General features: G+C 41.8%; 211 protein-coding genes, 1 tRNA gene, 1 other RNA gene, 16 pseudogenes and 2 riboswitches (2 of these 231 running past the window's edge). Of the genes and pseudogenes, 186 read left to right on the plus strand and 43 right to left on the minus strand.

Going from position 1 to position 230,686, the window contains the following annotated elements; all coding sequences use genetic code 11:
• The 3 genes from FNL97_RS01435 to srtD all read left to right on the plus strand — a co-directional run.
• A protein-coding gene (locus FNL97_RS01435; protein WP_062677831.1) for an aspartate kinase crosses the window boundary here: on the plus strand, positions 1-828 show its 3' portion. Its footprint begins 549 nt before the window's first position; 828 of the gene's 1,377 nt are visible here — the last part of the coding sequence; the start codon falls outside the window, past its left edge; its stop codon occupies positions 826-828.
• 132 nt (positions 829-960) lie between these two features.
• A complete protein-coding gene (locus tag FNL97_RS01440; RefSeq protein WP_015865179.1) occupies positions 961-1,926 on the plus strand; it encodes a processed acidic surface protein in 966 nt (321 codons plus the stop codon).
• Between the two features lie 5 nt (positions 1,927-1,931).
• On the plus strand, positions 1,932-2,534 hold the full coding sequence (gene srtD, locus FNL97_RS01445; RefSeq protein WP_015865178.1) for a class D sortase, LPxTATN-specific: 603 nt from the start codon (positions 1,932-1,934) through the stop codon (positions 2,532-2,534).
• Positions 2,535-2,544: 10 nt separating this feature from the next.
• On the opposite strand, the gene FNL97_RS01450 is transcribed toward srtD, so the two are convergent.
• Entirely contained in the window at positions 2,545-2,991 is a 447-nt protein-coding gene (locus FNL97_RS01450; RefSeq protein WP_015865177.1) for a YwpF-like family protein, read from the minus strand.
• Positions 2,992-3,325: 334 nt separating this feature from the next.
• On the opposite strand from FNL97_RS01450, the gene ssb reads away from it, so the two are divergent.
• Positions 3,326-3,670, plus strand: a complete 345-nt coding sequence (gene ssb / locus FNL97_RS01455; RefSeq protein WP_015865176.1) for a single-stranded DNA-binding protein — start codon at positions 3,326-3,328, stop codon at positions 3,668-3,670.
• Positions 3,671-3,843: 173 nt separating this feature from the next.
• On the opposite strand, the gene FNL97_RS01460 is transcribed toward ssb, so the two are convergent.
• Positions 3,844-4,257, minus strand: a complete 414-nt coding sequence (locus tag FNL97_RS01460) for a helix-turn-helix domain-containing protein (protein ID WP_015865174.1) — start codon at positions 4,255-4,257, stop codon at positions 3,844-3,846.
• Between the two features lie 211 nt (positions 4,258-4,468).
• Here FNL97_RS01460 and FNL97_RS01465 point away from each other — a divergent pair, with 211 nt between their 5' ends.
• The 8 genes from FNL97_RS01465 (at position 4,469) to FNL97_RS01500 (ending at position 14,045) form a co-directional block, all read left to right on the plus strand.
• Positions 4,469-4,969: a hypothetical protein gene (locus FNL97_RS01465; RefSeq protein WP_143414878.1), complete on the plus strand. Its 501-nt coding sequence runs from the start codon at positions 4,469-4,471 to the stop codon at positions 4,967-4,969.
• Between the two features lie 527 nt (positions 4,970-5,496).
• Complete coding sequence (locus tag FNL97_RS01470; RefSeq protein ID WP_205729482.1) at positions 5,497-6,864, plus strand: C40 family peptidase; 1,368 nt, start codon at positions 5,497-5,499, stop codon at positions 6,862-6,864.
• Positions 6,865-7,253: 389 nt separating this feature from the next.
• Positions 7,254-8,399 carry a non-hydrolyzing UDP-N-acetylglucosamine 2-epimerase gene (gene wecB / locus FNL97_RS01475; protein WP_143414879.1) on the plus strand — a complete coding sequence of 382 codons (1,146 nt, stop codon included), beginning with the start codon at positions 7,254-7,256 and terminating at the stop codon, positions 8,397-8,399.
• A 153-nt stretch (positions 8,400-8,552) separates the two neighbouring features.
• On the plus strand, positions 8,553-8,957 hold the full coding sequence (locus FNL97_RS01480) for a hypothetical protein (RefSeq protein WP_143414880.1): 405 nt from the start codon (positions 8,553-8,555) through the stop codon (positions 8,955-8,957).
• A gap of 248 nt (positions 8,958-9,205) precedes the next feature.
• Positions 9,206-10,489, plus strand: a complete 1,284-nt coding sequence (locus tag FNL97_RS01485; RefSeq protein ID WP_143414881.1) for a nucleotide sugar dehydrogenase — start codon at positions 9,206-9,208, stop codon at positions 10,487-10,489.
• A 31-nt stretch (positions 10,490-10,520) separates the two neighbouring features.
• Positions 10,521-11,228: a WecB/TagA/CpsF family glycosyltransferase gene (locus tag FNL97_RS01490; RefSeq protein ID WP_097353893.1), complete on the plus strand. Its 708-nt coding sequence runs from the start codon at positions 10,521-10,523 to the stop codon at positions 11,226-11,228.
• A 10-nt stretch (positions 11,229-11,238) separates the two neighbouring features.
• Positions 11,239-12,756, plus strand: coding sequence for a murein biosynthesis integral membrane protein MurJ (gene murJ / locus FNL97_RS01495; protein ID WP_143414882.1), 1,518 nt, complete (start codon positions 11,239-11,241; stop codon positions 12,754-12,756).
• 17 nt (positions 12,757-12,773) lie between these two features.
• Positions 12,774-14,045: an oligosaccharide repeat unit polymerase gene (locus tag FNL97_RS01500; RefSeq protein WP_143414883.1), complete on the plus strand. Its 1,272-nt coding sequence runs from the start codon at positions 12,774-12,776 to the stop codon at positions 14,043-14,045.
• 201 nt (positions 14,046-14,246) lie between these two features.
• Here FNL97_RS01500 and FNL97_RS01505 read toward each other — a convergent pair whose 3' ends face one another.
• The gene (locus FNL97_RS01505; RefSeq protein ID WP_062677824.1) at positions 14,247-15,155 is read right to left on the minus strand and encodes an accessory Sec system S-layer assembly protein; all 909 of its coding nucleotides are present in this window, start codon (positions 15,153-15,155) and stop codon (positions 14,247-14,249) included.
• Between the two features lie 43 nt (positions 15,156-15,198).
• Complete coding sequence (gene secA2, locus FNL97_RS01510) at positions 15,199-17,553, minus strand: accessory Sec system translocase SecA2 (protein ID WP_143414884.1); 2,355 nt, start codon at positions 17,551-17,553, stop codon at positions 15,199-15,201.
• A gap of 317 nt (positions 17,554-17,870) precedes the next feature.
• Between secA2 and FNL97_RS01515 the strand changes: the two genes are divergently transcribed.
• The 4 genes from FNL97_RS01515 (at position 17,871) to FNL97_RS01530 (ending at position 24,685) form a co-directional block, all read left to right on the plus strand.
• The gene (locus tag FNL97_RS01515) at positions 17,871-18,545 is read left to right on the plus strand and encodes a helix-turn-helix domain-containing protein (protein ID WP_143414885.1); all 675 of its coding nucleotides are present in this window, start codon (positions 17,871-17,873) and stop codon (positions 18,543-18,545) included.
• Positions 18,529-19,119, plus strand: coding sequence for a PIN domain-containing protein (locus FNL97_RS01520; protein WP_143414886.1), 591 nt, complete (start codon positions 18,529-18,531; stop codon positions 19,117-19,119). The genes FNL97_RS01515 and FNL97_RS01520 overlap by 17 nt, the downstream gene beginning before the upstream one ends.
• Before the next feature lie 328 nt (positions 19,120-19,447).
• Positions 19,448-22,936, plus strand: coding sequence for a S8 family serine peptidase (locus FNL97_RS01525; protein WP_143414887.1), 3,489 nt, complete (start codon positions 19,448-19,450; stop codon positions 22,934-22,936).
• A 138-nt stretch (positions 22,937-23,074) separates the two neighbouring features.
• Positions 23,075-24,685 carry an S-layer homology domain-containing protein gene (locus FNL97_RS01530; protein WP_143414888.1) on the plus strand — a complete coding sequence of 537 codons (1,611 nt, stop codon included), beginning with the start codon at positions 23,075-23,077 and terminating at the stop codon, positions 24,683-24,685.
• A gap of 46 nt (positions 24,686-24,731) precedes the next feature.
• Here the strand turns inward: FNL97_RS01530 and FNL97_RS01535 are convergent, their stop codons facing one another.
• Positions 24,732-25,721 (minus strand): C40 family peptidase, encoded by a 990-nt coding sequence (locus tag FNL97_RS01535; RefSeq protein WP_143414889.1) that lies wholly within the window; start codon positions 25,719-25,721, stop codon positions 24,732-24,734.
• 420 nt (positions 25,722-26,141) lie between these two features.
• On the opposite strand from FNL97_RS01535, the gene FNL97_RS01540 reads away from it, so the two are divergent.
• From FNL97_RS01540 to FNL97_RS01560, 4 genes are all read left to right on the plus strand, one after another.
• Positions 26,142-29,996, plus strand: a complete 3,855-nt coding sequence (locus tag FNL97_RS01540) for an Ig-like domain-containing protein (protein ID WP_143414890.1) — start codon at positions 26,142-26,144, stop codon at positions 29,994-29,996.
• Positions 29,997-30,571: 575 nt separating this feature from the next.
• Positions 30,572-30,757 carry a hypothetical protein gene (locus FNL97_RS01550; protein ID WP_143414891.1) on the plus strand — a complete coding sequence of 62 codons (186 nt, stop codon included), beginning with the start codon at positions 30,572-30,574 and terminating at the stop codon, positions 30,755-30,757.
• Positions 30,758-30,831: 74 nt separating this feature from the next.
• Complete coding sequence (locus FNL97_RS01555) at positions 30,832-31,110, plus strand: helix-turn-helix domain-containing protein (protein ID WP_143414892.1); 279 nt, start codon at positions 30,832-30,834, stop codon at positions 31,108-31,110.
• Positions 31,107-31,481: a hypothetical protein gene (locus FNL97_RS01560; RefSeq protein WP_143414893.1), complete on the plus strand. Its 375-nt coding sequence runs from the start codon at positions 31,107-31,109 to the stop codon at positions 31,479-31,481. Before FNL97_RS01555 ends, FNL97_RS01560 begins: the two co-directional genes overlap by 4 nt.
• A gap of 27 nt (positions 31,482-31,508) precedes the next feature.
• Here FNL97_RS01560 and FNL97_RS01565 read toward each other — a convergent pair whose 3' ends face one another.
• The 5 genes from FNL97_RS01565 to recJ form a co-directional block, all read right to left on the minus strand.
• Positions 31,509-31,850, minus strand: coding sequence for a helix-turn-helix domain-containing protein (locus FNL97_RS01565; protein ID WP_143414894.1), 342 nt, complete (start codon positions 31,848-31,850; stop codon positions 31,509-31,511).
• Positions 31,847-34,117 (minus strand): hypothetical protein, encoded by a 2,271-nt coding sequence (locus FNL97_RS01570; protein WP_143414895.1) that lies wholly within the window; start codon positions 34,115-34,117, stop codon positions 31,847-31,849. Before FNL97_RS01570 ends, FNL97_RS01565 begins: the two co-directional genes overlap by 4 nt.
• 555 nt (positions 34,118-34,672) lie before the next feature.
• Positions 34,673-35,563, minus strand: coding sequence for a tyrosine-type recombinase/integrase (locus FNL97_RS01575; protein WP_143414896.1), 891 nt, complete (start codon positions 35,561-35,563; stop codon positions 34,673-34,675).
• Positions 35,564-35,638: 75 nt separating this feature from the next.
• Positions 35,639-36,478 carry a helix-turn-helix domain-containing protein gene (locus FNL97_RS01580; RefSeq protein ID WP_172713561.1) on the minus strand — a complete coding sequence of 280 codons (840 nt, stop codon included), beginning with the start codon at positions 36,476-36,478 and terminating at the stop codon, positions 35,639-35,641.
• A gap of 63 nt (positions 36,479-36,541) precedes the next feature.
• Positions 36,542-38,227 carry a single-stranded-DNA-specific exonuclease RecJ gene (recJ, locus tag FNL97_RS01585; RefSeq protein WP_143414898.1) on the minus strand — a complete coding sequence of 562 codons (1,686 nt, stop codon included), beginning with the start codon at positions 38,225-38,227 and terminating at the stop codon, positions 36,542-36,544.
• Between the two features lie 885 nt (positions 38,228-39,112).
• On the opposite strand from recJ, the gene FNL97_RS01590 reads away from it, so the two are divergent.
• The 12 genes and pseudogenes from FNL97_RS01590 (at position 39,113) to FNL97_RS01635 (ending at position 50,925) form a co-directional block, all read left to right on the plus strand.
• A complete protein-coding gene (locus tag FNL97_RS01590) occupies positions 39,113-39,841 on the plus strand; it encodes a hypothetical protein (protein WP_143414899.1) in 729 nt (242 codons plus the stop codon).
• A 401-nt stretch (positions 39,842-40,242) separates the two neighbouring features.
• Positions 40,243-41,370: a hypothetical protein gene (locus FNL97_RS01595; RefSeq protein WP_143414900.1), complete on the plus strand. Its 1,128-nt coding sequence runs from the start codon at positions 40,243-40,245 to the stop codon at positions 41,368-41,370.
• A 53-nt stretch (positions 41,371-41,423) separates the two neighbouring features.
• A pseudogene (locus FNL97_RS18800) lies at positions 41,424-41,693 on the plus strand (Ig-like domain-containing domain); the annotation flags it as partial.
• Between the two features lie 51 nt (positions 41,694-41,744).
• Positions 41,745-44,438, plus strand: a complete 2,694-nt coding sequence (locus FNL97_RS01600) for an autotransporter outer membrane beta-barrel domain-containing protein (RefSeq protein WP_172713562.1) — start codon at positions 41,745-41,747, stop codon at positions 44,436-44,438.
• Between the two features lie 215 nt (positions 44,439-44,653).
• On the plus strand, positions 44,654-45,031 hold the full coding sequence (locus FNL97_RS01605; RefSeq protein ID WP_143414902.1) for a hypothetical protein: 378 nt from the start codon (positions 44,654-44,656) through the stop codon (positions 45,029-45,031).
• A 1,193-nt stretch (positions 45,032-46,224) separates the two neighbouring features.
• Positions 46,225-47,046, plus strand: a complete 822-nt coding sequence (locus tag FNL97_RS01610; protein ID WP_286173441.1) for a magnesium chelatase domain-containing protein — start codon at positions 46,225-46,227, stop codon at positions 47,044-47,046.
• A gap of 153 nt (positions 47,047-47,199) precedes the next feature.
• On the plus strand, positions 47,200-47,364 hold the full coding sequence (locus tag FNL97_RS18660) for a zinc ribbon-containing protein (protein WP_097353885.1): 165 nt from the start codon (positions 47,200-47,202) through the stop codon (positions 47,362-47,364).
• A gap of 127 nt (positions 47,365-47,491) precedes the next feature.
• On the plus strand, positions 47,492-48,355 hold the full coding sequence (locus FNL97_RS18215; protein WP_286173442.1) for an IS4 family transposase: 864 nt from the start codon (positions 47,492-47,494) through the stop codon (positions 48,353-48,355).
• Positions 48,303-48,788 (plus strand): transposase, encoded by a 486-nt coding sequence (locus tag FNL97_RS18220; protein WP_286173443.1) that lies wholly within the window; start codon positions 48,303-48,305, stop codon positions 48,786-48,788. The genes FNL97_RS18215 and FNL97_RS18220 overlap by 53 nt, the downstream gene beginning before the upstream one ends.
• A 403-nt stretch (positions 48,789-49,191) precedes the next feature.
• Positions 49,192-50,097: a tyrosine-type recombinase/integrase gene (locus tag FNL97_RS01625; RefSeq protein WP_143414903.1), complete on the plus strand. Its 906-nt coding sequence runs from the start codon at positions 49,192-49,194 to the stop codon at positions 50,095-50,097.
• Positions 50,098-50,170: 73 nt separating this feature from the next.
• Complete coding sequence (locus FNL97_RS01630) at positions 50,171-50,611, plus strand: type II toxin-antitoxin system RelE/ParE family toxin (RefSeq protein ID WP_143414904.1); 441 nt, start codon at positions 50,171-50,173, stop codon at positions 50,609-50,611.
• A gap of 20 nt (positions 50,612-50,631) precedes the next feature.
• A complete protein-coding gene (locus FNL97_RS01635; RefSeq protein ID WP_015865141.1) occupies positions 50,632-50,925 on the plus strand; it encodes a helix-turn-helix domain-containing protein in 294 nt (97 codons plus the stop codon).
• Positions 50,926-51,079: 154 nt separating this feature from the next.
• Here the strand turns inward: FNL97_RS01635 and FNL97_RS18665 are convergent, their stop codons facing one another.
• Positions 51,080-51,208: a sigma factor-like helix-turn-helix DNA-binding protein gene (locus FNL97_RS18665; RefSeq protein WP_143414905.1), complete on the minus strand. Its 129-nt coding sequence runs from the start codon at positions 51,206-51,208 to the stop codon at positions 51,080-51,082.
• A gap of 279 nt (positions 51,209-51,487) precedes the next feature.
• Between FNL97_RS18665 and FNL97_RS01645 the strand changes: the two genes are divergently transcribed.
• The 4 genes from FNL97_RS01645 (at position 51,488) to FNL97_RS01665 (ending at position 55,000) form a co-directional block, all read left to right on the plus strand.
• The gene (locus tag FNL97_RS01645; RefSeq protein ID WP_143414906.1) at positions 51,488-52,768 is read left to right on the plus strand and encodes an IS110 family RNA-guided transposase; all 1,281 of its coding nucleotides are present in this window, start codon (positions 51,488-51,490) and stop codon (positions 52,766-52,768) included.
• 395 nt (positions 52,769-53,163) lie between these two features.
• Positions 53,164-54,069, plus strand: coding sequence for a tyrosine-type recombinase/integrase (locus FNL97_RS01655; RefSeq protein WP_143414907.1), 906 nt, complete (start codon positions 53,164-53,166; stop codon positions 54,067-54,069).
• Between the two features lie 168 nt (positions 54,070-54,237).
• A complete protein-coding gene (locus tag FNL97_RS01660) occupies positions 54,238-54,627 on the plus strand; it encodes a hypothetical protein (protein ID WP_015865138.1) in 390 nt (129 codons plus the stop codon).
• 1 nt (position 54,628) lies between these two features.
• The gene (locus tag FNL97_RS01665; protein ID WP_013399920.1) at positions 54,629-55,000 is read left to right on the plus strand and encodes a type II toxin-antitoxin system RelE family toxin; all 372 of its coding nucleotides are present in this window, start codon (positions 54,629-54,631) and stop codon (positions 54,998-55,000) included.
• A gap of 218 nt (positions 55,001-55,218) precedes the next feature.
• Here the strand turns inward: FNL97_RS01665 and FNL97_RS01670 are convergent, their stop codons facing one another.
• From FNL97_RS01670 to tnpA (FNL97_RS18225), 3 genes are read right to left on the minus strand one after another with little or no spacing between them, the layout of a single operon-like run.
• Positions 55,219-56,763, minus strand: a complete 1,545-nt coding sequence (locus FNL97_RS01670) for an RNA-guided endonuclease TnpB family protein (RefSeq protein ID WP_286173444.1) — start codon at positions 56,761-56,763, stop codon at positions 55,219-55,221.
• Positions 56,764-56,778: 15 nt separating this feature from the next.
• Positions 56,779-56,994: an IS200/IS605 family transposase gene (tnpA, locus tag FNL97_RS18670; RefSeq protein WP_205729486.1), complete on the minus strand. Its 216-nt coding sequence runs from the start codon at positions 56,992-56,994 to the stop codon at positions 56,779-56,781.
• The gene (tnpA, locus tag FNL97_RS18225) at positions 56,969-57,148 is read right to left on the minus strand and encodes an IS200/IS605 family transposase (protein ID WP_233252989.1); all 180 of its coding nucleotides are present in this window, start codon (positions 57,146-57,148) and stop codon (positions 56,969-56,971) included. The genes tnpA (FNL97_RS18670) and tnpA (FNL97_RS18225) overlap by 26 nt, the downstream gene beginning before the upstream one ends.
• Positions 57,149-57,266: 118 nt before the next feature.
• Here tnpA (FNL97_RS18225) and FNL97_RS01680 point away from each other — a divergent pair, with 118 nt between their 5' ends.
• Positions 57,267-58,145: an IS982-like element ISGsp1 family transposase gene (locus tag FNL97_RS01680; protein ID WP_143414908.1), complete on the plus strand. Its 879-nt coding sequence runs from the start codon at positions 57,267-57,269 to the stop codon at positions 58,143-58,145.
• A gap of 3 nt (positions 58,146-58,148) precedes the next feature.
• Here FNL97_RS01680 and FNL97_RS18230 read toward each other — a convergent pair whose 3' ends face one another.
• The 3 genes from FNL97_RS18230 to FNL97_RS01690 all read right to left on the minus strand — a co-directional run bounded on the left by FNL97_RS18230 (position 58,149) and on the right by FNL97_RS01690 (position 59,916).
• The gene (locus FNL97_RS18230) at positions 58,149-58,361 is read right to left on the minus strand and encodes a hypothetical protein (protein ID WP_286173445.1); all 213 of its coding nucleotides are present in this window, start codon (positions 58,359-58,361) and stop codon (positions 58,149-58,151) included.
• Complete coding sequence (locus FNL97_RS01685) at positions 58,337-58,831, minus strand: hypothetical protein (RefSeq protein ID WP_286173446.1); 495 nt, start codon at positions 58,829-58,831, stop codon at positions 58,337-58,339. The genes FNL97_RS18230 and FNL97_RS01685 overlap by 25 nt, the downstream gene beginning before the upstream one ends.
• Positions 58,832-58,947: 116 nt before the next feature.
• Positions 58,948-59,916 (minus strand): hypothetical protein, encoded by a 969-nt coding sequence (locus tag FNL97_RS01690; protein ID WP_015865136.1) that lies wholly within the window; start codon positions 59,914-59,916, stop codon positions 58,948-58,950.
• Positions 59,917-60,767: 851 nt separating this feature from the next.
• Here FNL97_RS01690 and FNL97_RS01695 point away from each other — a divergent pair.
• From FNL97_RS01695 to FNL97_RS01740, 10 genes and pseudogenes are all read left to right on the plus strand, one after another.
• The gene (locus FNL97_RS01695; RefSeq protein ID WP_143414909.1) at positions 60,768-62,876 is read left to right on the plus strand and encodes an SH3 domain-containing protein; all 2,109 of its coding nucleotides are present in this window, start codon (positions 60,768-60,770) and stop codon (positions 62,874-62,876) included.
• 289 nt (positions 62,877-63,165) lie between these two features.
• Positions 63,166-64,346 (plus strand): annotated as a pseudogene (locus FNL97_RS01700) (IS701 family transposase).
• Positions 64,347-64,405: 59 nt separating this feature from the next.
• Positions 64,406-64,639, plus strand: a pseudogene (locus FNL97_RS01705) (type IV toxin-antitoxin system AbiEi family antitoxin domain-containing protein); the annotation flags it as partial.
• Positions 64,639-65,061: a nucleotidyl transferase AbiEii/AbiGii toxin family protein gene (locus FNL97_RS18805; RefSeq protein WP_502707777.1), complete on the plus strand. Its 423-nt coding sequence runs from the start codon at positions 64,639-64,641 to the stop codon at positions 65,059-65,061. The pseudogene FNL97_RS01705 and the gene FNL97_RS18805, both read left to right, overlap by 1 nt.
• A 180-nt stretch (positions 65,062-65,241) precedes the next feature.
• The gene (locus FNL97_RS01715; RefSeq protein ID WP_062679016.1) at positions 65,242-65,550 is read left to right on the plus strand and encodes an AbrB/MazE/SpoVT family DNA-binding domain-containing protein; all 309 of its coding nucleotides are present in this window, start codon (positions 65,242-65,244) and stop codon (positions 65,548-65,550) included.
• Complete coding sequence (locus tag FNL97_RS01720; protein ID WP_033020639.1) at positions 65,550-65,936, plus strand: type II toxin-antitoxin system PemK/MazF family toxin; 387 nt, start codon at positions 65,550-65,552, stop codon at positions 65,934-65,936. Before FNL97_RS01715 ends, FNL97_RS01720 begins: the two co-directional genes overlap by 1 nt.
• Before the next feature lie 314 nt (positions 65,937-66,250).
• Positions 66,251-66,859, plus strand: coding sequence for a type IV toxin-antitoxin system AbiEi family antitoxin domain-containing protein (locus FNL97_RS01725; RefSeq protein WP_062678595.1), 609 nt, complete (start codon positions 66,251-66,253; stop codon positions 66,857-66,859).
• Positions 66,860-67,014: 155 nt separating this feature from the next.
• Positions 67,015-67,437 (plus strand): annotated as a pseudogene (locus tag FNL97_RS18675) (IS3 family transposase); the annotation flags it as partial.
• A 145-nt stretch (positions 67,438-67,582) separates the two neighbouring features.
• Positions 67,583-67,762, plus strand: a pseudogene (locus tag FNL97_RS18680) (SH3 domain-containing protein); the annotation flags it as partial.
• A gap of 840 nt (positions 67,763-68,602) precedes the next feature.
• Positions 68,603-70,465, plus strand: a complete 1,863-nt coding sequence (locus FNL97_RS01740) for a leucine-rich repeat domain-containing protein (RefSeq protein WP_172713564.1) — start codon at positions 68,603-68,605, stop codon at positions 70,463-70,465.
• A gap of 292 nt (positions 70,466-70,757) precedes the next feature.
• Here the strand turns inward: FNL97_RS01740 and FNL97_RS01745 are convergent, their stop codons facing one another.
• Together FNL97_RS01745 and FNL97_RS01750 are read right to left on the minus strand one after the other, a co-directional pair.
• The gene (locus tag FNL97_RS01745) at positions 70,758-72,089 is read right to left on the minus strand and encodes an IS4 family transposase (RefSeq protein ID WP_014196823.1); all 1,332 of its coding nucleotides are present in this window, start codon (positions 72,087-72,089) and stop codon (positions 70,758-70,760) included.
• 77 nt (positions 72,090-72,166) lie between these two features.
• Complete coding sequence (locus FNL97_RS01750; protein WP_143414912.1) at positions 72,167-73,444, minus strand: hypothetical protein; 1,278 nt, start codon at positions 73,442-73,444, stop codon at positions 72,167-72,169.
• 595 nt (positions 73,445-74,039) lie between these two features.
• Here FNL97_RS01750 and FNL97_RS01755 point away from each other — a divergent pair.
• The 10 genes from FNL97_RS01755 to FNL97_RS01805 all read left to right on the plus strand — a co-directional run bounded on the left by FNL97_RS01755 (position 74,040) and on the right by FNL97_RS01805 (position 84,582).
• A complete protein-coding gene (locus FNL97_RS01755; protein ID WP_143414913.1) occupies positions 74,040-74,453 on the plus strand; it encodes a hypothetical protein in 414 nt (137 codons plus the stop codon).
• Positions 74,437-75,231 (plus strand): ImmA/IrrE family metallo-endopeptidase, encoded by a 795-nt coding sequence (locus FNL97_RS01760; RefSeq protein ID WP_143414914.1) that lies wholly within the window; start codon positions 74,437-74,439, stop codon positions 75,229-75,231. The genes FNL97_RS01755 and FNL97_RS01760 overlap by 17 nt, the downstream gene beginning before the upstream one ends.
• Entirely contained in the window at positions 75,228-76,124 is an 897-nt protein-coding gene (locus FNL97_RS01765) for a hypothetical protein (RefSeq protein ID WP_143414915.1), read from the plus strand. Before FNL97_RS01760 ends, FNL97_RS01765 begins: the two co-directional genes overlap by 4 nt.
• A gap of 903 nt (positions 76,125-77,027) precedes the next feature.
• Entirely contained in the window at positions 77,028-78,110 is a 1,083-nt protein-coding gene (locus tag FNL97_RS01775) for an RNA-guided endonuclease InsQ/TnpB family protein (protein ID WP_015863580.1), read from the plus strand.
• Positions 78,111-78,199: 89 nt separating this feature from the next.
• The gene (locus tag FNL97_RS01780; RefSeq protein ID WP_286173449.1) at positions 78,200-79,240 is read left to right on the plus strand and encodes a polysaccharide deacetylase family protein; all 1,041 of its coding nucleotides are present in this window, start codon (positions 78,200-78,202) and stop codon (positions 79,238-79,240) included.
• A gap of 853 nt (positions 79,241-80,093) precedes the next feature.
• Complete coding sequence (locus FNL97_RS01785; RefSeq protein ID WP_286173450.1) at positions 80,094-80,804, plus strand: trypsin-like peptidase domain-containing protein; 711 nt, start codon at positions 80,094-80,096, stop codon at positions 80,802-80,804.
• 60 nt (positions 80,805-80,864) lie between these two features.
• A complete protein-coding gene (locus FNL97_RS01790) occupies positions 80,865-81,938 on the plus strand; it encodes an IS630 family transposase (RefSeq protein WP_143414917.1) in 1,074 nt (357 codons plus the stop codon).
• A 71-nt stretch (positions 81,939-82,009) separates the two neighbouring features.
• Entirely contained in the window at positions 82,010-82,597 is a 588-nt protein-coding gene (locus tag FNL97_RS01795) for a hypothetical protein (RefSeq protein WP_286173452.1), read from the plus strand.
• A 589-nt stretch (positions 82,598-83,186) separates the two neighbouring features.
• Entirely contained in the window at positions 83,187-84,257 is a 1,071-nt protein-coding gene (locus FNL97_RS01800) for an S-layer homology domain-containing protein (protein WP_286173453.1), read from the plus strand.
• 91 nt (positions 84,258-84,348) lie between these two features.
• On the plus strand, positions 84,349-84,582 hold the full coding sequence (locus tag FNL97_RS01805) for an S-layer homology domain-containing protein (protein ID WP_143414918.1): 234 nt from the start codon (positions 84,349-84,351) through the stop codon (positions 84,580-84,582).
• Between the two features lie 139 nt (positions 84,583-84,721).
• On the opposite strand, the gene FNL97_RS01810 is transcribed toward FNL97_RS01805, so the two are convergent.
• The gene (locus FNL97_RS01810; protein ID WP_143414919.1) at positions 84,722-86,452 is read right to left on the minus strand and encodes a DUF6020 family protein; all 1,731 of its coding nucleotides are present in this window, start codon (positions 86,450-86,452) and stop codon (positions 84,722-84,724) included.
• Between the two features lie 231 nt (positions 86,453-86,683).
• A complete protein-coding gene (locus tag FNL97_RS01815; RefSeq protein ID WP_143414920.1) occupies positions 86,684-87,895 on the minus strand; it encodes a polysaccharide deacetylase family protein in 1,212 nt (403 codons plus the stop codon).
• Positions 87,896-88,080: 185 nt separating this feature from the next.
• On the opposite strand from FNL97_RS01815, the gene FNL97_RS01820 reads away from it, so the two are divergent.
• Positions 88,081-90,360, plus strand: a complete 2,280-nt coding sequence (locus FNL97_RS01820) for an S-layer homology domain-containing protein (protein WP_143414921.1) — start codon at positions 88,081-88,083, stop codon at positions 90,358-90,360.
• A 271-nt stretch (positions 90,361-90,631) separates the two neighbouring features.
• On the opposite strand, the gene FNL97_RS01825 is transcribed toward FNL97_RS01820, so the two are convergent.
• Positions 90,632-93,571 carry an SH3 domain-containing protein gene (locus FNL97_RS01825; protein ID WP_286173454.1) on the minus strand — a complete coding sequence of 980 codons (2,940 nt, stop codon included), beginning with the start codon at positions 93,569-93,571 and terminating at the stop codon, positions 90,632-90,634.
• Between the two features lie 205 nt (positions 93,572-93,776).
• Between FNL97_RS01825 and galU the strand changes: the two genes are divergently transcribed.
• The gene (galU, locus tag FNL97_RS01830) at positions 93,777-94,652 is read left to right on the plus strand and encodes a UTP--glucose-1-phosphate uridylyltransferase GalU (RefSeq protein WP_143416272.1); all 876 of its coding nucleotides are present in this window, start codon (positions 93,777-93,779) and stop codon (positions 94,650-94,652) included.
• A 105-nt stretch (positions 94,653-94,757) separates the two neighbouring features.
• Here galU and FNL97_RS01835 read toward each other — a convergent pair whose 3' ends face one another.
• The 5 genes from FNL97_RS01835 to FNL97_RS01855 form a co-directional block, all read right to left on the minus strand.
• Positions 94,758-95,093 (minus strand): EamA family transporter, encoded by a 336-nt coding sequence (locus tag FNL97_RS01835; protein ID WP_286173455.1) that lies wholly within the window; start codon positions 95,091-95,093, stop codon positions 94,758-94,760.
• Positions 95,080-95,427 (minus strand): EamA family transporter, encoded by a 348-nt coding sequence (locus FNL97_RS01840; protein ID WP_097353875.1) that lies wholly within the window; start codon positions 95,425-95,427, stop codon positions 95,080-95,082. Before FNL97_RS01840 ends, FNL97_RS01835 begins: the two co-directional genes overlap by 14 nt.
• A gap of 153 nt (positions 95,428-95,580) precedes the next feature.
• The gene (locus FNL97_RS01845; protein WP_143414923.1) at positions 95,581-96,537 is read right to left on the minus strand and encodes a DPM/DPG synthase family glycosyltransferase; all 957 of its coding nucleotides are present in this window, start codon (positions 96,535-96,537) and stop codon (positions 95,581-95,583) included.
• 70 nt (positions 96,538-96,607) lie between these two features.
• Positions 96,608-97,813 carry an efflux RND transporter periplasmic adaptor subunit gene (locus FNL97_RS01850; protein ID WP_143414924.1) on the minus strand — a complete coding sequence of 402 codons (1,206 nt, stop codon included), beginning with the start codon at positions 97,811-97,813 and terminating at the stop codon, positions 96,608-96,610.
• Between the two features lie 62 nt (positions 97,814-97,875).
• Positions 97,876-98,526: a YIP1 family protein gene (locus tag FNL97_RS01855; RefSeq protein WP_143414925.1), complete on the minus strand. Its 651-nt coding sequence runs from the start codon at positions 98,524-98,526 to the stop codon at positions 97,876-97,878.
• 261 nt (positions 98,527-98,787) lie between these two features.
• Here FNL97_RS01855 and FNL97_RS01860 point away from each other — a divergent pair, with 261 nt between their 5' ends.
• The 6 genes from FNL97_RS01860 to FNL97_RS01885 all read left to right on the plus strand — a co-directional run bounded on the left by FNL97_RS01860 (position 98,788) and on the right by FNL97_RS01885 (position 108,089).
• Positions 98,788-101,082, plus strand: a complete 2,295-nt coding sequence (locus FNL97_RS01860) for a S8 family serine peptidase (RefSeq protein WP_143414926.1) — start codon at positions 98,788-98,790, stop codon at positions 101,080-101,082.
• A 151-nt stretch (positions 101,083-101,233) separates the two neighbouring features.
• On the plus strand, positions 101,234-102,754 hold the full coding sequence (locus FNL97_RS01865; RefSeq protein ID WP_286173575.1) for an N-acetylmuramoyl-L-alanine amidase: 1,521 nt from the start codon (positions 101,234-101,236) through the stop codon (positions 102,752-102,754).
• Between the two features lie 166 nt (positions 102,755-102,920).
• Entirely contained in the window at positions 102,921-104,075 is a 1,155-nt protein-coding gene (locus tag FNL97_RS01870; RefSeq protein ID WP_062679034.1) for a polysaccharide pyruvyl transferase family protein, read from the plus strand.
• Complete coding sequence (locus FNL97_RS01875) at positions 104,065-105,162, plus strand: glycosyltransferase (protein ID WP_286173456.1); 1,098 nt, start codon at positions 104,065-104,067, stop codon at positions 105,160-105,162. The genes FNL97_RS01870 and FNL97_RS01875 overlap by 11 nt, the downstream gene beginning before the upstream one ends.
• Positions 105,163-105,244: 82 nt before the next feature.
• Positions 105,245-106,750, plus strand: coding sequence for a murein biosynthesis integral membrane protein MurJ (gene murJ, locus FNL97_RS01880; protein WP_143414928.1), 1,506 nt, complete (start codon positions 105,245-105,247; stop codon positions 106,748-106,750).
• Positions 106,751-107,021: 271 nt separating this feature from the next.
• Positions 107,022-108,089, plus strand: coding sequence for a glycosyltransferase family 4 protein (locus FNL97_RS01885; protein ID WP_062679036.1), 1,068 nt, complete (start codon positions 107,022-107,024; stop codon positions 108,087-108,089).
• Between the two features lie 54 nt (positions 108,090-108,143).
• Here the strand turns inward: FNL97_RS01885 and FNL97_RS01890 are convergent, their stop codons facing one another.
• Together FNL97_RS01890 and FNL97_RS01895 are read right to left on the minus strand one after the other, a co-directional pair.
• On the minus strand, positions 108,144-109,166 hold the full coding sequence (locus tag FNL97_RS01890) for an LCP family protein (protein ID WP_143414929.1): 1,023 nt from the start codon (positions 109,164-109,166) through the stop codon (positions 108,144-108,146).
• A gap of 40 nt (positions 109,167-109,206) precedes the next feature.
• Positions 109,207-109,842 (minus strand): YigZ family protein, encoded by a 636-nt coding sequence (locus FNL97_RS01895; RefSeq protein WP_143414930.1) that lies wholly within the window; start codon positions 109,840-109,842, stop codon positions 109,207-109,209.
• Between the two features lie 222 nt (positions 109,843-110,064).
• On the opposite strand from FNL97_RS01895, the gene FNL97_RS01900 reads away from it, so the two are divergent.
• From FNL97_RS01900 to FNL97_RS18255, 23 genes and pseudogenes are all read left to right on the plus strand, one after another.
• Complete coding sequence (locus FNL97_RS01900) at positions 110,065-111,210, plus strand: sensor histidine kinase (RefSeq protein ID WP_143414931.1); 1,146 nt, start codon at positions 110,065-110,067, stop codon at positions 111,208-111,210.
• Between the two features lie 34 nt (positions 111,211-111,244).
• Positions 111,245-111,922 carry a response regulator gene (locus FNL97_RS01905; RefSeq protein ID WP_143414932.1) on the plus strand — a complete coding sequence of 226 codons (678 nt, stop codon included), beginning with the start codon at positions 111,245-111,247 and terminating at the stop codon, positions 111,920-111,922.
• 109 nt (positions 111,923-112,031) lie between these two features.
• Complete coding sequence (locus FNL97_RS01910; RefSeq protein WP_143414933.1) at positions 112,032-112,877, plus strand: DegV family protein; 846 nt, start codon at positions 112,032-112,034, stop codon at positions 112,875-112,877.
• Between the two features lie 69 nt (positions 112,878-112,946).
• Positions 112,947-114,446 carry an ATP-dependent helicase ComFA gene (locus tag FNL97_RS01915; protein WP_143414934.1) on the plus strand — a complete coding sequence of 500 codons (1,500 nt, stop codon included), beginning with the start codon at positions 112,947-112,949 and terminating at the stop codon, positions 114,444-114,446.
• Positions 114,443-115,150 (plus strand): ComF family protein, encoded by a 708-nt coding sequence (locus FNL97_RS01920; RefSeq protein ID WP_143414935.1) that lies wholly within the window; start codon positions 114,443-114,445, stop codon positions 115,148-115,150. The genes FNL97_RS01915 and FNL97_RS01920 overlap by 4 nt, the downstream gene beginning before the upstream one ends.
• 60 nt (positions 115,151-115,210) lie before the next feature.
• Complete coding sequence (locus tag FNL97_RS01925) at positions 115,211-117,067, plus strand: hypothetical protein (RefSeq protein ID WP_143414936.1); 1,857 nt, start codon at positions 115,211-115,213, stop codon at positions 117,065-117,067.
• Entirely contained in the window at positions 117,064-117,312 is a 249-nt protein-coding gene (locus FNL97_RS01930; protein WP_143416275.1) for a flagellar biosynthesis protein FlhB, read from the plus strand. Before FNL97_RS01925 ends, FNL97_RS01930 begins: the two co-directional genes overlap by 4 nt.
• Before the next feature lie 11 nt (positions 117,313-117,323).
• Entirely contained in the window at positions 117,324-117,761 is a 438-nt protein-coding gene (locus FNL97_RS01935; RefSeq protein ID WP_143414937.1) for a YaaR family protein, read from the plus strand.
• Positions 117,762-117,817: 56 nt separating this feature from the next.
• A complete protein-coding gene (locus FNL97_RS01940; protein WP_143414938.1) occupies positions 117,818-118,228 on the plus strand; it encodes a TIGR03826 family flagellar region protein in 411 nt (136 codons plus the stop codon).
• 94 nt (positions 118,229-118,322) lie between these two features.
• The gene (flgM, locus tag FNL97_RS01945) at positions 118,323-118,586 is read left to right on the plus strand and encodes a flagellar biosynthesis anti-sigma factor FlgM (RefSeq protein WP_143414939.1); all 264 of its coding nucleotides are present in this window, start codon (positions 118,323-118,325) and stop codon (positions 118,584-118,586) included.
• A gap of 56 nt (positions 118,587-118,642) precedes the next feature.
• A complete protein-coding gene (locus FNL97_RS01950; protein ID WP_143414940.1) occupies positions 118,643-119,137 on the plus strand; it encodes a flagellar protein FlgN in 495 nt (164 codons plus the stop codon).
• Positions 119,138-119,163: 26 nt separating this feature from the next.
• Positions 119,164-120,729, plus strand: a complete 1,566-nt coding sequence (gene flgK, locus FNL97_RS01955) for a flagellar hook-associated protein FlgK (RefSeq protein ID WP_143414941.1) — start codon at positions 119,164-119,166, stop codon at positions 120,727-120,729.
• An 11-nt stretch (positions 120,730-120,740) separates the two neighbouring features.
• Positions 120,741-121,640: a flagellar hook-associated protein FlgL gene (gene flgL / locus FNL97_RS01960; protein WP_143414942.1), complete on the plus strand. Its 900-nt coding sequence runs from the start codon at positions 120,741-120,743 to the stop codon at positions 121,638-121,640.
• A gap of 48 nt (positions 121,641-121,688) precedes the next feature.
• Positions 121,689-122,279 carry a DUF6470 family protein gene (locus FNL97_RS01965; protein WP_143414943.1) on the plus strand — a complete coding sequence of 197 codons (591 nt, stop codon included), beginning with the start codon at positions 121,689-121,691 and terminating at the stop codon, positions 122,277-122,279.
• Positions 122,280-122,296: 17 nt separating this feature from the next.
• On the plus strand, positions 122,297-122,734 hold the full coding sequence (gene fliW, locus FNL97_RS01970; RefSeq protein ID WP_143414944.1) for a flagellar assembly protein FliW: 438 nt from the start codon (positions 122,297-122,299) through the stop codon (positions 122,732-122,734).
• A gap of 15 nt (positions 122,735-122,749) precedes the next feature.
• Positions 122,750-122,998, plus strand: a complete 249-nt coding sequence (gene csrA / locus FNL97_RS01975; protein WP_143414945.1) for a carbon storage regulator CsrA — start codon at positions 122,750-122,752, stop codon at positions 122,996-122,998.
• Positions 122,995-123,180 carry a hypothetical protein gene (locus FNL97_RS01980; RefSeq protein WP_143414946.1) on the plus strand — a complete coding sequence of 62 codons (186 nt, stop codon included), beginning with the start codon at positions 122,995-122,997 and terminating at the stop codon, positions 123,178-123,180. The genes csrA and FNL97_RS01980 overlap by 4 nt, the downstream gene beginning before the upstream one ends.
• A gap of 153 nt (positions 123,181-123,333) precedes the next feature.
• Positions 123,334-125,265: a flagellin N-terminal helical domain-containing protein gene (locus FNL97_RS18810; protein ID WP_143414947.1), complete on the plus strand. Its 1,932-nt coding sequence runs from the start codon at positions 123,334-123,336 to the stop codon at positions 125,263-125,265.
• A 349-nt stretch (positions 125,266-125,614) separates the two neighbouring features.
• A pseudogene (locus FNL97_RS01990) lies at positions 125,615-125,728 on the plus strand (flagellin); the annotation flags it as partial.
• A 495-nt stretch (positions 125,729-126,223) separates the two neighbouring features.
• On the plus strand, positions 126,224-126,541 hold the full coding sequence (locus FNL97_RS01995; protein ID WP_143414948.1) for a hypothetical protein: 318 nt from the start codon (positions 126,224-126,226) through the stop codon (positions 126,539-126,541).
• A gap of 283 nt (positions 126,542-126,824) precedes the next feature.
• Entirely contained in the window at positions 126,825-128,432 is a 1,608-nt protein-coding gene (locus FNL97_RS02000; RefSeq protein ID WP_143414949.1) for a DUF4046 domain-containing protein, read from the plus strand.
• Between the two features lie 127 nt (positions 128,433-128,559).
• Positions 128,560-128,727, plus strand: a complete 168-nt coding sequence (locus FNL97_RS18250) for a macro domain-containing protein (protein ID WP_235603718.1) — start codon at positions 128,560-128,562, stop codon at positions 128,725-128,727.
• 95 nt (positions 128,728-128,822) lie between these two features.
• Positions 128,823-128,960, plus strand: a complete 138-nt coding sequence (locus tag FNL97_RS18255; protein ID WP_286173457.1) for a hypothetical protein — start codon at positions 128,823-128,825, stop codon at positions 128,958-128,960.
• Between the two features lie 144 nt (positions 128,961-129,104).
• Here FNL97_RS18255 and FNL97_RS02015 read toward each other — a convergent pair whose 3' ends face one another.
• Both FNL97_RS02015 and FNL97_RS02020 read right to left on the minus strand, forming a co-directional pair.
• Positions 129,105-129,638, minus strand: coding sequence for a hypothetical protein (locus FNL97_RS02015; RefSeq protein ID WP_143414950.1), 534 nt, complete (start codon positions 129,636-129,638; stop codon positions 129,105-129,107).
• Entirely contained in the window at positions 129,635-130,174 is a 540-nt protein-coding gene (locus FNL97_RS02020) for a hypothetical protein (RefSeq protein WP_143414951.1), read from the minus strand. The genes FNL97_RS02015 and FNL97_RS02020 overlap by 4 nt, the downstream gene beginning before the upstream one ends.
• A 384-nt stretch (positions 130,175-130,558) precedes the next feature.
• Between FNL97_RS02020 and FNL97_RS02025 the strand changes: the two genes are divergently transcribed.
• The 7 genes from FNL97_RS02025 (at position 130,559) to FNL97_RS02055 (ending at position 134,657) form a co-directional block, all read left to right on the plus strand.
• Positions 130,559-130,819: a hypothetical protein gene (locus tag FNL97_RS02025; protein WP_143414952.1), complete on the plus strand. Its 261-nt coding sequence runs from the start codon at positions 130,559-130,561 to the stop codon at positions 130,817-130,819.
• Positions 130,816-131,202 (plus strand): pepsin/retropepsin-like aspartic protease family protein, encoded by a 387-nt coding sequence (locus FNL97_RS02030; RefSeq protein WP_143414953.1) that lies wholly within the window; start codon positions 130,816-130,818, stop codon positions 131,200-131,202. Before FNL97_RS02025 ends, FNL97_RS02030 begins: the two co-directional genes overlap by 4 nt.
• 301 nt (positions 131,203-131,503) lie before the next feature.
• Positions 131,504-131,863, plus strand: coding sequence for a flagellar protein FlaG (gene flaG / locus FNL97_RS02035; protein ID WP_143416276.1), 360 nt, complete (start codon positions 131,504-131,506; stop codon positions 131,861-131,863).
• A 15-nt stretch (positions 131,864-131,878) separates the two neighbouring features.
• Positions 131,879-133,483, plus strand: a complete 1,605-nt coding sequence (locus FNL97_RS02040) for a flagellar hook-associated protein 2 (RefSeq protein WP_143414954.1) — start codon at positions 131,879-131,881, stop codon at positions 133,481-133,483.
• Between the two features lie 20 nt (positions 133,484-133,503).
• Positions 133,504-133,905, plus strand: a complete 402-nt coding sequence (fliS, locus tag FNL97_RS02045) for a flagellar export chaperone FliS (RefSeq protein WP_015865070.1) — start codon at positions 133,504-133,506, stop codon at positions 133,903-133,905.
• Entirely contained in the window at positions 133,905-134,258 is a 354-nt protein-coding gene (fliT, locus tag FNL97_RS02050) for a flagellar protein FliT (RefSeq protein ID WP_015865069.1), read from the plus strand. The genes fliS and fliT overlap by 1 nt, the downstream gene beginning before the upstream one ends.
• A 12-nt stretch (positions 134,259-134,270) precedes the next feature.
• Entirely contained in the window at positions 134,271-134,657 is a 387-nt protein-coding gene (locus FNL97_RS02055; RefSeq protein ID WP_143414955.1) for a DUF8042 domain-containing protein, read from the plus strand.
• A gap of 35 nt (positions 134,658-134,692) precedes the next feature.
• On the opposite strand, the pseudogene FNL97_RS18815 reads toward FNL97_RS02055, so the two are convergent.
• Positions 134,693-134,815 (minus strand): annotated as a pseudogene (locus tag FNL97_RS18815) (HD-GYP domain-containing protein); the annotation flags it as partial.
• A gap of 263 nt (positions 134,816-135,078) precedes the next feature.
• On the opposite strand from FNL97_RS18815, the gene hpf reads away from it, so the two are divergent.
• The 11 genes and pseudogenes from hpf to FNL97_RS02120 all read left to right on the plus strand — a co-directional run bounded on the left by hpf (position 135,079) and on the right by FNL97_RS02120 (position 147,288).
• Positions 135,079-135,627: a ribosome hibernation-promoting factor, HPF/YfiA family gene (gene hpf / locus FNL97_RS02065; protein WP_062679067.1), complete on the plus strand. Its 549-nt coding sequence runs from the start codon at positions 135,079-135,081 to the stop codon at positions 135,625-135,627.
• Positions 135,628-135,690: 63 nt separating this feature from the next.
• Complete coding sequence (locus FNL97_RS02070) at positions 135,691-136,101, plus strand: hypothetical protein (RefSeq protein WP_062755657.1); 411 nt, start codon at positions 135,691-135,693, stop codon at positions 136,099-136,101.
• A gap of 123 nt (positions 136,102-136,224) precedes the next feature.
• Positions 136,225-138,738: a preprotein translocase subunit SecA gene (gene secA, locus FNL97_RS02075; protein ID WP_143414956.1), complete on the plus strand. Its 2,514-nt coding sequence runs from the start codon at positions 136,225-136,227 to the stop codon at positions 138,736-138,738.
• A 104-nt stretch (positions 138,739-138,842) separates the two neighbouring features.
• Positions 138,843-139,944, plus strand: a protein-coding gene (gene prfB, locus FNL97_RS02080) for a peptide chain release factor 2 (RefSeq protein ID WP_097354901.1) whose coding sequence is annotated in 2 segments (ribosomal slippage) — positions 138,843-138,914 and positions 138,916-139,944 — 1,101 coding nt in all. Because the reading frame shifts where the segments join, the coding sequence is not laid out codon by codon here.
• A 138-nt stretch (positions 139,945-140,082) separates the two neighbouring features.
• Positions 140,083-140,943, plus strand: a complete 861-nt coding sequence (locus FNL97_RS02085) for a YitT family protein (protein ID WP_062679069.1) — start codon at positions 140,083-140,085, stop codon at positions 140,941-140,943.
• 61 nt (positions 140,944-141,004) lie between these two features.
• Positions 141,005-141,337 carry a cytochrome c551 gene (gene cccB, locus FNL97_RS02090; RefSeq protein WP_062679070.1) on the plus strand — a complete coding sequence of 111 codons (333 nt, stop codon included), beginning with the start codon at positions 141,005-141,007 and terminating at the stop codon, positions 141,335-141,337.
• A 187-nt stretch (positions 141,338-141,524) separates the two neighbouring features.
• Positions 141,525-142,211, plus strand: coding sequence for a cell division ATP-binding protein FtsE (ftsE, locus tag FNL97_RS02095; protein WP_062679071.1), 687 nt, complete (start codon positions 141,525-141,527; stop codon positions 142,209-142,211).
• Positions 142,201-143,094, plus strand: a complete 894-nt coding sequence (gene ftsX / locus FNL97_RS02100) for a permease-like cell division protein FtsX (RefSeq protein WP_062679072.1) — start codon at positions 142,201-142,203, stop codon at positions 143,092-143,094. The genes ftsE and ftsX overlap by 11 nt, the downstream gene beginning before the upstream one ends.
• A gap of 41 nt (positions 143,095-143,135) precedes the next feature.
• Positions 143,136-144,482 carry a murein hydrolase activator EnvC family protein gene (locus tag FNL97_RS02105; RefSeq protein ID WP_143414957.1) on the plus strand — a complete coding sequence of 449 codons (1,347 nt, stop codon included), beginning with the start codon at positions 143,136-143,138 and terminating at the stop codon, positions 144,480-144,482.
• Positions 144,483-144,761: 279 nt separating this feature from the next.
• Positions 144,762-145,313 (plus strand): annotated as a pseudogene (locus FNL97_RS02115) (pirin family protein); the annotation flags it as partial.
• 532 nt (positions 145,314-145,845) lie between these two features.
• Positions 145,846-147,288 carry a S41 family peptidase gene (locus FNL97_RS02120; RefSeq protein WP_097353841.1) on the plus strand — a complete coding sequence of 481 codons (1,443 nt, stop codon included), beginning with the start codon at positions 145,846-145,848 and terminating at the stop codon, positions 147,286-147,288.
• A gap of 39 nt (positions 147,289-147,327) precedes the next feature.
• Here FNL97_RS02120 and FNL97_RS18685 read toward each other — a convergent pair.
• Both FNL97_RS18685 and FNL97_RS02130 read right to left on the minus strand, forming a co-directional pair.
• Positions 147,328-147,453: pseudogene (locus FNL97_RS18685) on the minus strand (glycosyltransferase); the annotation flags it as partial.
• A 40-nt stretch (positions 147,454-147,493) separates the two neighbouring features.
• The gene (locus FNL97_RS02130; RefSeq protein ID WP_015865056.1) at positions 147,494-148,000 is read right to left on the minus strand and encodes a MerR family transcriptional regulator; all 507 of its coding nucleotides are present in this window, start codon (positions 147,998-148,000) and stop codon (positions 147,494-147,496) included.
• Positions 148,001-148,233: 233 nt separating this feature from the next.
• Here FNL97_RS02130 and FNL97_RS02135 point away from each other — a divergent pair, with 233 nt between their 5' ends.
• The 14 genes and pseudogenes from FNL97_RS02135 (at position 148,234) to FNL97_RS02200 (ending at position 162,291) form a co-directional block, all read left to right on the plus strand.
• Positions 148,234-149,421: a PDZ domain-containing protein gene (locus FNL97_RS02135; RefSeq protein WP_062679076.1), complete on the plus strand. Its 1,188-nt coding sequence runs from the start codon at positions 148,234-148,236 to the stop codon at positions 149,419-149,421.
• Between the two features lie 16 nt (positions 149,422-149,437).
• Positions 149,438-149,659 carry a CsbA family protein gene (locus FNL97_RS02140; RefSeq protein WP_062679077.1) on the plus strand — a complete coding sequence of 74 codons (222 nt, stop codon included), beginning with the start codon at positions 149,438-149,440 and terminating at the stop codon, positions 149,657-149,659.
• 154 nt (positions 149,660-149,813) lie between these two features.
• Positions 149,814-151,793, plus strand: coding sequence for an excinuclease ABC subunit UvrB (gene uvrB / locus FNL97_RS02145; protein ID WP_143414958.1), 1,980 nt, complete (start codon positions 149,814-149,816; stop codon positions 151,791-151,793).
• 9 nt (positions 151,794-151,802) lie between these two features.
• Positions 151,803-154,667 (plus strand): excinuclease ABC subunit UvrA, encoded by a 2,865-nt coding sequence (gene uvrA / locus FNL97_RS02150; protein ID WP_143414959.1) that lies wholly within the window; start codon positions 151,803-151,805, stop codon positions 154,665-154,667.
• 89 nt (positions 154,668-154,756) lie between these two features.
• Complete coding sequence (locus tag FNL97_RS02155; RefSeq protein ID WP_015865051.1) at positions 154,757-155,083, plus strand: magnetosome magnetite crystal formation protein family; 327 nt, start codon at positions 154,757-154,759, stop codon at positions 155,081-155,083.
• Positions 155,084-155,104: 21 nt separating this feature from the next.
• Positions 155,105-156,184: a DUF4097 family beta strand repeat-containing protein gene (locus FNL97_RS02160; RefSeq protein ID WP_143414960.1), complete on the plus strand. Its 1,080-nt coding sequence runs from the start codon at positions 155,105-155,107 to the stop codon at positions 156,182-156,184.
• A 33-nt stretch (positions 156,185-156,217) separates the two neighbouring features.
• Positions 156,218-156,577, plus strand: a complete 360-nt coding sequence (locus tag FNL97_RS02165) for a phage holin family protein (RefSeq protein ID WP_062679080.1) — start codon at positions 156,218-156,220, stop codon at positions 156,575-156,577.
• Positions 156,578-156,677: 100 nt separating this feature from the next.
• Positions 156,678-157,613: an HPr(Ser) kinase/phosphatase gene (hprK, locus tag FNL97_RS02170; protein WP_143414961.1), complete on the plus strand. Its 936-nt coding sequence runs from the start codon at positions 156,678-156,680 to the stop codon at positions 157,611-157,613.
• A 20-nt stretch (positions 157,614-157,633) separates the two neighbouring features.
• Positions 157,634-158,443: a prolipoprotein diacylglyceryl transferase gene (gene lgt, locus FNL97_RS02175; RefSeq protein ID WP_143414962.1), complete on the plus strand. Its 810-nt coding sequence runs from the start codon at positions 157,634-157,636 to the stop codon at positions 158,441-158,443.
• A 17-nt stretch (positions 158,444-158,460) separates the two neighbouring features.
• Positions 158,461-159,399, plus strand: a complete 939-nt coding sequence (locus FNL97_RS02180) for a nucleoside recognition domain-containing protein (RefSeq protein ID WP_143414963.1) — start codon at positions 158,461-158,463, stop codon at positions 159,397-159,399.
• A complete protein-coding gene (gene ppaX, locus FNL97_RS02185) occupies positions 159,396-160,043 on the plus strand; it encodes a pyrophosphatase PpaX (protein WP_143414964.1) in 648 nt (215 codons plus the stop codon). Before FNL97_RS02180 ends, ppaX begins: the two co-directional genes overlap by 4 nt.
• Complete coding sequence (locus FNL97_RS02190) at positions 160,040-160,555, plus strand: acyltransferase (protein WP_143414965.1); 516 nt, start codon at positions 160,040-160,042, stop codon at positions 160,553-160,555. The genes ppaX and FNL97_RS02190 overlap by 4 nt, the downstream gene beginning before the upstream one ends.
• A 465-nt stretch (positions 160,556-161,020) precedes the next feature.
• Positions 161,021-161,707: pseudogene (locus FNL97_RS02195) on the plus strand (RHS repeat-associated core domain-containing protein); the annotation flags it as partial.
• Between the two features lie 14 nt (positions 161,708-161,721).
• Complete coding sequence (locus tag FNL97_RS02200) at positions 161,722-162,291, plus strand: hypothetical protein (RefSeq protein WP_094239809.1); 570 nt, start codon at positions 161,722-161,724, stop codon at positions 162,289-162,291.
• A 165-nt stretch (positions 162,292-162,456) separates the two neighbouring features.
• On the opposite strand, the gene FNL97_RS02205 is transcribed toward FNL97_RS02200, so the two are convergent.
• The gene (locus FNL97_RS02205) at positions 162,457-163,788 is read right to left on the minus strand and encodes an IS4 family transposase (RefSeq protein WP_143414967.1); all 1,332 of its coding nucleotides are present in this window, start codon (positions 163,786-163,788) and stop codon (positions 162,457-162,459) included.
• A gap of 227 nt (positions 163,789-164,015) precedes the next feature.
• On the opposite strand from FNL97_RS02205, the pseudogene FNL97_RS02215 reads away from it, so the two are divergent.
• From FNL97_RS02215 to FNL97_RS02270, 13 genes and pseudogenes are all read left to right on the plus strand, one after another.
• Positions 164,016-165,073 (plus strand): annotated as a pseudogene (locus tag FNL97_RS02215) (RHS repeat-associated core domain-containing protein); the annotation flags it as partial.
• 23 nt (positions 165,074-165,096) lie between these two features.
• A complete protein-coding gene (locus tag FNL97_RS02220; protein WP_143414970.1) occupies positions 165,097-165,894 on the plus strand; it encodes a hypothetical protein in 798 nt (265 codons plus the stop codon).
• Between the two features lie 194 nt (positions 165,895-166,088).
• Complete coding sequence (locus FNL97_RS02225; protein ID WP_286173459.1) at positions 166,089-167,465, plus strand: ISLre2-like element ISGsp4 family transposase; 1,377 nt, start codon at positions 166,089-166,091, stop codon at positions 167,463-167,465.
• A 477-nt stretch (positions 167,466-167,942) separates the two neighbouring features.
• A pseudogene (locus FNL97_RS18820) lies at positions 167,943-168,095 on the plus strand (RHS repeat-associated core domain-containing protein); the annotation flags it as partial.
• Positions 168,096-168,253: 158 nt separating this feature from the next.
• Entirely contained in the window at positions 168,254-168,544 is a 291-nt protein-coding gene (locus FNL97_RS18260) for a hypothetical protein (protein WP_286173460.1), read from the plus strand.
• A gap of 19 nt (positions 168,545-168,563) precedes the next feature.
• Positions 168,564-168,902: an Imm8 family immunity protein gene (locus tag FNL97_RS02235; protein ID WP_143414971.1), complete on the plus strand. Its 339-nt coding sequence runs from the start codon at positions 168,564-168,566 to the stop codon at positions 168,900-168,902.
• Between the two features lie 703 nt (positions 168,903-169,605).
• Positions 169,606-170,796, plus strand: a complete 1,191-nt coding sequence (locus FNL97_RS02240; RefSeq protein WP_143414972.1) for an ISL3 family transposase — start codon at positions 169,606-169,608, stop codon at positions 170,794-170,796.
• A gap of 176 nt (positions 170,797-170,972) precedes the next feature.
• Complete coding sequence (locus FNL97_RS02245; protein ID WP_143414973.1) at positions 170,973-171,863, plus strand: hypothetical protein; 891 nt, start codon at positions 170,973-170,975, stop codon at positions 171,861-171,863.
• A gap of 12 nt (positions 171,864-171,875) precedes the next feature.
• A pseudogene (locus tag FNL97_RS02250) lies at positions 171,876-172,625 on the plus strand (RHS repeat-associated core domain-containing protein); the annotation flags it as partial.
• A gap of 23 nt (positions 172,626-172,648) precedes the next feature.
• Positions 172,649-173,302, plus strand: a complete 654-nt coding sequence (locus tag FNL97_RS02255) for a hypothetical protein (RefSeq protein ID WP_014195316.1) — start codon at positions 172,649-172,651, stop codon at positions 173,300-173,302.
• Positions 173,303-173,707: 405 nt separating this feature from the next.
• Complete coding sequence (locus FNL97_RS02260; RefSeq protein ID WP_143414974.1) at positions 173,708-173,941, plus strand: hypothetical protein; 234 nt, start codon at positions 173,708-173,710, stop codon at positions 173,939-173,941.
• Between the two features lie 13 nt (positions 173,942-173,954).
• Positions 173,955-174,398 carry a DUF4304 domain-containing protein gene (locus FNL97_RS02265; protein WP_011230501.1) on the plus strand — a complete coding sequence of 148 codons (444 nt, stop codon included), beginning with the start codon at positions 173,955-173,957 and terminating at the stop codon, positions 174,396-174,398.
• Positions 174,399-174,833: 435 nt separating this feature from the next.
• Positions 174,834-175,157 carry a hypothetical protein gene (locus tag FNL97_RS02270; protein ID WP_006324135.1) on the plus strand — a complete coding sequence of 108 codons (324 nt, stop codon included), beginning with the start codon at positions 174,834-174,836 and terminating at the stop codon, positions 175,155-175,157.
• A gap of 197 nt (positions 175,158-175,354) precedes the next feature.
• Here FNL97_RS02270 and FNL97_RS02275 read toward each other — a convergent pair whose 3' ends face one another.
• Positions 175,355-176,491, minus strand: a complete 1,137-nt coding sequence (locus FNL97_RS02275; protein WP_143414975.1) for an IS110 family RNA-guided transposase — start codon at positions 176,489-176,491, stop codon at positions 175,355-175,357.
• A 445-nt stretch (positions 176,492-176,936) separates the two neighbouring features.
• On the opposite strand from FNL97_RS02275, the pseudogene FNL97_RS02280 reads away from it, so the two are divergent.
• Positions 176,937-177,243: pseudogene (locus FNL97_RS02280) on the plus strand (RHS repeat-associated core domain-containing protein); the annotation flags it as partial.
• A gap of 483 nt (positions 177,244-177,726) precedes the next feature.
• Positions 177,727-178,905 (plus strand): ATP phosphoribosyltransferase regulatory subunit, encoded by a 1,179-nt coding sequence (locus tag FNL97_RS02285; protein ID WP_143414976.1) that lies wholly within the window; start codon positions 177,727-177,729, stop codon positions 178,903-178,905.
• On the opposite strand, the gene FNL97_RS02290 is transcribed toward FNL97_RS02285, so the two are convergent.
• Positions 178,875-179,078, minus strand: a complete 204-nt coding sequence (locus FNL97_RS02290; protein WP_143414977.1) for a hypothetical protein — start codon at positions 179,076-179,078, stop codon at positions 178,875-178,877. The genes FNL97_RS02285 and FNL97_RS02290 overlap by 31 nt on opposite strands.
• Before the next feature lie 74 nt (positions 179,079-179,152).
• On the opposite strand from FNL97_RS02290, the gene hisG reads away from it, so the two are divergent.
• The 14 genes from hisG to FNL97_RS02360 all read left to right on the plus strand — a co-directional run bounded on the left by hisG (position 179,153) and on the right by FNL97_RS02360 (position 191,211).
• Entirely contained in the window at positions 179,153-179,773 is a 621-nt protein-coding gene (gene hisG, locus FNL97_RS02295; RefSeq protein ID WP_043906055.1) for an ATP phosphoribosyltransferase, read from the plus strand.
• A 14-nt stretch (positions 179,774-179,787) separates the two neighbouring features.
• Complete coding sequence (gene hisD / locus FNL97_RS02300) at positions 179,788-181,056, plus strand: histidinol dehydrogenase (RefSeq protein WP_143414978.1); 1,269 nt, start codon at positions 179,788-179,790, stop codon at positions 181,054-181,056.
• A gap of 13 nt (positions 181,057-181,069) precedes the next feature.
• Entirely contained in the window at positions 181,070-181,657 is a 588-nt protein-coding gene (hisB, locus tag FNL97_RS02305; RefSeq protein ID WP_143414979.1) for an imidazoleglycerol-phosphate dehydratase HisB, read from the plus strand.
• A 2-nt stretch (positions 181,658-181,659) separates the two neighbouring features.
• Positions 181,660-182,295 (plus strand): imidazole glycerol phosphate synthase subunit HisH, encoded by a 636-nt coding sequence (gene hisH / locus FNL97_RS02310; protein ID WP_143414980.1) that lies wholly within the window; start codon positions 181,660-181,662, stop codon positions 182,293-182,295.
• A complete protein-coding gene (gene hisA / locus FNL97_RS02315) occupies positions 182,295-183,032 on the plus strand; it encodes a 1-(5-phosphoribosyl)-5-[(5-phosphoribosylamino)methylideneamino]imidazole-4-carboxamide isomerase (RefSeq protein WP_062677263.1) in 738 nt (245 codons plus the stop codon). The genes hisH and hisA overlap by 1 nt, the downstream gene beginning before the upstream one ends.
• Positions 183,029-183,787: an imidazole glycerol phosphate synthase subunit HisF gene (gene hisF / locus FNL97_RS02320; RefSeq protein ID WP_062677264.1), complete on the plus strand. Its 759-nt coding sequence runs from the start codon at positions 183,029-183,031 to the stop codon at positions 183,785-183,787. The genes hisA and hisF overlap by 4 nt, the downstream gene beginning before the upstream one ends.
• The gene (hisIE, locus tag FNL97_RS02325) at positions 183,784-184,416 is read left to right on the plus strand and encodes a bifunctional phosphoribosyl-AMP cyclohydrolase/phosphoribosyl-ATP diphosphatase HisIE (RefSeq protein WP_062755695.1); all 633 of its coding nucleotides are present in this window, start codon (positions 183,784-183,786) and stop codon (positions 184,414-184,416) included. Before hisF ends, hisIE begins: the two co-directional genes overlap by 4 nt.
• Positions 184,417-184,525: 109 nt before the next feature.
• On the plus strand, positions 184,526-186,007 hold the full coding sequence (locus tag FNL97_RS02330; protein ID WP_062677266.1) for a tetratricopeptide repeat protein: 1,482 nt from the start codon (positions 184,526-184,528) through the stop codon (positions 186,005-186,007).
• A 77-nt stretch (positions 186,008-186,084) separates the two neighbouring features.
• Positions 186,085-187,032, plus strand: a complete 948-nt coding sequence (gene trxB / locus FNL97_RS02335) for a thioredoxin-disulfide reductase (RefSeq protein ID WP_143414981.1) — start codon at positions 186,085-186,087, stop codon at positions 187,030-187,032.
• A 569-nt stretch (positions 187,033-187,601) separates the two neighbouring features.
• The gene (locus FNL97_RS02340) at positions 187,602-188,060 is read left to right on the plus strand and encodes an 8-oxo-dGTP diphosphatase (protein WP_062677267.1); all 459 of its coding nucleotides are present in this window, start codon (positions 187,602-187,604) and stop codon (positions 188,058-188,060) included.
• Between the two features lie 18 nt (positions 188,061-188,078).
• Complete coding sequence (rapZ, locus tag FNL97_RS02345; protein WP_143414982.1) at positions 188,079-188,972, plus strand: RNase adapter RapZ; 894 nt, start codon at positions 188,079-188,081, stop codon at positions 188,970-188,972.
• Positions 188,969-189,940, plus strand: coding sequence for a gluconeogenesis morphogenetic factor MgfK (gene mgfK / locus FNL97_RS02350; protein ID WP_015865030.1), 972 nt, complete (start codon positions 188,969-188,971; stop codon positions 189,938-189,940). Before rapZ ends, mgfK begins: the two co-directional genes overlap by 4 nt.
• A gap of 33 nt (positions 189,941-189,973) precedes the next feature.
• Positions 189,974-190,936 carry a DNA-binding protein WhiA gene (gene whiA, locus FNL97_RS02355; protein WP_062677270.1) on the plus strand — a complete coding sequence of 321 codons (963 nt, stop codon included), beginning with the start codon at positions 189,974-189,976 and terminating at the stop codon, positions 190,934-190,936.
• Between the two features lie 17 nt (positions 190,937-190,953).
• Positions 190,954-191,211, plus strand: coding sequence for an HPr family phosphocarrier protein (locus FNL97_RS02360; protein ID WP_015865028.1), 258 nt, complete (start codon positions 190,954-190,956; stop codon positions 191,209-191,211).
• A gap of 48 nt (positions 191,212-191,259) precedes the next feature.
• Here FNL97_RS02360 and clpP read toward each other — a convergent pair whose 3' ends face one another.
• Entirely contained in the window at positions 191,260-191,850 is a 591-nt protein-coding gene (gene clpP, locus FNL97_RS02365; protein WP_015865027.1) for an ATP-dependent Clp endopeptidase proteolytic subunit ClpP, read from the minus strand.
• 236 nt (positions 191,851-192,086) lie between these two features.
• Between clpP and FNL97_RS02370 the strand changes: the two genes are divergently transcribed.
• The 16 genes and pseudogenes from FNL97_RS02370 to FNL97_RS02450 all read left to right on the plus strand — a co-directional run bounded on the left by FNL97_RS02370 (position 192,087) and on the right by FNL97_RS02450 (position 207,964).
• Positions 192,087-192,158, plus strand: a tRNA-Arg gene (locus FNL97_RS02370).
• Positions 192,159-192,387: 229 nt separating this feature from the next.
• Positions 192,388-193,701 (plus strand): RNA polymerase factor sigma-54, encoded by a 1,314-nt coding sequence (gene rpoN / locus FNL97_RS02375; protein ID WP_062677271.1) that lies wholly within the window; start codon positions 192,388-192,390, stop codon positions 193,699-193,701.
• 6 nt (positions 193,702-193,707) lie between these two features.
• Positions 193,708-193,953: a glutaredoxin family protein gene (locus FNL97_RS02380; RefSeq protein ID WP_143414983.1), complete on the plus strand. Its 246-nt coding sequence runs from the start codon at positions 193,708-193,710 to the stop codon at positions 193,951-193,953.
• A gap of 123 nt (positions 193,954-194,076) precedes the next feature.
• Entirely contained in the window at positions 194,077-195,096 is a 1,020-nt protein-coding gene (locus FNL97_RS02385) for a sugar-binding transcriptional regulator (protein ID WP_097353829.1), read from the plus strand.
• A gap of 45 nt (positions 195,097-195,141) precedes the next feature.
• Positions 195,142-196,149: a type I glyceraldehyde-3-phosphate dehydrogenase gene (gene gap / locus FNL97_RS02390; protein ID WP_062677274.1), complete on the plus strand. Its 1,008-nt coding sequence runs from the start codon at positions 195,142-195,144 to the stop codon at positions 196,147-196,149.
• 125 nt (positions 196,150-196,274) lie between these two features.
• Positions 196,275-197,459, plus strand: a complete 1,185-nt coding sequence (locus tag FNL97_RS02395; protein ID WP_015865022.1) for a phosphoglycerate kinase — start codon at positions 196,275-196,277, stop codon at positions 197,457-197,459.
• 37 nt (positions 197,460-197,496) lie between these two features.
• Positions 197,497-198,258: a triose-phosphate isomerase gene (gene tpiA, locus FNL97_RS02400; protein WP_015865021.1), complete on the plus strand. Its 762-nt coding sequence runs from the start codon at positions 197,497-197,499 to the stop codon at positions 198,256-198,258.
• Positions 198,251-199,786 carry a 2,3-bisphosphoglycerate-independent phosphoglycerate mutase gene (gene gpmI / locus FNL97_RS02405; RefSeq protein WP_143414984.1) on the plus strand — a complete coding sequence of 512 codons (1,536 nt, stop codon included), beginning with the start codon at positions 198,251-198,253 and terminating at the stop codon, positions 199,784-199,786. Before tpiA ends, gpmI begins: the two co-directional genes overlap by 8 nt.
• Before the next feature lie 19 nt (positions 199,787-199,805).
• Positions 199,806-201,098, plus strand: coding sequence for a phosphopyruvate hydratase (gene eno / locus FNL97_RS02410; RefSeq protein ID WP_143414985.1), 1,293 nt, complete (start codon positions 199,806-199,808; stop codon positions 201,096-201,098).
• A gap of 193 nt (positions 201,099-201,291) precedes the next feature.
• Positions 201,292-201,525 (plus strand): preprotein translocase subunit SecG, encoded by a 234-nt coding sequence (gene secG, locus FNL97_RS02415; protein WP_143414986.1) that lies wholly within the window; start codon positions 201,292-201,294, stop codon positions 201,523-201,525.
• An 81-nt stretch (positions 201,526-201,606) separates the two neighbouring features.
• Positions 201,607-202,347 (plus strand): alpha/beta hydrolase, encoded by a 741-nt coding sequence (locus FNL97_RS02420; RefSeq protein WP_143414987.1) that lies wholly within the window; start codon positions 201,607-201,609, stop codon positions 202,345-202,347.
• 21 nt (positions 202,348-202,368) lie between these two features.
• The gene (rnr, locus tag FNL97_RS02425) at positions 202,369-204,657 is read left to right on the plus strand and encodes a ribonuclease R (protein ID WP_143414988.1); all 2,289 of its coding nucleotides are present in this window, start codon (positions 202,369-202,371) and stop codon (positions 204,655-204,657) included.
• Positions 204,658-204,744: 87 nt separating this feature from the next.
• Entirely contained in the window at positions 204,745-205,212 is a 468-nt protein-coding gene (gene smpB, locus FNL97_RS02430) for an SsrA-binding protein SmpB (protein ID WP_062678964.1), read from the plus strand.
• 174 nt (positions 205,213-205,386) lie between these two features.
• Positions 205,387-205,741, plus strand: a transfer-messenger RNA (tmRNA) gene (gene ssrA, locus FNL97_RS02435).
• A gap of 581 nt (positions 205,742-206,322) precedes the next feature.
• Positions 206,323-207,108: pseudogene (locus FNL97_RS02445) on the plus strand (group II intron maturase-specific domain-containing protein); the annotation flags it as partial.
• 292 nt (positions 207,109-207,400) lie between these two features.
• Positions 207,401-207,964 (plus strand): 3D domain-containing protein, encoded by a 564-nt coding sequence (locus tag FNL97_RS02450; RefSeq protein WP_041269738.1) that lies wholly within the window; start codon positions 207,401-207,403, stop codon positions 207,962-207,964.
• A gap of 316 nt (positions 207,965-208,280) precedes the next feature.
• On the opposite strand, the gene katA is transcribed toward FNL97_RS02450, so the two are convergent.
• On the minus strand, positions 208,281-209,747 hold the full coding sequence (gene katA, locus FNL97_RS02455) for a catalase KatA (protein ID WP_062678358.1): 1,467 nt from the start codon (positions 209,745-209,747) through the stop codon (positions 208,281-208,283).
• A gap of 510 nt (positions 209,748-210,257) precedes the next feature.
• Complete coding sequence (locus tag FNL97_RS02460) at positions 210,258-210,824, minus strand: FAD-dependent oxidoreductase (protein WP_062755779.1); 567 nt, start codon at positions 210,822-210,824, stop codon at positions 210,258-210,260.
• Positions 210,825-211,278: 454 nt separating this feature from the next.
• On the opposite strand from FNL97_RS02460, the gene FNL97_RS02465 reads away from it, so the two are divergent.
• The 10 genes from FNL97_RS02465 (at position 211,279) to FNL97_RS02505 (ending at position 218,704) form a co-directional block, all read left to right on the plus strand.
• A complete protein-coding gene (locus FNL97_RS02465; protein ID WP_003248209.1) occupies positions 211,279-212,226 on the plus strand; it encodes an ABC transporter permease in 948 nt (315 codons plus the stop codon).
• Complete coding sequence (locus FNL97_RS02470) at positions 212,219-213,169, plus strand: iron chelate uptake ABC transporter family permease subunit (protein ID WP_062678356.1); 951 nt, start codon at positions 212,219-212,221, stop codon at positions 213,167-213,169. The genes FNL97_RS02465 and FNL97_RS02470 overlap by 8 nt, the downstream gene beginning before the upstream one ends.
• The gene (locus FNL97_RS02475) at positions 213,163-213,921 is read left to right on the plus strand and encodes an iron ABC transporter ATP-binding protein (protein ID WP_013400053.1); all 759 of its coding nucleotides are present in this window, start codon (positions 213,163-213,165) and stop codon (positions 213,919-213,921) included. The genes FNL97_RS02470 and FNL97_RS02475 overlap by 7 nt, the downstream gene beginning before the upstream one ends.
• Positions 213,922-214,043: 122 nt before the next feature.
• Positions 214,044-215,000 (plus strand): siderophore ABC transporter substrate-binding protein, encoded by a 957-nt coding sequence (locus FNL97_RS02480; RefSeq protein WP_062755781.1) that lies wholly within the window; start codon positions 214,044-214,046, stop codon positions 214,998-215,000.
• Between the two features lie 243 nt (positions 215,001-215,243).
• Positions 215,244-215,807 carry a biotin transporter BioY gene (locus tag FNL97_RS02485; RefSeq protein WP_143414990.1) on the plus strand — a complete coding sequence of 188 codons (564 nt, stop codon included), beginning with the start codon at positions 215,244-215,246 and terminating at the stop codon, positions 215,805-215,807.
• Complete coding sequence (bioD, locus tag FNL97_RS02490) at positions 215,807-216,526, plus strand: dethiobiotin synthase (protein ID WP_143414991.1); 720 nt, start codon at positions 215,807-215,809, stop codon at positions 216,524-216,526. Before FNL97_RS02485 ends, bioD begins: the two co-directional genes overlap by 1 nt.
• On the plus strand, positions 216,516-217,883 hold the full coding sequence (bioA, locus tag FNL97_RS02495) for an adenosylmethionine--8-amino-7-oxononanoate transaminase (protein ID WP_081189145.1): 1,368 nt from the start codon (positions 216,516-216,518) through the stop codon (positions 217,881-217,883). Before bioD ends, bioA begins: the two co-directional genes overlap by 11 nt.
• 134 nt (positions 217,884-218,017) lie before the next feature.
• Positions 218,018-218,251, plus strand: coding sequence for an inner spore coat protein YmaG (gene ymaG, locus FNL97_RS02500; protein WP_062678349.1), 234 nt, complete (start codon positions 218,018-218,020; stop codon positions 218,249-218,251).
• A 165-nt stretch (positions 218,252-218,416) separates the two neighbouring features.
• On the plus strand, positions 218,417-218,569 hold the full coding sequence (gene ymaG, locus FNL97_RS17855) for an inner spore coat protein YmaG (RefSeq protein WP_162839691.1): 153 nt from the start codon (positions 218,417-218,419) through the stop codon (positions 218,567-218,569).
• Positions 218,570-218,614: 45 nt separating this feature from the next.
• Positions 218,615-218,704 (plus strand): DUF2573 family protein, encoded by a 90-nt coding sequence (locus tag FNL97_RS02505; protein ID WP_121910069.1) that lies wholly within the window; start codon positions 218,615-218,617, stop codon positions 218,702-218,704.
• 78 nt (positions 218,705-218,782) lie between these two features.
• On the opposite strand, the gene FNL97_RS02510 is transcribed toward FNL97_RS02505, so the two are convergent.
• Both FNL97_RS02510 and FNL97_RS02515 read right to left on the minus strand, forming a co-directional pair.
• Positions 218,783-219,115 (minus strand): spore coat protein, encoded by a 333-nt coding sequence (locus FNL97_RS02510; RefSeq protein WP_015865008.1) that lies wholly within the window; start codon positions 219,113-219,115, stop codon positions 218,783-218,785.
• 18 nt (positions 219,116-219,133) lie between these two features.
• The gene (locus FNL97_RS02515) at positions 219,134-219,397 is read right to left on the minus strand and encodes a hypothetical protein (protein WP_015865007.1); all 264 of its coding nucleotides are present in this window, start codon (positions 219,395-219,397) and stop codon (positions 219,134-219,136) included.
• A 161-nt stretch (positions 219,398-219,558) separates the two neighbouring features.
• Between FNL97_RS02515 and FNL97_RS02520 the strand changes: the two genes are divergently transcribed.
• Positions 219,559-220,476 (plus strand): proline dehydrogenase family protein, encoded by a 918-nt coding sequence (locus FNL97_RS02520; protein ID WP_143414992.1) that lies wholly within the window; start codon positions 219,559-219,561, stop codon positions 220,474-220,476.
• 183 nt (positions 220,477-220,659) lie between these two features.
• Here FNL97_RS02520 and FNL97_RS02525 read toward each other — a convergent pair whose 3' ends face one another.
• Positions 220,660-220,809, minus strand: a complete 150-nt coding sequence (locus FNL97_RS02525) for a YuzL family protein (protein ID WP_015865005.1) — start codon at positions 220,807-220,809, stop codon at positions 220,660-220,662.
• 185 nt (positions 220,810-220,994) lie between these two features.
• Between FNL97_RS02525 and FNL97_RS02530 the strand changes: the two genes are divergently transcribed.
• The 10 genes and pseudogenes from FNL97_RS02530 to FNL97_RS02575 all read left to right on the plus strand — a co-directional run bounded on the left by FNL97_RS02530 (position 220,995) and on the right by FNL97_RS02575 (position 230,500).
• Positions 220,995-223,379 (plus strand): 3-hydroxyacyl-CoA dehydrogenase/enoyl-CoA hydratase family protein, encoded by a 2,385-nt coding sequence (locus FNL97_RS02530; RefSeq protein ID WP_143414993.1) that lies wholly within the window; start codon positions 220,995-220,997, stop codon positions 223,377-223,379.
• A 29-nt stretch (positions 223,380-223,408) separates the two neighbouring features.
• On the plus strand, positions 223,409-224,581 hold the full coding sequence (locus FNL97_RS02535; protein WP_143414994.1) for an acetyl-CoA C-acetyltransferase: 1,173 nt from the start codon (positions 223,409-223,411) through the stop codon (positions 224,579-224,581).
• 54 nt (positions 224,582-224,635) lie between these two features.
• The gene (locus tag FNL97_RS02540; protein WP_143414995.1) at positions 224,636-226,420 is read left to right on the plus strand and encodes an acyl-CoA dehydrogenase FadE; all 1,785 of its coding nucleotides are present in this window, start codon (positions 224,636-224,638) and stop codon (positions 226,418-226,420) included.
• 56 nt (positions 226,421-226,476) lie between these two features.
• Entirely contained in the window at positions 226,477-226,839 is a 363-nt protein-coding gene (locus FNL97_RS02545; protein WP_062678345.1) for an arsenate reductase family protein, read from the plus strand.
• A 73-nt stretch (positions 226,840-226,912) separates the two neighbouring features.
• Positions 226,913-227,296, plus strand: coding sequence for a glycine cleavage system protein GcvH (gene gcvH, locus FNL97_RS02550; protein WP_015865000.1), 384 nt, complete (start codon positions 226,913-226,915; stop codon positions 227,294-227,296).
• A gap of 158 nt (positions 227,297-227,454) precedes the next feature.
• Positions 227,455-227,655 (plus strand): annotated as a pseudogene (locus FNL97_RS02555) (hypothetical protein); the annotation flags it as partial.
• A gap of 26 nt (positions 227,656-227,681) precedes the next feature.
• The gene (locus FNL97_RS02560) at positions 227,682-228,032 is read left to right on the plus strand and encodes a toprim domain-containing protein (protein WP_062678344.1); all 351 of its coding nucleotides are present in this window, start codon (positions 227,682-227,684) and stop codon (positions 228,030-228,032) included.
• A gap of 8 nt (positions 228,033-228,040) precedes the next feature.
• Complete coding sequence (locus FNL97_RS02565) at positions 228,041-228,358, plus strand: thioredoxin family protein (protein ID WP_062678343.1); 318 nt, start codon at positions 228,041-228,043, stop codon at positions 228,356-228,358.
• Positions 228,359-228,575: 217 nt separating this feature from the next.
• Positions 228,576-228,923: an SCP2 sterol-binding domain-containing protein gene (locus FNL97_RS02570; protein ID WP_171698814.1), complete on the plus strand. Its 348-nt coding sequence runs from the start codon at positions 228,576-228,578 to the stop codon at positions 228,921-228,923.
• Positions 228,924-229,015: 92 nt separating this feature from the next.
• Positions 229,016-229,119, plus strand: a riboswitch (SAM riboswitch).
• A gap of 70 nt (positions 229,120-229,189) precedes the next feature.
• On the plus strand, positions 229,190-230,500 hold the full coding sequence (locus FNL97_RS02575) for an O-acetylhomoserine aminocarboxypropyltransferase/cysteine synthase family protein (RefSeq protein WP_062755798.1): 1,311 nt from the start codon (positions 229,190-229,192) through the stop codon (positions 230,498-230,500).
• 129 nt (positions 230,501-230,629) lie between these two features.
• Positions 230,630-230,686, plus strand: a riboswitch (SAM riboswitch) (it continues 52 nt past the right edge of the window).

Below are 230,686 nucleotides of genomic sequence, written 5' to 3' on the forward strand. Positions count from 1 at the left end.
TTTGGCTACTCATTGGAAGGGAATATCGTCACATTCCCACGCGGAGGTTCAGATATTACCGGATCGATTGTAGCAGCCGGGGTGAAAGCAGATGTGTATGAAAACTTTACGGATGTCGATTCGATTTATTGCGTCAATCCTTCCATTGTCGAAAACCCACGCCAGTTAAAAGAAATTACATACCGAGAAATGCGCGAACTTTCTTATTCCGGATTTTCCGTGTTTCATGACGAAGCGCTGGAACCAGTTTATAAAGCAGGCATTCCTGTTTGTGTGAAAAATACGAATAACCCTGCCGCTCCAGGCACTTGGATTGTCGCCAAACGCAACCATCACGACGAACCGATTGCCGGCATCGCTAGTGATACGGGATTTTGCAGCATTAACATCAGCAAATATTTAATGAACCGGGAAATCGGATTTGGCCGCAGACTGCTGCAAATTCTAGAGGATGAAGGAATTTCGTATGAGCATACTCCTTCTGGCATTGACAACATGTCCGTTATTTTACGGGAAAATCAATTAGAAGGAGGAAAAGAGCAGCGCATTTTAGACCGCATTCAAACGGAGCTGGAAGTCGATGAAGTTCATATCGAACATGGACTTGCGCTGATTATGGTGGTTGGCGAAGGCATGGAACGCACCGTCGGGATGGCGGCAAAAGCAACTGCGGCGCTTGCGAAGGCAAACATTAACCTTGAAATGATCAACCAAGGTTCATCGGAAGTAAGCATGATGTTCGGCGTAAAAGAAGAAGTCGTGGCCGATGCGGTTCGCGCGCTTTATGAAGCGTATTTTCAAGAGGCTTCCGTAGGAAACGAAGTATAAAATACATAAGAGGCGGAACGAAAAGTAATCCATTACTTTCGTATCCGCCTCTTTTTATATGTTTTTATACATAAGACATAGAAGTTCGGAAAATACTACCAATGTATATATTTTATGAGGGAGGAAACGGCATTGAAACGATTTTTCTTCGCCATCATCGCATGTTTCGTTTTCACCATCGCCCATGACGGACCGCATGCATTTGCGCAAATCCAAAAGCAAGAACTAGAGCAGTACATAAGCAGCATCGGCTGGACGATGGAAGATTTACTAAATTATTTAGATGATTACCAGATGACGGTCGCAGATTTTCAGACGATGGATGAGCTAAAGCAGTGGCTCGGTACACCGATTACAGAAGAAAATTTCCATCAGCTGCTTACACGCTATCAACTGACACAAGAAGAATTAGAAGCATTGCTTGGCCAGTTTGGAGAAACGGTTCAAGATTATACGTTTATTGATGACTTGGATGCGGCTGTTGGCTTTTATTTGCGACATAACGAACAAATGCAGCAAATTAATGATATGCTTGGGGCGATTGGGTTTACAGAAAAGGAAGCGAATCGTTTATTTGCGCATATTGCATCGCTTCATCACCAAAATTTGAAGCAACAGTTAGAAGCATTGAGCGCGCGCATACAACCGTTTCTTCAAGTGGAAGATGCAACACAGCTAACGAAGCAGCAACAGAAACAATTGTTTTCCATTTGGGAAGATGTGCTGGCTGCGCTGGAAATACAACCGAAATTTTACCTGGAGAAAAACGGGGACAAGCAGGAAGTATCTTATCGCCGGCTTTTGTCAATGGATACGCTCGGTGGTCGGGATTTACGGGTCGAGCTATACAATCAAAAAGGAGAATTGCTTTCCGATGTCCAGTTGTCGGAAGAAATGTTTACTTCGGGATATGTGTTCCGAGCAGGTGAAAAATTGATCGACGCCAGCGCATTAGCAAGTGAAATGAAAGAAAAAATGTATGGCGAAAAAATGCCAGATACCGCTTCTCCGTATCTTGCCAATATGTTGCTTGGTCTTCTGTTTGTTTTGCTTGGCGCTTATGTTTATTGGCGCGCAAGAAGCAAATTAGCGGAGTGAGACATATGAGCGGGCGGTGGAAAACATATCAAACGTACGGTGCGTTGGTTTGTATAATGATAGGATTGGTGTTGGCACTTTGGAATGGATATTCCTATTGGCTCGGGTACGATGCTGTAAAACCGTTGGAAGAGAAAGGAAAAACGCCTATTGCTCGGCAAATGACTATAAATACGGCCGCCAAACCGGAGATTGGCGAGCAAATCGGGATGTTATCGATTCCAAAGCTTGGCGTTTCTATACCAATTTATCATGGAACAGAAGAGCGGCAATTGCGAAAAGGAATTGGGCATTATCCAAAAAGCGCTTTGCCGGGAGAACGAGATAAGAATAATATGGTGCTATCCGGTCATCGTGATACTGTATTTCGGCAATTGGGCCAAATCGGTGTTGGCGACAAATTAATTGTGGAAACAACAATGAAGCAGTTTATTTATCGAGTAAAAAAAGTCCGCATCGTGGATGAAAACAACCGTACGGTTCTCGTCGAAAAGCCTCGTCCAACATTAACGGTGACGACATGCTATCCGTTCCATTTTATTGGCAAAGCGAAGCAGCGCTATGTTCTCATTGCGCAGCTTGTTTCCACCATAAAGAAAAAGGGCTAGATGCGTGATTCTAGCCCTTTATGGTTGATTCATTGTTTTTAAAGCCGCGGCGCTCGTTCAATTGCTGTTTAAATTCCTTCAACAATGCTTCTCCTTGCAGCCCTTTTTTTACAAGACCCGCAAGTACCACTTCCGCTAAATCTGTTTTGCTTCGGATTAACAATCCATCCATAAGCACGCTGATATGGTCGTTCATTCTTGTGATGGAACGAACAGTTGCGAGCATATTGGCGGGATCGTTGCTTCGGTTTGTAATCGTTACTTGAAGACGGAATTCGTCATTTCTTTTTTGCAGTTCTGAAAATATCGATTCGTATTCTTTATCTAAATATGTTTCGATTAGCCAGCGATTTTGTCCGTCTTCTTTATTAATAATCAGTCCATCAATAAACGGGATTTCTTGTTGGTGCAAATCATCGTAAACAACGGAGAGCCCCACAAGCTTGAAGGTCTTCATTCCATCACCTCGTCAACATTGTCCTTGTAGAAATTATAGCATATTCCAACGACCGAGGGAAAATGTATCACGTGCCCGTTATCTATTTAATATTTTATCCAATTGCAACCGTATCGATGTGGTGAGCTGTCATTTTATGGTTCGATAAGTCTATTTTTGATGAGAATATAGAAAAATTGAATTTTGCTGTCGATTTTACATCGTTCAGACCGTATGACCATCATAATTGCGGAAACAAACGGTATGTAAAATTAAAAAATGATGATTTTACGAAGAAATAGAAGTCCATTATGATGAATATGCATCGAAATGGAAGGGAGGGATGTGTCGAAACATGATTAATCAAGTCGTGCTCGTCGGCCGGTTGACAAAAGATCCGGAACTTCGATATACCGCCGATGGAGCAGCAGTCGCTAACATTACGTTAGCGGTAACAAGAAATTTTCGCAATGCGGAAGGGGGAATTGATACCGATTTCGTTCAATGTACACTTTGGCGGAAAGTGGCGGAGAATACAGCCAATTACTGCCGGAAAGGTTCGATTATTGGCGTCATGGGGCGGATTCAGACAAGAAACTATGAAAAGAAAGATGGGCAACGAGTATACGTGACAGAAGTAGTGGCTGAATCCGTGCGGTTTATGGGCGGCAAAACGAATGAATGGATCGAACATGCGTAAATTTCCTCTATGATTCCCCATTCTTTTCCTTCCAACCTTTTCCCCAAAAGAAAGAGAGCGTGTTTCCTCGTAACATCCCCAACTTTGCGCTAGCAGGAAACGTTAGCGCTTTTTTTTGTAGATATCGAGCGTTTTCGTTGCTTGCACCGTGCAAAGCGAATAGCTGGATGTGATTATTTGATGGCATCGGAAAATTCTTTTACTAGCTTAATGATGATCGATTCTAAATGTCTTCGCTTTTTGACCGGCAATTGGGTCAGCGAGTAAATCGTTTTTTCCATATTTGGGTTTTGTCTCAAATAGTCAATAATATCCAACATTTTTTCATCAATACGATCCGTTTGATATAGAAGGTTTACCTCTCGCAGCAACTCTTTTTTTGTCGTATGCTTCCCAATTAAAAAATCGACGCTCACTTTGTATAAATTGCTTAGTTTTTGCAACGATTGCACGTCCGGAAGCAAATCCCCGTTTTCCCATTTGCTGATTTGTGAGCGCGATATATTGAGATGTTGCGCCAGCTGTTCTTGTGTCCAATTATGCTGTTTGCGCAAATATTTTAGTTTTTCTCCTAAATTCATGATCATTATCACCACGCTCAAATAAAATCCATCAATAACTTAAAGATAGGAGAGCGTGGAAGAGGTTTGTGTTCTGTTTAGGAACGTTTGTTTATTTGTTCCTAAAAAGATCAAACTTTTCCACTTGTCAATGTTCGACATCTTTGTCCGTTGACTGTCATCATGGTACAATAAGCGAAAAATGGATAAATATTTACTATAACTAGGAAAAAGAGGGATGATGGTGAATATTTATCTCGCGGATTTAATGGTAAGTGAGCGGAAAGGTTTCAAACGAAAGAAAGGAACGTATCGGGTATTTATCAAAGAAATGCGAAGCCCATTTTCGATCAAATTGAAAACGATTGCACCAACTAATTTTACGGATTCATTGCGGTTTTTAAAAAGCAAGGAAAAACATGACCGTTTCTTGGGGGAAGAAGCGCGGTTTCGCACCATTGCGTGTTCTTGTGATGCTCAATTGTATTTCGTATTTAAATCGATCAATCAACTATATATGTTTATCGTAAAGCTTGATTTACAAAAACAAAAGTTCGAAATTGCCCTCTATGAGTGGAATCAGCTCGAACAAAAATATCTCCGCCTTCACACCAATGAGCTATTAACCATTGAGAGGCAGCTTATTTATTACATTTTGCAGTCGCTTTATATTTTGGACAACAATCGTATTTCTTATTTATTTATGTGCCCGGCAAGAAAAAACAATAAACGGTTGTAGCTGTTTTATGATCGCCTCAAGAACTTCCCTCGTTTGTTCTGCTTTTCCTATGGTATTTTGGATGAGGATTGTACGTTAAGCTGCAGATATTCAATACGATTTGATCCTTGCTTAAATAGGGTATTCCCTATTATTTTTTTAAAGTTTTCCAGTTCCCCGCCGCGATTATTCTAGTTTGGATGGCAGCGAACATGGCTGTTTTTTCGTAAAGATTATCTAAATTTTGTATAAAAAAACAAAAATGCTCTTTCTATGAGAAAGGAAGTTTCGCTATACTAATGATATATATGACCACTTTTCACACCTTTCCGCGTGTCGAAAAATGGAATCTGCCTAAAAAGATGTCGTATCTCTCAAAAGTTGCTATGTAGATTCTTTTTTTCGACATCAAAACTGTAAAGACGTTTGGGGAAAAGCGAAAAGGTGTTAGAGTGAGAAACAGAAAGCCAAGCATTGATTCAAAGCGGCAAACGGTTGCGATCACCGCTGTGCAAAAGAAGGAAGCAGAAACAATAAGGGAGAGGTAGATGATTGTGAATTGGAAACCAAGGCATATCGTGTTAACGTCCGCTTTCGCCTCTGCACTGTTTCTTATGCCGGATGATGGAAAAGCGGCGGAATGGAAAGTGGGGATGAGTTCGCCGCAAGTGAAAGAGCTTCAGCAGCTATTAAAAGAGAAAGGATTTTTTACATATCCGACTGTCACAGGCTATTTCGGCACGATTACCGAGCAGGCAGTAAAAGCGTTTCAAGCATCTGTTCGTTTGCCGGCCACGGGCATCGTCGATGACGCTACATACGCTAAGCTGAAAGAAACAGCTGCTACTAGTGCGGCGGAAATGAAAATCGGTTCGCGCGGAAACAATGTAAAAGTGCTGCAGCAAAACTTAAAGCTGCTTGGCTATTTCCAATATCCACAGATCACCGGGTATTATGGAACGATTACGCAAGAGGCGGTCAAAAAGTTTCAACGAAATAACGGCCTTTCCGCGACAGGAATCGCAGATGCGCGCACTGTACAGTTGATTCAAAACGCGGTGAATAAGCAATCTAACAAAACTTTGCAAGCAAATGCATTAAAAATAGGTTCAAGAGGGACGGAAGTAAGCAAATTGCAACAAAAATTAAAGCAGCTCGGTTATTTTACATATCCGGAAATTACGGATTACTATGGAACGTTTACGGCGGAGGCGGTCCGCAAATTCCAGCAGCAAAACAAACTTCCAGTTACTGGGGTGGCTGACAGCGCGACGCTGGCGAAAATAAACGAAGCGGCAGCCAGCTCTAAACCCCAGCCGTCCACAACAAAAGAGGAGATCTATTTAACGATTGGAGCGACTGGTTCTGCAGTGAAAGAAGTGCAAACAAAGCTAAAACAACTTGGCTATTTTACATATTCGCAAATCACTGGCTATTATGGAACGATGACAGCAGAGGCAGTAAAGAAATTCCAACGCGATGTTAATATGAAAGTGACAGGTGTTGTGGATACAGAAACATATGAGCGTTTGATGGGAAAAGCGCCGCAACGAAAGCTTGATGTTATTGAACTTATTGCCGATGCTTCGGAACTTCTTGGCAAACCATATGTTTGGGGCGGAGAAACGCCGCAAGTAGGGTTTGATTGTAGCGGATTTATTGTTTATTTGTTTAAAAAACAAGGAATTTCTTTGCCTCGCACCGTAGCGACGATTTGGAATGTCGGCACGCCGGTTTCCTCCCCATCGGTTGGCGATATTGTCTTTTTTGAAACGAGTCGATCTGGTCCGTCCCACGCGGGCATTTATATCGGCAATAGACAATTTATTCATAGCGGCTCTTCGACTGGCGTCACCATCAGCAGTTTGGACAGTTCTTACTGGAAAGCGCGTTACTTGGGCGCAAAACGATACTAAGTCAGGAAAACTTCGACAGATGCTTTGCTTCAGATAGATGATGGACGATTTATAAAGGAAAGGGATGGCTTGGGAGTTTCCAAAGCCGTCCCTTTGTTTTAGCAGATATATACGCGTGTGGGGAAGAAAGAGGTGAGTGTTTGCCATCTTAATGTTACTCATTTTTAAGCATAATGAGATGGATGTACATGAACATTGTCTTAATTGCACAAGCTTTTTTCACCACTTACTCTTCTCTAACAAGGGCTCCCCTCCATCCAATAGTTTATGGAAGTTTTTGGTTTTGTGGGGAGGGGCATGTGTTAACGGTTGAGGAAATAGAACGGTTATGATAATGTAAGGAATGAAGTTTGCATCGGACTTAACATTTTGGCATTGTAGGTGAAAGTATGGCTGATAAAATTAAAGTAATGACTATTTTCGGCACAAGACCGGAAGCGATTAAAATGGCGCCGCTTGTATTGGAGCTGAAAAAACATTCTGAGTTCATTGAACCGATTGTCACCGTAACGGCGCAGCATCGGCAAATGTTGGATCAAGTTCTAGAAATTTTCGATATAAAGCCCGATTATGACTTAAATATTATGAAAGATCGTCAAACATTGACGGAAATTACCGTCCGTGCCTTAGAAGGACTCGATGACGTGATGAAAAAGGTGAAGCCGGATTTAGTGCTGGTACACGGAGATACGACAACCACGTTTGTCGCCAGCCTTGCGGCGTTTTACAATCAAATCGCTGTCGGACACGTCGAAGCCGGGTTGCGCACGTGGAATAAATATTCACCATTTCCGGAAGAAATGAACCGTCAGCTTACCGGTGTGATCGCCGATCTTCATTTCGCGCCAACGAAAAAAGCGTATGAAAACTTAATTAATGAGAATAAAAAACCGGATTCGATTTTTATTACGGGAAATACGGCCATCGATGCGTTAAAAACGACAGTGACAGAAAATTACAAGCATGATATTTTAGAGAAAATCGGCAATGACCGCATGATTTTATTAACTGCCCATCGCAGAGAAAATCTTGGCGAATCCATGCGCAACATGTTCCGCGCGATTAAACGCATTGTTCAAGAGCATGAAGATGTGCAAGTAGTCTATCCTGTCCATTTAAACCCGGCGGTGCGTGAAGTAGCCGATGAAATTCTTGGCAATGATCCGCGCATCCATTTAATCGAGCCTTTAGGGGTGTTTGACTTTCATAATCTTGCTGCAAGAGCGTTTCTTATTTTGACCGATTCCGGCGGTGTGCAGGAAGAAGCGCCTTCGTTAGGCGTTCCGGTATTAGTGCTTCGAGATACGACAGAACGACCGGAAGGCATCGAAGCGGGAACGTTGAAATTAGCGGGAACTAATGAGGAAACGATATACAACATGACCCGCGAGCTGTTGAATAATCGAAACGAATATGAAAAAATGGCGAAAGCTTCGAATCCATACGGAGATGGGCAAGCTTCTAAGCGCATTGTGGAAGCAATTCTTTATTATTTTGGCAAGGTGACACAGCCGCCTGCACCATTTTCCATTTGAATTTTTTAATAAGGAAAATACGGGAGTTTTCGAAATTAGCCCGATACAGTATAGAAAATAACTTCTTTTCGTTTCTGTCTTGCTTATGATAAAATTAAATATTAGGGGTCTATTGGCCCCAAAAAAGAAAACATACGGAGGTTTTTTAAGTTAATGTTGAAAAATCTTCCCCGTTCTGTAAAAATTGGAATAACACGTTCTATTACTCGTACATTTGAAGCGTATATGCGGGACATTGAATGGAATGAACAACGATTTGATCCGCGTGTATTTATGCAACGGTGGCGCGATTATATTGAGCATCACTCCAGTTGGTTTCATTCCCTCGATGATCGCCTGAAAGCAAATCCAGCGTTTCATGAGGAATTAGCCGATAAAATTAATTCCGTTATCGACAAAGTGCTGTCAGAAGCACCGACGGAGGAGCAGCTTGCCAAAATCGAGAACTTGGCAAAACAACATGGTGTAGAAGACATTCCCGTTTCTTGCAAAGCGGAAGCGGATTATCAGATTGAACGCCTCAAGCGCCTTGGGAATATGAACAAAATAGAAGAATAATGACATGCCATATCAAGATATTTTGGCATGTTTTTATTTAGTTTGCGGAAGAACGGCATTATTCAAAACGGTAACACGGATGCATGTATGGCGGATTTGGTTTTATATATGGAAAAGTATACATTTAAAATTTGTTTCAGTATATTGAATTTCCGTTACAATAAAGACAAATGATATGATTTTTTGCTATAATAAAGTTTGGTTGTAAAAAAGGCATCTTGCATAAAAAAGGAGAGAAAAACTTTCTTATGAGTAAAAAAATTTGCGTCATTGGATTAGGGTATATTGGATTGCCGACAGCAGTGATGTTTGCCAATCACGGCATCCAAGTGCATGGTGTCGACATTAACGAAAACGCAGTAAAGATGATTCAAAACAAACAGCTGCACATTGAAGAACCGGGATTACAGGAACGCCTTAACAGTGCGATTGATAGCGGGAAATTTACCGTTTCCACCACACCGGAGGAAGCGGATGTATTTATTATTGCTGTTCCATCTCCTATTAATGAAGATAAAACAGCAAACTTAGATTATGTGCGCGATGCGACAAAATCGATTGTCCCTTATGTTCGCAAAGGGAATTTGGTCGTACTCGAATCAACGGTGCCGCCGCGCACGGTAGAAGATGTCATGCTTCCTATTTTAAAGGAAACAAATTTAGAGATTGGGACGGAATTGTTTGTTTCGCATTCTCCAGAGCGTGTGATTCCAGGAAGAATTTTTGAAGAATTAACCAACAACGACCGCATTGTCGGCGGGATTAATGAGGAATCTTCACGTTTAACAGCGGAATTATATAAAACGTTTGTCAAAGGAACGATTCACATTACTGACGCGACAACCGCTGAATTGGTGAAAGTAATAGAAAACACGTATCGGGATGTCAACATCGCGTTTGCAAACGAATTGGCAAAAATAAGCGAGAAAATTGGCGTCAATGTGTGGGAAGCAATTCGTCTTGCTAATTTCCATCCACGTGTAAACATTCATTTGCCTGGTCCAGGGGTTGGAGGCCATTGCATTGCGGTAGACCCTTGGTTTTTAGTGGAATTGCAACCGGAATTAGCGAAAATAATCAGTCTTGCTCGCCATACAAACGACAGCATGCCGGAATATACGGCGCTGAAAATCAAACAAATTCTTGAAAATGAAAATATCTATCATGGCCGTGTTGCCGTATTTGGTCTAGCGTTCAAAGGAAACGTTGACGATATGCGGGAAAGCCCATCGCTTGAGGTTATTCATCATTTAGAAAAGCTTGGATTTGATTATACTGCTTACGATCCACATATCAAGGAAAATAAAGTGGAGCGCCAGACGCAGCAAATCGAAGAAGCGGTGGCCCATGCGGATATCATTGCCATTTTAACCGATCATAACGAATTTAAAACGATGAATCCGGAAAAGATCGCTTCTCTTGTACGTACTAAAATTATTTTGGATACAAAAAATTGCATTGACCGGAACGAATGGGAGAAGCACGGATTTCAAGTATTCTTGCTCGGGGATGGCAAAAATACTCTAAAATAAAGCAAGATGACGTTTCGAATTAGGTGATAGGATGAAAGAAACATTTTTAGGTGTCCATGTTTGTGGATACACGTATGAACAGCTTGTGGCAAAATTAATGGAAGACATTGATCATAACCGTAAATCGTTTATCGTTGCGATTAACCCTGAGAAAATTATGAAAGCCCAGCGAGATGACCGATTGCGGGAATTGCTGAATCAAGCGACATACCCTATCCCGGACGGGATAGGGGTGGTTTTCGCTTCCATCTTGAAAGGTGGAAGCATTCGGTCGCGAGTAACGGGAATTGATATGATGCTCCGCTTATGCCAAGAAGCGGCTGCCCGAGGAAAAAAAATTTTCCTTTACGGGGCAAAGCCGGGAGTAGCCGATGAGGCAAAGCGGAGATTGGAAGAAATGTTTCCGGGAATTCAAATTGTCGGAACCATGCATGGGTATGAGAAAGATGAACAGGTAATCAAAGACGCAATCAATCAATCGGGAGCAGACATTTTGTTTGTCGCGTTAGGAAGCCCTGCCCAAGAATATTGGATCGTCAATCATATGCATTCGCTGGCCCCAAAAGTATATCAAGGAGTTGGTGGGTCTTTTGACGTCATTTCTGGAAGGTTAAAAAGAGCTCCTCACCTCGTTCAAAAGCTAGGATTAGAATGGCTGTACCGCTTGCTGAAAGAACCGTGGCGTTGGAAGCGGCAGCTTGCGCTTCCGAAATTTCTTATTAAAGTGATTAGGGAATAGAAGGGATAGTATGTCAAAATTACGCATTGCGAGCATCCTGTTTTTGCTATCCACCTTTTTCTTGAAATTTTCGAGCATGTTTCGTGATATGATCATCGCCAAATTATTCGGCAACTCTTATGTCACCGATGCTTATATCGCGGCGATGACTATCCCCAATGCGCTTATTTTGTTTATGTTGACAGGGATGAAAGATGCCTTTTTGCCTAGCTATTATAAGTACTCCCAGCTAGGGAAAGGTTTTTCTCATTTAACGAATATCGTAAAGGGAACATTTTGGATTTCGTTTGTCATCTCTGTCGCCGGAGCGCTTCTTTCGCCATTTGTCATTCCAAAGCTATATCCAGATTTTAATAGCCATGGAACACAAATTGCTATATGGACGGCAGTCATTTATTTTCTGTCAGTGGCCCTTGTCGGTGTCAATGCGGTTTTTGAAGGATATTTTGATGCCCAAAAAATGTTTTCATTTTCGACATTTTCCCAAACGATTGTAGTGCTATGTACGATTGGCGGCGCGCTGTTTCTTCATCACCAAATGGGGATTTATTCCGTGCCGTTTGGCTATTTTGTCGGAACGGTTTTCTCTTTCTTAATCAAGCTGTTTTATTTAGGACCTCGCCGGTTTATCGACTGGAAGCAGCCGATGGATCGAGAAGAAGTTATCTCGTTTTACCGTATATTTTTGCCAATCGGGCTAACGATCGCGGTCGGCCAAGTAAACTTGTTTGTGAATACATTGTTTGCAGCTCGTCTTGGCGAAGGGGCTGTATCTACTTTAAACTATGCGTTTCGCCTCGTAAGTATTCCGCAGGCGATTTTTGGAGTAACCATCGCTACGATTGTGTTTCCGTTGTTAGCGGAGGCAAGAACGAAAAACGACATGGCTCTGTTTAGAGTCGGCATCGAAAAGGGACTTACGTACATGTTTCTATTTTTGGCGCCGACGGTAGCCGGGATGCTCGTTCTGATGAAAGAGTGCGTCCAGATTGTATATGAACGGGGCGCGTTTACGGCGAGTGCGACCGCCCAAACAAGTGAATATGCGTTTTTATATATCGGTTCTGTTCTTTTTTACAGCATTCAAGCTGTCATAGCGAAGGGTTTTTATACGTTGGAAAAAGGGCATTACATGTTGAGGGCAGGAATTGTTTCGATTATTGCCAACATTATTTTTAATGCGATTTTTTCCAGCACAATAGGAGCGGCAGGTTTGGCTTTATCTGCGTCCTTTGTCGGTTTAGTATATTCGATGATTACGTTTACGACGCTTTATAATATTTCAGGTGGATTTCGCCTTTCGGTGATTGGGAAGGAATATGGAAAAATTACACTTAGTACGCTCGCAATGGTAGCTGCACTGCTTTTTATGAAATACGAATTGCATACCGATCGGCTTGCTATCATACCGTACTTAGCGGTCATGATTGTGTCGGGGGCAGCGATATACTTTGTGGCATTATGGGTGTTTAAGGTACAGTCCGTTAAAGAAATTTTGGTGAAAAGGAGGAGTAAAGAAGTTTCTTAGAAGGAAACTGAAGAGCTATGAAACGACTAGGGATGCTGCGAAAGTGGAATAACGAGATTGATTCATTTTCACCATATTTTTTCTTTCCTTTTATTTTGATTCTTTATTTTTTTGTTAGTTTATTTGATTTTGGAAAAATAGAATATTTCGAAGCAAACCGGAATATTTTATGGGCCATTTTAGTCGGGATGCTTTCTTATTTAGCAGCTGTTCATATTGTACAAAAGAAAAATTGGATGTTTCCTTCCTTGGGGCTGGCCTTTTTAAAGGGAAAAACGAAGTATTTTCTGTATTTCCTTGGCTTCATCGGCTTAGTTAGTTACATTATTATGCTTGCAACAGGACAAATTGGGATTACGGATGAATCGGTGCGCAGGCATTTAGATCCGAAGTTAAATTTTTTAAGTTCGTTTTTATGGTTTTCTGTTCTGTTTCTTATTTGTGACCGCGCCGTTCGCGAGTATCCGCTTACAAAGAAGCAGATGCGCATGTATTTTTTTGTGTTGGCCGCCGTTTTACTGCTTTTAGTGTTAATGGGATATCGGACACCGATTGCCATTATGTGCTTCACATGTTTGATTGTTTTCCATTATACGATTCGGCGCGTTAAGCTGTCATGGCTGTTGGCATTTTTATTTATTGTTGGTTTGTCTCTTTCATTATTCGGATTTTTCCGTGTCATTACGGAGGACCAGTCGAAAAAATTTAACAGCCATGAAGGGCCAAATGTGGAGTTAAACAAAGAGCAAATGAGCAGAGATGAGGCTCTTCGCCGCAAAATTGATGAAACGCCGAAATGGGTTCGCGGTTTAACGGAAGTGAGCGTAACAGGTCGAATTGTGTTAAGCAAATTAATGGAATATGCCGATAAGCATGGATATATGTATGGAAAGCTTCATGAAGGAATATTTTCCACGGTTTTGCCGGGTGAGCAGCTATCGCCTCGCATGCAGATCACAGAAATGGTAAATTCGCTTACGGTAGATAAAGGAAAATATGTGACGCGCCCGGGAAGAACCACCACGCCGACTTTGCTTGGACAATTTTATGTCGAGGCAGGCTATTTGGCGATTATCATTGGATTTGCCCTGTATGGCTTGATTTTGTCGATGTTGTATAACCAGATGAAGCAGTCGGGATTTGCCTCGTTTCAAACGATTGCGTATGCGTTTATCACTACGATTTTTATGATTTCCATCCATACAGGTTTGCTAGATTTATTGTTTTTGTTGATGATTGGCTATGCTATTGTTTCCAGCGCAATTGAAAGAACGAGGACAAACATCTAAAAAAGTCATTGTTATATAAAGACGTCAATGGTAAAATATACTTATAAGAAAGAAAATATTATTTCCTTCTGTAGCAATATACAACAGAGACCTCGGTTGGTAGCCTCTGGAAAACCGTCTATCTTTAGATAGACGGTTTTTTCTATGAATATATTTGTTTTCATCAAAAAAGGGCTCTCTATACGAGAACCCCTTTTTTCTTTACGATTGTGAAGAAGAAGACGGCAATGATACTTTCCATGAACGAAAATCCGGATTTTCCTTCGTGACTAGCGATTTTGGGAAAATAAACGTCCACGGCTTGCTTGTATTTGCTTTCACTTCAAAGTTATCAAGGGAAAACGCGCCGCTGGCGACGATATCCCCGCTTGCATCATGCACTTGCAGTGGTAACTGCTGAATATGAATGTTTTTGTCGCTTCCATTGCGAATCAGCAATGTGACATGAAGATCTCCTTGTTCCGTCTGCCGAATTTGCAGCCCCATAAAATTGACTTCTCCTGGTTTAGGAGGCTGTATGGATTGAACGAGTGATTGCAATTTTTCTTTGTCTTCCGCCGCTAAACTTTTCTCCCAGCTTTCTTCTAAATCGAGGGAGTGGCGTTTTTGTTTTGGCAATTCGAAGGCGAGCTTCCAATCGACAAGCGGTATTTCGGAAGCTTGGATCGTTTCTTGCTCAAATAAAAACTTCCATGGGCGGCTGCTGCGCGGCGGAATTTCCCCAAGTTCCGACAAGTCGAACACCTTACGGGCAAGCACTTCGTTGTTTGGGCCAAGCAATACAAGCGGAGTTGGTTCGAATTTAATCGGACGGGACAAGCTGTTCCGGACAAAGGCGGTAACGACATATCCTTGCGGCACCTGTTTTATATCAATGCCGGATAAAGAAATTTGGTTTTCTTTCAGCGGCCGTTGTTCATTATTCAAAAATTGATAATAGTAGCGTTCTTCTACGCTTACGTTCCACGATGGATGGAATGACAGCTCGGTTTTGACTTCTTCAGCGCCAGAGCCTGAGTCTGTATCGCTGCTTCCTAATAGCTCGCTTGCTTCCACGATGCTGTCACGTTCGTCTTTTTGCTGTTTTTGTCTTTTAAAAAATGATAGCATAATAAATTCCCTCCATAATAGTTTAGGGGTGTTTTCCGGCACTTTAGCTGGAGGTGATTTTTGGCGCGACCTCCTGCGCGAGACGGCGGCAAACATCCGCTTCAATTTGACGATACGTATATACGAAAAGCTCGAATCCTTCGCGCTGATATTGACGAATTGGATCTTCCTGGCTGTAATGGCGCAGGCCGATTCCTTCTTTTAAACGCTCCATCGCATCGAGATGATTCAGCCAGTGGTAATCGACAATCGAAAGCAAGGAAGGTCTGATTTCCGACAATACTCGTTCGGCGTCATCCATTGTCTCCAAATAATGAATATATTGTTCTAATGAGTGCTGGACGCTGTTTTTTACGTCTTCTATATCATTAATGTTTTCCGAAAGACAAACGGCAGGAAAAGGAATGATTTCATGAAGCCGTTCGGAAAGCTCTCCCAAATTCCATTCTTCTGGAAGCATCTCGATTGGGCAATGCTGCTCGATTTCATATGGAACGTATTCACGAAGCATATCAATCATCAACGGAATCAGACGGTCGTTTTCGAGAATGCGGTTGCGCAATCGGTAAATCGCTGTTCGCTGGTCGTTCAACACATCGTCGAGCTTTAAGTTATATTCGCGAATCGAGAAGTTGGTTCCTTCGCAAATGCGCTGAACGCGGTCGACAAACTCATGAATGTCTTTATTTAAAATTTCGCCATTTTCATCTGTTTTTGCTTTTTTGATCCATTTTTCCGTTTCTTCTTTGGCAAAACGGCGGAACATGTCGTCCTCTAAAGAGATGAAAAACTGAGAACGTCCTGGATCTCCTTGTCGGCCGGCCCGGCCTTTTAACTGATTGTCAATGCGCCGCGACTCATGGCGTTCCGTACCGAGTACAAACAGCCCGCCAAGTTCGGCCACTCCTTCGCCAAGCATGATGTCTGTCCCGCGGCCCGCCATGTTTGTCGCGATGGTGATTTGCCCTTTTTGTCCGGCCAACGCGATAAGCTGGGCTTCTTGTTCGATTGTTTTCGCGTTTAATAGGCGAAACGGCAGATTTTCTGCTTCTAAATATTTGGCGACTTTTTCCGACTGCAAAATGGACGTTGTTCCAATTAAAATCGGCTGGCCTGTCGCATGAACTCGTTTTGCTTCTTTCGCGACCGCTTTATACTTTTGATCGATCGTCAAAAAGACGCGGTCCGGCTCATCGACGCGGATGACCGGTTTGTTCGTCGGAATTTGCACGACATCCATGCCATAGAGTGTTTGAAATTCCTTTTCTTCCGTTTTGGCTGTTCCCGTCATGCCCGATAAAATCGGATAAAGACGGAAGTAGTTTTGAATCGTAATCGATGCCTGTGTTTTATTTTCTTCGGTTAGTTCGAGCCCTTCTTTTGCTTCGATGGCTTGATGAAGACCGTTGCTTAAGCTTCGTCCTTCCATCGGCCTTCCGGTGAACATGTCGATTAATATAACTTTTCCGTCTTTAACGATGTAGTCGACATCGCGCTGAAATAAAACGTGGGCGCGCAATGCTTGAATAACATAATGATATAAAGTTTGATGCTCTAAATCATACAAGTTGTCGATGCCAAAGCCGCGTTCGATTTTGGCGATTCCTTCTTCCGTCAAGTTCGTTGCTTTTGTTTCTTCATCATAATAATAGTCGACGTCACGTTGAAATGTTTTGACAATGCGGGCGCATAAATAGCTTAGCTCGGAGCTGACTCCCGTTTTGCCGGCGATAATGAGAGGAGTTTTTGCTTCGTCAATAAGAACGCTGTCGATTTCGTCAATAATCGCGTAGTGAAACGGCCGCTGTACACGCTGGGATACATCGTAAACCATGTTGTCCCGCAAATAATCAAAGCCGAATTCGCTGCCGATTCCATATGTAATATCCGCCTGATATGCCGCCTTTTTCTCCTCTGTTTCCATCATCGGAAGGTTCAGCCCGACTGTCAGTCCTAAAAATTCATGAATTTGTCCAATCAATTCGCGGTCGCGTCTGGCTAAATATTCGTTTACAGTAATGACATGCACTCCTTTTCCTTCCAAAGCGCGCAAATAGCTCGGCAATGACGCGACGAGCGTTTTTCCTTCACCTGTCGGCATTTCGGCAATGTTTCCTTCCGCCAGCACAAGCCCGCCGATCAGCTGTACATCGAAATGGCGCATGCCGAGCACCCGTTTCGATGCTTCACGCACCACCGCGAACGCTTCTGCCTGAATATCGAATACCGTTTTTCCGCTGGCGAGTTCATTTTTAAAATAAGCTGTTTTTTCTCGCAACTCTTGATCAGATAGTTTTGCAATCTTTGGTTCTAGTGCGTTAATATGATCAACAATTTTATAGTAATGCTTCAACCGTCTCTCATCACTGTTGAATATCTTTTTTACATAAGACAACATTCTGATAATCTCCTCCACAAATGTCGAATAATCACTTATCTAGTATATCATTGTTCGTTTTTCGTTTCACCCCAAACCTTAATCCGTAACATTGTAGAATTGTAACCCCAACTTCTAAAAGATTTAGATGTTCAGAATCCAAAAACAGTGATCATAGACAGTGCAGCCCTTCGAAGCAGCCTATACGATTCCTTACTGATTTAAATGGTCTAAACTGCATCTTTGTGCCTCCGCAAAAATTTTTTGTTGATTTTGTTTGATTTGTTGGTTTTGTTTAGTTTAAATGATAAAATAATCTTAAGAGGAGGTGGTTGAAAATGACACGCTTGATGGATCAAGAACAAGAAAATCTGTGGGATAGCGTGCAAATTCTTTCGCAAATCAATGCAGAAAAAGCCAAAGCTGTATTCAAAGTCACGATTGAAAAATCTTTACAGCAACTTGGTATAACTGTTCCTGTTTTTTCAACGATTCGTTTGTCTGTACCAAGCACAGATCGTCTTTCCCAACTCCGCCAAATCGAAAAGAAGATGAGAGAAGCCTACGCGCATCAAGAGAAAGAGAAAGCTTACGAGTATTTGGTTGATTATATCGAGCGGTTGAGTCAAATGACGGAAGATGATCCGCTTGTGGTTCGAAAAAAACTGTTGGCCTCTTTATTGAACGAACGTTACAAACGAAAGCCTAAATGGTCAGCAAAAAGGTACCGGCTATCTGCCTCTTTATCACCTCTCCTATCTAAGCAGGTTGCTGCGGCTTACTATACCACGAGTGAAGTAGCCAAAAAATTAGGGTTAAGCGATCAAACCATTCGACGAATGTGTGAAAAAGGAAAGTTTCCAGGGGCCTATAAAACCGATGGAGGACATTGGAGAATCCCGCGAAAGATCTTCATTACCACACCGGAACAGGATGAACGGGCGGAAGAGGCGCTCCAGCAAATCGATATAAAGAATCAGAAAGCGGGGTATGTAGATGAATTTGATCTATGATGCCCCGCATCCTCCTAAAGTATTTATCGATACAACAGTTTTATGCGGAGCTTTACGAGTCGATGGAGTAAACCGGAAGATTCTTAAAGCGGCTCGCTTCCCTCATTTATTTCGACCGGTCGTATCGAGGGTATGCTTATTCGAGTTTGTTCGGAATGCTTCCCAAGGAATTGGAAAAGGAGAAAAGAGGGTTGTGTACAATCAACAGGAAATCGAGGCATTTTTAAATGAGTTTTTGGATCCGATTTTTCAATATTATACAAAACTTCCAGTCAATAGTTTGGTTGGTCGATATAGCGTCGAAACCGTCATACGAGAGAATCGCCCCATTGGGGAAGTGTTGGTCGAGTTAAGTGGATGCGATCATGAAACAGCAAAACAAATTGTTTCTTCGCAAGAAATGTCTGAACCACTTTATCGTTTCGATCAAGAGGATTTTCACGTCTGGATAACGGCAATTCAAGAAGAGTGTGACTATATACTGACAACCAACCATCGACGATTTCCGGCTCAAATCGGACCAATCAAGCGCATTCATCCAAGTGATTTTTACGAACATTTATCCAATCCATAACACGAGAAAATTTGTTTGATTTTTGTTTAGTAACCTCCGATTAACCGTCACCTAGCGTGGAACGAAAAGATGCATAGTGTGTTTCTTGTCTTCTTGAAAACAAGGTTTGAAAGTGGCTATTTGGTTTCCGCGGTGCTATCGAACGAATATTCAACCCTTGAAGATCAATGGGGGTAGAACAACCACAATGGTATGGGTTCCCTCACTTTTACTCTAGTTTTTCGAAACCATCTTTTTAAGGTAAAATTTATAAAACTATGAAACTTTTTCTTATACTTGTACGTCATAACAAATAAATGTAAAAAAATTATAGAAATGGGGGACTTCAATGGGAAAAGGAAAATGGAAAAAAACCGCCGTTTCACTTGGGCTTGCTTCCATGCTCGTCCTGCCTAGTTTTGCCCAAGCGTCCACGATGCCGCCATTGGAGCAATGGAAAAAGCAGTACCACCAGCAGCATGCCTCAAAAGCGCAGCTGGCTTACAAACAGCTGAAAGAGGCGCAAAACCAAATTAGCGAAGATACGCTGATCGTAAAGTACAAGGAGAAAATCCCTGCCAGCGTTCATCGCAGCCTCGGCGCAACGGTGAAAAAATCGTTTCCGCAGTTAGGCTATGATGTCGTCACACTGCAAAAAGGAAAAACGATGCAAGAAGTGGCGCGCGCCTATGCCAAGCTAAAAGCGGTTACGAGCGTCACGCCTAGTTTTACATACAAAAAGCTTGGCACGAACGATCCGAAAAACAGCAAAATGTACCCGCTTTCGTTATTGCAGATCGACAAAGCGCTTCAGCTTGCCGGCAAACATAGTGTAACGGTGGCTGTCATTGATACCGGCTTGGATATGAAGCATCCAGACTTAAAGGCGCAGCTGCTTCCATCGTATAACGCGGCCAATCCGGCAAGCCCGGGCATCAAAGATATTCATGGAACACATGTTGCCGGGATTATCGGAGCGTCAGCCGATAATGGCATCGGTGCGCATGGAATCAATCCGAACGTGAAAATTTTGCCGATTGACGTGTTTAACGGCGGCTTGGGAGCGAGCGATTATGTCATCGCCCAAGGAATTTTATATGCGATTGAAAAAGGCGCCAAAGTCATCAACATGAGTCTTGGCGGCTACTTTGACTCCCCGATTTTGGAAGATGCCGTGAAAAAAGCGATTGACGCCGGCATAACGGTCGTTGCGGCAGCAGGCAACGAATCAACCGATATGTATGCCATACCAGCATCGTATGAAGGCGTCATCAGCGTCGGAGCTACCGACAGCCAAAACCGTTTAGCAAACTTTTCGAACTATGGTCCGTCCGTGGATATTGTCGCACCAGGGGTTGACGTCTACAGCACCGTTTATGACCCGACAAAAGGCGCATCCTATGCGGAATTAAGCGGAACATCGATGGCTTCTCCGGTTGTCGCGGGCGTGGCATCGCTCATTTTATCGAAATATCCAAACTTAAAGCCATATGAAGTGGAAGCAATTTTAGAAAAAACCGCAACCGACCTTGGGGAAAAAGGCTATGATTTAAAATACGCGAACGGTCTTGTCAATCCGGTTGCCGCGCTAAATTTTGATATAAAGAAATTGCCGAAAAAAGAAACGTGGAACGATGAAACGATTCTAGCCAAAGCGCTTCCGCTGCAATTGACAGATAAGCCGTTTACGAAAACGGGAAGCTTCACAACACCGGAAGAAATCCATTGGTTGAAGGTGGAATTGAAAGCAGGGGAAAGCGTCCAGTCAGTTCTTGAAGGAGCCAAAGATTACGATTACAAGCTTATATTGCGCTTCTATCCTGAGGGCAAAAAGCAATCCGAAAAGCCAATCAATGTCAATGACACACGCGCTGGAGAAGTGGAAGGAAAACTGTTTACAGCAAAAGAAAACGGCACGCTTGTCATCGGTGTCACGGACGCAAATGGCAACTATAGCACGCAAGGAAAATCGAAGTACACACTAACACTGCAAAAATTGGCAACGTTAGCTGTGGACAATTCCACGAAAGACAATCCAATTGTAATGGAAAAGCTTCCATTTGACAGCGACCAGACAGAATTCGCACCGCTTACTTTTGTTCCGGAAAAAGAAGGGGAAGCGGATAAAGATTACTTTACGTTTAAAGTAGAGGAACCGACGACGGTGAAACTAAATCTTTCGCCAGTTCCAGGCATCGATTCAACGATCAACGTTTACTTCGCGGAAGAATTTTATCATTCCGATGAAAAAACAAAAGAAGACTATGGTCCGTATCCAATTGTCACTGCCAATAATAACGGCAACGGAAAAGGCGAGACAGTCACGTTTGAAGCAGATCCGGAAATGGAATATGTCATTGAAGTGGCAAGCGAACCGCCGCTCGATTTTTGGTACTATGGCTTGTTCCCGCAATCCTCCGGCGCAAATGGTGATACGCCAGCGTCCGCCATTCCGTACCGTTTAACGGTGGAGCCGGTAACCATGCCGCCGGATGAAGATGGATATCCGCTGACAGATGATGAGGAAGAACCGGCGCCATCGGAAGAGACGACTCCGGCTGAAGAAGCGCAGCTAAACAAAAAAGCGAAAGAAAAGAAAGATATTATAATAATAGAAGATAACGGCCCGTTGTCTTTCGAAAAAGAAGACATACAGCACATAAAAGAAAATGCGCTTCCTTACAACCTTGGCGATAAACAGTCGGCGTATATTCAATTTGGAGAAGACCGCGATTTTTACAAGCTGTCTGCCGTCGATGATACAGCGATCTATCGATTTACGTTTGATGCGCCGGATGATATGACGCCGCAGGCGACGATATATGAATATGACCCGAAAAAAGACGAATTAAATCCTGTTGCCGATTATTACGGTTATGACTACTTTACAGGCCAAAAGACAAACAAGCTCACGTTATTTTTAGAAAAAGGAAAACAGTATTATTTATCGATTGCCAATGAACGCTACCAACCGTCTGCTGATCCATATACATTTACGTCAGAAAAACTGATGAACGCGCCGAAAGACGCGAATGAAAACAATAATGAGCCAATTCTCGCAACAGTCGTTCAGCCGAACAAAGTCGTGACAGGCAACTTCGCATTGACCAATGATGTGGATGTGTACTATTACAAGCATCGCGCCAATGACGAGATATTCGCATTCTTTGCGCGTCCAGAGAAACTGGAAAACAAAGCAAGTTTGCCAAACGACTTGCAAGGCACGTTAGTTCCATTTGTCATAGTGTTCGAAGATACGAACGGAAACATGTCCATTGATGATGATGAGGCGGGAAAAGCGGTTGAATTTGGACCGACTGGATTCAATCCGATGTATGATGTGAACGGTTCGTTTAAAGCGAAGAAAAACACAGGCTATTTCTTTGTAGCAATCAACTTCTTGTACGATGGATTAACGCTTCAATCATACCGCTTCGGCATCGAAACGCTGCCGAAAAAAGATGAAGATGCGGGATCTGTTGTGAAAAACAACGTGCCATCTAAACCGCTCAGTTTGAAACAGTCGGGAAATACGTTCAAAGCGACCGGCTATTTGAACGCGTCCGTCGATTACGGCGATAAAGACTATTATGTGTTTACCGTGGCGAAAGACGGCAAATTTACCGTCCAGCTTGCTGGCGGCGTTACGATGGATGGCGTCATCTCCATTTATAATGAAAAAGGCGGTCTTGTGCAAACATTCGACTATTATGGCGAAGGCGACAGCGAAACTGCTGTTGTTACTTTGAAAAAAGGAAAATATTATATTGTCGTAGAAGACAGCTTTGCCCGTCCAAACACACAACCATATACGCTTTCGATTTCACCTGTAAAATAATAATAATGAAGAAAAAAGATGCTTTGAAATGCAAAATGCATTTTGAAGCATCTTTTTCTTTTTAAACGATTTTCTCTGTATCCCATTTTCGAATCTATGTTACTATGAAAATAGTAAATCACAAAGGAGAAGAGGCAGATGCGCAAGTATTCTTTCATGCTTTTTTTCTTTTTCATGACATTTATCTTTGGAGGAAAAGCCGTTGATGCCCATGTCGTCGACCTTACCAATAAAGCACAAGTGCAAAGCAACTATGAAGATTTTTATCCGCTTATTGCCCGCTATAGGGGACAAAGCGGAGTGACAATCGAAAGCTACAGTCCAAAATGGCGGACGACAGCGCAATTAAAAGCGCTTGAAGCGGAGCTTTTGGCGAACAAACATGGTTTGGAACTTTCCCTTCTTGGGAAAATCATGATTTTTCCTGACTATCCGGCAGGAGAGAACGTGCTTGGGCAATACTTTGCCGAATATCAAATCGGAAAGACACTGTCGCTATTGCCTAACCGAGTCATCCATTTATACGGCGGAAACGATTTTACAACCGTTGCGCAAATGGCGACAACGCTTGCTCATGAATATGGCCATCATTTTACCTATTATTATTTAATCAACAAAGAGCAGCTGCAGCCAGACGATTGGCTTCGCTCCAAATATGCCGCGGCGCGCGAACTGTTTCGCTATCCGTCCGTACACGCTGATGGAAGCGGCGCCTACGAATGGTCATTGCCGGAAATATTGGCGGAAGACTATGTCCAACTGTTTGGCTCGCCTCTTGCCGTAAAAGGACATATGCAAATGAACGTCCACATTCCGACGCCGTTTGAGCTTTCCAGCTTGCAAGAATATTGGAAGCAGCGGCTTGGAAGCAGCTATGCCGTCCAATCTCCACTGCCGCTTCGCTTAACGGGCTATATGCCGGATTCGGCAGATGCATCATACTATGCTTTGCGTCTTTATTTATACAGCCCGAAAACACCGGTATATATTAACGCGCAAGACGGTGATGGAAAGTACGCTTCCGTTTACGTCGATACGCGGCCAGCGGGTGTATCGGAAAGATGGTATCATCCATCCAAGCTGTCTGATGATGTCTCATGGCTCTTTCAAAAAGACTGGAACGACCGTGTATTATTCCGCGCCGTTTTGCCAATGTCAAAGGGGTTTAATCGCGGCTCGGAAACGCTCGTGGTCAATTACCGTGACATTGCCGCAAGCGTCAGTCCCCGTCCGCTGTTTCCAGACGTGGAAGACGAAGAAACGAAGCAAGCCGTCAAACTATTGTACGACCGTGGAATCATTACAGGTTATTCGGACGGCACGTTTCATCCAAGTGAAAAGCTATTGCGCCGCCACGCCGCAAGCATGCTTGTCCGTGCGCTCGGCTTGACATTGCCGGAAGGATATAAAGTGAAGGCAACGGATATGAAAGAAGGGGACCCCGGATACAAAGAGATGGAAATCGCGGAGGCGCATGGACTGTTTGGAAAAGGCGGGAAGCTCCGTCCGAATGAGTATATGACAAGGGCACAAATGGCGGTGGTGCTTGTTCGCGCTTACTCCGATATATACAAACAACCGGAAACATTGCGTTCATTCCGGGACGTTCCGCCGTCGTTTTGGGCGTACAACGAAATTCAGACACTCGCCTATAACGGCATTACCATTGCCGATCCATTCCGTCCAAACGAGATGATCACGAGAGGACAGTTTTCTTTATTTTCAAAACGGACGCTGGAAAAGAAATAGCCGCAAGGAACATCCCTTGCGGCTTTACTGGCTTGTCCAACGAGTGCTACTGATGCATCGCGCGGTAAAGAAAAGCGGCAAATTGCACGCGGGTGACAGGTTCGTTCGGACCAAATGATCCATCGGAACGCCCTGTCGTAATTCCCGACGCCGCCAATGCTTGAATATCGCGATACGCCCAAAAGCTTGGCGGCACATCTGTAAATGGGTTCATCGTAGTTGGCGGCTGCAGGCGAAACGCTCTCGTTAACACCGCCGCCAGCTGCGCGCGCGTCAATGTTTCTTCCGGACGAAACTCTCCATTGCTTCCGTTCATAATCCCTTCCTTTTGTATCGCTCGAATCGCTCCGAGCGCCCAATAACCACTCGGTACATCTTTAAACGTTACGGATCGGTCGGACAAATTCAAGTCCAAATACTCGGCTAAATACGCGGCGACTTCCGCGCGGGTAATCGGCTCGTTCGGTTTAAAGTAGCTGTCTTCATATCCGATCACAAGCTCTTGTTCCGACAAGGTGCGCACTTCATCAAACGCCCAGTGGGACGGAGAAACATCTTGAAAACGCCCTGGTGCCAAGCGGTACGCTAACACCCGCCTCGCGCCAACATATGTTTTGCTCCAATAATATGGGTCATTGAGGGAGGAAATGATTACTCCTTTTGAAGAAGAAGCGTGAATAAATCGATTGTTTCCTATGTATATTCCCGCGTGAGAAACTCCTTTTCCGTTTGTGTTGAAAAAGACGAGGTCACCGACGCGCAAATCCCCTTTTTCCACTTGTTTTCCCATCCGGTACATATCGGCCGTTGTCCGTGGCATATCGATGCCGATCGATTGATAGACATGTTTGATAAATCCCGAACAGTCAAAACCATTTGCCGTCGTGCCGCCCCATCGGTACGGAACCCCGACATATTGCTTTGCCGCCGGAACGATTTGATCGTAGTTAACGCTCGCTTCCACCGTTTCGGCACGGCCGTTCATCACCAAAATGCTCCCGCTGAGCAACAGCGCCAGAGCCAGTTGCCTGCGCATTTTCTCCTCTCCTTTACTCTGGCAAAATTGTGCGAATTTTGTCACTAATACTAGTTTATCATAATCACTTTCTATGTAACGTTACAGTTTCGTAACAAATTTTAAGTCATACCGATCATAAGCGAAGCATATAGTAATCATGTTGAAACAAACGAAATGTTTTTTTTAAAAAAGGGCTTGAACTGCATGTCTTTTTTAGTAGAATATTAGCTAGAAAGAGAATTTATTGTCTTTTCTGTCGAAGAAATCAATAGGAATACATTGACAAGTTGCCTATAAAAAACTATACTAGTAATTGTTTAGTAGCTAAATTTAAGAGGAACCTAAGGGGAAGATATACATATACCGTCCATCTCTTAAATTTAGTTTCTCTTAATATAATTAATAGATATCACCACAAAAAGGGAGGAAATAATACAGATGGCTTACCAACCAAAGTCTTACCGTAAATTTTTGGCTGGTTCCGTATCTGCTGCATTAGTTGCGACAGCGGTAGGTCCAGTAGTAGCCAACGCTGCATCGTTCAGCGATGTGGATCCGAACAGCACGCATGGTCCAAATATCCTTGCATTAGCAGACAAAGGGTACATCAAAGGATTCCAAGATGGCACATTCAAACCGTTCGAAAAAATTTCCCGCGGTCAAGCTGCAAAAATTTTCGCACGCATCTTGACAGACCAAGGCTTTAAAGCGCCTGACAAAATCGAACAAGTATTCGATGATGTGCCGCTTGACGCAAAAGACCAAGAATTGGTAAAAGCAGCGGCAATCGTGAAAGCTGCAGGCGTCATGACAGGAAGCGAAGGTAAATTAAATCCAGCAAGCAACATCACACGCCAACAAATGGCGAAAGTGATTGTAGAAACGTTCGATTTAGAAAAACCTGCTGATTTCAAATCGCAAATTACAGACCTAGATAAAGCAGATGCTTGGGCACGCGAATACATCCAAACTTTAGAAGCAAACGGTGTTACAGTCGTTAAAGAATACAGACCAAAAGACAACGTAACACGCGGCGAATTCGCGACATTCATTAAACGTGCGATGGATGCGACAGCTACGGTTACAGCTGATGACATCACAGCAGTAAAATTCGTCGATGAAAACACATTAGAAGTAACATTCAACGGCGAATTAAAAGATGTTAAAAAAGAAGACTTCTCAATCGAAGGTGTTGAAATCGACTCTGTTTCTATCAAAGCGGCAGCAGCAGCTGAAAGCAAAACAACTGTTGTTGTCATCAAAACAAAAACTAAATTAGAAGAAGGCAAAACTTACACTGTTGCATACAAAGGCAAAACTACTGACAAAACAAAAGTAGAAGTGCCTGTAGTAACTCCAAAAGTTGAAAGTGTAAGTGCGATTGACGGTACAAGTATTGAAGGAAATAAATCTGTTCCAACAAACGTTAAATTTAAAATTAAATTCTCTGCTCCACTTGATAAAGCATCTGTTAGTGCAGCAAACTTCAAATTATATCAAGGTGGTACGTTAGTTGCTGTTAATGTTCCAACTTTAGATGATGATGGTAAAACAGTAACACTTGTACCATCAGGATTATTACTTGATAACAAAGATTACAAACTTGTTATCAGCAAAGATGTAAAAACAACTGATGGAAAAACACTTGGTGCTGATAAAGAAGTAGTGTTTACTACTTCAAATGCAGCTGTAGTAAGCAGTGTTGGAGCTTACAATGGTAATACACCTGTAGATAGTAATGTACAACTTGATGAAGCTGTTGCGTCTGCAAACGTAAATAAATTGAATATCACATTTAACAAAGATCTTGATTTCACTTCTGTAAATAAGGATACTGTAAAAGTATTCAACGTAACTGACAACGAGTATGTACCTGTTGATACTGTTACTTATGCAAATAAAGTAGTTACTTTCAATGTAGCTTCTACTTATAACAGTGGTCAATTAAAGCAAAACAAAACTTATCGCATTGAAATCAAAGGTGTTAAAGGATTAGATGGCGTTGCAGCTGCAGATTATTCACAAACTTTCAACGTAGTAAAACCATTTGCTGTAACACCTAAGCTTGCTGACGGTACTACTTTAGCATCTGCTACTGGTGTAAACGGAAAATTAACTAATGATTACAATGCGGATGGAACATTAAATAAACCTGCATTCAAGATTATTGCTGTATTCGATACACCTATTAAGAAAGAAACATTAACATCTGATAACGTAAAACTTTATGATAGAGCAGAACAAAAATATGTAGACGGTACAATTTCTTATGACGAAGCTTCTCAAACATTAGTATTTGTACCTAAAGCAGATTTGAAAGATAATGCTCAATATACATTCACTTTAACTAAAGATGTGAAAGACGTATATGGTCAATCATTGGCGAATACTACAGACTATTCATTTACTACTGGTGACTTCACTGCTCCTACTGTTGTAGATACTACACCAGTTTCTGGAACAGCTGACGTTGCACTTGATAGTAAGATTGTTATCAACTTTAGTGAGCCAATGGCTCCAGCAAGCTTCCAAAACAATGGTAGCCAGTTAAACACAAATACTGATTCAAGCTTTGATGCTAACACCTCTATTGTTCTTTTAGATAGCACAGCTAATACGGTGGTTAACGCATCATTAGCTTGGTCTAACAACTACAAGACGTTAACTATTACTCCTGCTGCTGAGTTAACTAAAAATCATACTTACACATTAAAATTAGCAGGTAAGAATAGCAATGGAAACTTATCAGTTAAAGATGCAAACGGAAAAGAGTTAGCTAGTGACTATACATTAGTATTTAATACAGGTGCAGGTGACTTAACTGCTCCGTCTGTTACAGCAGTTACTGACTCTTCTTTAACTGGTACGGTACTTACTAATGGTGCAAAAGCTGTCAATACACAAGGTAAAATATACATTAAATTCAGTAAGAAAATGAATTTAAACAGCTTAACTCCAGACGATGGTACTGGTACAGCTGGTACAGTTAAGCTTTACGATGTAACAAACGGTTCATATGTGAACTTAACTGATACAAGCGTGTTTGATAAACAACATAGCGCAGATGGAAAATACAGTTATATTTCCTTGAATTTCGATAATATTACTGACCGTAACGGTGCAGCTACTGGTACACCTACTGATTTAGCATCTGATACTAAATATCGTTTAATTATTTCATCTAATGTTACAGATGCGTCTTCTAATGCTAACAAGTTACCGTTTGACTATGAGTTTGAATTCACTACAGGTCCGGCTCCTTCGTTATCTGCAACACAATATTTTGTTGATAACGATGGAGACAATGTAATCGACGTCGGCGAAACAAATGGTACTCTTGCTAATGCTAATGCTGTACCTACGGATGCTAAATTGGCATTCACTTTCAGCGAAGCCGTTAAGAATGTTGATTCAACTTCAATTGTAGTGAAAGATGCAGCAGGTAACGTAGTAAACGGTACATTAAAATCAGATGTTAACGGTGACGGAACTGCTGATGACTTTGTATTCATTCCATCTGACGGATTAAAAGGTAACACAGTTTACACAATTTCTTTCGCAAATGCTATTACAGATAATGTAGGTAACCCATTTGCTACTCGAACTATTACATTCAAAACTGCTGATACAACAGCACCTAAAGTAGTATCTGTAACTCCAGATAATGGAGCATTTGATGTTCCTGTTGATTCTACTATTAAAGTAGTATTTGATAAAGATATGGATACAGCTTCTTTAGCTGCGGGGGTTGTATTAAAACAAGGTAACAACGTAGTTGCTACATCTCAATCCTATGATGCAGCTACTAAGACTTTAACAATTACTCCTAAGAACTACTTAGCGAAGGATACAGCATACACTGTTGATATTGATCCAACAGTAGTAAAAGATGTTAAAGGTAACTTTATTGATAGCACTGCTACATCTCATATTACTAAAACATTTGTAACAAACTCAGCTGCTAAAACACCTGGTATTGTAAGTGCGACATTAAATACTACAACAAATCAATTAACAATTGTATTAGACAAACCTGTAACTAATTCTAGTTTAACTGCTGCAGATTTAGTTGTAGGTAATGGTGGAGACTTGGGTACAAATAAATCAGTTGCCCTAAGTGCAGATAAAAAGACAATTGTTATTACTTTCCAAAAAGATAGTAATGGAAATTACGATTATGTAATTACACCTGGTGTAACTACAATTGATCTAGCTAATACTGTTACTTTTGCTGATCCAGTAGACGGTTCAAAAACCGTACCAGCTACAAGCAATCCTGTTACAGTTAAGTAATAAACATCTAGGGATTGGTGTCTGTCACCACCCAAAGATTGTCGAAAAGCTCTGCGGAGAGAAATCTCTGCGGGGCTTTTCTTTTTGCCCAAATCTGTATCAAGCTCTATTTCAAATATATATTATGATTTTGAATCTACAGTCATAATGCCTCAATTCCTTTCGGGGAATTGGGGCTATTTCTATTTTAGGAGGGGAAGGGATGAGCAAGTATCAAACGATCAAACATCAACAGCTAGAAATGTTAAAAAGAGAAACACCTATCAAACAGCCAATTAAGCGTATCAATATCGTGTGCCTAAAGTTGGTCCATTAGTCTATCGCGCTGTACAAGGAGCGTCAATTCAATGCTTAAAATACAAGTAAATGGATGTTAGATATAAGATAAGAATAGCATGTATCCCCACCAATTTTGTGATTTATTAAAAAATTGAATGTTTTTTGTCATAAAATGCTTGTTTATGAATAAGATTGTACTAAAGATAGGACAACGATAAATCTATGAACTCCCAATGAGATACATACCTTATATGCCATAAGGTATGGAATATTATAAATCATTAGGGAGGTATATTATGGTGAATTTTGGTTTGGAAGATTATGAGGTGTTTTTTGAATTATTGCGAGAGGATGTTCAAGATCAGATCCGGTGGTTGAAGTCGCGGAAAGATCCAAAATATCGATTATACAATGCGGGTCAAATTCGAGCATTGGAATACGTATTAGACATCATTTCATTTGATAGTCGTCGAATTGGATGAACCCAAGACCGCTTTTTACAAGCGGTCTTTCTATCAAGTAACCACAGCTTACATGAATTATGGAGGAATGAGTAATGGAAAATTATAATTATAAATTAGAAAAAGAGCTTGGTTTAGAACCAGAACTTGACTGTAAATTTGAACAAGTGCCCGACGATTGGGTTCTAACACCGGAAAATGTTGCTGATTTGATAGGAATGAGTGTTGTTAGCGTTCGAAGATGGTGCCGCGAAGGAAAGTTACCAGCATATAGATTTGAACGGAAATATATAATCACTGGGAAAGATTTCAAAGAGTTTATGAAGAAAGCAAGAAATCGGAGTAAGGCAGCAAAGTCTGTGTTTCAATCATGAGTGCTGAATATGTGGCGCTATCTTTTTTCAAAACGAATCGCATTGATTACTATTTCAAAAAGCCCTATATTTACTTCCCTTGTCCCCATTGCTGTGAAGAGGCGAAAATGTTTGCGGAGAATGCGACTTGGGAATGTATGGAATGTAACGGTAAGGGAACGCTTATCACTTTAATGGAGCTTTTAAATAAGAAAAAGAAAGAACAAAAGATTCTTCAGAATGTTAAAGTATATAATCCAACAAAAGAAATACAGCAAATACGGCTAATGTTTTCAAAGCTGAAGAAACAAGATAGCGCCGAAATTGACAGGTTATATCAGAAAGTGGATGAATTACTGAGCTATTTTGATGAAAAACTAAAAGGACCGTAGAGGGTCCTTTTTATGTTTGGAATCGAATTAATTGGACTGATCAAGTTGATTCAAAAGATATTTAAAATCGTGATCGTCAAGTTCCCTTAATCCCTTTAATTGGCTGATAATAGTTGAATAATGATCTTCAAAGATCTTCTGTTTCATGTCGGAACCTTTTATGATGTAAGGATTTTTTCTTTGGTATTTCAACTGACCGGTTCTGCACCATCTTCGTATTGTAACATCACTTTTTCCAAAAACTTCAGCAGCTTGTTTGGAGTCATATTCAAAGTCATCGATGATATTGTCAAAATCATCGGGGAGAAATCGATTGTGGGGGAGATGAAGCTCCCCCAATAATTTTAAAAACGCTTTATAAGAGATCATTGGTGAACACCTCTTAAAATAAGGTGTTTTTGTTTTTCGAGCTCGTTGATTTTCATTTGTAATTCCTTTGCTTTCTCTAAACGTTTATGAAAATCTAATCCCTGTTCTTCGTAATATTTTTCATTGGACTTTTTACCAAGTTCAGCGATTTCTTTTCGCAATTTGTCGATTTCCTGATCGATGTCGCGAATGGTTTCCAAAGGTTCCTTACTCAACCTACTGGTTTGTTGGGATGTTCCGATATTTTCCGTTTCTTCCGCCTCTTGTTCAGAAACGGATTGTTGATTGTAACCGGACAGCATTTTCTGCTCCCATTGTAATAACTCTTTTTCGTCAAACGGAAAACCTAGAGCTGTATGAATAATGTGGGCATACATGTCTAGTGTAAATCTTTCCTGATAATGTTCTTCGTTGATTTCACTGTCTCCCCAGTGCCGGCAGTGATATTTTGCAACTTCCCGTTTCAGGCTTTCTTCTGCAGGATTGGAGAAAAATGTTTTCTTGGTAATTAAGTTATTGCCTGTATGGCGAGGATCATAGCTGCTAAAATGTTCGACTTGATCATCGGTTAAAATATCCCGAAACTTGTTTTTGTGGTCTCGGATCCACTTAAACATCGTTCCCGAATCAGCGTAAGGTTGTTCAGGGTCATGTTCCATGTCAAACGGTCGAAAGAGATATCCCCTTCCTTTTGTATGAGGATGCTTTTTATAAAGTCTCTGAAGGTAGAGATTCAAGTATTTAACGGCTTGTGGAACAAGCAAAAGATCGTAAATTCCTGAAGGGGAAATTCCTTTTTTGCTGATATCTTCGGTTATAATGATCTTTCCAAATTCGACACCATTGATGGTAAACGTTTTTAATAAACCTGTTTTGGAATCAGTGACTAGATGTCTTTCAATTTTCATCCTCCTCATTTCGGAGGGTCTAATCACCGCAAAAAATCCTAAAACAAGCATTGCAGCGTATTTAATTGGATCGTACATTTTGGTATCCGTGAAAACTCTTTTGATTAATCGAACAATGTCGATTCGATCCAAGAAAACAGAAACACCGGATGTCGTGCCATCCGTAATAGGTTGGCTGACCTTTTGGTATTTCTTTTTTCTTAACTCTTTAGTGATAGGAGTATACTTTTCAAATGCTTCCTCTAATGATTCAGCCCATGCATCTAACATCGCTCTTTCCCTAGTTAATAACCTGCCTTCTTTAATCTCCCGAGATCTAATTTGCTCTTTTTGTTTCATTAAAATGAAATAAAAGAAGGGCTGTAAATATTTTCTTACGCTGTACCGGGCATGCGGAGACTGTTTGTTTTTTAACATGCTCAATAATTCTTCCGATGAAAAATGAAACACATTAAACTTGTCAGGATTAAACTTTTTCAGTTCTTCAGGACTTAATGTGCGATAATACCCCCTTGCGTTCGTTTCCCAATATCTTTCGATATGGCTTTTTGCACAAATGGCTAAATAAAATAACCTGGCAAGTTCATCACGATGTTCAATCCAAGCCTCTTTAGTTGCGAACGGCTCGAATTTTTTTCCGCCAAAGATCACTCTGTGATTTCGTCGGTGTTCACAATAATTGTTAATCCAAGTTTGCTGTTCTTTGTTAAGCATAGAAAAATAATCTTTCCTTTTTCCGGTCGTTTTTGCTCTCCTTGTTTTTATTCCTTCTTCTCTTATTTTCGGGTAATTCTCTTTAATCCATTGGACATTCCAACGCTTCATTTCGGGATGAAATCTAGCTGCATCTAGTTTTCCGCGTGCATTATATGCATTTAAGCTTGTATAATCGAAACCAAAATCTTGAGCAATAGCCGAAAGGGGTTTGTAATTTTTATTAAAATCCTCAATTCCTTTTTTAATAAAAACAGCCAGGCTTTCATTCCCCGATTTTGGGAGAATATCTTTCCCGATATAAAGTACAAACCCCAGCTTGTCGAATACTCCTTCTTGAACATATTTCATTAAATCTTTGCTATATTGGAAACCAAACATTGGAAGAGCCTCTGTTAGAGTAAGGATTTTTCCAAACTTTTTTTCTTTGTCTTCCCAAGAAAAACCTTCTCTTTCTCCAACTTCTCTGGCTTTTTTACGAATAAGATCAGCTTCGTATGGATTAAATCCAGTGTTCAAAAGATCTACTCGCTTTTTTTGAAACACATGTCCAATGGATTGAATATTATTCTCCTTTAACTTTTTCAGAGTATCTGGCGGTAACTCTGCTTCTTCAATTGGAATATCCAATAAGGTTTTTCCCATCCTTTAGAATCCTCCTTGTTTTCTTATATGCGGTCATAACGTTCAATATGATAATGATTTAAACAGGAACTTATGGTAGTATCGGTCTAAACAGTGACCGTTTTGAACGTTTTGATTGATGCTCATAACAGATTCATGACATGCGTTTATTACAATCAGTGCGATCACTTCATGATTGTGAATAACGATTAAAATCACCTGACACGAAGAAAGTGCATGGATATTATGATCGCATTGGTTGTCTGTTGCTATAAATTGAATACATTCGATCACAACAATCAAAAAAGAAAAGCGAAATAACATTTTTCTAAAGGCTGCAGTGCGTTCCGTATTTTTTTGTTACGTATATAATAAGGAAGAAAATAAAAAATATATTTTTCGAAAGAATAGAAAACATATTTTTTGCTATTTCGGTAAAAATAAAATTACAAAGGGTACAAACACGGATTAAAAAATATTTTTATTTTTTCTTGTGCATAGATAAACGTAAATTTGGAGAGAATTGAAATAAACGAAAAAAATAAAAATATATTTGTACCCTTTGTAAATAAAAATTTACTTTAATTTGTTGATCATTGGTCGGAGGTTCTCCACATTAAGCTGTTGATAACGAGCAGTCGAACGTAAATCGACATGCCCAAGGATACTGGCAATGTATTTTTGATCCACATTCAAAAGGGTTAAATGGGTAGCTGTACAATGCCGTAAAATGTGTGGAGTCACTCGTTTATTGATTCCTGCCAGTTTTGCGATTTTTCTCATTGTTAAACGAATGGCACCCGAATCGATGGGTTTATTTTTAAATTTAGGCGAATTAAATACGTATTCCGACCCATCGTAACGTTGGTTGATGAGAAAATTCGCTAAAATATGGTACATATGATCATTCAACGGTAAGTGTAAGTCCCGACCGCCTTTAATCTTTTCAAAATAAATGCAACGATGTTTCAAATCGACGTGCTTTTTAGGAAGCGTGCGTATAGGCGTTAAACGGCTTCCTGTATAGTAGATGAGACTAAATAAAACATAGTAAAATTCGGAATATCGTTTCGCTGTGTTTAAAAATTGCTGGACTTCTTCCATGTCCAATATTTCCGGTAAGGGTGTATAAATCCTTGGATGCTTAATTCGTGCAGCCACATCAACCTTAAAATCCATTTCATGCACAAGAAATTTGTAGAACGATTTTAAAGTTGATAAATGGCGTGCAACCGAATTTGGCTTAAGTCCTAAGGATTCCAAATACCCCAAGTAATCGAGAATGTCTTCTTTTTGAATTTCTTCTGTCAAAAGGTTACCGTGGTATTCGCGGTAAAGAAATTCATGAAACTTTTTAAGATCCTTTTCATAACCAGTGATGGTTTCTTCGGAATAATGTTGTCGTTTTAAATAGCGCAAGAATTTGCTTGTGTAAATTGGCAAATCATAATTGGTTGTGACAATCAATGAGTTTCCTCCTTTCACTATTGGTAAGTGTTATTATTCCCAAAAGGAGAGAAAATATGTAAAAAAGCTCCTGCCCTACATGGCAGAAGCTTCACTGTGTTGTTCTAATAGATACTGTTGGATATACCAGTTGAGTTGGTGTTCTGAACAATCAATATGCTGAACATTGATGTTATGGTTCAAAAGATATTGAAATCGATGTAAGACGGAAACCGATGGGCTAAACCAAATGAACCGAGCCACTTTTTGCGGTTGTGACAAATGAGGAAGCTGCATCTCAGTAAGATAGCGTACATTGCTTTCGCCTAGCCAATTTTCAAACATCGTAATCTGGTTTTGTTCGGCATATAGCAAAGTCACAGATAACGCAGATTCATCGAGTTGCAGTTTAAAGAATAGTTCTTTTTCATCTAACGGGATATATCCCAATTTTTCGTGGAACATCGGTTCAGAAACATGTTCATTTTTGATGAGGCTTAGCCAATACCTCTTTACATCGAGCACCATCTGTTTCACTTCTTTTAATTCATAAGGCGTTAACAAGCTGTAAAGCTTCTGTTGAAGCTGTGATTTAAACTCTTCAATGATTTTCTTACACGTATTTTCTTCTAGCTTCATCAGCAAGTTCACAAACTCTTCCATATACGGTGGAAGGGAAGATAAACCAGTTTTTTCTGTTTTGATGTCATAAGCCTGGTCATTCAGTTTTTCATCCCTTAAACTAAGCAATTCATCGGGATCGACACGAAAAAATTCAGCGATTTTTCGAATGGTTTCCTCTGTTCCGCTTCTAATCCCTTTTTCAAGAAAGCCAATATAAGCATGAGAGAAACCGAGCTGTTCAGCCAATAAGCTTTGACTTAAATTATGCTTTTGTCGCAGAGCTTTAATCCGATTGCCTAATGCTGTTGACATGGATAGGATAACCTCCTTCATTTACTCATCTGGAAAGCGTTTGTTGTTTTTGAAGTCATGGACTTAACCAGAGCGCATTCCAATGTATTGCATTTCTCCGGGTTTCAAATCTTGCACGATAAAATGTTGTGAGTTAGATGAATCGAAGGTATATAACACCGGAATGAATTTTCCCAGGAACTCCTTCATGTAACCAAATCGAAAAGCGAATAACGTTTTCCCTTGCGAGCCAATTAATAAATGTTCTTCGTTGTGTCCGAATGCTTTTGAGTAACCTACACACGTGTTTTCGCTCAAGAAAACAGGCTTTGGGTTTGCCATTCCAAACGGCTCAAGTCGTAATAGTTCTTCCCGCCAATGATCAGGGAATTGGGTAATTGGAATTTTCATTTGATAGTTAGCCAAAGGCTGAATCATTGGTTCTTGTTTGGCAGATTGCTGAATGGCTTGCTGAAACGCAGGTAAACGTTCTAGATCGATGGTTAGTCCAGCCGCGGCTTGATGACCACCGTACTTTTCTAGGTGCTGCTCACAACGCTTGATCGTATTTACAATGGAAAACTTCGTATTTTGTACGCTTCGCGCGGATCCCTTTCCTTCGTGGTTAATGACAATGGCTGGTCGTTGATATTTTTCGGCAATCCTGGAAGCAAGAATTCCTATTATTCCTTCATGAAGAACATCTTGAACAATGATGACAGGGTGGTTGTATAGCTTTTGACGAACGATAATTTCATCGACTTGTTGAAATTGTTCCGCTGTCAATTTCTTTCGTTCATTGTTCAAGTGAATAAGATGACGGATTTCCTCAAGTGAAGGATTCGGGTTACACAGTGTGTTGACCGCAAAATTTGGATTCCCTATTCGACCACAAGCATTAAGAATGGGAGCGAGTTGAAACGAAATAGCGGAGCTGTCAATTCGTGCAATTTTTAAACTACTAACCAAACTCTGAATTGCACGGTTTTTTCCGCCTTCGTTCATCACCCTCATTCCTAAAGCGGCAATGGTTCGATTTTCGCCAATCAGTGGGACCATGTCAGCAATCGTCCCTAGTGCTGCCAATTCAATATACTTTTGAAAGTGTTCTTCCCAGTCATAGCTTAAACTCTCCAACAACGCTTGAGTAAATTTAAAGGCAACACCCGCGCCACATAAAGAGTCAAAAGGGTAGGTACTGTCAGTTCTCTTTGGATTAATAAATGCATAGCAATCCGGGTGCCCTTGTAAGACTTCGTGATGGTCGGTGACGATGACATCGATTCCTAACTCTTTTGCTCTTTGCATAGCGCTATGTGCCGAAGAACCGTTATCAACGGTAATTATGAGTGATGCCCCATCAGCCGCCATTTTTTCAACTGCCTCTGGAGTAATTCCATATCCCTCAGACCTTAGCGAAACTTTGAACCTTACATCGGCGTTTAGAAAGGACAAAGCTTGGTATAGTAACGTAGTGGCGGTTTGCCCGTCTACATCGTAATCCCCAAATACAAAAATCCTTTCCCTATTCTCGATTGCTCTAAGCGTTCGATCGATTGCCTTTTTCATGTCATTTAAAAGAAATGGATTGTGTAGTTGAGAAAATGACGGCGTTATAAAGTTGTATAGATCTTGAAAATTTTCGGGACGGTGTTGCATAAGAATCATTTGAACCACAAGAGGGTCCATATCAAACACTTTTGCACAATACCGAATCGCTTGTTTTCCTTTATCTGTAGACTTCATTTGTTGATGTATCCATTTTTTCAAATTATCTACTCCTCCTATATTGTGGCAGCAGTCTTGTTGTGTGAGTTGGCGTAGACTATGCTTCTGAAAATACGTTGTAATTCTTCTGTTCGCTCACTTCCTTTCATGAAACAGTTATTTTTTTCTATTATGATCCATTTTTAAAGAAAAAATTCCCAGAATTTTTTTTGCAAAGGGATGGGGATACATCTTGGGCAGAAAAAGCATGAAAATAAAAAGGATCATCATACAACGGGAGATGTGAAAAATGGATAGTATCCAACTCACAGGTTATCCAAAATTGTCATGGTTATACCGAATAAAGATGGTTACAGATGACCATGTTGACTTAGTTGAGTAAATCCCAAGGGAGCTTGCTGGGGATTAAGTCGTTTTTCATGTGTAAATGATCAAATTGTGTGAACATAAAATCGGTTTGAATCAATCGGTGGGAGAGGAGTTTTTGGAAATGCTGAAGAAAATCTCTGACCGGGGAAGAGAAGTTTATCGATGGTGTAAATAAGTATTCTATTACTAATCAGTTACATACATCATTAGGTATTTCGAGAGGAGTTTTGGTATATAAATTACTGATACATGAGCCAATTATATAGTATAATAACAAATGAAGACCCCTTTCCGGGACTATGCCTGAAAGGGGCTTTTGTAATTCAGGACTATGCCTAATTACTATATAATATGTATATCCAATACCATCCGAAATATACATAATATACGATAATATCGAAGGGAAGATCTACGATTTCAGAATCAAAAATTAACTGCATTACATATCTTGACGAGTCAAAAATCGAGAACATTCCTAACCATCCTTATCGATATTACACCATTGCAAGCATAACAGCGGAAACGGAAGATTATATCAATAAGATCGAAAAAAGATGGATGGAATTTAGAGATGATTATGGCATTCCTCTTGGACAAGCGATGCATTTTGCGGATATTAAACATTTGCTTAACCCAAAATCCGCCCATAATGAAACATGGGAGAACATTTTCTCTAATTCGAATGAAGAATTAGATTATGAAAAGCTATATCACTTTTATCAAGATTTATTATCCTTGATTCAAGATTTGCCTTTTATTATTCAAGTAACAGGTTATCGATGGAATCCATCCCATCATATTCGATCGGTCTCGAGCACCTACAGAAAGCATCATATTTATTATCATCCATATATTGCTTTTCGGGAGCATTTAAATTTGATGAGTTATTATTTATTGGATTTGCATCATACAGAAAAGAAAAGAAGAAAGAAAATTACAAAGTTACGATATGATGGTGATATCGGTCTTGGAGAAAGAGATGATATTAAAGAAGCCTATCATCATTCCATTACGTTAGGTACGAGACATTTTCGACCGCAAACAGTCACTGAACTGTTTGATGAAATTCGATTTATTGGAAAAAATGAAGTAGCAAAGAATAACACAATTACTCATGCTGGGTGTGAAATAGTGGATTTTGTTACTACAATTTGCGCAAGAGATTTGTGGCAGGTTGAAACAGAAAAAATCCTCCTTAAATTCCCTGATTCCAAAGTTATTGACCCTTTGCCTACAATTCGTTCGAAAATTTTACACAGCCAAAAAATTGATGATGTATTATTTTGAATAAAACACTTGAATTTATAAAAAAATGTTGTATAATTGAGGGTAGTTAAGAGGGAATATTCCCGTCTTAACGAACCTCGCGAGCATAGTCTTGGCGAGTTTTTTATTTTGAAAATATGAGTCGTTTCGACTACATAATATAAATTGATCGGGAGGAGTATTTATGTGTTTGGACATAAATACTCCTCCTTTTGATTTTTATATAACAAATTCGATTTTTACTTATATTCAAATGAGAGAGCGGATTTTGGATTCGTTCTTTTTGAAGGGATTTTATGTTAAATAAAGTAAATGTTTTGTACATTTGCAAAAATTTAATAAAATGGATTGATGAAAGGTGTACCAATCTATTGAGATGTAAAACGTTAGGGATGGATTATTTAAGGAAGGGTGTGTGAAAATTGGGTGTTATTGTATTCAGGTATTTTTTTGATATACACCTTTCATTACCAATTCCTCCAAACGTAGGTTTTTTTGTAAAGTTAGGTAATGAAACTTCAATAATTTCAACTACTATGAGACAAGGAGATAAAATATTTTCATTTACTAGGGATACATATGAATGGTTATGTCCGCCTCAAAATGTTGAAAAAAATGATTCGCTCTCTAACATCGAAATAATAAAGTTAGAGGCTGTTCGAGATCGCGAGTCAATTCCAATCAGGTATATTAGAAAGTTTAAAGATCGAGATAGTTATAGTGGCGGTATCATTGAGCCAACTAATTATTCGATTTTTAATGTACACTTAAATATTGATAACATCAGAAGTTTACAAAATAAAGAAATATACAATAAATTTTTAAAGCTATCAGAAGATATGTTAGAACATTTCATTCGTTTGTATCAATGGGTTTCACAGGAAAAAGATGTATATTTACCTAATATAAGTGATTGTCCAATTGTTGAGGTATTAGTATCAGAAAATGGGGATATAAACAGTGGAATTTTAAATCAGACTTTTAAGTTTCACAGTACAAAATTGAATTGGGATAATCTTACTAAAAAGCCAGTAAAGAAAACTCCTTTGTCTAAAGAAGCAATGAATTGGTTTAGCAATCTTTTGAAAAGTGGAAAAGAGCTCGAGCTTTATCAAAAGCTTTTATTAGATGCTAAAGAGCAAGGACATTTAAATAGAAAATACGATTTAGCAATTCTAAAGATTGGTACAGCCTTTGAGGTTTTTGTACAGGATAGACTTTTAAGAGCGTGCGAGCTAAAAGGTATTAAAAAGTTGCCTGGTAAGGGGAAAAATGCAAAAGAAAAAGATTATAAAGAGGCAATAATAAATGGGAATGTAAGGGAAGAACTTCTTTCAATTTATCTCAAAGAAATTACAGGAATAAGTATAAAAGGAACTAAAGCCTACAATGAATGGTATACGAATGCATATTCAATAAGAAATGAAATAATACACAGAGGAAAAACAGATGTTAATGATAAAGATGCTGAAGTCGCATTTAATTCAACAGTAAAACTTATATTTGAAATCGAAAAGAAATTGAGTCAAGCGGAAATAAAATTGAACTAGAGATTTGAGTTTATAAAAAATGTTTCAAAATCGAAACTAATACAGTAAGTGCGATTAACGCTAAACAAGTTAAAGTAACATTTAACAAAGCAATTAATCGCGTATCTCTAGAAGATCGTGCGAACTTTGAAATTAAAGGTCCTGAAGGTACTAAAGCTATTGAACAAATCGTAGCATTAAGTGATAAAGAAGCACTTATCACTCTTGATATTGATAGCAACCCAGCTAACGACTTAGCATTTAACAACGGTTCAACTTATACTTTAAAAGTTAAAAAGGATCTTAAACTTGCAAACGGTACAACACTTGGATCTGATTTAACTGCAGACTTCACGGTTAATGATTTAAGTGTACCAACTGTAAAAGATGTTAAAGTGCTAGGATTAAATAAAATCCAAGTTACTTTCAGTGAACCAGTTAAGAATGCTAACAATACATTGCGCTTTGTAGTAAAAGCTCTTGACAAGGATAATGCTCCTACTGGATCTGATTTAGTTGCTGGTGCTAATGGAAGAGTTGACTATGTAACAGCTGACAATACTCGTGTAATTATTACACTTAATACTTACATGGTAGCTGGACAAAACTATCGTTTGTTCTTAAATAACGATCAAGGTATCACTGACTACGCTGGATACAAAGTTCCTTCTGTAGCTCAAGATATTAAGTATGAAGCAGATACTACGGTACCAGAAGCTGTAGAAGCATCTGTTATCAGCCAAAAATATGTTTTAGTGAAATTTAATAAACCAGTTGATGCTCAAAAAGAAGACTTCTATTGGAACACAGATGGCTCTGAAAGCAACGATGCAAACAAAGCTACAGGTGTATTACAAGTAGATGAAAAAACTTATCGCGTAGAGTTTGGTAATTTAATCCCAGCTGGAAATATTAACTTATTTGTTAAAGGAGTTCAGGATTACGTTGGTAATACTGCACCTGTTAAGAAGTTTGCATTAACTGTAGTAAACGACGTAAATCCTGCTGTTGAGTCAATTACCTTAGTTGATAAACAAACTATTAAAGTTAAGTATAACGTTGATATTAATGAAACCTTAACATCTAAATACACACTCACTGATAAAGATGGTAAAGTAGTTCCTATTAAACAAATTGATCACGGACCTAGCGGTGAAAAAGACATCAAATTAGTAAAATTATACACTCCATTAAAAGATGGAGATTATACGCTTAAAGTATCGGGCGTAAAAGATGGCTTAAACCGTGAAATTCCTGAAACAACTCAAAAACTTTCGATTTCAAGTGTAACAACTATTTCTGCAGATGTCGTTAAAGCTTACAAAGATGACACTAACCTAGATAATCAAACTATTGTTGTTTCGTTCGACACAGCTCTTAACGTGTCTGGTAATAACTCTGCATTAGACAAGTCAAAATGGCTTGTTGAAACAGCAGTTGGTACTAAGTCTTTAGATGCGATCTCTGGTGCAACAGTAGATGTATTACCAAACTCTGGTAATAAAGCATTTAAGATTACTCTTCCAGAGGGTACTCTTGGTTCAACTACTAGCGTACAATTGTCAAATGTTGCTGATGCTAATGGAAAATTAATCTCTCCATTTAGCACTGGTTCAATTGCTGTAACGACACCATCTGCATATGCGTTTGATCTTGGCACTTCACTTGTAAGCAAGGCAGAGGCTACAGATAAACGCACAATTAAGTTAACCGTTAAAACATATATTGATACTCTTCAAGCTAGCGACTTCGTAGTAAAATCAAATGGTACTACGAAAGATGTTACTGGCGTTACATTCACAAACAACTATGCTGATGGTAACGCAACTATCACTATTACATTAAAAGACGATATTGATGCGGGTACTTATACAGTAACATCTGCAGCGACTACATCTACAAAAGATGTATATGGTAACAAATTAGTTCCAAATAAAGCAGTGGCTGTAACTAAGAAGCTTGCTGCTAAAATTGAGAAGGCTGCAGTAACTGGTGCTAGAACAATTCAGTTGTTCTTTGAAAGCCCAGCTACTACTCCAGCTGAACCAGTAGCTAGTGACTTTACAGTTAAGGATGCTAATGGTAAGACTTATACTGTAAGTAATGCTGTTGCAAACGGCACAACAGGTATCACTCTTACAACTTCTGATGATTTACCAGCAAACGGAACTTATACAGTTACTGTTAAGTCTGACGGCTTAACTCGTGTTGATGGTGTTGCTTTACCAGCTGGTGATATAAGCGTTTATAACTTTGGTATCTCCAAAGTTGAATACGATGCTGGTGACTATGCTGGAACAATTGAAGCAGCAGGTAAAGAATCAATTACAATTACATTTGCAGAATCCGTCGATCCAGAATCTCTATTAACAGGATGGACTGGTGCAGCTAGAACTGTAACTGATGGTTTAGTATTCGATGACAATACTACAGACTCGTTGACGTTAGATATTAATGGTTCAACAGCTGGTGGAAAAGTTGCAACAATTACATTTGATAAAGATGTTATTAGTGCAGATTTCACAGCTGATGCAACATTCGAACTTGTTGATACTAACAAGCTTAAAGTAACATTTGAAGGTACTACTGCTGACTATGCAGGCTTCATAGCACAATCAGGTACTGTAATGAGACTTGCACCTGCGGCTACTATTACTAACGTTGCTGGAACACCAATTAATACTGCTAGCGTAGCAACTGCTCTACAAAGCAGCTTACTTGCACCTGCAGCTATTACTATCAAACCAAGCGGTGCATTAGATAATACATTTGTAGTATCTAATAACTACAATGCATCTCTTGCTACTGCTAACGTTATTGTAGATGCTGATGCTACATTTGCAGGAACAGAAAATAACACTCTACCAACAACAGTTGGTGTAACTTTAACTGCAACTTATAATAATGGTGTTGTTACTGTAGCTCCTACTGGAAATGCTAATACAAATATCGCTGCAGGTACAGTTCTTGGATATGTGTATGTTAAAGACTCTACTACTGCAACTTCTAATGTACTTAAAGTAGTAGTAAACAAAGATATTAATTCTGGCAACGCCGTAACTGCAGCTGATTTATCAGTACAGTATTAATAATAAAGGCTATTGCCTGTTACCATCTGAAATATGTCGAAAAGCTCTGCAGAGAGAAATCTCTGCGGGGCTTTTCTTTTTCGGGAACGCAACTATTACACTTTCCAAATTTATCGAATAGACATTTCGAATATGTCTTGTAGAAGAATGTTTCCCTGTTTAGAGGGATAGTGTTAAACGTTATAATATATAACAATTAATAGGGGGTATAAGCGATGAAATTAAAGATATGGATTAGCCTATTTCTAGTGTTACTGCTAGCAGTTGGTTGTTCAGCAAACGAAGAAAAGAAAGCGAATGAACCAAAGAAGGAAGAATCAACGGTCAAAAATGAGCAAACAAATGAGCCGAAGCAAAATAAAGAGCTTACGAAGAAAGTGAAAGAAGAGAAAGGTGTGCTTGACGGTCAAGTGTACACGCAAAATGGCATGGCAGTAGGAACGTTGGTGTTAGATAAAAAAGTTAGCGATGCGGATGCAAAGAAATTAGCAGAAAAATACGCAAAAGAGCTAAAAGAAGAGTATAAGGATATGAAAGTAAACGTACAGGCTGTTCGTGGCGGAAAGAACGTTGCTAATATAACGTTAGAGTAAGGATGATCAACGAAAGGTCTCGCGGAGAGCAATCTCTGCGGAGCTTTTCTTTTTCCTTTCTTTCCTTCGATTAAAAAGATAAAAAGAAAAAAGGCAAAGCGACAATGGCTTTACCCTGAAATGGATGATATCTAGTCATCTGCGACTTTAATCAAAACTTCTTCTCTTTTCCGTTTTATTTCGTTTCCAAAGATACGGACCAATGCATAGTAAGCACTTTTAGCCTGTTCGTTTTTAACCGCTCTTTCCAAGTATTTCACCATCTTTTCCCCGCTATCTTCGTTTTCTTGCAGGGATAATAGATCCATTTCCTTTTGATATCGAAGCAAGACGCCATGGATGAACTTGATCCTTTCTCTTTCTTTTTCTTCATCGATTAGTTCATATATATCTTTTGATTGATGAATATCTTCAAGCAGTTTCTTAAATTCTTTCGATTCCTCATCGTTTAAATAAATATACGGTAGTTGGCAGCGTCTATCTTTAGAAACAATGCGATCAAATTCTTCTGATGAAATATTCGTTATATCTAGAATTTCATCTCTGCTTAGACCGTGTTCGATTAATTTTTGAATGGTTGGTACTAGAGGTATCGAGTGTTCTTCTTTTTCTTTTATTAACTGATTTAATTGTTCGACTAAATGCCCTTGTTGTTTTATAAGGTTATTGAAGTCTTCGATGCACTGTTTTATTCGGGATGCGTGCCTGGCACGCCCCGAAGATTATCGAAATATGTCGAAAAGCTCTGCGGAGAGAAATCTCTGCGGGGCTTTTCCTTTTCCTTCCTTTCCTTCGATTAAAAAGAAAAAAGGCAAAGCGACATGGCTTCTGGAAAAGTAACGATGCACGAATAATGGAAGGATTAAAGCTATATCTTGTTGAATTAGGCTTTAGGAAATGCTTGTTGCAAATTAAGGGTAAAAAGAGGTGTCAAACTATGTCAGTTCATTTAGTTACCAATTGGGATAGGTGCCTGTCACCGCCCGAAAAATGTCGAAAGGCCTCATAGGGAGAAATCTCTGTGAGGTCTTTCTTTTTTGCGCCTAGAGCTGAAGGGTGCTTGTTGGTAAAAGTAGGCATGCGTGCCTGTCACCACTCGAAATTTGTCGAAAGATTAAGAATTGAAAAGGAAAAGAAGAAGGAATAGAATAGTATATAAGAACTAATGTTCTGTTTTAAGGAGGAATGAATGAGTGACAGTTAAGATTTCAAGTATTGGATTAAGGGGATTAGAAGGGTATCGTGTGCAGGTGGAGGTGAAGGAGGTGCCGGGGCTTGCGGCGATGGTGATTGTTGGGTTGCCGGATGCATCTGTGAAAGAAGCGAAGGAACGCGTTCTTGCGTCACTTTATTCTTTTGGCTGTGATGTTTTAGATAGGAAAATCATTGTTCATTTGTCTCCACCAGAGCGGAAGAAGCATAGCCCGATGTTTGATTTGGCGATGGCGATCGGGATTTTAAAGGCGAAAGGTCAGATCAAAGAGCTCATTTCTACGGATGATGTGTTTTTAGGAGCTTTATCGTTAGATGGAACGGTTCAGCCGATAGATGGCATGCTTCCTGCTGTATTAGCGGCAAAGAAGCTTGGTTTCAAAAGAATGTATCTCCCCTATGATTCCACACTTCCTCTTCATCATTTGAAAGATTTCAATTGTGTGTTTGTGCAGACGTTAGAAGAAACGGTTCAATGGCTGCAAGGACAACATGTTCTTCCATTATCTCCGCAACAAACGACTCCCGAACATTTTCATTCTCCATTAAAGAATGATCGAGATTTTCGACATATTATTGGTCATCATCAAGCAAAGCGAGCATTAGAAATCGCTGCGGCAGGCAGGCATAATGTGTTGATGATTGGACCGCCCGGCTGTGGGAAAAGTTTATTAGCGGAAACGTTTCCTACGATTTTGCCGGAGCTTTCCAATGATGCGCAGTTAGAGGTAATCAGTTTGTATCAGCTGGCAGGAGAACCATGTATGAATGGAGGGTATCCACCATTTCGGCATCCTAAATAGGAGGGTGCCTGTCATTCCCTGAATTTTGTCGAAAGAATCGAAAAAAGCAAAATATTGTCAGGTATTAAAAAAATGTTATGATTATCAAGGACAGCCACGATTAAGCAAAATAATCATGGCTGTTTTTGTTTTTATTTAATATTAAGAAAGGGGATGATAGTTTTGACCATTATTAGAACAGGTGGTACTGTTGAACAATCGGGGATATATAAATGTACAAAATGTGGAAATGAAATAACGTGTGTAAAAGGCGAGCGTGTACCGCCTTGTCGAAATTGTGGTAATACGGTATTTCGTCTAGTTCGAGCGACTAGATAGGCAAGAGTGGGGGCCCATGTCCATAGCCATCAAGTTAAGAATTTGATCTTTTTTCAGCGCCAAAAACATGGTATCCTTTCTAACGAAAATCATCGTTGGAAAGGATTGTTTTTTGATGGCAAAAAAGATGAAGGCATGGATAAAAACGATTCGTCAACTCTTCTCCTCTGAAGAACTGACCCGTCTGGCACGGAAAGTCGGATTCATTCAGCGGCAGCGTTCATTAACAGCGGAAGCCTTTCTGACGCTATGTGCTTGGGGAGACGGATCGCTCGCTTGTCAGTCGCTTCAGCGGTTGTGTGCCGATTTGGCGCTCTGGCATGATTGCTCTCTCTCGAATGAAGGACTGAATCAGCGGTTTACGCCTCGTGCCGTGGCGTTTTTAAAAGAGGTCTTTTTTACTCTCCTGATGCATCAACGTCCGGCACTCTCTTCCATCACCGAAACGTATCGCGCTTGTTTCACCCGTCTGCGGATCTTAGACTCTACCAGTTTTTTACTTCCGACCGACTATGGTGAGGACTATCAAGGTTCGGTTTCATCTGGCGCCAAAATCCAATTTGAGTATGAGCTGTTATCGGGCACCTGTCTTCAGCTGTGCGTCCAACAGGCCAATGATTCCGATGCCCGCTTTGCTTATCATACCCAGCACACGATTTTACCGAATGACCTTTGCATTCGGGATCTGGGGTTTTTTTCACTCGCCACGCTGGCGGAGATCGATGCTCGAGGTGCTTATTATATTACCCGGTTGCGTTCCAATATCAAAGTCTATATCAAACAGGACGGGGAGTGGCACGAATGGGATTGGGAATCGATAGGAAATCGATTGGGCGAGGGGGAAGCCGTGGAAGTGGAACACGTGTATATCGGACACCAACGCCTGTATGTTCCGCGTCTGATTTTTCGCCGTCTAATGGGAAAAACGGCTGGCGTACGTGCGGAAAAAGGAAAAAAAGAAAGGGAAGGCGCTGTCACGCCAAACCCTTGAACAAAAGAAATATCACATCTTACTGACCAATTTACCACAAGAATCGTTTGATGCGCAACAAGTTTATGAGCTGTATTCGCTGCGCTGGCAAGTGGAGCTGTTATTTAAGGGCTGGAAATCCTTATTTGACCTTGACCGTGTCAAAAAGATGAAGAAGGAACGATTCGAATGCCACTTATATGGGACATTGATTGCCATTTTAGTCACGCAGACTCTTCTGTTCCAAGCCCGAAGGTATTGGCATCAACGGGAGGGAATCGAGATCAGTGAATGGAAAGCGCTTAACATCCTCCAATCGTATTGGCATCGGTTTCTTTTGCATCCCCAAGCGATGGAAACCGCCCTTCCATCTCTCCTGTCTCTGTTAAGGAAACACGCGAGGAAAGACCGAAGGAAAGGAGAGGAAACGGTATCGGATCTTTTAAAGAAATAGGGGATATGGTAGTGTGGGTTATGGATATAAATGCCAAATAACCCTCTTCTTGAGGGTTATTTGGCATGCCCAGCATTTGGTTTTCTCTTCATCCTTTGATTGATTTTTCGAACATGCGTATCATCCTAAAAAATTTTATACCGCTAACTTGACGGGTATGGGGTGATTCCCCCTGATTTATACATAATAATTGGTCGTAGAATTACCATTCTGCGATAAGTAACATTCTAATCAGTTCATAATTGTTCGCAGAATTATTTAAAAGCTTAATTAAAATTGTTCGCATAATTTTTTTCAAAACACTGCTAAAGAATGATGTTTATTAATGTACATTTGATTTTAATATGTCAACCCCGAGCGATAACAGTATCTTCTTAAAAGTATTTGTTTATGGAGGTGTGCCGTGCAACAGTTTATTGACCCATTTGTTCGTTATTTATATGAAGAAGCAAAAGATAAAAAAACAATTGCTTCTTATCGAACAACGGTGGCCCATTTTCTCGAATGGTATGAACAGCGGGAAGGGAACATTATAATAGAAGAAACTCGTCCAGTCGATGTGAAGGAATACATAAGCTACTTGAAGCATCAATGCAAACGAAAGCCAGCAACCATCAACAAATATATTGCTGCACTAAAGGTGTTCTTTTCTTATTTGACTGAGGTAGGCTTGGTAAAAGATAACCCAATGACCAGAATCAAAACGGAAAAAATCGAGTATGCTCAAGGTTCTAGCCAAACAAAATGGTTAACCAAGGAAGAACAAGAACGGTTTATAAGCTATGTTGAGTTAGAGAAGAATGAGTTTAAGCGCCTCCGGAATCTTGCGATTATCGACTTAATGCTTTATGCGGGTTTGCGGGTCAACGAAGTGGCATCCTTAGAATTAAGCGATATTCAAGTCAAAGGAAATGATGTTGAAATTATTGTTCGCCAAGGGAAAGGTAATAAATATGCCTCTGTTTTGCTCGTTCAAAAGTATTCAAGAAACCTGAGAAAGTGGTTAAAATACCGTCAAAACCTTGAGAAGAGCACTCATAAAGAATCTCAACGCTTATTCGTATCAGAAAGATCCATGTTTCTAACAGAGCGAGCCATTCAAAAAATGCTAACTAAATACGCGGATTTAGCCAACATGAAGAACATTACCCCGCACCGCTTCCGTCATAGTTTTTGCAAAAACCTAGCCAATGCCGGAACGCCCATTGAAATTATTAGACGGCTTGCTCGGCATGAAAGCATTCAAACAACAGCCATTTATGTAGATGCATCGAAAGAGGAACAGGTGCAAGCATTAAGGAAAATGTAATTATAAATTATTGCTTTTCAGTAGCATAAATGCTATCATATGTATAATAATAATTATTAGTAAAGGGTAGAGGATGTTGTTTGAGGTAATATACACAGGAAATGTAAAGGAATTTGAAAATTATCTATTGAGTAAGGCAGAGCAAGAACTTAGACAAAAAGGTCGTCCGGGTATATGGTGTCGTGTTGCTGATGTATATGCAAGGCAACTTACGATTATTCAACATAATCCATATCCGTCTGATCCGGAGGACAACAGCGTTCCGGACGATATAACTCCTCCGTCATTAAAACATCTTAGCATGAATACCCGTTATGATAATTTTTACAGATGGGGTATAAAGGGTGGAGAAACTGGAAATCACAGGATTATATTTGCAGTTCACAATTTTTCAAAAGTCATATTGCTTCATTATTTCAACAAGCAGTATAACGGAACGATAAGACGAGAGGATATTGAGCCTGCCGAATCAGCATATGAAAGTTATTGCGCTTTTGATCCTTACCTTTATTGATCAACTGGGAGGGAAAAAGAATGAGTGATTTTTTTAAGAAATATGCAGCTATTCGAGGCGAGCAGCATGTTCAAAAACTTCAATTAGAGGGAACTATAGCTGCACAGATCAAAACAAGACGGAAGCAGCTGAATATGTCTCAACAGGAACTTGCAGACCGTATTGGAGTTCCAAAATCCACGATTGGGAGAATTGAAGCGGGGCTTACAAGCCCTAGAGTAGAGACACTTTTTAAAATCTCGCAGGCATTGAATACTCCTTTCATCATTGATGGTACAAGTAGACAGGATCATAACTTGCATGTTCAAGTTTAGCGCATAATTAATACGCTTATATTATCGAAGCAGTTCCTTGGAGAGAAAATTCTCCAAGGAACTTGTTTTTTAAGGGAAATGGATAGATGTATGACGTAGTTTGAAATCAAAAAACTTAGCCGCTGGAACACTGCTGAAATGATTAGAATGTTTTTTACATGTTACTTAACCAACTAGAAATTGTTGACTGGGTTCTTCCCAGTATTTCTCCTATTTCCTTTTGCGTAAACCCCTCATTGGGATAGGTGCCTGTCACCGCCCGAAAAATGTCGAAAGGCCTCATAGGGAGAAATCTCTGTGAGGTCTTTCTTTTTTGCGCCTAGAGCTGAAGGGTGCTTGTTGGTAAAAGTAGGCATGCGTGCCTGTCACCACTCGAAATTTGTCGAAAGATTAAGAATTGAAAAGGAAAAGAAGAAGGAATAGAATAGTATATAAGAACTAATGTTCTGTTTTAAGGAGCATTCCCGTTAGGAGCTTTTCCGGGGACTTGATCAAAAAAAGCCCTCTTGGTATGATGCAGGGGTGTCAAACACATCACTCACCATACCAAGGAGGACTTCAGATGAATTGTACACAAAACTATAAAATTGATCAAGTCACCGAACAAACGCTTGTCGTGGGCATCGATATCGCGAAACGAACCCACTACGCCTGCTTCGTGGATGACCGGGGGCGTGTGCTTCGCAAATCGTTCCCGATCTTCCAGTCGAAAGAGGGCTTTCGCCAGCTGTATGAAGCGATTCAGGAGGCGATGCAAGCGTTCGGAAAGCCGCAGGTGATCGTCGCGGTGGAGCCGACCGGGCACTACTGGTTGAACCTCGCCTACTTCCTCGAGGAGCACGGGATCCCGTTGGTCATGGTCAACCCGGCGCATGTGTGCCGGTCGAAAGAACTCGATGACAACCTGCCGACGAAACACGACGCCAAAGACGCCCTGGTCATCGCCAGACTGGCGAAAGACGGACGATTCCTCGTCCCCCGGCTGTTGCACGAGATCGAAGCCGATTTGCGCGTCGGGAGCACGCTCAAAGAGAAGCTCCGCAAGGAACAGACGGCGGTGAAAAACGCGATCGTCCGCTGGACCGACCGATATTTTCCGGAGTTTTGGACGGTGTTTCGCGACCTGGGGAAAACGGCGCTTTCGGTGCTGGAGTGGACGCCGCTTCCAGCCGATATGGCCGGCCGGGCGGTGGAGGAGCTTCTTGAGGTGTACCGGCAAAGCGAAGGGCTGAAATGCCCGCAGAAGGCCAAAATTCAGGCGTTGATCAACGCCGCGAAGGACTCCATTGGGGTGACGGAAGGGACGACGATGGCCCGGTTTGAGATCGCCGCGCTCGTCCGCCGATACCGCCAATTGGAGGCGGAGATCGCCGCACTGGACGCCGAGTTGAAGGCATTGGTTCAAACGACGATGGAGTATCAATGGTTGAAAACGGTCGACGGGTTGGGAGACGCCACGATCATCGATCTGTTGGCGGAGATCGGCAGCTTCGCCCATTATCGGGACCCGCGCCAATTGGTGAAGTTGGCGGGTCTGACGCTCAAGGAGAACTCCTCCGGCCAGCGCAAAGGGCAAAAGCACATCTCCAAACGGGGACGGAAACGGCTGCGATCGGTGCTGTTTCGGGCGGTGATTCCGCTGATCCGGCACAACGAGGCGTTTCGCGAGCTGCATGAATATTACACGACCCGCCCCGTCAACCCGCTGACCGGAAAGCAGTCCATCGTCGCCTTGTGTCGGAAGCTGTTGAATGTGCTGTTTGCGATTTGTACGAAGAAACAAGCGTTTGACGCGGAGCGAATGAAGCAGGACGTCTTGTCCCAAGTGCAACGGGCGGCCTAAGGCCTCCCCCTGCGAACGGAAGAATCGTTGGACAACGAGATGACACCGGAGAAGCTGGCGTGATTTTATCCATTCGACCTTGAGTCCCCAAAGGAGCTTGGCCGGCCTCCGCCTGATGACGAGACCGAACGAGGGAATGTTGGCGCGAAGACGCCCGGAGACATGGGAGGGTTCGTCCTCATCAGCGACGCGGAGATCCAAAGGGTGCATCGAATACGCTTCTCCCCACGGAAGGAAAATATCCCCAGCCGTGGCCGCGAAGCGCACCCTAGGTCTGTAAGATATCCACAAAACTGAAAAAGGATGTAAGAGATTTTGTCGAAAAATATTTTTTGGACACCCCTGAGGGGCCGAAAAGCCTTGATAAATCAACATTTCTAGAGGGAGAGCTTGTTATGCAGAACTATGTCGATCCGTTTGTCAGCTATTTATATGAAGAAGCGAAAGACCCAAAAACCATTGCGTCGTACCGGACAACAGTCGTTCATTTTTTAACATGGAAAGAGCAGCGGGATGGAGAATATATAATAGAAGAAACTCGTCCAATCGATATTAAGGAATATATAAGCTACTTAAAACATCAATGCAAACGGAAACCGGCGACCATTAATAAATACATCGTTGCATTGAAAGTCTTCTTTGCCTTTTTGCTTTCCAGCGGGATCATTAAGGACAACCCGATGACACGCATCAAAGTCGAAAAACTGGATTATGCTAATGGGGCAAATCAAACAAAATGGCTGACAAAAGAAGAACAAGACCGCTTCATTAGTTATGTACAATTGGAGCCAAATGAATTCAAACGGCTGCGAAATTTAGCCATTATCGATTTAATGCTTTATTCAGGACTGCGGGTAAATGAGGTTTCTTCATTAGAAATAAACGACATTATAACAAAAGATAAAGATGTTCAAGTGATCATTCGGGAAGGCAAAGGGAATAAGTTTGCCACTGTAATACTGGTTCAAAAACACGCCAAAAATTTACGTAAATGGCTAAAGTACCGGAAAGGCTTAGATAAGGACATACATAAATCCTCGCCGCGGTTGTTTGTTTCCGAACGTTCCCCATTTTTTACTGAGCGGGGAATACAAAAGATGTTGAACAAATATGCAGAGCTGGCCAATATGGACCACATCACTCCCCATCGTTTCCGTCACAGCTTTTGCAAGAACTTAGCTAATGCTGGAACTCCGATTGAACTTATAAGAAGGTTGGCCCGGCATGAAAGTATTCAGACAACAGCTATATATTTGGAATCATCACAAGAAGAGCAGATTGAGGCATTAAGGAAGGTGTAATGTTTTTGAAATCTGTACTTTAGGTAATAACAAAAATATGTTAGGAATGCGAAGAATTAATGTATTAACAAATGGAATATAGGCCATAAATAAATGTGTTGTTTTTTGTGTAAAATTATGTGTATAATATAGATAATAATGCATATACTAAAGAAAGGAGGATGGAAAGTGGGTGTTCATACATTGACAAAAGAACAATATCCTATTGCCAATACAAACACATTGAATTTTTTGAAAACTAATGTTTTAAGTGTTACGGATATTTCTAGAACAAAAAAATTATCAGAAATACTTGATCGTTTTTCAAATGGAGTCTCAGATGAAGTATTTGTTATTCAAAATGCAAAAAAGAAAGATGCACTGGCTGTAGTCGTCGATATAGATTATTTTGAGCAACTGCTTCAAATAAAAGAAGTTGTAGAAGAAGCACTTGATCAAATTGTTATGGAAGAGGCATATGCACGTAAGAATAAACCTGTAAATCAAACTTTATCAGATATTTTTGATGAAGCAGATATTAATGTAAACGAATTAATGAAATTATTAGAGGAAGATTGATGTGAAAACACTTGAAGATTTGCAGGAGCTTATTTTAGAAAAATATAATGTTGAACTGAGGTTTGTTGAGGATGTAAAGCAAGATATTAAAGCGATTAATAAAGGACATAGACAAACCGTTTTATTAGAAATTTTAAGAAGGGCAAAGCAAGGTCCCCTATTTAAGCCGGATGGAGTTGCTGAATCGTTACATGGGGACTTGCATGGTTTTGCAAAGATTAAGTCAAAGTCACTAAATATTAGAATTATTTATCGCCCGGTTGAAGGACAGCCGATAAGAATGGAAATAATTGCAATAGGCCCTCGTGATAAGAAAAAGGCATATCGAATGGCTGCTGAACGTTTACAAAAATTCTTCATGGAAATGGATTAGATACAGACTTTAAGATTCAAGTTTTCTATGAAATGTTAATCAAAATATTTTGGGGAAATGTATCTTATACATGGTTAAATGTTAAAAGCCGGTCAATTAAGACTGGCTTTTAATCATTAATAATCATTCTATTCCTATCTGAACCTCTGCACGACTAAAGTCGGCAGGTTCTTGTGTACTAAAGAGCTTCGTCTATACCTTCGTATAGACACTCACTCTCATTCCACAAGACTTTCATGGGCAAACACCTCAATGGTGCTTAGCGCCCTGTGCGCCCGGTTCAAGACGCTTTTCATCATTGAAATTCCCATACTGCTTAATAATTTATTACCACTATTTTTTAAACGTTCTACTTCTTTATCATGCAGTCGCTTAAATCTTTCCCATGTCGCAAAACATTTTTCTCTATCGATTTCTTTTAAGTGATCTTTCGCATTCATGATGAGGAACGCACTATATAAATCTCGTTGAATTTTACAGCCATTCATATCGTTCCATCGTTCGGATAACCTCTTTTTTACATATTCACCCGTGATATGATTATATTGGCTGGCTTTCGCAGAGAATGTATCTATTTTTTTGAGCGTTTTTCCGTCATACCGTAATTTTCTGTCTAATATGGCTAAAAACATGCTTGGAGCTTTATTCGCTATACTTTTACCAAATCGTTTCTTTCTATTATACCTTCCTGTTTTCTCATTCATCGTTGTTTCTTTCGCTCTTGCTTGCAATGCTTTATAATTCATTGTTTCCACTTTAATATCATTGCCTAACGATAATATCCAATTTGCCAGCTTATTATGATCTTGCTTGCGTTTTTCCGCTAACTTCCTTTGCAGTTCCGCTAATTGATTTTTTGTTTTGATATAATTTTTGCTCCACACCCACTTTTCTTTGTTTCCTCGCTGGATGGTTCCATCTTCGTTGTACTTATTTGGATTATTTGCTCTCCGCTGCCGGTCTAGTTTTCGCTGCAGCCGCCTTTTTTCCGGATGGATGTCATCCACACTTGGAGCGAGTTCCAACAATTTTACTTCGTTCGGAGCGCAAATGGCGATCGTTTGCGTGCCAATGTCAATGCCGACCACTCCTTCACCACGGGGATGCTTGGCTTTGCCGGTTTGCCGATTGATTTTTTGCGGCGGAACCCCTTCCAAAATGAGTTGGGCATAATACTTTACTTTCCCCCGAATCCGTTTACGTACAATGCGGCAATACTTGATTCGGTCTTGCAAGGCGAGATGGGCATACACATCATTTGGTTGGATGATGACAGGGATCATCAGCCCATTCCAATGGATGGCATGGCTTTTGAAGCGAATCCCTGCGGAATTCGATTTTCCCTCTAACGAACCCATTTCGCCGAACCGTTTAAAATACACCCGTTTGGCAGCGCCAAACAAGAACCTTTCTACCGCTTTCCACGCTCTGGTGGCGATTTTTTGCGCCGTATGCGCGTCCATGTGTTTGCGGAAGTGGCGCTGCATTGGCTGAACGAAAGCGTGCATCGCATATTCGGAGAGTCCGTACTCGGTTCGCAGGTCGGAAAGTTGGCGATTTTTTTCTTTGGAGGGCTTCTGTTGAGCAAGGTCTTGATAGCGGGAATCATGTTGGAGTTTTTTGTACCGCTTCAAACATTCCTCTAAACAGGCGTTATACAAACAGCGGCCGATTTCAAACCGCTTTTCGAGGATATGTTTTTGCCATGATTCTGTCTGGAGCCGCAACGTCAATACATAGCTTGGTGTTTTCGCTCCCGCCAATGCAACCCACCTCCTTTACACATGTTTTTGATTTTCAATGTATTTCCTAACGGTTTCTTCTGAAACACATCCAACTGTACAGCAAAAATAGCCGCGAGTCCAAAGGGAAGGCAGTCGACTTTTCAAGGGCGGATATTTTTCACGAAAAATACGACTGCTTCGACCTTTCAATTTCTGGATTAACGCATGAATATGAATTCTTGGATCATAAGGAAATAAACCAATGAACATGGTCAGGCATGATTTCTAACGATTGGATTTCAACATCCTTTTCTTTCACCACTTGATAAAAAATTTTTCTTAAATCTTTTTCCATCTCACCGACTAACACTTTTCGTCTGTATTTTGGGTAGAAAATCACATGATATGGATGAAGATAAACCATTCCTTCTTTATGTAACCCGTGGTGCTAGATAAACTTGATCAAGCATAAAAATAGCCCTTGCTGGCGGATCTCCAGTAGAATGAAAGTGTCACCCAACATTCGAAAGGAGAGATCCCCCATGCAAGAGCACTTTCATTTTACTACAGATCCAGCCAAACTTCAAAAACAATATGCCGCTATTTTCTGTTTTGTTTCTGCCCAACTGTCGTTGATTCAAATGTATCTTCATCGCCGCAACCGTCACTTGGTCAAGCAAGAAGACGAAGTGGTCATAGCGGTTCACCTTTTGGGGAAGCTGCTGGGCTTTTCTTGCGAACGAGCCTGGCATCGTTTTGTCACGGGAAATTTGTTCACAAACGGCTCGTTTCTTGAACGCTCCCGATACAACCGCCGCTGCCGGGCGCTTGGTTTCGCCATCAAATGGATCCGTCATGAGCTGGCGAAACGTGGCCAACACCATGCTTATGCGGTCGTCGACAGCTTGCCTCTTCCGTTGTGCCATCCCGCAAGAATGCAGCGCGTCAAGCGGTTTCGAGGGATCGCGGATATGGGGTATTGTGCTTCCAAAAAGCAATGGTACTACGGTTTCAAGCTGCATCTTCAAGTGACCAATCAAGGGCTGGCCATGGGCTATGTCGTGACGGAAGCGTCCTGCCACGACGTCAAAGCCGCTGAAACGGTGATGACTCAAATCCCTCATCCCTACAACTTTGGGGACAAAGGGTACATCAGCCACGCTCTTCGAGAAAAGCTGTACGAAGAACACCAAGCCGCGTTCTGGACACCGTCTCGACACAATCAAAAGCACGGCCCATCCAAGGCATGGGAAGAATGGATCAGGAAAAAACGCAAAGTCATCGAGACGGTGTTTTCGATTCTCGTAGACCAATACCGGATCACCGACATTCGAGCGAATTCCATGGCCGGGTTTGAAGTGGCACTCGATGGCATCTTGTTGGCTTATTCCTTGGTCACACTAGGGCTGGTTGAGCGCTGACACTCAACTAGCACCACGGGTTAATTCATATACTTGTTCTTTAAAACGTTGCGTATCTTTTTTTTCCTTTTTACTGCAATATTGGCAATATGAGTTTCCATCTAAAAAGTGGCGAGGTCGTGGATATAAATAATTGTTGCAGACTTTATGTAAAATCTTAATATTTTCATGGCGGCCCTTATATTCCCCGATTACTTCAAATTCATCTCCATACATTTTATAAACTTCCTGCTTAAAGGCTTCTGTATCACGTTTCCATTTTCCTGAACATTTTGGACATCTGTTTCCTTTTTTCCATCACCATTTCTCGAACCAAGAAATGCATCAGGAGTAGTAGTAAATTCTTCGTTACAAACTGTATGATACATTTTTATAGGGTCTTTACTTCTTGTATATTCGCTCCTTACTTGATATTCATTACCAACAAGTTTCTTTACCTCATTAACAAACCAATCGTGGTTCTTTCTTCTCTTTTTCCCATTCTCTTTATTTTTACATATTCTACATCCAAGTTTTAAAGTGATCAAGTTTTTTGGGGTTTTATCAAGAATTCTTCCGCATTGTTTATGCCGAACCTTTATTGGCTGATCATACCCCTTATATTCCTCAAGTGGTTCAAACTCATTCCCCCAAACCTGAAAAAGTTCTTCAAGAAATTGATGATTAGTTTTTTTACCTTTTTTCATCTACTTCACCTACTTCCACGGTAAGATTGCATGTTTGGTTAAAGTCTTAAATATGGTACTTTGAAAATCTTAATATGATAAGAGGTTTTTATAAAAAAAGAGATAGCCGGCATTGGTTATCTCTGAACATCATTATTTAACAATTGTTTTCCTTGCCATATCATTTTCCAATAATTCTCGATTCGTTTAATTGTGTCATCGGCACGCTCTGCAACAAAATCTCTTGCCAATTGGTAATCTATATCCTTTGGTGAGATCCCTTTCGTGACAAACGAAAGCAGTTGTTCTTTCGCTTTAACTAGCACCGCGGACAAATCTTCTTCATTTTGAATGCTCTTAAACATTTCTTGATAATTTTGGATGATCGATTCGATTTCTTCATCTGTATAAACAGTTTTTCCAAGTTTATTCGTCATGGACAGCTCGCGGCTTTGTTGGTATGTCAGCGGAGCATTCAATGGTCTGATTTTGGCTCGTGCTGCTATAAATATTTCCTCTACAGATTTATAATTCATTGCTTTTTTCGTATTGTGACGAACATAATCTTGGATCAGTTGATCGAATCCGGTTTTTACATCACCGCTTAAAAACGTATCGCTGAAGTGTTGAAGTGCAGCTGTTGAAGAAGCCAATTCAAGATGGGCTTCATAAGAGTTCGGCTGTTGTTTCTTAATTCCAAAAAGGTTAATCCCTGTATATTTCGCTAAACTATCCATTCCATCCGTTATGTGTTGTAAGATGGATTCTATTTTCTTCAATTCTTCGTCGTTTAGAGAATCAAAGTATTTGGATTCATGTAAATATTGACTAAACACTAGCCATTGATCCTGTGGCCGATACGAAAAAATATCGGAAGGGTCTGCGTTTTGTACATTAATATCTTTTTGAAAAAACTCTTCTACCGTCATGGCCATCATGTCTTGAACCTGTTTGATTTCATCCGAAATGGTGAGTTTATAGGCTTGTCCATTTCTGATGACTTCCACTTGCTTTCCGGCTAATGGATTTTTGATTTCATGTATGGATGGCATTTTGGCACTATTTCGAGCAGCTATTGCTCCTATATACCCGAGATCAATTTTCATGGTTATTCCCTCCTAATGTCCTTTATGTTCGACGCGGTTGCTTGAGTGGACGTACTGGGCAAAAAAGTGTTGCGAACGGTAAATCGAATTGCTTTCGACGACGAATGTCAGGTCATCCGGGATGGGCAGTAGCTTTTGCGGGACATTAACGATGGCCCGGATCGTCGACAGGGTATTCCGTTTGGACGAGACGCGGTAGGACAATACGACTTTTTTCACCATATTAAATATCGGATATCAAAACGAATTGTTAAGTGAAATAAAGAATAATTCGAAAATTACGCTTTACTAAGGAAGAAACTGGTTTGCAAACGATGTTGCTTTTTCCTATTAAAATATTAAGACTCCGATGTTAAATTATTTGAAATACCAATTAAGTCAATAAGATTTTGTACAGAACTCCAATGTATTGTAAGGATATTTTATATCTTAAACTCGTGCCTGTCACGCCTCGAAGTTTGTCGAAAATTGCTAGAGACAGAGAGTCATTGATTGGTTCTCTGTCTTTTTTAATCCTGCGTGATTATCAATCGTTTCTTTGATAAAATCGTTTGTTCCGACTGGAACCATACTTTTGGTTGCTACAATCACAAAATTGGTTCAGTTCAAGACATGGGCAGGGTACTCTGTTCTCTGGAATGGGTTAAGGCCGAATCAGAGAATACCCTGTCTTTTTTCTTTTGATCTAGTAAAATGCTTTACACAAAATTTTATACATCATCTACGAATCACTTAACATTTTTGAAAATAAGCCGATAAAAAAGTATAAGAGTAGAAAAATATTGTTCATTTTTCCTTTGTGCTTCTCAGTAAGCAGATAGAAAAAAAGGGAAGTAGGTGGGAACGAAAAGATGAAAAATATAGGAAAAGCTGTCATTTTATCGATGGGGCTTTTGGTTGCTTCTGCAGGGGGATCTATGATTCCGTGGAACGTAAATACAGTAGAGGCAGCGAGCACGGTAATAAACAAAACAACGTATCAAACGACTAATAATGTATACATGCGGTCGGGAGCGGGAACGAATTACAAAGTGATTATCATGATTCCGAAAGGAAAAGTCGTCACGGCGACAGAGAAAAAAGGGAACTGGTACAAAGTTTCGTACCAATATGTGCTGAAAGGGAAAAGCTATACGAAAACAGGCTGGGTAAGCGGCAGTTATTTAAAGGAATATGATCAATATATCCAAACGAGCGGTACATATTACTTTACCAAGAAAACTGTCAATCTCTACAGCGCGCCAAACACGAAAAAGAAAGCTGTTACTAGTTTAGCCAGTGGCAACGGATTATATTCAACGAGAAAAGTAGTCAATAGCGTCGGTCAAACTTGGTATGAAGTTTCTTTTAATGGGAAAAAGCTGTATGTCATAAGCAACGATGTCGTCAAAGTGTCGTCCAAAAGTTTTGCGGCAACGAAGTACATATCGAATAAGGATACATTTTTGTATTCTTCCTTTGGAAACGCATATGCAAAGTTGGAGAAAATCGCAAAAGGAACAATTGTTTCATCTAGTTTTAGTGTTGGAGATTGGTATAAAGTTAGCTATAAAAACAAAACTGGATATGTTTATATCAACGATTTTGCTCCTTATACAGGAAACAATGCAGGACAGAAGCCATCATCGCCAGTGCCACAGCAGCCAGCGCAAGATCAGCAAACAACAGAGCAACCAAAGCAACCGGATAATTCACCGAATGCTCCTGTTACAGAACAAGCGATTTCTGGCAAAACGTTTGCGGTAAGAGCGGATTTAAATGTACGAAAAGAACCGAATACTACCTCTGATAGTCTCAAAGTGATTCCAAAGGGAACGATTATTGTGCCGACCCATAAAACGTCCAATAATTGGTACAAAATAACATATAATAATACAATCGGTTACGTTTCTGGAGATTATGTGACGGAAGTCAAAACCGGAGCGCCTTTAAACGGGGTGCGGGACGGCTACCAATTTATTGATTTACGGACAACCGCTTCGGTTACGGCTCAACAAATAAACCAGTATATCGAAAATTATGTCCATTCAACAAATAAGCCAAGCGTTTTACTAGGGAAAGGGCAAGTGTTTATCGATGCCGGTAAAAAATATGGAGTGAATGCGTTATATTTAGCCGCACATGCGATTCATGAAAGTGGTTTCGGCACTTCGAGACTGGCGCTGACGAAATACAATTTATTCGGTTACGGCGCTTATGACGCATCCCCGTTTGTTTCGGCATATCGCTTTTCGTCCGTAGAAGAATCGATTGATTATATCGCTCGAAAAGTGAAAGCAACATATTTAAACCCGGCCTATTCGTATTTTAAAGGAGCGTATCTCGGTTTTCGCACTAATACATTAACGGGAACACGTGTCAATGAGAGCAGTGAAGGCATGAATTTTTATTACGCCAGCGATCCATATTGGGGGCAAAGCATCGCCCGCCATATGGCCAATATTTTGGCGTATGATAGTAATTATTACAAATCCGCTAAACCAAACGAAACGGTGCCTGCCTCACCAGGTATTCCGCAAGGATCGGACGTGTTTCCGGAAAATATCGTAGCGGTGGCGAATCAAGACCTTGCGCTATACGATCAAAAAGGAGCGAATAAAAGCATAACCATTTTGAAAAAAGGATCTACATTTATATTGCTGGAGAAAACGAATGATTACTGGGTTCGTTTAAAATACAACAATCAAGAATATTGGACGAATTCCATTAAGTTTTATGAGTATAAAAAATACATTACGGTCAAAAACTTAGGCAGTGTCAATGTGACCACATTAAATGTAAGACCAACGCCGTCAACGACAAAAGATCCAATTGCCCAGCTAAAAATGGGAGAGTATGTTCAGCTGTCATTAACAGACGATGGAAAGCTGGAAACCCAAAATTCTTGGTATAAAATCATATTAAAAGATGGACGTGTGGGATGGGTCAGTTCGCAATATATTATTAGAGAACTAAATTAATTGTGTTATAGACGGATGACGATAAAGATTTTCGTAAAATTTTAAACGGATTTTTGCGGTTTATAGTATTATTCTGTTTATTGGACAGGGATAAGGCCACGTTTCCATAGAACTTTTTCGGACTGTTGAAAAAAAGAGTTCCGCTTCATAGCAGAACTCTTTTTTATTAACTGTAGATGAGCAAAATCACTAACATAAATTTACATCGAAACAAAAAAGGAGACATGAACCCGATTCCTTGGTTAGAATAGATGTGCTACCAAACCATTCACAAGGAGGTTCATGTCTCATGAATAGATTAGCACATCATCAAGGAATTCACAAGTTTTTCACGATGTTGGGGTTGGCCCTTTATTTTTCAAAACCTGTTATGAAGCATCTCGTTCATATCGTGGATGCGATGATCACGAAGGGCTTTTCGGGAACATTGACCGATCTTCATCATGGGAGCTTTCATCCGAACCACCGCACGACACTCAGCCATTTTTTCACGAAAAGTCCGTGGGAGGAAGAGACACTGCTTCGCAAACTCCAGCAGTGGATCCTTCGTCGTGTCGAACGCATCGCCAAACAGGAGAATCAACCCTTGTTTGTTTCGATCGATGATACGATTTGCCAAAAAACCAAGCCTTCGTCACGGGCAACACACGCGATTCAGGGATGTGATTGGCACTACTCTCACTCAGAGAAAAAATCGATTTGGGGCCATTCTCTTGTTTGGTTCATGGTTCATACTGCAACCCAGGCGTTTCCCTTTGCCTTCCGCCTCTACGACAAGACGGCGGGAAAAAGCAAAGGGGAACTCGCGATCGAGATGCTTTCTTCGTTGGATGTACGCCGTCCCGTTTATGTGCTGATGGATTCGTGGTATCCATCGAAAGCGCTCGTGGAAGCTTGTCTGAAAAAAGGATTCCACGTCATCGCGATGCTCAAGACGAATCGGCTCTCTATCCCAAAGGTGTCGCGATCCAAGCGAAACAGTTTGCCCAGTACATCGAACCCGAAGACACCTACCTCGTCACCGTGGGGGAAGACACGTATCGGGTGTATCGATATGAAGGGCCGCTCAAGGACATCGACGATGCGGTTGTGCTGTTAGCTTGGAAAGCGAACGGACCAATGACGACCCAACATCTTCACTGCGTCTTGAGTACCGATCGGGAGTTGAGCGATGAAGAGATCTTGCGCTACTATGCGCAACGTTGGTCCATTGAGAGCTTCTTTCGTCAATCGAAAGATCAGCTGAAGCTCGATGGATACCGTGTTCGTCAGGTTCGGGCGGTGAAACGCTACTGGATCTTGGTGCAGCTTGCTTATGTGTACAGCCTATTCGAGTCGAACAGCGATTTTTCTGATGGGCTCGATCTCTTGCGCAAGAGAAAAGGACATAGCCTCGTGGAGTTCATTTACTGTGCAGCGAAACAAAATATTCCCATTGATACCGTAAAAAAACAGCTCCATGTGGCATAAGGGGTACCCTGTTTGTTTCTTTTTACATGGTAATTATTGTTATGAAAATTGCTCATCTACAGTATGGAATTGAAGAAGTGGAGGTAGGCGGCCATAAAATAAGCATTTATAATCGTGAAAAAACGATTTGTGATATTATTCGATACAGAGAAAAAATAGGAATCGATTTAATGAAAGAAGGTTTGCGAAATTATTTACAAAGTCCTGAAAAAAATATAAATAAATTGGTGGAATGTGCTGAGAAAATGCGCATCAAGACCGTTTTATTAAAATACTTAGAGGTGCTTTTATAATGGGAAATGTTAAAAATATACCTGCTTCTGTGAGAGAAAGACTAAAGAATATTGCCAGACAAAGCGGAAAAACCTTTGATTTAATTTTATTGTTGTATTTTCAAGAAAGGTTACTATATCGACTTTCCATTTCTAATTATCGGGATAAATTTGTTCTAAAAGGCGGTCTCTTTTTATTTTCCTTAACACAATTTAAATCTAGGCCAACCAAAGATATTGACTTTTTAGCCAGACAAATTTCGAATGATATACAATATATTAAGGCTGCGTTTGAGTCCATTTGTGCGTTAACCGCTGAGATTGACGTGGTGGTTCAACATCTCTGCCACTTCTTTCCCGAGATAGCCTTCCATGATCAATCGGACGGCGGTCACTCATTGACGCAAAGAAGCATCTTTGATTTTTCGTTCTTCTTTTCGTAATCAACGTTTGTAACTATACTTGTTGATATATGCTTTTGAGTCTGAAAAAAGCATTTTTAATTAATCGATTCAAATGATCGCCTTTGCGACGAGAATATTTGTTTGTTGAAAAATCAGGAGTATCATTTTTTGGAAGAATGTATATACTATGTATATACATTTTGGGTTGGGGGTGATATAATGAACTCAAAGGAACATTTAGAAAGCAAAATAAACCAAAGTAAAGGAGGGGACTACATGTCTACAGTTGTTGCTCAAAAATGGGGAAACAGTTTGGGCATTCGTATCCCAAAAGATGTTGCTGATAAAATAGGAATCAAACAAGGTTCCGAAATGGAATTAAACGTGATTGGAAATGAAGGTATCATCACATTAAAGCCAAAAAGAACACGGAAGAAATACACATTGGAAGAACTAATATCACAGATTACACCTGAAAATCGACACGAGGAAATTGATTTTGGGATAGAAGGGCGTGAATTGATTTAATGCCAGCAGACGTACCAGAGAGAGGCGATTTCGTTGTTTTAAACTTCAATCCACAAGCTGGTCATGAACAAGCTGGGAGAAGGAATGCTATTGTTTTATCGCCTAAAGAATTCAATCAAGCAACAGGATTTATAGCTGTTTGTCCGATTACCAATCAAAAGAAGGGTTATCCTTTCGAAGTGGATTTACCAAAAGAAGGAATATCCCTTGATGGCGATGGCTATCCAATAACAGGGGTAGTTTTAACTGATCAAATTAAGTCATTGGATTGGAAAGCTCGTAATCTAAAAATTTTAAAGAAGTATAATCCAGAAGATGCTCAAATTGAAGAAATAGATAAAATCATTGATGAATGCCTAGCGAAAATAGAAACATATCTGACTTGACATGATCCTTTCTCTTTCAGAAAGGGATTATCGAAACTGTTCCTTGGAGAGAAAATTCTCCAAGGAACAGCTTTTTTAAGGAGGAATAAGTACGACGTAGTTCTCGATATTACGGGATGTCACAGCTTCAATAACTAATTTATTACAATTATTGATAAATATAGTGATAGAAATTTTACTAAGTGTCGGCATAAAATTATAAGTGTATACGTTAAAATAAAAAAGGAATATTATAAATAATGGAGAATTAAGTTTATTAAACGTTTGCAATTAATGATAAATGCCGACCTTTAGGTGAAAAGAGTGGTGATGACATGAATAAAGAAGTAAGCAAGATAATAAAAGATATTTTTGTTCGCCAAAAGGGATTTGCGACGACAGAAGACTTAACCAGAGAAGGAGTGAGCAAATATTATATTCGAAAGTTCGAGCAAAATGGAGAAATAATTAGGATAAAACGTGGGCTTTACCGTTATGCTGAATTTGAAAATGATCAAAATGAAGAAGTGGTTGAAGTATCAAAAGTGATCCCGAATGGTGTTCTTTGTCTTTTGTCGGCATTGTCTTTTTATGAGTTAACAACTTATAACCCGTGGGAGTACCAAATTGCTATTGAAAGAAAATCAAGGAAACCCAGTTTACCTGATTATCCACCAATTAAAATTTTCTACTTTTCAAAAAAACAGTTTGAATATGGAATTGAAGAAGTGGAGGTAGGCGGCCATAAAATAAGCATTTATAATCGTGAAAAAACGATTTGTGATATTATTCGATACAGAGAAAAAATAGGAATCGATTTAATGAAAGAAGGTTTGCGAAATTATTTACAAAGTCCTGAAAAAAATATAAATAAATTGGTGGAATGTGCTGAGAAAATGCGCATCAAGACCGTTTTATTAAAATACTTAGAGGTGCTTTTATAATGGGAAATGTTAAAAATATACCTGCTTCTGTGAGAGAAAGACTAAAGAATATTGCCAGACAAAGCGGAAAAACCTTTGATTTAATTTTATTGTTGTATTTTCAAGAAAGGTTACTATATCGACTTTCCATTTCTAATTACCGGGATAAATGATGCTGGTATCTTTCCGAGCGCATGACAAAGGAGTTAGTGATCAAAGCATTCCACCGGGCCATCCATCAGCGAAATCCCCAACCTAGTCTGATTCACCATTCGGACCAAGGGGGCCAGCATGCATCGAATGAATATCAAGCCATGTTGAGGCAATACGGAATCCAGACGAGCATGAGCCGAAAAGGAAACTGTTATGACAACGCATGTGCCGAATCGTTTCACAGCATCCTTAAAAAGGAACTCATTTTCCACGAAACCTTTACAACAAGAGAAGAAGCCAAACAGCGAATTTTCGAATACCTTGAATGTTTTTATAATGCCCAACGAATTCATTCGGCAAACGGGTACATGTCGCCAATGGAGTATGAGAAGATGCATCAGCAAAGTAAAAAGCAGTCATGTTTCTCTCCACCAATCACGATATAGGGGAATCTTTCTTCTTGAGAAGGGAAAGGGTTGAACAACCGTTCTTCTTCTCAAGAGGCCACCAAACGAAGTGCGGTAGTAGGGTTTTAAAATTTTTCTCGATTTTACGTGTCTATTTTCTTGACATAATACCACATTAAATGTAAGACAAACGCCGTCAACGAAAAAAGATCCAATTGGCCAGCTAAAAATGGGAGAGTATGTTCAGCTGTCATTAACGGACGAAGGAAAGCTGGAAATCCAAAATTCTTGGTATAAAATCATATTAAAAGATGGACGTGTGGGATGGGTCAGTTCGCAATATATTATTAGAGAACTAAATTAATTGCGGTTTATACATTTTATGGACGAATAACGATAAAGATTTTCGTAAAACCCCTTTATAGGTAGATATGAAGATTTAAAATCTACCTACTTAAATGGGTTTTTTATAAGCAAATATTGTATGTGTGCCTGTTACCACTTGAGATATGCCAAAAAGCCCTGTTGAGAGAAATCTTTGCGGTGCTTTTCTTTTTCTTCATTTTTTAAATCTATAATAATAAAGAAAAAAGACCATTCAGCAATGTGCTTTTCCTTTAGAGAAGGGGTCTATCATTACCTGAAAGAAGGAAAAAATGGACAATATGTCGAAATTATCAAACATGAACAAATATACAAAAATGAAAACATATTTAAATATCGCATTAGCCGCTTAGCTTTTATAAAAAACAATGAATCTCTCTTCTGGGATCGAGGGAAAATCGACTGTGGTGCCGGAGGCGAACGACCTCGAGTGACAGCATGATTGACCTTGTCCTGTAATGCGAATTCTACGTTAAAAGACCGGTTTGAACTAACCAGGTCACATCCATGCAGAATTGAAGCAAGGTATCATTGCGATTCAGATCCGAGAAGAGAAGATTCATTCATAGTGTTTTCTTTCAGTTGTTTAATGTATATTTATTCCAAATATACGTGAGGTGTGTTCGGCATACCTAAAAATCAAAAAATCTTACTTGATATAGTACACTGCCACCGCCCGATGGATGAAGTGTTTTTACTCAATTCTCAATCACATGGATAAACCAATACGTAAGACCATCTGATTACCGGAAGAATTATTGAGGAAATGGAAAAAAATGAAGTTTTACCTCTTATAACAACTAATTCCCAGGAGGTTACTATGAATAAAAAAGTTTTAACGTTAGGTTTATCGTTTGCCCTGTTTACAGGAGCTATCACAGGAACTAGTGAATTATTTTCCCCGCTTGTAGTCGCTGCAAAAATATATAATTTTTCCGATGTTCCACCAGATCATTGGGCTTACGAGGCAATTCAGAAATTTGTAAATATGAATATTGTAAGTGGTTATGATGATGGGACATTTAAACCTAATAGTACATTAACAGAGGGGCAATTTGTAAAAATCGCAACCATTGCTTTAATTGGAGATCCGGGTGAATCGAAAGTAGGTCACTGGGCAGAAAAGTATTATAAGGTTATGGAACGAAAGGGAGTACTCTTAGACGGGATTAAAGATATTTCCATGCGTAACAAGAAAATTACAAGAGGAGAAGTCGCTGTAGTATTAGCCAAGCTTGTCACTGGAAAGGATATGAGTTTAAAAGAATCGGTAGATTTTATGTATGAAAAAAATTTAACAACCGGGCGGTATACCGATAAAGGGTCCAACCTAGCAAATTTTGATCCGAATTCTACATTAACTCGTGCTCAAGCTGTTGTATTTATGCAAAGAGTGCTGGCAGGCTTAGAGAAGGAAAAAGTAAATATTCCAGATCCTAACCTAGAACACTTAATACGGACTGAATTGGATAAGCCAAAAGGGGATATAACGAGAAAGGATATGTGGAATCTAACGGAACTAGTTGGTGTCAAGGCCAAAGACATTGTAGATCTAACGGGTTTAGAATATGCCAAAAATTTAAAGTACCTTGATCTACATAGAAATCAACAAGTCAGAAATATCAATCCCTTACGCAGTTTGATTAATTTAGAAATTCTTCGTCTTGATAATAATCAGATTAGTGATATAAGTGCTTTGGAGAACTTAACGAATTTAACATCTCTTTCTCTAAACAATAACCAAATTCGTGATATAAGTGCTTTGAAGAACTTGAAGAATTTAACGACTTTATGGTTGAGCGCAAATCCACTAAAGAGTATTGAGCCTTTGGGTAATTTAAAAAAATTAGAAACACTTTGGTTATATAACAATTCAATAAGCGATATTAGCGTCTTACGTAATTTAACTAATTTGAAAGAACTTAGTATAGGTGATAATCAAATTAGGGATATCAGCGCTTTAAGTCATTTAAAGAAATTGTCTCACCTTGATTTAAATCGTAATAAAATAGAAAAGATAGCACCCTTAAAAGGCATGAAATTACAATACTTAAACATTGAAAATAACCCTTATAAAGATTATGAATCTCTGAAGGCCATATCACCTAATGTCGAGTTATTCGTTTATGGAGATATATATTTTTCCCATATAGGTGCTGAATTGAACTTATCAAAGGAACAGGTTATTGAGCTATTTATTGAAACAAACAGAAAAGCGGATGAAATCATAGCATCAATTATAACTCCAACTATGAACGATTATGAAAAGGTAAAAGCCATTCATGATTATGTAGTATTAAATGCTGCTTATGATTATGAAAATTATATAAAGGGAACTGTTCCTGCTGCTTCGCATTCATCATATGGAATATTGATTAAGAAAACGGGCGTTTGTGAAGGGTATGCCAATGCAATGAATTTACTGTTTAATAAGGTTGGTATAGATTCAATATTTGTAGTTGGAGAGGCAAACGGGGGAGGTCATGCATGGAACAAAGTCAAAATTGAAGATGAATGGTACAATTTAGATGCTACATGGGACGATCCCGTTCCAGATCGAGAGGGATTTGTAAGATATGACTATTTTTTAATTCCAGATAGTGAATTAGAAAAGGATCATACATGGGATAAAAGACTTTACCCCCCATCTACAAGTACAAAATTTATGGAGTCTTTAAACTAGAAAAAAGAATGGTACCCAAAAGTAAAATATATAAGAACGTGTTACAAAACGCATAATGAATGCATAAATGCACATAAAAAATCCACTGATTTGGAAATTATATACAGCGATCAAAACCAACTACCAACGGTTAAGGGCCTGTCACCCATACCCGTCAAGTTTAGCGGTATAAAATTTTTAAGACGATACTCGTGTTCATCCCCGCAGTGAATGATGGGGATCACATCCATTATTGGGCATACCAAATACCCTCCAGAAGAGGGGTATTTGGTATTTATATCCATATCTAATTCTACCATATCTCTAATTTCGTTAAGATATCTGATGCCGTTTCTTCCCCTTTCCTTCGACCTTTCTTGGCATGTTTTCGTAACAGGGAAAGGAGAGAGAAAAGGTTGATTTCCGCCATATGCGAACGCAAAAGCAACTGGTGCCAATACGATTGGAGAAGATCGAGCGCTTTCCGTTCACTGATTTCAATGTCTTCCTTTTGATGCCAATACATCCGAGCTTGAAACAGAAACGTCTGGGTGACCAAAATGGCAATCAACGTCCCGTATAAATGGCATTCGAAACGTTCTTTTTTCATCTCCTTGACTTTCTCCAAATCAAATACGGATTTCCAGGCTTTAAACAACAATTCAATTTGCCAGCGCAGGGAATAGAGCTCATAAACCTGTTGACCATCAAACGACTCTTGTGGTAAATTCGTCAGTAAGATGTGGTATTTCTTTTGTTCGAGGGTTTGGCGTGCCAGCGCCTTCCCTTTTCTTTTTTCCTTTTTCCGCACATACGCCATCCGTTTTTGCCATTCTTCCGCCGTCAGACGGCGGAAAACCAACCGTGGAACATACAAGCGTTCATGTCCGATGTATACATGTTCCATTTCCACTGATTCCCCTTCCTCTAATTGATTCCCAAGGGATTCCCAATCCCATTCCTTCCACTGGCCATTCTCCTTGATATACACTTTCATATCGGAACGGAGCCGAGTAATATAATACGCTCCGCGGGCGTCGATCTCGGCCAGTGCGGCAACGGAGAAAAAGCCCAAATCCCGAATACATAGGTCATTCGGTAAAATCGTATGCTGGGCATGATAGGCAAAACGAGCGTCCGAGTCATTGGCCGATTGAACGCATAGCTGAAGGCAGGCGCCGGATAACAAGTCATATTCAAACTGAATTTTCACCCCCGACGAAACGGAACCTCGATAGTCTTCCCCATAGTCAGCGGGAACCAAAAAGCTGGTTGAGTCCAAAATCCGCAGGCGGGTAAAACAAGTTCGATAGGTCTCCATGGCTGACAAAAGCAATGGACGTTGATGCAGGAGGAGAAGGAAAAACACTTCTCGCAAAAATGCCACGGCCCGATCGGTAAAACGCTGATTCAAGCCTTCGCTTGAAAGGGAACAGCCATGCCAGAGCGTCAAGGCCGCACACAACCGCTGAAGCGACTGTTTGGCCAGTGAGCCATCTCCCCATGCACAGAGAGTCAGAAAGGCTTCCGCCGTTAACGAACGCTGCCGCCGGATAAAGCCTGTTTTCCGTGCGAGACGGGTTAATTCTTCGGGAGAAAAGAGTTGACGAATGGTTTGAATCCATGCTTTCATTTGTTTTTCCATGAAAAAAATCCTTTCTAACGTGGAGTGTTCGTTAGAAAGGATACCATGTTTTTGACGATGCACAAAGACCAAAATTCTTAACTTGATGGGTATGGGGAATTCTCCCACGTTCTTGCCGCTTCTTGGATTTTTTCCTTTATTGCATCAGTTAACTGCCCGGCACTGTCTAACTTTATTGCTTCTGTTTTTGGCCATTGGTAGCCAAAATATAATCCGGGGCATACATTTAAAGTCTGCCTTTCCGTTTTATCAAACAAATCAGCCAGTTTATGTTTATCATCTGGAGTCATCATATTTTGGCGAATGAGTTCATCGATGAATGACTGATACTCATCCATATTTGATTTATTAAGCTGTTTTATTTTTCTGACTTTCCAAAACTCTATATAATCCCTTATTCCTGCCCGGGTAGTTGGATAAAAAAGGTTGGTTCCTTGAAAAGCAAAATGAAAATTCGGTTCAAGACGCCACCCTTTATGTTCAAGAGCAAGCAGTTCATCTACATCAACACGATTAAAAAATGTTCTCGCTTGATTCATCGTATCTCCTGCGTAAAATTCTAATTCAATCGTCCATTCTCCGTCATTTTTAATATTCGGGGCCACAGCAATTTGTTTCACTGGGCCATAGTCGACTAAAATATAATTTTTCCATGATTTATGATAGTCAATGGGACCAAGGTTTAACTCTGCCATAATGGAAATACACCGTTGTTTAAGTAAATATTCGTTATCCTTACAAACGGATAAGGTAGTATAAGGGTTTAAAAACTCAAAGTTTTTATCTATAAAACGAAGAAAGTCACTCAGCAAAACGGCTTCAGCGCCGGTTACTAAATCTTTTTCTAATAAACGATTAATTCTTTCAATAATACTCCTCCAACTTAAACATATCGGTGTTTCTTCTATAACGATCTGTGTATCTGCCGGAAGGCTGGGATTTAATTGTTCCACCCGTACTTGATTTTTATTCGGCTTGTTTTCAATGATGAAAATAAAATCAGGTTTATAGTAAATGACCCCGTCATAAACGGCATCTCTTTCCGAGTTATGTACTTTGTGATCTGTAATAAATTCATCATCTGATATAAGAATAGATATTAATTTCCCGCTATCTTGGCTTATTTTCTTCACTTGCGTTTCAATTCTCTCGATTCTGTGCTCTGTATTTACCAATGAAGGGACAATATTTCCAGGATTTACATTTTTCTCAAACATTTTCTCCCTTATCATCTCAATAAACATATGCTGGATAAATGGCACCATCTTCAAAATAACTAAAAATGCTCTAGTTAACTGGTCTTCATGATGTGCATCTTTGCGTTCATAGGGGAAAAAGTAATTTAAATGGTCCATTTATGAATGCTCCTTTCCCGCATTATCGTATTATGTAATAAATTCGATGAAAACGAAAAAATCCCTTTGCCATTGCGGAAGCATACTTCTTGCTGATTATTACTGGGAGATCATTGAAGAAGAGTGTTTCTGGCATGTAAAAAATGAATGAAATGGAAATGATGGTGTGTTTATTTTCGGATAAGAGAGTTTCTTGAATGGTCCGGACATAAAGCTTCCAGCTGTTGTGGCACTTCATTGATTTTTTATTCCGTCGGAGAAAAGCAAGCAACAAAGCAGGAGTTTGCGTTTTTCTTAGTCTATCTCCTTCCTCTAAGGAGTGAACGTTTGTGGGCACGGCGTCGGCGAAGCCATATAAAATAAATTATGTGTGAAAATAATGGCAGAAATTTTACTTATTAGCTAAAAAGTTATAAGGGAAGGGCGCAACATATAGCAATATATTCCTCTTTTTAAGGAAAAAATGAGTTTTATCAAGAACTTTTTTAATAATTTTTTGCATAAAATAATCATATATTCCGTTTTTTGAGGAAAATATATGGGAAATCAACACATTTTTATTTATAATTTATTGTAGATACGGAGGTGAAAATGTATGGTAAATACAAACAAAATTGTAGGTCAGAATGTCAAAAAATATATAGAAAGTAAAGGTATTAAACATTCATGGGTGATGGAACGCACTGGTATTAAGAAGACAGCTTATTATAATTTCTTAAAAGGTGAAGGAAATGTGGAAGAGTATGTTGCAAAGATCAATAAGTTATTCCGCATTAAAGATCCGTTCTTTTTTTACAAGGCAGATATGGAATTCAAAGAAAAAACGTTTGAACGCAGCCGATCTGATTCATTTATGAATCATGTGGCACTTTCGTTTCACGGTACAGTGGACGAAGAATTAAAAAAAGGCATGCATCTTTTTAGTGAATTTGTTGAACTGATCGATGTTTTAAAATCAGTCACAAATTCGGAAAATCCAAGGGGGCAGTCCATTGATTACAAAAGATAATCTTGAAATGATTCTAGAGCATAACAAAACATATTTGCCGAAAATGAAAAAGGCAATGGACCGTATTTACTCCCTCGGAGATCCTCTTGCACATGTAAAGCCTCTTGATTTTATAAAAACCTATCTTTACGAGCATGCAAATGTATTGCAGTTTCCGATTCAAAATGCTGACTATGGGGGGCTTGTGTATTACTATAACGGTGATTATTATGTCCATATTAATACCGCACAGCCGAGAATATATGAAAATTTCATGTGGGCGCACGAGTTTTATCATTTCTTTTTTGACAGAGATAAAATTAAGAACCCTGACCAAAATTTTATCATGATTGATCATATTTATGATGAAAAGGAGCGGCTTCCTAATCTCTTCGCTTCCGAATTTTTAATTAATGACTTTGTGTTAGAAAGAAGTTTCAAATTTTTAGAAACTGCTCATACGAAACAATCTCTTCCGGAAAAAATTATACGATTAATCAGTATCTTCCAGATCCCGTATAAAGCGTTAGTTGTGAAACTTGCTCAAAACGAATTGATCACGATTAACGAAGCGAAAAGTGCATTGGACTATGATTATAGAAATCGTATTCCTCATGATATAGACAAATCATTTTTCGAGCCTAGTTATACAATAAATATCAGAGGGTTTGATGAATTGTATGAAAAAGCAAAAGGGTTGATGTATGAGGAGGATCTTCAATCGATTAAAAAATCTTATGATAAGCTATATGAACAAGTGTTGGTGTCAGTACATGATCAAAGGAGGACTAAAGGATGAAGGTCCTCGATTCTCCTGTTTTAGAATCGGTTCGTCCGTTTATTTCAGATAATACGGAGCAATTGTACCAGTCACTAAACGAACATCAAGCATTTTATATGTTCGATAATATGATTTTAACGAAATTAAGAAAACAAATATCCAATTTGCCGCTTTTGCTGCAGGCGTTTCATCAGTCTCCGATTTTTCTTATTCCTGATGTAGTGTTAGAAGAGTCTTTTAGGAATATTCCCACAAAGGAACGGTATAACGATTATTACTTTGAGCTTTTCAAACAATTATCGGCGAAGAAACAGCTATACATTATATCGATGGAAACCATTTATCAATTATTAGCAAAAGGAATGACGAAAAAGCAATACATATTTGATGCGATGAAACAACTAGCTTTGGAAGCTTTCAGAGTAAATAGAGATATTATTAACAATTTGGAACGATGTGAATTATCTTCTTTTTCGGATCTTCCGAAATTGAGACAAATCATTTTACATAACGGAAATAATGCAGGAGAGCGCTTTATTTGTTTTTTCGCATTATTGCTTGTTCACCAGTACTACGGTCCTGCCTATATATGTAGTGATGACGGCAAAGGTGTATATACGATGTATAGTACTTTTGTCAATAACGAAAGTTTATTTCGAATGTTAGATGTCGATGATTTTTTGATGTTGAAAGAGCAATACATCCTGCTATCTTATGACTGTATTCTACAATTATCCATTAAAAACACGGGATTAAGTTCAAAAGAAATCTATGCTTTCGTGCAGAGTAGCGGTCGAAACGAGTCAAGGAAGGTCCTTTATTCGTTAGATGGACAGTCATTCCATACAGAAATTAAAAATGCAAATTTCGCCAAATGGATAGAAGAAGGAAAAATAGAGATTTTCTTTTAATTCTGTTGTCAATCATGAAATCTTTAAAATGAATTTTAGAGTGGGATTCATTTTATCATCGGCTTTAACACGGGTAAATGAGGTTTCTTCATTAAGAAATAAACGACATCTAAAGATAAAGATGTTCAAGTGATCATTCGGGAGGACAAGCGGAATAAGTTTGCAACTGTAATACTGGTTCAAAATTCAAAAGTCATACTGCTTCATTATTTCGACAAGCAGTATAACGGAGCGATGAGACGAGAGGATATTGAGCCTGCCGAATCAGCATATGAAAGTTATTGCGCTTTTGATCCTTGTCTTTATTAATTAATCGGGAGCATTCCTGTTAGAAGCTTTTTGGGAACTTGAATAAAAAAGCCCTCTTGGTATGATTCGGGGGTGTCAATCGCACGAATTGACCCCTAATTTGGATACCAAGGAGGACTATACATGCATTCTATCTCAAACAAGAAGATTAATCAAGTCACCGATCGGTGCAATAGCAAGTCCGAAGTCTGCAACAATGCGGATGTCCGGCTTTTTTGTGGTTATGTACCTGTGTCATCGTCCGAAATTTGTCCTCGAAAACTTATCGTAACTCTTAAACTTCTAAATTATATATCCTCCATAGTCTTCCATAATTTATAATAAATACGAAATATAGAAAGAGAGGAAATGGTAATATATGAGGTTGGTTTTGTTTACTTTTTTATTGTTCATTTCTTTTTTTAGTGTTTCCAACCATTTCGTTAAAGCTGACAAGCTTAATACATATATTAAAGCCACTAAAAATCACGAGAACATCCGCCGGAAGCCCACTGCTTTAGCTGTAGGAGGAAGGCGGGGTTTATATTTTCAGTATATATTGAATTTTTCGTTCAATATAAGTACACTGGATTTAGAAAGGTAGGTGAATCAAGAATGCTCTGCACTCTCAAGATTAAATTAATGCCAACTCTTGAACAGTTTCATGCGCTGCTGGAAACAATGAAACGGTTTAACCAAGCATGCAACTATATTAGCGAGATTGCTTTTCGCTCCAGAACCTTTTCCAAAACGAAAATCCAGCGGCTTTGCTACTATGACGTCAGGGAAAAATTTGGCCTCTCTGCCCAAATGACCGTTCGTGCCATCGGCAAAGTGTCGGAAAGCTATCGTTTGGATAAAAAAACCTTGCATAACTTTAAAGAAACCGGTGCCATCGTGTATGATGAAAGAATCCTGTCCTTTAAAGGGTTAGAGTATGCTTCCATCCTTACCTTGCAAGGAAGAATGGAAATCCCTATGGTCATTAGCCGCTACCATCAAGGTTTGCTGTGTGGCAACCGTGTTCGGGGTCAAGCCGATTTAGTCCTTCAAAACGGTATTTTTTATTTACTGCTCGTGGTGGACGTTCCCGAAGGCCAGCCCAATTCCGAAAACGGATTTATCGGTGTGGACCTTGGCATCATTAATATCGCCGTCGATAGCACCGGTGAGGTATTTTCCGGCTCGAAGGTCAACGGGCTGCGCCGCCGCCATGCGAAACTTCGCGCCAAACTCCAAAAGAAAGGCACCAAGTCAGCGAAACGCCTGCTTAAAAAGCGTTCCAAGAAGGAAAAACTATTTGCCCGTGATGTGAACCACTGCATTAGCAAGAAGATTGTTGAAAAGGCAAAGGCACTCGGATGCGGCATTGCCCTTGAAGATTTAAAGGGCATCCGCCAACGCACCGAGAAAACGGTTAAAAAGCAACAGCGTCGTCAACACTCTTCTTGGTCTTTTTATCAGTTGAGAAAGTTTATTGAGTATAAAGCGGCGATCGCTGGCGTGCCGGTGGTATTGGTTCATCCAAAAAATACTTCCCGCACCTGTCCGGTTTGCGGACATGTGGCCAAAGAAAACAGACCGTCAAGGGATCAGTTTTGTTGTCGAGCTTGTGGGTACGCTGCCCCTGCCGACAACGTGGCTGCGGAAAACATCCGCAGGGCTGCTGTCAACCAGCCGAACGCGGCAGCCAATTAGGCTAGTTGCAAGCCCACGGCTTTAGCCGTTGGGTAGTTGACGTTCCACTATTTGATAACAGCACCGGTTCATTGGTAGAAGTCGGTTATATGGAAAAAGGAGATATGTTAAAAGTTTATAAAGATCAAGGAAAAAACTGGTGGCAAATTAAATTCGGTAATAGTTATGCCTATGTTTATAAAGGTAATGTCGAATCGTTTAAGGCGAAAGCGATTAGGGGAGAGAATACAAGCAATTTAAAGAATTCAAACAACACGATTTTATTAATGGAGAATCAGCGAATCTATGATAATAGTACAGGAAAGTTGATTCCGTTTGTTACGATTAAAGGGAATATGCGTTATCCAATCATTCGTAAACTTAGAAATTGGTATCAAATTGATGTTGGTGGTCGGATTGGATACATCCATCATTCAAAGGCTAGTTGGGACCATGGAGTTCCTGTATTAATGTACCATCATATTTTGAAAAAATCCGAAAACAAAAACTATCGTGATGTATCAACGACAATTTCAGATAGTCAATTTAATGAGCAAATGGATTGGTTAAAAGAAAACGGATATGAAACGATTACATTGCAACGTTTAGAACAGTATGTGCGGGGAAAGGCAAATATTCCTGCCAAAGCGGTCGTCATTACCTTTGATGATGGGTTGAAAACAAGTTTCATATATGCTTATCCAAAATTAAAAAAGTATGGATTCAAAGCGGTCAATTTTATCATAACGAGTAGAATACCGAAAGAACCACAAAAGTTCAATCCAGATAGCTTGCAGTTTTTGAGTCAATCTGAAATGGATGCAATGAGCGATGTATTTACTTTTGGATCCCATACACATCGTTTGCATAATTTAACTGGAAGGAAGAGCGATGTTCTTATTAAGCCTTACAATATGGTAAAAGAAGACATTAAACGGAGTAAAGACATATTAGGCGCCCGGTATTTTGCCTATCCATTCGGTCAATATAACTCTAGTATTATTCGAATATTAAACGAACTGGATTTTAAACTGGCGGTGACGACAAAAGAGGGGAAAGTGCACATAGGAGATCCTTTGCTGGAGATAAAACGGTTAGGTGTATACCCGGAATATACGCTGAAGGACTTTGCGAAAATGGTTCAAAACTAACAGGGGTGCTCACTTCATTGGCACATCCAGAATGAGAATTTCCCGTTTCCATGGAGAGCATTCCTCTGCACCGTTTCCGCCATAGGTTTTTGTGAAAATTGGCTAACGCTCGAACATTCATTGGCATTGTTAGACGTCTTGTTCGTCAAGAAAGCATTCAAACAACCGCTATTTTCATAACGGCGAGACCTAGCTGTTCTTCTACTTGCATCTCGAGGATTGGATTTTAAGACTTGTTCCAGCAGCTTAGGTAATCCCCATCTTTGGCCAATAACCCGTACAAAAGTTTATCATTTAGGGTAATATGGTATGGAGCCATTGTTGCGTTCCTCCTTATGTTTGTCCATTGTTCGTTCTACCAAAGGGGAAGTAACATGGCTCTTTTTCTATTTCCTTTTTACACAATTATATGGACTTAACTTTATTGAGTGAAAGAGGACATTTATACAATTTAGTAAGCTGTGTATGTAGAATGGAAAGCATCATTTGCGGGCGGCCAAAAGGAATCAGGCGATTTAAGCCCTGGTTCCTTTTTCGTCTTTTCGTACATTCAACTTTTAAGAAGTCGATGTGTGTGTCATGTCGTCAATAACAGATGCATGAGCATTGTTCTAATTGTTGTATCAAGATCAATTTCATGGTGGTTTCAGATGGTTGGTTATCACTAAACGAAGAAGTTCTCATATTTTAGGATGGCTGCCATCCTAGATATGAGTAATAGGGATTTTAGCCTAGATAAAATAGCATTGGACATATTTGTTTATGGAAGAAAATCAAATATTTTGTTGAAATAGGTATATTTTACTAGTATGATAAAAAAGGAATAAAAGATAAAAAATGGGGGTTTTTTCACTTGTATTGCGTTAAGTGTGGAAGCAAAACGGAGCCTGGAGCAAAATTTTGCAGCAACTGTGGTGCTTCTGTGCGGTCTCGGTCTAATAAACTGTTAGTGATCACGGCTATATTGATGTTTGTCGTTTGTGTTAGTACTTGGACGGCACTTGTAAATCAATGGCGACATTATGAGAAAAAAACAGAGGAAGTCGCTAGCAAGCCAGTCGAGCAAGTAAAGCAGGAAGGAAAAACAACTGTGAAAAAACAGACCGCACCTGCCGCCAAAGCAAAAGTGACGAATACGAATAAAGACGTAAAGGAAATCATTGCCGAAGCGCAAGAAAAAGTATTTACCATTTATACTGACTATTCACAAGGATCAGGCTTCTTAATCAACAAGCAAGGAGATGTGTTAACGAACGCGCATGTGGTCGAAGGATCGATTGACGTCATTGTTCGTGATAAAAATGGAGAAGAATATCAAGGAAAAGTGATTGGTTACAGCAATGAAATCGATGTTGCCGTTATCCGCGTTCCCGCGCTAAAAAATAAAAATCCGCTTCTGTTGGAAACAAAAAGAAAAGCGCGGGTGGGCGAAGAAGTAATTACGCTCGGAAGTCCAATGGGATTGGAAAATACGGCGACGTTTGGGTATATTAGTGGCGTAGACCGCAATTTCGTTATCGAGCCGCATATATATAAATCCAGTTTGAAATTCCGACATGTTTAATCAACCTGCATCCTTGTCTATACTGCTCCTAAGTGAGTAAATCAAAGGAGCGGAAGAAGAATGAGGAAAAAAGGATTACAAATTACAAACGATCATGGTTGGACGATCGAACGTCTTCAAGAACAGGAACGCAAAATGAAAAAGGCGAACATGGCAAAACGAATTGCAGTCATTCGTCTGATTATGCAAGGCTATTTGGGGATCCAAGTCGCTGAGCTCTTGAATCTCCACCGTGAGACCGTTTCGATTTACGTGCAAAAGTTTAATCAAGGTGGGATGGATGCGCTATTAGAACGTCGATACGCCCCGGGCAGAAAGCCGTATCTATCTCCAGAAGAAGAACGGGAATTAAAAAAAATGCTGGAAGAAAGCACTCCTGCCGATGAAGGATACGGCATTGAAACGGGCTGGAATACCCGGATTATTCAACATGTGTTAGAAGAGAAATTTTCTGTCACCATGTCCCGTGGCGGTATTGGTGATATGCTTCATCGATGGGGATTTCGCTATACACGCCCTACGTATACCCTCAAACGGGCCAATCCACAAAAACAAAAAGAGTTTCAACAGGAGATGGAACTCATAAAAAAAAACTTGTCCGACAACATGGTCATCATCTATGAAGATGAAAGCCATATTCGGGATTACCAAACTCTACGGGCCACATGGAGTGTGAAAGGGCGTCAAAAACAAATCCCTACGTATGGACATCACGCAACCGTTAGCTTATTAGGCGGTGTGAATATCGAAACGGGTGAATTTCTCTGTATGGAAACCAATCAATGCAATGCACAGGCTTTTCTGCAATTTCTTCAATACACATTGGACCAGTATCCGGATAAACATGTCGTGATGGTCTTGGATAACGCAAAAATTCATCGCGCCAAAATTCTTCAGCCTTTTCTACATGAGCACGAAGAACGGTTGACTTTGATATTCTTACCTCCGTATTCACCGAATTTAAATTTGGTCGAACGGATTTGGGGATGGCTGAAAGAGAGCGTGATTGCCAATCGGTTTCATGCCAATCGAAAAGAGTTGCGGGAATCGATTGTTTCGTTCTTGGAGCATCTCACTCAATTTCCAGAAAAAGTGCTCCAACGCATTGGACAGATAGTTATGTCGGAAAATTAATCTGAATCTATATATATGAAGGCATTTACCAAATCTCTGCCCCGATTGCGCCGGGAAGCAGCGGCGGGCCGTTGCTTGAACGAAAAACAGGAAAAGTGTTGGCGATTAATTCGGCGCGCCACGCAACAGAGGCAAATATCGGTTTTAGTATCCCAATTTTTAAAATATATAGCCTTATACAGAAGTGGATTTCCACACCGCTCGCAGAAGATGAGATTTATGCAATGTTTTTTAACAGCGAAGGAGCGTATTTTTACCGGAACCTCGAGGGCGAAGGATATTTCGAGGGCGGCGATTACAGCGAAGAATATGATTCGTATGATGTTTGGAATTATGATGAACAACAGTCCGAAACGGAAAGCGAATATGAAAACTATGATGAAAGCAGCGTAACGGAAGAAAACGGGGAGGTTGGCGATTCCGTCGATGAGAGCGATGTTTCCGAAGATGAAAGCTTGAATGAGGAAGAAATTAACGATGTGCCGGCAGAGGAAGGGGCGAATCTGGAAGAAGAATCGCCTGATGGAGAACAACCGGCAGAGGGCTATGAAATAAATGGGGGCGACAGTTACGAAGGTGAGTCTGGTGAAGAAACGATAGATCCGTCAGCGGAAGATCAATTAACGGAGAATCCGCCAACGGACCAATCGACGAATTAACTGCGCTTTTCTGAGACGAGAGACTATTATGCTATGTTGCTTTTATATAGAGTATCATGTGGTTTACCATTTTTCAAAAGTTGTGTTCAGCGTCGTATCGAAGCTGTTCCTTGGAGAGGAAATTCTCCAAGGAACTTGTAATATATTGGAGTAGTTTGCAAACAAAAACTTAGCTACTGGAGCATCGGTTCGAATCATCTATATGCTCATTTTTTTTCATGAACTTTTCGGAGGTTTATTAGCATTGCACGATTTTTGTCGAAAGATTAGTCATTGAAATACAAAAAATGCAAGTATTACAATGACATTAGGAAATAAATGACATCAGAGGAGGTGTATAAATTCAACTTGATTTCTCAACATAGTAGATGTTTGTCACTTCTTTGTTTGAAAGCGCATCCTAAAAAATGATTTGGTCGAATTTTTTACCTGGATCTCTGTATAGTTGCCAAAATCTTGGTTATAGATTGAACTATGCGTCGAAGAAACTAGTTTGAAAGAAATAAAGTTTTAGTATGGGGGATTTACTACTGTTAATAAATTCAATGATTGAATAAATTTGTTGGCAAAAATGGGGGGAAGAGGATCGATGATGAAAAAATTGTATCGTTGCTTGACAGTCTTTTTATTGTTTAGTTTTATGTTTCTTCCTGCGGCAATGACAGAAGCAAAATCAAAATTTAAAGACGTTCCCAATGATTTTTGGGCAAGCGCAGAAATTGAGTTTTTGAGCAGCAAGGGAATTATTAAAGGGTTTCCTGATGGATCATTCCAGCCTAATCAGCCGGTGAAGCGCGTTCAGGCTGCAATTATGATTACGAGGGCATTAAGTTTAAACACTTCTAATCGGCCAAATCCGGGATTCAAAGATATAAAAAATTTAGATAAAGAAGCATATAATGCGATCGCTGCGGTTGTTGATGAAGGAATTTTTCCAAAAGGACAAACGTTTCGGCCTCATGAAGCGCTTTCTAGGGCGGATATGGCGATAGCGTTAGTGAAAGCATATGATTTGAAAGGAACATATCATAAGCCAATTACCGATGTTTCAAAAGAGCTTTATCCTTATGTTAGTGCGCTGGCGGCAAATGGCATTACGAAAATTTATCAGGATGGAACATTTAAGCCGAACGGTACGGTTACAAGAGCGCATTTTAGCGTGTTTTTTGCTCGTGCTTTAGAGCCATCGTTTAGAGTGCCTGTCAATTCGAAAGAAAATCCGGCAAAACTCGGGGAGCCTGTGGTTGTAGAAACCGATAATTGGCTATATGGGCGCCATAAATACGAAATAGAGTTAACCGATGTCATTACTGACGGTGAACAAGCGTGGCAAATGATTCAAGCCGCGAATATGTTTAATGAGGAGCTGCCAGCAGGGAAAAAATATATCCTTGCGAAGTTCCGGTTCCATTTGCTTGAGTTTACTGGAAAAACATTTTCTTCTTACGATTTAAATTCAGCAGCATTTGAAGCAGTGAGCAAGAACGGAGTAGTTTATGATATTCCTTTTGTCGTTGAGCCAGAGCCAAGACTGTCCGCAAATTTGTATAAAGGCGGGGAAGTGGAAGGATGGGTGGCTTTCTTAGTAAATGAGAATGATACCCCTCTCATTGTATGGCAGAGGGAATGGGATGATGAGCTTTGGTTTAGCCTAGAATAATGATCCTTTTATTGTTGATGTGAGGAACCAAGCCATGAAAGGGTTTGGTTCCTTTCTTTTCGTGCAGATCTAATCGATTGTATCCCGTGCGATGCAGTATGTTGGATATGACAAACAAAAACTGGATGCAGGAAAATCAATCCAAGAATATAAGGACTTGCATGCGATAGGTATTTGGGCTCGGGATGATGTGGAGTTATTGCTGCAGGCTGGCATTATGAAAGGACGAGAGACAGGACAATTTGCTCCGCGGGAACCTGCGAACCGTTCTCATATCGCGGCTATTTTAAACCGCTTCTTAGTATTTGTTGACTATATGAACTAATGGCGTACTGCTGTTAGCCGAAATGTGTTGTAGATCATTTTAAAAAGGAGAGTATCGTTCCGTGCCGATACTCTCCTTTTGGTTTCATCAAGTTCTCTTTGTTCTTCGAATTTCTTACGCATGCGAGTATTGTGCTAGTTTACTCTGTTTGGTTCGGCGTTTTACGGTATGAAATAAACGCGAATAAAAATGCGATAAAGAATACGAGTGAATTGGAATATAAGTAGCGAAAATCTTGCGCCGGCAAGGCGATAAATACCGTCCCCGCGTTGAGCAGCACGGCGATTGGCAAAAGCCAAGCTTTTCGATCGTTCCGCAAAAAGGCGACAAACGTAAACAACAGAATAGAGAACATATATACTGCCGGACGCCAAAGAAACGGTTTGCCCGTCGTTTCGGACCATTTTAAGTATGTACCTACCATATTGGTTATTGGCTGAGAAATCACTTCATTTTTTAACCCAAATTTGTTCCCGTAAAAAACGTTGGTAACGAACATGGATGTGTATCCATCGTTCGGCTCGTTCATTTGCCAGACGAGGGAAGTTTGCTTGATCATCGCCTCGATAACGAGTCTAGGATTTTGCAGACAAATTTCCCACCATGTTCGTAAATAGGTGGAAAGATGATCTGGAAAAATTGCTGTCTTATTATAGTAGCCAGAAAATTTAATCGGATCGGTCACGTAAGGATTGTAGAGTTTTTTCCATAAGTCTAATGACATAATTTTATTGATATATTCGGCTTGCTGTTCAGTCATTTTCCCGTTATGCGCGATTACGCGGGCGATTTGCTGGGTTGGAATGCTTAGCGCTTCGTTTGGGTCGGATGGCGTAACGTTCAAATAAGTAAATAAAGGTCCCGTTACGGCGTAATGGATGAACACGACAAGCGAAATGACAAGGAGCCACCGTTTCCATAGATGACGAAACACCGCGAGCAATATGATCAACGACGCCAAACAGACAACAAATCCGTTATGCCGAAAAAAGACAACTCCCAATGCTGTCATTGTAAAAAAGAGAAAAGATGGAAAGCGATTCAGACAGTTTCCGTTTGTCATGATCAGTTTGCATATCAGTGTAGTAAACAGCAAAATAAACGTGCTGTATAAAATGTCTTTCCAGACCGTGATGGAATAAATGCCGTTGACCGGACTGACGGCAAATAAAATGGAAACGGTCCAAACCGCCCATTTCGGCGCCCCTGCTTTTTCCAATTCGAATAGACAATAGCCAATAACAACCGAAATAATGATGATTTGCGCGATACCAATCGCGGCCGGAGAGTCCCATACTGCCGTTACCAGCATGATAAAAAATGTGTACATGACCGGATGCCAGTCATTGAATTTTCCAGTATGGGCTTGTTCCCACTGAAATATAGAATCCGCTGTCATTGCCCCAGGGAAAAAGGCAATGAGATAAAACGGCCAAACGATAAGCGAAGGCAAAGCGTAAACAAAGATGAGCACCCGCTTTTTGTCCGGATTAGGACGGTTAGGTTTTATCGATAGAATCAATGAAGCAGCAAATAGCACAATGATAGACGTACTAACATAAGTTCCGATATAAATAAGAAACTTTATAAACAGCGGCGAGTGCTGCAGATGCGTTTGTTCTCCTTTCATGCTGAGAACAGCAAAGAATGGAAATAATAGCATAAACAGCCCCGCTATCCATTGTTTTGAGCGAAAAAGGGATAAAAGGCGCGCTTTGTTTTGAAGCACTATATAATAAGCGGCAAATAGAAGGAAAAATAAGAAAACCCCTTCCGCAAAAATGTCCCGATGAATGGGAGAAAAAAATAAGATAGTACATATCGTGCTGATCAGCGCTGCGATGGCGCTAAAAATCCTATTTTGCAACATGGCATTCGCACTCTCCTTTTTCATAAAGCATTAGCATTATTATGTAAGCTATCTGCTGATGGCAATTGAAGAAAGGCGCGACATCTGTTCATTTTTCAGACAGATGAGTGGATAAGAATCATAAATACGCGTGGCGTGAAAAAATTCTATAGACAAGCATAACATAATAATAAGGAAGTGGAAAGAAAGAGGCAGAAAAGGAGGGCGCCGAATCGGTCCGCTCTCCTTATTTTATTCAACGAGGCGGATGATGCGTTTAAACTCCTCTAATGTCGTATCAGGACCGATACCGAGGCGTTTTAACTGATATGGATCGTCTCCTGGTTTTACTGTTCCGATTTTTGTCGTAAATGCCATGGTGAAGCCTGTTTGTTTCAAGATGTTAATCGTTTCTTGTTTGTATTGGCCAAATGGATAAGTGAAGTACTTCGTTCCGTTGAGAAGCTTTCGGCTTTGCAGGAGGTCGGTCTTTACGGTCTCACGCGGTTTTTTCACCAAATCCCCAATTCCATCCGTTCCTCGGTTATGAAGTGCGTGGGTATGGCTGGCGAATTCAAATACGTCACGCATCTGATTGATTTCCGCCCAACTGAGGAATTGAAGGATATCTGGGCGGAACGGCTGAGCAACGGCGGTATTTCGGCTCGTGATAAGGAACGCAACGGCATGGAAACGGTATTTCTTTAGCACCGGATAGGCATAAATATAATTCGTTTTTAATCCGTCATCGAAATGGATCATAATGCTTTTTGCGGGCAAGCTTTGTTTTCCGCGCAAGAATTGCTCGAGTTCTGGCAAGGTAATCGTATGATAGCCATGATCGCTCAGAAGTTTCATTTGTGCCGAGAATTGTTCATAGCTGACAACTGTTTTTTCGTTTTTGAACTTCACGTTTTCTTTTTCTTTTAGCAGATGGTGGTACACAATAACCGGCACTTCCGTTGCGAGGCCGGCTACGTTATTTTGATGGACATAGGCTAAGCGTCCGGCGAACATTATTTGATACCAAGGGCCTTCTATCTGCTGGACAGGCAAAGGCATGTTTTTATATACAGTGCCAATTGGCTCATCCAATGTTTTAGTTTTATAAACTGGTACGTCTGTTTTTGGGTAAACGATCTTTTTTGGCTTTGTCGAGCCATTCACAGCCGGCAAGGAAGCTCGGACTTCTTTGACGTGCTGTTTGTATAAGTAGTATGAATTGTTTCCGAGCTGAATGGTATACCAATTATTATTTATTTTCGTAGCGCGGAATAATTGATCTTTATAAAGCCGGCCGACTCGTTCGAATTTTCCGTTCACCTTTCGATGGAAGACTGCTTTGTCGTTTGTGGCGCTGATCACTTTGACAGAAGCGGCAAACACAGGCTTGTAGGTTAATAGAACTAAAAAAATAGAAAACATGAAGCTCATCGCTAATATACAATAATGTTTTTTACGCATTATTGCCCCCCCTTTTTTTGGTCTTTAGTCGCATTACAAAATTCATAATAAAGCATAAATTTGGAAATGGAAGATTGTCAAGAAATGTATTTAATTTCCATCAAAATTAATAGATACTTTTTTCTTCTGCTCTATTAAAATATGGTTATAATAACAATTTTATTATTAAGAAAGGAGAATAGTTTTTGAGAACTCGACGCTTTATATCCATTGCGCTAGCTGCCGTCCTGCTGCTTCCATTTTTGTTGTTTCCAGTTGCGGAAACAGCCGCGGCGGAAAGCGTTTCGTTCCGTGATGTGAAACAATATGAAAAAGAGATTACTTATTTATCAAGATTAGGTGTGATTCGAGGGTATCCGGATGGAACTTTCCGTCCGAATGATTCTGTAAAGCGGATACAAGCGGTGCAGCTCATTTTGCGCGCGCTAGGCATCGATCTTGTTGAAGATTCTTCTGTCCAGTTTACGGATGTGAAGAAAGGGGATTATGGGTATCGGGAAGTCGCTACCGCCGTGGAACTCGGCATTGTCAGCGGAAAAGAAAATGGTTCGTTTGATCCGTATGGACGGCTGACACGGGGACAAATGGCAAAGATTTTTGCGAATGCGTTTCGTCTTGCAGGAAAATGGAACAAAGACTTTACCGATGTAAAACCAGGAAATTGGGCATATGAATATGTGCAAGCATTAGCAGCGAACGGAATTACAACCGGTTACCCTGATGGCAGTTTTCGTCCAAATGATTCGATTCAGCGCATGCATTTTGCGGCGTTTTTGGCAAGGTATATCAATGATGAGTTTAAGCCACCTGTTTTGACGCCGTTTAGCCGAAAGGAAATTATCGCGAAAAAGGAAAGCGTTGTAATGATTGATGTGTATGATGAAAATGAAGAGCTTATTTCTCAAGGAAGCGGGTTTGTCACAACAAACGGATTGATTGTTACTAACTATCATGTTATTAATGGCGGATCATATTTTGAGGTGGAAACGCATACGGGAGATATTTATGAACTAGAAGGAGTTGTGGATTACGATTTAGATAATGATATCGCGATTTTAAAGCCATACGATTTATTGCCGATTAAGCAATTACGCCTCGGTTCTAAATCAATGGTGGAAGAGGGGGATGATATCGTTGCCATCGGAAGCCCACTAGGATTTTATAACTCCGTTTCTATCGGTATTGTCAGCGGGATTCGTCATTTTGAAGAAGAAGGATGGGAAGCGGATTATATTCAATTTACAGCGCCAGTCACCTTTGGCAACTCAGGCGGACCACTATTAAATATGTATGGTTACGTTGTCGGATTGGTTTCTTTTGGCTTTGAAATAGGAAATCTCAACTTTGCATTGGCGGTGGACCATATTAAAGATGTTCTTCAACCATATATTGGTGTTCCATTTTATCAGCTTCCGGTTCTTTCTATTGAAGAGCTGCCGATTATTGATGATGGAGAAGAGGAAATACCGGAAGAGGGGGAAATACCGAATGAAGAGAAGGATCCTGGCGAACAGCCGCCGGCTCCTACTGTGGAAACGACGAAATTTGTGTTAGAGCAAAATTTAGTGACATCGGTTTTTCATCCATCGTTGCCGATTTTGTATGGGCTTGATGTATTTGGAAATGTTGTTGAAGTCAATTATGAAACAAGACAAGTAAAAACATTGCCGTTGCCGCTGCCTGCTGAACGGTTATACTTTGCTAATAATGAACTATATATTACGTTGTTAAAAGGAAAGCATAGTTCTTATTGGTCGGAGGAAGACCAGCAAGGGGCGATAGCCATCATTGATGCAAACACGTTTACATTAAAGAAAGTATTTGACGTTGCCATCGATCCGTATGATATAGTGGCGGATGACCGCTATATTTATATTTCATCAGGCTCTGGGCAATGGACGTTGTTAAAAAGCTATGACCGCACCACTTATCAAGAAGTGGACTCTACATCGATTCGGCAGGCAAGCTTTTTGGAAATGAGTCCGGACAAAACGAGAATTTATGCAATCGATACAGATCTTTCTCCTAGAGATATGGAAGTATTTTTTGTTTCGGATGGCAAGTTTACGGTCTATTATGATTCGCCGTATCATGGGGACTATGAACTTGCTAAGGATATGACCATCTCTAGCGATGGAAAATATTTATTTAACCATGCAGGAACGGTATTTTATGCTACTCCTTTGCAAAGCACGAATATGACTTATGCGGCAACGATTCAACCGTTTACAGCCATCGCTTTTGATCGGACAGCAAACGTATTTTATACAGCAAAAGATCATACAGTGAGAATGTACAACCAAACATTTGAAGAAGTAAAGGAATGGATTGTTTCAGGTACTGTTCAGAATATCTTTGTCTCAAACGGGAAAGTAGTTTTGTTAACGACTGAAACGCCGTATTCCAATGGATTAAACGTTCAATCTATCCAGATTTTTAATCAGGCTGTCGGTAGTGGTCTGTGAAGAAAAACCTCTCAGGAGCCCTGAGAGGTTTTTTAAGGAAAAATAAAAAAGGGGCCAGTGCTTATGCAAAGCAACTGGCTTACCAAACAAAATCTTACCGTGACTTTATTCTACAAAATTCGACAAAATATGTCTATAAGTAATTGTTTCTTGTCGAAAAATATATTTCCATATAATCAAGGTATTTCCTAGTTTGTTTTGTGGGTGATATATCATGATATTAATAAAAAATGAAACGCTCCAAAGAATTGCATTTGGAGCGTTTCACTGTTTATTTGTAAATCGGCACGTCAAAAATGAGCGTATATCGGTCAAGCAAGTCGTACAGCGCACTAATGTTGCGTACTTGTTTGACCGCCCAGCCAATGTCAGTGGCGTATTGATGTACGCCTGGGTTGGCTGGATTCCATCTCATTTTGTATAGCGTATCCTGCTTATAAGTTGGATTATTAATATATCCATTGGCGATGTCCTCGGCTCCGCCGATAATCGCTGCTTCTGGCGTAAACCAGCCTTTCTTATAAGCGTATTCCGAACCGCAGCGGACTGGGCATTCGTCATTAGCTTTCAGTCCGTACATGTTATAAACTACTTTCGGTTCAACCGGTTTGCCGTCCACTTCACTTACTAGCACGCCATTTGCTAATTGGGAAGTGCCGTTTCCTGTTTCAAGGAGCGCATGTGAAATAAGGTAAATTTCATTAATATGATATTTTTGGCCAGCTTCGATAAATGCTTGGCCTTTTCCGGCAAGGATGCCTTTGCCGGCTAAAATTTTGTCATTTAGCTCGTTTAATGGGACACCCGCACTTTCTGATAGAACAAGAAACTGAAAATATTCTTTGCTGTTGCGGCTGAATCGGCTTGGGTCGAGATAGGATTTGACATCTTCCGGCTTTGCATTTTTCCAAGGACCAAACTTAATTTCATACCAATCGCCTACTTGGTTGACAACTTGCACGATGCTACCAGCTTTTAACGTCCCTACGATCCAATTAGATGTACTTGTTCCTTCATAGACGTTTAACGTATCGGCTGTAACCGTTCCGGTCGTTGGGAACGTACCCGGTTTATCGACTTTTATGAACTCAGCAAGTACGTAAGACGGATTGTTTCGGTATAAGTCGGTTTGCGGTTTTTTTTGCATTTGAATTTTTAACATGTCATCCAGTGTTAAATTATAGGATGTGTAACGGATCACCGGACCAATTTGGATTGCCTCTTTCCACACGTAACCGATTCGTCCGCCGATGTCGATCACGACAGAACTGTTTTCCTCGCGAATGATTGGATAGCTTTCCCCTTGTTTGATGATCGCGAACCTTGTTTTTGCGTTATTCGGATCTTCGTAAACAGGTATGTCGGATATCGCTAGAAAGTTTTTGTCTGTTGGCTGGAGGCCTTTATTTTCATTTTTTAGTTGAATGGAAAATGGAGGCCTTGTCGATGCTTTCCAAACGTACGCGACCCCTTTTCCATATTTGATTTCATGCCAGTTGCCGAAATCGCGCAGGCGCGGGAATACTTGCCCCTTGTCCAAGTAAGCTACGGCAATTAGTTTTCCTGTGCTATTGTCATAGACAGGAAGGCGGTCTTCCAGCACTTCGAAATAGCGGTCCGTGCTTTTGAATGGAAGTTTTACGGCATTTTTATGGATGTAACCAATCCGCCCCGATACATCGACGCCATACCAGTTTCCTAATTCTTTCACAACCGGATAGCTGACACCTTTTTTAATGGTAGCGAATTGTACTAGTGTTCCCGATGAATTGTCATATACAGGCGCATCAGCGATGGTTGTAAAAGTCACACCAGTCGGAGGAGCAGAATTGGCGTTTCGGATGGAAGAACCGCTCGAAGGCTCCGTTGAACCTTTCCAAACGTACGCGACCCCTTTTCCGTACTTAATTTCATGCCAATTGCTGTAGTCTCTTATTCTTGGAAACTCTTGTCCTTTTTCAAGCGTGCCGACTTGAACGAGTTTTCCCGTGCTGTTGTCATAGACCGCTAGTTGATCGACCGTGACACGGAAATAACGGTCAGTAGGCTTGAAGCTGATTTGCACGCCGCTCTTATGGACGTAACCGATTCTTCCAGCGATTAAAACTTCGTACCAGTTTTCCCCGAATTTGCTGATAATAGGGTAAGTTTGCCCCTTTTTAATTGTAGCGATATGAACAAGCTTCCCGGTTGAGTTGTCATATACAGGCAAGTCAATAACAGCGGTAAATACGGTGCTTCCCCCTGCGTTGCTGCCTGTTTTCATCGGGCTTTTTCCGTTCGATGGAACAGTGGATCCTTTCCAGACATACGCGTATTTTGTGCCAAATTGAATTTGATGCCAATTGCCGTAATCTTTTATTCTTGGAAACTCTTGTCCTTTTTCAAGCGTGCCAACTTGAACAAGTTTTCCGGTGCTATTATCATAGACCGCTACTTGATCGTCGATGACTTGAAAATATTTCGTGCTCGCTGTAAATGGAGCAGCCGTTGTTTGATTGGTTGATGCGATGGAGGCGCGAGCCGCTGTTTGATTTGTGGTGGCGCTTTTATTGGCCTCTGTTGTATTTGTTTCCGTTTCTGGCTGTTTTGTTTCTGTTATTGGCTGGCTTGTTTCTGTGCCGTTTGTCGGCGCGGTATCCGTATTTTTTGTTTCTTCAGAATCGGACGCCGTTTGATCGTTTGGCTCTGTTACAGAAATAGACGGAGATTTTTTCATGTATCCGAGCTGGTTTCCGATAATAATTTCAAATGCGTCATCAAGCTCCTGAGAAACCGGATATTGTTGTTCTGGCATTAAATATCCGATTAATTGACCGTTTTTTGTGTAAACGGCTGCTTTTTCTTTGACTAGCACATATGTGGATTGCGCTTTTTCTTCATATGTATAGCTTGTTAGTGGTTCGGAAAGAACGGCATTTTGCACATCAGTACGATCAAGATAGGCAAGTTCGGTTCCCCATTGAATGTAAACACGATGGTTTTCGAGTTTTACAGCTTTCAAGATGGTTCCTTTCGCTAATTCCCCGACCTGCTGATTTGTTTCCGTTTGTTTGACCGGCGCTGTTTCGCTTGTTACTTGAACATACGTATTCGCTTCCTCACCGGTGTTTGCTGGCGTGTTGGCAGCATATGCCGGAGAAATGCCATAGGAAACTAGCAAAAGTAAAATAGATAGCAAAGCTAGGAATTTTCTTATCTGTGTTTCCATCCGTGTTAAACACCTCCTGGAAAGATATAGTATGGTAGACATAACAAATTATATCATTTTCTCTCATAAACTGACATAGTTCGATGACATAAAAAATAGATAGCGGGATGCTTGATGTTTTATATCGAAAAAAGAGACCGGTTGTTCCCTAAATTTTGTTAAGGTATAATGAAATAGCAAATTGGAGCGTAAGGGGAGTTTTATGATGAAAAAGGTACGAAAAGCCATTATTCCTGCCGCTGGGCTTGGAACAAGATTTCTCCCGGCGACAAAAGCGATGCCGAAGGAAATGCTGCCGATTGTCGATAAACCGACGATTCAATATATTGTAGAAGAAGCGATCGCTTCAGGGATTGAAGATATCATTATTGTAACGGGAAAAGGAAAAAGAGCGATCGAAGACCACTTCGATAATGCTCCGGAGCTGGAACAAGCGTTGCTTGAAAAAAAGAAATATGATTTGTTGGAGCAAGTTCGACATTCTGCGAACTTAGTCGACATTCATTACATTCGTCAAAAATCGCCAAAAGGGTTGGGGCACGCGGTATGGTGCGCGCGAAAGTTTATCGGAGATGAACCGTTTGCTGTACTTTTAGGCGATGACATTGTTCAAGCCGAAAAGCCGTGCCTAAGCCAGCTGATCGAACAATATGAACGTACCGGCTGTTCCGTGATTGGTGTTCAGCCTGTGCCAGAAGAGGAAACACACCGTTATGGCATTATTGAACCCTTGGAACGAATGGGAAACTTGTATCAAGTAAAGCAGTTTGTTGAGAAGCCGCCTCGTGGAACGGCTCCATCGAATTTGGCCATTATGGGCCGCTACATATTGACGCCGGAAATTTTCGGCTTCTTGGAGAAGCAAGAAGCGGGAGCAGGAGGAGAAATCCAGCTTACCGACGCGATTCAAAAATTGAATGAACAGCAACCTGTATATGCTTACAGCTTTTCAGGAAAGAGATATGATGTTGGAGAAAAATTGGGATTTGTTAAAACAACTATCGAGTTTGCTTTGCAAAACGAAGAATTGCGTGAGGAGCTTGCCGCGTTTTTAAAAGAAATCGTAAAAACACTGCCTTGAATGGGGAAAAAACTTCTTCAGCCCATCATGAAAATTGCATATGGAGTAAACCCATATCTAAAAAAATGATCCCTCCCGTTAGAGAAGGAAAGATAGCGGGAGGGATTAAAGCACAAGAAAGATAGAACCAACGATAATGAACAGCACGCCGATGATTTTTCTGCGAGTGATCGTTTCTTTTAGCAAGATCGCTGACAATAGGAGCGTCCAAATGTAGGTGAGCGATGTCAGCGGAAATACAACTGTATATGGGAGCTGCTGCAATACGATAATGTTTAATACTGCACTGATGCCATAAAGCAGTGCGCCAGCGGCAAAGAACGAAAGGAACGAAATGTGAAATCCGATGCGCTGGCTTGCTGCTTTTTTTAAATAATATCCTCCTAATGCTCCGAGGAGTGTCATGACGATAAGCAGTAACCATGATTTAATCGTCCCCACCCCCGATTAGAACCGAGCCGGCGATAATTAGTACGACCGCGATCGCCTGCAGCGTGGTAATTTGTTCATTAAGAAACGTAATCCCAAGCAGCAGCGCGAACACATATCCCACGCTTAAAAGAGGGTGCAATACAGACAAACTCCCGAAACGGAAAGCTACGGTCATTAGAACAGCACCGACACCATAAAATAGAAACCCTAGGATTAAATAGCGGTTCCATTGTCCTCCCGATAACTTCCAAAACATCTGGCCGCTTGCTGTGCTCATGGATGCCAATAAAATGAGGACAATACCGATTTTGTTTTTCTTCAGCGATTGAATAAACGAGTTCATGGTGGCATCCCTTTCTTTCGATCGGAAATGAATGCAAATAAAAAAGGGATAAAAAATGATCATACCATTATGGTTAAGAGTGGTCCTGCTAAAGAATAAAATGTCATCGAAACACCGCTAAGCAGCCCAGCTATAAAGCTGGCTGCGTAACAATTAAGAGACGTCATTTCGTTCTTTTTCTCTTTCTCTCAAGTGTTCATACATTCTGTTGAGTTCAAGTTCATACTGCTTCCGATGCGCAGCGGCAACTGTGTCTAAAATAAGTCCGCAGGTAAATGACAGCAACGCAAAAATCATTAATCCTACTGCTAAAATGGCAGAAGGGACGCGAGTAATAAATTTCGTTTGAATAAATTCTACCACGACAGGAATGCCGACGGCGAGTCCAAGGATGAAAAATAGCAACGCCCATAAAGAAAAGAACAAGAACGGCTTATAATCTTTAAATAAGGTAAAAATCATTTTTAACACTTTCCATCCGTCGGAAAACGTGTTCAGCTTCGATTCGCTTCCTTCCGGACGGTCGCGGTAATCAATCGGCACTTCTTTAATAAGAAATTTTTTATCGAGCGCGTGGATGCTCATTTCGGTTTCGATTTCAAACCCCGGGCTCATAACGGGCATTGATTTTACAAACAATTTGTCGAAGGCGCGGTAGCCTGTCATAATATCTTTAATGTCGCTTTTGTATAAAAAGTTGATTAAGTTTTTAACGAGGTTGTTCCCAAAGTTATGAAACGGGCGTTTGTTTTCTTGAAAATACGTCCCGTTGGATAGACGGTCGCCAATCACCATGTTGGCTTCTCCTCTTTTAATTGGCTCAATCAGCTGATGAACAAATTCGGCAGGGTATGTATCGTCCCCATCGACCATGACATAAATGTCGGCATCGATTTCGCGAAACATGGACCGAACGACGTTTCCTTTGCCCTGGCGCAATTCTTTGCGAACGATCGCGCCATGCTCGGCAGCGATTAAAGATGTTTTATCTTTTGAATTATTGTCATATACGTAAATGTCTGCCTCTGGCAATTCGCGCTTAAAATCGCTAACGACTTTGCCAATCGTTTTTTCTTCATTGTAACAAGGGATAAGCACAGCAACTTTCATGGTGTTCACTCCTTTATCGTAAAATATTGAGCCGCTTTTCACATTGCAAAGAAACACAGGGACAAGCATATCATTTTTTCATCATTTTTTCTATCACGTCATCGGTCTTCGTACGGAAAAATCCCGATGTGATCAGTGACGCCATATCCGTTTTTGAGAAATAACGAAAATACTCTTTCTTTATTTTTCCAAGTTCCATTGGAGTCGAAATGGTCATCCCTTCATAAAGGGAAGAAGGAGGGTTATCGATGATCCAATCGCCTGCGTGAATTCCGCTCGCTATTTCACGTTCTAGCCCATCCGCTAAACCAAGCTGAACGCTGCGCGCATCCACTTTGTCTTTAGAAAGCTTATATACAATGTGTTTTTTCCGTTTTTGTACAATAGATGTTTTTGGAATGGACGGAACATCTTTGCTTTCCTGCAAAATAATCGAGAGCGACACATGTGACCCGTATGGCAAGGATGCTTCGTTATTTTCAAGATGAACATAAAAAGGATAAAAGCTTTCCTTTTTTTGCTGCGTCGGGATTTTGTCAATTTCCGTTATTGTTCCCGAATAGATGTTTTTCCTTTGCCCAAGCGGTATGATCTTTACACGTTGGCCTTCTTTTATTTTTGGCAGCTCCATTTCGGATAATGTCCCTTTGATGAGGTAAGGACGGCTGACAATAGAAATAAACGGGTGCGGTTTATTCAGCTCCACGTTGTCAATGATGCCGGCAGCCGGACTTTTTACTATTTGTTTTTCCTTTTTTTTCTCTAAATAGGCTTTTTGATTGGTGAGGTGATGTATTTTCGATTCAATCTCTCTTCTTTCTGACTGTAGCTGCTGCATGAGAAGTGCCTGAGAGTTTTCTTGGCCCTCTTGGGTTTCCATATCCATTTTTAATGAATCGATCGATTGTTCCACTTCATTTTGTTGCTGCTGCCAAAATGCAAGTTCATTTGCAAGTTCTTCGATCTGTTCATCGAGTTGATTGCTTTTCAATGAAAACAGTGGCGTTCCCATCTGTACTTCTTGTCCGCGTCGAACAAAAATTTTTTCTACCTCATTCATATCTGTCGGCAGAAAGATTTTTTCGATGTGCGGAGATGAAACAACCCCTTTAGCAGGGAAAAATAATGTAAAATCCCTTTGTTTTACTTGAATGATGGAATCGCTGATGACGGTGCGCGACAAAGATTTGTCATATTTATCAAAGAGATATAAATTAATGGAGAAAAAAAGAGAGAAAACGATTAATGTTCCATATATCATCCATTTCTTTCGCATATGAACCCCCTCGGTTTATATGAAATTGTGCCGTCACAGCATTTTGACACTATCTTTGCTTGCTAGACCATGACAAAAATCAACGAAGCGGCAAGACGGATGAATAAATAAACAATGGCAACGATCGTCAACACACTCCATTTTGACATCGAAGAACAAATGGTTAGACCGATTGTCTGCACCGTCAAGCTCCAAATAGAAAAGATGGTGATTGATTGGAAAAAATGGATGAGAAAGAGATGGTCGAAAGCAAGCTGGGCGATAATGCCGAGCCCAAATGGCGATGAAAAGATATTCGCGCCTGTCATTAGACGAAATAAAAGGAATAGCGCATGCTCGATAACATAAATAAACATTGCGTACAGTTCAATCGTCATGATTTTGTCAAAAGGCACTTTTCCTCTTATGATGAGCCAAATCAACAATGACGTGACGTACATGACGATCATTGGAGCGATGAGTCCATGTGCAATTACACCGGCGGCAAATAGCAGTTTTGCCGTTTCGATGTAGCCTTCGGGCATTTTTCCAATCAATGGCGTAAATCTTTCCGTATCCAATCCCATATATACGCCTAATCCGGAAAGAAGCGCATTGCATAGTGATAGAATCGCAAGTCTTCGGAAAAACCCTCGCACCGTTTCCGCCTGTTGCAGCTCCATAAAAGCGGCGGAAGGGTGGAGTATGCCATGCCAAAGCCGTACTTGAAACATGATTCAGTCCCCCATTAATGACTTTTTATATATGTACACTTCTATCATTTTAGCGCAATCATTGATCAATTTAAACAAAAAGAATTTCTAAAATTTACTTGTATCTAGGTGGGCAAGATGTTTGTTAAAATGAAACAGCACCAACCGAGTCTTTCATATAGAATCGTAATATTTTAGCCAGAGCTGCCTTACGAAAAAGGCGGCTCTTTTTTTTTCGTTGTTTGCTATACTAAATTAGAAAAAAGAGAAAGAGGTGAAAACATGCGGAATCATTTGTGGTTTATGGTTTGTTTATGGGTCGGCTGTGTATTCTTGTTTGCAAAAGACGCGCACGGTCAATCCTTATCTGAATGGCTCATTTATTTTCAAAATGAAAAAGATTATTCGCTATTTATGGAAAAATATAAAGATAGAGTAAAAGACGAAGAGGAACAATGGGTAGCAAAAGCCCTGTTTACTAGGGAGGAAATCGATGAAATTCAAAAGCTTCCCATTGTAGCAAAGGTAGAGCCGAATTATCAGAAATCGCTCGCTTCTTCTATTTTTAATGATCCTCTTTTCTCTCAACAATGGGGGATAAATAAAATTGATATATGGTCCGTGGCTCCTAAGTTTCATCAACGTAATATTTTGATAGGAAAACAAATCGTCACTACCCAAGGTGCGATGACATATGAAGGGCAGCCATTACATACTCTAAGCTTTTCGATTTCGTCAGAGGAAGGAATGAAACTATCCCGCTTATCGGTCACAATTGATCATGTCGAAAGCCTATGGACGCTCAAAGTGATGGATCAGAACGGAAATGTGGTCTCGCAAAATAACGGCAATTTATCCACGTTGGACGTGCTTTTGCCGAAAAATCATACATATAAGGTGTTACAGATTCATATTCAAGCAAATGGCTGGAAAGAACCGCCCGTTATAACCAATGTGACGGCAGTCGATCATGTGCTTGTCGCTGTCATCGATACAGGAGCGGCGATACATAAAGACTTTTGCGGAAACGTTCTTCATAGTTTAGGGGGAGATTACGTTCATCCGGGAAGGCTGGCGCTGGATGACCATGGACATGGTACGCACGTGACAGGAATCATCGCTGCTTGTGCGAATAATCATGAGGGAATTGTTGGAACAGCAGGATTTGCTCCTGTGGATGTTGTTCCTTTTAAGGTGCTTGACCGTGAAGGGACGGGCAGTGATTTTGAGATCGCCAAGGCGGTCAATGACGCGGTATCGATCGGGGCGGATGTCATTAATTTAAGCTTGGCTGGAAAAGGAAAGACGCTTGTTTTGGAACAAGCGGTTCAAAACGCTCTTCGACATCATGTAGTTATCGTAGCGGCTGCAGGCAATTGGGGAATTTCGCTGCAGGAGGTTTATCCTGCCTCTTACCCAGGAGTGATTGCGGTTGCGGCGGTGGACGAAAACAATCAAATTATCCCTTATTCCGATTATGGATGGGAACTGGATATTAGTGCGCCTGGTGAAAATATTCTCAGTACATATATGAATAATGAATATCGTGTCCTAAACGGAACGTCGATGGCCGCGCCTTTTGTGTCGGGCGTGGCGGCGTTATTAAAGGCAATGGATCCGCGCTTGGATGATATACAAATTCGCAAGCGGTTATTTGAGTCAGCGAAGGATATACGAGAAAAAGGATATGATACTCATTCCGGATATGGCGTAGTGCAGGCGGCGAAAGCCATCCATCTTCCGTACAGTGAAGCGGTTGATTGGCTGACCATCCAAAACGGCCAGCCGGTTTCATTTTCGAAACAGCAGCTTCTCGGCATTTCGAAAGGATTGATTGGCAAAGATGTGTATGTTTTTATCGATGATCAGTTCGTAGAAAAAAGAAACGCTGATGATCATTGGATTTCATTTATATTGCCCGATATTCCATCAGCTAGGAATGAGCAAAAGCTGACGGTGATCAGCGCCGATCATAATGGAGAGGTAGTTGCTTTTGATGAACGTTGGATGAATTCGACATCATCGGCATCTGCTTCTTTCACTGATGTTCCATCGTCATTTTGGGCATACGAAGAAATTCAAACGGCGTACCGTGAAAGATGGATTAACGGTTTTACCGATCATACATTTCGTCCTAACGCCTTGTTAACGCGGCGACATGCTGTGATGATGATGAATCGGTTGTTCCAATGGAGGCCGAAGCAAATCCAATCTCCTTTCCTCGATACGCCGCTGACGTTGGCGGGAGCGGTGCCGATTTACACTGCATATGGTCAGCGCATTGTGAAAGGATATGATGATGGACATTTTTATCCAGAACGGTTTGTGACGAGAGCACAAATGGCGGTGATGCTGGCAAGAGCATTAAAATTAAGTGAAACCTCGTTTTCCGGCACTCCTTATCCGTTTAAAGATATAGACGGCCCAGGGCATTTTGCTTATTATGCGGTCCAACAGCTCGCAGATAAAGGCATTATTACGAAGCAGCCGTATTTTCGTCCAAATGAATTTCTTACCCGCGCTCAATTTGCGGCAATGCTTGCAAGAACATATCGATATATGTCGAATAGGAAATAAAGCTCATCATGCTTATCATGATGGGCTTTATGTCGTATATTTGGAAAAGTTTGTCGAATTAGGGTTGCGATTTTATACATAGTTTCATAGAATTAAGTTGATAGAGGGAGAATGTACATATTTGCCCGAATTTTGGATAATGAAAGGAGAGATGTTGTTGCAGCCGTTGCGATTATTGTTGGTTTGTTCACTGATGTTGTTTTGTTACTGCTCGGCGGCTTATGCAGAAATGGATTCATCTGCTACTTCTTCCCGCGATAATTTGCAGGAAATTCGTGATTTTCATCAGCCATCGCCGTTTAATGCCAAATCATCCTATGCTTCTTTTTCGACCGCTTCCACCGAGAAAACGATATTTGCTGATGTACCAGCCGATCACTGGGCAAAAAGAGAGATTGAATTTTTATACGAGCGCTCGATTATCCAAGGATATAATGAAAATGGGGTATTGAAATTTCATCCAAACGAGAACGTAACGAGAGCACAAGCGGCGAAAATGATTATAAAAGCGTTAGGAGAAAGCGAAAAGCCTGTAACTAGTGCTCGTTTTAAAGATGTTCCTCCTTCCCATTGGGCGGTAGGTTGGATTGAAAGAGCGGTGGAAAAAGGAATTTTCAAGGGATATGATGATGGAACGTTTCAACCAAACGCTCCACTGAAACGGTCGCAAATGAGCAAAATTATTGCTATTGCTTTTAAGTTACCGGAGCCTGCAGTTGCGAAAAACCAGCAGATTTTCCGTGATATTAAGCCAGATTACTGGGCTTATCCTTACATCGCGAAACTGTATTACCATGGGATTTCTAACGGAAGCGACAATCAGTTTATGCCAGAGTCATATATATCAAGAGCTCAATTTTCCGCATTTGTCGCTCGCGCGTTGAACAAAGATTTCCGCCTTTCGGTCAATAGCCCTGCTATTGCTACAGGGAAAGTGACTGCGGACACATTAAATGTCCGTTCGGCTGGAAACGCCAACGCTTCGGTGATTGGCCAGCTTGTTCGTGGGACAGTGGTTAATGTTTTAGAGATAAACGGATATTGGGCGAAAATTTTGTACAATGGCAAAACGGGATATGTACATAAGTCCTATTTGAAATTAAAAAATGTGAGCGGCAATCCGGTGCAAGGGCGTATTATTGTGGTTGATGCCGGCCATGGCGGAACAGATCCAGGGACGATGAAAGAAAAAACGTATGAAAAGAACATCGTTTTGTCTGTTGCGAAAAAACTGAAACAGAAGCTGGAAAGCGCCGGGGCTAAAGTCATTATGACGAGGGAAACCGACGTGTTTAAAAAGCTCGAGGAGCGAGTGCAGATTGCCAAAAATAATTACGCGGAGCTGTTTGTCAGCATTCATGTCAACTCGGGAAGCCCATCTGCGAGCGGCACAGAAACTTATTATGATACATCGAAAAATCCGAATGGCTACGAAAGCTATTTACTAGCGAAAGCCATTCAGCAACAAATCGTAAGCAACGCCAGCATGAAAGATCGCGGCGTAAAAGACTATAATTTTTACGTCGTCCGCAATAACAATGTTCCAAGTGTTCTGATCGAACTCGGTTTTATCACGAACAACAGTGACTACCAAAAATTGACTTCCGATTACTATCAAGATATTTTTGCGCAATCGATTTATAATGGCATTGTCCAATATTACAGCCAATGATAAGATGAAGGGTGCCCAAAGGGCCTCCCTTCATTTTTCATTGTATTGAAAAATTGCTATAATGTAATGGTCAAAAGTGCTTTTATGGATAAGGAAACAATAGTATAATGAATAAAGTTGAGACGAACAACATTTTTCGACAATCATTTTTAAAAAGGTGTTTTTTATGAAGATAGGTATTATAGGAAACTATGGTCACAATAATAATGGAGATGAGGCAATTTTAACAGGAATCTTAAAACAGTTGATAGAGGAGCTGTCTATCCCCAACGAAGATATCATTGTTTTTAGCAACAATCCCAAGGATACAGAGCAACGATACGGGGTCAAAGCAGTTCCTATCTTTCACCGCAAAGGCCCTCTCCTGTTCTCTATTATGAAAACATTAAAAGAAAATTATTTTATCATGAGAAAGCTCGATGCAATCATTGTGGGCGGCGGCGGAATTCTTATGGATTTGTATAAATGGGATGGTCCATTATACGCTACTCTTGGGTTATTAGGGCATTACGCAGGATGTAAAGTGATTGTTTACGGAGTCGGGGTAGGTCCGATTGAAACGAAACTGGGGGCCTTTTTCATTAAGCAATTATCCCAAAAAGCCTTCTGCATTTCCGTTCGGGATGAGCAATCGAAACGGCTGCTGCAGGCGCTAGGGGTGAAAAGGGACATACATGTAATCGGAGATCCAGCACTGTATTTAGCTGCTCCAAACGAAAAGAAAGAATCACGCTTTGTTCAAAAAGTAGCCGTTACCGCTGTGCCATATTACAATGGGAAGTATTGGCCTACTTCTAATGAACAAAAGTACTCCAATTACGTTACCGGAATGGCGAAAAATTTAGATCAGCTTATTGAGAAAAAGAACGTGACGGTTACGTTTTTTTCAACGAAATATCCCCAGGATGTGCAAGTTACAAAGGATATTGCCTCACGAATGAAACATAGTGATCGTGTCACCATTATTGATGAAAATTTGCATCCAAATGATATTGTCTCTATTTGTGCTTCCCATGATCTTGTGATTGGAACAAGACTGCATTCGCTTATTTTGGCGGTTGTCGCAAAAACTCCAATCATTGGCGTTGGCTATCATCCAAAAGTTCATCATTTTTTAACGTTTATCCGCCAGACAGATCGCTATGTTTCTGTTGAAGAACTAGGAATGGAACCGACTTCGTTTGTTCAGATTGTAGAGAAGATGGAGAAAAATTGGTTGGACATTCAACGGGAAACGATACAAATAGCTGAACAGATGAGAGAGAAAGCAGGGGAAGGGATTGAATTGCTGCGTTTGATGGGTGAGAAACATGTCCGCTAAAAAAATATTAGTGTTAAGCAACATGTATCCGACGGAAACGGCAAAATCATTTGGCATATTTGTGAAAAATCAAGTGGAAGCTCTCCGCGGCCGAGGGCTGGATGTGGATGTCATTGCTGTAACAAACCCTCGTACTGACAAGGCAAATGTCCTGATGAAATATATTTTTTGGTTTCTTCGGACGCTGATTCATTGTATGATAAAAGGCCGAAGTTATGATGTCGTTCACGCTCATTACGTTTTTCCTACAGGAATGTTAGGATTATGGTATAAAAAATGGTGGAAGAAAAAGCTGATTGTGACTGCACATGGCGGGGATATTGACCGGATGGCCAACAAAAGCGGACGGATTCGGCAGTGGACTACAACCATTTTACAAGAGGCGGACCATGTCATTGCGGTAGGGCACAAACTTGCCGAACAAATTCGCAATGAATTCGGCGTTCCTAGAGAAAACGTCTCTGTGATTAACATGGGAGTAAATCGCCGAATATTTCAACCGCTCGATAAAGATAAGGCGAGAAAGCGCTGCGGGATCGGTGAACATGAGGTTCCAATTTTATTTGTTGGAAATATTATTCGTCAAAAAGGACTAATCGAATTGGTGGAAGCATTTTCTAAATTGAAAAAAGAATATCCTTCTGTTTCTCTTTATATGATTGGGGCCAAGAAGGATAATGCCTTTTATAATGAACTCATTCATCGCATTAAGGAAGCGGGAATCAACGATGTATCTATATATGATGCTATGAAACAGCAGGAGGTAGCGGTGTGGATGGCCGCCGCGGAGATGTTTGTTTTGCCGTCTCATTTAGAAGGATTTGGATTGGTGGCATTAGAGGCAATGTCTTGTCATACTCCCGTTGTCGGAAGCCGTGTTGGTGGATTGGCTTATTTGCTGGATGATGGGGCAGGCGTGCTTGTAGAGCCTCGCAATCCAGACTCCTTATTCGAGGGAATGAAAAAAGTTCTTGATGATCCTGCCCTTCGGAAACAGCTAATTCAAAAAGGTGAGGCGCGCGCCCAAGAAAATGATCAAGAGCGAATTATTGATCAAATTCTTCAGCTTTACGGTCATGTTGAGTAATATTATTATTTCAAAATACTAATTCCAAACGAAATCAATGGGTATGATGAACGCAAAAAATAGTGGTATAGCAGGTGAGGATGTGAACAGAAAACGCCTGTTTCAAGTCATTGGTGTCGTAACCGTTATTAACATATTGGCCCGATTTTTCGGTTTTATACGTGAAGTGATCATCGGATATCATTTTGGCACGTCCTCATTAGCAGATAGTGTTGTTTTGGCTTATACCATTCCTAACTTTTTGTATTTGGTACTTGGCGGGGCGATTACGACCGCCTACATCAGCATCTATAGTAAAATGGTGAACGATATAGAGAAGCAGCGCTTTCACAATACTGTATTTACATATATGTTGGTTTTCTTATTATTGCTCACAGCAGGATTAATGCTGTTTTCAAAAGCCATTGTCGCATTCTTTTTTTCAGGTCTCACCGGCTCACAGTTGCTGATGACGTCACAGCTTTTTGCCATTACGGCTCCGTCTGCGTTATTTCTTGTTTTTTCAATGTGGTTTTCTGGCATTTTAAACGCGCAAAATCAATTTTATAGCGCTGCTGTTGCGACATTGGTGAATAACGGGATGTTTGTGCTGCTGGTCGTATTGCTTTATCCTTTTTGCGGTATTTATGCATATGGATGGGGAGCGGTGGCAAGTGCTGTGATGATGATTGCTATTTTGTTTGTTCATTTGCGGAAAAATAACTTGCACCGCTTTCGTTTTCAATGGGTGACGACGGAATCGGAATACATCGTTAGAATGTTGAAAATTGCTATACCTGTCCTATTTGGTGGTGCGACGCTGCAATTGTATATTTTTATTCAGCGCATGTTCGCATCACAGCTCGAGGCCGGCTATGTAGCGGCTTTAAACTATGCTTCGAAGTTTGTCCAGCTGCCGCAAACTATTTTAATGACTAGCGTAACGACAGTCATCTACCCAATGCTTGCCAAAAAAACAGCAGAGCAAGATTATGCGGGCATTTCATCTATATTTTTCCGTGGGCTAAAATCGTTATTCATGATTATTATTCCTGTTTCGATTTTTGTTTATTTTTATGCTGAAGAAGTGGTAAAGCTCATTTTCGAATACGGATCGTTCACGGCACAATCGACAAAAATGACGGCGATGATGCTAAAAATTTTTGTCATCGGGATGTTTGCGCAAGCCGCTAATCTTTTTGTCACACGATTTTTTTACGCAATGGAAAAATCGTTCGTTCCAGTAGCTACCGGCATGATTTCCGTATTTGGCGTCAATATTTTGATTATTAAGCTGTTCATTGGAAAATATGGAGCGGACGCTGTAGCATGGGGAACGACGATTAGCGCTATGGTTCAATTTCTAACGCTGATTGCTGCAAGCGTGGTACAGCTTCGTCTCCAACCTGAAAAAGAAACGCAGTGGCTTCGGCTTTTCCTGTATGCCATCTGTGTAACGGTCGCCGCATCGATCATTCACAAATATGTAGATTTTAGCAATCATATTGTGAATATTGCAGTAGGCGGAGTCATATTCGTTCTTTTCTCTTTTCTTTTGTTAAAATCGTTTCGTTTAATTTCTCTTCAACGGCTGCCGATGATGAAATAGGCAGCTGTTTTTTTATGACTGTTTGTTTATCTAAAGGCAGATGTGCGTACAGAGAAAATACATATATGTTCGAAATATATGAATAAAGAAAAAGATTAATAGATTTTCAGTGATTTTGCTATTTATGTAATAGAGTTAATATGCTATAATCAACGCTGTGGGATTTGAGCGCTGAAAGTGTTTGGAAATCAAATTTAAAAAAAATGGCAACAGCCGTTTCGAGTGAGAAGTTAGATGAGTGGTTATCCTAGAACTTAAGGGAGGGGTTCCCATGCTATCTTTATGGATGACTTTGCTTATATGTTTTGCCTGCTCCGTTATTTTAACCCCAATTGTAAAAAAATTAGCGTTTGCCATTGGAGCGACTGATAAGCCAAATCATCGAAAAGTCCATCAGAAAGTAATGCCGCGTTTAGGCGGTTTAGCGATATATATCAGCTTCTTGATTGGTTATTTTATTTTGCGCCCATGGAACGAGGATTGGATGTATATTTTGCTCGGAAGCTCGATTATCGTTGTTATCGGCATACTGGATGACATTTACGAACTTTCGGCAAAAATAAAGTTTTTGGGTCAGCTTATCGCCGCTTTTATTGTGGTGGTAATCGGAGGAATCCAAGTCACCTTCATTAACCTTCCGTTTGGCGGGGAACTGCACTTTGGGGTATTGAGCATCCCTATTTCTATTATTTGGATTGTGGGAATTACTAATGCCATTAACTTAATCGATGGACTTGACGGGCTGGCTGCGGGAGTGTCCGCGATCGCCTTAATTACTATTTCTGGAATGGCCATCATTATGGGTGACTGGTTCGTTTCCTCGATAGGATTCATTATACTTGGAAGCACATTAGGGTTTTTATTATATAATTTCCACCCGGCGAAAATTTTTATGGGCGATACAGGTGCTTTATTTTTAGGATATATGATCTCCGTGTTGGCGCTGTTAGGGTTTAAAAATGTTACATTCATCTCGTTTGTTGTGCCTGTGCTCATTTTAGGAGTGCCGATTTCTGATACATTTTTTGCAATCATTCGCCGAATTGTTAAAAAACAGCCTTTATCTGCGCCTGATAAATCGCATTTGCACCACTGTTTGCTTCGGCTTGGATACAGCCATCGCCAAACGGTTCTCATTATTTATGGCATGAGCGCCTTGTTTGGACTTATCGCTGTTATTTTGTCACAGGCTGCCGTATGGGTATCGATGATTATATTAGCTATTGTCCTGCTTGCCCTTGAATTAGTGGCAGAAAAAATCGGCTTGGTCGACAGCAATTATCGTCCAATTTTAAAAATTGTTCGGGTCATCCGTTATGCCAATGGAAAACAAAATTAATAAAAAAGGTCATCTTGGGCTTCTTCCCAAGATGACCTTTTACTTTGTTATGGCTTACTGTTCTTCGTCGCTATTTTTATCGGTGCTGGTGCTGTCATCATCAGCGCTCTCATTCGATGATTGCAAATGATTTTGGAGCGTTTCCCCTATTTCTTGTACGGAATCTTCATCTAACATGTAGTAATAAATCCCGTCGTTATGGTCTGTTCCTTTGAGATAGAGTGATTCAATCGTCAGCTTTTTGTCACCTATAACATAATGGACGAGAGATTTCATCTGATCAAACGTGAAGTTCGTTTTCATATTGTCCCCTACGGCTTCGATGACATCGTCATACTTTGTAATGGAGCTGGTCTTGCTTGCTTTCTCTAAAATGGCTTTTAAAATTTGTTGCTGGCGTTTTCCGCGTTCGATATCGTTATCTTTCTTCCTGGTTCTCGCAAGGGCGAGCGCTTCTTCGCCATTTAACTTCTGAAGCCCTTTTTTCAGCACAATAGCATTATGGTGATCTTCCGAGTCTTTTTCCTTAATATCATAAGGAACTTCGACTTCAATTCCCCCTAGTGCATCTACTACATCCATGAAGGCGTAGAAATTCATTTTGACGTAATAATCGATATGAATGTCAAATAAATTTTCGATGGATTCGACAGTACATTTTGTGCCTCCATAAGCGTGCGCGTGTGTAATTTTATCGTATTTGTCTTCACAAGGGATATATACGTATGAGTCGCGCGGAATGCTCACCATTTTCACGGATTTGTCTTTCGCGTTAAACGTAGCAAGAATAAGCGCGTCCGATCGGGTATCGCTTTTAAAATTTCGCGACTTGCTATCGTCGATGCCGATAAACAGCACAGAGAAATTATCTTTTTTCGGGTCAAGAGACTTTACATTGCCGTTTCCGATCTCTTCATACGACTTGTTAATCATCGATTCAGCTTTATGCATTAAAAATAAAGCATATCCTGCGGAACTGATTAGAAATAATAAACAGGGAACAAATAGCCAAAATAAAATGCGTCTTCTCCGTTTTTTCTTTTTCATCTTTTTAAGCCGTTTTCTTTCATTTACCATGGTAAAAACTCCTTTTCACCGTTTTGACTTTATGTCCGCTTTAAGAGACGTCTGTTTCGAGATACTCTGTCTCCCCTTCTTTTATTTCCGCTCTTCCATTGGTAAGTTCCGTCATCCAGTCGATAAACGTTTGTTTTTCTGCTTCATCAACAAAAATTTCCAGTTCGACATTCTCTAAATAATGAATGTCTTTTATAGTATAGTCAGAAGAGCGCAATTCATTTTCCACTTTTCCAAGCCATGTGTAGTCAATGACAACATGCATGACGCGCACAAGGCGGCGTTCGACAATGCCAGCTGCCTTAAGCCCTTCTGATACGGATTTTCCGTAAGCACGAACAAGACCGCCCGCCCCGAGTTTAATGCCGCCAAAATATCGGGTGACGACGGCGACGGTATCTTTTAATCCTTTTTTCTTTAACACTTCCAGCATCGGAACGCCAGCGGTGCCGCTTGGCTCGCCGTCATCGTTCGCTTTTTGAATTTGGTCGTGTTCGCCGATGATATAGGCAGAACAGTTATGTGTTGCGTCCCAATGCTTTTTTTTAATTTGCTGGATAAACTCAATCGCTTCCTCTTCTGTTGTTGCTCTATTGATATAGCAAATGAAACGGGATTTTTCAATAATGATTTCGTTTTCTCCGTACCCTTTTACTGTGTAATATTTTTGTAACAAAACAAAAATCACCCCACTGTTACACAAAGGAGTTTCAAAAATTCGATAAGTTTTGGACAAAAACATGTTATACTAATTTAGTAGAAAAAGAAATAGATTGTTATTGTTATTGGATGCTTTTTTTATTATAAATCGACAACATTTTTCCTTCAAATAAATTTTTTTGGTGCAGATACACAAAATTAGAAAGCAGCGCAGCAAAGCGTTTACGGGGGATCTTGTATGTCTTCAAATAAAACGTTAGATGCAAAAGAATTAGATAAAATTGTCGAAAAAATGATCGACACCGTTCAACATAGCAAAGACGAAATTTTTCGAATCGGTGAACAGTCACGCCAAGAACATGAACGGCTGCTTCAAGAATTGTTGGAAGTGAAGATGCTAACCAAACAGACGATTGAAGAGGCGGATAAACTGGAAATACAAACCCGGCTGTCTCGGCAGCGTCTTGCGGAAGTAAGCAAGGATTTTTCGCTATATTCGGAAGAGGAAATTCGTGAAGCATACGAAAAGGCCCATGAATTGCACATGGAGCTGGCGATGATCCGCGAGCGGGAAAAACAGCTGCGGCTGCGGCGCGATGAGCTGGAGCGGCGCTTAGTTGGGCTGAAAGAAACGATTGAACGGGCAGAGCATTTAGTTGGACAAATTACGGTTGTTCTTGATTATTTAAACAGCGACTTCCGTCAAGTGGGGGAATTTATTGAAGGGGCTAAACAAAAACAAGAGTTTGGGTTAAAAATTATCGAGGCGCAAGAAGAGGAAAGAAAACGGCTATCGCGGGAAATTCATGATGGTCCAGCGCAAACGCTCGCCCATGCCATTCTTCGTTCCGACTTCATTGAAAAAGTGTTAAAAGATCGCGGCATTGAAGCGGCGATTGCCGAAATTCGCGATTTTAAAAAAATGGTTCGTTCTGCTCTTTATGAGGTGCGAAGAATTATTTATGATTTGCGACCAATGGCGCTTGACGATTTAGGTTTAATTCCTACACTAAGAAAATACCTACAAACGATCGAAGATTATAATAGGGAGATTGCCGTCTCCTTTGTACACATTGGTGAAGAAGTAAGACTACCGACCCGAATGGAAGTTGCAGTGTTCCGCCTCATTCAAGAATCAGTACAAAATGCCCTGAAGCATGCGGAAGCGACCGAAATTCAAGTGAGAACGGAAATGAATAACAACCAGCTGTTTGTGATGGTAAAAGATAATGGGAAAGGATTTGACACAACGGTAAAAAAAGAGAATGCTTTTGGACTTATTGGTATGAAAGAACGGGTCGAATTGTTGGAAGGGACATTAACGATTCGGTCGCAGGTTGGACTCGGTACAACGATTTTCATTCGCATTCCATTGAACGTATAACATACATAAATCAAAAAAGAGAGGAGAGGGATGCATGAAAACACGCATCGCCATCATTGATGACCATCAACTGTTCCGGGAAGGGATGAAACGAATTTTAGAATTTGAAGAAAACTTTGAAGTCGTCGCAGAAGGCGCGGACGGAAGCGAAGCCCTTTCGATTGTAGAAGAGCACCGCCCTGACATTGTTATTATGGACATTAACATGCCGAACATCAATGGAGTAGAGGCAACGAAACAGCTGATTGAAACGTATCCTGATACAAAAGTTGTCGTTCTTTCGATTCATGATGATGAAAACTATGTGATGCGCGCATTGCAAACAGGGGCTACCGGCTATTTATTAAAAGAAATGGATGCAGATACATTGATTGAAGCGGTGAAAATCGTCGCAGAAGGCGGCTCGTACTTGCATCCGAAAGTGACGCACAATTTGATTCGCGAATACCGCCGGCTTGCATCGGAAAAAGGCGAAAACAAAGAAAGAAAACGCGAAGTCCGCTGGCCGCTTCATCTATTAACGCGCCGTGAATGTGAAGTATTGCAGCTATTAGCAGACGGAAAAAGCAACCGCGGTATCGGTGAGGCGCTATATATCAGCGAAAAAACGGTGAAAAATCACGTAAGCAACATTTTACAAAAATTAAATGTCAATGACCGTACACAAGCGGTCGTTGTCGCCATCAAAAACGGCTGGGTCGAAGTGCGCTAATGTTTGCGGAAAATGGCTGGACAATTTATTGCTATTGGATAATGAATTTCGTCCCTTTTTTTTTGTTACAATAGGTAATAAAGACTAATGAATGAGGAAGGTATGAACGATGAAAACAGCCATTGTAACGGATAGCACCGCTTATATTCCGAAAGAAGTGCGCGATAAGCTAAGGATTCATATGATTCCGTTGAGCGTCTCGTTTGGCGCGGAAACGTATCGTGAGGAAATCGATATTAGCACGGAACAATTTTACGACAAAGTAAAGCAGCATAAAGAGCTGCCGACCACCTCCCAGCCAGCGGTTGGCGAATTTGTCAAACTATTTACATCGCTCCGTGACGAAGGATACGATGCGGTCATCAGCATACACCTATCAAGCGGCATTAGCGGAACATACCAAGGTGCGCTGACGGCAGGGAATATGGTCGATGGTCTGCAAGTGTACGCGTATGATTCGGAAATCAGCTGCATGGCCCAAGGTTTTTACACGATCGAAGCGGCGAAGATGGCGCTTGATGGGAAAACGCCAGAGGAAATCATCGCACGGCTCGATGAAGTGAAAAAAACGTTGCGCGCTTACTTTATGGTAGACGATTTATCGCATTTGCAGCGCGGCGGAAGATTGACAGGCGCACAGGCGTTCATCGGCGGACTGCTGCAAATTAAGCCGCTGCTTCACTTTGAAAATAAAGTGATCGTTCCGTTTGAGAAAATTCGCACGCGCAAAAAAGCGATCAAACGGATTGAAGAGCTGTTCAGCGAAGATGCGGCAAAAGGGGTGCCGCTAAAAGCGGCGATCATTCACGGAAATCGCCCAGAAGAGGCGGAACAATGGAAGCAGCAATTATCAAGCCTTTATCCGCATGTGGAGTTTACCATTAGCTATTTCGGACCTGTCATCGGCACCCACCTTGGCGAAGGTGCGTTAGGACTAACATGGTATCAACCGTAATCTTGCTGATCCCTATGCCGCAAAGCCTTATGCGGCATAGGGATGAACAATATGAAATGGAGGGATCATATGCGTTTTATCGTGGATGAAGGAAGGTTGATCCTCGAAGCATTGGCCAAAACCAATGACCGAACTGCTAAACCGATCAGCCACATCGATGTCACGTCTTCTATCCCACTGCACCCCGAGTTTCCTTACTCCCCAGAACTCCTTTCCTTTCTGGAAGGAAAACAGCTTCTCCTCGAGGAACTTCCTTTTCCTCTCGAGATGATTCAAGCCCATTATGAACACGGCTACCTTTCCTATGAAAAAGGGATTGCGAAAACGAAACATGGATGGCGCTGCATAAGGTGCGGAAACGAGGAGAATCATTTTTTCGCCTCATTTCCTTGTGCACGCTGTCAAGCGGTTTGTACATATTGCCGCAAATGCATTATGATGGGGCGAGTCAGTACATGCACCCCGCTCGTCGTATCCCGCTTTTCCTTCCCTCAAGCTTGCTATTTTTCCCCGCTTTCCTGGAACGGAATATTATCCCAAGGCCAGCAGCGTGCTGCCGATGCGGTGGAGGACGCAATCGTGCGGAATGACGAATTGCTCGTATGGGCGGTTTGTGGCGCTGGAAAAACGGAGGTATTGTTTCCAGGCATCGCGCGGGCGCTTGAGATGGGAAAACGAGTATGTATTGCCACCCCAAGAACCGATGTTGTGCGCGAGCTTGCCCCTCGTTTGAAACAAGCGTTTCCAGGCGTCCCATTGATCGCCTTGTACGGCGGCAGCGACGACCGCGGCAAATTCGCCCCTTTTGTTATTTCCACCACCCATCAGCTATTACGTTTTTACCGCGCTTTTGATGTGATGGTGATTGATGAAGTCGACGCCTTCCCGTATTCGGTGGAACCGATGCTTGAATATGCTGTCGCAAAAGCGCGCAAAGAGACCTCCAGCCTTATTTATTTAACCGCAACCCCTCACCCAAAGTGGCAGAAGGAAATCAAGCGCGGCAAACGAAAAGCGGTCACCATTCCCGCCCGCTACCACGGTTTTCCTCTTCCTGTCCCATCCTTTGAATGGTGTGGAAACTGGCGCAAGCAGTTAAAGCGCAGGCGTCTTCCCCGCAACGTCATCACCTGGGTGAAATTGCGCATTGAAACAGCAAAACAAGCGTTTTTATTCGTCCCCCATATTGATGAGCTCGAGCAAGTTGTACGTATATTGAAACTATTAGACGAGCGGATCGAAGGCGTTCACGCGGAAGATCCGAAGCGTGCGGAAAAAGTGCAAGCGTTTCGCGACGGGCATATTCCGCTTCTTGTCACTACGACGATTTTGGAACGCGGCGTGACCGTTCCGAACATTGACGTTGCCGTGCTTGGCGCGGAAGACCGCATTTTTACGGAAAGCGCGCTCGTGCAAATTGCCGGCCGCGTCGGGCGAAGCGCTCAATTTCCAAGCGGCGACATCCGTTTTTTCCATTACGGAAAAACGCGGGAAATGGTCGCGGCGAAACGGCAGATTGAGCGAATGAATAAGGAGGCGTCGGAAAGGGGGATGTTAAAAACGCAATGAAGTGCTTGATTTGCCATACGCCGTACAATCCGATGGTGAGTTGGCGGCATTTTTTGACATTAGAAAAAGCGGATTGTCTTTGTTCGAAATGCCGCAATGCGTTTATGAGGATTAACGGAGAAATTTGCGATATGTGCGGCCGCCCGTTTGCAGACCTTGAACCATCCCATCGTAAAGAGCGATTATGCATGGATTGTGTTCGCTGGCAAGAGGACGACGAGTGGAAAGATGTGTTGACGAAAAATCGGTCGGTGTATATGTACAATGAATGGATGAAAGAAGTGGTTGCGATTTGGAAATTTCGCGGCGACTACGCGATTGTCCAAGCGTTTCAAGAAGAGTTTCGCCGTGAATTTTATCGTCATTTTGACCATACCTTTTTGATCGTTCCGATTCCCCTCAGCGCCGAGCGGCTGTACGAGCGAGGCTTTAACCAAGCAAAGGCGCTGGCCGAGCTACTCGCTCTCCCCATCCACGATATCCTCACACGTCATCACCTCGAAAAACAATCCAAAAAATCGCGCCGTGAGCGATTGCGGACGGAAAACGTCTTTCAGTTTTCAGGAAAAATGCCTTTACAGGACAAGCATATTGTGTTAATCGACGATATTTATACGACAGGGACAACGTTAAGGCATGCGGCGAAGGTGTTGCGTCAAGCTGGCGCTGCTTCTGTTTCTTCGTTTACATTGGCAAGAGGTTAATATCGAAGACAAACATGCCGATATTAAAAATAGCAAGGGATAGAGCGGAGTGTGAAGTAAATGCAAATTCGCAACGACTTGATCATGAACGAGTCAATGACAAATCTATTGCCGTTTTCCTTGAAAGAGGGGGAAACATTTTTCGCGACCATTAAGGAAAAATTAAGCAGCAATGAAGCGATTATAACGGTTAAAGGACAGGATGTGCACGTTCTCTTTCAAGGCGAAATACCGAATGAAGATCAATTTGCTGTGCAAATTATCGGCATAAAAGATCATGTTTTACAAGTGCAGGCCGTACCGAAAACAGCAGAAACGAATGACGCAGCCACTAGCTTGCTCCCTGTCAGCGAATTAGAGAAAGCGGAACAAATCTTGTTAGCGCAAGGAATTCGTCTATCTAAGGAAGAAAAAGCGATATTAAGACGTTTTTTCGAAAAAGCACAGGGGGCGCTGGATGAAAAACTGGAAACGATACAGGCGCTTGCGAATAAAAAGCTGGAAGTGACCGAATTGCATTTACAGTCCATCCATGAAGCGCTGCATGGCGTGCCATTTGGCGAGATATTAACACAGTTAGCAGATCATCTCGATCTCTTGCCGCATTTGCAATATTCGGAGGAGAGCAGCAGGGAGTCTGTTAACAATGAAAAGGAGAGTTTCAACTCTCAAACTGAAACAGAGTTATTAGAAGATCAAAGGATCTCACAAAAAGATCGCATTTCTGCAGGAGCAGAAGCAACGAATGAACAACAAACGGAACTGCCGTATTGGAATGAGGAATGGTTTCAAACCATCCCCGTCCAATCCAAAGATATGATCGTTAAGACGGTTACAGAAAAACTCTCGCAAGCGGCTCTTGATTTTAAAAAACTGCAAATAGAGATGAATAAAAAGTTAGAAAACGCAGCATTTTTATTGAACAGTGGACAAACATTGGCGCGACAGCAGGCAAAACAATTCGTTGAATCCGTGATTAATACATTAGACCGTGCTATTTTGCGAGGAGAATTTATGCTTTTTACCGACATGAAAACGGAGAAGCAAATGCTTCAAGCAAGTGCAAAATTGGCGGAAGCGAAGCAGCTGCTTACGGAAGGAAAGCCGAGCGATGCTTTAACAATCGTGAATGAAGTGAAAAATTGGCTTAGAGGGCTTCGCTTTCAACCGGCGGATGTAAAAATAAAGCATTTTATTTCCGCTTTTCATTTGAATGAGCAAGAAGTGATGCCGAAGCAACAGCTTCTTTCGCAGCTGGCAAGAACATTAAAGCTTCCGCTAGGCGAAGAAGTTTCAGCACGAAGTATGTTTGAGCAATTTCGGCAATTAGGGTTTCAGCATGAAAAAGATATTTCCCGCGCCTTATGGTTGAAGCAGCCAGCCATGGAACCGCAAAACATAAAGGCGGTGTTAATGAAATTAAGCCAAGGAGAACTTGGCATGATCGCACAGCAAGCCGAGCATGCTTTAATGAATATGACAGGCCAGCAGCTGTTGAGCAAATTTGATGCTAACCATCATATGCAAACGATGTTTTATCAATTGCCGGTGTTATTGCACGATCAAATTGAAACGCTCCATATTTATTTAAACTCCCGAAGTGCTGGAGGAAAGCTTGATTGGCAAAATTGCAGCCTGTACTTTTTACTGGATACAGAAAAATACGGGAAAATCGGCATTTTGCTTCAAGCATTGGAACGAAATTTAACGATTACCATTAAAACGGACAATGCACAACTTGCCGAAGCATTAAAATCGTTAACAGAGATGGCTAAAGAAAATTTGGAGGCAATCGGCTACAATGTAAAAGGGATTGCTTTTGCGAAAATGAATGAACAAGAAGAACCAAAAACAGTGGCAGAAACAACGAAAGAGAAAGAAACAAACAGAGAGAAAGGTTATGATTGGACGGTATGAAAAACGGTTATCCACATTATTTTTCTGCGTTGACGAGTTATCAAAAAGGAGCTGATCAACTGTCGGAGTCTAAAAGCAATACTGTCAACGAAATCATCAAGCAGGCGCAACAACAAAACATTCCCATGCAAAACGATTCATCGCTTGTCAAGCATTTAGCGGATCCGGAAAACCGCGTTCCTTCACAGCTCTATGCAGTCATTGGAGAAATTTTAAAATTAATTAAGAGTATTGAACAACAATAGGGGAGATTCATGTGGAAATTCAAAAAATCACAAAAGCAAACATGGTGAACGTAAGCAAAAAAGAAGCGACAGCATCAGCGTCTGTATCGTTTGCCGAAGTCGTGGCAAAGCAAAACGAAGAACTCGCACTGGAACGGTTTCAGCAACTTGCGAAAGAAATCGAAGAACAAGGGAAAGTTTTGGCGGAATCGCGTTCGGTGGAAGAGTTGCGAAAATATAAAAAGCTTGTGAAAACGTTGCTTGATGACGTGGTAAAAAACGGTTTGCAACTATCCGAACAGCACGGTTTCAATTGGAGCGGGCGCTCGCGGCTATATAAGATTGTGAAAGAAGTGGACAGAAAGCTAATTGATTTAACGAATGCCGTATTGCAAAAAGAAAAACAAGGGATTGACCTTTTAAGCACCATCGGGGAAATTCAAGGATTAATTATCAATATTTATACGTAAGCGTTTTTTATTTGTCTTATAATGAAGGAAAGAGAGAAGTGTTGGGAGGGGAAACAATGAGTTTAGCAAATTGCCCAAACTGCGGGAGCCTATTTGTAAAAAGTCCGTTTCGCGATATTTGCGAGAGCTGTTATAGAGAAGAAGAAGAGGCTTTCGAGAAAGTTTATCGCTTTTTGCGCAAAAGGGAAAATCGCATGGCGACGATGGCGCAAATTGTAGACGCAACAGGAGTGAAGGAGTCGCTGCTGATGAAATTCATTAAAAGCGGCCGTCTACAACTCGCCCAATTCCCAAATTTAGGATATCCTTGCGACCGCTGTGGCAAACTGATTCGCGAAGGAAGACTGTGCGCAAACTGTTCAACAGACTTAAATAAACAATTAGAAATGGTGCAAAAGGAAGAAGAAAGGAAAAAACGTCATCAGATGAGAAGCGTTTATTATACGAAAAAGGACGACGAGAATTAATTTTGATTTCTTGTAAACAATTTTTTTCGTTTGCCGATAATATAGGTAGGAGATATGGAAACGGCATAGAGGCATGGAAAAGGGGGGAATTTTCATGAGAATTGACAAATTCGGCTTGATGGGCGTTAATCCTTACAGACGCCAGTTCGATAAAGAGATGCAGGCGAAAAAGCCTGTAGTTAAACAAGATAAAGTGGAAATTTCCAAGGCGGCGAAAGAGCTACAGCAAATTTCTCAATGGACGGTCGAACGTCAAGAGAAAGTGCGCAAGTTAAAAGAACAAGTGCAAAACGGAACATATCAAATTGATGCGAAGACAATCGCGAAAAGTATATACAAATACTACTTTGAAAATTAAATCAGTATTCACATCATACTGATTTAATTTTTATGTACTTTTAGGGAGAGATTGGATTGTCTGCCAAACAATTAATAGAGTTGCTAGAAAAGCATGTGAAACTGCATAAAGGCTTGTTGGACTTAGCGAACAAAAAAACGGAAGTGTTAAAGAAAGGCGATATGGAAGCGCTCAGTGAAATGGTGAAAGAGGAACAAAAGTATATTGCGGCAATTAAACAAATCGAGAAGGAACGGATTCTTGCTGTTGAAAAGATCATAAGCGCATTTGGCCATACGCAGACAGAGCCGACATTAACGGCATGTATTGAACTAGTGAACGAACCGGAACGTTCCGCTTTAGAAAGATTGCGAGACAATTTGGCGGCGGTCGTTACAGAGCTTAAAAATATTAATGAATTAAACCAACAGCTTCTCCAGCAATCGCTGCAGTTTGTCAACATGACGTTGGATATGATTATGCCGCAGCCGAAAGAAGTGAATTATAGAAAACCGAACATGGCGCCATCTTCATATGAAGGCAGCAACTCGTTATTTGATTCAAAAGCTTAGAGTTTCAAGCATTGGGGGAAAATGTAATGCGATCAACGTTTCATGGTTTAGAGGTAGCCAAACGAGGTATGTTTACGCAGCAATCAGCGTTATATGTAACCGGACATAATATTGCTAATGCGAACACACCTGGTTATTCCCGGCAACGTGTCAATTTTGTGCAAACAGAACCGTACCCACCAGCTTCAATGAACCGTCCGCAAATCCCAGGACAAATGGGGACGGGGGTCGAAGCGGGTTCCATTGAGCGGGTGCGTGAAAGCTTTTTAGATATTCAATATCGTGGGGAAAATAACAAGCTTGGCTACTGGGAAGCGCGAGCAGAAGCCCTAAAAAAAATGGAAGATATCATGAACGAGCCATCAGACAACGGTTTATCGAAAACGATGGATCAGTTTTGGCAAGCACTGCAAGATTTAAGCGTGAATCCGGAAAATGAAGGGGCGCGTTCGGTCGTTCGTCAACGCGGGTTGGCGGTTGTGGAAACGTTTCACTATTTAGCTGACTCATTGACATCGATTCAGAATGATTTCGCGAACCACATCAATGTGACGATCAAAGAAATCAATTCTATTGCTGAACAGCTTTACAAAATCAATCAACAAATCGGAGAAATCGAGCCACACGGTTATTTGCCAAACGATTTGTACGACGAACGTGACCGATTGTTAGACCAACTATCTAACTTAGTCAATATCAAAATTGAGGCTAAGCCAAGCGGCGGGAATGCTGTAAAAACGGCCGAGGGCATATATGATGTATACATTGTGGATGATACTGGCAATCAATATTTGTTAGTCGATGGAAACCAGTCTTATAAAACATTGTCCATTCAGCCAAGCAATGCGGCCAATCCGGAAACGCCAACAGGTCCAGTAAACCAATTAGTATTGAAGGACGTCACCACTAATAGTACTACTAATATTCCATTTACCTCTTCCGGCAAGTTGAAAGGGTTAATTGAGGCTTATGGATATGTAGATGGATCAAATGTCAAAGGCATTTATCCGGAAATGTTGAAAGACTTAGATAATCTTGCTTATTCTTTTGCGAAACGATTTAATGAAGTACATCAACAAGGATACACCCTGAATCCGAGCAATAAAGGCGGTTTGTTTTTTGAAGATCTCTCGCAAGTGGCAGGAGCAGCCAAAGCGATCCAGCTTTCTTCCAATATTGATGATTTAAACAATATTGCGGCATCGTCCCAACAAAATGAACCTGGTAACGGGTTGAACGCAATTAAGCTTGCCAACGTGAAAAACAGCAACTTTGCTAACTTGCAAGATCCGGTTCCGGATCCGTCCATCACATATCCCATTACCGCCGGAACATTACAATCGTATTATGAGGGAATGATCGGGAAATTGGCGGTCGATGCCCAGCAAGCGAACCGTTTAATGAATAACTCGGAAGTGCTGAGACAATCGGTGGAGGAAAGAAGACAATCGGTCAGCGGGGTTTCGTTAGACGAGGAAATGACGAATATGATTAAGTTTCAACATGCTTACAATGCAGCAGCTAGAACGATCACTGCCATTGATGAAATGCTTGACAAAATTATTAACGGTATGGGAGTCGTTGGAAGGTAGGTGAATAAAACATGCGTGTCACGCAATTCATGTTAACACAAAATATGTTAAGAAATTTAAGCCAAAGTTACGAAAGGCTAGGAAAAATTCAAGACCAGTTGTCTACTGGCAAAAAAATTGCGAGACCGTCGGATGACCCAGTTGTCGCGATCAAAGGAATGGCGTACCGAACCAATTTGACAGAGGTAGAGCAATTTAAGCGGAATTTTTCCGAAGCGCACAACTGGATCGATACGGCAGACTCTGCTTTAAACGAAGCAACGCAAGTGTTGCAGCGCATAAGAGAACTCGTTGTGCAAGCGAGCAATGATACGTACGAAACATCACAACGACAGCATATCGCAAGTGAAATCAGCGAATTGAAGGACCATTTAGTGTCGATCGCCAATACACAAGTAGCCGGCAAATATATTTTTAACGGGAGTGATACGCTGAATCCGCCGGTCAACTTAGCCAATTCGACTAATAAAGTGTCGACGAACTCAGAACAAGTGAAAATTGAATTGCTAAAAGGCATTGAAATTCCGGTGAACGTGGATCCGACCAAAATTTTCACCTACAGTACCATCCCGGGTGACGGCTTATTTAGCGACATTGAAGAGTTAGAAAAAGATCTTCAAGCAGGAAAAACCGGACAAGATCTCAATAAATATTTGCAGTACCTTGATAAGCATTTAAGTAACATTCTATCTGAAAGAGCGGAACTCGGTGCCCGCAGTAACCGGATTGAATTAATGGAAGCGCGTGTGGACGAACAGGAAGTCATCGCTCATCGGATTCTCTCTGATAATGAAGACGCTGATATTGAGCGTGTCATCACCGATTTAAAAACGCAAGAAAGCGTGCATCGCGCCGCGCTAGGTGTCGGTGCCCGCATTATTCAGCCGACGCTTCTTGATTTTTTACGTTAAGCTATCTTGCGAGGACAAGATAGCTTTTCCTCTAGGAGGGAATAAAATATGCAACTGCCGCAAATTCGCTTGCAGTCTACCTTTGCAAAGATCGCGATCAAGACAACACCGCCTGTGCTGGAAATCAAACAGCCGCCTGCAGAGCTTGACCTGCAGCAACCCCCGGCGGAAATGAAGATCGAAACAACGCCAGCCAAACTAACCATTGACCAAACGAAAGCATGGGAAGACATGGATCTCAAACATATTTTCCGCCGCATTGAAGAATTTGCGCAACAAGGTTATGAAGACTGGCTGGAAGGTATTGCCCGCGTGTCTCGACAGGGGGATGAATTAATGCGAATTGAAGATGGCGGCAATCCGATCGCTGAGCAAGCAAAAGAAAACAGCGAAGACCCGATATACGATTTTAACATTGGCTGGATCCCTTCTCTCTTTAGTGTCAAAACGAATTTTGAACCAGCGAAAGTGCACATTGATGTAAAAGTCAATAAACCGATTAATCATACAAAAATAAACAAGCCGATGATCAACTATACACCAGGGAAAGTGACGGTAGAGCTTGCGCAGCGCAATTCATTAAAAATTGATTTCGTCAACTTACGGTTTGTTGGTACTAATTTTGAAATTTCCATTTAGTAAAAAGGTGTGAAACGATGAAACTTCGTACAAAATATCATGGTGAAATTGAAATTAACGAACAGGATATTTTTCATTTCGAGCACGGCATTCCAGGTTTTTTAGATGAAAAACAATTTGTCCTATTGCCGCTTGAGGATACCCCGTTTGTTATTTTGCAATCAGTCAAAACGCCAGCGCTTGGGTTTGCGATGATTGATCCGTTCGTATATTTTCCAGATTACGATATCGAACTTGATGAGCAAACGGTAACACAGCTTGAACTTTCTTCAGAAAAAGAAGTGATAGTATATGTCATTCTCACGGTTGCTGATCCGTTTAACAATACAACCGCGAATTTACAAGCGCCGATTGTCTTAAATTACGAAAAGAAACTAGGCAAACAAGTGATTTTAACGAATACACCGTATAAAACGAAACACCGGCTATTCCCTGAAAAGGTCGAGGCGAAATAAAGGAGGCGGGAGCAAGTGCTTGTTTTAACGCGTAAACTCAAAGAAGCGATTCAAATCGGCGATGACATCGAAATCACCGTCCTCGCCATCCAAGGCGATCAAGTGAAGCTTGGCATCAACGCGCCGAAACATGTCGAAATTCATCGGAAAGAAATTTATCTTGCCATCCAAGCCGAAAACAGCGCCGCCTCCCTCGCCTCCAAATCATCGCTTGAACAACTGAACGAGCAATTGAAACACTGGAAAGGGGGGAAAGAAGCATGAGCGTCAGCATCGGCGGAGTGCCAGTTCAAGGCATTGTCGCCCACATTGTGCAAGATAATAAGGCCATTGCCGAACAAGCCTTAAACGAAATCATTAACAAACATAAAGACGATCCAGCCCATATCATCAAAGAAATCCAGCAGCCTTCGCCATTTTCCCAATTTCTCGACATCAAAATCTAAAAAAATTGCGCCAACCTATTAAACTTCCAAAAAACAAACCGATATAAAAAATGAACGCGGCATAGCGAAGAAAGGCGGCCGACTTTCTTCCTATCCGCAAATCTATCATTCCACAAGGACGTGGAAGAAAAAATTTTCAAGGAGGAAAAGAAGATGAGAATTAACCACAACATTGCGGCGTTGAACACGTATCGCCAATTAACGGCTGGTACTGTAGCAGCATCAAAAAACATGGAAAAATTATCTTCTGGCCTTCGCATTAACCGCGCTGGTGACGACGCGGCAGGTCTTGCGATCTCTGAAAAAATGCGCGGCCAAATTCGCGGTTTAGAGCAGGCGTCACGCAATGCGCAAGACGGAATCTCGCTCCTCCAGACAGCAGAAGGGGCTTTAAATGAAGTTCATTCTATTCTTCAACGTATGCGTGAGTTAGCTGTTCAAGCAGCAAACGGTACTGCAACAGATGCTGACCGTGCGGCTCTTCAAGATGAATTAAACAACTTAACTTCCGAAATTAACCGTATTGGTAATACGACAGAATTTAACACTCAAAAATTATTAAATGGTGGAATCGGTTCTAATGAAAGTGCAAAAATTACCCAAGCAAGAAGTGCTTCAATAACTGGTACTGTAAACTTTGCAGCTCAAAATTTGTCTTCTGTTAACTTTACAGCAAAAATTAAAGTCGACAACACTACTTTTGATGTAACTTCCGCTCTTCAAAGGGACTGGACAGGTAAAACTGTTGATGATGTAATTAATGCTTTAAATGAGGTAACATCTGGTGGAACTAAATTATCTGATTTAGTTAATTTGGAGAAGGTTACTTCTGGCGGTAATACATATATTAAATTTACTGCCAAATCAGAAGGAGCGACGAGCTCAATTGATATTAGTCTGACAGGAACGACAACTAACGTTGACGATGTTTTGACAACGGGAACAACAAGTGCAGTGGGTAGTCCTACGACTATGGAAAGAGCAGGAGTTGAAAGTGGATTATCTTTAGATAAAACATTAGCGATTGTAGAAGGCGGAAAACTTGACGCTGATGGAGAAGGTGCAAAAGATCTATACTTTGGTAGTAACAACAAAAATATTGAAATTAACGGAGTAACTATTACTCTTGACAAAGACTATACAGACATAAATGATGTAATTACTGATGTACAATCAAAGTTGGACAACGCATTTGGTGCTGGTAATTTCCTTGTTGAAGCCAATACTTCAGGTAACGGCTTAAAGTTTACAGCTTTAGATGGTAGTAGTATTACCATTGGGGGAGGTACAGCTACGGCTGAGACAGGGTTAAGTACTGCTACTACTAACCCTCAAACAAGAAGCAGTGAATTACAAATTGTACCTGGTGATACCTTAAAAATTACTGTAGGATCTGAAAGTGCTGTAACTGTAAACTTAAATACAGGTACAGATATAATGAAGTATGATGTTACAAATTCAGACTCAAATGTCGCGAAAGCTGAAATGGAGCGTTTTGTGAAAGATATTAATGCAGCTTTACAAAAAGCTGGATTATCTGACAAAGTAACTGCGGCTTTATCAAAAGATAACAAACTTCAATTTATTTCTGAAACTGGAAAAGACATTAAAGTAGAATTCAATAGTGATGCATTAAAATCTATTGGTGGAGCTACTTTAGATGATGTAAAAAATGTTCAACAGGTAGTAGGACCTGGGACACAAGGTTCAGGATATACTACTAAGTTCCAAATTGGTGCAAATACTGGTCAATCTATGTCCTTAACAATTAATGATATGCGTGCGGCTGCATTAGGTATTACAGGTAATGCTGGTCAAGCAGGCTTTACTTCTACAAATACAGTAACAAATGGCACAAATGATATTAAAACGGAAGCGGCATTAAATATTTCAAATAAAGATGATGCTTCTAAAGCTATTGAAATTATTGATAAAGCTATTCAAACTGTATCAGCAGAGCGTGGTAAACTCGGTGCGGTTCAAAACCGTCTTGAGCATACAATTAACAACTTAGGAACAGCATCTGAAAACTTAACAGCAGCTGAATCTCGTATCCGTGACGTTGATTATGCCTTAGCTGCCTAAGCAGCAACAGGCAGAGTCGTCCTAGCTGGAAACGGCTAGGAGTATCACCGGGTGAATTGCTGGAAACCCCTTAGAGCCTTTGACGCCACAACGTAGCTGGAAACGGCAGGCGTGATGGCTGGAAAAGTCAAAGGATTGGGCAACCAGCAGCCAAGCTCCTGTCCCGAAAGGGTGGAGAAGGTTCAACGACTAGGACAGACCGCCTACGGCGAGACGCTATGGCGATGAAGTCCGTAGGGTGGACAGGATTCCTCCATCGTCCTGTATCATCCGAAGCGCCCGGCCCCTAACAGGTCATGCTGAGGGTGAAGATGTAGTCTGGTCCCATCACGAAAGTGAGGGTGGCACGATGGCCAAAGAAATGATGGAGTTCACAAAGAACAATATCCTAACACAAGCAGCACAAGCGATGTTGGCTCAATCTAGTCAAATTCCGCAAGCGGTGTTGCAACTGCTTCGGTAATTTGATTAGAAGGGCGTCTTAGCTGGAAACGGCTAAGAGGATCACTGGGTGAATTGCTGGGAACCCCTAAAGCTTTCCTTGCCACAACGTAGCTGGAAACGGCAGGCGTGATGGCTTGAAAAAAGGAAAGATGCAACAATGGGCAACCAGCAGCCAAGCTCCTGTCCCGAAAGGGTGGAGAAGGTTCAACGACTAGGACATACCACCTAAGGCGAAATGCTATGGTGATGAAGTCCGTAGGGGAGGCAAGATAAGCCGAACCGAAGTGCCCAGCCCCTAACAGGTAAAGCTGAGGGTGAAGATATAGTCTACACAACGGTCGAAAGACGTTGAGGCATGGCAAGCCAACCAACAACCACAAGGGGTACTTCAGTTGCTCCGTTAATTTTATCAATAGAGAGAGGGACCCTAGAGATTCTAGGGTCTCTTTGGTTTATTCTTTATAAGAAGTTACAAAAATGTTTTAGATCTATCATTTAACAAGGGGATGTATTAATGTCAACGGAATTGAGAGCCGCTTTAGATCATTTATTTATGCAAGTTATTTATTTACTGGACAGATCAGAAAACATTTCGCCAAAAGAAACTATGGAAGCAATACAAGACGGGAAGATTATTGAGTTCCTTAATCGGAAGTTTCCAGATCTAGATTTGTCATTGTTTTTAGGAAACCACAAAGAGGAAGGGCAAAAACTTGCTAATCTTTTGGCTGATGTTGCCTGTAGTTATTCCTCATTAAAACAACACGCGACAAGTAATGGATTACTTGTTATCTTATCATGCATTCGAATAGCTTATCAAAATAATCATTGATTGTAAATGCAACTATTCACCTTCCTAGTAGAGCTTCCTTTGAAGCTCAGTCCAGGGAGAGGTTTTTCCATGCTGAAAAATCCCTTGGTAACCACCATTAAACGGTGGAAAACAACGCCTCGAAATGGCCCTGAAGCAGCCGTTCGAGCGTTTTTTCCACCGATTTTTTTTGATCGTGGAAATTACGCTCAGCATGATGGCTATCCGCAAATTTTCAGGAGAAGTTTTAAAATGTTATAGAACATATGTTTGTGTTATGTTATAATCAAAGGGGGTGATCCAAATGACCACTATAAACGAATATCGGCAAATCCCTTCTTGCGAATTGGCGCAATTTCCGATTGTCAGTGTGTACAAAGAGCTGTTGGTTGGAAAGAGAAAGGCGCTCCCAGCTGGGACGTGGGAAAAGGACGAAAATGTCATTATTTTGGTGCGTTATGTGTTGGAAGTGCAACTTGGTTTATCGAGGGAACAAATTCCGAAGATCACGAAAAAGCTGATCGGCGAGCAAAAGCTTTGGGGGGTGTTGAATCGGTTTAAGTCTCCCCGGCGGCTCATTGAGTTTGTTTATCCGAACCAGTATAATGAATTCGACTTCCGCCGTGTTCCGGTTGATTATTGGGGTAATGTGGAGAATATACGTAAACGCCTAGAGTGGTATTTAGAGAAAGAGGGAATCAAGATTGAGGAGATCCCTCAAAAAGTAAATCGCTATGTTCTTGTCGAATGGGGGTTTTCCAATCCTTTAAAGCGGTACGGTTATTCTCCATTTCGCCTTATGAACGCCCTATACCCCGGCCGTTTTAAGGAAACGGATTTTAAAAAAATTCCTCAAGGTTATGCAACAAACCGCGAATTTTTGAGAGAGCAGTTTATGGACATGCTTCGTCAAGAAAAGATTCGGTTCGAAGACGTGCCGAAGAAAGTGACGCAACAAATGCTTTTGCAATATCGTTTTAGCGCAGCGTTAAAACATCACCGCGGATCTCCTTCAGCGTTCATCCAGTATCTTTTCCCTAACCAATTTTCACTCGATGATTTTCACACAAAACCAAACGGCTATTGGAAAGATATCAAGAATGTCAGACAGGCCATTATTGATTTGATTGAAAGGGAGGGAGTAGCCGAGCAGGATGTCCCGCGCTTTATGACGAAACAGCGGCTGATGGCGGAGGGGCTGACTGGTCTGTTGCATGAATATCACGGTTCGCCGATTGAGATTATAGAGGCGGTGTTTCCGGGGAAGTATGATGTGACAGAGTTTCAGCGTGTGCCGAACCAACATTGGCATTCGCCGCAAAACCGGGTGCAGGCGCTGCGGACGTTTTGTGCCAAGCGGGGGATCGGCCGCGAGGAGTTGCCGCGGTTAAACCGGGCGTATTTTCGCAAGCATTTTCCACGGTTTATCAGCATGGTCGATCGTCATTACGACAGCAAATTTTACCGTTGGATTATGGAATCATTCCCCGAATATACATTTCAGCCTGAGGAATTTAATTTGCTAGTTGGGATTGACGGGCAATTGTGTGATTCAAAAGAAGAACTAGAAATCCATAACTTTTTGATTCGCGCGGTCGTTGATGGGAAAGTGGAAAGAGAAGGATGTCGTTTTGTGAACCAAGAATATGACGAAGTATACATCCCTGACTGGGTGATCGAACAAAACGGTAGAAAGTGGATTGTCGAATATTTCGGACTATATGGTTCGACTCGTTATAAGTGGTATGCGGAGAAGGCGGGCCGAAAAATGCAGTTTTACCATTCGCTCGCCGATTATACGTTGATTGTGATTATGCCTGATGATTTTCGGGAAAAAGGGTTTCAAAGAATTGTGTCCCTTTTGATTAGTAATGGGATACAGATTAATGTTCATTGTTCTCTGGAACGATGATTTTTAAGGCATTAAGAGGTTAAAAATGACAAAATGAAGCAAAAAGTTGAAGAGATTATGTACCAATGTCATTGCCATAAACCGATAGCTGTCCGGCCACATTGGTACTACTGAAGAAGGTGATGTAATGATCATCTTAAAACAAGGCAACCTCTTAGAAGATGAAGCAGAAGCTTTGGTGAACACGGTCAATTGTGTCGGCGTGATGGGGAAAGGAATTGCACTGCAATTTAAGCAAGCTTATCCGGAAATGTTTTCGGAGTATGAAAAGGCTTGCCGCCGCAAGGAAGTGTAGCCAGGCAAAATGCATGTCGTTTCCACGAAATTGTTATTGATCTCAAAATAATTATTAATTTTCCTATAAAACGCCACTAGAAAGGTAAATCACAGATGGAAGATATTGGACTAGGATTGGTGGATTTAATAAAAGCGGTTAAGGGCTTGATAAAAAATCGATTGCGCTTCTACCGTTCGAATGTGGAAAGAGTGGACTTAGATGGGGGGATGAAGTACGGAAGCGGCTTTTGAACATTTAAAAAAGGTGGAAGTGCATTGTATGAGCTCGCAGGAAGTCCAACACCCTATCAATAAAGATGCGTCCAAAACTCTCTAAAGATGATAAGTCAAATGTGTTATTTCGACACTACAATTTCTTCGTTAATGACTCTCTTTTTATATTTGCAAATAATCGACTAAGTTTTTACATATCGTGTATACTGTTAACAGGTCATATTTCTTCCCCAGCTTTGGTGTCCAATACCGCCCATGAGCCAACCAATGGCGCAATTGCAGTGCGCCTTTATAATCGCTAATATATTTTTTCGCCTGTGGATATTGCTCTTTCCAGCTTTCGAGAATATCTTCATCGAGAGAAGCGCGTTCTGCTTTTTCTTTGTAAATATGTCGGAAGATCCTGCTAAGATGATCTTTTTTACGATTATATACTCTTGTTAAATAGTCCATTCTTAGTTTTGCCTCCACGGCTGCTAGTAAGTCTAAACATATTAGATTTTCCAGTTCTTCGATTTTGTCTTTAAAATGCTGATCTAATTCTTCTAGTGTAAAGCCGATGAATTCTTCGGGTATTTCTAGCCCTTTTTTGATATTTTCTTTGTATTTTAAAAGTGCGCTTTTACATAGATTATAAAAATTCACAATATCTTCAAGGCTTTTATTCTCCCCCGAAAATGTGATGCGTCTCTTCACTCGGCAATAACTCCTAACAAGGCATCAGAAAAGGAATCTTTGTTCAAGTCAATAAATTTTATGTTTGGGGGAGGAGTCGCAATTTTCCAAGCATATTCGGGATTTTTCGTTTCACGAATTTTTTCTAAACCTTTTGACAGTCCATCGCCAAAATGAACCATAATTTTTGGTGATTCTGCTTCTTTATCTACTAACAAAAAGGTAATATTTCCATTTTTACCAATCATATCTATCCTCCCCATAGCGCCTATAATATTTTTTCCAATTGGCTCTATGACTACTTTTTGATCAGGAAAGTTTACGTATAATTTGTTTGTTGTATATTCGCCAAGGTATTCTTCATATTTTTTTACTTCTTCCCAATTCAAAGACAGCAGCCCTTTTTCTTGAAGGGGTGCAAGAAATGATTTAACTTGATTATAAAACTCTGCAATTTCCGCCAGCCACTGCTGTTTTCTCTGTTCCCAATCGATTTTATTCTGTTCGGCGTCTTTCTTTTTTCTTTTCAAAAATTCTTCTAAATTCTCCATTCCCATTTACAAACTCTCCTTTATACAATATTTGTCATTTTTTATTATATCTTATTTGGCGGCTAACGGGTAGATGCGTTAGAAATGATGGTGAAACAAACGATATATGAAAAATTTCTGTGGCGATCATTAACTTATTCCCCTGTTATGTACTTAAGATGGTAGGAGGGGCACGAAAATTTACTGATTACTTGTAGATACTGTTTAAAATTTTTGTTCAATATCGAACAGAACCCTAATCGGGAAAGAAAAAAGGCAGGGAGTTTTTAGAGTAGTTTGTTTTTAACTAGGCATTGACGTTAAGTTTACTCATACTGCCTGTCATCTGTTGCTTTATATATGTAAGGTGATTAGTGATAAAATGGAATAAAAAGAGATGGAGGCAAACAAATGAAATGGTCAGAGTTGCGTAAGCAATATCCAAATCAGTTTGTGTTGGTGGAGGCCATTTCGGCTTGTTCGCAAAATGGCAAACGCATCATTAAAGAAATGGCAGTGATCGATCGGTATCATAGTGCGTCCGATGCATGGAATGGTTATAAGCAACAGCATAAAACTTTTCCGAAGAAGGAATTATATATTTTTCACACAAGCAAGGAGCAAATAGAGGTAGAAGAGCAATATTTTATAGGGATTCGGGGGAGAGTATGAATATAAGAATAGAAAATGGATTACCTATTGTTTCTGTCGAAATAAAGTGTGGTGAAAAGACTGTTCTTTTAACAGACGTGTTGTTGGACACAGGTTGCGCTACGACCATTTTTGATACGGATGTACTCGCACAAATCGGTATAGAGTTAGATATTATTAATGGAAGAACAAAACGAATGTACGGAGTAGGTGGATACAGCGAACTTTGTTATGAACAAATAGTAAATAACGTCACAATTGATGGAAAGGAACTAGTATCATTTTTATTGCAACTAGGAATGATTAGAGAAATATATGGTTTTGACGGAATTTTAGGCGTAGACTTTATGGAGAGAACGGGAATGATTATTGATTTTAAAAATTTCATTATTAAATATGGATAAAAGCAATGTTTGAGTTTTGCCAAGAATGTTTTGTGCTTATATTCCTCATCTTGTTTTTTTGTTTTAATGTGATTTTACTCTTTATATTCCCCTTTTAAGTTTCTACTTCCCCCTCGTTAGTTTTTGCTTATGATACCCCCGCTATTTTCAACAATTGACAAGTATTATACACAAGAAATGAAATTATCATCATCCCCTGATTTTTATATGGATTGCATTTATTGTTCCCTCCCCCTTCACAACTCCTCATCTCCATCCGATATAAAACATAGATAGTGTTCATGCAAAGGAGCGGACGATGATGGCGATGGAACGAGTATCTTCGCATTCTCTTTCCTATTTGTATGAAAATATTCGCAATGAAAAAGCCAGCAGCATGATCGAACCCCAGCAGCAACATCATACGAGCAATTCGGAAACAGTAGCGCAAGACATTCCAAAAGAAAAACTAGAAGAAGTAGTAAAAGGCTTGAATGAATTCCTTCAGCCAAGCCATACGTCGTTAAAGTTTGAACTGCATGACGAGTTACAGGAATATTACGTACAAATCATTGATGAGCGAACGGATGAGGTCATTCGAGAAATCCCGCCGAAGAAGCTGTTGGATATGTATGCGGCGATGATGGAATTTGTCGGTTTAATTGTCGATAAAAAAATTTAATGGTGGTGAGTGAATTTGGCAAGCAACATGCGCATTGGCGGTTTGGCGAGCGGCATGGATATCGACCAGATCGTTAAGGACTTAATGAAAGTGGAACGGATGCCGCTTGATAAGTTGAAACAGAAAAAGCAAATTTTAGAGTGGCAGCGTGATGATTATCGGGAGATGAACAAATTATTACAAGAACTAGACACGCTTATTTTCGATGGAGTATTTAGGCAGAGTACATTTTTGAAAAAAACGGTTACAAGTTCGGATGAGAGTGTTGTCACCGCAACGGCAGTCAATGTTGCTGGAAATCAAACGGTTGAGCTGTCGAATATCACCCAATTGGCGACTGCTGCGAGATGGATATCGGAGCAACCTATTCAAACCACAAGTACGTCTGGAAAAATTAATCCAAACGATAAATTGAAAGACGTTACTTTCCTGGTGGAAGATAGTAGTGGTAATCCGCAAGAAATTACATTTACAGAGGCGTTTTCTTTAAAATTTGAAGTAGTAAAACCGGGAAGTTCGACGCCGGAGACAGTGGATATTTCCATTGATCCGACAGCTGATACGTTAAATAGCGTTATTGCCAAGTTGAATCAAAACAGCAAATTAGGAGTTAGCGTCTTTTTCGATGAGTTTAGTCAAAAACTGGTCATAACCAAAAATGAAACAGGAGCAGGGGCTTCGATTAAAGTAATTGAAGGGGCAAGCGATGGTACTCCTGGGACAATCGGCTTTCTTAATGCACTTGGATTTGAGTCAGCCCGAGCTAATAACGAATTAACAGGAAAAGTAGATGGACAAAATGCTAAGTTTACAATTAACGGATTGCCAACCGAACGTACGACCAATACATTTACGATTAATGGTATGACTTATACGTTAAAAAATACTAAAACATCAGGAACTGTAACTATCTCTACTACAACCGATACCGACTCAATTTTTAACTCCATCAAAGCATTCGTCGACAAATACAACGAAGTCATCAGCAAAATCAACGCCGAGCTGAAAGAAGAACGCTATCGCAATTATCCACCGCTTACCGACGAGCAAAAAGAAGCAATGACGGAAAAGCAAATTGAGCTTTGGGAAGAAAAAGCTCGGAGCGGGATGTTGCGAGGCGATTCGATTTTATCGAGCGGTTTAAGCAAGATGCGGATGGATCTTTATACGAGTGTGCAAGGAGTTGCGAGCGGGTTTTCCCAGCTTGCGGAAATTGGCATTACTACCTCGTCTAACTACCTGGATGGTGGTAAGCTCATTATTGATGAGACAAAGCTGCGCGAGAAAATTCAAGAAAATCCGGATGCGATTTACCGCTTGTTTAATAATGACAGCACCAACTATTCAGAAAAAGGCATTGTCCGCCGTCTCCGTGATACGATCAAAGATACCATCGGCAAAATCGAGCAAAAAGCCGGGAAGACGATTTGGACGAACCAGCAGTTTGCGATCGGCCGCGATTTAATCCAAATTGACAGCCAAATCGATCGTTTTGAAGACCGCCTCAAAGAAATCGAGGACCGCTATTGGCGGCAGTTTACGGCGATGGAAAAGGCGATTCAGCGGGCGAACGAGCAAAGCATGTATTTGATGAACGCCTTTTTCGGCGGTTCTCAATAGAACGTAAAGGAGTGGGATGAATGGCAACGAACAATCCATATCAAAACTACCAAACGAACGCGGTGCAGACGGCATCGCCAGGCGAGTTGACATTGATGTTATACAACGGCTGCTTAAAGTTTATTAAACTAGCGCGCAAGGCGATCGAAGAAAACAATATCGCAGCGCGAAACGAAAACTTGATCAAGGCGCAAAACATTATTCGTGAGCTGATGGTGACGCTCAATATGGAGTATGAAGTCGCGAAGTCGATGATGACGATGTACGACTACATTTACCGCCGGCTTGTCGAGGCGAACGTGAAAAACGATGCGGCGATTTTAGATGAAGTCGAAGGATATGTGACCGAGTTTCGCGATACATGGAAGCAAGTGATCCAAATCAACCGGCAGCGTCAATACGCGCAAGGCGGGCAGGCATAATGAGCGTTGTCATCGCGTTATTTCACGTGACGAAAGAGCTGCGTGACCTCGTCGCTATGCCGATAACAGCGGAAGCGCGCGACGAGAAGATAGCCGCTATCGAGCGGTTGCTTGCACAAAGGGACGAGCTGTTACGGGAGCTTCGTCCGCCGTATAGCGGGGAAGAACAGCGGCTTGGCAGGCAAATCGTGCAGTGGAATCAAGAGATTGAAGAACATTTGCGGGAGCTGAAGCGGCAAATTCAGCGCGATTTGGCGATGGTCCGCGAGAAAAGGCGGGCCAATACCCATTATACGAACCCGTACGAGCAGTCTTTAGTAATGGACGGAATGTTTTACGATAAAAAGAGATAGGTTGTGATAGATATGACGGTGTTAACACCGATGCAAATCGAAATGGTGCAAAAATACGTGGCGCTTCTCGATACGATCGAGGAAGGGTTTGCGTATGTGGAAGAAAGTTTCGTAAATTATGAGCGGACGCAAGGAGACGAGGTGCTTGCCAATATTTTTATGGCATTGGCGAAGATTAGCGAGACAAATGTACATTTATGTCGGCTGTTTGCCGAGGAGACGGGCATCGTTCATCACTTGCGGCTATTTTCCGATGTGTTGGAAGAAGCGTATAAATTAGATGGAAATTTTGGCGATCCGAACATGAAGCAGCGTATCATCGGGCAGCATCTTTCCCCCGCGTTTCAAGCGTGGAAGATGATCATCACCCAGCTGTTAAAGCGATATGTCGAACAATGAAAACACCGAGTCCCATGGCGTGGGCTCGGTGTTTTTTATACGGCTTTGACGATTGTCACATTAATTTCTTTGCGCAAATCGATTTCGTACGGGCTTTTAATGATGCGCACGATCGGTCTGAGAGGAAAGTCGGGAAACACTTTCGATACGACGCCGACATATCCGGTGTTTCATCCGATTGTGTAGAGACGATGAAATAAGCAAATTTTTGCATGTTGCCGCATTTTGAATGGTAAAATGGAATTGGTAATAAAATAAAAAATGGGGTTAGGAAAAACGATGTTATTCTCTGAGTAATATTGCCACATTTCCTTCTCGCTTTCACAAAATTTTCAAAAACATTTTGCTGATTCAAGCAGGACCTTTGTTGGGGTTTGTAGAATATTAAACACATAGCCTTAATAAAAAGGAGTGATCAGCGATGATCTATAACATTCGCGGGGAAAACATTGAAGTAACTCCGGCATTGCGTGAGTATGTCGAGAAAAAAATTGGAAAATTGGAAAGATACTTTGAAAACACAGAAGATATTCATGTTCACGTTAATTTAAAAGTATATAACGATAAACAAGGAAAAATCGAAGTGACGATCCCAATGCCGCAACTGTTGCTTCGCGCGGAAGAACGCCATGACGACATGTATGCGGCCATTGATTTAGTAGCGGATAAATTAGAAAGACAAATTCGTAAACATAAAACGAAAGTAAATCGTAAATTACGCAATAAAGAAACAAAACAAGTGCTTGTCACGCAAAACAACAATCCTCCGGTAGAGGAGAATGAGGAAGAAGAATTTGAGATTGTCCGCACGAAACATTTCAGCTTAAAACCGATGGGCAGCGAAGAAGCGATTTTGCAAATGAATTTGCTTGGCCATAACTTCTTCATCTTTACAAACGCGGAAACAAACCGCACAAACATCGTGTATCGCCGTAAAGATGGAAAATACGGCTTAATTGAAGCAAACTGACCCTCATCCCCTGCCGACAGCCGGCAGGGGATGTTATAATATGGAGGAAGGAGGGGAAGAACGATGGAGGCGCTTTTGCGGCAGATTTTAGTAAAATTGGACAAGATGGAAACGAATGCTGAACAATTTCAAGTAGAAGTTCGCGATCGTTTTGATCAAATTGACAAATGTTTCGCAACGATAGAAGCTCGGTTGGGACGTCTGGAGCAAGGGATGGAAGAGGTTGATGGACACCTTGATCGTATTGAAAATGATATGGTTGATGTGAAAGGGCGGCTCGAACGGGTAGAACGGGAACTATGTGAGGCGAAAGAAGCATTATTTCGTCTAGAAAATCAAGTTGCTGACGATGTGCATGCTCTGTTGAAAAATATAGATAAGAAAGTGGAAGAAAAAGGGTTTGAAATATATGCGATCAACAAATGTCTTTTGCATGTAGAAGGAGCTATTGAACAAATTCAATCCCAAGAATGAAGCTACTCCAGTTCTTCTTTTCCGCATTTTCCTCCCCGGTTCATCTCCGCGTCTTAGTTGTCACCCATTCGTGTACATGATATCATGTAGATTAGTGATTCCATTGAATAAGGAGCGTTTTCTATGCTTGGAGTATTAAAAAAGGTGTTTGATCCAAACAAACGCCAACTAAGCCGTTTAGAAAAGATTGCTGACCAAGTCGATACGCTTGGCCCAGAGATGGCAAAGCTTTCGGATGAACAGTTGCGTCAAAAGACCGAGGAATTCAAGGCGCGCTATCAACAAGGCGAGTCGCTGGATGACTTGTTAGTGGAGGCTTTTGCCGTTGTGCGCGAAGGTGCAAAGCGCGTCCTTGGATTATATCCATATAAAGTGCAAATTATGGGCGGTATTGTCCTCCATGAGGGAAATATCGCCGAAATGAAAACAGGAGAAGGGAAAACGTTAACGGCAACGATGCCCGTTTATTTAAACGCTTTAACCGGAAAAGGTGTGCATGTCGTGACGGTCAACGAATATTTGGCGACCCGCGACGCGACGGAAATGGGCAAATTGTATGAGTTTTTAGGATTAACCATCGGTTTGAATTTAAGCGGTATGTCGCGGGAGGAAAAACAAGCGGCGTATAATGCCGATATTACGTACGGAACAAACAACGAGTTCGGCTTCGACTATTTGCGCGATAACATGGTGCTTTATAAAGAACATATCGTACAGCGTCCGCTTCATTATGCGATTATTGACGAAGTGGACTCGATTTTAATTGACGAGGCGCGGACGCCGCTCATTATTTCGGGCACCGCGCAAAAATCGACAGCGCTGTATATTCAGGCAAATGCGTTTGTGCGTACATTGAAAAAAGATGTCGATTATACGTATGATGAGAAAACGAAAAGCGTACAGCTCACCGAAGAAGGGATCACGAAAGCGGAAAAAGCGTTTGGAATCGACAACCTATTCGACTTAAAGCATGTAACGCTAAACCATCATATTAACTTGGCGCTAAGAGCGCATGTGACGATGCATCGGGATGTCGATTATGTGGTGGAAGACGGAAAAGTCGTCATCGTCGACCAGTTTACAGGCCGCCTAATGCGCGGACGCCGTTATAGTGATGGATTGCATCAAGCGATCGAAGCAAAAGAAGGATTGGAAATTCAAAATGAGTCGATGACGCTTGCGACGATTACGTTCCAAAACTACTTCCGCATGTATGAAAAGCTTGCGGGAATGACGGGAACGGCGAAAACGGAAGAAGAAGAATTCCGAAACATTTATAACATGCAAGTCGTTGTCATCCCGACAAACAAGCCGGTCATCCGTGAAGACCGTCCAGATTTAATTTTCCGGACGATGGAAGGTAAATTCCGCGCCGTAGTAGAAGATATCGCACAGCGTCATGCGAAAGGGCAGCCGGTGCTTGTCGGGACGGTGTCGATTGAAACATCGGAACTTCTTTCGAACATGTTGAAAAAACGCGGGATTCCGCATAATGTATTAAATGCGAAAAACCATGCGAAAGAAGCGGAAATTATCGCCCAAGCCGGTCAAAAAGGCGCTGTCACGATCGCGACAAACATGGCCGGACGCGGTACGGATATTAAGCTTGGCGAAGGTGTCAAAGAGCTTGGCGGATTAGCGGTCATTGGCACGGAGCGACATGAAAGCCGCCGTATTGATAACCAGTTGCGCGGTCGTGCGGGACGTCAAGGCGACCCAGGTGTATCGCAATTTTATCTATCGCTTGAAGATGAGTTGATGCGCCGTTTCGGTTCGGAAAGTTTAATGTCGATGATGGACCGTTTAGGCATGGATGATTCGCAGCCAATTCAAAGCAAAATGGTCACTAAAGCGGTCGAATCGGCGCAAAAACGGGTAGAAGGCAACAACTTTGATGCGCGTAAACAGCTGCTTCAATACGATGATGTGTTGCGTGAGCAGCGCGAAATTATTTATCGCCAGCGTTATGAAGTGCTCGATTCCGACAATCTTCGCGGTATTATCGAAAAAATGATCCAATCGGTCATTGAGCGGGTCGTCAACGCTCATACGCCGAAAGAAGAGCTTCCGGAAGAATGGAATTTAAAAGGAATCATCGATTACGTCAATGCCAACCTGTTGCCGGAAGGCGATGTCACTGTTAACGATTTGCGCGGCAAAGAGCCGGAAGAAATGATTGAGCTCATTTGGGAAAAAGTGAAAGCGCGCTATGATGAAAAAGAACAGCAAATTCCGCCGGAACAAATGCGCGAATTTGAGCGCGTCATCGTCCTTCGCGCCGTCGATATGAAGTGGATGGATCATATCGACGCGATGGAGCAGCTGCGTCAAGGAATTCATTTGCGCGCGTACGGACAAATTGATCCGCTTCGCGAATATCAAATGGAAGGATATGCGATGTTTGAAAACATGATCGCTTCCATTGAAGAAGAAGTAGCAAAATATATTATGAAAGCGGAAATCCACAGCAATCTCGAACGCCAGGAAGTGGCAAAAGGCGAAGCGGTTCATCCGAAAGAAGGAGAAGGAGAAGTAAAACGGAAGCCGTACCGCAAGGCTGTTCGCATTGGTCGTAACGACCCTTGCATTTGCGGAAGCGGCAAAAAGTATAAACATTGCTGCGGAAAAAATGCATAACGTTTGCGGCAAAGTGGGGGGATTGCCTCTCACTTTGTTTGCGAACTCCCATTGATTCTTGTTTCAAAAATCCAGTACAATGAGTAACGAGGTGAAGCATCATGATTGATCTGATCGAAATTAAGCAAGAACTTGAAAAAATGGCTAAGCGATTAGCGGAAATAAGGGGGTCTCTTTGACCTCGAAACGAAACAGGCGCGCATTCGTGAATTAGAGGAACAAATGGCCGCGCCAAACTTTTGGGATGATCAAAAAGCAGCACAAACGGTAATTAATGAAGCAAATGCGCTGAAAGATTTAGTGGGCGAGTTCCAATCACTTGAGGAGCGTTTTGAAAACTTAGAAGTGACGTATGAGTTGATCAAAGAAGAGCCGGATGAAGATTTGCAACAGGAGCTGGTCGCAGAAGCGAAAAAATTAACGAAAGATTTTAGTGAATTCGAACTCCAGCTCTTGTTAAATGAGCCATACGATAAAAACAATGCGATTTTAGAGCTTCATCCTGGCGCGGGCGGCACGGAATCCCAAGACTGGGCTTCGATGCTTTTACGAATGTATACGCGCTGGGCCGAGAAAAAAGGGTTTAAAGTCGAAACACTTGACTACTTGCCTGGCGAAGAAGCGGGAGTTAAAAGCGTCACGCTTCTCATTAAAGGGCATAACGCGTACGGCTATTTGAAAGCAGAAAAAGGCGTGCACCGGCTCGTTCGGATTTCTCCGTTTGATGCGTCTGGCCGCCGCCATACATCGTTTGTTTCTTGCGAAGTTATGCCGGAGATGGATGATGATATTGAAATTGAAATTCGTCCGGAAGAGATTAAAGTCGATACGTACCGCTCTAGCGGCGCCGGAGGCCAGCATGTCAACACGACCGATTCTGCTGTGCGCATTACCCATATTCCGACTGGCATTGTCGTCACGTGCCAATCGGAGCGCTCGCAAATTAAAAACCGCGAAAAAGCGATGAACATGTTAAAGGCGAAGCTGTATCAAAAGAAACTTGAAGAGCAGCAGGCCGAGCTTGCCGAAATTCGCGGCGAACAAAAAGAAATCGGCTGGGGGAACCAAATTCGTTCCTATGTCTTCCATCCTTACTCGCTTGTCAAAGACCACCGTACGAACGTCGAAGTTGGAAACGTGCAGGCAGTAATGGATGGCGAAATCGATATCTTTATTGACGCCTACTTGCGTTCCAAACTCAAATAAGACGAAAGGCATCTGCTATCGCTCGTTCGATAGCAGATGCCTTTTTTGTGTAGACTAACTTTAATGCGTTACTGCTTTATTCCGCTGTCATTTACTTGTAGAAATGGGCGTGCTATACTCTCATGGGAGGTCTGATGAATGAGAAGAAGAAGTCAACCATTGCATCCAAAAGTGGGGCTAATGATGGAATATGTATACATATTGATTGGTTCGGCGATTGTTGCCGTGGCGTTTAATGTCTTTTTATTGCCAAACCGCGTCGCTTCTGGAGGCGTAAGCGGAATCAGTACGATCGCTTATGCGGTGTTCGGTTGGCAGCCTGCTTATGTGCAATGGGCGCTGAATATTCCTTTATTTATTTCGGGAGTTGTTTTGCTCGGTCGGCAGTTTGGCGTAAAGACGCTTGTCGGCACATTGTTTTTGCCGTTTGTTGTCTATTTAACGAAAGATGTCGAGCCAGCCACCCATGATCCGCTGCTTGGTTCGTTATTTGGCGGCATTGGGGTTGGGCTTGGCCTTGGCATTGTGTTTCGCGGCAAAGCATCGACAGGCGGGACCGATTTGGCGGCGCAAATTATTCACAAATATACCGGATTGTCTCTTGGTATGTGTGTGATTCTCATTGACGGGCTAATCGTATTAACCGCTGCGTTCGTCTTTGATATTGAACAAGCGTTGTATGCACTCATTGCTCTTTATGTGACAAGCAAAACGATTGATTTAGTACAAATCGGGCTCGGCTACTCGAAAATGGCGATGATTATTACCAATGAAGAAGAAAAAGTACGTCATGCGATTTTGCATGAAATTGACCGCGGTGTGACAAAGTTGTCAGGGTACGGCGGCTATACGGATCACGAGCGCCCAGTGCTGATGTGTGTGGTGCAGCAAGCGGAGTTCACAAAATTGAAACAATTGGTCAAAAGCATTGATCCATCAGCATTTGTCATTGTTATGAACGCTGCCGAAGTGCTTGGAGAAGGTTTTAAGCGCACATAATTTTTTCAAAATGGGTTATAATAACTCTGAATGTAATTATTAGATTAGGGGGAGTTCATTTATGAAATGGAAACTTGCTGCTGTATTTCTTGGTGCTTCACTAGCGCTTGCGGCCTGTGGCGGCGGCAACAATGCAACGGATAATAACAATGGCAATAATGGCGGAGGGGATACTGCCGCAGCAGCAGAGCAAATTTTCCAACAAAACTGCGCTTCTTGTCATGGGAAAGATTTATCAGGTGGTGCAGGACCAAACTTACAAAAAGTTGGAAGCAAATATTCGAAAGATGAAATTAAAAACATTATTGAAAAAGGACGCGGCGGCATGCCAGCTGGCCTTATAAAAGGAGAAGACGCTGATAAAGTTGCGGAATGGCTTGCGTCCAAAAAATAAACCTTTTCAATCCGGTACCTACAAGGGCCGGATTTTTCTTATGTAATGTATTTGAAATATAAATGTAAAACTCAAGTGTAACAAATAATGTTATAATATGCTTTGCAGAATTTTGTATGATCGATTCGAAATATAGCGAAACAGCTCGAGTAACGGCAACAATGAAAATGAGATTAGGTGATAAAGCATGATCGAAATGCAAGATGTATATAAGACATACCCGAATGGAGTAGTAGCGCTAAACGGGGTGAATGTTCGCATCAAACAAGGAGAATTTGTCTATGTCGTTGGACCTAGTGGTGCGGGAAAATCAACGCTTGTGAAAATGATGTACCGTGAAGAGAAGCCAACAAGCGGCTCTATTATGATCAATGGTGTAAATCTCGCTAAATTAAAAGACAGCAAAGTTCCATTATTGCGGCGACATATCGGAGTAGTGTTTCAAGACTTCAAATTGCTTCCTAAGCTAACGGTATATGAAAATGTAGCGTTTGCTTTGGAAGTAATTGAAGAATCGCCGAAAGTGATTCGCAAGAAAGTGATGGAAGTACTCGAATTAGTCGGATTAAAACATAAAGTACGATCCTATCCAGATGAACTTTCCGGAGGAGAGCAGCAACGAGTTTCTATTGCACGCTCGATTGTGAACTCTCCTAAAATTGTGATTGCAGATGAGCCGACAGGGAATTTAGACCCAGAAACATCATGGGGGATTATGGAGTTGTTTGAAAAAATTAATAATCGCGGCACAACGATCGTCATGGCAACACATAACCGTGAAATTGTAAATACGATTAGACGCCGTGTCATCGCAATGGAAAATGGGAAAATCGTCCGTGACGAGGCGAAGGGAGAATACGGTTATGAGGATTAGTACCCTAAAGCGCCACGTGCGGGAAAGCGTGAAAAGTCTTGGCAGAAACGGCTGGATGACGTTCGCTTCCATCAGTGCGGTGACTGTTACGTTGCTATTAGTCGGCGTGTTTTTAGTTGTCATGTTTAATATGAACCATTTTGCGAAAAAAATCGAAAATGATGTCGAAATTCGCGTCCATATTGATGTAACGGCGAACAATCAAGATAAACAAACGCTTCGTGCGCAGATTGAAGCGATCCCTCAAGTGAAGGAAATACGTTATTCTTCGAAAGAACAAGAATTGAAAAATTTAATTAAAAGTTTTGGCGAAGAAGGCTCTTCGTTCCGTTTGTTTGAACAAGACAACCCGCTAAGCGATGTGTATGTGGTGAAAACAGAAAAACCGACAGACACGATCAAAGTGGCCAAACAAATTGAAAAGTTCCAGTTTGTCCACAAAGTGAACTACGGCCAAGGCCAAGTAGAAAAATTATTCAGCACGTTGAAAGCGGCGCGGAACATCGGGCTTGTGTTAATCATCGGCCTGTTGTTTACCGCGATGTTTTTAATCTCCAATACCATTAAAATTACGATTTTTGCGCGGCGGCGCGAAATTGAGATTATGAGATTAGTAGGAGCGACAAACGGATTTATTCGTTGGCCGTTTTTCTTGGAAGGATTGTGGCTTGGCGTCATCGGTGCGGTTTTTCCAATCGTGTCGATCATGGCCGTTTATTATAACATTTACAAATTTTTAGAGCCGAAAATTACGATTCCATTTGTAGAGCTTCTTCCATTTTATCCGTTTATGTGGCAAATCAGCTTGCTTTTATTGCTTATCGGTGCATGCATCGGCGTTTGGGGAAGCATGATGTCTGTCCGTAAGTTTTTGAAAGTCTGATAGAAAAAGATCATCACCATAAGGGAGAGGGGAATCAATTGATGAAAAGCAGGAAAGTACTGGCGCTTGCCGCAGCTGCAGCGTTAAGTTTTGGTGTTTTCCCGCACTTTGCCAATGCGGTAAGCGACCGGGATATTCAAGAAAAACGGGATGCGATTAACAACATTCGTTCAAAGCAGTCCGCGGTACAAGAGAAAATAAATGATGCTAATCAAGAAATTCAAAAACTGCAATCCAAACAAAAAGAGCTCTCCGAAGAAATTAAAAAACTCGATTTAGCAGTGGAAGAAACGAGTGGAAAAATTCGCAACTTATCCGCTGATATTCAACAAACAGAACAAGATATTGAAACATTGAAGCGTGAAATTGCCGAAGTGCAAGCGCGCATTGAAAAACGAAATGAGATTTTGAAAGAGCGTGTTCGTTCTTTGCAAGAGAGCGGCGGAGTCATCAGTTATCTTGAAGTATTGCTCGGAGCGCAAAGCTTTAGCGATTTTATTGACCGCATGAGCGCTGTCACCACCATTTTTGAGGCGGACAAACAAATTATCCGCGAACAACAAGCGGATAAAGCATTAAAAGAGAAAAAAGAAAAGGAACTTACGGATAAACTAGCTAGTCTTCAATCAAACTTAAAAGAACTAGAGCAGCTGAAACAAAAATTAAGCGAGCAAATGAAGCAAAAGAATCAATTAATGGCACATTTGAAACAAGAAGAACAAGAACACCATGATAAAAAAATGGCGCTTGCGGAAGAACAAGAATTGTTGAGAAAACAAGAAGCAGCGATGAAATATCAGCTTCAGCAGCTAATGAAGAAAAAGCGTGCTGAAGAAGAAGCGAAACGCAAAGCGGCTGCTAGACATACATATTCATCAGGAAATGAAAGTGCGCCTTCCGAAAATGAAAATACGCCGTCCGAAAGTGAAAATAGCAGCGGCGCATCTAGTTCCCGAGATACATCAAACGTTCCACCCGTTACAAGCGGTGCGTTTATGAGACCAGCGAATGGTCCGATTACATCAGGATTCGGTTACCGTTTTGGTGGAAGTGATTTTCATCCAGGAATCGATATTGGTAAAACTGCTGCTGTTGTTCCTGTTGTGGCAGCGGCTGACGGATACGTGTTCCGTTCGTATTATTCGAGCAGTTACGGAAACGTCATTTTCATCACTCATGTGATTAATGGACAAGTATACACAACGGTATATGGCCACCTTGAAGCGCGTCTTGTCGGTGAAGGGCAAACGGTCCGCAAAGGACAAGTCATCGGTTATATGGGGAACACAGGCCATTCGACAGGGCCTCACCTTCACTTCGAACTGCATCGCGGAGCGTGGAATCCGGCAAAATCGAATGCAGTAAATCCGCTTAATTATATTAATTAATTTTTAACCGTTACGCCGAGCAGTGAAACACTGCTCGGCTTTTTTGCCTATTCTATTAGAACTATTTTTATAAGTGAGTTATTAATATTTTCGAACGTGCTGCAAGGATCCATAAATGCAAATAAAAACCATCATCTTACAAAGGGGGAGGCTATATCTAATATTAGTACAATCTTGCGATTATTGCGGTTGCTGTTGGAGTAGCATTAATCGGACCGGGGCAATATGCGCTTGATACGATTATTTTTGGATAAGCTATTGTAAGGAGAGAGTGTGTATATGATTCAAGTATATCCTGCGCAATCCCGCTATTATGCGGATTATGGATGGTTAAAGACGTATCATAGCTTTTCTTTTGGCGACTACTATGATCCTAATAACATTCATTTCGGCCCGCTGCGCGTATTAAACGACGATTTTGTCGCTCCGCTTAGAGGGTTTGGCGCCCATCCTCATCAAGAAATGGAAATCGTTTCGATTGTATTAAAAGGCTATTTAAAGCATGAGGACAGCACAGGACATACCGCGACGACAACGTTTGGCGGCGTGCAGCGGATGTCGGCAGGGACAGGAATTGTTCACTCTGAAATGAATCCATCGCCAACGGAAGAAGTGAATTTTTTGCAGCTATGGTTTTTTCCTGAAGTCCGAGGGTTGACGCCATCGTACGAGCGGACGACGTTTGATGTGGCGAAAATGAAAAACGCGTTGCTTCCGGTGGTGGCGAAAAATCCTTCGTCTCCAGGAATTGCCCATATTCATCAAGATGCAACGATTTACCTTTCCGATTTAGAAGCAGGGCGCGAGCTTATATTTACAAGTACAATCGGAGAAAGCCCATGCAGGGTGTAGCCCGTCTTTAGACATGGGATGAACCGATTGCTTTGACGTAGTCAAAGATGGTATACTACTCTTATAGAGAAGAAAAATCCAACGTCTTGAATCGGGCGCACAGGGCGATAAGCACCAGTGAGGTGTTTGCCCATGAAAGTCTTGTGGAATTAGAGTCAGTATCCATGCGAAGGTATGGAAGAAGCTCTATAGTACACAAGAACCCCGTGGCTTTAGCCATCGGGAGGTTCAGGGAAACGCCGATACTCCGTATTGCATCAGAAAATGGCGCGCGTTTTATGTTAATCGATTTACCGTAACGAACATGGCACAACTTGCGAAACGCAAGTTGTGCATTTTTTTCAAACTTATTTGGTTGAGAAAACAATGGGAAATGTGTAAACTAGTAATGCAAAGAAACAGAATGTAATCATACTATGTACAAGCTAGTCATATGATAAAAATAAAAGGCATCGCACGGCCTACTGTGTGGTGCCTTTCCTGTATGGCATAAGGTGAGGAGGAGACAGTTGTGAATAAAAAAACAACCGCAATACTTATGGCTTTATCGATGCTAGTTGGTGCCGGGGGAACATATGCCGGCATGCAGCTTGCAGCGCCTGACAGCGATCGTGAAATAACACTGGCCGAGCCAGATAAAGCGGCAACGAATGATGACGAGAAAGAACTGAAGAAAGTCGAACAAGCTTATGAGCTGATTAAAAAACGCTATGTTGAAAAAGTTGATGATGATAAACTCATCCAAGGCGCAATTCAAGGAATGATTAGCACGCTGAACGACCCGTATTCTGTCTATATGGATGAAGAAACAAGCGAACAATTTACGGAGTCGCTTGACTCTTCGTTTGAAGGAATCGGTGCCGAGGTAAGCATGATTAACGGAAAAGTCACGATTGTCGCACCGATTAAAAACTCACCGGCAGAAAAAGCGGGATTAAAACCGAATGATCAAATTTTGCGGGTGAATGGCGAGAGTTTAGAAGGGCTTGATTTATATGAAGCCGTGTTGAAAATTCGCGGGGAAAAAGGGACGACGGTACAATTGGATATTCTTCGCCCCGGCGTAAAAGAAGTGATTAAAGTAAAAGTAGTCCGCGACGAAATTCCGATTGAAACGGTTTATGATTCGGTAAAAACGTATAACGGGAAAAAAGTCGGCTATTTAGAAGTAACATCGTTTTCCGAAAATACAGCAAAAGATTTTAAAAAGAAATTAGCAGAATTAGAAAGCAAGCATATCGACGGGTTAATCATTGATGTGCGCGGCAACCCAGGCGGCTATTTGCAAAGTGTGGAAGAAATTTTAAAACAATTCATTCCGAAAGATAAACCATATGTACAAATCGAAGAACGCAATGGCGATAAACAACGTTTTTATTCCGATTTAACGAAGAAAAAACCGTATCCGATCGCCGTGTTAATTGACAAAGGCAGCGCATCCGCTTCAGAAATTTTAGCTGGTGCTATGAAAGAAGCGGGAGGATATAAGCTCGTTGGTGAAACATCGTTCGGAAAAGGAACGGTGCAGCAAGCGATTCCGATGGGGGATGGCAGCAACATTAAATTAACGCTCTATAAATGGCTGACGCCGGATGGCCATTGGATTCATAAAAAAGGTGTTAAGCCGGACGTTGAAGTAAAGCAGCCGGATTACTTCCACGTTAGTCCGCTTCATATCGAAAAAGAGCTTTCCTTTGATATGAACAATGAGCAAGTAAAAAGTGCGCAACAAATGTTAAAGGGACTTGGATTTGACCCTGGCCGCACCGATGGCTACTTCAGCAAAGAAACTGAGTCGGCGGTAAAAGCATTCCAAAAGGCAAATAAACTCCCGCAAACCGGAAAAATCGATAAAAACACAGCCGAAGTATTACAAGCAAAAGTGATGGACGCCATTCGCGACGACAACAATGATGTACAACTAAAAACAGCGATGAAAGTGCTGTTTCATTGAAATGAAACGGGCAACTGCCTTTAAGGGTTGCCCGTTTTTTCAATGATGCACTTTTTCTTTTTTGGAAGATGGCGAGAACGATGGGGAATGCAATGTTTTTTCAATCCTGAACCGCGGCCGTCTTTTTACTTCTTGATAAATTTTTCCGATATATTCTCCAATGAGTCTCTTTTTTTAGAAAAGAAAAAAGAGAGAAGGTGGGAGATTATACAAATAGACTCATAATGCGGCTGATGCCACGGCGTTTCGGTTTTTGCTTTGCATTTTCCGTTATAATCGCTTGTTCTCTATTAACGTCTTCTTCTAAGCGGGCAATACGTTGTTCGAGTGAATGAAGCTGGGAGGCTAGTTCTTCAATTTCTCGGCGATGATGCAAAAGCTGAACGGAAACGATATCGTCCGCTTTTTCGTTGAGCTTTTGTTCGATATTTTGGAGGCGGGAGGTAAACTCATTGAGATGTGGTTCGATATAAACGTTGAACAACTCGTCAGCGGAGAATGGATGTTGCGGATTTTCTTGATTGATGCATGGTTCTAGGGCAGCACCTTGTTCAAATTTAATTTGTTCTAGCAAGGCAACCGCTTCGGCATCGAATACGTAGTGTCCCGCTTCGTTTTTTTGGCACGGAACATTATATTTCTTTACCCAGCGCTGAATCGTTTTCGGTGATACACCAAGACGCTTCGCGACACTGCTTGTTTTTAACTCCATCTAAATGATTCCTCCTTTTTCATCCTCTTTTATATCATTTTCCATCAAGACGGAAATCCCTTCCTGCTTGACAAAACTAGTGTGGATTCGGCAAAGAAAGTCGTTATGCGAAAGGATTCGCCAATAATAAACAAATAATGTTGAAAAAAATGTGTATGCGATCATAGGATTTATGAAAGTGATTTGGTAGAATAGTAGATAAAGAATCGCGAACATAGCGAGGTGGCGGCGATATGTCGATATGGGTGTTGGAGGCGCTCAAAGGCGTTGGGCGGCTGCTTGTGCAACCGTTGTTTTATTATGGGATCGCACTGGCGCTTGTTATCGGATGGCGGCGGGTGAAGCGGGAAAGAAGCTATTTTTCTATTCGCGTATACAACATGTTTCATGAAAGCAAGCTTTTTTGGCGAAGCGGCCTCGTTGCCGGCGGTATTTTGTCGTTAGCAGCGGTTGCTATCGGCATCGTGCTTCCGCGCGATGCTATTTCAATGATTGCGCTTGTGACGATCGCAATCGGATTAACGATGCAAATGCGGCTGCTTTCCCCGGCGTATACGATGGGGCTTGTGTTTTTTATCGTTAGTATTCTTGCCAATGATAAAGAAACGGCACCAGCTTTAAAGCGTTTTTTCCCGGAACTTAGCGAAACGAATATGGCTGCACTTGCTATTTTGCTTGCTTTATTGCTTTTTGTGGAAGCATGGCTTATTTTACAAAACGGCGCTATCGAAACATCTCCACAGTTAGCGAAAAGCAAGCGTGGTTTTGTTGTCGGAGAACATTGGTCGCAGCGGCTTTGGTTCGTTCCTGTGCTGCTTCCGGTAACAGGAGAACTTCCGTCTCCATTTTCATGGTGGCCATTATTTCCTGTTGCTGGCGATTCTTATTCATTGATGCTTGTGCCGTTTTTGATCGGATTTTCTGAGCATGTACAAGGGATGCATCCAAAAGCCTCGATTCGTTTAACTGGAAAAAGAGTGATGTTGCTCGCATGGATTGTCAGCTTGTTTGCTATAGGAGGCTATTGGTATGCGCCGCTTTCGATGATTGCGGCAGCCCTTGCATTGATTGGAAGGGAGTGGCTTGCTTTCTTCCAGCATCGTCAAGATCGCTTGAAACCTCCGTATTTTTCGAAGCGTGAACAAGGGCTTGTCATTTTAGGGATTCTTCCGAATTCCAAGGCGGAAAAAATGGAGCTAGAAATTGGTGAAGTCATCACAAAAGTGAACGGAATGACAGTAAAAACGGAAACAGAGTTTTATGAAGCGTTGCAACGAAACCGCGCATTTTGTAAATTAGAGGTAGTCAATGAACATGGAGAAGTTCGTTTCGTTCAAGGGGCGTTATATGAAGATGAACATCATGAGCTTGGGCTGCTGTTTGTAAAAGAACGGGAAAAATGGGCGCTAGAAGCCGTCTAAATAAGGAGTTTTTCATATGTGGTTTATAGTTTCGTTAATTGTGCCATGTTTGCTTGTACTGTTATTTACCCGTGTTACGTACAATCATTATATCGGAACATTATTGACCATCGCGCTATTGGTTGCTTCCTATTTCAAAGGATATACAGACGAACTGCATGAAATTCTAGCAGATATCGTATCAACGACAGTTGGGTTTTTGTATGCGCAAAAAATGGTAAAACAGTTGAAAAAATAGTTAAATAGCGGCGGACGGCGAATGCTGTCCGCCATTTTTCATTGGAAGGTACTTTCCTATTTTGGAACGAATATAAGTTCGCATTTTTTATGCATCTTTTTTAACAATGTGCTACAATGAAAAATAAGATGAAACGAAACAGGAGGTCGAATCAGTGGGGGACCGTTTTGAGTTAGTGTCGGCGTATAAGCCGCAAGGAGATCAGCCGCAAGCGATCGCCAAACTGGTCGAAGGCATTCGCAAAGGAGTCAAGCACCAAACGCTGCTAGGGGCAACGGGGACAGGAAAGACGTTTACGATTTCCAACGTCATTAAAGAAGTGAACAAGCCGACGCTGGTTATTGCCCATAATAAAACGTTAGCGGGGCAATTGTACAGCGAGTTAAAAGAGTTTTTCCCAAACAACGCGGTTGAATATTTTGTCAGCTACTATGATTATTATCAGCCGGAGGCGTATGTGCCGCAGACGGATACGTATATTGAAAAAGACGCAAGCATTAACGACGAAATTGATAAGCTGCGGCACTCCGCAACATCCGCGCTGTTTGAGCGGCGCGATGTCATCATTGTCGCCAGCGTATCGTGCATTTACGGGTTAGGGTCGCCGGAAGAGTATCGCGAGCTGGTCGTGTCGTTGCGCGTCGGGATGGAAATCGAGCGCAACGCTTTGCTGCGCCGTCTTGTCGACATTCAATATGAACGGAATGACATTGATTTTCAGCGCGGGACATTCCGTGTTCGCGGAGATGTCGTCGAGATTTTTCCTGCTTCTCGGGACGAGCATTGTATTCGCGTTGAATTTTTTGGCGATGAAATTGACCGCATTCGCGAAGTCGACGCATTGACGGGGGAAATTATCGCAGAACGCGAGCATGTCGCGATTTTCCCGGCATCCCACTTCGTTACGCGTGAAGAAAAAATGCGTTTAGCGATCGAAAATATTGAAAAAGAATTAGAAGAGCGGCTGCGCGAATTGCGGGAACAAGGAAAACTGTTAGAAGCGCAGCGGCTTGAGCAACGGACTCGTTACGATTTAGAGATGATGAGAGAAATGGGCTTTTGCTCAGGGATTGAAAACTACTCCCGGCATTTAGCGTTGCGCCCGCCAGGCTCGACGCCGTATACGCTGCTCGATTATTTTCCAGATGATTTTTTGATTATCATCGATGAGTCACACGTGACATTGCCGCAAATTCGCGGCATGTATAACGGGGACCGGGCGCGCAAGCAAGTGCTTGTCGATCACGGTTTTCGTCTGCCATCTGCGCTGGATAACCGCCCGTTAACGTTTGAAGAGTTTGAACAAAAAATTAACCAGATTATTTATGTTTCTGCGACACCTGGTCCGTACGAGCTGGAACATAGTCCGGAAGTCGTCGAACAAATTATTCGTCCGACAGGGCTGTTGGATCCGACGATTGACGTTCGTCCGATTGAAGGGCAAATCGACGATTTAATCGGGGAAATTCATGAGCGGATCAAGCGGAATGAACGTACTCTCGTTACGACGTTAACGAAGAAAATGGCGGAAGATTTAACCGATTACTTAAAAGAAGTCGGCATTAAAGTTGCGTATTTACATTCCGAAATTAAAACGCTGGAGCGCATTGAAATTATTCGCGATTTGCGCATGGGCAAATACGATGTGCTCGTCGGGATTAACTTGTTGCGGGAAGGATTGGATATTCCGGAAGTATCGCTTGTCGCCATTCTCGATGCGGATAAAGAAGGCTTTTTGCGCTCGGAACGTTCGCTTATTCAAACGATTGGGCGTGCGGCGCGAAACGCCAACGGCCATGTCATTATGTACGCCGATACGATTACAAAATCGATGGAAATTGCCATCAATGAAACGAAACGGCGCCGTGCGATTCAAGAAGCGTATAACAAAAAGCACGGCATCGTTCCGCAGACGGTGAAGAAAGAAATTCGCGATGTCATCCGTGCGACTTACGCGGCGGAAGAGAAAGAAACGTACGATACGAAACCATCTTACGGCAAGATGGCAAAGAAAGAACGAGAAAAGCTCATTGCCGATTTAGAAAAAGAAATGAAAGAAGCAGCAAAAGCGCTTGATTTCGAGCGTGCTGCCCAATTGCGTGATATTATTTTTGAGTTAAAAGCGGAAGGATGATTGGAGTCTATGGCAACCGATAAAATCATCGTAAAAGGCGCAAGAGCTCATAATTTAAAAAATATCGATGTGGAAATTCCCCGCGATAAACTCGTCGTATTGACAGGACTGTCCGGTTCGGGGAAATCGTCGCTTGCATTCGATACGATTTATGCGGAAGGACAGCGGCGGTACGTCGAATCATTGTCGGCGTACGCCCGCCAGTTTTTAGGACAAATGGATAAGCCGGATGTCGATGCGATTGAAGGGCTGTCGCCGGCCATTTCGATCGACCAAAAAACAACGAGCCGCAATCCGCGCTCTACTGTCGGAACCGTCACGGAGATTTACGATTATTTACGGCTTTTGTTTGCCCGCATCGGCCGGCCGGTTTGCCCAGAGCATGGCATTGAAATTACATCGCAAACGATCGAACAAATGGTTGATCGGCTTCTTGCTTATCCGGAACGGACAAAAATGCAAATTCTCGCTCCCATTGTTTCCGGACGGAAAGGAACGCACGCCAAAACGCTGGAAGACATTCGCAAACAAGGATATGTGCGCGTGCGCGTCGACGGGGAAATGCGGGAACTCACGGAAGATATTGAACTTGAGAAAAATAAAAAACATTCGATTGAGGTCGTCGTGGACCGCATTATTATTAAGGAAGGAATTGCTGCACGTTTGGCGGATTCATTAGAGACGGCCTTGAAGCTTGCGGACGGAAAAGTGCTGATTGATGTCATTGGCGAGGAAGAGCTGTTGTTTAGTGAAAAGCATGCATGTCCGTATTGCGGCTTCTCGATTGGAGAGCTAGAGCCGCGCATGTTTTCATTTAACAGTCCGTACGGCGCCTGCCCAGACTGCGATGGGCTTGGCGCGAAGCTCGAGGTGGATCCGGATTTAGTCATCCCCAATGATGAACTGACGCTGCGCGAGCATGCGGTTGCTCCGTGGGAGCCGCAAAGCTCACAATATTATCCGCAGCTGTTAGAAGCGGTGTGCAACCATTACGGCATTGACATGGATGTGCCGGTAAAAGACTTGCCGAAGGAGCAGCTTGATAAAATTTTATACGGAAGCGGCGGCGAGAAAATTTACTTTCGCTACCAGAACGATTTCGGACAAGTTCGCGAGCAGTATATCGTTTTTGAAGGCGTTATTCCGAACGTCGAGCGCCGTTACCGTGAAACAAGCTCTGATTATGTTCGCGAACAAATGGAGAAATATATGGCGCATCAGCCATGCCCGACTTGTAAAGGAAACCGCCTGAAAAAAGAAAGCCTCGCCGTGCTTGTCGGCGGCAAACATATCGGCGAAGTGACGGCATTATCGGTTACGGAGGCGCTTGAGTTTTTCCAAAACTTGCAGTTAAGCGAAAAAGAAAAGAAAATCGCCCATCTCATTTTGCGTGAAATACGTGAGCGGCTCGGCTTTTTAAAGAACGTCGGCCTCGACTATTTAACATTAAACCGTTCTGCTGGGACGCTTTCCGGCGGAGAAGCGCAGCGCATTCGTCTGGCGACGCAAATCGGCTCGCGCTTAACAGGAGTGCTGTATGTTTTGGACGAGCCGTCGATCGGACTTCATCAGCGCGATAATGACCGCTTGATTGCAACGTTAAAAAGCATGCGCGATATCGGCAATACGCTTATTGTTGTTGAACATGATGAAGATACGATGCTTGCCGCGGATTATTTAATTGATATTGGGCCGGGTGCGGGCATTCATGGCGGCGAGGTTGTCGCTGCTGGAACGCCGCAAGAAGTGATGGACAATCCAAACTCACTGACTGGACAATATTTATCAGGGAAAAAATTCATCCCGATCCCAGCCGAGCGCCGCAAGCCGGACGGACGCTGGGTCGAAATTGTTGGCGCGAAGGAAAATAACTTAAAAAACGTGTCTGTCAAAATTCCGCTCGGTACATTTGTCGCAGTCACGGGCGTATCTGGTTCTGGAAAAAGCACGCTCGTCAATGAAATTTTGTATAAGGCGCTTGCGCAAAAACTGCATGGCGCGAAGGCAAAGCCAGGCGAGCATAAAACGATTAAAGGGCTTGAGCATTTAGATAAAGTTATTGACATTGACCAATCGCCGATCGGCCGTACGCCGCGTTCCAATCCAGCGACATATACCGGCGTATTTGACGACATTCGCGAAGTGTTCGCGGCGACGAATGAAGCGAAAGTGCGCGGATATAAAAAAGGCCGATTCAGCTTTAACGTCAAAGGCGGGCGATGTGAAGCGTGCCGCGGGGACGGCATTATTAAAATTGAGATGCACTTTTTGCCGGACGTGTACGTTCCATGCGAAGTATGTCATGGTAAACGGTATAACCGTGAGACGCTGGAAGTAACGTACAAAGGAAAAAATATTGCGGAAGTGCTTGATATGACTGTGGAAGACGCACTTGAGTTTTTTGAAAATATCCCGAAAATTAAACGGAAATTACAGACGCTATATGATGTCGGCTTAGGGTATATGAAGCTCGGACAGCCGGCAACGACATTGTCGGGAGGAGAAGCGCAGCGTGTCAAATTAGCATCTGAATTGCATCGCCGCTCAAATGGCCGGACGCTCTATATTTTAGATGAGCCGACGACCGGGCTTCACGTTGATGATATTTCCCGTTTATTGAAAGTGTTGCAGCGCTTAGTTGATAACGGGGATACCGTTCTTGTGATTGAGCATAATCTCGATGTTATTAAAACGGCGGACTACATTATCGATCTCGGGCCAGAAGGCGGCGATCATGGCGGGCAAATTGTTGCGAAAGGAACGCCGGAAGAAGTGGCCGAAGTAGAAAGTTCGTACACCGGACGCTATTTAAAACCGATATTGGAGCGCGACCGCGAACGAATGCGCGCGTTATATGAAACGGCAAGGGCATAAGCCTTTGCCGTTTTGTTTTTCTTTAAATCGCATCTCCTGAGAAACTTTTCTTGATCGCGGTCGTATATAAAAACAAAGGGGGAGTTTTCGTGAATTCCAATAAAGTGCTTGCATCATTATGTTATTTCAGTATTTTCTTTGCTGGATTCATCTTTCCGATTGTCGTTTACTTTGTCGCCGATGATCAAGCAGTGAAACAACACGCGAAAAAAGCGTTTCTTTCCCATTTGATTCCAGCCGCGACCATTTTGTTGTTTATCATCAGTGCTATTTTTGCAGGATTGACAGGGGGAGGCAGCGATGTGTCATTTTGGGTCGGCAGCGGCCTAGTATGGCTCGGTTTTGCTATAGCGGGGGTCGTCAACTTGGTCGTTGTCGTTTGGAATATTATCAAAGGGATTCAGGTGTTAAAATAACATAATGGGAGGGGATCAACGATGGAAGAGAAAAAACGCATATTAAAAATGGTGAAGGAAGGGAAGCTTACAGTAGAAGAGGCGCTTGCGCTGCTTGAGCAGCTGGATGAACAAAAAAGCGGCAGCGAGCTGTTCGGACCTCTTCATTCGTCCCAGTCTCATTCGAATTCGAAGCAGCACTCTGTAAAAATGGCGTCATTGAAAGAGAAACTGTTTGATTTTTTCGATGCGACCGTAAAAAAAGTGAAAGAGTTTGACTTTCCGTTTGCGAATGCCTTTGAAGTGAGACATGTTTTTCAGCAAAGCAATGCTGCTTTGCAGGAAATCGATGTGCATATCGCTAATGGTAATATCAAGGTATTGCCGTGGGACCAAGCGGACGTTCGCGTCGAATGTGAAGCAAAAGTTTATCGTTCCGAATCACTGGATGCGGCGAAGAAGTCATTTATAGAGGAGACGTTGTTTCTTGTGCAAAATGGGCGTTTTCGCTTTTCCATTGCGAAACCGTTTATGAAAACAAATGCGATAATCTATGTTCCGCAAGCACGTTATCAAGACGTCAAATGCCGGCTTTTTAACGGGGATATCGATATCGAGCGTCTGCATGCAAACGAGTTGCATCTCAAAAACGTAAACGGTTCGATCACGCTTCAACACTTGTTCGCGGAAGAAGCGGAATTAGAAACGGCAAATGGGGCCATTGTATTGGAACAGAGCGAGATCGAGGACGTCGAAGCAGAAACGATTCACGGGGAAGTCAAGCTGAACGGGAATTATCGTTACGCGCGTTTACGGACGTTTAGCGGTGGAATTACGTATGCAACGGAACGAGAAGATGGAGTCATCACCGGAAAAACGGTCACAGGAAACATTACATTGCTGCTTCCTCGTGATATATGTTTGGAAGGAGAAATGAGAACAAACCTTGGCGGATTGATCTGCGAGCATCCGAACGTATCACCTGTGGAGGAAAAACAAGAAACGGCACAAAAAACGATTCGTTTTGTAAGTGAAAATTCCTCCAAACCGCCCCTTCATATTTGCGCGGATTCGAAAGCAGGATCGATTTCGCTGCAAATGATGGAGGGCGGTAGTGAGTAACAGAAGAAAATCATGAAAAGACGGTGATGGTAGATGATCAATTGGTTAATCGGTGTATTTGTGAATACGGTTTTATTGGCGGCGATTGATGGATATTTTGATTCCATTCAATTTAGCGGCATCGGCGCCGCTTTTATCGCCAGCATGATTTTATCCATTTTAAACGTTGTCGTGCGTCCCATTTTAATTTTATTAACATTGCCTGTAACGATTTTAACACTTGGATTGTTTCTATTTGTCATTAATGCCATTACCTTGATGATGACAGCAGCATTAATGGGGAATGCGTTTGAAATAAACGGGTTTGGCACCGCACTGCTTGCTTCGATTGTTCTTTCCTTTTTCCATTTACTTATTCAAAAAGCGATTATTGAGCCGTTGCGGCAAAAATAAGTATGAGAGGCGGAACGAAGGGATCCGCCTCTTTTTGATTCAACGCGAGAAAGAAAAATGCTAAAATGGAAAAAGACAAAGAAAGGGGAGAAATGCCGACATGCCGAAAGTGCGTACAAAAGACATTATCGAAAAGTTTCAGTTGGAATTAGTAAGCGGAGCGGAAGGAATTCATCGTCCGATTACGACAAGCGATTTGTCTCGTCCTGGTATTGAAATGGCAGGTTATTTCACGTATTATCCAGCAGAGCGAATTCAATTATTAGGAAAAACAGAGCTTTCATTTTATGAAACGTTAAGCCCGGAAGAGAAAAAGATGAGAATGGAGCGGCTTTGTACCGATATTACTCCAGGGATTATCATATCGCGCGGATTGGAAGTGCCGCCGGAACTGATCGAAGCTTCCGAACGGCAATCGGTGCCGGTGATGCGTTCGTCGATGAAAACGACCCGTCTTTCGAGCCGTTTGACGAACTATTTAGAAAGTAAATTGGCTCCGACAACGGCTGTCCACGGCGTGTTGGTCGATGTTTACGGCGTTGGAGTATTAATTACAGGAAAAAGCGGGGTCGGCAAAAGTGAAACAGCTTTGGAATTAGTCAAGCGCGGCCATCGGCTTGTCGCGGATGACTGTGTGGAAATTCGCCAAGAAGATGAAGGGGTGCTCGTTGGCAGCGCGCCGGAACTTATTGAACATTTGCTCGAAATCCGCGGGCTAGGCATTATTAATATGATGACATTGTTCGGCGCCGGAGCGGTGCGGACGCATAAACGCATTTCGTTAGTGATTGATTTGGAACTTTGGGATCCGAATAAACAATATGATCGTCTCGGGTTGGAAGAAGAGAAAGTAAAAATTCTTGACACAGAATTAACGAAATTAACGATACCGGTTCGCCCAGGGCGAAATCTCGCTGTGATTGTCGAAGTGGCCGCGATGAATTTCCGCTTGAAACGGATGGGGGTAAACGCAGCGGAAGAGTTTTCCGCGCGTCTGACTGATGCGATTGAAGATGGTGAACATGATTACGAATAACAGTTGGGAGGAATAATCGAATGGATTCGACGATTCAACCGCTAGACCGCGTCTTTTTGCATCTCGGTCCGATTACGATTTATTGGTATGGTGTCATTATCGGAACGGGGGTATTGATCGGATTATGGCTGGCGACAAGAGAAGGGATGCGGCGCGGACTCCCGAAAGAAACGTTTGTCGATCTCGTCTTGTTTGCGGTGCCAATCGCGATTGTGTGTGCGCGCGCCTATTACGTGATTTTTGAGTGGGATTATTATTCTAAACATTTATCGGAAATACCGAAAATTTGGGAAGGCGGTCTTGCAATTCACGGCGGATTGATCGGCGCGGTCGCAACAGGAGCCGTTTTTGCGAAAACGAGAGGGCTTTCGTTTTGGAAGCTGGCGGACATTGCGGCGCCAAGCATTATCTTAGGGCAGGCGATCGGACGCTGGGGCAATTTTATGAACCAAGAGGCGCATGGCGGTCCGGTAACGCGGGAGTTTCTTGAAAGCTTGCATTTACCGGATTTTATTATTAATCAAATGTATATTAACGGACAATATTACCATCCGACATTTTTGTACGAATCGCTTTGGAATTTAGCGGGCTTTTTGCTGCTGTTGTGGCTGCGGCGCGTTAATTTGCGGCGCGGCGAGTTATTCCTCAGCTATCTTATTTGGTATTCCATCGGACGTTTCTTCATTGAAAGAATGCGCACCGATAGTTTAATGCTAGCGGGCCATCTTCGCATCGCGCAAGTCGTTTCCATTGCGCTAATTATACTTTCGGTATGTTTATGGATATTTCGCAGAATGAAAGGGTTGGCGAAGGAGCGGTATAACGATTAGAAAAGGGGAGAAGAAACATGGGCGGAATATTACAACGGGGGCTCGTGGTTGGCCTGCAAACGACGTGGACGCTTGGAAAGGTGATTTTTCCGATTACGCTCATCGTGTCTATTTTGCAGCATACCCCCGTATTGCAATGGGTCATTCAGCTTGTTGCCCCGTTCATGAAATGGATCGGGCTTCCGGGAGATGCGGCCATCCCGCTTGTGCTCGGCAACTTATTAAACTTGTACGCCGCAATTGGCGCCATACTGACAATGCACTTAACAGTAAAAGAAGTGTTGATTTTGGCGGTTATGCTTTCGTTTTCCCATAACTTGCTCATCGAGTCGACCGTCGCGTCGCGCACCGGTATGAGCGTTGCGCTAATGGTTATTGTTCGCGTCGGGCTCGCGCTTGTTTCCGCTCTATTGATTCATTATCTTTGGCAAGGAGGAAGTGAAACGGCGCAATACGGCTTTGTTTCCAATTCTCCAGAGCAGCTGACAAGCTGGGGAGCTATTTTGCTTGCCGGGTTGAAAAAAGCGTGCCTTGGGATTGTGCAGTTAGCGGTGATTGTTATTCCGCTTATGATTGGAATTCAAATATTAAAAGAGTTAAAATGGATTCATATTTTTTCGCGTTGGATGGCGCCGGTGACGAAATTGCTCGGCATGAAAGAAAATACCTCTTTGACATTGGCGGCCGGACTCGTGTTCGGTTTAGCGTATGGTGCGGGAGTGATGATTCAGGCGGTAAAAGAAGACGGCGTATCAAAACGCGATTTAACATTGGCCTTTATTTTTCTTGTGTCCTGCCACGCCGTTATAGAAGATACGCTCGTATTTGTTCCGCTTGGAATCCCGGTATGGCCGCTGCTTGTCATTCGGCTGGTCACCGCTATTTTATTAACCATGCTTATTAGCTTTATTTGGAATCGTGTCGAAGATACAAAAAGGAAGGAAGCTGCAGTATGAACATTCGTACAATATTATTTGATCTCGATGGAACATTGATCGATACCAATGAATTAATTATTCAATCGTTTTTACATACGTTAGAAAAATATTATCCAGGCAAATATAAACGCGAGGATGTCTTGCCGTTTATTGGCCCTCCGCTTTATGAAACGTTCAACGCATTGGATCCGTCGCGCGTACAAGAAATGATTGATACGTACCGCGCATTCAATCATGCGCAGCATGACGCGCTCATCCGTGAATTTGAAACGGTGTATGAAACGATTGAAACGCTGCACCAAAACGGGTTTCGCCTCGGCGTGGTAACGACAAAAATTCATCAAACGGCAGTGATGGGATTAAAGAAAACGAGACTAGAACCATTTTTCGACTGTGTCATTGGGCTCGATGACGTCAAACATGCAAAGCCGGACCCAGAGCCAATTTATAAAGCGCTGGACTTGCTGCAATCCACGCCGGATGAAGCGTTAATGGTCGGCGACAATTATCACGATATTTTAGCGGGAAAACGCGCTGGCACGAAAACGGCGGGAGTGGCATGGGCGATTAAAGGACGGGAGTATTTGGAACAATATGAACCAGATTTTATGCTTGAAAAAATGAGCGACTTATTGACGATTGTAGGAGTGGAAAACGTGTGAGACGGACGACGAAATATCCAGTATCTGGTGCCAATTCCTTGTGGCAGATTTATAAAACCGTGTCGTTTTGGAAAGTGCTCAAAAACGTGATCATCATCCAAATCGGGCGCTACACACCGTTTTTAGCGGTGAAAAACTGGCTGTACCGCACGTTTTTGCGCATGAAAATCGGGGAAAAAACGGCGCTTGCCTTTATGGTCATGCCGGATATTATGTTTCCGGAAAAAATTCAAATCGGCCGCAATTGCATCATTGGCTACAATACGACGATTTTGGCGCATGAATATTTAATTGATGAATATCGTCTTGGCGATGTGATTATTGGGGACGAAGTGATGATCGGCGCCAACTCGACGGTGCTTCCCGGCGTGGTCATTGGCGACCGCGCCGTCGTCGCCGCTGGCACGGTCGTACATAAAGATGTGCCTGCGGGAGCGTTTGCCGCTGGCAATCCGATGCGCATCGTTTATACGAAAGAAGAAAGAGAACAGCGGAACGATAGATCCACCTGACCATGTCGAGTGGATAATAAAAAGACTGTATTCGTACAGATTGTTGCTTTTGAAGAGAAAGACAAAAGTCTAATGTCCTCCGCCATGGGAGTATTAGGTGGGTAGATAGAATCATCTGTAGGGGTTGTTTTGTTGTGTTCATCACGCTTTTTCAGGATAGGTGAACTTCCGAAAAATTTAAACATAATCCTGCAAGTAAAATTACAATCCCTATCATTGCATTGAACAAGGCAATCCCTCTCCTTTGGTTATTGAACGAGATTTTGTATTTATTTTTGGCTAATAGCAACAATTTTTTAGAAAAGAGCCATAAAAAGAGTGTACCAAACTACGGCCTTTCCCCGATGTTTCAGCGGGGAAAGGTTGTTTCGTTTTTTTGGTACTTTTTATAGGATTTATCTTGTGTCCGTTAGGTTTTTATAATAACCTTTGATTTTTCCGGTAAGGATCCATACATGAAATATCGTTGTCCGTTACCAATACGATGCGTGGGGGAACATTCTTACCCAATCCGGCGCATTGGCGGACGAAAACCCATATCGCTATGCGGGATACCAATATGATGAGGAGACCGGGCTCTACTACTTGATCGCCCGTTACTACCACCCGACCCATGGCGTGTTCTTGTCCATGGACCCAGACCCAGGCGATGCCGATGATATTCTGACGCAAAACGGCTATACGTATGCGAACAACAACCCGGTGATGATGGTCGATCCGGATGGGCATTTTGTGTGGATGGTCGTTAATGCGGGATTGGCGGCGTATGAAGGGTATAAGGCGTACAAGGCAGGAAAAGGATGGAAAGGTGTCGCAGCTACGGCGGCTATCGGTTTTGTTGGTGGAGGAAAAGTTAAACTTGTTAGAAATACAGGAAAATATGTTAGATTTGTCAGACTTCTTGGTAAAAACCCTAAAAAGCATAAAACTAGAATCAACACTGACCTGCCTGGAGGAAAGGCAGTAGCCAAAAGTATATTTAGGCACTATACAAAGAGAAAAAAAGTGAAACAAGTCTCTAAAGGAAATACTATTAGGAGATTTACTCCTGACGGAAGATATCAAATTCGGTATACAAGGAGAAAGGATGGGACATTAAAGATCAACTTAGATTTCAAACGAGGTGGTATTTACGAGGATATACACTTTTAAGTGAGGTGTAAAATATGTCATCTATGCCACATTATGTGATTCCTATTCAAACGAAACTTGATAACTTATATCGTATTTCGCAGTCCAAACATGTAACGGTGTTTACGGATGGGCTAGACCTTCTTTCTAACTATAGTGAAGTTATTAGCTGTCTTCAAGTATTATTGCAGATAGGCGATAGAGAGTTTTATTTAGTTACAGCAGAACAAACGGAGATAAACTATAATGCAGAAATTGATCATCTTGTCATTGTAAAGGAAAAAGAAATACCGAAACTGTATTCGTTTAATCCTAAAGAAAAACCAGAATTTATAAAAATTAAAGATATGCAGTCTCCAAATGGGTTTAAATTGATTACTTTTTTAGAAGAAAACTATTATTGTAAAGCTAACTCTAATACTCTTCATTTCACTTTTGAAGCAGGTATAGCTATTTTGTTAGAAGGAGAACACGAAAAATTGTTAATCAGTTTTGGTCGTACTCCTCAAGAGTTAATAATTACTTCAAATACAGACGATATTGCCAGAATTTTATTAGAAAAGGAGTTAAAGCCTTATACATTAGAGGTGAAATCTATCATTTAAGTGGGGGGACAAATTCCCATACCCGTCAAGTTAGCGGTATAAAATTTTTTAGGATGATACGCATGTTCGAAAAATCAATCAAAGGATGAAGAGAAAACCAAATGCTGGGCATGCCAAATAACCCTCAAGAAGAGGGTTATTTGGCATTTATATCCATAACCCACACTACCATATCCCCAATTTCTTTAAAAGATCCGATACCGTTTCCTCTCCTTTCCTTCGGTCTTTCCTCGCGTGTTTCCTTAACAGAGACAGGAGAGATGGAAGGACGGTTTCCATCGCTTGGGGATGCAAAAGAAACCGATGCCAATACGATTGGAGGATATTAAGCGCTTTCCATTCACTGATCTCGATTCCCTCCCGTTGATGCCAATACCTTCGGGCTTGGAACAGAAGAGTCTGCGTGACTAAAATGGCAATCAATGTCCCATATAAGTGGCATTCGAATCGTTCCTTCTTCATCTTTTTGACACGGTCAAGATCAAATAAGGATTTCCAGCCCTTAAATAACAGCTCCACTTGCCAGCGCAGCGAATACAGCTCATAAACTTGTTGCGCATCAAACGATTCTTGTGGTAAATTGGTCAGTAAGATGTGATATTTCTTTTGTTCAAGGGTTTGGCGTGACAGCGCCTTCCCTTTCTTTTTTTCCTTTTTCCGCACATACGTCAGCCGTTTTTCCCATTCTTCCGCTGTGAGACGGCGAAAAATCAGACGCGGAACATACAGGCGTTGGTGTCCGATATACACGTGTTCCACTTCCACGGCTTCCCCCTCGCCCAATCGATTTCCTATCGATTCCCAATCCCATTCGTGCCACTCCCCGTCCTGTTTGATATAGACTTTGATATTGGAACGCAACCGGGTAATATAATAAGCACCTCGAGCATCGATCTCCGCCAGCGTGGCGAGTGAAAAAAACCCCAGATCCCGAATGCAAAGGTCATTCGGTAAAATCGTGTGCTGGGTATGATAAGCAAAACGGGCATCGGAATCATTGGCCTGTTGGACGCACAGCTGAAGACAGGTGCCCGATAACAGCTCATACTCAAATTGGATTTTGGCGCCAGATGAAACAGAACCTTGATAGTCCTCACCATAGTCGGTCGGAAGTAAAAAACTGGTAGAGTCTAAGATCCGCAGACGGGTGAAACAAGCGCGATACGTTTCGGTGATGGAAGAGAGTGCCGGACGTTGATGCATCAGGAGAGTAAAAAAGACCTCTTTTAAAAACGCCACGGCACGAGGTGTAAACCGCTGATTCAGTCCTTCATTCGAGAGAGAGCAATCATGCCAGAGCGCCAAATCGGCACACAACCGCTGAAGCGACTGACAAGCGAGCGATCCGTCTCCCCAAGCACATAGCGTCAGAAAGGCTTCCGCCGTTAACGAACGCTGCCGCCGGATAAAGCCTGTTTTCCGTGCGAGACGGGTTAATTCTTCGGGAGAAAAGAGTTGACGAATGGTTTGAATCCATGCTTTCATTTGTTTTTCCATGAAAAAAATCCTTTCTAACGTGGAGTGTTCGTTAGAAAGGATACCATGTTTTTGACGATGCACAAAGACCAAAATTCTTAACTTGATGGGTATGGGGACAAATTCCCCCTTTTTCTTTTTAGATAGATTTTTACAAATAATTCAATTTACAAAAAACGTTAAGGTTAATTGTTGCGATAAAGGGATGTATATTTCACTAGAGCTAGTTCTAATTATGATATCGCTATCAGTTGGTTTGTTTTGGAATGGAATCCATCATATATTACGTCAACGGCAACCGTTTAGAAGATGGAAAGTATCAATACGAGTGTAAAGAAGTGGACCAATTAGTTTTCATTATAAGAAAAGGAGAAAGCACTTCTTTTGTGACGTACAAATATGATGAAGACGGCCGGCGCATCCAAAAGAATGTAAATGGCGTCATTACGAACTACCATTACCAAGGGGACAGCCTAAATGTTCTGTATGAAACCGATGTGGATGGAAATGTGGTAAGATCATATATATACGGAGAAAACGGGCAACTCCTTGCCATGAAAAAAGCAATGCGACGTATTTTTATCACTATAACGCGCATGGCGATGTCATCGCCCTGACGGATGAACAAGGGAACATTGTTGCCCGCTATCAATACGATGCGTGGGGGAACATTCTCTCTCAATCCGGTGCCTTGGCGGATGAAAATCCATACCGATATGCGGGATACCAATATGACAAAGAAACGGGTCTCTATTACTTAATTGCCCGGTACTATCATCCAACGCATGGCGTGTTCCTTTCTTTGGATCCAGACCCAGGGGATGCGGACGATATCCTCACACAAAACGGCTATACGTACGCGAACAACAATCCGGTGATGTTGGTGGATTTGGATGGGCATTATGCTCATATTGTTATTATAGCTGGAGTGGGGGCTTATAGAGTTTATAAGATTTATAAGGTCTACAAGAAATATAGAAAGATTTCAAAAAAATATCATTCGAATAGTAAAAGAAATCCTGCGATACATCATGGATATGAAATTTATGATAAAAAAACTAATAAAGTAGTCAAAGTTGGTATTAGTGATGGAAGGATTTCTAAAAAGGGAAAATCATATCGCGCTGAAAGGCAAGTTAGAAAGTGGAATAAGCGATACAAGACAGATCGGTATGCTTTACGAATAGTAAAAACTAACATACGTGGTAGGTATAATGCACTGAGATGGGAAAAAAGGCATACGGAATACGTTAATAGAATCCAGCCTAACAACAAATTATCACCTCCATTTCACTATCGCCCATAAATTTAATAAAAGGAAGTGAAAAAATGACTGTTATAAGGGATATTCAACTTTCTATTCCAATTGATATAAACTATTTTGATCATACTGTAATAGTTGACTATGATACTGGTGAGACAAGCCCCTTTACCGATTATAGGCAAAGCAAGTCCGCCATCTTTCATTATGAAACAAGATGTATTACATCACTTTATACTCGTCTTTTGCCCGAAATTCATACAGATGGGGAAAAGGGAGTTATCATTCAATGCGTACCGGATCTATCTAAATTAAGCGAGAAAGAAATTGAAATGGAAATGGTACCCGATTTTATTACTGTTTATGTTGAAATGGATTATAATCAATACTTCTCTCTTACGGATGACTTGGAAAAAAAGAAAATGGCATTAGAAGTGTTACAAAAGGGTATGGAAAAACTTGCTGATGAGCGAGGATGGGATAAGCAAATTTTTCGTGAAATATACAACAAGATAAAAGAATTAAATTACAAAAATACATTTATCTATAAGAAAAAGAGCAGTCCTAATCGTAGATATATATGTAGCATTATATGTGAACACGAAGTCTCTTATGTAGATATATATTTAGAAATAAAACGTCAAAAAGGAAATAAGGTTTTAAAGAAAGAAAGATTAGTAAGAGTAGACAGACCATACGAATCTTTTTATTGGAGATATTTAGGTGATTTAACATGGACACTAAATCATAAGGTGACATTTACTGATCGTTTACATCATTTCGGGTGGGTTGTAACTTTTTTAGAAAAAGAAAACGAAACACAGATTATATGGAAAGTAAATAAAGTGTCTTATCTTTCTTCATAGTGTGAGTAAAATGTTTGTGGGAGAAATTCTTAGAATTCCCCGATGAGGGGGTTGGGAACGTAGGTTCGCAATCCCCCTCATCGGGGCCACCAAGCGAAGCGCGGTAGGATCCCAAGCAGGAAACATGAAAAAAGGACTCTCTCCCTATTATGATAATGATTGACCAAAACACCCAAACAGGAGGAGAGAGTCCCATGAATATTCAACAACATCTTACCAAAAATTCGTTGACATGGAAAGAGATCGAACTTGATTTGTTTCGGGCCTTGCAAAACGCCTTCGCCGAGCTGTTTACGGCTCTGTTGGAGGACATCGACCGACAATTGGCGGAAACCCGGGACAAGCGCCGATACCACTTGAAAGACAAACGACGCACCACGATTCAAACCCTGTTTGGCGAAGTCACCTTTGAGCGGAACTACTATTTGGATCGAGAACAAAACCGTTACACGTTTTTGCTTGACTCCTTTTTAGCGTTTGATGGATCACAGTCAATCAGCCCTTGTCTAGAAGAAACGGCGGTGGGATTGGCTGTGGAGTGCTCTTCCTATCGCAAAGCGGCTCGTACGCTTGCCCAGATGGTCGGGTATCCGGTGATGAGCCATGAGGCGATCCGCCAGTTGGTGCTCGAAGCTGAAGCTCCGCTGCACTGCCCGGTGGACCAGCGATATGGACGGGTGCTGTTTGTGGAGGCCGATGGACTGTTTGTTTCTCGCCAAGGGAAGGGAAAACGAGCCAAGGAAGACAAAATCCTGACCGTTCACGAAGGGTGGAAGCGCAACGGCTCACGGATCGAATTTGTCAATCAGCGCCATTACGTCCATGAGGGCAAGAGGGAGGTGTGGGAAGGCTTCGAGGAATTTTTGATGAACGAATATGCCTATGATCCGTGTCGGGATCTTCTTGTCATCAACGGGGACGGCGCTCCATGGATTACCGCGTGCCGGGAGTATTTCAAGGGACGGGTCTGCTTCCAATTGGATCGATTCCACGTGGCGCGTGAGTTGCGCCAATGCCTCTCGGGCCATCCACGGTGGCAGGCGATTCGGCAAAAGCTGGCGAAGCAGGATGAAGAGGGGTTGCTTGTGGAACTGAACAGCGCCCTCGGCACGCTGGGGGACGAAGCGAAAGAACAACAGCTGGCTGCCTTGATCCACCGGATCGAATCGATGCCGGGATGCATCCGTGATTACCGGGAATGGCTGAAGGAGCAAGGAGTGGACACAACGGGCATGTATCCGATGGGGAGGGCTGAAAGCGTGATGAGCCAGCTGGCGTATCGGGTGAAATACCGCCGCAGTTGGACAGACAAGGGACTCAGGGCGTTTTTCAAGGCAATGATTGCCCGGATGGATGGGATTCGTCTTTTCGGACGTCGTTTAGGAGAAGAATCGTCGCAGCCGGCGGAGGAAACGGCGTCGACGGCATCCACCAAACAGACGATCGTGAACAAGGCGAAACAACGCGTCCGCCGTCTTCTTCCGGAGGTAACGCGGAATAACGTGCCATATTTACAGCAATCGTCCGGGACACCGATCTATCATGCCCTGTCTGAACTCAAGGGATGGTAAAAAAAGGTATACATATCGGTCTGTCATGGCAAGGGATGAGAGTCCGAAAGCGCTTACGGATGGGATTCAAAAAAATGGTTCGCTAACCTATGACTTACATCTGTTTTCAGCGAATCAAAAAAGTTCCCACAAAGTCTTGACTGACTCTTCTTCATAAACTCAATGAAAAACAGGAAAACATTGTGATAAAATATTGATTAAGGTGAAAGAAATCAGACATATTAAATAAAATATTGATTAGATAGGTCGGATTATTTTTGTAATTGTAGAACCTTAGGAGAAACGCTCTCTCCTAAGGCATTTTTTTATAATTAAAACTTTGAAAACCTTTATTAATATTAAGGGTTTTGTCTTACTTTCTGTAAGAATAAATCAGACAAGCTCGACTGTTAAGGGATGAGGCAGCGTATTTCCCTGCTCCGGTTGGAAGTAAGGCAACTCATGCATGTATATTTTTGAACTTCTATTAAGCGGATATTTCTCATTACCCGGTACTATCACCCGGAGCATGGCGTGTCCCTTTTCTTGGATCCAGACTCAGGGGATGCGGATGATATTCCCACGCAGAATGGGTATGCGTATGCGAACAACAACCCAGTGATGTTGGTGAATCCGGATGGGAACCTTCCTTGGTTGTTAATTAATGCAGGGTTTGCGGCGTATGATGGGTATAAGGCCTTTAAAAAAGCGGTTGGAAGGTCGCAGCGATTGCTGTAGGTGTAGGGCTTGTTGGCGGTGCGGCTTTTAAAGCGTATAGAATTTATAAAGCGGGAGAAACAGCCAAGATTATGAAGATTTTATTGGCGGCTAAGTATGGAAAAGGTAACACTACTATAGAAGTAGGGAGAGTGAGTAAGAGACTAGCAAAAAAGGCTGGGAAAGCATGGGTTGGATCAGGGGCTAAGCCACTCTACAAAAATGGTAAATGGATAGGATATAGAAGTAAAGATAAATCTAAAGTATTTAGAATGCAGTATAAGAAAACAAGAAGGGTATATCAAGCGAATTTTGAGGAATTTTATAAGAGTCCTATCAACAAAAAGACATATAAGTTACGAAATGCACGCTTGAATGTTTAGCATGGAGGGAGCCATATAAATGATAATTCCTGAATTATTTTGTTTAACGATAATGGATGAAGACTGGGGAGAGAAGACTGATGATTTTTGGATAGAAATTGAAGCGGATATTGGTATCAAGGGAGACTCAGATTCTGCTGAAGTATTTACTATCTATGTTACAAGTCCAAAAAGGTTAGGGAATATGGTGGAAAAGTCAGGATTGGAGATAGCTAGGGGATTGTTTATAATGAAAGACTTTAATATAAAAAGTGTAGAGGATCGTCTCAAAAAAATACTTGCCCATTGTTCAAGAAAAACCTGGAACGAAACAGCTTTAGCTATTAGTCGGTACGCTATTTGGGAGTATGAAAACTAAATCAAAGTATAATTGGAAATTTTTTAAATATATAAATCCAACCTATTTTCCTAACATGTCGTCTGGTTAACGTGGGGTACTTTAAAGATAGAATTTTCAAACCTATCTTGACAGAAACACAGAATATTGATGAAGCCTTTTTATGAAAAATTTTTATTTAGAGCTCACGACCTACTTTAAGGTTTGTGAGCTTTTATTATCTCAGAGTGAGAAAGAATAACAACTAATAAAGAAATGTAGCCAAACAAAAAACATTGATTGTGACGAGAGAGGAAACGTTCACACCTTCACGACAGGAAATGGAGCCGGTTCGACCTTTACGTATGATGACCGCGGCTTAGTGGAAAGCGTTTCGGTCGGTACGGCGGACGGAAAAGAAATTTTAGACGTTGAATTAAAACCAAAAGATTCTTGGAAAAGAAGCAATGTAAAAAGGCAACTCAAGAATTATAAGAAAGCCGGCGCATGGATTATAATTAGGGCAAGTTATTAAAGATATTTTGGGCCACACACTCAGAGTGTGTCCCTCTTTGATAGTTTTAGGGGTGAAAAATATGAATCAATATGAGGGGACGGTTAGAAATTTAGTTAATAATTTCGGTTCATCACCAAATTTTGTGATTTAGTGACAAAAAAGAGAAAGCACTAACGAGATCCTGGCAATAATGTTAGCGACGAAACAAACATTAAGGAGGTCTCGTAAGTGCTTTCTATATCACTAGGATTGCCAGAATTTAAAGTGATTAAACAAGAACTTCTTTCCTATGGTTATGCGATTCATGTAGAGAAAATAGAGACACAGGAACGTTGCCCTCATTGTGGGTTTGCCACTTCCTCTGTCCACGACAGACGGACAAGAAAAGTACGGGATTTGGCGATTTTCCATCAGCCGGTGTACTTGTTCGTCAAGGTAAAGCGCTATCGGTGCCGGAATTGTTCCCAAGTGTTTTCTGCCTCTTTGGAATCGATTGAACCCAATCAACATTACACTAGTCGATTTTGTGAGTACTTGTATGAACTTTGTGAAGGCTCCACCATTCAAGAGGTTAGTCGAAAGCAGCGCATCCCCTATACGACATTGGAACGCATCTACTACTCCATCGCATCAAAAAAAGCAAAAGAGCGTCAAAACACAATGGAGGCATCTTGTCAGGAAGGGATGGTGCTTAGCTTAGATGAAATCGCGGTAAAAAAGGGACATCAGTATGAAACCGTATTGATGGATGCCAAAGCTGGATCGGTCATGGGAATGCATGCCGATCGCCAATGTGACTCCGCCATCAACTTGTTGAGCCAAAATATCCTGTCGAAAGAAATGGTCCAAACGGTGATTCTTGACATGTGGGAACCTTATCATAAGGCGGTTCGCGCCCTGTTTCCATCTGCTTCGATTGTCATCGATAAGTACCATGTGGTTCAAAAAGTGACCCAAGCCTTGGATCAAGCAAGAAAGGAATTTTCTCCATTGAAAAAGGCTCGATATCTTCTCTTAAAAGGCTGTGAAAAGCTTCGTAAGGACCAACGGCGTCGATTAGACGATATCTTGGAGGAGTATCCGGTACTCTCCATTGCTTATTATCTGAAAGAGTTGTTTCGGGATTTTTACCGAACCGATGGATATAACGAAGCAAAGGAACGCTTGGAAGAATGGATTCAGTTAGCTAAACAGAGCCCTTTTGCTTCTTTTCAGGAAGCAGCCAACACGCTTGAAAGGTGGAAGGAGCCGATTCTTTCCTACTTTTTGTGCCCATATACGAATGCCCGAATCGAGGGGACGAACCACAAGATCAAAAACATCAAACGCCGGGCATACGGCTATCGAAATTTAGAACGGTTTCGTTTGCGTGTATTTCTGGAGTGTACAGGGAACACTACAGGTAGTCAGGCTGCTTAAGCGCTCCCTTCTTCCGCTATCGGTATGATAGTTGGTAGAATGGAACCCGTCAAGGAAAGCACTTGACTGTTTCCATTCTACCAACTTCGTGGTCTGTATGCGGAAGAAGGATCCTGACTGATGAACCTATTTCATCCAGCTAACATGTATCTAGGATTGAGTAGAAATCACAGAAAATGGTGAAGACCCATAATTTCAACGAGCATAATATAGATATAGTTGCTCAAGATTTAGCTAAGATGGGAAGAGACATAATTACTATCCTACAAAAATACTTTTATAAAGTAGATCCTACTGGCAAGATTGGTATATTAGAAACATTGAAATTATTAAATGACAGTAGTGTAATCCCTTTTCTGAAAACTATTCTTGAAGATGAGACAGAGATATTTTTTGTTAAAGCTTATGCAGAAAGTGTATTGGATTTTTTAGAGGGTAAGGAAACTCAATTAAAAAGAAAGATTCACAATTTATCTAAAAAAAGTGGCACGGATTTAATCGCAGATATAGCTATGATAGGAGTAATTGGCGATTATAACGCTATAAGAGAATTAGACAAAATCAAGACGGATAACAAAGAGGTACTGGAACAAATCAAGGTAGCAAAATTACAAATAATGTGTGGAATAGAAGAAATAATCAAGGAGTACAGAAAACCAGATTCCCGTTATTCTCATAAAGCATTAGCAGAGGCTATTTATCATTCATTTGATCATCCAGAAGCATCAAAAGTTATAATAGAAGATCTCTTTAGTGAGGAATTTGAGCGTATTTTTAGTGCCGTTACTCTACTTGCTTTCGCGGAAAAATTTCCTAAGGACAAAGTTACCAGGGATGTAGTAAATAAGTTCTTTGAAATTTTAACGGGTGATTTTAATACAACACTAAAGAATCATGCCATACTTGCAATAGGTAGATATGGAAATACTGATGATGCATCAAGGCTTGAAAGAATTGTTGAGGAAAAAAAGTATTTAACAAAAAAGAAATTTTGGAAATGGCTAAGTGAAAGCGCACTATTAGACGATATCAAAATCACAATAAAGAAATTGAAACGAAAGAAATAGACGATTCACACTCTAAATGAGCAACAAGGAAACATTGTGTTCCGTTACCAATATGATTCGTGGGGGAATATTCTTTCCCAATCCGGTGCCTTGGCGGACGAAAACCCATACCGATATGCGGGGTACCAATATGACAACGAAACGGGTCTCTATTACTTAATTGCCCGGTACTATCATCCAACGCATGGCGTGTTCCTTTCTTTGGATCCAGACCCAGGGGATGCGGACGATATCCTCACGCAGAACGGCTATACGTACGCGAACAACAATCCAGTGATGTTGGTGGATCCGGATGGGCATTGGGTATGGCTGGCCATCAATGCAGGGGTTGCGGCTTATAGTGCGTATAAGGCATACAAGTCAGGAAAAGGATGGAAAGGTGTCGCGGCTGCGGCGGCTATCAATTTTGTTGGTTTTGGTGGCAAGTTCAAAGCTGCTAGTAAAATTATTAAAGCTGTGCATGGTAATAGTCGATTCTCAAAGAGGATTCATCATGGGTATGAAATTTATGAAATAGTTAACGGTAAAAAACGTATAGTTAAAGTAGGTATTAGTGGTGCTAAGCTAAACAAAAACGGTACATCACCTAGGGCTAACCGTCAGGTCAATAAGTGGAATAAAAAAGCGGGGTATCAAAGATACTATGCTCGGATTGTTAAGAGAAATATTTATGGAAGAGAGAAAGCTCTAAAGTGGGAGAGAGGAAGAGCTTATGCAGTGAGAAAAGCTGGGGGTAATATGTATCTTCATGTCAGACCGTGATAACATAAAGAAAGGGGTAAGCTATGTTACTGAAAACATTTCTATTATTAGGAGAAGAAGGGATATCCGACGTTAAAAAAAGTTTTTCTTTTCAAACTAGATGTATTACCAAATTGTATGAACGGGTCTTTGATAAAAAATATAAAACCGCTGATTGTAGGCAGTTAAATTTCCATTGTGGTAATTACTCCGAGATGAAACTATTAGGATGTTTTGATGGTTTTTGTCAAGTCTTAGTGCCATATAATATTCAAGAATTTCTAGAGTATCCAGATAACAAAAAAAAAATAGAGATCCTAGAACTGTTGAAAAATAGCCTCGATTTTGTTATTAGAGAAAAAAATTGGGATCCTAATCCTTTTCAAGAAGCTTATGAGAGAGTAAAGGAGTTAAACTATATTAATGAGTTTATTTGGAACAAGCCTAAATTAAGTCCAAATAAAAAATACAAAGCTGAGGTACATTGTAATCACGATCTGTATGATTTTACAATAAAGATGGTGATTAAAGATAGAAAAGATAAAGTATTACTTGAAAAAAAAATAGTGTCAACTGAACCCGATGAACTTATTTACGATAGGTTTTTAGGTCATTTAATGTGGATAAGTGATGATGAAATAGCGCTTTACGAGAAAAATTCAAAGCGTTATACCTCTGTAAAATTAAGAGAGGCATAATGAATAGCTCTAAAATATTATCAAAGTTGAATCATTTTTCACCAGATTGACAGTTTAAAATTTTTCTTCAGAAGGACGCAAATTCGTCCTTCTGTTTTTTTGTCCTATGGGGTTCCGTTAAGCAGCTTTCTTATTGTCTAGGGCACGGTGTGTTCCTTTCCTTGGATCCAGACTCAGGGGATGCGGGTGATATTCTCACGCAGAATGGGTATGCGTATGCGAACAACAATTCGGTGATGTTAACCGATCAGATGGAGAGAATCCTTATATAATTATCTTGGTCTCCGTTGGTGGAAGGATTGTTGCTAAAAAAGTAGCCAAATCCTTAATAAAAAAGCAGTAAAACGAACCGTTAAGAAAGCTGCTAAACGATATACAAAGTCAAATTTAAAATTAGGACGACAAATGCATAAATCATATAAAGCTAATAAGGTACTTAAAGGGGGAAGAGAAAAGGAATTTCGTTTACCAAGTGGAAAAAGAATTGATTTTATTGATTTCGAGAAGAAAATTATATATGAACTTAAACCAAATAACCCACGAGCAATAAAAAAAGGCCTAAAACAATTAAAAGCTTATAAAAAAGAAGTTGAAAAAATTTATGGTAAAGGCTGGAGAACAGTATTAGAAGTTTATTGAGGAGGTAGAGGCGATGGAAAGGAAAGAGTTTAAAAAGATTGTTAATGACTGTTTATTAGCAAACGGTTTCTCGAAAAAAGGCAAATATTATTATAAGGAAAGTCCTGAGGTAATATGTTGCCTTGGATTGCAGAAATCAAATTACTCTAATTGTTATTATGTAAATGTAGGTATAGTGATTAAGGAAATAAATAAAGGGCTAGAGCTTCCACGAGATGTTGACGGTGATATTAGATGTAGGTTCTATTTCAAAGTTGAAGGTAAGGAAGTTGACTGTCTTGACCTTGATAGAATAAATGAAAGTAGTGTTATTGTTTCATCATTAGAAGCGAACATTTCAGAAATAATAAATCCATCATTAGAACTCGAAGGTCTTAAAGAACTATTAAAGAAGAAACCCGTTCTCTTATACCAAACAACAATTAATGCGAAACAATATTTAGGTATAGATGAATAAGATTTAGCTATAGGGGAGATCTCCTCTATGGATATTTTGGTTTGGGAGCGTAGTGCCGAATTGTTTAATGCAAAATAAAACTTTAGCAAAATGCAAGATAAAAATTAAGCACTAAATTGGAAACAAAACAGGTCAGTTTTTCTCAAAAAATATAATTTCACAGACACGGCTTTACATGGAGTGGCGTGCATGGTAGGCTGGTTGCCTCTGCGAATTCCTTTTGTGCTACGGCCTTCGCAAAATAATCCATGCACGCAGAGGATCCATGTCAAGCCTTATAGGGTAAGATAATTTATATTGGTATATGGATTATATTTACTTTTATGGAACATAGGGTGCTAAACTTTTTCATTGCATTTCGCTTAAATTTTTAGTTGTAGAAAACAATCGTAGTAAACAGGAAAGATATTATCCTGATGAATGGAGGCCATGATAATGAACGACTATGAAATACTTTTTCAAAAATATGTAAAAGAATTAAAAGAGGCAATTGAAGAAGAAAAGGAATTTTTAGATCCGAATCTTGACAAAGAGAGATATGAATACGAATTAAGTATTAGCGGAAGAGTAATTGCCGTATTTAGGAAATATTGGTTTGAGTGTGACAAGTTAAACGATAATGAGGAAAATGAATACTATGTAAATCCAAAAGATTTTTGTGTTGATTGGTTGTCAGGTGAACATGAGGAGCTATTTAGAATTATTGAAAAAATGCCATATTATCCAATAGGAATAGACGAACATGGAAATTATGTTTAAAAAAACAGCTGTAATATGGGCTATCTCATGATTTATGAGATAGTCTTTTTATTTCTGTGAAAATCAATGAAACATGGTCGAATCGGTATACCCCACGATCAAATTGGATACCCTGTTAATGACCAAAAACGGCAATAAGAAAGCAGAGCTACCTTATTTTTAGGTATCTCGTATAGTTCTTCGTCTTTTTGGTTATACTAATAGGTTGGCTGTTCTCGAAACGGTTCTTTTCGAGAAAGCATGCAGTAAATGATTGTAAGCATTCGGTGCGCCATCGCAACGAGTGCTTTTTTCTTTCCCCTGCGTGCCGCCAGTGACCAATATTTCGCTGCCAATCGTTGATTCCTGCATCGAGATAACGCCCACGCTGCCTCACATAACGCGGATTTGATATGGGGATTTCCCTTCGTCGTTCGGGTACTTTTCCGTTTCCCTGCACTTTCATGATTCCCTGGAGCCACTCCAGCCCATGAAGCGAGGTGTTGCGAAGTTGGGAACTGTCCCATATCGACTCCGATTTCAGCGATGATCACGGCAGCGGTTTCTTTTTTGACTCCCGGTATGGTCACAAGAAGCTCCATCTCTTGTTTGTAGGCTTGTAAGAGTTGGTCGATTCGCTCTTCGATTTCTCGAAGTAAGCTTTCCAACGATTCGATATGCTTCCAAGATTGGCGAATCATAAACAACTGATGCTCGGTCAATGTTCCAAAGAGAGAATCTTGAATTTGTTGTCTTTTTCCTTTCATTCTCCCATGAATGCAGGCATCAATCTCTGGTTCTTCGATATATCCTTGTTTCATTAGGCGTTCAAGTAGTTTTCGCCCAGATACACCAAATATGTCCGAAATGACAGAACTTAACTTGATATTCGAACACTCTAACACTTTTTGTATCCGATTTTTCTCAGCGGTCAATTGCCCAATCCACTTTTTCCGTAAACGGGTCAAATCTCGCAATTCCCGAATGTCCGCAGGCGGAACGAAACTCTTCTCGATCAGCCCATAACGCAATAATTTGGCGATCCATTCGGCATCGGAGACATCTGTCTTTCGACCGGGGACATTTTTGATGCGCTGGGCATTAGCGAGAGTAATGTCAAAATAGTCTTCCAAAATGTTGAACACGGGTTTCCAGTAAACACCGGTACTTTCCATCGCAATATGAGTGACCCCACGATCTTCTAACCATTTCAGAAGACGAAACAAATCTTTCGTGAAAGTAGGGAATGTTTCGATTTCCTTTTGAATGTGATCTTCTTCTCCAAGAAGGGCACAAACCACAATGGTTTCGGCATGGACATCTAATCCCGCACAACGATGATAAAGAACATCCATGATTCTTACTCCTTCCATTGATGAATTCGCAAACAGTGAGTCCACTTGTACGTTAGGCATTTTTCTGTTCGTAGTCACCTTTTCACATGAAAAGGGCTCACAATGGGTGGAACACCAAATGGACTCAAACAGTTTTTTGTACAGGGTCGAACCACCATTAAAAAGCACGTCTTTCCAAACTGTTTGCGTTCATCCTCCATTATGGAAGGAGAGATGGATTTTCATGCCTGGGTGGGGAGTAAAATTTACTCATGGATGTTTTTTATGTGAAAAAAATGAATAGAAAACAAAGAAAAAATTTAGGTATATAGGTTGTAATAAAGAATTTCCGATCTCCATGTCCCGTCTTTATCACCTGACAAGCTGGCACGGTAACAAGAAGAGCGAACAATGCCATGTAAAACAAAATTGCAACTTATATAGTTTCTCATCACAAAAAAGTACTTCCATGTATTTTTATCACTATAACGCGCATGGGGATGTCATCGCCCTGACGGATGAACAAGGAAACATCGTGGCCCGTTACCAATACGATGCGTGGGGGAACATTCTTTCCCAGTTTGGCGCCTTGGCGGATGAAAACCCATACCGATATGCGGGGTACCAATATAACAACGAAACAGGTCTGTATTATCTGATCGCCCGGTACTACCACCCAACGCATGGCGTGTTCCTTTCCTTGGATTCAGACCCAGGAGATGCGGAATGACATTCTTACGCAGAATGGCTATACGTATGTGAATAAACAGCCTGATGATAGTCCGGATAGGGGATTCGTGTATACTGTAGGGCTTTATTTGTTCGTATAAGTAAAACGTTTGTTTTAGAGAAAATCCGTTTCATTCTTTATCGAAGGAGATGGGTAAAGAAAAAGAGAATTACATAAAAAGAGTTCTCTTTTTGTAAGATAGCAATTTGGACCAAAAACCGAATGCCTATGCAAAAAGATAACATCGTTCTCCGCCTGTCGCCAAGCCTAAAAGAATGGGAAGGGGAATTGTTCCGGTTATTGCGGAAATGCTTCGCAGAGCGTGATTTAGCGTGTACTGATGAGGGAAAACGATCGGCTAAATCTGTAAATAGCATTTCTTTCAAAAATTCTCCTCCAACATTTTGAATCAGTCGATATAAAGTTTATGGTTGACGTCACGGCCAATGAGGAGTAAACTACTAATAACTTCACTTCTCTACCATATTAGCAAACTAAAGTATTTTGATATAAAGGACGTGTGAACATGACCAAAAAGTTGTTTATGTTCGAAAAACCGTTAGGCATGCGTGATACATTGCCGTTTTTATATGAAATAAAAAAACGTGTTCGCCAGGCGATGATTCGTGAAATTGAAACATGGGGATATGAATTGATCGAAACGCCTACATTGGAATATTACGAGACAGTCGGGACCGTATCGGCGATTGACGACCATCAGTTGTTTAAACTGCTCGATCAACAAGGTCATACCCTTGTCCTTCGTCCCGATATGACCGCTCCGATCGCAAGGCTGGCTGCTTCCCGTCTTTACAAGGAAGGCAATCCGCTCCGCCTTGCGTATAACGCAAACGTGTTCCGCGCCCAGCAGCGCGAGGGAGGACGCCCGGCGGAATTTGAACAAATTGGTGTCGAATGCATTGGAGACGGCACGGTCGCAGCGGATGCGGAAGTGATTAGTGTCATGATTGCGGCGCTTAAGCAGGCTGGGCTACAGCATTTCACGGTGACAATCGGTCATATCGGCTACGTCAACGCTTTGTTTTTAGAGATTGTAGGGAATGAGGAACGTGCCAGCGTATTGCGCCGCTTTTTATACGAGAAAAATTACGTTGGCTATAGGGAACATGTGAAGTCTCTGCCCCTTTCTTCCATTGACCAAAAGCGCCTGCTTCAATTATTGCATTTACACGGCAACGACATGACGATGGAAGAAGCCAAGGAGCTTGTTCATAGCGAGGAAGGAAAGCGAGCGGTCGACGATCTTTGCGAACTTTCGAACGCGCTTCAACTATATGGCGTTGATGATGTAGTGAAAATCGATATGACGCTTGTTAGCCATATGAGTTATTATACGGGCATTTTATTTGAAGTATATGCTGAACACGTTGGCTTCCCAATTGGAAATGGAGGCCGTTATGACGAGCTGTGGGAGAAATTTTCGCGGAAAGCCCCGGCGACCGGATTTGGCATTCGCGTCGACCGATTAATCGAGGCGCTCGGGGAATCAGAGGAGGAGGCAGCGATCGAGTGCATCGTATTTAGCCAGGAACGGTTTGCCGAAGCAATTGAGCTCGCGAAAACGAAGCGGCGGGAAGGAAAGCGCGTGGTGCTTCAGCATATTTCTGGAATCCGTGATATTGATGCCTACAGCAAACGGTATAAGCCGATTACTTATTTGCTCGGCAGCACAGAAAAGGAATGACATTGTTTATACATAGCTTTTCTGCCGTAATCCCCAAACGGGAACGCTAGCGGACAAATCCAATTTGTCCGCAAGGCGTTTGCCGTTGGAGATGGGCATGCGACGCATGACCAGTCGGCAAGCATTGGCTTGCCGACTCCGGCAGAAAGACCGAGTTCATTCTTTGTCTTCACTGGCTATATAGGCTTATTGCTGCACTATTATGCCTTCATAATAGATAATCAACACTCATGAGGAGTGATAAACGATGTTGACGATTGCGATGCCGAAAGGGAGGATTTTCGACGAAGCGCTCGAACTGCTTCGGAAAGCAGGCTATACGCTCCCTCCGGAATTTGCCGAGTCAAGAAAACTAATGATTGAAGTTCCGGAAGAAAACATGCGCTTTATTCTCGCCAAGCCGATGGACGTCGTCACCTATGTGGAACATGGGGTGGCCGATTTAGGCATTGCCGGTAAAGACGTGATGATGGAAGAAGAGCGCGATGTGTACGAGCTGTTAGATTTAAAGATTAGCAAATGTCATTTAGCGGTGGCAGGATTGCCGGGTGTGCGCATGAATCAAATCGCGCCGCGCGTAGCGACGAAATACCCGAATATCGCCTCTAGCTATTTTCGCGAACAAGGCGAGCAAGTCGAAATTATTCGATTGAACGGCTCCATTGAGCTCGCTCCGCTGATTGGGCTTGCCGACCGCATTGTTGATATTGTCTCGACCGGACGGACGCTGAAAGAAAACGGGCTGGTGGAATTGGAGAAAATCGCTGATGTCACCTCACGATTAATCGTCAATCCGGTCAGCTACCGCATGAAAGACGAAGCGGTCGATGAACTAGTTCATCGTTTATCCGAAGTCATTCCGCAATGAAGGAGAGAGCAAACGTGAAAATCGAACGAGTGACAAACCGTGTATCATTGCGTCGCACCATTGAATCAGGGACGGAAGAACAGCGCAGTAAGGTTCTGGAGATTATTGCCGATGTGCGCGCTCGCGGTGATGAAGCGCTAAAAAGTTATACAGAAAAATTCGATGGCGTCCGCCTTGATTCGCTGTGCGTGACAAACGAAGAAATAGAAAGAGCGTATCAGAACGTAAGCGCAGAAGTGCTTCGTATTATCCAAGAGGCGGCGGAAAACATTCGCGATTATCATGAGCGTCAAAAGAGAGAGTCATGGATCATGACAAAAGAAGACGGCACGATGCTTGGTCAGAAAATAACGCCGCTTGATGCGGTTGGACTGTACGTTCCAGGAGGGACAGCCGCCTACCCGTCATCGGTGCTTATGAATGTCATTCCTGCCCAAGTAGCAGGGGTCAAACGAATTGTGATCACCTCTCCGCCAAATAAAGACGGAACGCTTCCGGCCGGCGTGTTAGTGGCGGCGAACGAATTAGGAGTGAAAGAAATATATAAAGTCGGCGGTGCGCAGGCGATTGCCGCGCTTGCATACGGAACGGAGACGATTCGTCCGGTCGATAAAATTTTCGGGCCAGGCAACATTTACGTGGCGCTCGCGAAACGCGAAGTGTTCGGGCAAGTCGCGATTGATATGATTGCCGGACCGAGCGAAATCGTCGTGTTGGCGGATGAAACGGCAAAGGCGAACGAAATTGCCGCTGATTTGTTGTCGCAAGCCGAGCACGACGAACGCGCTTCCGCGATTCTCGTCACTCCATCGATGAAATTGGCGCTTGCAGTCGCACGCGAGGTCGAAAAACAGCTGGAGACGCTGCCGCGCAAAGCGATTGCCGCTGCGTCGCTCGAGAACTACGGAGCCATTTACGTCACAGAAACGCTTGCGGAAGCGGTGGAAGTCGTCAATGAATTGGCACCGGAGCATTTGGAAGTGATGACAGCCGAACCGATGCAGATCCTTGGCCAAATCCGCCATGCGGGAGCGATTTTTTTAGGGCGTTTCAGCTCTGAGCCGGTTGGCGATTATTTCGCCGGTCCGAACCACGTGCTGCCGACCAATGGCACAGCGCGGTTTTCGAGCGGATTAAGCGTGGATGAGTTTGTGAAAAAATCGAGCATCATTTTTTACAGCGAAGCGGCACTAAAGCAAAACGCCGAAAAAATCGCGGCGTTTGCCAGACTCGAAGGGCTTGAAGCACATGCGCGCGCTGTTGAGGAACGTTTTAAAAAATAAGGGGGATGTACTTATGGAAAGGCATGCATCGATTTCACGAAAGACAAATGAGACGGATATTCAACTAGCATTTACGATTGACGGAGAAGGAAAAGCGGAGCTGGATACCGGCGTGTCGTTTTTAACGCATATGCTCGATTTGTTTACGAAGCACGGCCACTTTAATTTAACGGTCACCGCCAAAGGCGATACGGAAGTGGATGACCACCATACGACCGAAGATATCGGCATTTGTCTCGGGCAGGCGCTTCGGGAGGCGCTCGGCGATAAAAAAGGGATTAAACGTTACGGAAATGCGTTTGTGCCGATGGATGAAGCGCTCGCCCAAGTCGTCGTCGATTTAAGCAACCGTCCGCATTTTGAGTTTCGCGGACAGTTTCCAAGCGAAAAAGTCGGAACGTTTGATGTCGAGCTAGTCCATGAATTTTTATGGAAATTGGCGCTAGAAGCGCGCATGAATTTGCACGTCATCGTCCATTACGGGCGCAATACGCATCACATGATTGAAGCGGTGTTTAAAGCGTTAGGGCGCGCGCTCGATGAAGCGACGATGATCGATCCGCGCGTCAAAGGCATTCCATCAACGAAAGGAATGTTGTAACGATGATTGGCATTATTGACTATGGAATGGGCAACTTATACAGCGTCAGCAAGGCGTTGGAACGCCTTGGTTATGAGTATGTCATTTCCGAACATCCAAACGAACTGAAACAAACGAAAGGACTCATTTTGCCTGGGGTCGGTTCGTTTAAAGATGCGATGCATATTTTGCGGGAAACAGGGCTTGCCGAGTTTGTTTGCGAGGCGGTAAATGAAGGCACTCCACTCCTTGGCATTTGTCTTGGCATGCAGCTATTGTTTGAAGAAAGCGAGGAAAACGGGTTAACAGAAGGATTGGGGCTGCTTAGCGGCCGTGTCGTTCGCATTCCCGGCATGACGGCAACCGGAAAGCGGTATAAAGTGCCGCATATGGGCTGGAACCGTCTCGTTTTCCGTCATCCCTCTCCGCTTTTACAAAACGTGGAAGAAGGACACGTTTATTTCGTCCATTCGTACTATGTGGTGACCGATGATGACGATGTCGTGCTTGCAAGCAGTTTTTACAATGTGGAGGTGCCCGCTGTCGTTGGAAAAGGAAACGTGTATGGGACGCAGTTTCATCCGGAAAAAAGCGGCGAGATCGGCATGAAAATTTTGCAAAACTATGCGGCGATCGCCGAAGGAAAGGGGAGTATGTGATGGCGGCATTTACGATTTATCCGGCGATTGATATGCGCGGCGGCAAATGCGTCCGCCTTTTGCAAGGCGATTATCATAAAGAAACGGTATATGGCGATTCACCGGTTGAAATGGCCGCTTTCTTCGCTGAACAAGGAGCCGAATGGATTCATATGGTCGACCTTGACGGCGCGAAAGAAGGAAAACGCATAAACGACCAGTTCGTCGTCGAAGTGGCGAAACAGCTGCCGGTGAAAGTGCAAATTGGCGGCGGCATTCGCACGGAAGACGATATCGTGTATTATTTAGAAAACGGTGTGGCACGCGTCATTTTAGGAAGCGCTGCTATCGCCGATCCGCCGTTTGTAAAAGAAATGCTGAAAAAATACGGAGAGCGCATCGCCATTGGTATTGATGCGAAAAATGGATTTGTCGCGACGGAAGGATGGTTGAACACATCGAATGTCAAAGCAACCGACCTTGGTAAAGAGCTAGCAGAAGCTGGGGCGCAAACGTTTATTTTTACGGATATCGCAACGGACGGAATGTTGTCAGGTCCAAATATTCAAGCGGTCGTGGAAATGGCGCGCGCAACTGAAAAACATGTCATCGCATCAGGTGGCGTCAGCTCTCTGGAGGATTTGGTATCGCTTCAAACATATGCCGATGCCGGCGTGATTGGCGCGATTGTCGGCAAAGCGCTCTATACAAAGAAATTCACGGTCGCGGAAGCGCTGAAGGTGGTGCAAGGGAAATGATTACGAAGCGCATTATTCCTTGTTTGGATGTGAAAGATGGACGCGTCGTGAAAGGAGTGCAGTTTGTTCAGCTTCGTGATGCCGGCGATCCGGTCGAACTGGCGAAGTTTTACGATGAACAAGGAGCGGACGAGCTTGTCTTTTTAGATATTTCCGCCTCTTACGAAGGGAGGAAAACGATGGTGGAAGTCGTCGAGAAAGTCGCCGCACAGTTGGCGATTCCGTTTACGGTCGGCGGCGGAATTAATTCGTTGGATGATATGAAAACGATCTTGCGCGCCGGTGCGGATAAAGTGTCGCTCAATACAGCCGCTGTTCGCAACCCGAACCTCATTACGGAAGGAGCGGACTTTTTTGGATCGCAATGCATCGTCGTTGCGATTGACGCGAAATATGACGAAACGATTGGCTCGTGGCGTGTGTATACGCACGGCGGGAGAAACGCGACGGACTTGGAAGTGGTCGAATGGGCAAAAGAGGCGGTACGCCGCGGCGCGGGAGAAATTTTATTGACAAGCATGGATTGCGATGGTGAAAAAAATGGTTTTGATATTGCGTTAACGAGAACGGTAAGCGAAGCGGTTTCCGTTCCGGTCATTGCTTCGGGCGGAGCCGGCAACGCGAAACATTTCCTTGAAGTGTTTGAAAAAGGGAAAGCAGATGCGGCGCTTGCTGCTTCGATTTTTCATTATAAAGAAACATCGGTGAAAGAAGTAAAAGCGTATTTAAAAGAAAGAGGGGTAAACATCCGATGAACCTCGCCAACATCCGATTTGACGAAAAAGGTCTCGTTCCGGCAATTGTCCAAGACGCGCAAAGCAAAGAAGTGTTGATGCTTGCCTATATGAATGAAGAATCGCTAAAAAAATCGCTCGAAACAGGCGAAACATGGTTTTACAGCCGCTCGCGCGGGGAACTTTGGCATAAAGGCGCAACTTCCGGCAATACGCAGCGCATTGTCGAGATGCGTTATGATTGTGACAGTGACGCGCTTTTGGTGCTTGTCGAGCCAGCCGGACCAGCTTGCCATACGGGAAGCTATTCGTGTTTTTCGAACCGTATTAATGGAGAAAAATACGAAGCTTCGCCAAACCGATTTGCGATTATTAACACGTTAGAGGAGATCATCGCGAAACGGGATGCGGAACGTCCTGAAGGAGCGTATACGACGTATTTATTGGAAAAAGGAGTGGATAAAATTTTAAAGAAAGTCGGTGAGGAAGCGGCCGAAGTTATTATTGCCGCGAAAAATCGCAGCCATGACGAATTGAAATGGGAAGTCGCCGATTTATTGTATCATTTACTTGTGCTGCTAAGGGAACAAAAACTTCCGCTTGATGCGGTGTTGGAAGTGCTAACTAAGCGGCATAGCGCTAAGCAGTGACGTCGAGCTGGCTTCTTGCTGGGTCAGCTTTTATATTATTTTTATGTTTGCTTTTCCGAAGAATGTGGTATACTTTTTTCGGTAAATTCAACAATAGATGGAGGATTCCATGGAAAAGCAACTAAAGTCAAAGCAGCAAAAAGCGAAAATTATTCCATTTATCCAAAACGGTGAATACTATTTCAAAAAAGGAATGCAAGCGTATCAACAACGAGATTTATATAAAGCAAAAAAATATTTTGAACGAGCCGTTCAATATGATAAAAACGATGCTACATTTGTATTGCAGCTTGCCTCCGTGCTTGCGGAGTTAGGAGAATATCAGGCTTCGAATCAATGGTTATTCAAGATTGTCCATGAATTAGATGAAACGATGTATGAATGTTTTTATTTTTTAGCAAACAACTTTGCTCATCTCGGATTATTCCGCGAGGCGATGAAGTATGCGGAAATGTATTTAGCTTGTGATCCAAATGGCTATTTTGTCGAAGATACAGAGGACTTAATAGAATTGTTAAAAATCGATCAAGAAGATGAAAACAGCGATGTGCAGGATGATTTAATTGTATTGCAGGAACGGGCGCGGTTTTTATTGGAAAAAGAGAAGTTTCCGGAAGCAATTCGCCTGCTGGAAACGATAATTGCGAACTATCCTGAATTTTGGTCAGCGTACAATAATTTGGCGCTCGCCTACTTTTACAACGGAAATGTGCAAAAGGCGCAAGAAATTGTCGAACAAGTGCTAGAGCGAAACCCAGGTAATTTACACGCGCTTTGCAATCTCCTTGTCTTTCATTATTATTTGCGCAATGAACAGCAAGTAAAACGTCTTTCTGACAAATTGGCATGCGTGTATCCGTTTTTTATCGAGCATCGCTATAAGCTTGGAGCGACATTCGCGCTTGTCGGCCGTTTCGACCTCGCTTTTAAATGGCTATATCATTTATATAAAATGGGCTATGATGGAGATGATGCCTTTTATTATTGGCTTACCTATGTAGCCTATTATACCGGCCGCGAAGAATTAGCGAAAAATGTTTGGGAGAAGGTAATAAAAGTAAATCCTGACAAACGCGGAGAGGAGCCGTGGACATTTTCCTCTCTATCTGTCGACCATGAACTTCGGAGCATTATTCGTTGGTTTAACCAAACGAATATAGCAGAAATGTTATATGGACTTTATTTGCTTAGTCAATCGCCGTACAAAAATGATCCCGCGCTTTCCATTGCGATTCGTCGTTATTTGACTGATCATCCACTCCTTAGTCAATTTGCCGATTATTTTCTATTTCATATGACAGAAACGTCTCCTTCATATGTCATCAATAGCCATATCATTATCAATGAGTTATCGATGAAAAATGATCAGATCGATGAAAACATGTATATTTCATGGTTTTCCGTCGTCGTAAACGCATTGCCGACAAAAGAGCGATTTTCTAACCATTCTGCTTGGGCGGCGGCGATGGAGTATGTATGGCGGCAGCAGCAAGGGCAACGTGTAACACAAAAATGGATTGCGGATAAGTATCATATTTCATTATCAACGGTGAAAAAATATGTAAAGAAAGTGAAAGAGCTGTTATCGTGAGCAAATTAATAGACGCTCATTCGAAACTTCTATACGATAATGGTAAAGGGACTAATCAATGAAGGAGTGGAAGCAGCGTGTCAGAGGAAAAAATTTACGACGTCATTATCGCGGGAGCCGGACCAGCAGGGATGACTGCCGCTGTCTATACATCTCGCGCCAATTTATCTACATTAATGATTGAGCGTGGTGTACCAGGAGGACAAATGGTAAATACAGAAGACGTGGAAAATTATCCTGGATATGAGAATATTTTAGGTCCAGAATTGGCGACAAAAATGTTTGAACATGCAAAGAAATTTGGTGCGGAATATGCATACGGCGAAGTAAAAGAAATTATTGACGGCGAAGCATATAAAACAGTGGTTGTCGGCGATAAACAATACAAAGCACGCGCTGTCATTATTGCAACTGGTGCGGAGTATAAAAAACTCGGTGTACCTGGTGAAGCGGAACTTAGCGGCCGCGGTGTTTCTTATTGCGCTGTCTGTGACGGGGCGTTCTTTAAAGGAAAAAATCTCGTTGTCGTTGGTGGCGGGGACTCCGCGGTAGAAGAAGGGATCTATTTAACTCGCTTTGCTAATAAGGTAACGATCGTTCATCGCCGTGACCAATTACGTGCGCAAAAAATTTTACAAGACCGCGCATTTGCCAATGAAAAAATTGATTTTATTTGGAACCATACCGTAAAACAAATTAATGGAAAAGATGGGAAAGTAAACAGCGTGACACTTGTTCATACGCAAACGGGAGAGGAACGGGAATTTCCGTGCGATGGCGTGTTTATTTATATCGGCATGCTTCCGCTTTCGAAGCCATTTGAGAGCCTTGGTATTACGAACGAAAACGGATATATCGAAACGAATGAGCTTATGGAAACAAAAGTGCCGGGTATTTTTGCGGCAGGAGACGTCCGCGAAAAATCATTACGGCAAATCGTTACAGCAACGGGGGACGGAAGCATTGCAGCGCAAAGCGCACAACATTATGTGGAAGAGTTAAAGGAAAAATTAAACATAAAGTAACGAAATCGTAATAGACGTTTAATTCTGCTGTAACACGCATGAAACATTTTTTTTGTATGCTAAAAGTAAGTAATTGACCCCCTTTTATATAGATCTTTTTGTTCAGCACGGGTACCCTTTCCCGTGCTTCTTTTTTTATGTGTGAACAAGTATGTGTGTGTTGCGGAGGCGCCTTCCGCTTTTCTTCGTTGGCTAGCTCGGCGGCTAGCTCTCTTGTGCGAAATAACCTTCTCCCTTGAAGTGCAAGCACTTCAGCGGTCGAAGAACATTTCGCTTCGAGAGCTGTTCGCGCCGCCTCCGCTTTTCTTATTGTCTAGCTCCAGGCGCCATCGGCTCGCGACGCTTCGGCCCCGCTGTGGCGGCGACACATTGAATTAACTTCTCTGAGTAACCCACGCAAGACCAAACTTTGTTTGGTCTGAGCCTCCTCGCGGGTCCTCTAGCGCGTTTCGCCGATAAGCGGGCGCCTTCCGCTTTTCTTCGTTGTAGCGAACTGTAAGAAATAGTATAATAAAGTAAATGGGATTCTAAGACTTTGGATGTTATGTAGTGATGTTGAGGTGAGCGTGTTGCAACGCGTGACGAATTGCGTTTTACTAAAAGATGGAAAAGTCTTATTACTGCAAAAACCGAAACGGGGTTGGTGGGTTGCCCCGGGAGGAAAGATGGAACAAGGGGAATCCATCCGCGAAGCGTGTATTCGCGAATATCGCGAGGAAACAGGGATTTACTTAAAAAACCCAAAGCTCAAAGGAATTTTTACGATGGTCATCAAAGAACAAGAACAAATCGTTTCTGAATGGATGATGTTTACTTTTTTTGCCGAACAATTTGACGGAGAAAATGTTCCATATTCCGAAGAAGGAAAGTTGGAATGGCATCCGATGGAAACAATCCATCAGCTTCCGATGGCACCAGGTGATTACCATATTTTAGATTACGCGCTAAAAGGATCAGACATTATGTACGGGACGTTTATATATACGAAAGATTTTGAGCTGCTTTCCTATCGGTTAGATCCCAGTTAATAGAGTGGAGGGAGAGGCATGAGCACAGGTTCGGCCAACCATATTCAAATGGTGATTATAACAGGGATGTCTGGCGCTGGAAAAACGGTCGCTATTCAGAGTTTTGAAGACTTAGGTTTTTTTTGTGTCGATAATTTGCCGCCGACGTTGCTCCCAAAATTTTTGGAGTTGATGAAAGAGTCGGGGAATAAAATGAATAAAGTGGCGTTAGTAATGGATTTGCGAAGCCGTGACTTTTTCGATAGTTTGTTTACCGCGCTAGACGAGTTGGCGGAGCAATCATGGGTGACGCCGCAGATTTTATTTTTAGATGCGAAAGATTCGACGCTTGTGGCGCGATATAAAGAAACGAGACGCACACACCCGCTTGCCCCAAATGGATTGCCGCTTGAAGGCATCCGTTTAGAGCGCAAATTGCTCGAAGAGTTAAAAGGGCGGGCGCAAATTATTTATGATACATCTGATTTAAAGCCACGGGAGTTAAGGGAAAAAATTTTACAGCAATTTTCTTCTCACACGCAACAGACGTTTACCGTCAACGTGATGTCGTTTGGCTTTAAATACGGCATTCCGATTGACGCTGATTTAGTTTTTGATGTCCGCTTTTTGCCAAATCCTCATTATATTGACCATATGCGGCCGAAAACAGGGTTGGATGAAGAAGTTTCCTCCTACGTGTTAAAGTGGAGTGAAACGCAGAAATTTCTTGAAAAACTAATTGATTTATTAGCCTTTATGCTCCCTCATTATATGCGAGAAGGAAAAAGCCAGCTTGTGATCGCCATCGGCTGTACAGGGGGTCAGCACCGGTCGGTTGCCATTGCCGAATATATTGCCCGTTATTTTTCGAAAGATTATAAAACCCATGTGTCCCACCGTGACATGGAGAGGAGAAAGGAAAAGCATAAATGAGTGTGAAGCATCAGCCTAAGATTGTCATTATCGGCGGCGGAACAGGGCTCCCTGTATTGTTGCGCGGCTTGAAGCAGTATGCCATTGATATTACGGCAATCGTTACTGTCGCTGATGATGGCGGCAGCTCAGGAAGATTGCGCGATGAACTAGACATTCCGCCACCGGGAGATGTGCGTAATGTATTGGCAGCGCTGTCAGATGTCGAGCCGCTTATTGTTGAATTGTTCCAACATCGATTTAAAAACGGCAACGGTCTATCAGGACATTCGTTAGGTAATTTAATTTTGGCAGCGTTGACGTCCATTACCGGCGATTTTGTCAAAGCCATCCGCGAGATGAGCAAAGTGCTGAAAGTGCACGGACAAGTATTGCCAGCGGCGAATAAAAGCGTCGTTCTTCATGCGGAAATGGAAGACGGCGTCATTGTTTCTGGAGAATCGAAAATTCCTTATTCCGGCAAAAGGATTAAAAAAGTATTTTTGACACCGGAAAATATTGAACCGCTTCCAGAAACGATTGAAGCGATTCGTTCTGCGGATTTGATCGTCATCGGTCCGGGAAGTTTATATACGAGTATTTTGCCAAATTTACTTGTGCCGAAAATCGGGCAAGAAGTTTGTCAAGCAAAAGCAAAAAAAGTGTATATATGTAATGTGATGACCCAAGCGGGTGAGACGCTGCACTACACGGTAAGCGACCATGTCAAAGCGCTCCATGACCATATGGGATGTTTATTTTTGGATGTCGTTGTTGTGAATAATGGTCATATTCCGGAAGAAATTCAAAAACGTTATGCAGAAGAGCTGGCGGAACCGGTGAAGGATGATAGCGACCGGCTCATCGATTTAGGAATTCAAGTGATTCGCGATAATATCGTCAGCTATGAAGATCACGTCATTCGTCACGATACGAAAAAAGTGGCATCGTTACTTATTTCGCTGATTACAGCACCTCCTTCCTCCTGATTACGATGAATGAACCGTTGGAGGTGACTAACCATGTCGTTTGCGTCAGAAACGAAAAAAGAACTAACGAATTTGGAAGTGAAACCGTGCTGTTTAAAAGCAGAATTGTCAGCGCTTCTGCGCATGAATGGTTTGCTGTCTTTTTCCAATCAGCAAATGATTGTGGATGTGCAAACGGAAAATGCCGCGATCGCGCGAAGAATTTATACTCTTTTAAAAAAAGGGTATACGGTAACAGTAGAACTATTGGTTCGAAAAAAAATGCGCCTGAAAAAAAATAATGTATACATCGTTCGAATTATTGACGGCGCTCATGAACTATTAAAGGATTTAAAAATATTGAAGGAGGATTTTTCACTAATTCGCGTGATTTCACCAGAATTAGTGAAAAAAAAGTGCTGTAAGCGTTCTTATTTGCGCGGTGCGTTTCTTGCCGGAGGATCTGTAAACAATCCGGAAACGTCATCGTACCATTTAGAAATTTTTTCTCTTTATGAAGAACATAACAATTCATTATGTGAATTAATGAACAGCCACTTTTTTCTTAATGCCAAAACATTGGAACGAAAAAAAGGGTTTATTACGTATTTAAAAGAAGCGGAAAAAATCTCTGAGTTTTTAAATATTATTGGGGCACATCAAGCGTTATTGCGCTTTGAAGATATTCGCATTGTACGCGATATGAGAAATTCGGTAAACCGTCTTGTCAATTGCGAAACAGCAAACTTAAATAAAACGATTGGCGCAGCGCTTCGCCAAGTAGAAAACATTCGTTATATTGATGAAACCATCGGATTAAGCGCCCTTCCTGATAAATTGCGGGAAATTGCGGAATTGCGGATGATGTATCAAGACGTAACGTTAAAAGAATTAGGCGAGTTAGTATCCGGTGGAAAGATTAGTAAATCAGGAATTAATCACCGTCTGCGAAAAATTGATGAGATTGCGGAACGATTGCGGGCAGGTAAGCCTGTTGATTTTCATAAGTCATTATAAAAAAGGGGAGATGGAGAATGGTAGAGAAACAAGTAGAAGTGCGATTAAAAACGGGATTACAAGCACGCCCGGCAGCGTTGTTTGTTCAGGAAGCGAATCGCTTTTCTTCCGATATTTATCTAGAAAAAGACGGAAAGAAAGTGAACGCAAAAAGCATTATGGGGCTAATGAGCCTTGCGATCAGCACCGGTTCTGTCATTAAGTTGATTGCGGATGGTCCGGATGAAAACGAAGCAATTGAAAAATTGGCAAACTATGTACAAAAAGAAAAATAAAGAATAGGCTGCTTCTATGTCAAGCGAAGCAGCCTGTTTTTTCATGTTTTATTTTTCATCGATGCGTGTTAATACACGGTCGATAATGCCGTATTCTTGTGCTTTTTGCGCCGTCATGAAGTTATCGCGGTCTGTATCGCGTTCAATCACTTCGACTGGTTGGCCAGTATTTTCAGCAAGAATGCGATTTAACTTATCGCGCAAGAAGAGAATCCGTTTTGCGGCGATTTCAATTTCTGTGGCTTGACCTTGCGCGCCGCCAAGCGGTTGGTGAATCATAATTTCGCTGTTTGGCAAGGCAAACCGTTTTCCTTTTGCTCCTGCGGCAAGCAAGAACGCACCCATCGAAGCAGCCATACCGATACAAATTGTAGAAACGTCTGGCTTAATAAATTGCATCGTATCATAAATTGCCAAGCCAGCAGTAATCGAACCACCTGGGCTATTGATGTAAAGCGAAATATCTTTTTCAGGATCCTCGGCCGCTAAAAATAATAATTGGGAAACGATCGAGTTTGCCACTTGGTCATCAATTGGGCTGCCAAGAATAATAATGCGGTCTTTTAATAAACGAGAATAAATGTCGTAAGCACGTTCTCCACGGCTTGTTTGCTCAATAACTGTAGGAATTAAATTCATGAAGCTTCCTCCTTTACCAATCGCTTAATCATATGTACCTCTATCATACCTAAATGGTCAATGAAGGTCAAACAAAAAATATCGGCCTTACTTTATTATTATTCGCTATAAACGTAGGACATCCCTTTTTTCATCATAACCTCTTTTTCATTTTTTAAACACATTTTCCCTCTTGCAATATAAAGGTGTTTTCAATATAATTGAATATGCAACTGATAATAGCAACTAAATATAATGCCCTCGTAGTGTAGTGGATAGCACGAGAGATTCCGGTTCTCTTAGCGTGGGTTCGAATCCTGCCGAGGGCGTATCAAGTGAAAACCTGCTGCGAAACGTAGCAGGTTTTTTTGTGCCTTGAATATAATATAATCAACAGTCTGGCTCGATGATCGACTGTTGGCGTACCAATCTGCCTTTTTGAATGACGGATAAAGTTCAGTCACCGCCAATGGTTTTATAAACAATAGGTTTAACAATTATTTTTTTATATACCGCCGGGGCGACAGTATTGTACAATAAAAAAAAGGGGGCTTGACAATGAGGGCCGAATTATTGCAGGAGCAGCGACTGAAGCTATCGCTTACAAAGGAATTGACTCAAGCGATTGAACTATTGCAATATTCTGCTGTGGAATTACAGTCCTTTTTGTATGAGCAGTCGTTGGAAAATCCTTTTCTCGAAATTCGCGACTACCGGTTAAAGCGAAACTTCCGCAACTTATCGGATAAGGAAAAACAGCAGTGGATTGAAAATATGAGCACTTATTCGGAAACGCTTTCATCATATTTAACTGCACAGCTTCCAGCTCTTTCGCTTTCGGAACACGAAGAACGCATCGTGCATTATATGATTGCTTGCCTTGATGAAGATGGGTATTTGCGGGTAAATATCGAAGAAATTGCAGAACGATTTGCTATTTCCAAACAGGAAGCAGAAAAGGCGCTTCAGATCATTCAGTCATTAGAGCCGGCTGGCGTTGGCGCCCGCAACTTGCAAGAATGTTTATATTTACAGTTAAAGCGCTTACCATATCGCGATGAATTCGCGGAACAGATTATACAGCACCATTTTTCGTTATTTGTCGAAAAAGCTTGGAAAACGTTGGCGAAACAACTTGGCGTGGATATCGCTTCATTGCAGCGTGTATGGGATTTAATTCGCACGCTTGAACCGCGTCCTGGCATCCATTATACAAAAGAGAGACCGCATTTTATTGTTCCCGATATAATTGTCCAACGCAGCGAAGAAGGTGATTGGCGCATTTTTTACAATGAAGATGTGCATCCGGAACTCATCTGGAATCGGGGATACGAGCAAAAGATTTCCAGCTGTCAAGACGGGCAGGTTCACGCGTTTGTAAAAGATAAATATCGCCAGTTTTTATGGTTAGCAAAAAGTCTGGAACAGCGCAAACAAACATTGCTGAACATTATGCATGTCATTGTCGATAAACAAAAACAATGTTTTGAAACTGGTTTTGCAGCCTTAAAGCCCCTTACAATGCGCGAAGTTGCGGAAGAGCTTGGCATTCACGAATCTACTGTCAGCCGCGCGGTAAAAAACAAATATGTTCAAGCGCCGTTTGGCACAGTGGAACTTCGCCGCTTTTTTTCAAGCGCTGTTTCTTCTGTTTACATGGATGAAGATGCTGCCTCTTCTGTAAAAGTAAAAATGTTTATCAAGCAGTTAATTGAACAGGAAAATAAGCAGGAGCCGCTTTCTGACCAAAAGCTCGCCGATTTATTACATGAGCAATACGGTGTGGTGATCTCGCGCAGAACGGTCGCAAAATATCGCGAACAACTGCATATTCCATCTTCTGCAAAACGAAAACAGTATGTAGGGAAGTGACAGCAAGTGATCATCAACTTATATTCGAAAACAAACTGTCCGTTATGTGATAAAGCAAAACAAGTGTTGCAAGAACTGCAAAAGGAATTCTCGTTTCAAATCAATGAAATTGATATTTATCAAGATGATGTTTTGCTGGAAAAATATCAATTGATGATTCCGGTTGTCGAAATCGATGGGGAAGAAGTAGCTTTTGGCATAGTTCAAAAAGATGTCATAAGAAAGCGTTTACTTGAGGTTGGAAATAGTTGAACATGATTATTCCTCCTGTTACAATGAAATTGTGGCAGGGGGAATTTTTTTCACACAAGCGGGACATAATAAGTCATAGCGGGACAATTAATGTCCATATATTTTGCAAGGAGAAGGGGACCAATGCAATCATTAATTGAAGCGCAAAAAAAATTATTGCCCGACCTTCTTGAAGTTATGCAAAAACGATATCGTATTTTGCACTATATTTCGCTGATGCAGCCAATCGGGAGGAGAGTACTGTCGGGCAGTTTAGGAATAACTGAGCGTGTGCTTCGTTCGGAAGTGCAGTTTTTGAAAGAGCAAAATTTGCTAACCATCAGTTCCGCCGGCATGAGTTTGACCCAAGAAGGCAAGGAATTGTTGCATACGCTCGAGGATGTCATGAGAGAATTATTAGGCCTAAAAGATTTAGAAACAAAATTAATGGAGAAACTTCATATTGAAGGGGTTATCGTTGTTGCTGGAGATAGTGACCTTTCTCCTTGGGTAAAAAAAGAAATGGGAAGAGCTTGTGTGACCTGCATGAAAGAAAGATTGACAAATGGCGATATTGTGGCAGTGACTGGAGGAACAACCCTTGCCGCTGTTGCCGAGATGATGACTCCCGATACGAAGCTAAACAATATTTTATTTGTTCCTGCAAGGGGCGGCTTAGGTGAGGATGTGAAAAACCAAGCAAATACAATTTGTGCAAGGATGGCGGAAAAAGCGTTAGGAAATTATCGGCTTCTTCATGTTCCTGACCATCTAAGCCGCGAGGCGTATGAGTCTTTAATTGAAGAGCCGACGGTGAAAGAAGTGCTGGAACTCATTAAATCATGTCGCATGGTCGTGCATGGAATCGGTGATGCTGTCACAATGGCAGAACGCCGGAAAACCTCAAAAGAGGATATGGAGAAAATTAAAGCACGACATGCGGTTGCCGAAGCGTTTGGCTATTACTTTAATGAAGCAGGAGAAGTTGTGCATAAAGTGAAAACGGTTGGCATTCAGTTGGAAGACCTTCCGCGTGTCGAACATGTCATTGCGGTGGCTGGAGGATCTTCCAAGGCAAAAGCCATTCAGGCGTATATGAAACGAGCGCCTCATTCCATTCTTATTACCGATGAAGGTGCAGCAAGAGCGTTACTAGGGGAGTAACATCCCTTAAATATATACAACCATTTTTTAAAGGAGGAACTATCCATGGCAGTAAAAATTGGTATTAACGGTTTTGGCCGTATTGGTCGCAATGTTTTTCGTGCGGCATTAAAAAATCCGAATATTGAAGTAGTGGCGGTAAATGACTTAACGGATGCAAACACATTAGCTCATCTTTTGAAATATGATTCTGTTCACGGAAAATTAGACGCGGAAGTATCAGTGAATGGCAATAATATCGTTGTAAACGGAAAAGAAATCGTTGTAAAAGCGGAACGCGATCCAGCTCAACTAGCATGGAACGAATTAGGTGTGGACATTGTCGTTGAATCGACAGGTCGCTTCACGAAACGTGAAGACGCGGCAAAACATTTAGAGGCTGGCGCGAAAAAAGTCATCATTTCTGCACCAGCGAAAAACGAAGATATTACGATCGTGATGGGTGTAAACCAAGACAAATACGATCCTGCAAACCATCACATTATTTCCAACGCTTCTTGTACAACGAACTGCTTAGCGCCATTTGCGAAAGTGCTTCATGAAAAATTCGGTATCGTTCGTGGAATGATGACAACGGTTCACTCTTATACGAACGACCAACAAATCTTAGACTTGCCACATAAAGATTTACGCCGTGCACGTGCTGCTGCTGAGTCGATTATTCCGACAACAACAGGTGCAGCAAAAGCGGTTGCGCTTGTACTTCCTGAACTAAAAGGAAAACTAAACGGTATGGCAATGCGCGTACCAACACCAAACGTGTCTGTTGTTGACCTTGTTGCGGAGCTTGAAAAAGAAGTAACTGTTGAAGAAGTCAACGCAGCATTGAAAGAAGCAGCGGAAGGCGAATTGAAAGGCATCCTGGCTTACAGCGAAGAGCCGCTAGTATCTCGTGACTATAACGGCAGCACTGCTTCTTCGACAATCGATGCACTTTCCACGATGGTTCTAGAAGGAAAAATGGTAAAAGTTGTTTCTTGGTACGATAACGAAACAGGCTACTCTCATCGTGTGGTTGATCTTGCAGAATATATTGCATCAAAAGGCTTATAATCGATGGTGATTGTTTTTATCGGGCAATCAAGTCTATAATAAGATGGTGAAGAGGGGGAGCGGGGAATTATCCCCACTCCTCTTCGTTTGTGGGAACGATATCATCAAAAAGGGGGCATAGCGCCATGAACAAAAAAACGGTTCGAGACGTAGATGTGAAAGGAAAACGAGTGTTTTGCCGCGTCGACTTTAATGTGCCGATGGAAAATGGTGCGATTACAGACGACACACGCATTCGCGCAGCACTTCCAACGATTCGTTATTTAATGGAACAAGGTGCAAAAGTGATCCTAGCGAGCCATCTTGGCCGCCCAAAAGGAAAAGTCGTCGAAGAGTTACGCTTAAATGCGGTTGCTCGGCGTTTGAGCGAGCTGCTTGGAAAACATGTGACAAAAACTGATGAGGCATACGGCGATGCAGTAAAAGAAGCCATTTCGAAAATGAATGAAGGCGATGTATTGCTTCTAGAAAACGTTCGTTTTTACCCAGGTGAAGAGAAAAACGATCCAGAGCTTGCGAAAGCATTTGCTGAATTGGCCGATATTTATGTGAACGATGCGTTTGGTGCTGCCCATCGGGCTCATGCTTCTACAGAAGGAATTGCACACTATTTGCCAGCCGTTGCTGGATTTTTAATGGAAAAAGAAATTGAAGTGCTTGGAAAAGCTCTTTCTAACCCAGACCGTCCATTTACGGCGATCATTGGCGGCGCGAAAGTAAAAGATAAAATTGGCGTTATTGAAAACTTGCTTAATAAAGTAGACAACCTCATTATTGGAGGCGGTCTTGCGTATACGTTTGTTAAAGCGCTTGGCCATGAAATCGGCAAATCACTGCTAGAAGAAGATAAGATTGAACTGGCAAAATCGTTTATGGAAAAAGCGAAAGAAAAAGGCGTTAACTTCTATATGCCGGTTGATGTTGTCGTAGCCGATCGGTTTGCGAACGACGCCAATACGAAAGTCGTTTCGATTGATGCGATTCCAAGCGATTGGGAAGCGCTCGATATTGGGCCGAAAACGCGTGAGCTTTATCGCGATGTTATTATGAAATCCAAGCTTGTTGTTTGGAACGGTCCAATGGGAGTATTTGAAATGGATGCTTTTGCCGAAGGAACAAAAGCGGTTGCCCAAGCGTTAGCGGATGCTGTCGATACATATTCGGTCATCGGCGGCGGCGATTCGGCAGCGGCAGTAGAAAAATTTGGCTTAGCGGAAAAAATGGACCATATCTCCACCGGTGGCGGTGCATCGCTAGAATTTATGGAAGGAAAACAACTTCCTGGAGTGGTGGCGTTAAACGATAAATAACGCGTCAACTCCGTTCATAGAAAGGAAGGAATCAATCATGAGAAAACGAATTATCGCAGGAAACTGGAAAATGCATAAAACATTGACGGAAGCGGTAAACTTCGTTGAAGAAGTAAAACGGCTTGTCCCGCCTGCCGAACAAGTCGATTCCGTCATTTGCGCACCTTTCCTATTTTTAGAGCGGCTTGTGCAAAGTGCGCAAGGATCTGATTTAAAAATTGGCGCGCAAAATATGCATTTTGAAGACAAAGGAGCGTTTACTGGCGAAATTAGCCCAGTTGCGTTGAAAGATATTGGTGTTACTTACGTGATCATCGGTCATTCCGAACGCCGCGAAATGTTTGCGGAAACGGATGAAACGGTGAATAAAAAAGTGCTTGCTGCTTTTAAACACGGGCTTATTCCAATTGTTTGTTGCGGTGAAACGTTAGAACAGCGGGAAAGCGGCAAAACGAATGACATTGTTGGCGCGCAAGTAGAAAAAGCGCTTGCCGGTTTAACCGCGGAACAAGCAAAACAAGTGGTCATCGCTTATGAACCAGTTTGGGCGATTGGCACTGGCAAATCATCGACCGCTGAAGATGCCAATGAAGTGTGCGGCCATATCCGCTCAATCATTGCAAAAATCTTTTCGCCGGAAGTGGCCGAAGCTGTACGCATTCAGTATGGCGGCAGCGTAAAACCGGAAAACATTCGCGAATTTTTAGCGCAAGAACATATTGATGGCGCCCTTGTCGGCGGTGCAAGCCTCGATCCGAAATCATTTTTACAATTAGTGGAGGCTGGGCAACATGAGTAAAAAACCAGTGGCGTTAATTATTTTAGACGGATTTGCGCTTCGCGAAGAAACATATGGCAATGCGATCGCACAAGCAAAAAAGCCGAACTTTGACCGTTATTGGAATGAATATCCGCACGCTACATTAACTGCATGCGGCGAGGCGGTCGGGCTTCCAGAAGGACAAATGGGAAACTCGGAAGTCGGCCACTTAAATATCGGCGCCGGCCGCATTGTATACCAAAGCTTAACGCGCGTAAACATTGCGATTCGCGAGGGAGAGTTTGACCGCAACGAAACGTTTTTAGCGGCGATGAATCATGTCAAAGAAAAAGGAACGAATTTGCACATTTTCGGTCTTCTCTCTGACGGCGGCGTTCATAGCCATATTAACCATCTATATGCGCTATTAAGATTAGCCGCTAAAGAAGGCGTAAAAAACGTCTACATCCACGGCTTTTTAGATGGCCGCGATGTCGGACCGCAAACGGCGCCGAAATATATTAAAGAATTACAAGAAAAAATAAAAGAGTATGGCGTCGGGGAAATCGCAACCTTATCCGGCCGTTATTACTCGATGGACCGCGACAAACGGTGGGAGCGCGTCGAAAAAGCATATCGCGCGATGGTGTATGGAGAAGGACCAACCTATCGCGATCCGCTTGAGTGCATTGAAGATTCTTATAAACATGGCATTTACGACGAGTTTGTGCTTCCATCGGTCATCGTGCGTGAAGACGGCTCGCCTGTGGCGACGATTAAAGATGAAGACGCGATCATTTTCTACAACTTCCGGCCAGACCGGGCGATTCAAATTTCGAACACGTTTACGAACGAAGACTTCCGCGAGTTCGACCGTGGTCCGAAACATCCGAAAAACTTGTTCTTTGTATGCCTAACACACTTTAGTGAAACCGTAAAAGGTTATGTCGCGTTTAAACCGACAAATCTGGATAATACGCTCGGTGAAGTCCTATCACAACATGGATTGCGCCAGCTTCGCATCGCGGAAACGGAAAAATATCCGCACGTTACGTTCTTTATGAACGGCGGACGGGAAGAGAAGTTTCCAGGCGAAGACCGCATTTTAATCAACTCGCCAAAAGTCGCCACATATGACTTAAAACCAGAAATGAGCGCTTACGAAGTGACGGATGCGCTCCTAAAAGAAATTGAAGCAGATAAATACGACGCGATCATTTTAAACTATGCGAACCCGGACATGGTCGGCCACTCAGGAAAATTAGAACCGACGATTAAAGCGATCGAAGCGGTGGATGAGTGCCTTGGCAAAGTTGTGGATGCGATTCTTGCAAAAGGCGGCATCGCCATTATTACCGCAGACCATGGAAATGCGGATGAAGTATTGACGCCGGATGGCAAACCGCAAACCGCGCATACGACAAATCCGGTTCCAGTGATCGTAACGAAAAAAGGAATCGAGCTTCGCAAAGACGGCATTTTAGGCGATTTAGCGCCAACGATGCTTGATTTGCTTGGCTTGCCACAGCCGAAAGAAATGACAGGAAAAACATTAATAAAAAAATAATTAAAAGGAGAGTGTGAACATGTCTGCAATTGTAGATGTATACGCACGTGAAGTATTAGACTCTCGCGGCAATCCGACAGTAGAAGTCGAAGTATATACGGAAGATGGCGGTTTTGGCCGCGCATTAGTACCAAGCGGTGCATCAACGGGAGAATACGAAGCAGTGGAATTGCGTGACGGCGATAAAAGCCGTTATCTTGGAAAAGGCGTATTAAAAGCGGTGGAAAACGTCAATGAAATTATCGCACCAGCGATTATCGGTTTTGAAGTGACAGATCAAGTTGGCATTGACAAAACGTTAATTGAACTAGACGGCACGGAAAATAAAGGTAAATTAGGGGCAAACGCGATTTTAGGCGTATCTTTGGCAGTAGCGCGCGCAGCAGCAGATGAATTAGATATGCCATTATACCAATATCTTGGCGGATTTAACGCGAAAACATTGCCAGTACCGATGATGAACATTTTAAACGGCGGCGCGCATGCGGATAACAATGTAGACATCCAAGAATTTATGATTATGCCTGTCGGCGCGAAAAGCTTCCGTGAAGCGCTTCGCATGGGCGCAGAAATTTTCCATAGCTTAAAAGCGGTATTAAAGGCAAAAGGCTACAATACGTCTGTTGGTGACGAAGGCGGATTCGCGCCAAACTTAAAATCGAACGAAGAAGCGCTGCAAACGATCATTGAAGCGATTGAAAAAGCCGGCTACAAACCAGGCGAAGAAGTTATGCTTGCGATGGACGTTGCTTCTTCCGAGCTTTACAACAAAGAAGACGGCAAATACCATCTTGAAGGCGAAGGCGTTGTAAGAACGTCCGAAGAAATGGTCGCATGGTATGAAGAACTTGTTTCGAAATACCCAATCATTTCGATCGAAGACGGTTTAGATGAAAACGACTGGGAAGGCCACAAACTATTAACAGAGCGCCTTGGCAAAAAAGTACAGCTTGTCGGTGACGATTTATTCGTAACAAATACGAAAAAACTAGCGGAAGGAATTGAAAAAGGTGTCGGCAACTCGATTCTGATTAAAGTCAACCAAATCGGTACATTAACCGAAACGTTCGATGCGATCGAAATGGCAAAACGCGCTGGATATACTGCCGTTGTTTCCCACCGTTCTGGTGAAACGGAAGACAGCACGATCGCTGACATCGCGGTAGCGACAAACGCCGGCCAAATTAAAACAGGGGCACCTTCCCGCACCGACCGCGTCGCGAAATACAATCAATTGCTTCGCATCGAAGATCAGCTTGGCGACACAGCGATTTACAACGGCATTAAATCGTTCTATAACTTGAAAAAATAATGATTAAGCAAGGGAACCTAACCGAATCGTTCGGTTAGGTTCTTTTTATTTCATAAAATAATGGATTATTTTTTTGTTTTAGAAGAAATTTGCTATAATGAATAATGCATGCTCCTCATTCCTATTGTGCAAGCTCCGCGTTTATGTTAAACTGAAAGCATTGTAGTGCGTGTTTTTAAAGGAGGATTAGGCAATGCATACATTGCTTGTCACATTGTTAGTCATTGTTTCGATAGGACTTATCGTGATCGTTTTGTTGCAATCGGGAAGAAGCGCGGGCCTTTCCGGCGCCATTACAGGCGGTGCGGAGCAGCTGTTTGGAAAGCAAAAAGCGCGCGGATTGGACGCGATATTGCAGCGCATTACGGTTGTGCTGGCAGTGTTGTTTTTTGTATTATCGATTGCGGTGACGTATATGCAACTTTAATGATGAAAACAATGGGGGCGGTCCAACCATTTACTCGGGCTGCCTTTTCTGTTTTTCATAAAAAGAAAGGAGTTGTGCATCATGAAGATCGTCCCACCAAAGCCATTTTTCTTTGAAGCAGGAGAACGCGCCGTGTTATTGCTGCATGGTTTTACTGGAAACTCGTCGGATGTAAGAATGTTAGGCCGTTTTCTTGAATCAAAAGGATATACATGCCATGCGCCAATTTATAAAGGCCATGGGGTGCCGCCGGAAGAGCTTGTACATACCGGACCGGATGACTGGTGGCAAGATGTCATGAACGCTTATGAATTTTTAAAAAATAAAGGATACGAAAAAATTGCAGTGGCAGGATTATCGCTTGGAGGCGTATTTTCTCTCAAATTAGGTTACACTGTACCTGTAGTGGGAATTATTCCAATGTGCGCGCCGATGTATATTAAAAGCGAAGAAACCATGTATCAAGGTGTGCTAAAGTATGCGCGCGAATATAAAAAACGGGAAGGAAAAACGCCAGAACAAATTGAAAAAGAAATGGAAGCATTTAAAAAGACGCCGATGAAAACGTTAAAGGCGCTGCAAGAGCTGATTGCGGATGTACGTGACCATATCGACTTGATTTATGCACCGATATTTGTCGTGCAAGCGCGTCACGATGAAATGATTAACCCTGATAGTGCCAATATTATTTATAACGGCATTGAATCACCAGTGAAAAAAATCAAATGGTATGAAGAGTCGGGGCATGTCATTACGCTAGATAAAGAAAAAGAACAGTTGCATGAAGATGTTTATGAGTTTTTAGAGTCATTGGATTGGTAACCTATCGAAAGGAGGAAAATAATGGATCAATCATTAGTCGATCGAATTTTAACGTTTATGAGGGACGAGGCGTACAAGCCTCTTACTGTTCAAGAGTTGGAAGAAGCGTTCGGTATTACCGATGCGGCAGAGTTCAAGGAATTTGTAAAGGCGCTTGTCGCTATGGAAGAACAAGGGCTTGTTGTGCGTACGAGAAGCAATCGCTACGGTGTGCCGGAAAAAATGAACTTAGTGCGCGGAAAAGTGTCCGGACACGCAAAAGGGTTTGCTTTCGTTGTGCCGGAAGATCCGTCGCTCGACGATATTTTCATCCCGCCTTCCGAGATGAAAAACGCGATGCATGGCGATACCGTATTAGTGCGTGTGCATTCCGAATCGTCAGGCGCCCGCAGGGAAGGAACGGTTGTACGGATTTTAGAACGCGGTGTCACCGAAGTTGTCGGAACTTATACGGAAAGCAAGTATTTCGGATTTGTCATTCCGGATGATAAAAAAATTGTCAATGACATTTTTATTCCGAAACATGCCGCTAACGGCGCTGTGGAAGGACATAAAGTGGTTGTGCGGTTGACATCGTACCCGCAAGGACGAATGAGCGCCGAAGGAGAAGTTATTAAAATTCTCGGACATAAAAACGACCCAGGTGTTGATATTTTATCGATTATTCATAAACACGGCCTTCCTTTGCAATTTCCAGATGAAGTCATCGAACACGCCAACAGCATTTCCGATACGATTTCGGAAAAAGATTTGCAAGGCCGCCGCGATTTGCGCGATCAAATGATTGTCACGATCGACGGAGAAGACGCGAAAGACTTAGACGACGCTGTAACGGTCACTAAGCTTGAGAACGGGAATTACAAGCTTGGCGTCCACATTGCCGATGTCAGCTACTATGTGGAAGAAGGCTCGCCAATTGACCGCGAAGCGTACGAACGAGGGACAAGCGTTTATTTGGTGGATCGCGTCATTCCGATGATTCCGCATCGTTTATCGAACGGCATTTGCTCCTTAAATCCGAAAGTCGATCGCTTAACACTTTCATGTGAAATGGAAATTAACGAACGCGGCGAAGTCGTCAGCCATGAAATTTTTCAAAGCGTCATTCGTACGACAGAGCGGATGACGTATTCGGATGTGAACAAAATTCTCGTTGATAAAGACGAGGAACTAAGAAAAAAATACGAACCGCTTGTGCCGATGTTTGAATTGATGGCAGAGCTTGCGGAAATTTTGCGCAATAAACGGATGAAGCGCGGTGCAATTGATTTCGACTTTAAAGAAGCAAAAGTGCTTGTGGATGAGAATGGAAAACCTTATGATGTCGTGCTTCGTGAACGATCGGTGGCGGAGCGGCTTATTGAAGAATTTATGCTGGTGGCGAACGAAACGGTCGCTGAACATTTTCATTGGTTAAACGTTCCGTTTATTTATCGTGTTCACGAAGATCCAAAACCAGAAAAGCTGCAGCGTTTTCTCGAATTTATTACAAACTTTGGCTACGTCGTCAAAGGGACAGGAAACCAAATTCATCCGCGCGCGCTCCAGGAAATTTTAGAAGCGGTTCGCGGCGAGCCGGAAGAAATGGTCATATCGACGGTGATGCTTCGCTCGATGAAGCAGGCGCGCTATGACGCGGAAAGTCTCGGTCACTACGGATTATCGACCGATTTTTATACGCATTTTACATCTCCGATCCGCCGTTATCCAGACTTAATTGTGCACCGTCTCATTCGCACGTACTTAATTAATGGGCAAATGGATGAACAAACCCAACGAAAATGGGCCGAAAAGCTTCCAGACATCGCTGAACACGCATCCGATATGGAGCGCCGCGCTGTGGAAGCCGAGCGGGAAACGGATGATTTGAAGAAAACAGAGTTTATGGAAGATAAAATCGGCATGGAGTTTGACGGAATTATTAGCTCGGTTACGAACTTCGGCCTTTTTGTCGAACTCCCGAACACGATCGAAGGGCTTGTTCATGTCAGCTACTTAACGGACGACTATTATCGCTATGATGAACGGCATTACGCCATGATCGGTGAGCGAACCGGAAAAGTGTACCGCATCGGCGATGAGATTACCGTGCGTGTCATTAACGTGAACAAAGATGAGCGGATCGTCGACTTTGAAATTGTCGGCATGAAAGGCCGCCGTCCTAAAGAGGCAAAAAGTGCACCTGTCGTTATTGAAGGGAAAAAGCGGAAAAAAACAAATAAACAAAATGGAAAAGCGAAAAAATCAAAGAAATTTTACGAAGACGTTCCACAGCTAAAAGCAAAAAAGAAGAAAAAGAAAAAACGATAAGGAAAAGTCTCGATAGCAAGAGACTTTTCCTTCTTCACGTTTTTTGTTAAAATCATAGTTGCACGATATGAGGAGGAAGGACGTCGTATGCCAAAAGGTGAAGGGAAACTGATTGCCCAAAACAAAAAAGCGCATCATGATTATTTTATCGAAGAAACGTATGAAGCGGGGATTGTCCTGCAAGGAACAGAAATTAAATCGATTCGCGCTGGAAAAGTTAATTTAAAGGATTCATTTGCGAAGGTCGAAAAAGGGGAAGTATTTCTTCATAATATGCATATTAGTCCGTATGAACAAGGGAACCGTTATAACCATGACCCATTGCGGACAAGAAAGCTTCTTCTTCATCGCCGTGAAATTAATAAGCTGATTGGTTACACAAAAGAACAAGGCTATACGCTCGTTCCGTTAAAGCTATATATTAAAAACGGTTTTGCCAAAGTGTTGTTAGGCGTTGGCAAAGGAAAGAAAAAATATGACAAACGCGAAGATATGAAGCGAAGAGAAGCGCAACGGGAAATCGAACGTGCTTTTCGCGAACGACAAAAAATATAATTCCAAAAATTTACAATTGAAAATTAAGTGCATTATGTTATAATAAATAACACAAACGGCAAAAAATATGATTCCAAAACTTCATCATTGAAAACTAAATGCATTATGTTATAATCAATAATGCAAAGGCCAGTTATCCAAAGCTTAAGCTTATCGTTATCGCTTCTCCATCACGGGGACGATACGGATTCGACAGGGATAGGTCGCGCTTAAGCTGCGAGCCGAGGGGATCGTCCTCGTAAAAAACGTCACTTAAAGATAACTGGCAAAGAAAACTACGCTTTAGCTGCCTAATTAAACGCAGCTAGCTCCTCCCGCCATCGCCCACGTGGTGGTGCAGGGGCTCATAACGAGTGGGCTACGCCCGAGTCCGCCGCCTGAGGACGAGGGAAGAGAACAATCAGGCTAGCTGCTCGGAGGCCTGTCGGTAGGCGGAAGATGCAGCGAAACCGAAATATACCGACTACGCTCGTAGATGCTTAAGTGGCGATATCTCTGGACGTGGGTTCGACTCCCACCGTCTCCATTACAAGTACAATCGGAGAAAGCCCATGCAGGGTGTAGCCCGTCTTTAGACATGGGATGAACCGATTGCTTTGACGTAGTCAAAGATGGTATACTACTCTTATAGAGAAGAAAAATCCAACGTCTTGAATCGGGCGCACAGGGCGATAAGCACCAGTGAGGTGTTTGCCCATGAAAGTCTTGTGGAATTAGAGTCAGTATCCATGCGAAGGTATGGAAGAAGCTCTATAGTACACAAGAACCCCGTGGCTTTAGCCATCGGGAGGTTCAGATAATCATACGCTTAAAAATAAATCAACGGACTTGCCATTATCGGCAAGTCCGTTTTTTCATGTGCGCCCGGCATGGGTGTAGTCTATAGGGTGAAAGTCCCGAACTGCGAAGGCAGAAGTAGCAGTTAGCTTAACGCAAGGGTGTCTGCGGCGACGCAGAATCTGAAGGAAGCGGGCGGCAAACTTCCGGTCTGAGGAACACGAACTTCATAGGAGGCTGGGTATCATTGGGTGAGTTTGCATGACAAAACGAAGCCCTTTCTGCCGAAGGTGATACCGAGTAAATGAAGCAGATAGATGGAAGGAAAGACTGCACTCTTACCCGGGGAGGTCTGTCCGGGTAGAACATTGGGACGTGATACGGCACGCTTTGGAAGAAGGGACCTACGAACCTTGCCCGGTCCGACGGGTAGAAATCCCGAAACCGAACGGAGGAGTCAGGTTACTAGGAATCCCGACCGTGACAGACCGGTTCATCCAACAGGCCATCGCCCAAGTGCTCACGCCGATCTTTGACCCATCCTTTTCGGAACACAGCTACGGGTTTCGTCCCGGTCGAAGAGGACACGACGCGGTGAAAAAGGCGAAGCAGTATATTCAGGAAGGATATACATGGGTGGATCGACCGTGGAGGAGAAAATTCCTCGGTTTTAGCTTCACCCCAAATAAGGAGCCAAAAATCCGGATCGCAAAGGAAAGTATTCGGCGCATGAAGCAAAGGATGCGCACCATGACGAGTCGATCGAAACCGATTCCCATGCTCGAGCGAATCGAACAGCTCAACCAGTACATTCTGGGATGGTGTGGATACTTCTCGTTAGCAGAGACTCCAAGTGTGTTCAAAGAACTAGATGGATGGATTCGACGAAGGCTGCGCATGTGCCAATGGAAAGAGTGGAAACTTCCGAGAACCAGAGTCCGAAAACTGCAAAGTTTAGGAGTGCCCAAGCGGAAAGCATATGAATGGGGAAACACTCGGAAGAAATATTGGAGAGTGGCCGCTAGTCCCATCTTGCATAAAGCCCTTGGCAACTCCTATTGGGAGAGCCAAGGGCTGAAGAGTCTTTATCAACGATATGAATCTCTGCGTCAGACTTAATGGAACCGCCGTATACCGAACGGTACGTACGGTGGTGTGAGAGGACGAGGGTTAATCACCCTCTCCTACTCGATTGGTTCTATGTCAATTGTTCGGATGCACTTGATATAAAGTGCACCTTTTTTATATGAAAGAACAAGATGATACAATTATGTCTTCGTTTTGTAACATAATTACTAACTCTATGAAACATAATTGTTATATTTTATTGATATTATACTGTTACGAATCCTAGTACGAATCCAAGCAAGTATTCTATTGTTACGAATTTAAGCAAGGAGGGAGTAGTATCTTGAAAAAGCTACTATTATATATTACTTCATCAATCTTTCTAGCGTTCGGATTTTCAGGAGCTGCATCGGCAGCCGGCACATATCAGGTAAAAAGTGGTGATACTCTTTGGGGCATAGCTAAAAAGTATAAAGTGACTGTCAGCCAGCTAAAGAGCTGGAATAACCTTAAAAGCGATTTGATCAGACCAAAACAGGTTTTAAAGATTTCAGGAACGGCAACCAAAGCGCCTGCTAAAACTACGGTAAAAAAGGCAGCAGCCAAAACAGCAGCGTACAAAACACTCACCGTTAAAGCATATGCTTATACAGTAAACTGCAAAGGCTGCAGCGGAATAACAGCTACAGGCTTAAATTTAAAGAAAAACCCTTCGATTAAAGCAATTGCCGTTGATCCGAAGGTAATTCCACTAGGTTCAAAGGTTTATGTGGAAGGTTACGGCTATGCGGTTGCAGCGGATAAAGGAGTCGGAATCAAAGGAAACAAAATTGACGTATTCATGCCTACAAAAGCAAAAGCTATCCAATGGGGCGTCAGAACCGTAAAAGTTAGAGTATATAGATAATCAAGGAGCCGGCATGATGCCGGCTTTTTTTCATATTTAAATATTAAATATTTATCATTATATTTATATAATATCAGCAATTGCAACGCCTGTTGATGTCTGACAACCTGTGAACTTACCATTTCCTACATAGATTCCAACATGAACATCTTTCTTTCCAAATTAGTAGAATGGTCGCATGTATTTTATTTCCAATAAAGTTATAATTTATTAGGGAGTTTTACTATAATATAAGGAGAGATGTCAAAGAAGGCGGATGAAAAAATGAAAAGGATAGACGTTGTCAGTCAGCGTCTATCCTTGGTTTATCTATCCGCTATGCCTTTGTGATCACATCGTCTGGGACGCTTAAGCCAAGCCCTTCGGCAACGCGGCGGCCGTAGTCAGGGTCTGCTTTGTAGAAGTGGCGGATTTGGCGAAGTTTAATTTCTTCTTTTGTTACTTGTTTCATTGATTCAACGATGTTTTTCACAAGGCGCGCTTTTTCGTCCTCGCTCATGAGACGGTATAAGTCGCCTGCTTGCGTATAATGATCATCGTCGTCATATGGCACGCTTTCTGCCACGCCGGATACCGGGAATGGGGTCGTTTTATGTTCTGGCACTTCTGTCGGTCCGCCGAAGCTGTTTGGTTCGTAGTTGACCGAACCGCCTCCGTTATTATCAAAGCGCATGAAGCCGTCACGTTGATAATTGTTTACTTCCACGCGCGGGCGGTTGATCGGCAGCAAGTTATGGTTCACGCCGACGCGGTAACGGTGCGCATCCGCATAAGCGAACAAACGGGCTTGCAACATTTTGTCTGGTGACGGCTCAACGCCAGGAACAAGGTTTCCAGGAGAGAATGTCGCTTGTTCGACTTCGGCAAAGTAGTTTTCCGGATTGCGGTTTAATACCATACGGCCGACTTCAATTAACGGATAATCTTTATGTGACCAAACTTTTGTGACGTCAAATGGATTGAAACGGTATGTTTTTGCGTCTTCTAGCGGCATAATTTGCACATATAATGTCCAAGATGGATAGTCGCCTTTTTCGATAGCGTTATATAAATCTTCCGTATGGTAATCCGGATTTTCTCCGGCGATTTTTACCGCTAGTTCTGGATCCATGTTTTTGACGCCTTGGTTTGTTTTAAAGTGGTATTTTACCCATACCGCTTCGCCGTCTTCATTCACCCATTTGAATGTATGGCTTCCGTATCCGTTCATATGACGGTAAGTGAGCGGAATGCCACGATCCCCAAACAAATAAGTGACTTGGTGCAAAGATTCCGGAGATAAAGACCAGAAATCCCAGATTGCTGTTGGATTTTTCAAATGTGTGCGCGGATCGCGTTTTTGTGTATGGATAAAATCCGGGAATTTAATCGCATCACGAATAAAGAAAATTGGTGTGTTGTTGCCTACAATATCGTAGTTCCCCTCTTCTGTGTAAAACTTCACCGCAAAACCGCGCGGGTCGCGGACGGTATCCGCAGATCCCAATTCACCGGCGACAGTAGAGAAGCGGACGAACACAGGTGTGCGTTTTCCAACACCATTAAACACTTTTGCTTTTGTATACTTCGACATATCGTTCGTTACTTCGAAATAACCATGCGCACCTGCGCCTTTCGCATGTACGACACGTTCTGGAACGCGTTCTCTATTGAAATGTGCCAGTTTTTCAAGAAGATGTACGTCTTGGATTAATGTCGGTCCGGGATTACCAGCCGTTATCGAGTTTTGGTTATCGCCAACAGGTGCTCCCCAACTAGTTGTGAGCTTTTTTTTATCTGACATCGTTTATTTCCCCCTATTTTCATTTTCGTCTTCATAACAAATGATAACATTTTTCAAATTAAAGTCAATACTTATTTATAATAATTATAAAAATATATTTATAATAAAATCATATTTAAAATAATATAACAACTATTCAGATAATTAAGTTGCCATATGTACGAAAATGCATAAGCTGTTATCAATATTATCGCTCCAACTGAAAATCATGATAGTGTCCATCCCTTGGTAGTTGGTTTGGCTGCTGAATGATTTTCAAGGTGGCGGATTTTTATGTGCATTTATGCATCTGTTATGAGTTTTGCATCTTCATTTAATTAAAAAAACGTCTGATTTATGCATATGACTCCTGATAAAAGAGAATTAGTATGATTTACGCTGTATTGAGCGAAGTGACGGACGATTTGAGGAAAGACGAAGCGAGAGATCCGTTATTGTTATTAGGGAAAGTATCGAAAAGCATCGAGAAGGGATAATAAACGAAGAACTGCCCACATTTGTGGGCAGCTTTTATTTTGTTTTTAATACATCATGATCCACATACCGTTCACCGTTTAATTCGCTAATGACGTTAATGGCCACTTTCGCTCCATCGCCAGCGGTGATAATGGTATGTACGCTGACGCCAGCTGCTGTTCCGGCCGCCCAAATTCCATCGATATTTGTGCGTCCGTTCTCATCTACATCAATAATTGTTTTAATGCGCGGCTCGGTTCCTGGCTTTGTTTTCACGCCGATTTTTTCGGCAAGATCGACTGCTATTCCTGTTGCCAAAATAACGTGTTTTGCCTCAAACGTACCGTTGTCTGTTTGAATGCGGAAGCCGTTTTCTGTTTTTTCGATGTTGGTGGCTTGGCCAACGACAAGTTCTGCTCCGAATTTTGCTGCTTGTTTTTTCCCGGTTTCGACTAAATCCGGCCCTGTAGTTTCCACAACGCCATAATGGTTTTCGATCCAGGCACGCTTTGTCATGCTTTTGTCATTGTCAATTAATACTGTTTTCTTTCCTGCTTTTGCGGTAAAAATGGCAGCGCTTGCCCCGGCAGGACCAGCTCCGATAATGGCGATATCGTACATCGGTTCATCCCCTTTTCGTTAGAATATTCCAACATTTATTATAACATGTTCATTGTTTCCATCCAATTAATATGAATCGCATCTCTTTTATTTAAAATAATTATAATTTGATATTGATTATTTAAAAATAATATGTATAATAAATGATAACAATAATCATTCGTAAACAGTTAAAGGAGAGCGAAAACATGCGAAAACAAGTGATTTGCGAACAATGCCATCAACCGATTCGCCGGTTGAAACATTCTATCCTTTGCCGCTGCGGAACGAAAATTATTCAACATAAATAAGTATATAGGTATTTGGAGGGACTGTGCTTCTTAGTTGGCCAGTCCCTTTTTTATGATAATGAGAATCCTTTTCATAAAAATGTTGACAATAGGAGATTGTCTTAATACAATTTTAATTGATAATAATTATTAAAATCATTTAGGGTGCATTAGAGGAAAAAACGATGAAAAAGCTGTTTATATTATTCGTCATATTAGCAGTTGCATCTTTATTTATCGGTGTTCAGCATATTTCGCTTGCCGATTTGCTGATGTTGAAAGCGGATGACGTAGAAGTATTAATAATCAGCCGGATTCCGCGATTGATCAGCATTATTATTGCGGGTGCCAGCATGAGTATTTGCGGGCTAATTATGCAGCAGTTAAGCCAAAATAAGTTTGTCTCGCCAACGACGGCGGGGACGATGGATTGTGCAAGGTTAGGAATTTTAGTGTCATTGATTTTGTTCGCTTCCGCAGGTCCGCTGCTGAAAGTTACGGTCGCATTTTTATTCGCTTTTGCCGGTACGATGATTTTTATGAGAATACTTGAAAAAGTGAAATATAAAGACGCCATTTTTATTCCGCTTGTCGGTTTAATGTTTGGCAATATCATCAGTTCCATGACAACATTTTTCGCGTATAAGTACAATTTAATCCAATCCATTTCGTCATGGCTGCATGGCGATTTTTCCATGATTATAAAAGGGCGGTATGAACTGCTTTACTTAAGTGTTCCGCTTATGATTGTCGCTTATATGTATGCGAACCGTTTTACGATAGCAGGAATGGGAGAAGAAATCGCGACAAATTTAGGCCTTCATTATCGGTCCATCGTCAATGTCGGATTAATCATCGTGGCTGCTACTTCTTCTGTTGTGGTGCTGACGGTCGGGACACTGCCGTTTTTAGGATTGATTATTCCAAACCTTGTCACATTATATTATGGAGATCATTTAGAGAAAGTCCTGCCTCTGACGGCATTGTCAGGAGCAATTTTCGTGTTGGCTTGCGATATTTTCGGGCGCGTCGTTATTTATCCGTATGAAATCCCGATCGGTTTGACGGTAGGAGTCATTGGCAGCGGCGTATTTTTGTATTTGTTAGTAAGGAGAAGAAAGCAATATGTCTAACAAAAGGAAGCTGATCGTGTTAAGCATTGCCGCTTTGTCGCTGATTATGGTGTTTTTGTTTACGGATGTCAAAGGCAACTGGGACTATGTTTTTCGGTCAAGAAGTGAAAAAATTGCCGCTATGGTGTTGACAGGATGTGCGATTGCCGCTTCTACCGTCATTTTTCAAACGATCACGAACAACCGGATATTAACGCCGAGCATTATCGGGTTTGATTCGGTTTATATGTTGATTCAGACGTTTGTTGTATTTATTTTTGGGTCGACGACGCTGACAATGATGAACGCGAACGTGCAGTTTCTCGTTTCCGTTGGGTTCATGGTGGGATTTGCGGTATTGCTTTATTCCATTTTATTTAAACAAGAAGAGCAGACGATTTATTTTCTCCTCCTTGTTGGAATGATTATGGGGACATTTTTTCAAAGCGTGACATCCTTTATGCAATTTTTAATCGATCCGAACGAATTTTTTGTGATTCAAGATCGCATGTTTGCGAGCTTTAACAATATGAAAACAGAGCTTTTATTGGTGGCAGGCATTGTCATTGCGCTGATGATTGGCTATATCGTTTCTTACATACGTTATTTAGATGTGCTTTCGCTAGGAAAAGAGCATGCGGTTAATTTAGGCGTTCCATATGAAAAAACCGTCAAGCGGCTGCTCATTGTCGTTGCCGTGCTTGTTTCCGTCTCTACTGCGTTAGTCGGTCCGATTACGTTTTTAGGATTCATTGTGGCGAACGTAGCGTATACGTTTTTGCAAACATACCGGCATAGTTACTTGCTTGTTGGCGCGATGCTGTTTGCCGTTGTTGCGTTAGTTGGCGGGCAGCTGTTAGTGGAAAGAGTGTTCACATTTTCCACGCCGATAACGGTGATAGTGAATTTAATTGGCGGAATTTACTTTTTATATCTTTTATTGAGGGAGAGGAAAGCATGGTAGAAGTAAGAGGGGTTTATAAGCAATACGGTGGAAAAAACGTCGTTGACAACGTGTCGATTACGATCCCGACTGGGAAATTAACATCGCTCATTGGGCCGAACGGTGCGGGAAAAAGCACGCTGTTATCGATTATGAGCCGTCTTATCGATAAAGACCGTGGCGAAGTCAGAATTGAAGGAAAAGAAATTAGCCAATATAAAAGCGATGAATTGGCGAAAAAGATCTCCATTTTAAAACAATCAAACCATATTGCAATCCGGCTGACGGTGAAAGAACTCGTTTCTTTTGGACGGTTCCCGTATTCACGCGGCAGACTGACGCGCGAAGACTGGGAGTATGTCAAAGAAGCGATTCGGTATATGGAGCTGGAGGACTTGCAAGATTGTTATTTGAACGAATTGAGCGGCGGGCAAAGACAGCGCGCGTATATTGCCATGGTGCTCGCGCAAGATACAGACTACATTTTTCTCGATGAGCCGTTAAACAATTTAGATATGAAACATTGTGTGCAAATGATGAAAGTATTGCGAAAATTGGTGGATGAACTTGGAAAAACGATCGTCGTTGTCATGCACGACATTAATTTTGCGTCCTGTTATTCTGATTATATTGTTGCCCTTAAAAACGGGAAAGTGGTTCGCGAGGGAACAGCATCAGAAATTATGAGCAATGGCGTATTGCAAGGCATTTATGATATGGACGTTCATATTGAAACGATCCATGATAAGAAAATATGTGTTTATTTTGCATAACTCTGTTTTTCATATAGCTTTTTTCGCATATATTTCGCGAGACTGGGCGCCCCTCGCGGAAAGGTGCGGGAAAGCTGTTGAAAATAAATATTATTATGATATAAAAACAAGGGGGATCTGTGATGCTAAAAAAACGTTGGTTGCCGATTTTCGTGGCGCTTTTCACTGCCATATTGCTGGCAGCGTGCGGGAACGAAGACAATGCAAAAAATGCAAGCAGCTCGAACCCGAAAAACGATAGTGAAAAAATAACGATCAAGCATGAATTAGGGGAAACAAAAGTAAAGAAAAAACCAGAGAAAGTCGTTGTCTTTGACTTCGGCGTTCTTGATTCATTGGATAAGCTTGGTGTTGAAGTGACCGGCGTTCCGAAAGCCAACCTTCCATCTTATCTTGAAAAATATAAAGATAGTAAGTATGAAAACGTTGGAGGGTTGATGGAACCAGATTTTGAAAAAATAAATGAAATTGCTCCAGATTTAATCGTTATTTCTGGACGCCAAGCCAATTCCTATGAAAAATTCGCCGAAATTGCCCCAACGGTTTATATGGGAATTGATACGAAAAACTATATAGACTCTTTCGCGAATAATATGAAAACGTTAGGTAAAATCTTTGGAAAAGAAAAAGAAGTCGAAAAGGAATTAGAAAGCATTAATAAACAAATCGAAGCGGTCAAATCGAAGGCAGAAAAAACGAGCGGCAAAGCGCTTATTGTGCTCACGACTGGCGGAAAAGTAAGCGCATACGGCCCAGGGTCCCGCTTTGGGATTATTCATGACGTGCTTGGCATTAAACCGGTCGATGCGAATATTGAAGTATCGACACATGGCCAAAGCATTTCATTTGAATATATTGCTGAGAAAAACCCGGATTATTTATTTGTGGTGGATCGCGATGCAGTAGTGGCAGGAAAACCGTCGGCAAAACAAACGATTGAAAACGAGCTGGTGAAAAAGACAAACGCTTATAAAAACAATCGCATCATTTATTTAAATCCGAACTATTGGTATCTTGCCGGCGGCGGCCTCATTTCTGTTGCGGAAATGATCAATGAAGTGGAAAAAGGCATCGAATAATGGCATTCAGCGGCTAACCTTGGAAAGAATGGTTAGCCGTTTTATTTTTGTTTGCCCTATCCTTGTGCGCATCGGAAATATCATTTGGCTGGTGGAAAATTATGTTCTTCGTCCAGTGAGCTTGGATCGCCGGAATACAGTTTTTCTTTTTATCTATATGTTAACCTATAAACAAAATTAAGTTGACATTTAATAGAGTGTCAGGCAAAATAATAGAAAAAATATAGGATTGGAGGGAGAGGAATGAAAACAAAATCATTGTTGCTGGCGGCGCTGTTTGCCGCGCTTACGGCCATTGGCGGGTTTATCAAAATTCCGATTCCCTATGTGCCGTTTACGTTGCAAATCGCTTCCGTTTATTTAGCAGGGTGTTTATTAGGACCGAAGCTTGGGATGTTGAGCCAGCTTGTTTATGTGCTGATCGGTCTTGCGGGAGCGCCAGTTTTCGCGGAAGGCGGAGGACCTAGCTATGTGTTGAAGCCGACGTTTGGTTATTTGATCGGTTTTGTTCTGGGGGCCTATGTCAACGGGTGGATGATGCAGATTTTTCAATTTCGTAGGGCAGTAACGATTTTTCTAGCGAATTTATCTACTCTTCTAGTTGTTTATTGCTTTGGATGCGCCTGGTTATATATGGCGATGAAATGGATCGTGGAAAAGCCGCTTACCATTGGACAAACGTTATGGTTTGGCTTTGTGCTTCCGGTGCCGGGAGATCTACTGTTATGTGCGGTTTGTTCCGTACTTGTTGCACGTATACTGCCGCGTCTTCACATCGTTATTCGTAAGCAAGGGGTGGTTTCCTAATGGGAAAAGCAATATTTATCACTGGAACAGGAACCGAGATTGGCAAGACGGTGGCAACCTCTTTTCTTGCTTTTGTTTTCCAAAAGATGGGGTTAAATACAAAAATATTTAAGCCGATTCAAACCGGCTTGGCGGAAGATGGAGTTTCATTTGCGGATCAATATTGGTACGAGAAGGTTGTTGGACTGGCGCAATCAGAAGGGCTATATTATATGGAACCCGCCGTTTCGCCGCATTTAGCAGCAACATTAACGAATACCACTATTGACCCGGCGTTGATAGTGGAAAAAATCGAACAATGGAAACGTCAATACGACATCGTTCTTGTCGAGGGGGCGGGAGGTTTAGCTGTTCCGCTAATAGAGAAGGAACAAGGGTTTTATATGACCAACGATTTGATTAGAGAATACAACATTCCGATTATCATCGTTTCCTTAGCAGGGCTTGGCGCCATTCATCATACGGTGACAACCGTATCTTACGCACAGCAGCAAGGCATTCATATTCTTGGGTTGATTTTTAATCAATTTAATGCCGAAAGCATCATTCATGTTAATAATATTGAAACAATAAAGAAAATGTTAGATTTGCCGGTTATCGCCACACTGCCATCTCTTGCGAAGGTGACGAAGCATACGATGATGGCGTTGGCGGAACGTTGGCTAGAGAATAACGAGCAAAAGCAATTGTTACAGGAGGTGCTTTCTGTTGCGATATAGTTATGAACAATTAGAACAATGGGATAAAGAGTATGTGTGGCACCCGTTTACGCAAATGAAAACATACGTGCAAGAACATCCGCTGATTATTGAGCGTGGGCAAGGAAGCTACTTATTTGATGTCAATGGGAATAAATATTTGGACGGATATGCATCATTATGGGTAAACGTCCACGGCCATAATGATCCGGAATTAAATGAAGCTTTGCACATGCAAATAGAAACGATCGCGCACTCGACATTGCTTGGGTCGGCAAATGTGCCTTCGATTTTATTGGCGAAAAAGTTGATTGAACTTTGGCCGGGACTTTCGAAAGTGTTTTACTCCGACACGGGAGCTGCCGCTGTGGAAATTGCGCTAAAAATGGCGTATCAATATTGGAAAAACATTGATCCAGTTAAATATGCGGCAAAAAATAAATTTGTTTCTTTAAAGGAAGCGTATCATGGTGATACGGTCGGCGCTGTGAGTGTCGGCGGAATGGATTTATTCCATCGCATTTTTAAGCCGCTGTTGTTTGAACGAATTGAAGTTCCTTCTCCGTATGTGTATCGCATGGACGGATATGGCGATGAAGAGGAGATTGTCAGATATTGTTTGCAACAGCTTGAAGATGTGTTAGAGCGTGAACATGAACAAATCGCCGGCGTGATCGTGGAGCCGCTCGTTCAAGGAGCTGCGGGCATCATTACACATCCAAAAGGATTTTTAAAAGGCATTGAAACACTTTGTCGAAAATATGGGGTGCTGCTTATTTGCGATGAGGTCGCCGTCGGGTTTGGAAGAACGGGCACGCTGTTTGCTTGTGAACAGGAACAAGTAACGCCAGATATCGTTTGTTTAGGGAAAGGGATTACAGGTGGTTATTTACCGCTAGCTGCCACATTAACAACGGATCGAGTGTATGAAGCGTTTTTAGGAGAAGTCGACGAAGACAAGACATTTTATCACGGTCATACATATACAGGCAATCAGTTGTCTTGTGCTGTCGCTTTAAAAAATATTGAACTCATCGAAAAACGAAATCTTGTAGAAAACGTAAGAAAAAAAGCAGAAAGGCTGGCAAAAAAGCTAGAGAAGCTTTATGAAATTCCAATTGTTGGGGATATTCGTCAAAAAGGATTAATGGTAGGAATTGAAATTGTTCAAGATCGAAACACGAAACAAATTTTCCCGCGCTCCGAAATGATTGAACATCGTATTATTCTAGAAGCTCGAAAACGCGGATTGATCATTCGCCCGCTCGGTCCGGTGATCACGTTTATTCCAGTGTTAGCAATGACAGAGGACCAGATGGAAACAGCAGTCCGTATCCTTTTTGATTCGATCGCGGAAATGGCCAAAGTCGTTCGATAATGGTTTTCATTGCTGCCTAGAGCGTCTAGGCAGCCTATTTTTTTGCAAAAACGGTCAATCGCCCATGACCTCGGCGTTTGTCCTACATATATTGAAAGGGAAGAAACAAAACGATCAGCAAAGGAGAGAGGAGCATGAATGATATAAACTTACAAGATACGAGAGTATGGGGATTTGGTTTTGGCCGTCCATGGTGGGGATTTGGCTGGCGTCCATGGGGATTTGGTTTTGGCCGTCCATGGGGATGGGGCTTTGGTTTTGGCGGTCCGTTCTTTGGCGGTTTTTTAGGGGGGCTGTTGGGCAGCGCGCTAACAGGCCCGTTCTATGGCGGTTATGGCGGTTACGGATACGGATTCCCTTATTGGTAGTAAACATTGTTTGAGCCTGCCGGTTACATGGCAGGCTTTGAACTTTTTCAAATCCATATTTTAAGAAAAGCTTGTGAAAAAGTGGGCAGCTTCCCAGCTCCTTTTGCCTTTCATTGACATAACATGTTGGTGTCCAGTTTTATTTTTTGGGAAGGAGGAATAGCGATGGTATATCCACGAGTATTTTTCGGAGGTCCGTTTTTAGGCGGCTTTCTAGGCGGATTGCTCGGCAGTACGCTAGCATTTCCGCTTTTCTATCGTCCAAGACCGTATTATCCATACCCTCCTTATTATCCGTATAGTGGATTCTGGTATTGAGAAAGAGCGTCCTCGCAATACGCGGGGCGCTTTGTAACGGGAAACATATCAGCACCTAGTCTCGCCAAACATTGGAGTGAGCTTTATCTGGAGGCGAAGGAGCAAATGAAGCAGTTGGTTGAGGAAATCAAATAATGGAATGAAGAAGCGAGCGAATGCGAAAAAGCCATGATGTGTGCAATCATGGCTTTTTCGCTGCCTGAAGGTTTAGTATTACTGAACTGTATTTTGATATGGGAATTGATTTGTGTATCCTTGGAATTGCTGATACGATTGTTGCAATTTTTGCTGGTCAGCTGCTTCAAGCTTGTACCAGCCTTTTTTGAACATTAAGTTATATAACTCACGTTGGCAGTTTTGTGTCTCCGTAAAAATATTCATCATATCTTGATATAATTGTTGATGGCTTGCTTCATGCAAAAAGACGTTATATGAGGAAGTCATATATTTTTCTGTTGTTAACATATCGTTAAGAAAGTCGCGATCATTCATTTGCGGTGTTTTTGGTATTTGCGTTTCTGGATTTTGAATTTGGTTTTGGTTCATGATCATTCCTCCCGATTGTTATTGCATTGTCATTTTAGGCTGGCTTGGATTTTGTAGGTGGCTTAAAATTTTTTGATAGTGGCGTTGATGCATTTGACCAGCTTTTTCAAGCGCTTGTGCCACTTCTTTATCTTGGCATTGCGATGCAAAAAAGTGCGCTTTTTTCATGGCAAGCAAATTCCAAGACAGCATGTCTGTAAAATAAAGCGCATCTTTCGTTGAAACCATTTGCGGCGGCTGCGGCATGACCGTTTGTTGTTGCATGTTCATTTGTTGTTGCATACATCGTGCTCCTTTCCAAAGTTGAATGTTTCAGTTGTAGATTGTTCATTTTGTGGGAAACTATACACAGGGAAGAATTTTGTCGAAAAAAGATATTCAATAATAATAAAACATGCTACAATAAAAATACGAATGCGTTTGCGGAATAAGGAGGAACAACGATGGAGCAATTGATGCGCGACTTTTTTTTGTTTTTATCGAAAAATAAGACATTAACTAAATTGGCGAAAAAATATGGATTGCGCTTTGGGGCCTCCCGATTTGTTGCAGGGGAAACGATCGCACAGGCTGTCGAAGTGATTAAACAATTAAATAAAAAAGGGTTGGCTGTTACGGTCGATTATTTAGGAGAATTCGTGGACAATGAAAAAGAAGCGAACGAGATGGCGAACCATTGCATCGAGGCGATTGAAGCGATTGGAAGAGAAAAGCTTAATTCACAATTGTCGTTAAAAATGACATCGATGGGTCTTGATATTTCAGACGAGCTTGTGATGCGCAATATGCGGCGTATTTTAGATACAGCGAAACAGCACGGCGTTTTTGTCACGATTGATATGGAAGATTATTCTCGCTGTCAAAAAACGCTCGATATTTTTAAACAGTTGAAAAGAGAATATGATAATGTCGGAACGGTATTGCAAGCGTATTTGTACCGTACGGTATCCGATATCGAAGATTTAAAAGATTACCACCCAAATTTGCGCCTTGTCAAAGGGGCATATAAGGAATCACCGGAAGTGGCGTTTCCAGATAAAAAAGATGTCGATGAAAACTTTAAAAAAATCATTAAGATGCATTTATTAAATGGAAACTATACAGCGGTAGCGACCCATGACGACGCCATCATTGAATATACGAAGCAGCTTGTCAAAGAATATAACATTCCTAATAGCCAGTTCGAATTCCAAATGTTATACGGAATTCGTCCAGAGCGGCAAGAACAGCTTGCGCGTGAAGGATATACAATGCGCGTTTATGTTCCATACGGAACGGACTGGTACGGTTACTTTATGCGCCGCCTTGCGGAACGTCCTGCAAACGTCGCATTCGTTCTTAAAGGAATTTTTCGTAAATAATGGTAAAATCGTTGAGAAGATCGGTCATCCGCACGTCGGCAAGAGTCATCTGGCAAACTTTTTAACCCTAAATGGAAAACGCATCGCAGACTCGTTTTTGTCCGTGATGCGTTTTTCTTTTGGAAAGTAACGCGGATCGCTTTTATATTTTTGATTTTGCATCATATATTACTTATGAGTGAATTACTCCCCTTGCATATTGTGCCGCTTATATTGCTGGTTTTGGCTCGTCTTTTTTCCTCCGCCGTCCGTTTCCACAGTTGGACCAGCGTTACCCTTTACGCTTGCTGCGCTGACTGCTCTTTCCGAAGGGTTCTTTTTCAGTTTTGCCATCAGTCTCACCTCCTTTTATTATCGTCACCAAAAAATAATTTCTTATGAATACAAAATTTGTTAAGTTTATATATTGCGAAAATTATTAACATATTTTATATTTAATATAGCAACAATTTTAATGGCATATTTTTTTTCAGCATAAAATGAATGACTATTCATTCAATGTGTGAGGGGGAAAAGGAATGGTGAAACGCATTCAAAGGGCTGCTGTGCTCGGATCTGGTGTGATGGGTTCGGGAATTGCGGCGCATTTAGCGAACGTGGGGATACCGACGTTGCTTCTTGATATCGTCCCGCGTGAGCTGACGAAGGAAGAGGAAGCAAAAGGGCTAACACTTGAACATAAAGAAGTGCGCAACCGCCTTGTCAATCAAGCGTTGCAAAAGTTATTGAAACAAAAGCCAGCACCGCTTATGTCAAAGTCCAATCTTGCCCTTATTGAAGTAGGAAACTTTGAAGATGATTTTCATCGTCTTGCTGAAGTGGACTGGATTATTGAAGTGGTCGTGGAAAATTTAGAAATTAAGAAAAGTGTATTTGCAAGGGTAGATGAGGTAAGAAAACCGGGAACGATCGTCAGCTCAAACACTTCGGGCATTTCCATCGAAGCAATGGCAGAAGGCCGTTCCGAGGACTTTAAAAGACATTTTTTAGGAACGCATTTCTTCAATCCACCGCGCTACTTAAAGCTGCTTGAAATCATCCCGACAAAAGATACAGCCCAAGAAGTGGTTTCTTATATGAAAACATTTGGAGAAGAGGTTCTTGGCAAAGGCGTTGTGATGGCAAAAGATACGCCAAACTTCATTGCGAACCGAATCGGCACGTACGGACTTTTAGTCACTGTAAGAGAAATGATGAAAGGCGGATACAGCGTCGGAGAAGTAGATTCGATTACCGGGCCGCTGATTGGCCGTCCGAAAAGCGCGACATTCCGTACGCTTGATGTAGTTGGATTAGACACATTTATTCACGTTGCCAACAATGTATTTGAAAAAGTAGAAGGAGAAGAAAAAGAGGCATTCCGCGTTCCGGACTTTATGAAAGCAATGCTCGAAAAAGGCTGGCTCGGCAGCAAATCGGGGCAAGGCTTCTTCTTGAAGCAAGGAAAAGATATTTTAGAGCTTAATTATGAAACGTTGGAATATGAGCCGCGTAAAAAGTTAACAACCCCGGCAGTAGAAATGAGCAAACAAGCAAAAGGGCTTGCCAATAAGTTGAAAGCGCTTGTATATGCGGATGACCGTGCAGGAATATTCCTTTGGAACATTACTGCCCCAGTTCTTCTCTATTCTGCGAAATTGCTCGGTGAAATTGCTGATGACATTGTCGCTATCGACCGTGCGATGAAATGGGGATTTGGCTGGGAGCTCGGTCCGTTTGAAATGTGGGACGCAATCGGTGTTGAGCAATCTGTTCGTAAAATGCAAGCAGAAGGATTTGAAATTCCTTCGTGGGTAACGGATATGCTTGCGGATGGATTCACCTCTTTCTATAAATCGGAAAAAGGGCAAGCATTCTATTACGACCACGGAGAATACAAACCGATTGAAGAAAACCCGAAAGTCATTCATATTAAGCGCTTGAAAGAGCAAAAAGACGTTATTAAGAAAAATAGCGGCGCAAGTTTAATTGACCTTGGCGATGATGTAGCGTTGTTAGAGTTTCACTCGCCAAATAACGCGATCGGCACGGATATTGTTCAAATGATTAACTATGCCCTTGAAGAAGTAGAACGAAACTATAAGGGGCTTGTCATCGGAAACCAAGGGAAAAACTTCTGTGTCGGCGCAAATCTTGCGATGATTTTAATGGAAGCACAAGATGACAACTATTTTGAAATTGAGATTGTTGTTCGCCAATTCCAGCAAGCGATGATGAATATTAAGTATAGCCCGAAACCAGTGGTCGTTGCACCGTTTGCGATGACACTCGGTGGCGGAACGGAAATTTGTTTGCCATCATCACGCATTCAAGCCGCGGCGGAAACGTATATGGGGCTTGTGGAAGTTGGTGTCGGCCTCATTCCTGGCGGCGGCGGAAATAAAGAACTTTATATTAAATATTTAAACAGTCTGCCAAACGGAGTTAATGTCGATTTGCAACAAGTGGCGAATAAAGTGTTTGAAACGATCGCAATGGCAAAAGTATCAAGTTCAGCAGCGGAAGCGCGCGAATGGAACTTCTTAAGTAAACAAGATGGCATTACGATGAATAGTGATCATTTGCTTCATGACGCGAAACAAGCGGTGATTTCTCTTTACGATCAAGGTTATCGCCCGCCGGTTCGCAAAAAAGTACCTGTGGTTGGTGAAACAGGTTATGCGGCAATGTTGCTTGGAGCGCAGTCGATGTATCATTCTGGATACATTAGTGAACATGATTTAAAAATCGCGAAAAAACTTGCGTATGTCATCGCCGGCGGAAAAGTTCCATACGGTACGGAAGTGGATGAACAGTATTTGCTTGATTTAGAACGCGAAGCATTTTTAAGCCTAGTTGGCGAACCGAAATCGCAAGCAAGAATGCAACATATGCTTGTTAAAGGAAAGCCGTTGCGCAACTAGCGTATATGAAAAAACAGGGGGGGAAGATTGTGAGAGAAGCGGTGATTGTAGCTGGGGCGCGCACGCCGGTCGGAAAGGCGAAAAAAGGGACGCTCGCCCATGTACGTCCAGATGATTTAGGCGCGCTCGTTGTAAAGGAAACGTTGAAACGCGCGGGGAATTATGAAGGAAATATCGATGACCTTATTATTGGGTGTGCGATGCCGGAAGCGGAGCAAGGATTAAACATTGCGAGAAACATCGGGGCGCTTGCAGGGCTTCCATACACGGTTCCTGCCATTACGATTAATCGTTATTGCTCGTCCGGTTTGCAAGCGATTGCTTACGCTGCAGAGCGGATCATGCTTGGCCATTCGGATACGGTTATTGCTGGCGGTGTGGAATCAATGAGCCTTGTTCCAATGATGGGGCATGTGATACGTCCAAATGCGAAACTGGCAGAAGAAGCTCCAGAGTATTATATGTCAATGGGACATACAGCCGAACAAGTGGCGATGAAGTATGGGGTAAGCCGTGAAGACCAAGACGCGTTTGCTGTACGAAGCCATCAGCGTGCCGCAAAAGCGATTCGGGAAGGCAAATTTAAGGATGAAATTGTCCCGGTAGAAGTAACCGTTCGAAAAGTAGAAAATAATAAACTAGTCGAGAAAACAATACTTTTCGAAGAGGACGAAGGGGTACGCTCAGATACGAATATGGAAACTTTAGCAAAACTCCGTCCGGCATTTTCGGTCAACGGAACGGTAACAGCCGGGAACGCTTCACAAATGAGTGATGGGGCCGCTGCGGTAATGGTGATGGACCGTGAAAAAGCAGAATCGCTAGGGTTAAAACCGCTTGGAAAATTCCGTTCGTTCGCTGTTGCCGGCGTACCGCCGGAAGTAATGGGAATCGGTCCGGTTGCTGCTGTTCCGAAAGCGTTAAAACTTGCGGGGTTAGAGCTTTCTGATATCGGATTAATCGAACTAAATGAAGCGTTTGCGTCTCAATCGATCCAAGTGATTCGCGAGCTTGGGCTAGATGAGGAAAAAGTGAATGTAAACGGAGGAGCGATTGCGCTTGGCCATCCGCTTGGTTGTACAGGCGCAAAACTGACGTTATCGTTGCTTTATGAAATGCGCCGCCGCAATGTACAGTTCGGAATTGTCACGATGTGTATTGGAGGCGGTATGGGCGCAGCAGGAGTATTTGAATTAATTTAATGGGCGGTATCATTTCCGCCCGATTATATACAAAATCAAGGGGAGGAGTTACGAATGGCGAAAGCATTAGAAAATGCGATTAAAGGCGGAAGCTTTCTTATTGAAGACATTCCTTGTGAACGTGTGTTTACACCGGAGGATTTTACAGACGAACATAAAATGATTGCAAAAACAACGGAAGATTTCGTTGTAAACGAAGTGCTTCCACAATTAGAATATTTAGAAAATCACGAATTTGACCGTTCTGTGCAATTGCTAAAAAAAGCAGGGGAACTCGGGCTGCTTAGCGCGGATATTCCGGAAGAATACGGTGGCTTAGGGCTTGATAAAATCAGTTCTGCACTGATCGGAGAGAAAATGGCGCTTGCCGGCGGTTTCTCGATTTCTCATGGTGCGCACGTCGGAATTGGATCACTTCCAATTGCCTTGTTCGGAACAGAAGAACAAAAAAGAAAATATTTACCAAAGTTGGCGACTGGTGAAAAAATTGCTGCATATGCATTAACAGAGCCAGGGTCTGGTTCAGATGCGTTAGGCGCAAAAACGACAGCGAGATTAAATGCGGAAGGCACCCATTACATTTTGAACGGGGAAAAACAATGGATTACGAACGCTGGATTTGCGGATGTATTTGTCGTATACGCAAAAGTAGACGGCGAACATTTCTCCGCATTCATTGTCGAGCGTGACTTCCCTGGTGTTTCTACTGGACCGGAAGAAAAGAAAATGGGAATTAAAAGTTCTTCGACACGTACATTAATTTTACAAGACGTGCCTGTTCCGAAAGAAAACTTGCTTGGGGAAGTTGGAAAAGGCCATGTTATAGCGTTCAACATCTTAAACATCGGCCGTTATAAGCTAGGAGTCGGTGCGGTTGGCGGTGCAAAACGGGCGCTGGAAATTACGCTTCAATATGCGAACCAACGTCAACAATTTAAACAACCGATTTCTAAGTTTACATTAACACAAGAAAAATTTGCGACAATGGCATCCCGGTTGTACGCAACAGAAAGTTCCGTCTATCGTACGGTCGGTTTATTTGACGAACGGATGAGCCTTCTTGATGAGGAAAAAGCAAAAGACGGAAAAGAAATTGCGAAATCGATTGCTGAATATGCCATCGAATGTTCGCTAAACAAATTCTTCGCAACAGAAACATTAGATTATATTGTTGACGAAGGTGTACAAATTCACGGTGGTTATGGATTTATGCAAGAATACGAAATTGAGCGGGCTTACCGTGACTCTCGGATTAACCGTATTTTTGAAGGAACGAATGAAATTAACCGTCTATTAGTTCCTGGAATGTATTTGAAAAAAGCAATGAAAGGCGAACTGCCACTTCTTCAAAAAGCGCAACAGCTTCAAGAAGAATTAATGATGCTTATGCCGGAAGAAGTTGGTGACGGCGTACTTGAACAAGAAAAATATTTAGTACGCAACGCGAAAAAAATCGCATTAATGACGGCGGGATTAGCAGCACAAAAATTCGGCCCGAAATTGGAAAATGAACAGGAAATTTTAGTAAACATTGCCGACATTGTTGCGAATATTTACGCGATGGAATCTGCTCTGCTTCGTACAGAAAAAGCAATTAAAAACACCGGAGTAGAGAAAAACAAACAAAAACTTCTTTATACGCAAATTTTCTGCCAGGAAGCGTTCAACGAAATCGAGGCGCACGCGAAAGAAACCATTATCGCAGTAGAGCAAGGCGATATGTTGCGCATGATGTTGGCCGCTTTGCGCAAATTGACGCGCTATACTCCAATCAATATCATCGCGAAAAAACGTGAAGCGGCAGCGGCGCTCATTGAAGCAGAACGTTATATTGTGTAATAATGGAAAGTACCAGGTTTTATCCTGGTACTTTTATTTGCAAAGGATGGTGCAATATGTCGTTAACCTTTTATTGGTATCCAAAGTGCGGTACATGCCGAAAAGCGAAAAAATGGCTCGATGAGCATGGCATCACGGTACAGGAAGTACATATTGTCGAAAACCCGCCGAAAAAAGAGGAATTGACAGAACTTTATCGCAAGAGCGGGCTTCCACTGAAAAAGTTTTTTAACACAAGTGGTATGAAATATCGCGAGTTAGGGCTAAAAGATAAAGTGAATACTGCTTCGGAAGAGGAGCTTCTTGAGCTTCTTGCTTCCGATGGCATGTTGATCAAGCGCCCGATTTTAACAGATGGAAATCATGTCATCGTTGGATTTAACGAAGAGCAATACGAAAAATTCTTTAAACAAATGTAACGAGTTCAGTGAGTTTTTTGGCAAAATCGGTTATTATTAAAAAGAATATAATCTATTATGAAGGGGTGCGATTATGAATACACCAAAGGAATTACGCTATTCTGAAGAACATGAGTGGGTGCGTGTCGAGGGAGATAAAGTACGCATCGGTATTACTGATTTTGCACAATCGGAGTTAGGTGACATCGTTTTCGTTGAACTGCCAGAAGTAGGTGCGGAAATTACAGCAAACGAGCCATTCGGCAGCGTCGAATCAGTGAAAACTGTTTCCGAACTTTATGCGCCAATTAGCGGTAAAGTAGTAGAAGTGAATGAAGAATTAAATGATAATCCAGAATATGTGAATGAATCACCGTATGAAAAAGCATGGATGATTGTTGTCGAGCCTTATGATATGAGCGAGATCGACAATTTATTAACAGCAGAGCAATATGAGGAAATGGTAAAAGAAGGATAATAATACACCCAATCACCACGGTTGATCACGCGAACGATGGGCACCCTATACATAAAGAGGTTTGCAAAGGGTGCCCGTATGGCAGCGGAAACAAAGGATATAGAACATGATTTATATGAAGGTCATGTTTCTCTGTCGCAAGTTAGCAACAAAATAGACGAATTGATAAGCAAATAACCGTCACCGTTGGACCAGATCAACAGTATGTCGATTGCGACGGTGAGGCTGGTTGGGGTCGAAAGCAACGGTGCTATACCGTTGCTTTTCTTCTTTATTTTGCAAAAACGACTATAGTCTCGTTTCCTTTCCTTATCCATGTGGAAACCATCGTATTGTTTTTCCATATAATAAATGAATGACATTTTCAACTAATCAGGTGATAATAATGATAGAAATCGAAAAAGTGATTATTGTGGAAGGGCGTTCCGACAAACAAAAAATTGAAAACATTATTAATGAACCGGTTGAAATTATTTGTACAAACGGGACGATTAGTGATGCCAGACTGGAAGAACTGATTGAGGAGCTCTATTATAAAGAAGTGTATATATTAGTGGATGCCGATGAAGCGGGGGAAAAATTACGAAAACAGTTTCGCCGTGAATTTCCTGAAGCGGAACATATATATATTGACCGAATGTACCGTGAAGTGGCTGCAGCGCCGAATTGGCATATTGCCCAAGTATTATTACGCGCGAACTTTGATGTCCATTACGATTATTTATTAAAAAGGTGAAAGTAGCAATGAAAAAAGTAGAGTTACCAGAAATAGATGACATTATTCATAAAAAAGATATGGCTTGTCTTTATGTATATACACCGATGTGCGGCACTTGCCAGCTTGCGGAGCGGATGCTCCAGGTTGTCGAGGAACTATTTCCGCATATTCCATTTTACAAGACCGATATTAATTATATGCCAGAGCGTGCGGTTGCATGGAAAATTGAAAGCGTTCCATGCCTTCTTTTATTTGATCGCGGCAATATTGTAAAAAAATTATACGCGTTTCATTCTGTACCGTATTTATACGAAACAATAAAGGAAATGTTGCCTCAGAATTAGAAAAATGAACAGATGTTGTTCATTCTCTCCTCCCCTTAAAGGTGACAGCGCAAGAACTAAAATAAACGGTGATTTGACTTCGTTTGACATATTTCTTGGGAAATGATGAGAATATTGCCTATTTTCCAGACGATTTGTCGAGATTTTTATAAAGGATTCTCCTTGTTTTTTATGGAAATGAATGAAGTGACAGGATAATGGGGGAGGCGGGTATAAAATGGATATGTGTGAATTAGTAGGACAGCTTACAGAACGAATTCAAAAATTAAATCATTTATCACCGATTTTACCAGAAGAAGAGTTATACGTTCAGTTTGAATGTGAAACAGAAACAGCGGTTGTTGCGATTTCTAAATATAAAATCGGTCAAAAGGAAAAGATAGATGAACGTCGGCTAGTGACCATTCGAGGATCGAAAGAGGCGCTGGAATCATTGATAAATGGAAGGTTAAAATTACAACAACAAATTCGGCTTCGAGAAGTGCACATTTCTGGAAGTTTCCGTCATATGTTGCTTCTGGAGTCTCTGTTACATTTGTCAAAACCGTATCGCTATGTTTGCTAAATACCATATTTCTTTATTTTTAATTTTTATAAAAAAATGAATTGACAATTAGGAGGAATAATAGTATTATTCAGAAAAAATGGTATATATCATTCTTATCAAGAGAGGTGGAGGGACTGGCCCAATGAAGCCCGGCAACCGGTTGTTTCAACACGGTGCTAATTCCAGCAGAGCGAATTGCTCTGAGAGATAAGAAGAGTGCATCCCCCTCTCTTCTTAGAAGAAGAGGGGTTTTATTATAAAAGGTAAAGGGGGAGAGAGTTTCAATGAGTGAAAAACAATACCGTTTCGAAACAGTAGCCATTCATGGCGGATTAAAGCCTGATCCTGCCACTGGAGCGCGTGCGGTTCCTATTTATCAATCGAACGCCTATTTATTTGCCAATACGGATCATGCCGCGAACCTTTTTGGTCTAAAAGAAGAAGGATATATTTATACACGCATCCACAATCCGACGGTTACCGTATTGGAAGAAAGGGTGGCACAGCTGGAAGGTGGAGTGGGCAGTCTTGCTCTCGCTAGCGGAATGGCCGCCATTACACTGGCCATTTTGAATATCGCCGGAGCTGGGGATGAAATTGTATCGGCATCTACGTTATATGGCGGTACATATAATTTGTTCGTCAATACATTGCCGAAATACGGAATTAAAACCCACTTTGTCGATCCGTCTAATCCGGAAAATTTCCGAGCAGCGATTACACCAAAAACGAAAGCAATTTTCGCCGAAACGATTGGCAACCCTAGTTTGCACATATTAGATATTGAGGCGGTGGCGCAAATCGCTCGTGAAGCGGGAATTCCGCTCATTATCGACAACACATTCGCCACTCCTTATTTGTGCAGACCAATTGAACATGGGGCGAATATCGTGATCCATTCCGCCACAAAATGGCTTGTTGGGAATGGGACGACCTTAGGCGGCATCATTGTTGATGGTGGTAATTTTGACTGGAATTCGCCGAAGTTTCCAGGATTTATTACTCCTGATCCAAGCTATCACAACCTTGTGTATGCTGAGGCGTTTGGACCTGCTGCATACATTGTCAAAGCTCGCGTGCAGCTGCTTCGCGATTTAGGTCCAGCGATTAGCCCATTTAATGCCTTTCAAATTCAGCTTGGTCTTGAAACATTGCATGTACGTATGAAAGAACATATTGCGAATACAAGAAAAATCGTCGAGTATTTAGATCGTCATCCAGCAATAGAGTGGGTGCTTTATCCAGAACATGGCAGTCATCCAGCAAAAGAACTAGCGAAAAAATATTTGCCAAAAGGAGCGGGTTCCATCGTTGTATTTGGCGTAAAAGGCGGCAGAGAGGCAGGAGCGAAATTGATCAACAGTGTAAAATTATGGTCGCATGTTGCCAACGTTGGCGACGCGAAAAGTTTAATTATCCATCCTGCAAGCACCACACATCAACAGCTAAACGAAGAAGAACTAAAATCATCTGGAGTGACAGAAGATTTAGTTCGTCTATCTGTCGGCATCGAAAATATCGATGACTTAATCGAAGATTTAGAACAGGCAATTGCGGCTGCTACCGGAATTACATCTGATGTTTCCGTCTCATAATCACAAGAAATGATAATCATGCCATTTTCCATAATGATATAACATTTCTATTGACACTATTCGACATATAGTGATAAAATCACATTCGTAATTATTGAGAGATTTTAATTGAATAAAGTGTTTTTTGTGCTCTTATCAAGAGAGGTGGAGGGATGTGCCCAATGAAGCCCGGCAACCGTCAGCGTA

Origin of the sequence: Geobacillus sp. E263, assembly GCF_007197795.1 — a bacterium.
GTDB lineage: Bacteria > Bacillota > Bacilli > Bacillales > Anoxybacillaceae > Parageobacillus_B > Parageobacillus_B toebii.

Bases quoted from the DNA above. Each gene is read 5' to 3' on its own strand.
- hisF (WP_062677264.1), top strand. From the start codon at position 183,029: ATGATTACGAAGCGCATTATTCCTTGTTTGGATGTGAAAGATGGACGC.
- FNL97_RS01465 (WP_143414878.1), top strand. From the start codon at position 4,469: ATGATGGTGAATATTTATCTCGCGGATTTAATGGTAAGTGAGCGGAAA.
- FNL97_RS02485 (WP_143414990.1), top strand. From the start codon at position 215,244: ATGAAAACAAAATCATTGTTGCTGGCGGCGCTGTTTGCCGCGCTTACG.
- FNL97_RS02245 (WP_143414973.1), top strand. From the start codon at position 170,973: ATGGTGAAGACCCATAATTTCAACGAGCATAATATAGATATAGTTGCT.
- FNL97_RS01815 (WP_143414920.1), bottom strand. From the start codon at position 87,895: ATGCGTAAAAAACATTATTGTATATTAGCGATGAGCTTCATGTTTTCT.
- murJ (WP_143414882.1), top strand. From the start codon at position 11,239: ATGTCAAAATTACGCATTGCGAGCATCCTGTTTTTGCTATCCACCTTT.
- FNL97_RS02520 (WP_143414992.1), top strand. From the start codon at position 219,559: ATGGAGCAATTGATGCGCGACTTTTTTTTGTTTTTATCGAAAAATAAG.
- FNL97_RS02515 (WP_015865007.1), bottom strand. From the start codon at position 219,397: ATGCAACAACAAATGAACATGCAACAACAAACGGTCATGCCGCAGCCG.
- FNL97_RS01515 (WP_143414885.1), top strand. From the start codon at position 17,871: ATGACACGCTTGATGGATCAAGAACAAGAAAATCTGTGGGATAGCGTG.
- flgM (WP_143414939.1), top strand. From the start codon at position 118,323: ATGAGAATTGACAAATTCGGCTTGATGGGCGTTAATCCTTACAGACGC.
- FNL97_RS01530 (WP_143414888.1), top strand. From the start codon at position 23,075: ATGCGCAAGTATTCTTTCATGCTTTTTTTCTTTTTCATGACATTTATC.
- FNL97_RS01840 (WP_097353875.1), bottom strand. From the start codon at position 95,427: ATGAACTCGTTTATTCAATCGCTGAAGAAAAACAAAATCGGTATTGTC.
- ymaG (WP_162839691.1), top strand. From the start codon at position 218,417: ATGGTATATCCACGAGTATTTTTCGGAGGTCCGTTTTTAGGCGGCTTT.
- FNL97_RS18810 (WP_143414947.1), top strand. From the start codon at position 123,334: ATGAGAATTAACCACAACATTGCGGCGTTGAACACGTATCGCCAATTA.
- FNL97_RS02275 (WP_143414975.1), bottom strand. From the start codon at position 176,491: ATGGATGTTCTTTATCATCGTTGTGCGGGATTAGATGTCCATGCCGAA.
- FNL97_RS18660 (WP_097353885.1), top strand. From the start codon at position 47,200: ATGATAGTTTTGACCATTATTAGAACAGGTGGTACTGTTGAACAATCG.
- ssb (WP_015865176.1), top strand. From the start codon at position 3,326: ATGATTAATCAAGTCGTGCTCGTCGGCCGGTTGACAAAAGATCCGGAA.
- FNL97_RS01905 (WP_143414932.1), top strand. From the start codon at position 111,245: ATGAAAACACGCATCGCCATCATTGATGACCATCAACTGTTCCGGGAA.
- FNL97_RS02360 (WP_015865028.1), top strand. From the start codon at position 190,954: ATGGTAGAGAAACAAGTAGAAGTGCGATTAAAAACGGGATTACAAGCA.
- gap (WP_062677274.1), top strand. From the start codon at position 195,142: ATGGCAGTAAAAATTGGTATTAACGGTTTTGGCCGTATTGGTCGCAAT.
- FNL97_RS01605 (WP_143414902.1), top strand. From the start codon at position 44,654: ATGAAATTAAAGATATGGATTAGCCTATTTCTAGTGTTACTGCTAGCA.
- FNL97_RS01920 (WP_143414935.1), top strand. From the start codon at position 114,443: ATGAAGTGCTTGATTTGCCATACGCCGTACAATCCGATGGTGAGTTGG.
- FNL97_RS01630 (WP_143414904.1), top strand. From the start codon at position 50,171: ATGTTGTTTGAGGTAATATACACAGGAAATGTAAAGGAATTTGAAAAT.
- FNL97_RS01900 (WP_143414931.1), top strand. From the start codon at position 110,065: ATGTCTTCAAATAAAACGTTAGATGCAAAAGAATTAGATAAAATTGTC.
- FNL97_RS02565 (WP_062678343.1), top strand. From the start codon at position 228,041: ATGAAAAAAGTAGAGTTACCAGAAATAGATGACATTATTCATAAAAAA.
- FNL97_RS02510 (WP_015865008.1), bottom strand. From the start codon at position 219,115: ATGAACCAAAACCAAATTCAAAATCCAGAAACGCAAATACCAAAAACA.
- FNL97_RS02130 (WP_015865056.1), bottom strand. From the start codon at position 148,000: ATGGAGTTAAAAACAAGCAGTGTCGCGAAGCGTCTTGGTGTATCACCG.
- FNL97_RS01855 (WP_143414925.1), bottom strand. From the start codon at position 98,526: ATGTTTCAAGTACGGCTTTGGCATGGCATACTCCACCCTTCCGCCGCT.
- srtD (WP_015865178.1), top strand. From the start codon at position 1,932: ATGAGCGGGCGGTGGAAAACATATCAAACGTACGGTGCGTTGGTTTGT.
- smpB (WP_062678964.1), top strand. From the start codon at position 204,745: ATGCCAAAAGGTGAAGGGAAACTGATTGCCCAAAACAAAAAAGCGCAT.
- lgt (WP_143414962.1), top strand. From the start codon at position 157,634: ATGGATTCGACGATTCAACCGCTAGACCGCGTCTTTTTGCATCTCGGT.
- FNL97_RS01745 (WP_014196823.1), bottom strand. From the start codon at position 72,089: ATGGAAAAACAAATGAAAGCATGGATTCAAACCATTCGTCAACTCTTT.
- fliT (WP_015865069.1), top strand. From the start codon at position 133,905: ATGAGCGTTGTCATCGCGTTATTTCACGTGACGAAAGAGCTGCGTGAC.
- rpoN (WP_062677271.1), top strand. From the start codon at position 192,388: ATGAGGGCCGAATTATTGCAGGAGCAGCGACTGAAGCTATCGCTTACA.
- FNL97_RS02570 (WP_171698814.1), top strand. From the start codon at position 228,576: ATGGATATGTGTGAATTAGTAGGACAGCTTACAGAACGAATTCAAAAA.
- rapZ (WP_143414982.1), top strand. From the start codon at position 188,079: ATGAGCACAGGTTCGGCCAACCATATTCAAATGGTGATTATAACAGGG.
- FNL97_RS01800 (WP_286173453.1), top strand. From the start codon at position 83,187: ATGATGAAAAAATTGTATCGTTGCTTGACAGTCTTTTTATTGTTTAGT.
- clpP (WP_015865027.1), bottom strand. From the start codon at position 191,850: ATGAATTTAATTCCTACAGTTATTGAGCAAACAAGCCGTGGAGAACGT.
- FNL97_RS01805 (WP_143414918.1), top strand. From the start codon at position 84,349: ATGCAGTATGTTGGATATGACAAACAAAAACTGGATGCAGGAAAATCA.
- hisG (WP_043906055.1), top strand. From the start codon at position 179,153: ATGTTGACGATTGCGATGCCGAAAGGGAGGATTTTCGACGAAGCGCTC.
- FNL97_RS01940 (WP_143414938.1), top strand. From the start codon at position 117,818: ATGAGTTTAGCAAATTGCCCAAACTGCGGGAGCCTATTTGTAAAAAGT.
- FNL97_RS02395 (WP_015865022.1), top strand. From the start codon at position 196,275: ATGAACAAAAAAACGGTTCGAGACGTAGATGTGAAAGGAAAACGAGTG.
- galU (WP_143416272.1), top strand. From the start codon at position 93,777: ATGAAAAAGGTACGAAAAGCCATTATTCCTGCCGCTGGGCTTGGAACA.
- FNL97_RS01825 (WP_286173454.1), bottom strand. From the start codon at position 93,571: ATGGAAACACAGATAAGAAAATTCCTAGCTTTGCTATCTATTTTACTT.
- cccB (WP_062679070.1), top strand. From the start codon at position 141,005: ATGAAATGGAAACTTGCTGCTGTATTTCTTGGTGCTTCACTAGCGCTT.
- FNL97_RS02475 (WP_013400053.1), top strand. From the start codon at position 213,163: ATGGTAGAAGTAAGAGGGGTTTATAAGCAATACGGTGGAAAAAACGTC.
- FNL97_RS01570 (WP_143414895.1), bottom strand. From the start codon at position 34,117: ATGGGAAAAACCTTATTGGATATTCCAATTGAAGAAGCAGAGTTACCG.
- FNL97_RS02205 (WP_143414967.1), bottom strand. From the start codon at position 163,788: ATGGAAAAACAAATGAAAGCATGGATTCAAACCATTCGTCAACTCTTT.
- FNL97_RS01810 (WP_143414919.1), bottom strand. From the start codon at position 86,452: ATGTTGCAAAATAGGATTTTTAGCGCCATCGCAGCGCTGATCAGCACG.
- FNL97_RS02530 (WP_143414993.1), top strand. From the start codon at position 220,995: ATGGTGAAACGCATTCAAAGGGCTGCTGTGCTCGGATCTGGTGTGATG.
- FNL97_RS02160 (WP_143414960.1), top strand. From the start codon at position 155,105: ATGGAAGAGAAAAAACGCATATTAAAAATGGTGAAGGAAGGGAAGCTT.
- FNL97_RS01790 (WP_143414917.1), top strand. From the start codon at position 80,865: ATGAGGAAAAAAGGATTACAAATTACAAACGATCATGGTTGGACGATC.
- flaG (WP_143416276.1), top strand. From the start codon at position 131,504: ATGGCGATGGAACGAGTATCTTCGCATTCTCTTTCCTATTTGTATGAA.
- FNL97_RS01910 (WP_143414933.1), top strand. From the start codon at position 112,032: ATGAAAACAGCCATTGTAACGGATAGCACCGCTTATATTCCGAAAGAA.
- mgfK (WP_015865030.1), top strand. From the start codon at position 188,969: ATGAGTGTGAAGCATCAGCCTAAGATTGTCATTATCGGCGGCGGAACA.
- FNL97_RS02270 (WP_006324135.1), top strand. From the start codon at position 174,834: ATGAACGACTATGAAATACTTTTTCAAAAATATGTAAAAGAATTAAAA.
- FNL97_RS02140 (WP_062679077.1), top strand. From the start codon at position 149,438: ATGTGGTTTATAGTTTCGTTAATTGTGCCATGTTTGCTTGTACTGTTA.
- secA2 (WP_143414884.1), bottom strand. From the start codon at position 17,553: ATGTTGTCTTATGTAAAAAAGATATTCAACAGTGATGAGAGACGGTTG.
- ftsE (WP_062679071.1), top strand. From the start codon at position 141,525: ATGATCGAAATGCAAGATGTATATAAGACATACCCGAATGGAGTAGTA.
- ppaX (WP_143414964.1), top strand. From the start codon at position 159,396: ATGAACATTCGTACAATATTATTTGATCTCGATGGAACATTGATCGAT.
- FNL97_RS01925 (WP_143414936.1), top strand. From the start codon at position 115,211: ATGCAAATTCGCAACGACTTGATCATGAACGAGTCAATGACAAATCTA.
- FNL97_RS01550 (WP_143414891.1), top strand. From the start codon at position 30,572: ATGGTGAATTTTGGTTTGGAAGATTATGAGGTGTTTTTTGAATTATTG.
- fliS (WP_015865070.1), top strand. From the start codon at position 133,504: ATGGCAACGAACAATCCATATCAAAACTACCAAACGAACGCGGTGCAG.
- FNL97_RS02480 (WP_062755781.1), top strand. From the start codon at position 214,044: ATGCTAAAAAAACGTTGGTTGCCGATTTTCGTGGCGCTTTTCACTGCC.
- tnpA (WP_205729486.1), bottom strand. From the start codon at position 56,994: ATGTTCATTGGTTTATTTCCTTATGATCCAAGAATTCATATTCATGCG.
- tnpA (WP_233252989.1), bottom strand. From the start codon at position 57,148: ATGGTTTATCTTCATCCATATCATGTGATTTTCTACCCAAAATACAGA.
- FNL97_RS01450 (WP_015865177.1), bottom strand. From the start codon at position 2,991: ATGAAGACCTTCAAGCTTGTGGGGCTCTCCGTTGTTTACGATGATTTG.
- FNL97_RS02180 (WP_143414963.1), top strand. From the start codon at position 158,461: ATGGGCGGAATATTACAACGGGGGCTCGTGGTTGGCCTGCAAACGACG.
- FNL97_RS02465 (WP_003248209.1), top strand. From the start codon at position 211,279: ATGAAAAAGCTGTTTATATTATTCGTCATATTAGCAGTTGCATCTTTA.
- FNL97_RS01505 (WP_062677824.1), bottom strand. From the start codon at position 15,155: ATGCTATCATTTTTTAAAAGACAAAAACAGCAAAAAGACGAACGTGAC.
- gpmI (WP_143414984.1), top strand. From the start codon at position 198,251: ATGAGTAAAAAACCAGTGGCGTTAATTATTTTAGACGGATTTGCGCTT.
- FNL97_RS01540 (WP_143414890.1), top strand. From the start codon at position 26,142: ATGGCTTACCAACCAAAGTCTTACCGTAAATTTTTGGCTGGTTCCGTA.
- FNL97_RS01915 (WP_143414934.1), top strand. From the start codon at position 112,947: ATGCGTTTTATCGTGGATGAAGGAAGGTTGATCCTCGAAGCATTGGCC.
- FNL97_RS01490 (WP_097353893.1), top strand. From the start codon at position 10,521: ATGAAAGAAACATTTTTAGGTGTCCATGTTTGTGGATACACGTATGAA.
- FNL97_RS01980 (WP_143414946.1), top strand. From the start codon at position 122,995: ATGAGCGTCAGCATCGGCGGAGTGCCAGTTCAAGGCATTGTCGCCCAC.
- FNL97_RS18805 (WP_502707777.1), top strand. From the start codon at position 64,639: ATGGGAAATGTTAAAAATATACCTGCTTCTGTGAGAGAAAGACTAAAG.
- FNL97_RS01480 (WP_143414880.1), top strand. From the start codon at position 8,553: ATGTTGAAAAATCTTCCCCGTTCTGTAAAAATTGGAATAACACGTTCT.
- FNL97_RS01860 (WP_143414926.1), top strand. From the start codon at position 98,788: ATGCGGAATCATTTGTGGTTTATGGTTTGTTTATGGGTCGGCTGTGTA.
- FNL97_RS02525 (WP_015865005.1), bottom strand. From the start codon at position 220,809: ATGGCAAAACTGAAAAAGAACCCTTCGGAAAGAGCAGTCAGCGCAGCA.
- ymaG (WP_062678349.1), top strand. From the start codon at position 218,018: ATGAATGATATAAACTTACAAGATACGAGAGTATGGGGATTTGGTTTT.
- hisIE (WP_062755695.1), top strand. From the start codon at position 183,784: ATGAACCTCGCCAACATCCGATTTGACGAAAAAGGTCTCGTTCCGGCA.
- FNL97_RS02460 (WP_062755779.1), bottom strand. From the start codon at position 210,824: ATGTACGATATCGCCATTATCGGAGCTGGTCCTGCCGGGGCAAGCGCT.
- fliW (WP_143414944.1), top strand. From the start codon at position 122,297: ATGAAACTTCGTACAAAATATCATGGTGAAATTGAAATTAACGAACAG.
- FNL97_RS01715 (WP_062679016.1), top strand. From the start codon at position 65,242: ATGAACTCAAAGGAACATTTAGAAAGCAAAATAAACCAAAGTAAAGGA.
- FNL97_RS18260 (WP_286173460.1), top strand. From the start codon at position 168,254: ATGAAGATTTTATTGGCGGCTAAGTATGGAAAAGGTAACACTACTATA.
- FNL97_RS02285 (WP_143414976.1), top strand. From the start codon at position 177,727: ATGACCAAAAAGTTGTTTATGTTCGAAAAACCGTTAGGCATGCGTGAT.
- FNL97_RS01590 (WP_143414899.1), top strand. From the start codon at position 39,113: ATGGAATTTAGAGATGATTATGGCATTCCTCTTGGACAAGCGATGCAT.
- FNL97_RS02235 (WP_143414971.1), top strand. From the start codon at position 168,564: ATGATAATTCCTGAATTATTTTGTTTAACGATAATGGATGAAGACTGG.
- FNL97_RS01695 (WP_143414909.1), top strand. From the start codon at position 60,768: ATGAAAAATATAGGAAAAGCTGTCATTTTATCGATGGGGCTTTTGGTT.
- FNL97_RS01645 (WP_143414906.1), top strand. From the start codon at position 51,488: ATGAATTGTACACAAAACTATAAAATTGATCAAGTCACCGAACAAACG.
- FNL97_RS02470 (WP_062678356.1), top strand. From the start codon at position 212,219: ATGTCTAACAAAAGGAAGCTGATCGTGTTAAGCATTGCCGCTTTGTCG.
- FNL97_RS02260 (WP_143414974.1), top strand. From the start codon at position 173,708: ATGCATAAATCATATAAAGCTAATAAGGTACTTAAAGGGGGAAGAGAA.
- FNL97_RS01690 (WP_015865136.1), bottom strand. From the start codon at position 59,916: ATGAAAATTGATCTCGGGTATATAGGAGCAATAGCTGCTCGAAATAGT.
- FNL97_RS02200 (WP_094239809.1), top strand. From the start codon at position 161,722: ATGTCATCTATGCCACATTATGTGATTCCTATTCAAACGAAACTTGAT.
- eno (WP_143414985.1), top strand. From the start codon at position 199,806: ATGTCTGCAATTGTAGATGTATACGCACGTGAAGTATTAGACTCTCGC.
- hprK (WP_143414961.1), top strand. From the start codon at position 156,678: ATGCCGAAAGTGCGTACAAAAGACATTATCGAAAAGTTTCAGTTGGAA.
- FNL97_RS02420 (WP_143414987.1), top strand. From the start codon at position 201,607: ATGAAGATCGTCCCACCAAAGCCATTTTTCTTTGAAGCAGGAGAACGC.
- FNL97_RS02225 (WP_286173459.1), top strand. From the start codon at position 166,089: ATGAATATTCAACAACATCTTACCAAAAATTCGTTGACATGGAAAGAG.
- FNL97_RS01685 (WP_286173446.1), bottom strand. From the start codon at position 58,831: ATGAAAAAAGGTAAAAAAACTAATCATCAATTTCTTGAAGAACTTTTT.
- FNL97_RS01885 (WP_062679036.1), top strand. From the start codon at position 107,022: ATGCTATCTTTATGGATGACTTTGCTTATATGTTTTGCCTGCTCCGTT.
- FNL97_RS02030 (WP_143414953.1), top strand. From the start codon at position 130,816: ATGAATATAAGAATAGAAAATGGATTACCTATTGTTTCTGTCGAAATA.
- FNL97_RS01655 (WP_143414907.1), top strand. From the start codon at position 53,164: ATGCAGAACTATGTCGATCCGTTTGTCAGCTATTTATATGAAGAAGCG.
- FNL97_RS01755 (WP_143414913.1), top strand. From the start codon at position 74,040: ATGGTAAATACAAACAAAATTGTAGGTCAGAATGTCAAAAAATATATA.
- FNL97_RS02265 (WP_011230501.1), top strand. From the start codon at position 173,955: ATGGAAAGGAAAGAGTTTAAAAAGATTGTTAATGACTGTTTATTAGCA.
- gcvH (WP_015865000.1), top strand. From the start codon at position 226,913: ATGAATACACCAAAGGAATTACGCTATTCTGAAGAACATGAGTGGGTG.
- hisB (WP_143414979.1), top strand. From the start codon at position 181,070: ATGGAAAGGCATGCATCGATTTCACGAAAGACAAATGAGACGGATATT.
- FNL97_RS01485 (WP_143414881.1), top strand. From the start codon at position 9,206: ATGAGTAAAAAAATTTGCGTCATTGGATTAGGGTATATTGGATTGCCG.
- secG (WP_143414986.1), top strand. From the start codon at position 201,292: ATGCATACATTGCTTGTCACATTGTTAGTCATTGTTTCGATAGGACTT.
- FNL97_RS01870 (WP_062679034.1), top strand. From the start codon at position 102,921: ATGAAGATAGGTATTATAGGAAACTATGGTCACAATAATAATGGAGAT.
- FNL97_RS01460 (WP_015865174.1), bottom strand. From the start codon at position 4,257: ATGATCATGAATTTAGGAGAAAAACTAAAATATTTGCGCAAACAGCAT.
- FNL97_RS01560 (WP_143414893.1), top strand. From the start codon at position 31,107: ATGAGTGCTGAATATGTGGCGCTATCTTTTTTCAAAACGAATCGCATT.
- flgL (WP_143414942.1), top strand. From the start codon at position 120,741: ATGCGTGTCACGCAATTCATGTTAACACAAAATATGTTAAGAAATTTA.
- FNL97_RS02055 (WP_143414955.1), top strand. From the start codon at position 134,271: ATGACGGTGTTAACACCGATGCAAATCGAAATGGTGCAAAAATACGTG.
- katA (WP_062678358.1), bottom strand. From the start codon at position 209,747: ATGTCAGATAAAAAAAAGCTCACAACTAGTTGGGGAGCACCTGTTGGC.
- FNL97_RS02025 (WP_143414952.1), top strand. From the start codon at position 130,559: ATGAAATGGTCAGAGTTGCGTAAGCAATATCCAAATCAGTTTGTGTTG.
- FNL97_RS01525 (WP_143414887.1), top strand. From the start codon at position 19,448: ATGGGAAAAGGAAAATGGAAAAAAACCGCCGTTTCACTTGGGCTTGCT.
- FNL97_RS01535 (WP_143414889.1), bottom strand. From the start codon at position 25,721: ATGCGCAGGCAACTGGCTCTGGCGCTGTTGCTCAGCGGGAGCATTTTG.
- FNL97_RS18230 (WP_286173445.1), bottom strand. From the start codon at position 58,361: ATGTATGGAGATGAATTTGAAGTAATCGGGGAATATAAGGGCCGCCAT.
- hpf (WP_062679067.1), top strand. From the start codon at position 135,079: ATGATCTATAACATTCGCGGGGAAAACATTGAAGTAACTCCGGCATTG.
- FNL97_RS01520 (WP_143414886.1), top strand. From the start codon at position 18,529: ATGAATTTGATCTATGATGCCCCGCATCCTCCTAAAGTATTTATCGAT.
- whiA (WP_062677270.1), top strand. From the start codon at position 189,974: ATGTCGTTTGCGTCAGAAACGAAAAAAGAACTAACGAATTTGGAAGTG.
- FNL97_RS02220 (WP_143414970.1), top strand. From the start codon at position 165,097: ATGACTGTTATAAGGGATATTCAACTTTCTATTCCAATTGATATAAAC.
- FNL97_RS01470 (WP_205729482.1), top strand. From the start codon at position 5,497: ATGATTGTGAATTGGAAACCAAGGCATATCGTGTTAACGTCCGCTTTC.
- FNL97_RS01890 (WP_143414929.1), bottom strand. From the start codon at position 109,166: ATGGTAAATGAAAGAAAACGGCTTAAAAAGATGAAAAAGAAAAAACGG.
- FNL97_RS01740 (WP_172713564.1), top strand. From the start codon at position 68,603: ATGAATAAAAAAGTTTTAACGTTAGGTTTATCGTTTGCCCTGTTTACA.
- FNL97_RS02000 (WP_143414949.1), top strand. From the start codon at position 126,825: ATGACCACTATAAACGAATATCGGCAAATCCCTTCTTGCGAATTGGCG.
- FNL97_RS02105 (WP_143414957.1), top strand. From the start codon at position 143,136: ATGAAAAGCAGGAAAGTACTGGCGCTTGCCGCAGCTGCAGCGTTAAGT.
- FNL97_RS02085 (WP_062679069.1), top strand. From the start codon at position 140,083: ATGAGAAGAAGAAGTCAACCATTGCATCCAAAAGTGGGGCTAATGATG.
- FNL97_RS02165 (WP_062679080.1), top strand. From the start codon at position 156,218: ATGATCAATTGGTTAATCGGTGTATTTGTGAATACGGTTTTATTGGCG.
- hisA (WP_062677263.1), top strand. From the start codon at position 182,295: ATGGCGGCATTTACGATTTATCCGGCGATTGATATGCGCGGCGGCAAA.
- FNL97_RS02540 (WP_143414995.1), top strand. From the start codon at position 224,636: ATGGCGAAAGCATTAGAAAATGCGATTAAAGGCGGAAGCTTTCTTATT.
- FNL97_RS01965 (WP_143414943.1), top strand. From the start codon at position 121,689: ATGCAACTGCCGCAAATTCGCTTGCAGTCTACCTTTGCAAAGATCGCG.
- hisH (WP_143414980.1), top strand. From the start codon at position 181,660: ATGATTGGCATTATTGACTATGGAATGGGCAACTTATACAGCGTCAGC.
- FNL97_RS01845 (WP_143414923.1), bottom strand. From the start codon at position 96,537: ATGAAAGTTGCTGTGCTTATCCCTTGTTACAATGAAGAAAAAACGATT.
- FNL97_RS02020 (WP_143414951.1), bottom strand. From the start codon at position 130,174: ATGGGAATGGAGAATTTAGAAGAATTTTTGAAAAGAAAAAAGAAAGAC.
- FNL97_RS01565 (WP_143414894.1), bottom strand. From the start codon at position 31,850: ATGATCTCTTATAAAGCGTTTTTAAAATTATTGGGGGAGCTTCATCTC.
- FNL97_RS01580 (WP_172713561.1), bottom strand. From the start codon at position 36,478: ATGTCAACAGCATTAGGCAATCGGATTAAAGCTCTGCGACAAAAGCAT.
- FNL97_RS02135 (WP_062679076.1), top strand. From the start codon at position 148,234: ATGTCGATATGGGTGTTGGAGGCGCTCAAAGGCGTTGGGCGGCTGCTT.
- FNL97_RS01995 (WP_143414948.1), top strand. From the start codon at position 126,224: ATGTCAACGGAATTGAGAGCCGCTTTAGATCATTTATTTATGCAAGTT.
- FNL97_RS18215 (WP_286173442.1), top strand. From the start codon at position 47,492: ATGAAGGCATGGATAAAAACGATTCGTCAACTCTTCTCCTCTGAAGAA.
- FNL97_RS01850 (WP_143414924.1), bottom strand. From the start codon at position 97,813: ATGCGAAAGAAATGGATGATATATGGAACATTAATCGTTTTCTCTCTT.
- FNL97_RS01750 (WP_143414912.1), bottom strand. From the start codon at position 73,444: ATGGACCATTTAAATTACTTTTTCCCCTATGAACGCAAAGATGCACAT.
- bioD (WP_143414991.1), top strand. From the start codon at position 215,807: ATGGGAAAAGCAATATTTATCACTGGAACAGGAACCGAGATTGGCAAG.
- flgK (WP_143414941.1), top strand. From the start codon at position 119,164: ATGCGATCAACGTTTCATGGTTTAGAGGTAGCCAAACGAGGTATGTTT.
- FNL97_RS02560 (WP_062678344.1), top strand. From the start codon at position 227,682: ATGATAGAAATCGAAAAAGTGATTATTGTGGAAGGGCGTTCCGACAAA.
- FNL97_RS02255 (WP_014195316.1), top strand. From the start codon at position 172,649: ATGTTACTGAAAACATTTCTATTATTAGGAGAAGAAGGGATATCCGAC.
- FNL97_RS02545 (WP_062678345.1), top strand. From the start codon at position 226,477: ATGTCGTTAACCTTTTATTGGTATCCAAAGTGCGGTACATGCCGAAAA.
- FNL97_RS02070 (WP_062755657.1), top strand. From the start codon at position 135,691: ATGGAGGCGCTTTTGCGGCAGATTTTAGTAAAATTGGACAAGATGGAA.
- tpiA (WP_015865021.1), top strand. From the start codon at position 197,497: ATGAGAAAACGAATTATCGCAGGAAACTGGAAAATGCATAAAACATTG.
- FNL97_RS01865 (WP_286173575.1), top strand. From the start codon at position 101,234: ATGTTGTTGCAGCCGTTGCGATTATTGTTGGTTTGTTCACTGATGTTG.
- rnr (WP_143414988.1), top strand. From the start codon at position 202,369: ATGGATCAATCATTAGTCGATCGAATTTTAACGTTTATGAGGGACGAG.
- FNL97_RS01775 (WP_015863580.1), top strand. From the start codon at position 77,028: ATGCTCTGCACTCTCAAGATTAAATTAATGCCAACTCTTGAACAGTTT.
- FNL97_RS01765 (WP_143414915.1), top strand. From the start codon at position 75,228: ATGAAGGTCCTCGATTCTCCTGTTTTAGAATCGGTTCGTCCGTTTATT.
- FNL97_RS18250 (WP_235603718.1), top strand. From the start codon at position 128,560: ATGATCATCTTAAAACAAGGCAACCTCTTAGAAGATGAAGCAGAAGCT.
- FNL97_RS02330 (WP_062677266.1), top strand. From the start codon at position 184,526: ATGGAAAAGCAACTAAAGTCAAAGCAGCAAAAAGCGAAAATTATTCCA.
- secA (WP_143414956.1), top strand. From the start codon at position 136,225: ATGCTTGGAGTATTAAAAAAGGTGTTTGATCCAAACAAACGCCAACTA.
- FNL97_RS02385 (WP_097353829.1), top strand. From the start codon at position 194,077: ATGCAATCATTAATTGAAGCGCAAAAAAAATTATTGCCCGACCTTCTT.
- FNL97_RS01930 (WP_143416275.1), top strand. From the start codon at position 117,064: ATGAAAAACGGTTATCCACATTATTTTTCTGCGTTGACGAGTTATCAA.
- FNL97_RS18255 (WP_286173457.1), top strand. From the start codon at position 128,823: ATGGAAGATATTGGACTAGGATTGGTGGATTTAATAAAAGCGGTTAAG.
- FNL97_RS01680 (WP_143414908.1), top strand. From the start codon at position 57,267: ATGCAAGAGCACTTTCATTTTACTACAGATCCAGCCAAACTTCAAAAA.
- FNL97_RS01780 (WP_286173449.1), top strand. From the start codon at position 78,200: ATGGAAAAAGGAGATATGTTAAAAGTTTATAAAGATCAAGGAAAAAAC.
- FNL97_RS18665 (WP_143414905.1), bottom strand. From the start codon at position 51,208: ATGAGGCCTTTCGACATTTTTCGGGCGGTGACAGGCACCTATCCCAAT.
- FNL97_RS01635 (WP_015865141.1), top strand. From the start codon at position 50,632: ATGAGTGATTTTTTTAAGAAATATGCAGCTATTCGAGGCGAGCAGCAT.
- ftsX (WP_062679072.1), top strand. From the start codon at position 142,201: ATGAGGATTAGTACCCTAAAGCGCCACGTGCGGGAAAGCGTGAAAAGT.
- uvrA (WP_143414959.1), top strand. From the start codon at position 151,803: ATGGCAACCGATAAAATCATCGTAAAAGGCGCAAGAGCTCATAATTTA.
- FNL97_RS01500 (WP_143414883.1), top strand. From the start codon at position 12,774: ATGAAACGACTAGGGATGCTGCGAAAGTGGAATAACGAGATTGATTCA.
- FNL97_RS01875 (WP_286173456.1), top strand. From the start codon at position 104,065: ATGTCCGCTAAAAAAATATTAGTGTTAAGCAACATGTATCCGACGGAA.
- FNL97_RS02575 (WP_062755798.1), top strand. From the start codon at position 229,190: ATGAGTGAAAAACAATACCGTTTCGAAACAGTAGCCATTCATGGCGGA.
- FNL97_RS01725 (WP_062678595.1), top strand. From the start codon at position 66,251: ATGAATAAAGAAGTAAGCAAGATAATAAAAGATATTTTTGTTCGCCAA.
- FNL97_RS01555 (WP_143414892.1), top strand. From the start codon at position 30,832: ATGGAAAATTATAATTATAAATTAGAAAAAGAGCTTGGTTTAGAACCA.
- wecB (WP_143414879.1), top strand. From the start codon at position 7,254: ATGGCTGATAAAATTAAAGTAATGACTATTTTCGGCACAAGACCGGAA.
- FNL97_RS01720 (WP_033020639.1), top strand. From the start codon at position 65,550: ATGCCAGCAGACGTACCAGAGAGAGGCGATTTCGTTGTTTTAAACTTC.